This window comes from Flavobacterium sp. SORGH_AS_0622, from assembly GCF_030818825.1.
In the GTDB taxonomy this organism is placed as follows: Bacteria; Bacteroidota; Bacteroidia; order Flavobacteriales; family Flavobacteriaceae; genus Flavobacterium.
Genome location: NZ_JAUTAX010000001.1, coordinates 2,768,232 through 2,998,917, shown reverse-complemented (window position 1 = coordinate 2,998,917; position 230,686 = coordinate 2,768,232). Strand labels below are relative to the sequence as shown.

At 35.3% G+C, this 230,686-nt stretch carries 150 protein-coding genes (2 of these 150 only partly in view); 106 read left to right on the top strand and 44 right to left on the bottom strand.

Going from position 1 to position 230,686, the window contains the following annotated elements:
- Positions 1 to 269, top strand: partial view of a serine hydrolase gene (locus tag QE431_RS12790; RefSeq protein WP_307296446.1) — the final stretch only. Its footprint begins 910 nt before the window's first position; the window shows 269 of its 1,179 coding nt (coding positions 911–1,179); the start codon falls outside the window, past its left edge; its stop codon occupies positions 267 to 269.
- Between the two features lie 49 nt (positions 270 to 318).
- Here the strand turns inward: QE431_RS12790 and QE431_RS12785 are convergent, their stop codons facing one another.
- The gene (locus QE431_RS12785) at positions 319 to 1,359 is read right to left on the bottom strand and encodes a GntR family transcriptional regulator (RefSeq protein ID WP_057116171.1); all 1,041 of its coding nucleotides are present in this window, start codon (positions 1,357 to 1,359) and stop codon (positions 319 to 321) included.
- A gap of 386 nt (positions 1,360 to 1,745) precedes the next feature.
- On the opposite strand from QE431_RS12785, the gene rhaT reads away from it, so the two are divergent.
- The 7 genes from rhaT to QE431_RS12750 all read left to right on the top strand — a co-directional run bounded on the left by rhaT (position 1,746) and on the right by QE431_RS12750 (position 11,140).
- Positions 1,746 to 2,795, top strand: a complete 1,050-nt coding sequence (gene rhaT / locus QE431_RS12780; protein ID WP_307296441.1) for an L-rhamnose/proton symporter RhaT — start codon at positions 1,746 to 1,748, stop codon at positions 2,793 to 2,795.
- Between the two features lie 29 nt (positions 2,796 to 2,824).
- Entirely contained in the window at positions 2,825 to 4,966 is a 2,142-nt protein-coding gene (locus QE431_RS12775; protein ID WP_307296439.1) for a bifunctional aldolase/short-chain dehydrogenase, read from the top strand.
- 483 nt (positions 4,967 to 5,449) lie between these two features.
- Positions 5,450 to 6,724 carry a TIM barrel protein gene (locus QE431_RS12770; RefSeq protein WP_307296436.1) on the top strand — a complete coding sequence of 425 codons (1,275 nt, stop codon included), beginning with the start codon at positions 5,450 to 5,452 and terminating at the stop codon, positions 6,722 to 6,724.
- Positions 6,725 to 6,788: 64 nt separating this feature from the next.
- Positions 6,789 to 8,150: an FGGY-family carbohydrate kinase gene (locus QE431_RS12765; protein ID WP_307296433.1), complete on the top strand. Its 1,362-nt coding sequence runs from the start codon at positions 6,789 to 6,791 to the stop codon at positions 8,148 to 8,150.
- Positions 8,151 to 8,245: 95 nt separating this feature from the next.
- Entirely contained in the window at positions 8,246 to 8,986 is a 741-nt protein-coding gene (locus QE431_RS12760) for a (Fe-S)-binding protein (RefSeq protein ID WP_057116166.1), read from the top strand.
- Between the two features lie 173 nt (positions 8,987 to 9,159).
- Positions 9,160 to 10,560, top strand: coding sequence for a lactate utilization protein B (locus tag QE431_RS12755; RefSeq protein ID WP_307296427.1), 1,401 nt, complete (start codon positions 9,160 to 9,162; stop codon positions 10,558 to 10,560).
- Positions 10,553 to 11,140 carry an LUD domain-containing protein gene (locus tag QE431_RS12750; RefSeq protein WP_307296423.1) on the top strand — a complete coding sequence of 196 codons (588 nt, stop codon included), beginning with the start codon at positions 10,553 to 10,555 and terminating at the stop codon, positions 11,138 to 11,140. The genes QE431_RS12755 and QE431_RS12750 overlap by 8 nt, the downstream gene beginning before the upstream one ends.
- Before the next feature lie 68 nt (positions 11,141 to 11,208).
- Here the strand turns inward: QE431_RS12750 and QE431_RS12745 are convergent, their stop codons facing one another.
- Together QE431_RS12745 and QE431_RS12740 are read right to left on the bottom strand one after the other, a co-directional pair.
- On the bottom strand, positions 11,209 to 11,541 hold the full coding sequence (locus QE431_RS12745) for a YegP family protein (protein WP_057116163.1): 333 nt from the start codon (positions 11,539 to 11,541) through the stop codon (positions 11,209 to 11,211).
- Between the two features lie 134 nt (positions 11,542 to 11,675).
- On the bottom strand, positions 11,676 to 12,425 hold the full coding sequence (locus QE431_RS12740) for a DUF1349 domain-containing protein (protein ID WP_082586795.1): 750 nt from the start codon (positions 12,423 to 12,425) through the stop codon (positions 11,676 to 11,678).
- Positions 12,426 to 12,559: 134 nt separating this feature from the next.
- Between QE431_RS12740 and QE431_RS12735 the strand changes: the two genes are divergently transcribed.
- From QE431_RS12735 to QE431_RS12725, 3 genes are all read left to right on the top strand, one after another.
- Entirely contained in the window at positions 12,560 to 13,303 is a 744-nt protein-coding gene (locus tag QE431_RS12735; RefSeq protein WP_307296419.1) for a response regulator transcription factor, read from the top strand.
- 71 nt (positions 13,304 to 13,374) lie between these two features.
- A complete protein-coding gene (locus QE431_RS12730) occupies positions 13,375 to 14,499 on the top strand; it encodes an XdhC family protein (RefSeq protein ID WP_307296417.1) in 1,125 nt (374 codons plus the stop codon).
- Complete coding sequence (locus QE431_RS12725) at positions 14,489 to 15,091, top strand: nucleotidyltransferase family protein (RefSeq protein WP_307296412.1); 603 nt, start codon at positions 14,489 to 14,491, stop codon at positions 15,089 to 15,091. The genes QE431_RS12730 and QE431_RS12725 overlap by 11 nt, the downstream gene beginning before the upstream one ends.
- A gap of 29 nt (positions 15,092 to 15,120) precedes the next feature.
- Here the strand turns inward: QE431_RS12725 and QE431_RS12720 are convergent, their stop codons facing one another.
- A complete protein-coding gene (locus tag QE431_RS12720; protein ID WP_307296411.1) occupies positions 15,121 to 16,263 on the bottom strand; it encodes a cysteine desulfurase family protein in 1,143 nt (380 codons plus the stop codon).
- Between the two features lie 349 nt (positions 16,264 to 16,612).
- On the opposite strand from QE431_RS12720, the gene QE431_RS12715 reads away from it, so the two are divergent.
- From QE431_RS12715 to QE431_RS12705, 3 genes are read left to right on the top strand one after another with little or no spacing between them, the layout of a single operon-like run.
- Positions 16,613 to 17,251, top strand: coding sequence for a 2Fe-2S iron-sulfur cluster-binding protein (locus QE431_RS12715; protein ID WP_307296407.1), 639 nt, complete (start codon positions 16,613 to 16,615; stop codon positions 17,249 to 17,251).
- Positions 17,248 to 18,228, top strand: a complete 981-nt coding sequence (locus QE431_RS12710) for a xanthine dehydrogenase family protein subunit M (RefSeq protein ID WP_307296405.1) — start codon at positions 17,248 to 17,250, stop codon at positions 18,226 to 18,228. The genes QE431_RS12715 and QE431_RS12710 overlap by 4 nt, the downstream gene beginning before the upstream one ends.
- A gap of 7 nt (positions 18,229 to 18,235) precedes the next feature.
- On the top strand, positions 18,236 to 20,440 hold the full coding sequence (locus QE431_RS12705; RefSeq protein WP_307296404.1) for a xanthine dehydrogenase family protein molybdopterin-binding subunit: 2,205 nt from the start codon (positions 18,236 to 18,238) through the stop codon (positions 20,438 to 20,440).
- Positions 20,441 to 20,799: 359 nt separating this feature from the next.
- Here the strand turns inward: QE431_RS12705 and QE431_RS12700 are convergent, their stop codons facing one another.
- The 12 genes from QE431_RS12700 to QE431_RS12645 form a co-directional block, all read right to left on the bottom strand.
- Positions 20,800 to 21,363 (bottom strand): DUF2911 domain-containing protein, encoded by a 564-nt coding sequence (locus tag QE431_RS12700; protein ID WP_307296403.1) that lies wholly within the window; start codon positions 21,361 to 21,363, stop codon positions 20,800 to 20,802.
- 132 nt (positions 21,364 to 21,495) lie between these two features.
- Positions 21,496 to 23,292, bottom strand: a complete 1,797-nt coding sequence (locus QE431_RS12695; RefSeq protein WP_307296401.1) for a glycoside hydrolase family 2 protein — start codon at positions 23,290 to 23,292, stop codon at positions 21,496 to 21,498.
- A gap of 140 nt (positions 23,293 to 23,432) precedes the next feature.
- A complete protein-coding gene (locus QE431_RS12690; protein WP_307296399.1) occupies positions 23,433 to 25,841 on the bottom strand; it encodes a glycoside hydrolase family 2 TIM barrel-domain containing protein in 2,409 nt (802 codons plus the stop codon).
- A 72-nt stretch (positions 25,842 to 25,913) separates the two neighbouring features.
- Positions 25,914 to 27,107 (bottom strand): glycoside hydrolase family 88 protein, encoded by a 1,194-nt coding sequence (locus tag QE431_RS12685; RefSeq protein WP_307296396.1) that lies wholly within the window; start codon positions 27,105 to 27,107, stop codon positions 25,914 to 25,916.
- 257 nt (positions 27,108 to 27,364) lie between these two features.
- Complete coding sequence (locus tag QE431_RS12680) at positions 27,365 to 28,885, bottom strand: RagB/SusD family nutrient uptake outer membrane protein (RefSeq protein ID WP_281865892.1); 1,521 nt, start codon at positions 28,883 to 28,885, stop codon at positions 27,365 to 27,367.
- Between the two features lie 12 nt (positions 28,886 to 28,897).
- Entirely contained in the window at positions 28,898 to 31,900 is a 3,003-nt protein-coding gene (locus QE431_RS12675; RefSeq protein WP_307296392.1) for a TonB-dependent receptor, read from the bottom strand.
- 408 nt (positions 31,901 to 32,308) lie between these two features.
- On the bottom strand, positions 32,309 to 36,397 hold the full coding sequence (locus tag QE431_RS12670) for a two-component regulator propeller domain-containing protein (RefSeq protein WP_307296390.1): 4,089 nt from the start codon (positions 36,395 to 36,397) through the stop codon (positions 32,309 to 32,311).
- Between the two features lie 124 nt (positions 36,398 to 36,521).
- Positions 36,522 to 38,150: a DUF4955 domain-containing protein gene (locus QE431_RS12665; RefSeq protein WP_307296388.1), complete on the bottom strand. Its 1,629-nt coding sequence runs from the start codon at positions 38,148 to 38,150 to the stop codon at positions 36,522 to 36,524.
- A 204-nt stretch (positions 38,151 to 38,354) separates the two neighbouring features.
- The gene (gene uxuA / locus QE431_RS12660; RefSeq protein ID WP_134141981.1) at positions 38,355 to 39,539 is read right to left on the bottom strand and encodes a mannonate dehydratase; all 1,185 of its coding nucleotides are present in this window, start codon (positions 39,537 to 39,539) and stop codon (positions 38,355 to 38,357) included.
- A 122-nt stretch (positions 39,540 to 39,661) separates the two neighbouring features.
- Positions 39,662 to 40,474, bottom strand: a complete 813-nt coding sequence (locus tag QE431_RS12655; RefSeq protein WP_307296385.1) for an SDR family oxidoreductase — start codon at positions 40,472 to 40,474, stop codon at positions 39,662 to 39,664.
- Between the two features lie 146 nt (positions 40,475 to 40,620).
- Positions 40,621 to 41,283, bottom strand: coding sequence for a bifunctional 4-hydroxy-2-oxoglutarate aldolase/2-dehydro-3-deoxy-phosphogluconate aldolase (locus QE431_RS12650; protein ID WP_307296383.1), 663 nt, complete (start codon positions 41,281 to 41,283; stop codon positions 40,621 to 40,623).
- A 3-nt stretch (positions 41,284 to 41,286) separates the two neighbouring features.
- The gene (locus QE431_RS12645) at positions 41,287 to 41,736 is read right to left on the bottom strand and encodes a YhcH/YjgK/YiaL family protein (protein ID WP_307296380.1); all 450 of its coding nucleotides are present in this window, start codon (positions 41,734 to 41,736) and stop codon (positions 41,287 to 41,289) included.
- 261 nt (positions 41,737 to 41,997) lie between these two features.
- On the opposite strand from QE431_RS12645, the gene QE431_RS12640 reads away from it, so the two are divergent.
- Entirely contained in the window at positions 41,998 to 42,978 is a 981-nt protein-coding gene (locus QE431_RS12640) for a substrate-binding domain-containing protein (RefSeq protein WP_307296377.1), read from the top strand.
- A 68-nt stretch (positions 42,979 to 43,046) separates the two neighbouring features.
- Here QE431_RS12640 and QE431_RS12635 read toward each other — a convergent pair whose 3' ends face one another.
- Complete coding sequence (locus tag QE431_RS12635; protein WP_307296375.1) at positions 43,047 to 44,216, bottom strand: DUF4861 family protein; 1,170 nt, start codon at positions 44,214 to 44,216, stop codon at positions 43,047 to 43,049.
- A 155-nt stretch (positions 44,217 to 44,371) separates the two neighbouring features.
- On the opposite strand from QE431_RS12635, the gene QE431_RS12630 reads away from it, so the two are divergent.
- The 6 genes from QE431_RS12630 (at position 44,372) to QE431_RS12605 (ending at position 57,604) form a co-directional block, all read left to right on the top strand.
- Complete coding sequence (locus QE431_RS12630; RefSeq protein WP_134141989.1) at positions 44,372 to 44,836, top strand: NUDIX domain-containing protein; 465 nt, start codon at positions 44,372 to 44,374, stop codon at positions 44,834 to 44,836.
- An 89-nt stretch (positions 44,837 to 44,925) separates the two neighbouring features.
- Positions 44,926 to 45,564: an HAD family phosphatase gene (locus tag QE431_RS12625; protein ID WP_307296370.1), complete on the top strand. Its 639-nt coding sequence runs from the start codon at positions 44,926 to 44,928 to the stop codon at positions 45,562 to 45,564.
- Between the two features lie 360 nt (positions 45,565 to 45,924).
- On the top strand, positions 45,925 to 48,852 hold the full coding sequence (locus tag QE431_RS12620; RefSeq protein ID WP_307296368.1) for a triple tyrosine motif-containing protein: 2,928 nt from the start codon (positions 45,925 to 45,927) through the stop codon (positions 48,850 to 48,852).
- Positions 48,853 to 49,070: 218 nt separating this feature from the next.
- Positions 49,071 to 53,021 carry a family 16 glycosylhydrolase gene (locus tag QE431_RS12615; protein WP_307296366.1) on the top strand — a complete coding sequence of 1,317 codons (3,951 nt, stop codon included), beginning with the start codon at positions 49,071 to 49,073 and terminating at the stop codon, positions 53,019 to 53,021.
- Positions 53,022 to 53,147: 126 nt separating this feature from the next.
- Entirely contained in the window at positions 53,148 to 55,802 is a 2,655-nt protein-coding gene (locus tag QE431_RS12610; protein WP_307296363.1) for a beta-1,3-glucanase family protein, read from the top strand.
- A 176-nt stretch (positions 55,803 to 55,978) separates the two neighbouring features.
- On the top strand, positions 55,979 to 57,604 hold the full coding sequence (locus tag QE431_RS12605; RefSeq protein ID WP_307296361.1) for a glycosyl hydrolase family 18 protein: 1,626 nt from the start codon (positions 55,979 to 55,981) through the stop codon (positions 57,602 to 57,604).
- Positions 57,605 to 57,877: 273 nt separating this feature from the next.
- Here the strand turns inward: QE431_RS12605 and QE431_RS12600 are convergent, their stop codons facing one another.
- The gene (locus QE431_RS12600) at positions 57,878 to 59,809 is read right to left on the bottom strand and encodes a metallophosphoesterase (RefSeq protein WP_307296359.1); all 1,932 of its coding nucleotides are present in this window, start codon (positions 59,807 to 59,809) and stop codon (positions 57,878 to 57,880) included.
- A gap of 234 nt (positions 59,810 to 60,043) precedes the next feature.
- Entirely contained in the window at positions 60,044 to 61,108 is a 1,065-nt protein-coding gene (locus QE431_RS12595; protein WP_307296357.1) for a phosphatidylinositol-specific phospholipase C1-like protein, read from the bottom strand.
- Between the two features lie 264 nt (positions 61,109 to 61,372).
- Between QE431_RS12595 and QE431_RS12590 the strand changes: the two genes are divergently transcribed.
- From QE431_RS12590 to QE431_RS12570, 5 genes are all read left to right on the top strand, one after another.
- Complete coding sequence (locus QE431_RS12590; RefSeq protein WP_057116135.1) at positions 61,373 to 61,897, top strand: RNA polymerase sigma-70 factor; 525 nt, start codon at positions 61,373 to 61,375, stop codon at positions 61,895 to 61,897.
- Positions 61,898 to 61,981: 84 nt separating this feature from the next.
- Positions 61,982 to 62,905: a FecR family protein gene (locus QE431_RS12585; protein ID WP_307296352.1), complete on the top strand. Its 924-nt coding sequence runs from the start codon at positions 61,982 to 61,984 to the stop codon at positions 62,903 to 62,905.
- 71 nt (positions 62,906 to 62,976) lie between these two features.
- A complete protein-coding gene (locus QE431_RS12580) occupies positions 62,977 to 66,261 on the top strand; it encodes a TonB-dependent receptor (protein WP_307296348.1) in 3,285 nt (1,094 codons plus the stop codon).
- A gap of 6 nt (positions 66,262 to 66,267) precedes the next feature.
- Positions 66,268 to 68,037, top strand: coding sequence for a RagB/SusD family nutrient uptake outer membrane protein (locus tag QE431_RS12575; RefSeq protein WP_307296346.1), 1,770 nt, complete (start codon positions 66,268 to 66,270; stop codon positions 68,035 to 68,037).
- Between the two features lie 476 nt (positions 68,038 to 68,513).
- Entirely contained in the window at positions 68,514 to 68,888 is a 375-nt protein-coding gene (locus QE431_RS12570) for an STAS/SEC14 domain-containing protein (protein WP_057116131.1), read from the top strand.
- Positions 68,889 to 69,031: 143 nt separating this feature from the next.
- On the opposite strand, the gene QE431_RS12565 is transcribed toward QE431_RS12570, so the two are convergent.
- From QE431_RS12565 to QE431_RS12555, 3 genes are read right to left on the bottom strand one after another with little or no spacing between them, the layout of a single operon-like run.
- Positions 69,032 to 69,304 carry a PrgI family protein gene (locus QE431_RS12565; RefSeq protein ID WP_057116130.1) on the bottom strand — a complete coding sequence of 91 codons (273 nt, stop codon included), beginning with the start codon at positions 69,302 to 69,304 and terminating at the stop codon, positions 69,032 to 69,034.
- A gap of 38 nt (positions 69,305 to 69,342) precedes the next feature.
- On the bottom strand, positions 69,343 to 69,735 hold the full coding sequence (locus QE431_RS12560; RefSeq protein WP_134142004.1) for a hypothetical protein: 393 nt from the start codon (positions 69,733 to 69,735) through the stop codon (positions 69,343 to 69,345).
- Between the two features lie 30 nt (positions 69,736 to 69,765).
- On the bottom strand, positions 69,766 to 70,245 hold the full coding sequence (locus tag QE431_RS12555; RefSeq protein WP_307296343.1) for a hypothetical protein: 480 nt from the start codon (positions 70,243 to 70,245) through the stop codon (positions 69,766 to 69,768).
- Between the two features lie 221 nt (positions 70,246 to 70,466).
- On the opposite strand from QE431_RS12555, the gene QE431_RS12550 reads away from it, so the two are divergent.
- Together QE431_RS12550 and tnpA are read left to right on the top strand one after the other, a co-directional pair.
- Positions 70,467 to 70,940 (top strand): CinA family protein, encoded by a 474-nt coding sequence (locus QE431_RS12550; protein ID WP_057116127.1) that lies wholly within the window; start codon positions 70,467 to 70,469, stop codon positions 70,938 to 70,940.
- Positions 70,941 to 71,103: 163 nt separating this feature from the next.
- Complete coding sequence (gene tnpA / locus QE431_RS12545) at positions 71,104 to 71,565, top strand: IS200/IS605 family transposase (protein ID WP_307296340.1); 462 nt, start codon at positions 71,104 to 71,106, stop codon at positions 71,563 to 71,565.
- Between the two features lie 1,373 nt (positions 71,566 to 72,938).
- On the opposite strand, the gene QE431_RS12540 is transcribed toward tnpA, so the two are convergent.
- Positions 72,939 to 73,853, bottom strand: a complete 915-nt coding sequence (locus tag QE431_RS12540) for a DsbA family protein (RefSeq protein WP_307296338.1) — start codon at positions 73,851 to 73,853, stop codon at positions 72,939 to 72,941.
- 354 nt (positions 73,854 to 74,207) lie between these two features.
- Between QE431_RS12540 and QE431_RS12535 the strand changes: the two genes are divergently transcribed.
- A complete protein-coding gene (locus QE431_RS12535; RefSeq protein ID WP_307296336.1) occupies positions 74,208 to 74,606 on the top strand; it encodes a TlpA disulfide reductase family protein in 399 nt (132 codons plus the stop codon).
- An 11-nt stretch (positions 74,607 to 74,617) separates the two neighbouring features.
- Positions 74,618 to 75,229 carry a thioredoxin family protein gene (locus QE431_RS12530; RefSeq protein WP_281865868.1) on the top strand — a complete coding sequence of 204 codons (612 nt, stop codon included), beginning with the start codon at positions 74,618 to 74,620 and terminating at the stop codon, positions 75,227 to 75,229.
- 78 nt (positions 75,230 to 75,307) lie between these two features.
- Here QE431_RS12530 and QE431_RS12525 read toward each other — a convergent pair whose 3' ends face one another.
- The 4 genes from QE431_RS12525 to QE431_RS12510 all read right to left on the bottom strand — a co-directional run bounded on the left by QE431_RS12525 (position 75,308) and on the right by QE431_RS12510 (position 78,985).
- Positions 75,308 to 76,276 carry a PQQ-dependent sugar dehydrogenase gene (locus QE431_RS12525; RefSeq protein WP_373428914.1) on the bottom strand — a complete coding sequence of 323 codons (969 nt, stop codon included), beginning with the start codon at positions 76,274 to 76,276 and terminating at the stop codon, positions 75,308 to 75,310.
- A gap of 619 nt (positions 76,277 to 76,895) precedes the next feature.
- Positions 76,896 to 77,189, bottom strand: a complete 294-nt coding sequence (locus tag QE431_RS12520) for a DUF3861 domain-containing protein (RefSeq protein ID WP_281865866.1) — start codon at positions 77,187 to 77,189, stop codon at positions 76,896 to 76,898.
- An 18-nt stretch (positions 77,190 to 77,207) separates the two neighbouring features.
- Positions 77,208 to 77,939, bottom strand: a complete 732-nt coding sequence (locus tag QE431_RS12515) for a LytTR family DNA-binding domain-containing protein (protein WP_057116120.1) — start codon at positions 77,937 to 77,939, stop codon at positions 77,208 to 77,210.
- Positions 77,936 to 78,985 carry a sensor histidine kinase gene (locus QE431_RS12510; protein ID WP_057116119.1) on the bottom strand — a complete coding sequence of 350 codons (1,050 nt, stop codon included), beginning with the start codon at positions 78,983 to 78,985 and terminating at the stop codon, positions 77,936 to 77,938. Before QE431_RS12510 ends, QE431_RS12515 begins: the two co-directional genes overlap by 4 nt.
- 264 nt (positions 78,986 to 79,249) lie before the next feature.
- On the opposite strand from QE431_RS12510, the gene QE431_RS12505 reads away from it, so the two are divergent.
- Genes QE431_RS12505 through QE431_RS12495 form a run of 3 tightly spaced genes read left to right on the top strand, consistent with a single transcriptional unit; the run spans position 79,250 to position 85,010 of the window.
- On the top strand, positions 79,250 to 80,410 hold the full coding sequence (locus tag QE431_RS12505; RefSeq protein WP_307296331.1) for an efflux RND transporter periplasmic adaptor subunit: 1,161 nt from the start codon (positions 79,250 to 79,252) through the stop codon (positions 80,408 to 80,410).
- A gap of 6 nt (positions 80,411 to 80,416) precedes the next feature.
- Entirely contained in the window at positions 80,417 to 83,584 is a 3,168-nt protein-coding gene (locus QE431_RS12500) for an efflux RND transporter permease subunit (RefSeq protein ID WP_057116117.1), read from the top strand.
- A 19-nt stretch (positions 83,585 to 83,603) separates the two neighbouring features.
- On the top strand, positions 83,604 to 85,010 hold the full coding sequence (locus QE431_RS12495) for an efflux transporter outer membrane subunit (RefSeq protein WP_307296328.1): 1,407 nt from the start codon (positions 83,604 to 83,606) through the stop codon (positions 85,008 to 85,010).
- Between the two features lie 468 nt (positions 85,011 to 85,478).
- On the opposite strand, the gene fucP is transcribed toward QE431_RS12495, so the two are convergent.
- The 7 genes from fucP to QE431_RS12460 form a co-directional block, all read right to left on the bottom strand.
- Positions 85,479 to 86,783 (bottom strand): L-fucose:H+ symporter permease, encoded by a 1,305-nt coding sequence (gene fucP / locus QE431_RS12490; RefSeq protein ID WP_307296325.1) that lies wholly within the window; start codon positions 86,781 to 86,783, stop codon positions 85,479 to 85,481.
- Between the two features lie 162 nt (positions 86,784 to 86,945).
- Positions 86,946 to 87,389 (bottom strand): MaoC/PaaZ C-terminal domain-containing protein, encoded by a 444-nt coding sequence (locus tag QE431_RS12485; RefSeq protein WP_057116114.1) that lies wholly within the window; start codon positions 87,387 to 87,389, stop codon positions 86,946 to 86,948.
- A gap of 109 nt (positions 87,390 to 87,498) precedes the next feature.
- The gene (locus tag QE431_RS12480; protein WP_307296322.1) at positions 87,499 to 88,572 is read right to left on the bottom strand and encodes a Gfo/Idh/MocA family protein; all 1,074 of its coding nucleotides are present in this window, start codon (positions 88,570 to 88,572) and stop codon (positions 87,499 to 87,501) included.
- Positions 88,573 to 88,605: 33 nt separating this feature from the next.
- The gene (locus tag QE431_RS12475; RefSeq protein WP_307296320.1) at positions 88,606 to 89,862 is read right to left on the bottom strand and encodes an extracellular solute-binding protein; all 1,257 of its coding nucleotides are present in this window, start codon (positions 89,860 to 89,862) and stop codon (positions 88,606 to 88,608) included.
- Complete coding sequence (locus QE431_RS12470) at positions 89,862 to 91,001, bottom strand: CaiB/BaiF CoA-transferase family protein (protein WP_307296317.1); 1,140 nt, start codon at positions 90,999 to 91,001, stop codon at positions 89,862 to 89,864. Before QE431_RS12470 ends, QE431_RS12475 begins: the two co-directional genes overlap by 1 nt.
- Positions 90,998 to 92,149: a CaiB/BaiF CoA-transferase family protein gene (locus QE431_RS12465; protein WP_307296315.1), complete on the bottom strand. Its 1,152-nt coding sequence runs from the start codon at positions 92,147 to 92,149 to the stop codon at positions 90,998 to 91,000. Before QE431_RS12465 ends, QE431_RS12470 begins: the two co-directional genes overlap by 4 nt.
- Positions 92,146 to 93,294, bottom strand: a complete 1,149-nt coding sequence (locus tag QE431_RS12460; RefSeq protein ID WP_307296313.1) for an ABC transporter substrate-binding protein — start codon at positions 93,292 to 93,294, stop codon at positions 92,146 to 92,148. Before QE431_RS12460 ends, QE431_RS12465 begins: the two co-directional genes overlap by 4 nt.
- A gap of 400 nt (positions 93,295 to 93,694) precedes the next feature.
- Between QE431_RS12460 and QE431_RS12455 the strand changes: the two genes are divergently transcribed.
- From QE431_RS12455 to QE431_RS12440, 4 genes are all read left to right on the top strand, one after another.
- Positions 93,695 to 94,549 carry a fumarylacetoacetate hydrolase family protein gene (locus QE431_RS12455; protein WP_307296310.1) on the top strand — a complete coding sequence of 285 codons (855 nt, stop codon included), beginning with the start codon at positions 93,695 to 93,697 and terminating at the stop codon, positions 94,547 to 94,549.
- Positions 94,550 to 94,733: 184 nt separating this feature from the next.
- On the top strand, positions 94,734 to 95,747 hold the full coding sequence (locus QE431_RS12450) for a zinc-binding alcohol dehydrogenase family protein (protein WP_307296308.1): 1,014 nt from the start codon (positions 94,734 to 94,736) through the stop codon (positions 95,745 to 95,747).
- Between the two features lie 187 nt (positions 95,748 to 95,934).
- Positions 95,935 to 96,732, top strand: a complete 798-nt coding sequence (locus tag QE431_RS12445; RefSeq protein ID WP_307296305.1) for an SDR family oxidoreductase — start codon at positions 95,935 to 95,937, stop codon at positions 96,730 to 96,732.
- Positions 96,733 to 96,738: 6 nt separating this feature from the next.
- On the top strand, positions 96,739 to 97,569 hold the full coding sequence (locus QE431_RS12440) for an amidohydrolase (RefSeq protein WP_307296304.1): 831 nt from the start codon (positions 96,739 to 96,741) through the stop codon (positions 97,567 to 97,569).
- A gap of 163 nt (positions 97,570 to 97,732) precedes the next feature.
- On the opposite strand, the gene QE431_RS12435 is transcribed toward QE431_RS12440, so the two are convergent.
- Entirely contained in the window at positions 97,733 to 99,409 is a 1,677-nt protein-coding gene (locus QE431_RS12435; protein WP_307296302.1) for a glycoside hydrolase family 28 protein, read from the bottom strand.
- Positions 99,410 to 99,958: 549 nt separating this feature from the next.
- Between QE431_RS12435 and QE431_RS12430 the strand changes: the two genes are divergently transcribed.
- The 4 genes from QE431_RS12430 (at position 99,959) to QE431_RS12415 (ending at position 106,301) form a co-directional block, all read left to right on the top strand.
- Positions 99,959 to 102,421 (top strand): L-rhamnose mutarotase, encoded by a 2,463-nt coding sequence (locus QE431_RS12430; protein ID WP_307296300.1) that lies wholly within the window; start codon positions 99,959 to 99,961, stop codon positions 102,419 to 102,421.
- 210 nt (positions 102,422 to 102,631) lie between these two features.
- Complete coding sequence (locus QE431_RS12425) at positions 102,632 to 103,696, top strand: Gfo/Idh/MocA family protein (protein ID WP_307296299.1); 1,065 nt, start codon at positions 102,632 to 102,634, stop codon at positions 103,694 to 103,696.
- Entirely contained in the window at positions 103,693 to 105,273 is a 1,581-nt protein-coding gene (locus QE431_RS12420) for a sodium:solute symporter (RefSeq protein WP_307296296.1), read from the top strand. The genes QE431_RS12425 and QE431_RS12420 overlap by 4 nt, the downstream gene beginning before the upstream one ends.
- Before the next feature lie 107 nt (positions 105,274 to 105,380).
- The gene (locus QE431_RS12415; protein ID WP_307296293.1) at positions 105,381 to 106,301 is read left to right on the top strand and encodes a hypothetical protein; all 921 of its coding nucleotides are present in this window, start codon (positions 105,381 to 105,383) and stop codon (positions 106,299 to 106,301) included.
- 44 nt (positions 106,302 to 106,345) lie between these two features.
- On the opposite strand, the gene QE431_RS12410 is transcribed toward QE431_RS12415, so the two are convergent.
- On the bottom strand, positions 106,346 to 107,554 hold the full coding sequence (locus tag QE431_RS12410; RefSeq protein ID WP_307296290.1) for an MFS transporter: 1,209 nt from the start codon (positions 107,552 to 107,554) through the stop codon (positions 106,346 to 106,348).
- Between the two features lie 101 nt (positions 107,555 to 107,655).
- Between QE431_RS12410 and QE431_RS12405 the strand changes: the two genes are divergently transcribed.
- From QE431_RS12405 to nagB, 44 genes are all read left to right on the top strand, one after another.
- The gene (locus QE431_RS12405; RefSeq protein ID WP_057116099.1) at positions 107,656 to 108,474 is read left to right on the top strand and encodes a helix-turn-helix domain-containing protein; all 819 of its coding nucleotides are present in this window, start codon (positions 107,656 to 107,658) and stop codon (positions 108,472 to 108,474) included.
- Positions 108,475 to 108,911: 437 nt separating this feature from the next.
- On the top strand, positions 108,912 to 111,098 hold the full coding sequence (locus tag QE431_RS12400; RefSeq protein ID WP_307296287.1) for an alpha-rhamnosidase: 2,187 nt from the start codon (positions 108,912 to 108,914) through the stop codon (positions 111,096 to 111,098).
- A 483-nt stretch (positions 111,099 to 111,581) separates the two neighbouring features.
- The gene (locus QE431_RS12395; protein WP_307296284.1) at positions 111,582 to 113,051 is read left to right on the top strand and encodes a hypothetical protein; all 1,470 of its coding nucleotides are present in this window, start codon (positions 111,582 to 111,584) and stop codon (positions 113,049 to 113,051) included.
- A 183-nt stretch (positions 113,052 to 113,234) separates the two neighbouring features.
- Complete coding sequence (locus tag QE431_RS12390; RefSeq protein WP_307296283.1) at positions 113,235 to 114,359, top strand: glycosylase; 1,125 nt, start codon at positions 113,235 to 113,237, stop codon at positions 114,357 to 114,359.
- A 148-nt stretch (positions 114,360 to 114,507) separates the two neighbouring features.
- Complete coding sequence (locus QE431_RS12385) at positions 114,508 to 117,837, top strand: glycoside hydrolase family 2 TIM barrel-domain containing protein (protein ID WP_307296280.1); 3,330 nt, start codon at positions 114,508 to 114,510, stop codon at positions 117,835 to 117,837.
- Positions 117,838 to 118,136: 299 nt separating this feature from the next.
- The gene (locus QE431_RS12380) at positions 118,137 to 121,523 is read left to right on the top strand and encodes a glycosyl hydrolase (protein WP_307296277.1); all 3,387 of its coding nucleotides are present in this window, start codon (positions 118,137 to 118,139) and stop codon (positions 121,521 to 121,523) included.
- 93 nt (positions 121,524 to 121,616) lie between these two features.
- On the top strand, positions 121,617 to 123,041 hold the full coding sequence (locus QE431_RS12375; protein ID WP_307296274.1) for a sialate O-acetylesterase: 1,425 nt from the start codon (positions 121,617 to 121,619) through the stop codon (positions 123,039 to 123,041).
- 157 nt (positions 123,042 to 123,198) lie between these two features.
- Positions 123,199 to 125,526, top strand: a complete 2,328-nt coding sequence (locus QE431_RS12370) for a DUF5703 domain-containing protein (RefSeq protein WP_307296271.1) — start codon at positions 123,199 to 123,201, stop codon at positions 125,524 to 125,526.
- 14 nt (positions 125,527 to 125,540) lie between these two features.
- On the top strand, positions 125,541 to 128,000 hold the full coding sequence (locus QE431_RS12365; RefSeq protein WP_307296270.1) for a polysaccharide lyase family 1 protein: 2,460 nt from the start codon (positions 125,541 to 125,543) through the stop codon (positions 127,998 to 128,000).
- Between the two features lie 121 nt (positions 128,001 to 128,121).
- On the top strand, positions 128,122 to 130,146 hold the full coding sequence (locus QE431_RS12360) for a glycoside hydrolase family 127 protein (RefSeq protein WP_307296267.1): 2,025 nt from the start codon (positions 128,122 to 128,124) through the stop codon (positions 130,144 to 130,146).
- Between the two features lie 161 nt (positions 130,147 to 130,307).
- Positions 130,308 to 131,294, top strand: coding sequence for a pectinesterase family protein (locus QE431_RS12355; RefSeq protein WP_281865840.1), 987 nt, complete (start codon positions 130,308 to 130,310; stop codon positions 131,292 to 131,294).
- Positions 131,295 to 131,989: 695 nt separating this feature from the next.
- Entirely contained in the window at positions 131,990 to 135,385 is a 3,396-nt protein-coding gene (locus QE431_RS12350) for a SusC/RagA family TonB-linked outer membrane protein (RefSeq protein ID WP_307296263.1), read from the top strand.
- 19 nt (positions 135,386 to 135,404) lie between these two features.
- Entirely contained in the window at positions 135,405 to 137,381 is a 1,977-nt protein-coding gene (locus tag QE431_RS12345) for a RagB/SusD family nutrient uptake outer membrane protein (RefSeq protein ID WP_307296261.1), read from the top strand.
- Positions 137,382 to 137,484: 103 nt separating this feature from the next.
- A complete protein-coding gene (locus QE431_RS12340) occupies positions 137,485 to 139,197 on the top strand; it encodes a polysaccharide lyase (RefSeq protein ID WP_307296259.1) in 1,713 nt (570 codons plus the stop codon).
- A gap of 71 nt (positions 139,198 to 139,268) precedes the next feature.
- Complete coding sequence (locus QE431_RS12335; protein WP_307296256.1) at positions 139,269 to 139,958, top strand: DUF3826 domain-containing protein; 690 nt, start codon at positions 139,269 to 139,271, stop codon at positions 139,956 to 139,958.
- Between the two features lie 50 nt (positions 139,959 to 140,008).
- Positions 140,009 to 141,715: a polysaccharide lyase gene (locus QE431_RS12330; protein ID WP_307296254.1), complete on the top strand. Its 1,707-nt coding sequence runs from the start codon at positions 140,009 to 140,011 to the stop codon at positions 141,713 to 141,715.
- Between the two features lie 243 nt (positions 141,716 to 141,958).
- Positions 141,959 to 143,032: a hypothetical protein gene (locus QE431_RS12325; protein WP_307296251.1), complete on the top strand. Its 1,074-nt coding sequence runs from the start codon at positions 141,959 to 141,961 to the stop codon at positions 143,030 to 143,032.
- The gene (locus QE431_RS12320) at positions 142,983 to 145,121 is read left to right on the top strand and encodes a DUF6298 domain-containing protein (protein WP_307296249.1); all 2,139 of its coding nucleotides are present in this window, start codon (positions 142,983 to 142,985) and stop codon (positions 145,119 to 145,121) included. Before QE431_RS12325 ends, QE431_RS12320 begins: the two co-directional genes overlap by 50 nt.
- Positions 145,122 to 145,266: 145 nt before the next feature.
- Positions 145,267 to 146,670, top strand: a complete 1,404-nt coding sequence (locus QE431_RS12315) for a glycoside hydrolase family 140 protein (RefSeq protein ID WP_307296246.1) — start codon at positions 145,267 to 145,269, stop codon at positions 146,668 to 146,670.
- 203 nt (positions 146,671 to 146,873) lie between these two features.
- The gene (locus tag QE431_RS12310; RefSeq protein ID WP_307296244.1) at positions 146,874 to 148,442 is read left to right on the top strand and encodes a glycoside hydrolase family 28 protein; all 1,569 of its coding nucleotides are present in this window, start codon (positions 146,874 to 146,876) and stop codon (positions 148,440 to 148,442) included.
- Between the two features lie 269 nt (positions 148,443 to 148,711).
- Entirely contained in the window at positions 148,712 to 149,629 is a 918-nt protein-coding gene (locus QE431_RS12305; RefSeq protein ID WP_307296243.1) for a glycoside hydrolase family 43 protein, read from the top strand.
- A gap of 66 nt (positions 149,630 to 149,695) precedes the next feature.
- Positions 149,696 to 151,558 (top strand): exo-alpha-sialidase, encoded by a 1,863-nt coding sequence (locus tag QE431_RS12300; protein WP_307296240.1) that lies wholly within the window; start codon positions 149,696 to 149,698, stop codon positions 151,556 to 151,558.
- Between the two features lie 153 nt (positions 151,559 to 151,711).
- Positions 151,712 to 154,486 carry a glycoside hydrolase family 78 protein gene (locus QE431_RS12295; RefSeq protein ID WP_307296238.1) on the top strand — a complete coding sequence of 925 codons (2,775 nt, stop codon included), beginning with the start codon at positions 151,712 to 151,714 and terminating at the stop codon, positions 154,484 to 154,486.
- Positions 154,487 to 154,765: 279 nt separating this feature from the next.
- On the top strand, positions 154,766 to 156,190 hold the full coding sequence (locus QE431_RS12290; protein WP_307296235.1) for an acetylxylan esterase: 1,425 nt from the start codon (positions 154,766 to 154,768) through the stop codon (positions 156,188 to 156,190).
- Positions 156,191 to 156,324: 134 nt separating this feature from the next.
- Complete coding sequence (locus tag QE431_RS12285) at positions 156,325 to 158,775, top strand: glycoside hydrolase family 95 protein (RefSeq protein ID WP_307296233.1); 2,451 nt, start codon at positions 156,325 to 156,327, stop codon at positions 158,773 to 158,775.
- 422 nt (positions 158,776 to 159,197) lie between these two features.
- On the top strand, positions 159,198 to 160,766 hold the full coding sequence (locus QE431_RS12280; protein ID WP_307296231.1) for a glycosyl hydrolase family 65 protein: 1,569 nt from the start codon (positions 159,198 to 159,200) through the stop codon (positions 160,764 to 160,766).
- Between the two features lie 240 nt (positions 160,767 to 161,006).
- Entirely contained in the window at positions 161,007 to 163,757 is a 2,751-nt protein-coding gene (locus QE431_RS12275) for a glycoside hydrolase family 78 protein (protein WP_307296229.1), read from the top strand.
- Between the two features lie 143 nt (positions 163,758 to 163,900).
- Complete coding sequence (locus QE431_RS12270) at positions 163,901 to 165,046, top strand: exo-alpha-sialidase (RefSeq protein ID WP_307296227.1); 1,146 nt, start codon at positions 163,901 to 163,903, stop codon at positions 165,044 to 165,046.
- A gap of 95 nt (positions 165,047 to 165,141) precedes the next feature.
- Complete coding sequence (locus QE431_RS12265) at positions 165,142 to 166,026, top strand: sugar phosphate isomerase/epimerase (protein ID WP_307296224.1); 885 nt, start codon at positions 165,142 to 165,144, stop codon at positions 166,024 to 166,026.
- Between the two features lie 81 nt (positions 166,027 to 166,107).
- Entirely contained in the window at positions 166,108 to 168,837 is a 2,730-nt protein-coding gene (locus QE431_RS12260; RefSeq protein WP_307296222.1) for a glycoside hydrolase family 20 zincin-like fold domain-containing protein, read from the top strand.
- Between the two features lie 214 nt (positions 168,838 to 169,051).
- Complete coding sequence (locus QE431_RS12255; protein ID WP_307296220.1) at positions 169,052 to 172,579, top strand: malectin domain-containing carbohydrate-binding protein; 3,528 nt, start codon at positions 169,052 to 169,054, stop codon at positions 172,577 to 172,579.
- A gap of 252 nt (positions 172,580 to 172,831) precedes the next feature.
- Positions 172,832 to 175,246 (top strand): sugar-binding domain-containing protein, encoded by a 2,415-nt coding sequence (locus tag QE431_RS12250; protein ID WP_307296217.1) that lies wholly within the window; start codon positions 172,832 to 172,834, stop codon positions 175,244 to 175,246.
- Between the two features lie 284 nt (positions 175,247 to 175,530).
- The gene (locus QE431_RS12245) at positions 175,531 to 176,037 is read left to right on the top strand and encodes an endonuclease V (protein WP_307296215.1); all 507 of its coding nucleotides are present in this window, start codon (positions 175,531 to 175,533) and stop codon (positions 176,035 to 176,037) included.
- A 129-nt stretch (positions 176,038 to 176,166) separates the two neighbouring features.
- The gene (locus QE431_RS12240; RefSeq protein ID WP_307296212.1) at positions 176,167 to 176,973 is read left to right on the top strand and encodes an SDR family oxidoreductase; all 807 of its coding nucleotides are present in this window, start codon (positions 176,167 to 176,169) and stop codon (positions 176,971 to 176,973) included.
- An 11-nt stretch (positions 176,974 to 176,984) separates the two neighbouring features.
- Entirely contained in the window at positions 176,985 to 177,119 is a 135-nt protein-coding gene (locus tag QE431_RS12235; protein WP_307296209.1) for a hypothetical protein, read from the top strand.
- Positions 177,120 to 177,134: 15 nt separating this feature from the next.
- On the top strand, positions 177,135 to 177,290 hold the full coding sequence (locus tag QE431_RS12230) for a hypothetical protein (RefSeq protein WP_307296206.1): 156 nt from the start codon (positions 177,135 to 177,137) through the stop codon (positions 177,288 to 177,290).
- A 38-nt stretch (positions 177,291 to 177,328) separates the two neighbouring features.
- Complete coding sequence (locus QE431_RS12225; RefSeq protein ID WP_307296205.1) at positions 177,329 to 178,243, top strand: AraC family transcriptional regulator; 915 nt, start codon at positions 177,329 to 177,331, stop codon at positions 178,241 to 178,243.
- Between the two features lie 3 nt (positions 178,244 to 178,246).
- Positions 178,247 to 178,564, top strand: coding sequence for a MazG-like protein (locus tag QE431_RS12220; RefSeq protein ID WP_307296203.1), 318 nt, complete (start codon positions 178,247 to 178,249; stop codon positions 178,562 to 178,564).
- A 42-nt stretch (positions 178,565 to 178,606) separates the two neighbouring features.
- Positions 178,607 to 179,818, top strand: a complete 1,212-nt coding sequence (locus QE431_RS12215) for a DUF4272 domain-containing protein (RefSeq protein ID WP_307296201.1) — start codon at positions 178,607 to 178,609, stop codon at positions 179,816 to 179,818.
- A 74-nt stretch (positions 179,819 to 179,892) separates the two neighbouring features.
- The gene (locus QE431_RS12210) at positions 179,893 to 180,450 is read left to right on the top strand and encodes a YdeI family protein (protein ID WP_307296198.1); all 558 of its coding nucleotides are present in this window, start codon (positions 179,893 to 179,895) and stop codon (positions 180,448 to 180,450) included.
- A 48-nt stretch (positions 180,451 to 180,498) separates the two neighbouring features.
- Positions 180,499 to 181,146, top strand: a complete 648-nt coding sequence (locus tag QE431_RS12205; protein ID WP_307296197.1) for a Pr6Pr family membrane protein — start codon at positions 180,499 to 180,501, stop codon at positions 181,144 to 181,146.
- Positions 181,147 to 181,206: 60 nt separating this feature from the next.
- Positions 181,207 to 182,586: a hypothetical protein gene (locus QE431_RS12200; protein WP_307296194.1), complete on the top strand. Its 1,380-nt coding sequence runs from the start codon at positions 181,207 to 181,209 to the stop codon at positions 182,584 to 182,586.
- 123 nt (positions 182,587 to 182,709) lie between these two features.
- Positions 182,710 to 184,803 carry an alpha-L-fucosidase gene (locus QE431_RS12195; protein ID WP_307296192.1) on the top strand — a complete coding sequence of 698 codons (2,094 nt, stop codon included), beginning with the start codon at positions 182,710 to 182,712 and terminating at the stop codon, positions 184,801 to 184,803.
- A gap of 129 nt (positions 184,804 to 184,932) precedes the next feature.
- On the top strand, positions 184,933 to 186,861 hold the full coding sequence (gene nagB, locus QE431_RS12190) for a glucosamine-6-phosphate deaminase (protein WP_243839371.1): 1,929 nt from the start codon (positions 184,933 to 184,935) through the stop codon (positions 186,859 to 186,861).
- Positions 186,862 to 187,093: 232 nt separating this feature from the next.
- Here the strand turns inward: nagB and QE431_RS12185 are convergent, their stop codons facing one another.
- Together QE431_RS12185 and QE431_RS12180 are read right to left on the bottom strand one after the other, a co-directional pair.
- Positions 187,094 to 187,807 carry a LytTR family DNA-binding domain-containing protein gene (locus QE431_RS12185; protein ID WP_057116064.1) on the bottom strand — a complete coding sequence of 238 codons (714 nt, stop codon included), beginning with the start codon at positions 187,805 to 187,807 and terminating at the stop codon, positions 187,094 to 187,096.
- Positions 187,808 to 187,876: 69 nt separating this feature from the next.
- Positions 187,877 to 188,935 carry a sensor histidine kinase gene (locus tag QE431_RS12180; protein WP_057116063.1) on the bottom strand — a complete coding sequence of 353 codons (1,059 nt, stop codon included), beginning with the start codon at positions 188,933 to 188,935 and terminating at the stop codon, positions 187,877 to 187,879.
- A gap of 130 nt (positions 188,936 to 189,065) precedes the next feature.
- Here QE431_RS12180 and QE431_RS12175 point away from each other — a divergent pair, with 130 nt between their 5' ends.
- From QE431_RS12175 to QE431_RS12095, 17 genes are all read left to right on the top strand, one after another.
- Positions 189,066 to 191,306, top strand: coding sequence for a GH92 family glycosyl hydrolase (locus QE431_RS12175; protein ID WP_307296190.1), 2,241 nt, complete (start codon positions 189,066 to 189,068; stop codon positions 191,304 to 191,306).
- A 17-nt stretch (positions 191,307 to 191,323) separates the two neighbouring features.
- Positions 191,324 to 193,201: a sodium:solute symporter family protein gene (locus tag QE431_RS12170; protein ID WP_307296187.1), complete on the top strand. Its 1,878-nt coding sequence runs from the start codon at positions 191,324 to 191,326 to the stop codon at positions 193,199 to 193,201.
- A 331-nt stretch (positions 193,202 to 193,532) separates the two neighbouring features.
- A complete protein-coding gene (locus QE431_RS12165; protein WP_248727154.1) occupies positions 193,533 to 194,498 on the top strand; it encodes a glycoside hydrolase family 130 protein in 966 nt (321 codons plus the stop codon).
- A gap of 7 nt (positions 194,499 to 194,505) precedes the next feature.
- Positions 194,506 to 195,573, top strand: a complete 1,068-nt coding sequence (locus QE431_RS12160; protein ID WP_307296180.1) for a carbohydrate-binding family 9-like protein — start codon at positions 194,506 to 194,508, stop codon at positions 195,571 to 195,573.
- Entirely contained in the window at positions 195,566 to 196,666 is a 1,101-nt protein-coding gene (locus tag QE431_RS12155) for a putative glycoside hydrolase (protein WP_307296179.1), read from the top strand. Before QE431_RS12160 ends, QE431_RS12155 begins: the two co-directional genes overlap by 8 nt.
- A gap of 90 nt (positions 196,667 to 196,756) precedes the next feature.
- The gene (locus tag QE431_RS12150) at positions 196,757 to 197,779 is read left to right on the top strand and encodes an isoaspartyl peptidase/L-asparaginase family protein (RefSeq protein WP_307296177.1); all 1,023 of its coding nucleotides are present in this window, start codon (positions 196,757 to 196,759) and stop codon (positions 197,777 to 197,779) included.
- Positions 197,780 to 197,988: 209 nt separating this feature from the next.
- A complete protein-coding gene (locus QE431_RS12145) occupies positions 197,989 to 199,143 on the top strand; it encodes a beta-N-acetylhexosaminidase (RefSeq protein WP_307296176.1) in 1,155 nt (384 codons plus the stop codon).
- On the top strand, positions 199,115 to 200,302 hold the full coding sequence (locus QE431_RS12140; RefSeq protein ID WP_373428904.1) for a family 20 glycosylhydrolase: 1,188 nt from the start codon (positions 199,115 to 199,117) through the stop codon (positions 200,300 to 200,302). The genes QE431_RS12145 and QE431_RS12140 overlap by 29 nt, the downstream gene beginning before the upstream one ends.
- A gap of 11 nt (positions 200,303 to 200,313) precedes the next feature.
- Positions 200,314 to 202,164 (top strand): beta-galactosidase family protein, encoded by a 1,851-nt coding sequence (locus tag QE431_RS12135; RefSeq protein WP_307296173.1) that lies wholly within the window; start codon positions 200,314 to 200,316, stop codon positions 202,162 to 202,164.
- Between the two features lie 53 nt (positions 202,165 to 202,217).
- Positions 202,218 to 203,702, top strand: coding sequence for an alpha-L-fucosidase (locus QE431_RS12130; RefSeq protein WP_248727148.1), 1,485 nt, complete (start codon positions 202,218 to 202,220; stop codon positions 203,700 to 203,702).
- Between the two features lie 11 nt (positions 203,703 to 203,713).
- Positions 203,714 to 205,957, top strand: a complete 2,244-nt coding sequence (locus tag QE431_RS12125) for a GH92 family glycosyl hydrolase (RefSeq protein ID WP_307296167.1) — start codon at positions 203,714 to 203,716, stop codon at positions 205,955 to 205,957.
- 13 nt (positions 205,958 to 205,970) lie between these two features.
- Positions 205,971 to 208,631: a glycoside hydrolase family 3 protein gene (locus QE431_RS12120; protein ID WP_307296166.1), complete on the top strand. Its 2,661-nt coding sequence runs from the start codon at positions 205,971 to 205,973 to the stop codon at positions 208,629 to 208,631.
- Positions 208,632 to 208,893: 262 nt separating this feature from the next.
- Entirely contained in the window at positions 208,894 to 211,980 is a 3,087-nt protein-coding gene (locus QE431_RS12115; RefSeq protein ID WP_134142124.1) for a SusC/RagA family TonB-linked outer membrane protein, read from the top strand.
- 16 nt (positions 211,981 to 211,996) lie between these two features.
- Positions 211,997 to 213,583 carry a SusD/RagB family nutrient-binding outer membrane lipoprotein gene (locus tag QE431_RS12110; RefSeq protein ID WP_307296161.1) on the top strand — a complete coding sequence of 529 codons (1,587 nt, stop codon included), beginning with the start codon at positions 211,997 to 211,999 and terminating at the stop codon, positions 213,581 to 213,583.
- A gap of 172 nt (positions 213,584 to 213,755) precedes the next feature.
- Positions 213,756 to 215,090 carry a sugar MFS transporter gene (locus QE431_RS12105; RefSeq protein WP_307296158.1) on the top strand — a complete coding sequence of 445 codons (1,335 nt, stop codon included), beginning with the start codon at positions 213,756 to 213,758 and terminating at the stop codon, positions 215,088 to 215,090.
- Positions 215,091 to 215,268: 178 nt separating this feature from the next.
- A complete protein-coding gene (locus tag QE431_RS12100) occupies positions 215,269 to 216,315 on the top strand; it encodes an exo-alpha-sialidase (protein ID WP_307296155.1) in 1,047 nt (348 codons plus the stop codon).
- A 152-nt stretch (positions 216,316 to 216,467) separates the two neighbouring features.
- On the top strand, positions 216,468 to 217,421 hold the full coding sequence (locus tag QE431_RS12095; RefSeq protein WP_307296153.1) for a M20/M25/M40 family metallo-hydrolase: 954 nt from the start codon (positions 216,468 to 216,470) through the stop codon (positions 217,419 to 217,421).
- A gap of 57 nt (positions 217,422 to 217,478) precedes the next feature.
- Here QE431_RS12095 and QE431_RS12090 read toward each other — a convergent pair whose 3' ends face one another.
- Positions 217,479 to 217,844, bottom strand: coding sequence for a helix-turn-helix domain-containing protein (locus QE431_RS12090; protein WP_057116048.1), 366 nt, complete (start codon positions 217,842 to 217,844; stop codon positions 217,479 to 217,481).
- A gap of 80 nt (positions 217,845 to 217,924) precedes the next feature.
- Between QE431_RS12090 and QE431_RS12085 the strand changes: the two genes are divergently transcribed.
- A complete protein-coding gene (locus tag QE431_RS12085) occupies positions 217,925 to 218,800 on the top strand; it encodes an NAD(P)H-binding protein (RefSeq protein WP_307296146.1) in 876 nt (291 codons plus the stop codon).
- A gap of 190 nt (positions 218,801 to 218,990) precedes the next feature.
- Here the strand turns inward: QE431_RS12085 and QE431_RS12080 are convergent, their stop codons facing one another.
- The 4 genes from QE431_RS12080 to QE431_RS12065 form a co-directional block, all read right to left on the bottom strand.
- Positions 218,991 to 219,983 carry an FAD:protein FMN transferase gene (locus QE431_RS12080; protein WP_307296144.1) on the bottom strand — a complete coding sequence of 331 codons (993 nt, stop codon included), beginning with the start codon at positions 219,981 to 219,983 and terminating at the stop codon, positions 218,991 to 218,993.
- 338 nt (positions 219,984 to 220,321) lie between these two features.
- Positions 220,322 to 222,505 (bottom strand): PepSY domain-containing protein, encoded by a 2,184-nt coding sequence (locus QE431_RS12075; RefSeq protein ID WP_307296142.1) that lies wholly within the window; start codon positions 222,503 to 222,505, stop codon positions 220,322 to 220,324.
- 132 nt (positions 222,506 to 222,637) lie between these two features.
- Positions 222,638 to 223,120, bottom strand: coding sequence for a DUF2271 domain-containing protein (locus QE431_RS12070; protein ID WP_307296141.1), 483 nt, complete (start codon positions 223,118 to 223,120; stop codon positions 222,638 to 222,640).
- Between the two features lie 49 nt (positions 223,121 to 223,169).
- Complete coding sequence (locus QE431_RS12065) at positions 223,170 to 224,666, bottom strand: ankyrin repeat domain-containing protein (protein ID WP_307296139.1); 1,497 nt, start codon at positions 224,664 to 224,666, stop codon at positions 223,170 to 223,172.
- 822 nt (positions 224,667 to 225,488) lie between these two features.
- Between QE431_RS12065 and QE431_RS12060 the strand changes: the two genes are divergently transcribed.
- The 3 genes from QE431_RS12060 to QE431_RS12050 all read left to right on the top strand — a co-directional run bounded on the left by QE431_RS12060 (position 225,489) and on the right by QE431_RS12050 (position 230,210).
- A complete protein-coding gene (locus tag QE431_RS12060) occupies positions 225,489 to 226,463 on the top strand; it encodes a ribonucleotide-diphosphate reductase subunit beta (protein WP_307296136.1) in 975 nt (324 codons plus the stop codon).
- 18 nt (positions 226,464 to 226,481) lie between these two features.
- Entirely contained in the window at positions 226,482 to 228,176 is a 1,695-nt protein-coding gene (locus tag QE431_RS12055) for a ribonucleoside-diphosphate reductase subunit alpha (RefSeq protein WP_134142138.1), read from the top strand.
- Between the two features lie 429 nt (positions 228,177 to 228,605).
- Complete coding sequence (locus tag QE431_RS12050) at positions 228,606 to 230,210, top strand: Na+/H+ antiporter (RefSeq protein WP_057116040.1); 1,605 nt, start codon at positions 228,606 to 228,608, stop codon at positions 230,208 to 230,210.
- Positions 230,211 to 230,376: 166 nt separating this feature from the next.
- Here QE431_RS12050 and QE431_RS12045 read toward each other — a convergent pair whose 3' ends face one another.
- Positions 230,377 to 230,686: the final stretch of a DNA mismatch repair protein gene (locus QE431_RS12045; protein ID WP_307296132.1), read on the bottom strand. It continues 1,463 nt past the right edge of the window; the window shows 310 of its 1,773 coding nt (coding positions 1,464–1,773); the start codon falls outside the window, past its right edge — the gene reads right to left on this strand; it ends in the stop codon at positions 230,377 to 230,379.

The following is a 230,686-nucleotide window of genomic DNA, read 5'->3' as shown; positions in this document are numbered from 1 at the left end:
ACGGGAATTGGAATGACAAAACGGAGCTTTCGTATGGACTGGGCTGGGGAATAGTAAAATCACCTTACGGATATGGAGCCTTTAAAGAAGGACAGGGTTCAGGTTTTCAGAATTATAGTATTGTTTTTCAGGATAAAGGAATTGCAATGCTGATAATGTCTAATAGCTATTCGACAGGGAAAATAATAAAATATTTGCTAGAAATAGGAATCAAAGATACTTACACACCCTGGGAGTGGGATCAATATATTCCGTATGATAAAAAGTAAGTTTCTAAGATACTAAGTTTCTAAGAAAAAAACTCAGAATCTCAGCATCTTAAATAGAATTTCTATCAATAAAATTAAAAGGAACTTTTACCTGACCTTTTTCTTTATTCAAAATCATTCGTGCGGCTGTTTCACCCATGATATTAAAGTCAGTTGACATTACTGTAATTCCTAATAGTTCTTTAAGAGGTGTATCATTATAAGAAATAACTCCAATTTCTTTTCCTAAAACATATTCTTCATCACGAATTTGTTTCATTAAATTAACTAAATCAGATTCTTCGATGGTGATAAATAAATCTCCTTTTTTAAGAATCATATCATCGTAAACTTCACTTAAAATTTCAAAATTGATATCATGTTCGACACAGAACTTTCTAAATCCATGTAAAATTCTTCTTGGATATGGATAAACAGCTTTGTCGGGATAAACTAAAATTAAGCGTTTGTATTTGGCTATTTTAGAAAGGCCTTCTTTTAAGGCATTGTAAATATCATTTTCAAAATCCTGATAAATCTTAATGACATCGTCGCTGGTTCCTAATTTAATATTATCCAGAACAACCAGCTTTTCTGTCGGAATATTTTTTATGGCATTCACCACTTCATCTGTAAAACTCAAATGCTTAAGTTCGTCAGTTTTAAAATGGGTTGTAATTACATAATAGTCGTAAGCGCCTTCAAACTTATCTAAAATGTTCAAAAATAAAGTTTCGTCACAATGATAAATTTGCAGGTCAACGTGTGCATTTGCTCCAAGAGTATTAATGAAAGAACTATAAGTCTTCATTTTATAAGAACTCAGTTTATTGGTCAGGAACAAAATATTGACTTTCGATTCTAGTTTTGTTCTTGTAATGTAGTATCCTTTTCCTCTAATCGAAGAAATAATTTTACGTTCCTTCAAAATATTATAAGCCTTTTCGACAGTGTCTCGAGACATATAAAATTCTTCACTAAAACTATTTATGGAGGGAATTTTTTGGTTGATTTTTAAATTTCCGTTGGCGATGTTTTGAAGAATAGAGTCAACAATCTGTTTGTATTTAGGTACTCTTGAATCTTCGTCTATTTTAATTAGTTTAATCATGATTATGTCTTGGAAATTTGTTTCATCTTTCGACGAAACCAATTTTGATTCTAACTTTCTTCCTCTTTTTTTAAGTGAAATAACTATAGTGGCTAAATTATTTTACTTTTTTAAAAAAGAGAATACAATAAGGCTTGTAATACTTTTTTTATAATTCTTAAATTTTGTCCTAAATGAGGATTCAATAATTACGAAATCGATTGCTAAAATAGCTATTTTAAATTTATTTACCCAATAATTACAGTGCCTTATTTCTAATAATCCTTAGTTTTAACAAAAAAACACAAGAACTATAAAGGATAGTACAGGACAGTTTTGTTTTTGACATTCTATTATTTTACAAAACCAAATTACTATCAAACAAACCTTAAACCAAAAATTATTAAATGGAATCATTATTAGGAATCATTTTTCATTCTATCGGAGGATTTTCTTCAGGTAGTTTTTATATGCCTTTTAAAAGAGTAAAGGACTGGGCTTGGGAAAGCTATTGGCTGGTAGGAGGATTTTTCTCTTGGCTGATCGTTCCGCCAATTGCAGCTTACTTAACGATTCCAAATTTTGCTGAAATCATTGCAGAAGCTTCTCCATCAATAAAAGCCTTTACTTATTCAATGGGATTAATCTGGGGAATTGGCGGGTTGACTTATGGTTTGGGAGTTCGTTACTTGGGAATGTCTTTAGGAAATTCAATTACTTTAGGTTTCTGCTCCGCATTTGGAGCTTTAGTACCTTCAATTTATTATGATTTTGTTCCAACAGAAGGTAAGATTTCATTTTCTCACATGCTTTCTAATACTGGCGGACAGATCGTTTTATTAGGAGTGGTGGTATATCTTATAGGAATTGCTATTTCTGGAAAAGCGGGAATGCTTAAAGAGAAAGATTTTGCGACAGGACATGAGGATAAAGACAAAGATTTCAATTTGGTAAAAGGACTGATTGTTGCTGTGATTTCAGGAATTTTAAGCTCATTTTTTAATTACGGAATCGAAGCAGGAAAATCAATGGCAGAGCAAGCGGTAATAACTGGCTCTAATCCTTTATTTCAAAATAATGTGACTTATGTTGTTTTGCTTTGGGGCGGATTAACAACCAACTTTATCTGGTGTCTTTATTTGAATTTTAAAAACAAATCAATAAAAAATTACACAGATAAATCTACCCCAATCACTAAAAATGTTTTGTTTTCTGCTCTTGCCGGAACCATGTGGTTTTTACAATTTTTCTTTTACGGAATGGGAGAGAGCAAACTCGGAAATGGTGCCAGCTCTTGGATTCTGCACATGGCGACCATTATTTTAACAGCAAACTTTTGGGGATTTTATTTGAAAGAATGGAAAGGTGTTTCTAAAAAAACATTAAGTACTTTTTTCTGGGGCATTGGGCTTATTATGCTTGCAATCGTTTTGGTAGGAATTGGTAACTCATTATAAATAAATACAAGAAATAATACAAATAGTATATGTCGAATACAAACACAATTAATATGAATTTTAAGCATGTAAGCTACCTTTGGGATGAAGCTAAGGCAGCAGCATTAGCAGGAGATGAAGTGGCGCTTTTTATTTATCGTTCTAACTTGTTAGGAGCTGATTTAAGATTGACCAACTACGGAGGTGGAAACACTTCTGTAAAAATTACAGATAAAGATCCTTTAACAGGAGAATCTTCTGAAGTAATGTGGATTAAAGGTTCTGGTGGAGATATTGGAACATTAACAAAATCAGGTTGTGCGGCTTTGTATTTAGACAGACTTCGTAATCTGGAAAATGTGTACAAAGGAATCGAGTTTGAAGATGAAATGGTAGAGTTATTCAACCACTGTATTTTCGATTTAGCTTCAAAAGCACCTTCTATCGATACACCTTTGCACGGTTTTCTTCCGTTCAAACATATCGATCACTTACATCCAGACGCGGCAATTGCTATTGCTGCAGCGAAAGATGGAAAGAAGATAACAGAAGAATTATTTAACGGAGAAATTGGCTGGGTATGCTGGCAGCGTCCAGGATTTGATCTTGGTCTTCAGTTGAGAGCTTGTTTAGAAGAAGCAGCAAAAAACGGTAAAAAACTACGCGGAATCATGTTAGGTTCTCATGGTTTATTTACTTGGGGAGATACTGCGTTTGATAGTTATATTAATACGCTGGAAGTAATAGAGAAATGTGCTTCGTATTTAGAGAATAATTACGGAAAAAAACGTCCTGTTTTTGGAGGTCAGAAAATTGAAAGCCTTCCTGAAACAGATCGTAAATTAAAAGCAGCAAAAGTTGCTCCAATTTTAAGAGGTTTCTGTTCGTCAGAGCGCCAGATGATTGGACATTATACAGATGATGCAAGAGTTTTGGAATTTATTAATTCTAATGATCTTTCAAAATTAGCTCCATTAGGAACATCTTGTCCAGATCACTTTTTGAGAACTAAAATTAGTCCATTGGTTTTAGAATTAGATCCAAACGAAGACTTATCGGACGTTGATGCGATCAAAGCAAAATTAACACCTGCTTTTGAAGCTTACCGTGCCATGTACAAAGACTATTACAATGCCTGTAAAAAATCAAACTCGCCGGCAATGCGTGATCCAAACCCAGTTGTGATTTTATATCCTGGAGTTGGTATGTTCACTTTTGCAAAAGATAAAACAATGGCGCGTTTGGCATCTGAATATTACATCAATGCAGTAAACGTAATGAAAGGTGCTGAAGCAGTTTCAGAATATACATCTTTACCGCACCAAGAAGCTTTCGATATCGAATATTGGTTATTGGAAGAAGCTAAATTACAGCGTATGCCAAAACCAAAAGCACTATCTGGAAGAGTAGCTTTGATTACAGGTTCAGCAGGCGGAATTGGTAAAGCTATCGCTAAAAAATTCGCTCAGGAAGGTGCTTGTGTGGTAATTAATGATATTAACGAAGAGCGCTTACAAGGCGCAGCGGCTGAGTTTATTAAAGCATTTGGAAAAGATGCTGTTTCTAGTACTTTGTTAAATGTTACTGATGAAGTAAGCACAGAAAAAGCATTAGACGAAGCTTCTTTAGCTTTTGGAGGTGTTGACATCGTAGTAAACAACGCTGGAATCAGTATCTCTAAATCTATTGCAGAACACACTTTAGAAGAATGGGACAGATTATACGATATTTTGGTAAAAGGACAATTCATTGTTTCTAAAGCCGGAATCGAAGTAATGCGCAAGCAAGGTTTTGGAGGAGATATTGTTAATATCGTTTCTAAAAATGCTGTAGTTGCAGGTCCGAATAATCCAGGTTATGGTTCGGCTAAAGCAGCGCAGGCGCATCTAACACGCTTAATGGCTGCGGAATTAGGAGCAGACAAAATTCGTGTGAATACAGTAAATCCTGATGCCGTAATTTCAGACTCTAATATTTGGTCTGGCGGATGGGCAGAAGGTCGTGCAAAAGCATATGGAGTAACAGTTGAAGAACTGCCAGCTTACTATGCGAAACGTACGTTATTAAATGAAATCATATTGCCTGATGATATTGCGAATGCTTGTTATGCTTTTGTTGGAGGTTTACTTGGTAAATCTACAGGAAACGCATTAAACGTAGACGGCGGCGTAGCAATGGGCTTTTATAGATAAAGATTGTTTAGGTTTTTTATATAAGTTTGTTTAAGCAAAAGTGGTTTTTTGTGGTCTAACGTTCGAATCTTTCGAACGTTAGATTTTTTTAGACACATCGCTTTTAAACTTATAAAAAACAAAAAAAGTGAAGTAAAAACCAGAGTTTAAATTATTATAAATTTATAAGTTGAAGTATTTAAACGCATGGAACTCATAAAACGCAGATGAAACGGATTCGCTATCGCGAAGACACAGATAAAACGGATTTTTTTGTTTCACGCAGATTTAGATAGATTTAAGCAGATTATTAATTTTATTTTAATTAGTATATAATTCAAGATAAATCTGCGTCAAATCAGGAAAAAAAAATCTGTGTAGATCAGCGTTTTCGCGATAGCGAATCCGTCTAATCCGCGTGTGAATTGGGAACTGTGTGTTAAAAAGTATACTAAAAGTATAAAATTATATATCTTGTAAACTCTATTAAAATATCAAATTACTATGTTAATCTCATCAAACCACATTGAATCTCATAACGAAGATTTATTAAAAAAACACCAAAACAAATTAGTTTTTACAGCATCAGAAATAAATGATACAGAAGCGATTATCCAGAAATTAATCGATTTTCAAATTGCAATTCCATCTTGGGCTTTAGGAACAGGAGGAACTAGATTTGGGCGTTTTGCCGGCGGCGGAGAACCTCGTTCTATCGAAGAAAAAATCGAAGATGTTGGTTTACTTCATAAATTAAACAACGCTTCTGGAGCCATTTCACTTCATATTCCGTGGGATATCCCAACCAACTACAATTCAATTAAAGCACTTGCAGTACAACACGGATTAAAATTCGATGCTATGAACTCGAATACTTTTCAAGATCAGGCAGATGCTTCAAATTCATATAAGTACGGTTCTTTACAAAACGTAAATAAAGCAGTTCGCAAACAGGCAATTGCTCACAATATAGAAGTTATCCAGCACGGAATCGAATTAGGATCTGAGTCGCTTACTATTTGGTTAGCAGACGGTTCTAATTTCCCAGGACAATTAAACTTCAGAAAAGCATACCAAAATACATTAGAAAGTTTAGAGGAAATCTACGATGCATTACCTTCAAACTGGAAATTATTTTTAGAATACAAATGCGCAGAGCCTAACTTTTATTCTACGACTGTAGCAGATTGGGGGCAGTCTTATTCGTATGTTAAAAAGTTAGGCGACAAAGCGCAGACTTTAGTCGATTTGGGTCACCATCTTCCAAACGCTAATATCGAGCAGATTGTTTCTTTATTATTGATGGAAAACAAATTAGGCGGATTCCACTTTAATGATTCAAAATATGGCGATGACGATTTAACTGCCGGAGCATTAAAACCATATCAATTATTCTTGATTTTTAATGAATTAGTTGAAGGAATGGATGCTAGAGGAATGAATCACGCCAAAGATTTAGGCTGGATGATCGACGCTTCTCACAACATCAAAGATCCGTTAGAAGATTTATTACAATCTGTAGAAGCGATTATGATTGCTTACGCTCAGGCACTTTCTGTAGATAGAAAAGCATTAGAGCAGGCACAAGAAGAAAATGACGTGGTAAAAGCACAAGAAATTCTTCAAAATGCATTCCGCACAGATGTTCGCGCATTAGTTGCCGAAGCTCGTCTTCGTTCTGGCGCAGCTTTAAATCCAGTAGCATTATATCGTTCACTTCAGGTTAGAGAAAACCTAATTGGCGAAAGAGGTTTAAAAACATTGGCAACTGGATTATAATTATAAATTATTAATTGTTAATTATAAATTGACAATTGATAATTAACAATTTACAATTAAAAAAATGAATGTAGTTGCGATTTTTGATATTGGTAAAACAAACAAAAAGGTTTTTTTATTTAACGAAAATTATAAAATTGTCTGGGAGAAATCAGTAAATCTGGAAGAAACCACAGACGAAGATGGATTTCCGTGTGAAGATATCGAAGTACTTAAAAATTGGATTTTAGACCGATTATCTGAAATAAAAGAGCTGACAGAATATGTTTTGAAAGCGATCAATTTCAGTACTTACGGAGCTAGTTTTGTGTATATTGACGAAAAAGGAAAAGTTTTAACTCCTCTGTATAATTATCTTAAAGATTATCCAGAGGAATTAAAAACTCAATTCTATGAAAAATATAAAGGAGAGAAAAAGTTTGCTGTAAAAACGGCTTCTCCAGTTTTGGGCAGTTTAAATTCGGGAATGCAGATTTACCGATTGAAAGAAGAAAAGCCCGAAATATTTGAAAAAATAAAATACTGTCTGCACCTGCCGCAGTTTTTGAGTTTTCTTTTAACCAATGAAGCATATGCCGATATTACCAGTATTGGCTGTCATACCAATTTGTGGAATTTTAAAAAAATGAAATACCACAAATGGCTGAAACAAGAAAATATAGCATCTAAAATTCCGCCAATTCATTACGGTAAAGATGTGATTATGAATAGTGATAATCTTGCTGTTGGTGTTGGTCTTCATGATAGTTCATCCGCAATTATTCCGTACACGATCAATTTTACAGAACCGTTTGTTTTATTGTCAACAGGAACTTGGAGTATTTCTTTAAATCCGTTCAACAATAAGCCTTTGACTTTTGACGAATTGCAAAATGACTGTCTTTGTTATATGCAGTACACCGAAAAGCCTGTAAAAGCGGCGCGTTTATTTGCTGGAAACGAACATGAAGTACAGACCAAACGTTTGGCACAGCATTTTAATGTACCTGTTGATACGTACAAAGAAGTTTACTTTGATAAGAAAATCGTAGCCAATTTACGCTCGCTCAATTTTCAAATTATCTATCCTAAAAAGTACGATTTTGATATTTTAAAAGAATGTCCTTTTCAAAAAAGAGATCTTTCTTACTATAAAGATTACGAAACGGCTTATCATCAATTAATGCTGGATTTGGTAGAACAGCAGGTTTTTTCTACCAATTTAGTTATTCATAACAGCCCGGTAAAAAAGATTTTTGTAGACGGAGGTTTCAGCAAAAATTCTATTTATATGAATTTGTTAGCAGAAGCTTTTCCAGATGTAGAAGTCTATGCGGCTTCGATGGCGCAGGCAAGTGCATTGGGCGCGGCATTGGCTATTCATCAAAACTGGAATCCAAAACCAATTCAGAACGATTTAATTGACTTGAAATTCTATAAACATTAGGTAAAAACGGTCTGTATGTTGTAAATTTGCTGAGAAACGTATTTTTTACATTTTTACAGTATACGCCTAATGAACAACACACTAAATACTACAACATGAAAATTGGACTTTTTATACCTTGTTATGTCGACCAATTTTATCCAAAAGTAGGAATTGCAACCTACGAATTACTTCAAAAATTAGGCTGTGACGTCGAGTTTCCAATGGGGCAGACCTGCTGCGGACAGCCAATGGCAAACAGCGGTTATGCACATTTAACAAAAGGATGTGACGCTAATTTTATTGCCAATTTTTCTGGGTTTGATTATATCGTCTGTCCTTCTGGAAGTTGTGTTTTGCATGTAAAAGACCATTTGCACGACGAAAACCAAGAAGATAAAGCAGCCGCAATTCGAAATACGGTGTACGAACTAACAGAATTTATAACCGACATTTTAAAAATCGACCATATCGACGGAAGATTTCCTTATAAAGTTGGAATGCACGTAAGCTGTCACGGTCAGCGTGGATTAAAGCTTTCGCAGATGTCTGAATTAAACGCGCCATTTTTCTCTAAACCAGAACAATTATTGCATAATATTGAAGGTCTCGATTTGGTTGCTTTAACTAGAAAAGACGAATGCTGTGGCTTTGGAGGTACATTTTGTGTTACTGAAGAAGCGGTTTCTGTGAAAATGGGACAAGATCGTATTAAAGATCACGAAAGCCATGATGTGGATTATATCACTGGAGGCGATATGTCTTGCTTAATGCATTTAGAAGGTATTTTAAAAAGACAAAAAAGCAAGATCAAAACGATTCATATTGCTGAAATATTAAATTCACTCGAAAATTAAAATAAATGTTGAGTGTGTTTTTTAACCGCAAAGTTCGCAAAGAAAAAATACGCAAAGCACGCTAAGATTAAAAATTAGCTTTGCGAACGTTACGTAAAAACCTTGCGAACTTTGCGGTTAAATAAAGCAAACCAATAATAAAGATTTCAAAATTGACTTTTAAATAATTAAAAATGTCATCAGAAAAAATAATACCGCACAGCGAAGCCGCAACCAAATTCAACAAGGATGTAGAGCGTGTCAATTGGCATGATGAAACACTTTGGTTTGTGCGTGCGAAACGTGATAAATCTGCTCATCAAATTGCCGATTGGGAACTGCTTCGTGAAACAGCATCCAAAATCAAAAATAATGTGCTTTCCAATATTCATGACTATTTAGTTGAATTTGAAGCGAATGCTCAACGAAACGGAATAATTGTGCATTGGGCAGCAGATGCCAAAGAGCATAACGAAATAGTGCATTCGATCATGGCAAAACATGATGTAAAGCAAATGGTGAAATCCAAATCGATGCTTACAGAAGAATGCCATTTAAATGATTATTTAGCCGAAAAAGGAATTGAAGTCATCGATTCTGATTTAGGAGAATATATTGTACAGCTTAGAAAAGAACCGCCAAGTCATATTGTACTTCCAGCGATTCACTTAAAGAAAGAAGATGTAAGCGAAACTTTTCACGAACATTTAGGTACAGAAAAAGGAAATTTCAATCCGCAGTACTTAACAGAATCGGCGCGTCATAGTTTAAGAAATACTTTTTTGACTAGAAAAGTAGCTTTGACCGGAGTAAATTTTGCCGTTGCAGAAACTGGAGAATTTGTAGTTTGTACGAATGAAGGAAATGCCGATATGGGTGCGCATCTTGCAGACGTCCACATCGCGTGTATGGGATTTGAAAAGCTGATTCCGAAAAGAGAACATTTAGGTGTTTTTCTAAGATTATTGGCTAGAAGTGCCACTGGTCAGCCTATAACAACTTTTTCAAGTCATTTCAAAAAACCAAGAGACGGTCAGGAAATGCACATTGTAATTGTAGATAACGGCAGAAGCAAGCAGTTAGGCAGAGAAGATTTTAGAAATTCTTTGAAATGTATTCGCTGTGGCGCTTGTATGAATACCTGCCCAGTTTACAGACGAAGCGGCGGACATAGTTATCACAATGCAGTTGCAGGTCCAATTGGTTCTATTTTAGCGCCGAATTTAGATATGAGCAAAAATGCCGATTTGCCATTTGCAAGTACGCTTTGCGGCTCTTGTACAAACGTTTGTCCTGTTAAGATTGATATTCACGATCAATTGTACAAATGGCGTCAGGTTTTGGTAAAAGACGGTTATACGCCAACAGCAAAAACCGTTGCTATGAAAACGATGGCAAAAGTTTTGGCCAATCCGACAATCTTTAATATTGCTGGAAAATCAGGCCGATTTGTAATGAAAAATATTCCTGGAATGGTCAATAATAAGATGAATAAATGGTACGATCAACGCGAAATGCCAGACGTTCCAGAAGAATCGTTTAGAGAATGGTACAAGAAAAATTCAAGAGAATCTAAAGATAAAAAGAATGAGTAGTAAAGCAGAAATTTTAAATAGAATAAAACTGAATCAGCCGGATTTGGTTGCTGATCTGCCAGATTTAAGTCTTTTAGGTTCAGAACAATTTAATGTGCTGGAAACGTATAAAACGGTTTTAAAGGGAATTGGTGGCGACCCAGTTGAAGTTGCTGATTATAATGAAATCATCAATTACATCAAATCGAATTATAACTTAGAAAAAAGGCTCATTACAACGCTTCCAGAACTTTCTGAAATTGCTTCTTTAGACTGGAAAACGGTCGATCCGCATTCACTGCAGAATGTTGAATTAACAGTTATAAAAGCACATTTTGGCGTAGCAGAAAACAGCGGACTTTGGGTAACAGATGATATTTTAGGACAACGCGTGGCACCTTTTATTGCGCAGTATTTAGCAATTGTGGTTCACAAAAAAGACATTTTACCAACTATGCAGCAAGCGTATAATAGAATTGGAAACATGGAATACGGTTTCGGAACTTTTATCGCAGGTCCGTCAAAAACCGCAGATATCGAGCAGTCTTTGGTTCTAGGTGCTCATGGAGCCAGAGGATTGATTGTGTTTTTATTGGATTAAAATAAATATAGAGATAAAGAAAAAGCGAGGCATGTACCTCGCTTTTTTTATGTTTGAAAAAGTTTATATTATACTGTTTGATCGTCAATTACTGCGTCTGGAGCATTTGATTTTACAGATGCAATTCCATTATCTCTTGCAGAAGTACTTTCATACATTTCGCTAGAACCAATTATCTGTCCGTTTCCAGCTTTTAATGTAAAATACGGTTTACCACTTTTCGATTCTTCTTTGTTGTAACGAGAATCATCCTGCGAGTTTGTTTTTACAGATTCGATTCCGTTTTCAGCACCTGCTTTTGTAGAGTAACCTTCGCTGCTCAAAATTGTCTGGCCATTTCCAGCTTTCAAATTAAATTGAAATTCACCGTTGGTTCTTTTAGTAATTACAAATTTTCCCATGTAGTTTTTTATTAAAGTTAGGTAATATTTTATTTTTGATAAATATAAAAATACAAAACTTAGTCCTATAAATCATACAATCATTTTAAAAAATGATTACCTAAACAATAAAAAAGGTATCGTAAAAATTGAAATTAAATCCCTAAGCGAAAATCAGATACACTTTTTTCTTCCAAGTTAATTTGATCAAATGTGCTTTGAGTTCCTTTATCTACAGGGCACTGTGTACTAATTCCAGCCCAGATTTCTTTTGGATAATTATTTTTATACAATCGAACCATCTGCCAGTTTTTCTTATCAAGAGAATAATAGCTGGCAACCGTTTTGGTATCCGAAGAAATTTTCATGTAAATAGACGGCTGTTTTACAACATCATGATTATTGTCATCAGAAGTACCCATTGTGCGTACCGTTACAACTCTGTGATTTCCTCTTTCGTCTTGTTCAAAACAAAATTTTTGGTAGAAACTATCATTTACATAAATGTATAAAACACCAGCATTATATAATCCTTTTTCGGTAAATTCTGGAGTTACTTTTGCTGTAAGTGTAAAAGGTTTCGTGTTATCGACTTTAGACAAAAGCATTGGAGCAGTGTTATTGGATAATTTTCCATCAGGATCTGAAAAATAATCTGATTTTTCGCCTGCTTTAAATATAATTTTTTCGTCTTTTTCAGTTTTAATTAAAGTATCTGCACCGTTAACTGCTTTTGTAAAGTGTATGGCAGATAATTTAATATCACAAGGTGAACCATTTACAAATGCTGAATCTTTTTTGGTTTCTTCTGCAGTTGTGGCTTTTGTAGTTTCATTTTTAGAATTACAGCTTAGAAATATAGAAAGGCTTGAAATAATGAATGTCTTGTAAAAAAATGTTTTCATAATGGTCTTTTTTGGGATATTAAATGATATTTTTAGTTTTCCAAAATTAAAATTGCTTTTCAAGAAGGGCAATACGTAAAATTAACCATTTCCTCTTTTAAATGCCACAGAAGCTTTCAATCGAAAACCAATTAATGACTACATTTTTAGAACAAAAATTTGATATTGGAGAATCAAATGATATTGAAATGTACAAACAATTTGTGAGCAATTATGTAAAGATCGAACAATGTGTGGCAGTTCTATCCGATTATCAGTCAGATTGCAGTTATATTTATGCGGGAAGTTTCGGTGCAGTATTCGGACTTCCAGATGCAAATTCGGTAATTGATTCGGCTTTTGAAGAATGTATTTTTACCAAAATAAATCCAGATGATTTAGTCGAACGTCATGTTTTAGAACTCAACTTTTATCAGTTTTTAAAAGGAATTCCACAAGAAGAATATAGTAATTACAGTACTTTCAGTCGTTTAAAAATGAGAGATTCTGTAGAAAAATGTTCGTATATCAATCATCGCACTATTTATCTCAAAACATTCAGCAACGGCAGTATTTCTTTGGCGCTATGTTTATATTTACCTTCAACAGATCTACAGCCCCGAAAAGGAATCGATGGAAAAATTATCAATATACAAACGGGCGAAGTAATAGAATCTGAGAAGTATAAAAATCAGGTTGAAAATATTCTTTCAAAAAGAGAAATAGAAGTTTTAACCAGCGTTGCAAAAGGAAACAAAAGCGAGCAAATCGCTTCAGAAATGCATATCTCGGTATATACAGTTCGTCGTCACAGGCAGAATATCATTGAAAAACTAAAAGTAACCAATACGGCAGAGGCAGTGCAGACGGCTTTTGTTATGGGAATTATTTCGCTTTAAATTTTTAATTTGTATTTTTATAATCACTTGTTCAAAAGACGTCGACGTAAATTTTGTTGGCGAATATTTATATGAAAGAAATCAGCGAAATACTAAAAGCATATTCTCGAGCAAAATCCGAAGGAAAAAAAACAGCCCTGGCTACTGTAGTTAAAGTCGAAGGATCTTCATACAGGCAGGCAGGCGCACGAATGTTAGTTACAGAAGATGGTTTGCTGACCGGCGCAATAAGCGGCGGATGCCTGGAAGGAGATGCTTTACGAAAAGCACTTCTCTCGATTAATCAAAAACAAAATAAACTAGTCACTTATAACACAAGTAATGAAAATGATGCCGAAGTTGGTCTACAGCTTGGTTGTAACGGAATAGTACATATTCTTTTTGAATACATTGACGATGAGGTTCAGAATAATTCAATTCAGCTTTTACAACAATTAGAATTAGAAAGGAAAGAAGCTGTTATTGTTACTGTTTTTTCTTTGAAAAGAAATGCTTCTCAGATTGGAACCACATTATTTTTCAGAAAAGACAGTCCTATTTTAAATCATAATGATGAAGTTTTGAGTTTAATTTCGGATGTAAAAGAAGTTATTAAAACCAAAACCTCTGTAGTTAAAAAACTTCAGGGAAAAAATGATGATGAAGCTTTAATTGAATATATAAAACCTCCAATTTCTCTAGTTATTGCAGGCGCAGGAAATGATGTACAGCCGTTAGTAGAAATGGTTTCGATTCTAGGATGGAAAATTACCGTTGCGGAAGGTCGTGCCACTCATGCCGTACAAAAACGTTTTCCAAAAGCAGATCAAGTTTTTGTTACAAAGCCCGAACAATTTTTAGAGCATATTAGTATTGACGATCAAACGTATTTCGTTTTAATGACGCATAATTACAAATATGATCTCGGAATTCTAAAATTATTACTAGAAACAGACTGCAAGTATATTGGAATCTTAGGTCCAAAATCAAAGTTGAACCGAATGCTGGATGATCTCGAAAAAGAAGGTGTTTTTCTAAATGAAGAACAGCTCAATAGAATTTACAGTCCAATCGGACTAGATATTGGTTCTGAAACAGCAGAAGAAATTGCGCTTTCTATTGTCTCTGAAATTAAAGCGTTTTCTACCGAAAGACAAGGAGCTTCTTTAAAATATAAGTCAGGTAAAATTCATGATGAAATTCATTATGGAAAATAAATTCCAAAATAAAATAGGCATTGTAATTTTGGCTGCAGGGAGTTCTTCCAGATTAGGACGGCCAAAGCAATTATTGCAGTACAAAGAGACAACGCTTTTAAATAATACAATTTTAGAAGCTTCTAAAGTTCAAAATTCGTTTGTGGTTGTGGTAACAGGCGCAAATAGTGAAAGTGTTTTAAAAGAGCTTAATTCTGCTGAAATAACTACTTGCTTCAATCTAGATTGGGAAACAGGAATGTCGTCTTCAATTGTAAAAGGTTTAAACGAGATACTGCTTTTAAATCCCGATTGTGAGCAATGTATTTTTGCAGTCTGTGATCAGCCTTTTGTAACGACTTCAATATTTGAAAACCTTATAAACGAATATGTTAAAACAGGAAAAGCAATTGTTGCTTCTGCCTATTCCAAAACTTTAGGAACGCCAGTCTTATTCCATAAAAAATACTTTCCTGAATTATTGGAATTGAAAGGACAGGAAGGCGCAAAAAAACTCATTAAAAAGTATGCTGAAGATACGGCTTCCATTATCTTCGAAAAAGGAAATATTGATATTGATACCGAAGAGGATTATGATGAGTTGATTTGTTGATTTAGGTTCAAAGATGCAAAGTTTTTTTCTTATATTTTCGAGTAAAGTTCACGAACCAAAAAAAGCACACGATCAATAACAATATCGATTTCTTCTTCGGTAGTAAATCTTCCCAAACTAAACCGAATCGAACTCAAAGCTTCTTCATCCGGTAATCCCATTGCTTTTAAAACATGAGAAGGCTCAGAAGTTACTGCCGAACAAGAAGCTCCGTTTGAAACCGAAATTGTGCCTAAAGCCATAATAAGTTGTTCTGAATTGACACCTGGAAAACATAAATTTGAAGTATTACAAATGCGATTTTGAGTGTTTCCGTTTACAAAAGAGCCTTCAAATTGAAGTAATCCTGATTCTAATTTATTACGTAATAATTCAATTCTATATTGATCTTCTTTTAATTCATTTACAGCTATTTCACACGCTTTACCTAAACCAATAATTCCAGGGACATTTAGCGTCCCACTTCGTAATTTACGCTGCTGGCCGCCTCCAAGTATCTGTGAAGTTAATTTTAGTTTGGCTTTCGCCGAAATATATAGCGCACCAACTCCTTTTGGACCATAAAACTTATGCGCTGATAATGCTAAAAGATGAATCCCCAAAGATTTAACATCAATCTGGATTTTCCCGATGGCCTGAGTAGCATCACAAAAAAACAGCACATTTTTAGCTTTTAGAATCTTAGAAATTTCAGTTATATCTTGTGTGACACCTGTTTCATTATTAGAAAACATGCCAATGAAAACCAGTGTTTTATCGGTTAGTATTTCTTCTAAAAGTTTAATATCTAAAATGCCGTCAGAACTAGTTGGTAAATACGTTACTGTAAAACCTATATTTTCCATAAAAGCACAAGTTTCAAGTACGGCTTTGTGTTCAGTAGCAATTGTAACAATGTGTTTTCGATCCTGATCGGCTAGACCTTTTATCGCTAAATTAATTGCTTCTGTTGCTCCAGAAGTAAAAATGATTTCTTCTGCATCTGCATTAATTAAATCTGCTGTCTGCCATGCAGCATTTTCAACGGCTTCTTTAACGGTTAATCCCGCAATATGCTGACTAGTCGAGTTGGCATATAAATCTGTAAAATAAGGAAGCATAGCTTTTAGAACTCGGTCATCAACTCGAGTTGTAGCATTATTATCCAGATAAATATTTTGGTTTTGAAACATAATTTTGACTTATTCTCGTAAAAATACAATTTTGAAAATTCCTAAAATTAAAAAAATGTATAAATCTATGTGTCTGTTTTTTAACGCAGAGTCCACAAAGGTTTAATAAGTAGAGAGATTTATAAAAATACAAAGTTCACAAAGCTGGGATTGATGAAGCTTTGAGGGCTTAGCGTTTTTTTTAAATAATCTATATCAAAAAAACTTAATGTTCTTGCGGTTAAATTTATGAGAAACTGTAATTATTCTAAATAAGCGCAATGTTTGAATTTTATAACTTTTTGTGAATTAAGATTGTTAAATTTGTTAGAATACCTAAAGTGATTTTGCTAATTTAAAGATAGACTGAATGGCTTCAAAAAAAACAAATCCGAATAAAGTAAGTGTGGAAGACTCCAATTCCCGCCGAGACTTTATAAAAAAATCAGGACTTTTTACCGCTCTCGCCTTGACACCGCCTTCATTGGTAATGGCATCCGAGAATAAATGGGACGAAAAAATAGCGGAATATTTGGAGACAGTACCGCTTTCTATCGAAGTAAATGGCAAAAAACACAATCTTAACATCGAACCAAGAACCACTTTACTAGATTTGTTAAGAGAACAATTGCAGCTTACTGGAACCAAAAAAGGATGCGATCACGGACAATGCGGTGCATGTACGGTTCACGTAAATGGAACCCGAATTTTGTCGTGTTTATCTTTGGCTTCGATGCAGCAAAATGCACAGGTTACTACAATCGAAGGTCTTTCAAAAGGAAAAAAACTACATCCTATGCAGGAAGCTTTTATCAAAAATGATGGTTTTCAATGCGGTTACTGCACGCCAGGACAAATTATGTCTGGAATTGCGTGCATCAAAGAAGGCCATGCTAACAGCAGGGAGGAAATCAGAGAATATATGAGCGGTAATATCTGCAGATGTGGTGCTTATCACAATATTGTTGATGCTATAACTGAAGTGAAGGAAGGAGGAAAGGAGATATGAAAAATTTTCAGATCATAAGAGCATTGTCAGCAGCATCTGCTGTTTCAAACATCAAGAAAGAAAAAGAGGCGATGTTTATTGCCGGCGGTACGAACTTGGTTGATTTAATGAAAAAGAATGTAGTGGCTCCAGATAAACTGGTAGATATTACAGCTTTAGATTTAAAACAGATTGAATTTTTAAAAGGAAAAGTTTCCATAGGAGCATTAGCCAAAAACAGTCAGGTTGCGGAAGATGCATCCATTAAAGAAAAACATCCTTTGTTGGCTCAGGCTTTGGCAGCAGGAGCTTCACAACAAATAAGACATATGGCAACAGTAGGCGGTAATATGTTACAGCGTACTCGCTGTTCGTATTTTTACAATACGGACATGCCTTGTAATAAACGTGTTCCTAAAAGCGGCTGCGGCGCTATTGGCGGTGTAAATAGAATGCACGCAATTTTTGGAGCTTCAGAAAGCTGCATTGCCGTTCATCCAAGCGATATGTGCGTGGCGATGGCTGCATTAGACGCTAATGTTTTGGTAGAAGGTCCAAAAGGAAAAAGACAAATTAAATTCACAGATTTTCATCGCCTGCCGGGAAATACGCCAGAAAAAGACAATACTTTGGAAGATAAAGAATTGATTACTTCAATCGAAATTCCAGATAATAATTTCACTAAAAATGTACATTATCTAAAAGTACGTGACCGAAGCAGTTATGCATTTGCATTAGTTTCTGTTGCTGTGGCTTTAGATCTTAAAAATGATAAAATTAATGATGTCAGACTTGCTATGGGCGGTGTGGCACATAAACCGTGGCGATTAACTGAGGCAGAAGAATTTCTGAAAGGGAAAACAATTTCAGAAGGGATTTTTAAACAGGCAGCAGATTTAGCAATGAGAGGCGCCAGAGGTTACGGTGATAATGATTTTAAATTAACACTAGGAGCCAATGCCATAACAGAAGCACTTACAATAGCAGCATCAAAATAATTAGATTATGAGCAAGACAAGTAATATTAATAGAGTTGACGGATTTGCTAAAGTAACAGGTTCTGCAACATATTCTGCCGAATATAAAACGCCTGGTGTTGTATATGCGTGTTTGGTTGGAAGTACGATCGCAAAAGGAAGAATCAAAACCATTGATACTAAAAAAGCAGAGTGGGCGCCTGGAGTTTTGGCAGTTATCACACATTTAAATGTGGATAAACCTGTTGGCTATCAAAAGGCGAAAGACAAACATAATTTCGGTCAGCCGCTTCAGATTTTTAAAGATGATTCGGTTTTGTACTACGATCAGCCGATTGCATTGGTTATTGCCGATACTTTCGAGCGTATGCAGTATGCAGCAAGTTTAATTAAAGCCGATTATCTCAAAGAAGAACATTCGACCGAACTTAAAAAAGCTGCCGACAAAGAGAAAAAAGTTGAAACCGATAAAGGAAATGACTACCATCGAGGTGAACATGACGGATATAAAAATGGAGAGGTTGTTTTCGAAGCAGAATATACCATTCCAACCGAAGTTCATAACCCGATGGAACTGGCAAATATCATCGCAAAATGGGATGGAAATAAACCTATTTTATATACCAAAAGTCAAGGTGTTGAAGGAACTCGTAAAAGTGTTGCCGGAGTTTTTGGTGTACCTGTTGAAGATGTTGAGGTGCATTCTGAATATCTTGGAGGTGCATTTGGAATGGGTTTACACACTTGGCCTTATGAAATCGCAGCTTTAATTGGAGCAAAAAAACTAAATCGTCCGGTAAAATTAGTTCTGCATCGCGAGCAAATGTTTACCAATGTTGGATTCAGACCCTATACCATTCAGAAAATGGGTTTAGGCGCAACCAAAGAAGGCAAACTGACTGGCTTAACACACGAAGCCGTTGCGATGACTTCCAGCTATGAGGATTTTATGGAAGGAACTGTAAACATGTCCCGATTTATTTATGATTGTGCAAATGTTTCTACGCGTTATCGAATTGTTCCTTTGGATACTTGTACACCAATTTGGATGCGAGGTCCAGGCGAGGCAACGGGTTCTTTTGCATTAGAATCTGCTATGGATGAAATGGCGCATAAATTAAATCTGGATCCAATTGAATTTCGAAAACTGAATTATGCCGAAAAAGATCTGGAACAAAATAAACCGTGGAGCAGTAAATATCTTTTAGAATGTTACGAAGGTGGTATGGAACGTATTGGCTGGAAAAACCGTAAAAACAAACCTGGTTCAGTGAAAGAAGGCGACTGGCTGGTAGGCTACGGAATGGGAACGGGAACTTTTGGAAGTTACAGAAACCCAACAGCTGTAAAAGCTAAATTTTTAGCAGATGGAAATTTGGTACTTCAATGCAGCGTAAATGATATGGGACCGGGAACGGCAACTATGATGACTGCAATTGGCGCTGAAATTACTGGAGTACCGCCAGAAAATGTAATTATTGAAATGGGAAAAAGCGGACTGCCAAAAGGTCCCACACAGGGAGGTTCTGCCACAACTTCATCTGTAGGTTCTGCAGTTCATGATTCTTGTAATTTATTAATAAGCAAAGTGCTTGGGCTGGCAAGTGAAAATCCATCTCTAAAAGGAATTCCGATTACAGATTTAACTTTTTCAAATGGTGTGATTTCATCTAAAAAAGATACTTCCAAAAAAGTTGATTTAACTTCATTGCTTACTGCTAATAAATTAGAGGGAATAGAAGTTGAAAATCAATCGAAAGGTACAGAGGAAGCTAAGAAATATTCTATTTACTCATTTTCAGTACACTTTGTAAAAGTATTAGTGAATCCGAATTTGGGTAAAATAAGATTAGCGCATGTTGTTTCCTGTGCCGATATCGGAACGGTTATCAATCAAAAAACATCTGCGGGACAAATGTACGGCGGTGCGGTAGGAGGAATCGGAATGGGATTGATGGAAGCTCTCGAAATCGATCATCGTTTTGGAAGACCAATCAATAATAATTTCGCCGATTATCACGTTCCCGTAAATGCTGATATTGAAAAACAGGAAGTTTTCTTCGTGAATAAAAAAGACCCAATCAGTAACCCAATGGGAACAAAAGGTCTTGGAGAAACCGCTTTGGTAGGAATGGCACCTGCAATTGCAAATGCTGTTTTTAACGCCACTGGAAAGCGAGTAAGAGATTTACCAATTACATTAGATAAAATTATAGAAACCGTTAAGGTTTAAAAAAAAAGAGACATTGTCTCTTTTTTTTAGTTTCAATAAGATGAAATATGTCGCTTCTCTGGAGCTTGAATTTCATGACTTAGAATTTTCTATAACTATTAAGCTCCGCTGGAGCTATTAAATGTTCTAAAGAAAGTCCCAGCGGGACGAAATATTTATAGAAATCACAAATCAGTTTCTCATTTCCAAAAGCCCCAGCGGGGCGACATAAACCGTTATTAAAAACAATCTAATTCAAACATAGCGAGATTAAAAAAAACAAACCTTGCAAACCCTGTCGTCTTTACCGTTAAATAAAAAAAATCGCAAAGCTTAAAAAAACTTTGCGACTTTTTGTCTTCGTGGTATATTAGTAAAACTTATTTAATCGTAATTGGCAATTCAACCGTTGTTTTATCCCATCCTATAACTAAGTTGGCAACAGAACCCTGTGTAGTAAAAGCGATTGATAAAGCTTCGATTACATCAGATACTGGTTTAACAGGAACTGAAACTCTTACAACATCTTTACTTTGGTCATAAGCATAAGCGCCCCATAAATCCAATTCTTTGTTGATAATGATAGTCCATTTATCTTTTTCAGGAATAGCAAATAAGCTGTAAGTTCCTGCTGGAATATTTTTACCGCCAATTGTTACTGCTTTGTAGAATTTTACCTCTGTATTTTCATTAGCACCAACTCTCCAAACTTCTCCAAATTTCACAATATCTCCAAAAATTGTACGTCCTTTTACAGAAGGTCTAGCGTAAATAACTTTGACAACTGGATTTGGATTATCTGTTTTTTTGAATTTTACTGCTTTGTTTGGGAAATAAGAAATGTCAACTGGACTTGCATCAAGCGGAGCAAACTTTACTATGTCTTGAGCTTGAACTGTGAAGGCAGCAAATAAAGTAACTGCCAGTAAACTTAATTTTTTCATAGGATTACAATTTTTAGAATAACTACAAAGTAAGTTAATAATGAAGAAAAATCATATAATTACAGTTTGTTTTTTGTTAATGAATTGATAACATTTTTTATTTCTGATTGAAATGATATGAATAGTTTTTTCTTATTCGTTTTTCTTTTTGGCGTACCAGTCCTGCATAATGTAAAAAGCTTTCTTTTTATTACCATCGTTTGAAATTAATCCTTTACGATTGTATCCATCCTGAATACCGGGAAGAAGACGTTTTGGAGATCTAAAATCAACTAAAATCCATGGACTTAATCCGCTTAAGTGGGGAATTTTTTCGATCATTTTTAAGTTCTGAATGTATAAATATTCCTGATATTCTTCTGTCCAGCGTTCGTTCTTTTCTCCGTGAAAACCTTGCTTGGCATCTCCTCCAAATTCAGAAACAATAATAGGCTTATTATATTTCGATTTCCATGTTATTTTTTCAGCATCTTCAAGATTACCGCCGTACCAGCCTAAGTACTGATTAAAAGCTACAACATCCAATATTTCTCCAATTGGGTCATCAATTGTTTCTTTTTTAGTTAATAAAGCCGCGCTGATTAATCTCGTATTATCTAGTACTCTTGTATGTGCCGCCAAATTTGTGATAAATGTATTTCTCGCATCTGAGATTGGTGTTTCATTCGCCATTGACCAAATAATAATCGAAGCTCTGTTTTTATCTCTGATGATAGAAGCCGTTAATTGATCTTCAGCATTTTGATAAGTTTCTTTGTTAGTAAATTCTACCGTCCAGTAAACTGGAATTTCTTCCCAAACCATTAATCCCATTTTATCAGCTTCTCTAACCATGTTTTCGTTATGCGGATAATGTGCCAGACGAACATAGTTGCAGCCTAGTTCTTTTGCCCAATTCAATAAACGCAATGCATCTTCTTCAGAATTAGCGCGTCCGCCTTTAGCGTTTTCTTCGTGAATTGAAATTCCTCTTAAAAAGATTGGTTTTCCATTTAATAAAATTTTATCTCCCTGTGTTTCAATTGTTCTAAAACCAATTTTATCATTTAATTTATGTCCACTAAAATTAACGGTTACATCGTATAGTTTCGGATTTTCAGGTGACCAATAAGAGATTTTTTTCACAGGAATTTCAAAGTTTAAAATACCGCCGGCAGCAATTTTTCCTTTGTAATTAATCTTCAATTCAGGAATAGCAATCGAAACCTGATTTTGTGCCGAGTTAAAATTATTGATTTTAATGAATCCAGAAATAATACTGGCATTATTCTTTTTAAGCTGAATCGTATAATCTTCAACAAATGAATTTTCTTCCTCAATTAAAGTTATATCACGAGTAATTCCGCCATAATTCCACCAATCGGTATTCACAGTTGGAACATCTTCTTTATGGCGCGTATTATCCACTTTTATAACCAAATAATTGTCTTTTGGTTTTACAATTGAAGTAACCTCATAATTAAAAGGCGTAAAACCACCAATATGAGTTCCTAGTTTTTTTCCGTTTAAATAAACATCAGCTTTGTAGTTGATGGCGCCCAAATATAAAAACAGACGTTTGTTAGCTGCTAAATTGTAATCGAAAGACTTTTTAAACCAAACATTTCCTTCATAATATTTCAGTTCCGTAACCTGCGAATTCCAATCGCCAGGAATAGTAATAGTTGGCGATTTATCAAAATCATATTCTACCAGCTCCTGTTTGTTTTGAGCATGGTAATTAGTGAAAAATGCGCCTTTTGCTGGTTTTTCCTGTTTGTCGTACTGATCAAGGTGAAAGCTGTAAAATCCCGTTTGATAAGGATCTATAATGTAATTCCAAACGCCGTTTAATGAAGTCGTATTTCGGTTTGGAACGTTTGAGATTAAATTTTGTGCAAATCCCAGAAAGGAATAGGTAAGGAGTAATGTGGTTAATAGTCTTTTCATTGTATTATAATTTGTTTTGTAATTGTGTTTTTGCCACGAAGACGCTAAGGCACGAAGTTTTTTTTACTATTTTTTTGTCAGGATGACAACTAGACTAAAAAAAACTTAGAATCTTAGTGTCTTAGCATCTCAGAATCTTTTTACTCAACAGAAATCTTCAAATATTCCCCTTTAAAACTCTGATTTAGTGCCGTCATTTCAATCGGATTGCCTGAACCGTCTGGAACAACTTCAATAGAAGCCTTTCCGTTTGCCATTTTTATCGATTCACTTCCTGTTGGTGTTCCTTGATTTTTTAAGGTTTTACCGCCTTTCATACATTGAAAATAAACACTTGCTTCATAATCCAGACAGCGTAAATTATTGTTGTCAATTGCAATTGCTGTTACCAGATAATTACCGTTTTTCAGTTTTTCTGAAGATAATTGCAAAGAAGAGGCCGTGTCATTTTTATTGAAACGATAATTCACTTTTATAGTATCAGAGACCGTTTTGCCATCTTTATTTTTGCCAATAGCAATTAGGATATTTTCTCCTTTTTTAAAATTGACATCCCAAGTTAAACCATTTGCAGGATATAGCGAAAGATTTCTTTGTTTTTCGCCAAGAGATTTTCCGTTATGAAGTAAAGTCACTTTCTCGCAATTACTGAAAACGCTTATGGTTCGTGGCGTATTTTCTGGACCTTGACGTTCTGTCCAAGTATGTGATTCAATGTAAGCGAAAGGTTCTTTTGCCCAATAGCTTTTAAAAACATAATACGCATCTTTTGGAATTCCGTTTCGGTCTGTTAATCCTTTTTGGTTCATATACGGAATATCATCTTCTGGACGCAATGGCGTAGCAAAATCCTTAAATGCCCATTGAACATTTCCCACGAACGTTGGATCATTCTCGGATATATGCAAATGCCAGTCAAACAAATCAACTATATAATTTTCGCTCCAATCGCCAATTTGAGCAATATTAGCGACTTTAGTCTGTACAATTGCTTCTTCCCAGCCTTCGGCTTTAATCACATTTTCGCCTGTAATTGGATTTTCGCTATGACGGCCAACATGACTGTCTCCGCCATATTCGGCATGAATAAAATGCTTATATTCTTTTTTGTAAACATCAATTGCTTTTTGGTAGCTTTTATAACTTCCAGAATACCAGCCAGACCAAATCGAAGGTGAAAAAACATCCACAATATGCGATCCTTCATAATATTTTCTAATCGCAGTTTTTCTAGTTGGATCCAGTTTATGAGCAATCTCGTTTAGTTCATTTAAAAAAACGTTGGTTTTATCTGCATTATCACCGTCAGGAAAGTCTGGAAGCCAATTGATTTCGTTTCCAAGAGACCAGATAATAATGCTCGGATGATTATAGTTTTGAGTAATGATTTCCTCAAGCATGTTTTTGGTATTTGTTTTCCAGACATCGTTACCAATTCCGCCACGGCACCAAGGCAGTTCATCCCAAACCAAAAGACCAAGTTCATCACAAGCTTTATATATTTCAGGGTCTTGTGGATAATGTGCTAAGCGAACAAAATTAGCGCCCATTTCTTTGATTGATTTCATATCGGCCCAATGCTGTTCGTTGCTCATAGCAGCGCCAACTCCGGCTTGCTCTTCATGACGATGCGTACCGCGAATTAGCAAACGTTTTCCGTTAAGGTAAAACGGACCATGATCTTTAAATTCAAACCATCTAAAACCTACTTTTTCAGAAACACTGTCCTTAATTTGATTTTTTTCTGATAAAACAGCACTTAGTTTATATAAATTAGGTTTTTCGGTATCCCAAAGTTCTGGATTTTTGATATTTTCGAAAGTAATTGTCGAAGTTTTATCGGTAACAGGAATTGTTTTACTTGCTACTTTTTTTCCTTTCGGATTTTTAAGTGTTACGGTTAATGATAAATCTTTTGAATTATCTGGATTTACAAAAGTAGAAACGATTTGCACTGAAGCTTTTTTGGCAGAAACTTCAGGAGTTGTAATTTTTATATTTTCGATATGATTTTTGTATTTCGAAACCAGCCACACATCGCGCGTGATTCCGCCATAAATAAAGAAATCACTCTTTTGAGACGGGATAATTTCGATGTCGTAACTATTATCAACTCGAACAAAAATATCGTTGTTTCCTTCTTTAATAAAGTTGGTAATGTCTATTGAAAAGCCTATATATCCGCCAATATGCGAACCAGCTTCTTTTCCATTTACATATACTTTTGTGGTAACATTTGAACCTTCAAAATATAAGGAATAAACACGGTTTTTATCGATTTGCGGAATGTCTAATTTCTTCTGATACCAGCTGGCATCGCGTCTGTAACCCGGATATAAGTCGGTTGCATCTTCGGCGTTCCAGGTATGTGGTAAATTAAGAGAAATCCAGTTTGAAGCTTTTTCGGCTTCGTTGAGGTTTGAAGTATGATTTTCTAAATAAAGCCATTTGTCATTAATGTTTCTTTTTGTCTGAGCAGAGCTGCTCAGACAAATTTGAAACAAAACAAAAAGCGCAAAAATTGAAAAAGTTTTATTCGGTTTATTCATAGTTACAAAGGTTCATAGTTACAAAGGTTCAAAGGTTTTCTGGCTCAAAGATTCAAAGATTCAAAACCTTTGTTACTTTGAACCTTTGAGCCTTTGCACCTTTATTAATGCTTCTAGAAAATAATAATCGGCGTAGATTATTGGTTCATCAATTTCATCGTGTTTAGGCCAGTTTCCTGTGCTGTGGTCAAAAAGAAAAGGCGCTTTAATTGTGGTGTCTAAAATGTATTTATCGGTTTGTACCGAAGCCATCATTTTATCGGCGAAAGCCAGATAAGTATCATTTTTAGTATAACCATACAGCTCATATAATGCTGATGCCATAACCATTGCTGCAGAAACATCACGAGCCGCATTTGGAATACTCGGATCTTTAAAATCCCAATACGGAATTCCATCTTCTGGCAGGTTTTTATTGGTTATAAAAAACTTAGCTGTCGCTTCTGCCTGTTTTAAATAGGCAGGATCTTTTGTATATCGGTAGGACATCGTAAATCCGTATACTGCCCAAGCTTGCCCACGTGCCCAAACCGAATCGTCATTGTATCCTTGAAGTGTGGTTTTCTTTCTAACTTCGCCTGTATTCGGATTATAATCAATAACATGATAACAAGAGTTATCTGCTCTAAACTGGTTTTTTAAAGTTGTATTGGCATGCTGAATCGCTATATCACGGTATTTATTGTTTCCTGATAATTTTGAAGCTTCAAAAAGCAATTCCAGATTCATCATATTGTCGATGATTACAGGATAATCCCAAATTTCCTTGTTGAAATCCCAAGAACGAATCGAACCCACTTTTGGATTGAACCTTGTACACAAAGTTTCAGCGCCTTTAATAATTACCGCTTCGTACTCTTTATTGTTTTCCACTTTTAGAGCTTCTCCAAAACTGCAAAACACTTTAAAACCTACGTCATGCGAATTACTGTTGACACTTTCTTTTTTGCTGAAAGGAGTCCATTTTTGAGCTTGTTCTTTATATTTTGAATCGCCTGTAAGTCGGTACAATTGCCAAAGATTTCCAGCAAAAAAACCGCTCGTCCAATCTCTCGACGGCACTTTGCGAATTTCAAGAGTTTTTATATTCATACTTCTAGGCATAGACATCGAATCGACTGGATAATCGAGTAACATTTTGTAACGCGTTTCCAGTTTTTGTGTACTTGCTGAGGTTGTTTTTGCTTGAGGATTAATTCCGGGCTTGCACGCTGTCACCAGCGATGCAAACCCAAGAATTAAAGAAATGAAACTGACATTCTTCATATTAAATATTTTGTAATCGTAATTTTTAGACGCGAATTTGACAGATTCGCTATCGCGAAAACGCGGATTTATACGGATTTTTTTATTACGCCACGAATAATTGTTTCCGCAGATTTTACAGATTGAGCAAATTAAATTAAAAAGCAATTTAATCTGCGTGAAGTAAAAATCAGCCAAATCTGTGAGATCTGCGAGAGAAAAAATCCGTATAAATCCGCGTTTTTGCGATAGCAAATCCGTTTTATCCGCGTGCAATATTAATAACCAGGATTATTTGGTTTTAAATTCGGATTGATTGCCAATTCTGTTCCCGGCAATGGCCATAAATAATCTCTGTTTGGATCAAAATTTGGATGAGGTTCAAGACCATTAGGACCAAATACTTCAGGACCATTTTTTAGTCTCTTAATATCGTACCATCTTATATATTCAAAGGCCAATTCTAATCTTCTTTCATCAATAACCATTTTTCTAAAATCTGTCTGAGAAAGCCCCGGAGTTACGTTTGCAGGAAAAGAAACTAGTTTCCCTGCTTTATTTCTTGCTCTTGCGCGAACACGGTTTACATACCCATCAGCTTCGGTTGTTCCGGGATTGATTTCGTTTAAAGCTTCAGCAGCCGTTAGTAGAACTTCTGCAAAACGCATTGTAATGTAATTGTGCTGCGAAGTTCTTCCGTTTGCACCTGCTTTTCCTGGAAAGCGGAAATATTTTGCAATGTGCGGACGAGGCGCTTTCTCATTATCGCTTGAAGGATAAATTTGCAATGAACCGCCTGGACCAGTTTTCTTTCTGATAATCGTATCAAAGCTTACTGCTCTTCTATAATCTCTTTGATCCCAAGTTTGAAATACTTTTAAAGATGGAACGGCAACAGAAAACCCTTGTCCGTAGCTGTAACTGTCATCTTTTAAAGATCCTGTAAAAAATGCTGTATAATCCTGACCGTAGTTTCCAGAAGTTAAGTTGTTAAAATCAACTGTAAATAAAGGTTCTTTAAGTGAAGCTGTTTTTGTGGCATTAAACAAATCTTGAAAATCAGCATCTAAACCTAAACCAAATTTGGCTTCGTTTGTAATTACATATTTTGCTTCATCATAGGCTTTTTGGTAATTGCCTAAAGTCAGATAAACAGATGCTAAATAACCGGCTGCTGTACCTTTTCCTGGCACTGCTTTTACTTTTGGTTTGTCATCAAGCCATTGTTTTGCAAATTCTAAATCGGCAATGATTTTTGGGTAAACATCTGCTTCTTTGGTTTTACTTAAAGAGTTTACCTGCGCCACATCATTTACAACAAAATCAACATACGGAATATCACCAAAAAGGCGCACCAAATGATAGTACGTAAAAGCTCTTGCAAAATAAGCCTGAGCCACAATTGCATTTACTTTTGCAGGATCGCCAGGTGTTTTCTTAGCGCCTTCAATAGCTTGATTGGCTGCGGTAATTATTACGTACGACTGCGGCCAAAAGTTTGCAACAAGCGCATTAGTATCATTCATACTCATATCATTTACATCGATACGCGCGGCCTGAGTAGTTCTGTCGCCAATATCTGCCATGTCATCGCGAAGCATTAAGGCAATTGTAAATTCTCTTCCCCAATAATTATTGTGGGCAATATTGGCAAAGGCTCCGTTTACAGCGGCTTGTAAATCGTCTGTATTGTTAAAAAAATTATCTGGACGAATAATTCCTACTGGTTTTTCTTCCAGATCAGAACAACTGAAGAAAGTCATTGTTCCTAAGCAAAGAAGAGCTATATATTTTTTCATAGTGGTTTTAGATTAAAATTTCACATTAAATCCTGCTGTAAATGTTCTCACGTTGGGATATCCTCCATAATCCAATCCTAAATTGGTATTACTTCTTGAATTGGTGTCGTTTAAGTAATTCGTTTCAGGATCTGAACCGGGATAATCTGTAATCGTCCAAAGGTTTTGCGCACTGATGTAAAAACGAACTTTACTTAATCCCATTTTCGAAACAATTTTTTCATCTAAACTATATCCTAAAGAGATGTTTTTCAAACGAATGTAACTTCCATCATACACAAATCTAGAAGTGATTCTTTTGGTTCTGGCAGCATTTGCAGGAACATTTGTATCTGTATTTGTTGGTGTCCAAGCATCTAAAACCTCAGTTGTTGCATTGTTATTTCCCGAGGCTAATTCCATCAAAGTATAGTTTAAGATTTGATTTCCTTGTGAACCTTGGAAGAAAATATTTAAATCCAGATTTTTATAAGTGAAATCATTGTTGAACCCGAAGATGAAATCTGGATTTGGATTTCCGATGATTGTTTTATCCTGAGAATCTAATTTTCCGTCGCCATTGTAATCTCTGAATTTTTCTCCTCCTGCAGCTGTTTCAAAATTTCCTGGCAACACCGCTTCACCTTGCTGAATTACGCCGTCATAAATAAATCCGAAGAAAGAACCAACTGGCTGACCTACTCTCAAAATCTGAGATTCAGTTGCCAAGAAGTGGCCTGGAGCAGAGTTGATTAAAAGATCTTTATTATCAGCTAGTTTTAGTACTTTATTTTTGTTGGAAGAAATATTAAAGTTTGTTGACCAAGTAAAATCGGCACCAATGAAGTTTTTGGTATTAATTCCTAATTCCCATCCTTTATTTTCTAATTCTCCAACGTTTTGCAGCTGTGAAGCAATTCCTGAAATCCCAGGTAATGGTCTGTTAAACAATAGATCTTTAGTAATTGTTTTATAATAATCAGCCGTAATACTGATTCGGTTATCAAACAAACCTAAATCAATTCCGTAATCCTGCTGATAGGAAGTTTCCCATTTCAAATTCGGATTATCCAAAGAAGTCAATTGTACCGCATTTACAATTACGTCACCGCTCACATCATAAATTTCAGAGAATCGCGATAAAGTAGAGTAGGCGCCAATTGAAGGGTTTCCTGTTGCTCCATAACTCGCTCTTAATTTAAGATTAGAAACTGTTTTGCTATCTTTTAGGAAATTCTCTTTTCCTATGTTCCATCCAATTGCACCAGAAGGAAAAGTTCCGTATTTGTAGTTTTTACTAAAGCTTGAAGAACCGTCTCGTCTGGCTGTAAAAGTTAGTAAATACTTATCGTCATAATCAAAATTCAACCTTCCAAAAGCAGAAATCAATTCCGTTTCAGATAAATTAGAATCTGGTTTTAAAAATACAGTTCCAGCGCCTAAATTTCTATACGAATTGGTATTGGTTAAAAATCCTCTTGAAGCAGCATATGAACTTTCATTTTTATTTTTTTGATAGGAATACCCGCCAAGAACCGTCAAAATTCCTTTTTCAATAATTTCACGTTTGAACGTCAGGTAGTTTTCTGTTAAGAAAGAAGAAAATCTGGTATTATTTACAGAAGCTTCTCCTTTGATATTTTTTCCGGCAATTAAAGTAGAAGGAATAAACCTTCCCGTTTGCGAATTATTATCGGTTAAACCTAAAGTAGTTTTAAAATCAAGATCTTTAGTAATCTGATATTGGGCAAAGAAATTGCTTCTGTTTACAATAGAAACCGTTTCCAGAATATTTTCCATTGCCGTAGCGTACGGATTATCAATATCATCCCCAATTGGAGCTGTTGTAGTGTAAGTTCCGTCAGCATTGTAAATTCCTTTGTCAGGCATAAATCTGTACGCAGCTGCAATTACACCCGCAGCACCAGTTCCTCCAGCTCCTGTCTGGCTGATAATTCCTTCTTTGTTTTGTTTGCTTGTAAAAGTATTTAAACCGACTTTGAATTTTGGAGACAAATCAGCTTCTAGATTTCCTACGATTGTATATTTATCAATACCTGAATTAATTACCACTCCATCTTGGTTGAAATACGTTCCCGAAACATAATATCTCACATTGTCAGATCCGCCAGAAAATGACAATTGTGTATTCGAAATCATTCCATCTCGGTAAATAACATCCTGCCAGTCTGTATTTGCAGGTCCTTGTGTGTGCGTTGTAAAACTTTGTCTGTACGCTGCAAACTGATCAGCATTTAATAAATGTAATTTGTTATTTACTGATTGGATTGAAGTAGAATTACTAAATTCAATAACAGGTTTTCCTGGTTTTCCTTTTTTAGTCGTTACCATAATAACCCCGTTTGAACCTCGAGATCCGTAAATTGCAGTAGCCGAAGCATCTTTTAAAACCTCAATAGAAGCAATATCCTGAGGTGCCGGCATCGAAACTCCTGCAAAACCATCAACTACAATAAGTGCATCACCGCTGGCATTAATCGAAGTTCCGCCACGCACCCTGATTTTTACGGGAGCACCAGGTTCACCACCATTATTAGTCATTACAGAAACACCTGCAGCACGACCTTGCAAAGCTTGTTCTGCATTTAAAAGTGGAAACGCGGTTAATTCTTTTGCTGTTACAGAAGATACAGAACCAGTAATGTCGCTCTTTTTACGCGTTCCATAACCTACTACAATTACTTCGTCAAGGGCTTTTGTATCTGGTTTTAAACTTACGTTGATTACGGTTTTGTTTCCAACTGGAATTTCTACAGTTTGAAATCCGACAAAATTGAAAACTAAAACAGCATTTTTTTCTGAAACGATAACAGTATAATTTCCGTCCATATCTGCAGATGCGCCTACAGATGAATTTTTAATATAGACATTCGCCCCAGGAAGTCCGAGTAAATCTTCGCTCGAAGTAACTTTTCCAGTTACTTTTCTTTCCTGCGCATTCATCATGAAATTTACCAGTAAAAAAGATACCAGTAAACACCATTTAAACGGTTTGTTTTTTTGGTTTGTAAACATTCATTTTTTGGTTTTAAGGTTAATAAGTTAGATAAAGTAGAAAAGCAATAAACTCATTCCGATTATCACAATGACAAACAGAATCTGTAGTAATAAGAAGTTTGTTTTTTTGATTTTCATATGGCAAATGTAGAAGCCAAAAAAGAAATAGAAATACAAAAAAGGGTATCTAAAAATACAGATACCCTTTTTTAAGCCTTTAAAAATGCGGATTGTTTACGTAAAATGTGAGATGTGAGATGTGAGATGTGAGATGTGAAAATTGAAAAGTGAAATGTTAGACGTGAGATGTTAGATGTAAAAAGTGAAAAATAAAAAGTAAAAAGTGAAAAGTAAAAGATGTTCACATCTAGCAATTCAAATTTTCACATTCACACATTTCACATTTCACATCTAACATTTCACACTTTACATCTCACACTTTTTATAAAATTTGTCTGCATATTGCGACGGCGTTTCTCCGTATTTTTTTTGAAAGCATTTGCTGAAGTATTTCGGATTGTTAAAACCGACTTTATAGCTCACTTCTGAAACATTTAGTTTGTTTTGTTCTAATAATTGAGCGGCGCGTTTTAATCTGATTTCGTGAATAAATTCGTTTGGTGTGCAATTGGTCCAAGCTTTGATTTTTAGAAATAACATGGTACGGCTGACACCTAATTCTGAACAGAAGAACGGAATGTCAAATTGTTCGTTTGAAATGTTTTCTTCTACAATCTTGAATGCTTTTTTCAATAATTCTTCATCCAAAGAAGAAACGGTGATTTCTGATGGAATAAAACTGTCTTCGCTTGAAAATTTGATTTTTAAACGTTCAGTCGTGTTTAGAATGTTTTTAACGCGAAGTCTGAATTCCATTAAATTGAATGGTTTACTGATATAATCATCGGCACCGCTTTCCAATCCTTCAAATTTATAAACCAATGAAGATCTTGAAGTCAGAAGGATAACCGGAATATGACTGGTTTTAAGGTTTTCTTTTATTTTCGAGCAAAGTTCTGTTCCAACCATTTCTGGCATAATTACATCGCTGATAATCAAATTTGGAACAAATTTTAGAGCTTTTTCAAAAGCAATTTTTCCGTTTTCGGCCTCAATTATATTATAGTCTTTTTTGAGCAGGTTTTTCATGAATTTTCTCAAAACCTTGTGATCTTCAACAATTAATATTGTCTGTTTTTCTTCGTTTACAATTAAATCTTCGATGTCTTCGTTTTCAATTACTTCCGATGGTTCTAATTGTGCTGTATATTGTGCAATATCATCACTGATTTTAAAATCGGGAATAATTTCGCTGTCTAAAAGGTGGTTTCGCCCAAGCGGTAGTGTAACCTTAAAAATAACACCGCCCGTTGGTTTGTTCTTTACATCAATATTTCCTTTGTGCAGTTTTACAATGTTTTTTACAATCGAAAGTCCAATTCCAGTTCCTTTATTGTAGTTTTTTTGAACTTGATTGTGCATCGGAATTTCAAAAAACAAATCAAAAATTTTATCGATGTGTTCTTCCGAAATACCAACTCCAGAATCTTCAACAGCAATAAAAAGATTTTTTTGGTCGTGATTTATTTTAATGTTGATTGAACCGCCTTTTGGTGTATATCGAAACGCATTGGAAATCAAATTATAAAAAACACGTTCGAGTTTGTATCGGTCAAAATAAACCAGAATTTCTTCATCATCAGTTTCAAAAGTATACTCGTAACCGCCGTCTTTGGCATATTCTATAAACGATAAAAAGATTTCCCTGGTGAATTTTACAATGTTTCCGTTTGCAGATTCCAGCGTTGCCTGATCGTTTTCGAGTTTTCTAAAATCCATTAATCTGTTAATTAAGCTTAGCAAATGATTCGCGCTACCTTCAATTACTAAAAGCTTTTTATACATTTCGTTCGTTCCGTTATAGTCAGCCAGAATTTGCTGTAAAGGACCTAAAATCAATGTTAAAGGTGTTCTGAATTCATGCGAGATATTGGTAAAGAAATCCAGTTTAGCACGGTTGTTTTCTTCCACACGTTTACTTTCCAGATATTCCAATTCGAGTTTTTGTTTCAATCTGGCTTTCGATTTCATAATCCAGATCAAACCGTATAATCCTAACCCAATTATGATTCCGTACAACAAAAATGCCCAAATACTGCGCCAAGGAGCCGGATTTACAATTACGGTAAGTGTCGTTGGAGTTTTGTTCCAAATGCCGTCGTTATTGGCACCGCGGACTTCAAAAGTGTAAGTTCCTGGATTTTGAATAGCAAAATTGGCTTCTGAATTTTTTGTAGTGGTCCAGTTGTTTTCCAAACCCGTTAAGCGGTAGCTGTATTGATTGTTTTTGGATCTAATGTAATTTGGAATTGCAAAGTTTATAGAGAAATTGGCTTTGTCATAATCTAATGTAATAGTCTGCGTAAAACCAATGCTTTTCTCTAAAATTTCGGCTGAATCGCCTGGATTTATGGTTTCATTTTTAATTTTTAAATCAGTAATTAAAACCTGCGGCGCATATTGATTTAAGGAAATTTTCGATGCATCAAAATAAGTCGCACCAGACGGGCTTCCAAAATAAAATTGATTTGAACTTAATTTTAAAGCCGAATTGTCATTGAATTCATTACTTGCTAATCCATCTTTTTGATCGTAAATGACAATGTTTTTTTGATTTGTATTGTATTTGATAATTCCCTGATTGGTGCTGATCCATAGGTTTTTATCATCATCTTCTAAAATAGAATGTATAGAAGTTATTATAGTATTTCCAATTCTGAGATTGATGCGGTTGAATTTTTTTCCATCAAAATAATGAAGTCCTTTTGCTTTTGTTCCGACCCAGATTTTGTTTTGAGAATCCTGAAACAAAGTCAAAATATCATCGCCTGATAAAGAGGAATGATCGTAAAAGAAATGCTGAATTGCATATTGCTTCGGATTAAAATTTCGTAACGGGATGCGGTTCAGTCCGTTTTGAGTTCCAACCCAAAGAAAATTATGTTTGTCGACTAAAATAGTTCGGATAATATTATTGGTCAGAAAAACAGATTTTGTATTGTCGTTTCCAATTAGCTGGAAAGTTTTATCTGTTGTATTATAGCGAATTAATCCCTTTCCAAAAGTTCCAATCCATAAAATACTGCCTTCTGTTTTAAGAGAATATACGCCGGTTTCTTTCAGTAAATCCGTTAAATCAGAAGCAATTCGATTGTCTTCAATTCTTTTCGTAATCGTATTGTAGGGAGATAATCCTTTAGAAAAAGTACCAATCCATAAAATACGATCGTCAGAAAGACACATCGATTTGATGTCATTTTTATTGCTTTGACCAGTTTTACTGTTGATGTAACTTGTGGTTTCTGTACTTTTATTATAAATCGTAATGCCGCCGCCTTCTGTTCCAAAATAAATGTTCTGGTTTTTATCTGCAATAATCGAACTCACAACATCAAAACTCATCGGGATCTTTTTCGAATTCTGATTGTAGTTAGAGAAATTGACATTGGAAACGTCCCATAGATTCACGCCTTTATAATAACAGCCAATCCAAATAGAACCTTTTTTGTCTTTAAAAAGTGACTTTACTTTGTCGATTCCGTTACTGTTATTGCTGTTGTTTATTTTCTGCAGACTTTTATCCAAACCTAAAATATAGATTCCGTCATAAGCTCCAATCCATAAAGAACCTTGATTGTCAATTACTAAAGATCGAATGTCTGTATTAATTTCTCTGAACTTTTCATTATCCAAAAAAGAAACATAAGATTTCTGTTTTTGATCGAATTGTAAAAGACCTTTATTCTTTGTTCCAACCCATAAATTACCGTTTTTATCTTCAATAACCGACTGCACATTCAATAAATCAAAATTATTCAGCGGATAATTTTTAAACTGAAATTTACCGTTTTTTCGATTGGTTAGCTGACATAAACCTTTTGTGGTTCCAATCCAAATTTCGCCTTTTTTGGTTTTTAGAATGCTTAAAATATTATTGCTCGGAAGGGTAGAAACATCATCGTCTGAATGGAAAACCGAAGTAAATAATTCAGATTTTTTATTGTAAATCGTTAATCCTTTTGAAGTTCCAAACCACATTTCGTCGCCAATTTCCTTAATGCTCCAAACGGCATTATTGCTTATGGTATGATTGGCTTTGGTATGCAGATATCTTGTAAATTTATTCAAAACAGGATTATAACAGTTTAAGCCATTGTAAGTTCCCACCCAAATTTTTCCCGAGTTATCTTCTTCAATTGCAAGGATATCATTGTTGCTGATAGAAGATTTATCATTCGCATCATTTCTAAAAATAGAGAATCGGCTACCATCGTATTTATTCAATCCGTCTCGTGTACCAAACCACATCTGCCCAAATTTATCCTGATGGATGGCAATGACAGAACTCTGCGAAAGCCCGTCGGTCGTAGAGATGTTTTTAAGACGGTATTTATTTTGGGAAAACAAATTTCCGCTGATAAATACGATAAACAAAAGAGCTATTTTGAATTTCATAGCGCGTAGTTTTATATTGTGAATTGAATTCTCGCAAAGTCGCAGAGTCGCAAAGTTTTCTTTTTTAAGTTTTTTTAAATTTTCTCTTTGCGTCTTAGCGACTTTGCGAGATTAAATAAGAACTTTACTTCAATCGCTTTTTTAATTGATAATCGTACAAAGACGGAATTTTTTCTATCGCTGTATTTAAAAACTCAATATAAGGATCAACATCGTATTTGATTTCAAATTTCGTATTTCCATGAACGCCAATAATTCTGGCGAAAGCACCGTCTTTCATTCCGTATAATAAAACAGGTTTAGTCTGATCTGGGTTTGAGACCTGAACATTTAAGTTCCAAAAAGTACTGAAAGGTCCGTGCGAAGGTTTCCAGTAATCCGCTCCGCCGCCGCCAAATAAGTAAAAGCTGTTATTTTTATCAGCAGTAATATGAACCGTAATATTATCAAACAAATTTTGATGATTTGCTCCTGAATGCTGGTCTAAAAGAGCATCTTCAAAAATCTCACAATTTTGATATACATTTTTGGTAGAAAAAGTATTGAAACTCAACGGGTGAACTGCTTTATTGTAGATTTTTAAGTTCTTGACTAAAACATTATGAACGCCTCCCAAAGTTACGGTATAATGCGATAAATGAGGACCATCGGTAATGATATCCTGAACGGTTACATTAGAAACTTCTTCGGCTAGAATACCGCTGTCGGCATTGGTAATTTTGACGTCTTTTACCCAGCTGTTAAAAAGGCGCGTTAGGAAAATCGCATTATTTCCGGGTTCAACGTGATGCGCCACTCTCGGAATATCTGGAAAAGTAAACCGAAGATGTTCGATTCCGACTTCATTTAAATGTTTCCATTCAACGAGTTGTGCTTGGTAACTTGGCTTTATTGAAATAGTTAAAGGTGTTTTTAAGGTAATTTTAGAACCAGATATTTTAGCGATTTCAACTTGCTGTCTTACAATTGGAAGTTTTGGAAATTTCCAATGATGCGAACCTGGTTTGACTTTTGCCCCTTGATATAAATCTTTTATAATTTCGCCGTTTTCGCCATCCTTATTAAACAACTGCAATTCGACAATATCGCCTACTTTTAAATTTTTCACTTCGGAAATATTAATGACAAATTCACCCATTTTTCCAGAACTGACTTTTGCTAACACATTAGGTTCGGGCTCATATTTATCCAAATAAGATTTCACACGTTCATTGGGAATCTGTGTCCAGATAAACCCTCCCGACCATGCATATTGCGAAAAAGGCAAATCAATATTATTTTCGGGTTCGCGTTGTCTTTTATCAAAAGAGGTTAGGTATTCGCGAAGTTCCGCAAGAGATTCAGGATCTTTAAGATACATCATTGGTCTTGGGCAGTAGATTTCAGTTCCGTTTTCACCAGAACCTGCACCGCGAAGTACAAAATTGCTTCTTTCGATGTAGAGAATATCGCTTAGAATAATTCGGCCTGCGGGTAATTGTAAAATTACATTTCCATCGACTGCATTTGCTGCTTTTAAAGCTTTGAGGAATGCTTTTGAGTCGTCTAGATTGTCATTTGCTTTTACGCCAAAATCAGCGGCGTTAATAATTTTTCCTTCGGTTTCTGGAAGTTTGCTTTCTCCAAAGTGATAACCTGCATAGCTAAAATCAGGAAGGTAATTGGTTTTTTGAGATAGAATTTTGGGTAATTCCTGCGCCATTGTAATATTTACAACAAGGCTGCAAAAGATAGTTATGGCTGGTCGAATCATGGTTTTTGTGGTTGTGTGGTTAGTTAGTTTTTTTGCCGCGAAGGCGCGAAGGCGCTAAGTTTTTTCTTTCACGCAGATTTAAGCAGTTAATTTATTCAAAAATAATCTTCTTAAATCTGCCAAATCTGCGTGAAAAAATCTCCTTAATTCTTGTAATCTGTGGCTTAGAATAAATCGCAACCCAGCGCCTTTGTGGCAAGCAAATTATAAAGATCGTTTGATCCCCAATTCAAGTCCTCGCAATTCTGCCAAGCCTCTTAAACGGCCAATCGCAGAATAACCCGGATTTGTTTTTTTCTTCAAATCATCCAGCATTTGGTGACCGTGATCTGGACGCATTGGTAACTTGCTGTTGTTTCTTTTTTCGACTTCTAAAATTGCTTTTACCACTTCGTACATATCAACATCACCTTCAAGATGATTGGCTTCGTAGAAACTTCCTTCTTCATCTCTCTGCGTACTTCTTAAGTGAATAAAATTCATTTTATCGCCATGACGTCTTACAATTCCAGGTAAATCATTATCGGCTCTAACGCCATAAGAACCTGTACACATGGTAAATCCGTTTGATGGAGAAGGCGCTGCATTCATTAATTCCACTAAATCTTCTTCGGTGCTTACTACTCTTGGTAAACCTAAAATCGGGTAGGGAGGATCGTCTGGGTGAATAGCCATTAAGACACCTTTACTTTCGGCAACAGGGATAATCTGCTGTAAAAAGTAGAATAAATTATCTTTTAAAGCCTGTCTGTCAATATGATTATAAGCACTTAAAGTTACTAAGAAATCTTCAACCGTATAAGCTTCTTCAGCACCTGGAAGTCCCGCTAGAATATTGCGTTGTAATTTTACCTTATCTTCATCTGTCATGGCTTCAAAATAGCTTTTTGCTTTTTGAATTTGAGTTTCAGAATATTCTTTTTCTGCGCCTGGTCTTTTTAAAATAAACAATTCAAAAGCAGCAAAAGCATTAATGTCAAAACGAAGCGCTTTAGAACCGTCTTCAACCGTATAAGATAAATCGGTTCTTGACCAGTCTAAAACGGGCATGAAATTATAGCAGACACATTTGATGCCGCATAAAGCCAGATTTCGAATGCTTTCTTTATAATTTTCAATGTATTGAAGGTAATTTCCAGTTTGTTTTTTAATGTCTTCATGAACCGGAATACTCTCCACAACCGACCAAGTTAAACCAGAAGCCCCTTTTTTAGGATCACCGTTTTCGTGTTCAATTTCGACTTTTCGTTTAATGATTTCGTCGATACTCCAAACTTCTCCATTTGGAATATGATGCAATGCGGTTACAATTCCGGTTGCTCCAGTTTGTGCAATATCTTGTAAAGAAACAGGGTCATTTGGTCCGAACCATCTTAATGTTTGTTCCATGTTTGATTTGTTTTTAGTTTGATTCCTGCAAGGTTTCTAAAACCTTGTTGGTATGTTTTTTATTTATAGAAATGATAATTTAACCTACAAGGTTTTAGAAACCCTGCAGGACGTGAGAAATCTTAAATGCTTGTTGCAGCAAAACCTCCGTCGACTTTTAAGATTGTTCCAGTTACGAATTTTGACATATCGCTGCATAAGAATAATAAAGCACCATCGATATCTTCTGGTGTTCCAAATCTTCCCATTGGCGTGTGATCGATAATTTTTTCGCCGCGCGGAGTCAGTTTTCCTTCTGGAGTTAATAATAAAGCGCGGTTTTGTTCGCCAATAAAGAACCCAGGAGAAATAGCGTTTACACGAATTCCTTCGCCATATTTTTGAGCCAGCTCAACTGCCATCCATTGTGTGAAGTTATCAATTGCCGCTTTTGATGCCGAATAACCTACAACTCTAGTTAAAGGTCTTTGTGCCGATGCCGATGAAATATTAATGATGTTTCCTGATTTCTGTTTAGCAAAAAGCGCCGCAAAAACCTGAGATGGAAGCATAGTTCCAATAATATTCAAATCGACAACCTTTTGCAAATCATCTGTTTTCATATCATAAACAGCTTGGTCGGGCTGAATTGTCGCACCCGGCATATTTCCTCCTGCAGCGTTAATTAGAATATCCAGACGACCGTATTTTTCTACGATAAAATCTTTTGCCTTTTCTAATTCTTCTTTGTTTAAAACATTCGCCTGAATGGCAAATGCCTGGCCGCCATTTGCTTCTATGCTTTGTACCGTTTTCTCTGCTTTTTCCAGCGATTGAGAAACAATTCCAACAACAACACCTTGTTTAGCCAGAACGTTTGCAAAGTTGCTTCCTAATACTCCCGCACCACCTGTTATAAGTGCAATTTTACCTTTTAGATTGAATATTGAATCCATTATTTAGTTATTTAAAAAATCAATAGTTTAAATTCCAAATTTCAATTTGAAAGATAAAGTATGATTAACATTTAGTTTAATTTTTAAGTTTATCTGATTCCGCTTTGAGTTTGGAATTTGGTATTTCAAAAATTGGAATTTTAATTTTAACCTCTTATTGCTCCAATCAGTTCTAATACTCTTTTAGTCTCATTTTCGATTGTATCGTAAGCTTCGTATTCCATAACATTTTTACTGATTAATTTACTTCCCATTCCCACAGCAGAAACACCAGCATTAAACCAAGTTTCAATACTTTGACGGGTAGTATCAACACCTCCAGTCGGCATAAAAATTAAGTTTGGAAAAACATCTTTGATAGCACTCATAAAGTCTGGCCCTAAAATATTTCCAGGGAAAAGTTTGATGAATTGAACTCCGGCATTTTCAGCAGCAATAATTTCAGTTGGAGTCATGCAGCCAGGCGCGTATAAAACCTCTTTACCAATTAAAAATGAAGCTACTTCAGGAACAAAACCCGGACTTATAAAAAAATCAGCTCCAGCCAAGAAATAAGTTTCTGCCTGTTCTAAGTTTTTAATAGTACCAATTCCTAAAAGCATTCCAGGCATTTCAGTGTTTCTAATTTCAATTAATTTCTTAAAATTAGAAAGAGCTTCAGGGCCTCTGCTGGTATATTCCACGGCTCTAACTCCCACGTTGTAAAGTGTTTTTAAAACAGCAATACTTTTATTTTCGTCAGCATTAAAATATAAAGGAAGCATTCCTTGTTTTAGAATCACATCAATAGAATTCTGAATAGTACTCATGGCTTATATTTTTACTTTAATTACAATTTTTTTCAATTCACCTTCGCCAATCATTGCGGTGTGTACATCTTCAGGAAATAATATGGCAAATTGTTTTTCCTGCAATTGAAAGAAAGTGTCTGGGGCATCATGAAAAAAACGAACATCTCTTTCGTCGCTGTAATCGCCATTTGGGTTTACGCATTTTTCTCTGGGTTTCCAAGCAAAAGTTTCTGGTCCTTTTATTGAAATCTGAATGTCTATGTTTTTGTCGTGGCATTCAAAACCTTTAACGGCTTCTTCTTTCGTATTTCCTTGTCCGACAATTACAATTAGTTTTAAACCTTCGCCAATTTCAAAAGCGCCCTCTTCCAAATTGGCAATATCATTTTGATTTACATAATCGAATGCTTTTTTAAAATTGGGATGCAGAGCGTAATATTTTGCTGCGTTTTGTAGTGAATCTACTATCATTTGGTTAGAAATTTTTTAGTTTTTTAATCGTGTATTTTAGTTGATTAACAGAAAAAAGAATTGTTTTTTTAATGTTATGTGTATATTTGCGTGTGCGTACACGGTATTTTACAAATGTATGTAAAATGAAGTGTAAAACAACTTATTTTTAATAAAATAAATTAAATTTACTGCACTGCTTTTATTTTTTTAACTTAAAAAGAATCAATATCATAACAATTAAGAAAATTGCCGAATTAGCTAATGTTTCTCCGGGAACAGTTGACAGAATTATACACAAAGCGCGGACAAGTGGCGCAGGAAACTGTGGATAAGGTTAATGCTATAATTGAGGAATTTGGTTATAAAAGAAATATACTGGCAAGTAACTTGGCTTTAAATAAAAAATTTCATTTTGCAGTTTTTCTTCCAAAGTCTGAAACCTTGGAGTATTGGAAAAGTCAGGTTGAGGGAATTGAAAAAGCGGCTTTAGAGTTTAGCAAATTCGGAATTGTACTGGATTATTTTTTCTACGATTACAATCTGATCTCATTTCAAGAAACTGTTCAAAAAGTTATGCAGTTTGATTGTGACGGTTTATTATTTGCGCCCATATTTTATGAAGATTCTGTTCAGTTTTTAAAAGAATATCAAAAGAAGAATATTCCAGTTGTAATGATTGATTCTAATATTTCTGAAGGAAATGAACATGCATACGTAGGGCAAGATGCTTTTCAGAGCGGTTATTTAGCGGGAAGATTAATCAGTTTTGCAGTAAAAAATGAGAGACAAGTTTTGATTTTTAAAATTACGAGAGAAATTGAAAGTACTTCGGTATACTTACAGCGTATCGATGGCTTTTATTCTTATTTTAAAGATCATAACGAACTGACGAATTTTAAATTTTCAGAAGTCACTTTAAAAGATTCCAAGATAGATCAGTTGAATTTGGAAATGTTCTCTGGCGTAAGCAGCATTTTTGTGCCAAATTCCAGAGCGTATATTGTCGCTGGATTTTTAGAAAAAAATAATATAAAAGGTGTCCGCATTATTGGTTTTGATTTGTTGAAAGAAAATATCGAATATTTAAATAAAGGAATAATCGATTTTTTAATCAATCAAAGACCAGAAGACCAAGGTTATATGGGGATTAATTATTTGTATAAGAAATTGGTTCTACAAGAAGATGTTGAACGTACACATTATATTCCGTTAGAAATTATTTTGAAAGAGAATTATTTTCCTGTTAGAAAATCAATTTAAACTATTGATAAATTTTAAACCTGACAGGTTTTAAAAACCCGGTCAGGTTTCTCAAAGTGATGAAATCTTTACTTCTTAACCTTCACCACCAAAGGATTATTAATCTTCTCAGCAAAAGCACTCAAATAAGTTTCCCATTCTTGTTTAGTTTGAAACGGACTTCCTTTTTTCCATCCAAAACCAGCATAATAAATTGCTTTATTATTTTTTACAGAGATATTTCCATATAGATTGCTTAAATCTTTTTCATCGGTAACATGATTATCAAAGCTAATTAAAGAACCTTTTGACGCTACTAAACCCATTCCAATTTCAGAATCATCAATAGGCTCCCAGTAACTTAGCCAGCCTTTTTCTAAATTTGTTCCTGTAGTTCCTTTTTTATCATGAAGTGTCAAACCAGCAGCAATAGTTTTGGTTCCAGTAACATTGATTTCGAAGCGAGAAAGCTGGCTTCCATAATCCAAACTGATCAATTTAGATTCGGTTATTCTATTGCCTTTCGCATCCCAATCAGCGTAGGTTAAAATAAAGCTCGTTCGAATTGGGCCATTCGTAATAGTTTTCCAGCTTATAAAATTTTTAGAAAAATAATATTTACCATCCACATTTACAGCAATTCCGCCAATACCTCGGCTTGGACCCACCTGAAAATTATCAAGTCCTTCTCCAGTATCTTTATGATACGTTCCAGTTCCGTTTGTGGTTTTTTCATACCATTTATTAATAATTGGATATTCCACTCTTTTTAGCCAGGCATCAATTCCACTGGTTAATGTTCCGCCTGGAATATTGTCTTCCACCATTTTTTGAGCCACGGGACCGTAAGTTCTAAAAGCGACTTTGTTGTTTTCCCAAGCGTAATCATCTGTTCTTTCTGGAACAAATCGTGAATAACAGCTAGTGACTTTGGACGCAGAAGGATTTGTGCCGACTAAAACCTCAAAATCTTGCTTTGAAGAAGCTTTTATTTTGGGCTGAAACAAAAGAACATCCATAATTCCGTCGCCGTCATTGTCTACAGTCTGGGTTTCTAGAAATGAATTGCTGCTAATTTCTTTTACAGCATAATTTTCAAGTTTAGCATCTGCTTTTAATCCCAGCGTTTTTTTAGTTAATTCAACTGTTTCAAATTCTCGGTTTACAGGCAAATTATTGATAATTGTAATTGTTTTGTTTTGAGATTGAACTGTAAAGTTCGCTGCCAGAATTGCGGTAAGTAAAAGATATTTTTTCATTTTGGATACTGCTTTTTTATTTCATAAAAATACAAATCAAAAAGCAAACAGAAATACACTATTGGAGTAAATATGTACAAATTATTGATAGTGAGAGTAAGTCACAAGAAAGTTAATAATTTAAACTTATCTTTAAATATTAAAATCAAGATAAAATGAAACAAAGCGCCGGCATATTAGCCTATAAATTCATTGATAAAACAGTATTCTTCTTTCTAGTTCATCCAGGCGGACCATTTTGGAAAAACAAAGATTTAGAATCTTGGTCGATTCCCAAAGGAGAGTTTACAGATGACGAAGATCCGCTGGAGGCTGCCATACGAGAATTTAAAGAAGAAACTGGTTTTGAGGTTGATGGAGATTTCATAAAACTGCAATACGTAAAATTGAAATCTGGTAAAGTTGTTCATGCTTGGGCGGTTGAATTTGAATTTGATGAAACACAGCTAAAAAGCAATGATTTTGAAATGGAATGGCCTCCGAAATCTGGAAAACTAGCAAATTTCCCTGAAGTCGACAGAGGAGAGTGGTTTCAAACGCACGATGCCTTAAAAAAAATAAATCCTGCTCAAGCCGATTTTATCGTTCAAATGATTTCTAAAATTTCGGCTTCACTTTAATTTCTTTGTTTTCTTAATGAGATAATTTTTGTAATTTACATTCTTATCATCTGAATCATTTATCAGATTAATTAAATGCAAATAAGAATATGGAAGTGAAGTGTATTATTTTCGACTGCGATGGAGTTTTGGTAGATACAGAAAAAATTGGCAACGGAATACTGCTTGAAATGGCAGCTGAGTATGGTTTTGAAATGGAAATTGAAGATGCATACCGAAATTTTAATGGTCGAAATTTAAAAGATTGTTTTCTTCATATCGAAGATGCCATCGGAGCAAAACTGCCGGAATCTTTTGAAGCAGAATATCGCGAAAAAAGTTTCAAAGCTTTTAAAACAGAAGTAAAGCCGATGGAAGGTGTTGTATCATTTATCGAAAAACTGAATATTGCGTATTGCGTGGCGTCAAGCGGACCTGTTGAAAAAATCAGATTAAATCTGGAAGCATCTGGTTTATTGGATAAGTTTGAAAATAAGATTTTCAGTTCCTATCAAATTAAAAGCTGGAAACCAGATCCAGGAATATTTTTGTATGCCGCAAATGAAATGGGTTTTGAGGTAAGTGACTGTATTGTTTTAGAAGACAGTAAAGCAGGCGTAAAAGCTGGAATAGATGGCGGATTTCGAGTATTTGGACTTGCCAACGGTTATAATAATTCAGATTTGGAAGAAGAAGGCGCAATGCTTTTTTATACTTATGAGGAATTGAGCGATATTCTTGGAGTTTGATTTGTTTCAGGTTTCAGGTTTCAAGTTTCAAGTTCTGAGGGCTTCGACTTCGCTCAGCGTGACAGTAATTAGGTGTAATTGTCGTCGAAGGAAACGTGAAGTATATCTTAAATCTAGATCAAATTTCGATTTTTTCTAATTTTCATATTCTTAAAAACCAATGTAATTTGTTACATTAAAATTAAATTTCATATATTTGAGTTTGTACATTCGTTTTTTTAATGCGTTTTTTATGATGAATTTCTAATGATTCATTAGAAAAATCGGATGATTTAGCTAGAAAAAGACTTTTCCCAAAGAGTCATTTTTTAGAATGTGATTTCCCAAAAGTCACATGCAATTAACCTACAGACAGACAAAATGACGAAATTTATAATTAGAATTTTAATTCTATCACTGTTACTCGTTTCTTCAATCGAAGCCCAGATTAAAAAGATTGGTGTTCCTTTTATAACCAATTATAATCCGAAAACATATAAAGCAGCTTCAGAAAATGGAGATGTCGTACAAGATTCTAAAGGCATGATGTTTTTTGCCAATCACTTCGGAATCATGCAGTTTGACGGTGTACGATGGAGTATTGTCACACAACCCGAAAACAGAAGTATGGTTCGTTCCCTGGCAATCGACAAAAACGATAAAATTTATGTTGGAGCGCAAGGCGATTTTGGTTTTACAGCGCAATTGCCTAACGGCCAATATCGATATACTTCGCTGGTTAAATTACTTCCCGTTTCAGCTCGAAATTTTGGAGATGTTCTTCATATTACTATTCAAAATGGCAATGTAATCTTTTTCTCTTATGAAGGAATATTTATTTATAAGAATAACGAAATTAGGGTTTTAAAATCAAAAGCCAGTTTTGATGATTTTTTTGAAGTTAATCAAGAGATTTATGTTTTGGATAATGAAAGAGGATTATTGAAATTAAAAAGCGACTCATTAATTGCAATTTCAAATGCTCAGAAATTTGCCGGCATGAAGATTAGAAAGATCTTTAAAACAAATAATGGACTTTTATTATGCACACAAAATAATGGACTTTTTATCTATTCTGATAATCAGATAACACCTTTTGTAACGGAAGTTGATTATTTATTAAAGCAAAATCAAATCTCTGCTGGAATTCAGCTTTCAGATGGATATTTCGGAATTGGAACCCGCCAAACAGGATTGATAGTTATAGATGGTTCAGGAAATTTGATTCAGCATATCAATAAACAAATAGGTTTGCAAAATGATTATGTAACAAATCTTAAAACTGATAAAGAAGGAAATTTATGGGTTACGCTTAAAGAAGGTATTTCGATGATTCAGATTTCTTCGCCTTTGTCTAAGATTTTGGACACATCAAATTCAGAAACCAAAATATACTGCAGCCAAATTTATCAAAACAAGTTATACATCGCTACGGATAACGGTTTATTCTCGCTCGATTGGGAAGCTTATAAAAACGGAAATCGTGAAGATGTCAACTTTCAGCATATTTCTGGCATGTCTGAAAATGTTTGGAATATTGGCGTTTTTGGAAATTCTCTTTTGGCTTTTGAAAAAAACGGAATATATGAAGTGTCTGGTAATTCGGCAAAAAGACTAGCAAAAGTAGACGGCGCTTGGAAAGGGATTTTAGTTCCAAATCATCCAGATTTACTGCTTGCAGGCGGCTACAACGGCCTCTATCTTCTTAAAAAAATAAATAATTCTTGGGTGTATCAGCATAAAATAAAAGGTTTTCAGGAAAGCAGCCGTATAATTGAAACGGACAACAACGGCAATTTCTGGATTGCTCACGGTTACAAAGGAATTTTTAAACTTCAATTTAATACCGAATTCGACTCGGTTTCTAATGTTCAGTTTTACAATCAAGAAGATGGTTTTCCGTCCAGTTTATTTTTGAATACTTTTAAAATTGATAATCAGATCTTTTTTGGAACGACAAAAGGGGTTTACAAACAAAGTACATCTTCAAACAAAATGATTCCAGATGCGATATTTAAAAAATATTTGGGAATGGAAAATCACATTCGGTTATTAAAAGAGGATAATCTAAATAATATATGGTACGTTTCTGGAGAAAATACTGGGAAAATGACTAAAAAAGCAAATGGGAGTTTTGCTGTTGAAGAGCTTCCGTTTAGAAAACTTAGATATTTATATGTTCCAGGTTTCGAAAATATTCAGACAACGACAAAGGGCGATGTCTTTTTTGGAACACAAGATGGTTTAATTCATTACAATTCAGTCAAAAACAAGAAATACCAAACCAAATACAAAGCTGTAATTACAGAAGTTAAATGTATTTTTCCAAAAGACAGTCTGCTGTTTTCAAGCCGTTACGATGTGCTTCCGAATAAAACAAAATCTGCGGAAAAAGAAATTTCAAGAGTTTTATCGTATTCTAATAATGCCGTTCATTTTGCTTTTTCTTCCCTTTTTTATGATGAAGCCGATGCTACAAAATATGAATACTGGCTGGAAGGTTTTGAACCAAAATGGTCGGAATACAGTCTTCAAACCGAAAAGGAATATACCAATTTACCTGAAAATGAATATGTATTTCATGTAAGGGCAAAAAATATTTATGATGTTGTAAGCGAAGAAGCGGTCTTTCGCTTTGAAATTTTACCGCCTTGGTACAGAACTTTTTGGGCATACTTATTTTATTTTGCGCTTTATAGTATTGTAATTTATTTAATTGTTAGATATCAGAAATCTGTTGCTGAGCGTCAACGTCGTCAATTGATAGAGAATCAAGAAAGAGAATTGCTTCGAAGCCGCGCAGAACTTAACGAACAAAAACTGACGTGGGAACAACAGAATATGGCTATTGTACGTGAGAATCTTGAAACGACAATAAATCTTAAAAATGCCAAAGTAGCTTCAAATACGGTTAATTTGATTCACTTAAATGAAATTCTACTTTCCATAAAAGAATTGATTGCACAGATTGATAAGAAAAATGATCCGAATGTAAATTTTAGTCTGCTTAATAAAATCAATAAATTAATAGATCACGAATTGCAGGGAGACAAGCATTGGAACGAATTTGAAGAAATCTTTAATCAGTTGCACAATAATTTTATGCAGAGACTCAAAACTAGTTATCCTGAATTGACGCCGCGTGATATGCGATTGTGTGCGTATTTGCGAATGAATTTCAATACGAAGGAAATTGCACCGCTCTTGGGAATTTCTGTAAGAGGTGTAGAAGATACCAGATATCGCATTAGAAAAAAACTACAGCTTCCTTCTGAAGCAAACATAACTGAGTTTATTCTAAATTTTTAGTTTTCCTCATTTAAGTGAAATTTTAAGTGATTTTATGCTTTTCATCGATGATTTGTTACATTTCTTCGATAGTACCGTAGTCAAACCGTACTCCAAAATGTAAGTCTTGCCTGATTTTTTAGTTAATATTGCGTTGTTATTGTCGGAAAATACAAACTATTTTTTTTAAATGGTTTGTATTGAAGAAATAACATTTACTAACTAAAAACCTATTTAAAATGAAGCAAAATGACTTTTTTTTCGGCCGACCACCGAAAAGCAATTCTTATTTATTAAAACAATTTTGTGTTGCAGTTTTATTTCTACTGCTGCCATTTCTGAAAGCCCAAGCTCAATGTAATACGCTTGTTTGGTCTGATGAATTTAATGGCACGACAGTCGATTTAACCAAATGGCAAAGTATCTCAGGAAACGGCTGTCCATCGCTCTGCGGATTTGGAAATGCCGAAGCGCAGCGTTACGAACCAAATCAGGCAACAATTGTAAAAGAAGGAACGAATAGTTACTTGAACATTGAGGCTAAATATCAGCCAACGTCACAGTTTCCAGATCAGCCGTATGCTTCCTCTAAATTAACAACAGAAGGGAAGTACGCTTTAAAATACGGAAGAGTTGAAGCTAGAATGAAGTTATCTAATGGCCAGGGAGCGTGGCCTGCTTTTTGGATGCTTCCCGTAAATGGAAATTGGCCGTATACTGGTGAAATTGATATTATGGAAGCCAAACACAGAAATCCGCAATCTGTAGATGGAACTATACATTATGATGGAAACGGATATCATTTTACAGGAAGAAGCTATAGTTCTCCAACAGATTTATCTTCTGATTTTCATGTTTATGCGGTAGAATGGGGACCAAACTTTATAAAATGGTTTGTTGACGATGTTTTATTTCACACTGCAACTCCAAATACAACAGTTAATGGCGGATGGCCTTTTAACGATAGTCAGTTTTACATTATTTTAAACCTTGCTGTTGGTAGCGCAGGAACGCCATATACCAGTGTAAATGGAGCGGGAGTAGCGCCAGTTCCAGGTGATTTTCCTGCAAAATTACAAGTCGATTATGTTCGTGTTTACGATGGGAGTTTTAAATATGGAGTTGCGGGAGATGCAAAAGTATATCAAAATGAAAGCAGCAAAACTTATTCTATAAACGCTATAACAGGCGCCTCTTATAACTGGACGGTTCCTGCAGGTGCGACGATTACTGCTGGACAGGGAACAAATGCCGTTACGGTAAATTGGGGAACTTCGGGTGGCGATGTTTCTGTAACAGCGACCACTTCCGGCTGTACGGCAAATACATATAAACTAGCCGTTGTAACAGAACCGGTAATTCCTGTCGAGAAAATTCAGGAAGATTTTCAATCCAACAGAAATATTGTTTACGGAAACAAAACAGGAATTTTGACAGAAGCGGTTGCCAATCCTTCTGCAACAGGAATTAATACTTCGGCTTTGGTTGGAAAATATGTACGTAATTCATCTGAATTGTATGATGTTTTCAATATTAAAAATGTAGTTATAAGCAATGCAAATGATTATGTGTACGGAAGAAAAAGAATTTCTTTTGACATTTATACTTCGGCTCCAGTTGGAACTAAAATTTCGATGCAGCTTGAAAATAGTTTGGTAACCACAGCCACTAATTATCCGTCTGGAAGACACAGTGGTTATAAAGCGACTACTACGGTTCAAAACAAATGGGAAACTATTGAATTTGAGTTTGAAAAAATAATAGATCCAAACACAAGTGCTTTGACAATCAATAATATTGCTTTCCTTTTTGAATCGAATTCAAATTCTGGAGCAACCTATTATTTTGATAATCTGCTGACACGAGCAGCGCCAGAAAAACCAATTATTGCAACCGACGTTTTGCAAAATTACGATGGCATCAATAAAATCATAAAAGGAACTACAACTGGAACGTACTCTGTTGTGGCAAATCCGGGATCAAATTCTGTTAATTCATCTGCAAATGTGGCGAGGTATGTTCGAAACGCGTCAGAACAGTATGATGTTCTTTTCTTTAATACACAAACTTCAATCGAAGATGCTGGTTTATTTAAAAGTCAGACCAATAAAATTATGATTGACGTTTATACCTCGGCACCAGTTGGAACGGTTGTAAGCATGAATTTTGAAAATAGTGCCACTTCGCTTCCAGCCAATTATCCAACGGGAAGAAATAGCAGTTACGTAGCCATTACAACCAAACAAAATCAATGGGAAACACTGACTTTCTATTACAATTCAAGTCCGGATGCTGGAACTTCGAATCTGGCTGTGAATCAAATGGTTTTATTGTTTAATTCAGGTTCTTATACAAACGATACGTATTATTTTGATAATATCAGAATTGGTTCAACCAAACTGCCAGATACTTTTACACCTGGAGTTGTTTACGAAGATTATCAAAATACCCATAACATTACTTTTAGAGACGCTATCGGAACGTATACACCAAATATAGCAAATCCGAATGCATCGGGAATTAATACTTCTTCGAATGTTGGAAAATACGTTCGTAAGTCCACAGAAATGTATGACAATTTCTCTTTCAATACGACTTTAAACAATATTGGAGATTTTAAAGCGGGCACAAAAAAATTCGCCATGGATGTATATACATCTGCGCCGGTTGGCTCTATAATTTCTTGGCAGGCAGAAAGCAGTGCTTCGGTTCCTGCAAATTATCCTGTTGGGAGACATAGTATTTATCAGGGAGTTGTAAAACAAAGCAACGCTTGGCATACGATTACTTTTACCTATGTGAGTACGCCCGATGCTTCGACTTTAGATAGTGAAGTAAACCGCTTTGTATTTTTATTTGAACCGGGAACAAATTCTGGAAACACTTATTATTTTGATAATATCAGAGCTTTAAATTTAGTTTCTACAGAAACACCAGCAGGATTGCCATCACCTTGGATTAGCACAGATTTAGGAGCTGTTACCCCTGCGGGAGAAGCATCACATTCTAATGGAACTTTTACAATTAAAGGTTCAGGAAATGATATTTGGGAAACAAGCGATCAATTTCAATTTGTAAATCAGTCTATTACAGGAGATGCTGAAATTATTGCTAAAGTAAATTCGTTAACGAATACCAATACGTATGCAAAAGCTGGAGTAATGTTCCGTGAAACACTTACGCCGACTTCTAAACATGCCATGACAGACGTAAGTGCTGCAGCCGGTATAGAATTTTTATCTAGAGAAGCAACTTCTGGAGTAACAACAGCCCAAGTTGTGGCAGGAACAGCCCCAAAATGGATTCGTATCGTAAGATCTGGAAACACATTCACTTCTTATTCATCTGATAATGGAACGACATGGACACAAGTTGGAACGCCAAAAACGATTACAATGGCTAATACGATTTATGTTGGAATGGCAGTGACATCTCACGCGAACGGAACTTTAGCAACAGGAGTTTTCAGCGATGTTATAGTTCGTACTATTACATCAAACCCAAATGTCAATTTAGCTTTAGGCAAAACAGTAACAGCTTCTACAGAAGAAAATGCAACGCTTTCTGCAAATAAAGCAACTGACGGAGACGGCACAGCATCAAGATGGGCAAGTTCTTTTGCCAATGCAACAGAATGGATTTATGTCGATTTAGGAAGTAATTACACTCTTAATCGCGTAGTTTTAAAATGGGAAGCGGCTTTTGCAACTCAATATAAAGTACAGCTTTCGACAGATAATGTTTTCACCGAAAATGAAACAATAAATACGCAGACAGCCAGTGATGGAGGTACGGATGATTTAACGGTAAGTGGAACAGGAAGATATCTTCGCATTTTATGTACAGCAAAAGCTTTGGCTCCTTACGGATATTCATTGTATGAAATTGAAGCTTACGGATCTTCGTCAACAGCTAGAATGGCTTTGAATGTTGCTGAAGAACCTCTGGCGGAAGAAGCTGTTTTTGCAGTGTATCCAAATCCGACCACAAATTATGTTCAAGTTTCATCTCCTGAAAACCTAGACAATAAAGTCATTACGATTTATGATAATTCTGGGACATTAATTTTGCAAAACAAGCCTCAAGGAAATGAAAGCGTAATTGACGTGAGTAAACTTCGCAGAGGAATCTATATTCTAAACTTCAAATCAGACCAAAAAAGCTGGAGTAAGAAGTTAATTAAGAAATAATTTTTAAATCCGTTGGGTGCAATTCAAGGAGGGCATACCAGTTGTACCTGACGGATTTAGTTAGTCATTTATTTGAAAATGACTTTGGTTTTAGAATCTATTTATTAACCCCAAAACTATTTAGATATGAATAAAATTAGACTTCAAAGATTTTCTTTTTTGATGACACTTTTTTTAGTGTTTTCAAGCCTAATGCATGCTCAAGGGCCTGTACCATTTACGATTAGTAATAATTCGACGTTTGCCGACAGCGATTTATATGTTGCCATTGTAGGAATCGATTATACTACAGGAAATCACGTTTGGGTAAATGCCAAAACGAGTCAGGTTTTACCAATGAATGCGTCTTATAACACAGTTACAGGACCCACTTATGGCGGAAATACAGGACCAGGACAAAATTCTAAATATGCAGCTTGTTTTACTAAGCTGAGTGAAATTCCAAATAAGACCTTCACATTACCTTTAATTGCAGGATGCAGGGTTTTTATTTCTAAAGGTTCGCAGTTGTATTTCTACTTTTTTGGTGCTAACGGAGCTCCGTCGGGATATGCATCGCCAAATCCGCAGAACGCAACAGATCCGAATCAGGGCATTTTGTATGAAATGATCGAATTGACCAATAATCAATATGGTTTCTTCGGAAATCCAACAAGAGTAGATTCATATAAATATCCAATGGGATTGGAGCTGTTTGGAGCTAACGGTTATCAAAAGAAAGTGGGAGACTTGAAAAAGCACGCTGATATTGTTGCTGCTTTTAAAGCGAATGTTCCAGCAGAATTTCAAGGATGTGTCAATGATGCAACTGGAGAAATTACAGCTCCGTCTAAAACTCCAGCTTATGCCGAAGGATCTGGGCCATACGCAAACTATTTAAAATCATATATCGACGCAATTTGGAACAAATACAAAAATGAGGATTTAATTTTCTATGCGGGAGATGCGGGAGTATTCAAAGGACGAGTTATTGGAGAACAACTAGAAATGGTTGGACAATCTGGAGCTTTTGTTGGAAGAACAGGACGTGTACAAAACCGACCAACAACGCAGGAAGCGCTTGAAGGAAAAGGTGTTTTGGACAGAAGATTGGTTGACGGAGATTTAGATCTTGTAATTCAGGCGCAATTAACAGCTGCGATTAATCGACATGTGGTAAATACAACAACGACAAATCCTGGACAGCAGAATTGGTATGATGCATCGAAATATTATCAAGTAAATCCAACCAATCATTATTCTAAATTCTGGCATTTACCAGGAATTAATATCGATAATTTGGCTTATGGGTTTGCGTATGATGATGTTGCCGATCAGTCGCCATCGCTTCATTCGCCACAGCCAACAAAAGTTATCGCAACATTTGGGGGTTATTACGGACTTACTACGCCTTCAGTTCCAGCTACAACAGATGTAATAACAGTTTACAAAGATTGCAATTACACTGGTTTCTCTGGCGGATTGACAATTGGTGATTACAATCTAGCTCGTTTAAATTCTTTAGGTGTTTTAAATGATGATATTTCTTCACTAAAAATTACTCAAGGTTATCAAGCGATTTTATATCAAGATGATAATTTTACAGGTGCATCAACAGTAATTAATTCCGATAATTCTTGTTTGAATACTACTTGGAATGATAAAGTAAGTTCGATTAGAGTTATTGCAAACGGAACAACGACTTTAGGAAACCAAACTTTCTTTCTTCAAAACAGAAATAGCGGTTTGTACATGGACGTTTGGAATTCCAGCATGTCAAACGGAGCAGGAATCAATCAAGGGGCTTTGAATTCTGGAAACAATCAGAAATTTACTTTCACGCATTTAGGTGATGGAATGTACAAAATCATTGCAAACCACAGCGGAATGTCAATGGATATCAATAACTTCAATAAAGCCAATGGCGCAAGAGTGGAGCAGTATCCATACAATGCCACAACAAATCAGCAGTTTATTTTGGTTTCAACTGGTGATGGCTATTATAAAATTGTTGCCCGTCATAGCGGAAGAATTGTTGAGGTGGCAGGAGCAAGTACAGCTTCTGGAGCAATTGTGCAGCAATGGGATAATAACAACCAGACTTGCGGACAATGGAAATTAGTTCCAGCTACAAGTTCGCAGACTTCAGTTTTAATTCAAGCAGAAGATTATTCAGCGATGAGCGGTATTCAGGTTGAAGCAACAACAGATACTGGAGGAGGTTCAAATGTTGGTTATACAGAAACAGGTGACTGGTTAGCGTATAATAGCATTAATTTCCCAACAACTGGTTCTTATTTAATTGAATACCGAGTGGCAAGTGCTGTCAATGGCGGAAGATTATCATCTGATTTAAATGCAGGTGCTATTGTTTTAGGAACTGTTGATATTCCAAATACTGGAGGATGGCAGAACTGGCAGACCGTTTCTCAAACCGTAAATGTTAATGCAGGAACATATAATTTCGGAATCTACATTCAGAATACAGGAATGAATATCAACTGGATTAAAATTACAAAAGTAGCGGGAGGAACAGCACGAATGGCTTCAGTTGAAACAATTGAAGAACCAGCCGAAACAGTTTTAAATGTTTATCCAAGTCCAGTTGAAAGCACACTTTATGTAACAGCAGATCTTTCTGGAGGAAGCGTAAAAATTGTAGATTCTCAAACAGGATCTACTGTAGCATCTCAAAAAATCAACAACAATAGTTTTGATGTTTCGCATCTTAGAAAAGGAATCTATTTTATAGTTTTTGAAAAAGAGGGTAAACAAACGATCAAACGATTCATAAAAAAATAGTTTTAAAAAGTGATCTCAGGCTTTAGATTTAGATAATAAATTAGGTAGTGTTAGTTCTACGAAATTAGATTTCAAATCAAATCTAAAATCTAAAGTCTGAAATCTAAAAATAAAAAAATGCAACTCAAATAACCGTCCCATGTTTACGAGTTTATTAATCTATTAAAACAATTATTATGAAAAACAATTACAAAAGAATGCTGCAGAAATGCATGATTATTTTAGTCTTGGGCGCTTTTAATTTAGTAGCAGCCCAGAAAAAAGTCATTGCTTATATTCCGAACTGGATTGATTTGAATGCTTTTTCAAGCACTGTCCAATACAGTAAATTAACGCATATCAATATTGCTTTTGAAAATCCTGATGCCAACGGATATTTGAGTTTTAATTCAGGAAGTAATGCCATAATAAATGCGGCACATGCCCAAAATGTAAAAGTGTTTGTTTCGCTTGGAGGAGGTTCAGTTTCAGAAGGAGGCCCTATTCGCGATAATTACTTCAATTTGATTACGCCAGCCAACAGAACGGCTTTTATTCAAAAAATCTATGATTATGTGGTGGCTCACAATTTTGATGGTGTAGACGTTGATTTGGAAGGCCCAGCAATTAATGGAGATTACGGCGGATTTGTTATTGCTCTTGCCAATAAACTGCATGCCAATGGCAAATTGATTTCGGCGGCGCTTTCAGAAGGATATGGTGGTGCCAATGTACCTTCATCTACTTTTGCAGCTTACGACTGGATTAATATTATGGCTTATGATGCAACAGGGCCTTGGGCACCAAACAATCCGGGACAACATTCGCCTTACAGCATGGCAGTAAATCAGTTTAATTATTGGACAGGAAGAGGATTGCCTGCAAGTAAAGCCATCATCGGACTTCCGTTTTATGGCTATGGTTTTGGTGCTTCTGCCAATCAAGGAATTTCTTATGCTAATATAGTAGCACAATATCCAGGGGCTGAAAATCTAGATCAGGTAGGAAACACCATTTATTACAACGGAATTCCAACAATCAAACAAAAAACAACTTTTGCAATTCAGAACGCGGGGGGAGTTATGATTTGGGAATTGTCTCAGGATGCAACAGGCTCAAAATCTTTACTGACAGCAATTAATCAGGTAATTACAGGAAGCAATCCTCCTGCAACAGGAACTTTAATTCAAGCCGAAAATTACAATACAATGAGTGGTGTTCAAACCGAAGAAACAACCGATACAGGTGGTGGATTAAATGTAGGGTATTGCGATACAGGTGATTGGATGGCTTATTATAATATTAATTTCCCAACTTCTGGTTCTTATCAAATAGAATATCGTGTTTCAAGTGCTGTTACAGGCGGAAGGTTATCCGCTGATTTAAATGCAGGAACTATTCAGCTTGGTGCTATAAATGTGCCAAATACAGGAGGATGGCAAAACTGGCAGACAATTACTCAAACCGTAAATGTAAATGCTGGAACGTATAATTTCGGGATATATGTTCAAAACACAGGGTTTAATATAAACTGGTTTAGAATTACAAAATCGGGTTCAACGGCAAAATCTGCTCCTATAAACTTAGAACAATCAATTGCAAATTTGGAGATTTATCCGAATCCGACTGAAAGCCAGCTTTTCTTCAGCACAGAGGTTTCTGGCGGAAATGTAAATGTCATCAATACAGAAGGTGGTGCAACTGTTTTTTCTCAAACCGTAAACAATAACAGCATTGATGTTTCGACTTTAAAAACAGGAATTTATCTAATTTCGGTAGAGAAAAATGGAATCAAAACGGTAAGACGTTTTATTAAAAAATAATACTAACCCATTTGCCATAATGGTTTTAGATACATTAAATTTTAGGTTTTAATGTGATGAAAAGGCTGTCATTTTTTGTGACGGCCTTTTTTTGTTTTAACCGCAAAGAACGCTAAGTTTTTTTTTAAGCTAAATTTATAAAATGAAAAGTTCGCAAAGCTAATCCTATAATGCTTTGCGAACTTTAATTTATAAAATTATACTCAAAATCCTTTGTGAACTTTGTGTAACCTTTGCGTTCTTTGCGGTAAAAAAAACGTCTCTTACAATAAATTACTTCACACTCTTAATTTCGCCATTTTTCAAGTCAACTGTAAAATGATCTGCTGGAACTTCATGCATAAATTTATTGAAGATGATCAGGAATAATTTCATTTGTTTTTGTAGTGGAGTGTCTTTTGAAAGATCAGCTTTAGAACCTTCTAAAAATAAATTGGATAAGACTTTGTATTCTTTTGCTCTTTGAATTCCAACATCTACTAGAGCCAATTCATCGGCACTTCTGAAACGATAAAAATCTACTAAAAGATCATAACCTGTCCAATTGAAGTTTTCTTTTTTGAGATTATTCTGAGTTAAGATTTTTTCTGATTTAGTTTCAGCTTCATTCCATTGTTTTTGAAACTGTTCTTTATTTTTAAGAATGAAATCAAAATCTTGATCAGATTGCATATTAGCCAAATTCAATAAATCTTTTGCGGAAACATTCAATATGAAATCTTTGAATGCAGAAGGCCAATCGTCTTTTAAGAATCGAAGACGAACTAATTCTTTTAAATGAAAATCGGTAAAATCATGATAGTTTTTTGTTTTTATAATATCAATATTCCAAATGTCTTGGATATTCTGGCTTTTCAAAAACTTATATTCCATTTCATATAAATCAAAAAGTTCGTTGTATCTCGGAACATTATCAATACTGATAGTCTGAATATCTACAGTGTCATTTTTCTTGAAAGTCAATAATTTATAAGCGGGAATATATGCGGCAAGCGATGGTGTCTGAATATTAACCAGAGTATTTCCTTTTGCAGAAGTCCGAACTCCCGTATCGTTGATGTGCATATGGCCTCCAAAATGAATTTTAAGCCCTGCATCTGCAAAAACCTGAGCTACTTCTTCAACTGGAACACGATTTAACTGCCATTTGTTTGGACCAAGCAACTCTTTTATTTCCGCAGAAGCGTCATCATTAAAATCAATCATTGGGAAATGACTGAAAGCTATTAAAGTTTTCCTTTGTTTCTTGGCTTCAGCCGAAATAGTTTCAACCCATTTTATTAGATGTTTTTTATTGGAAAGCACATTGTTATAACCCGTACTGGCTTCGTTGTAATTTTTAGAATCTTTTTCGGAAGAAACATTTTTTTTAGGTATATAAACATTTCCGTCAATGGCCATTAGCCAAAGTCCGTCAATAGGTTCTACAACATAACTAACATCTGGAACTTCGTAACCTGGAGCTACCTCATACACACGGTTTGCCAGTTTAGCACTTTCCGCTGCTTTTTCAAACGAGTAATTTTTACTAGTATAATTAGAAAAAGGCGTTGCCCAGAATTTGTATTTTTTATTTGAATGAAAACCAAAATCCTGAAGCTGTTCGGTGATTCCTAAATAACCCATTTTAGCAATATCGGCGGTAACAACTACTGGCTGTTCGGTGTTTAAATTTGGCTTATAAAGGCCTTCTTTGCTAAAAATGGGCTGACTTTTGCCTTCTTTTCCTAAGAAATCTTCTTTTCCAGATTCTTGCGCAAACGGTCCGACTGGATCATGATTTCCTGTGGTGATGAAGAATTCTATTCCGTATTTTTGGGTATATTGTTCTAATATTTTGGCTAATCCGCGAACATGAATCGGCTGGCCATCATCTGTATAATCTCCCGGAAGTGCAACATATTTGATTTTTCGTTGTGCGATATCATCTAATGCTGCTATAAATGCAAAATAATTTTCGTTGAAAATTCTAGTAGAATGAAGCTGAGACGACATAGTTCGCACCAAAACAGACTGTCCTGTTTTCGGATTCAAAACTCCTTTATAATCGGAATCTGAAAAACTGCCAAATAAATCTTGTAAATGCACATCAGACAGAAAAGCTATTTGTGTTCCGTTGAGGTTTTTTACTTTTTGTGCTGATGCAGTATTGTTGAAGAAAACAACAAAGAACAGTATATGTAAAAATGTATATCTTGAATTCATAATTGTTTTTAACTTTTGAGTTTTTTTAACCGCAAAGACCGCTAAGGTTTTTCGCAAAGACCACAAAGATTTTGAGAGAAGTTTATAAAATAAATAAGTTCGCAAAGCTTTGCGAACTTCGCGTTTATAACGTAATCTTAAAAAGAACTTTGCGCTCTTTGCGGTTAAAATTATTATTGTTTCAAGTTTCAAGTTTCTCGCTCCAGCAATAACTTGAAACCTAAAATAAAAAAACTATTTTCCAGTCACAGGATTATTTCTCACATAACTTCCATCATCATATTTAATTTGATACGGAGAATTGAAAAAAGTACTTGGAAGATAATAATCGGTTGTGATGATTTGTGCGCCTGATTTTTTTGCAGCTTCAAAATGAGAATAATCGTTGGCACGTGCTTCTTTGGTATCAGAATCGGCGCGAGTTCTTATTAAATAACCTTTTTGTACTAAATTGGCAATTTCTGGATCTTCAGAATTATTTCTAAATAAAGTTGCAGCTTCTGGTTTTCCAGGCTCGGCGTTAATGAAAACGGCGCGTCCTTTAAGGGACGGATGATTCAATGCGTACAAATCTCTTTTTGCGCCGTTATTATCTAAGATGAATAAAAATCTTCCTTTTGCTTCTTTTAATGTCGGCCAGTTATTGTGCAGAACTGCTTCTTCAAGCGTCTTGTATTTTCCTCGAACCATATCTGGCGTAATCAGTTTGTCTTTTCCTAATTCTTTTCTGATTACTTTATCCATTTCATCAAAAACAGCTGCAGTAAAATCTTCTGGTTTGGTTCCGAAGAAATTGGCATCGCCGTCTTTTGGCTCCAAAGTGATAAATACAGGAACGTGACCCGGATTGGCATCAGACCATTTTTTTAGTTCCTGAAGACAGATTTCGAAAGTATAGCAAGAAGTTCTAAAATCGATATCCGGCATATGGAAAACTTTAAAGCCAGGTTTTTTCATTAATCCTTTTGGATCGTAGGTTTCTTCAGATTTAACAACGTCCAAACCTTTCGGATGTGTATATTTTCCGCCTTTAGCGTCAGCAAAAATATCAATTTCAAGATTGCGTAAACCTTTGTTTAATTGATCTGTAATACTAATATGAGTGTATTGTAAACCTTTTAAGGAACGCGAAGTGTCTTTCGCCTGAATGAGATTGTATAAATCAGGTTCAATAGCATGACGATAGCTGTTATGCGAACCAATGACTTGAAGCTGATTAATTTTAAGATTTTCGTTTTGGGCCTGAACGCTGTAATTTACAGCACCGGCAAGAAATAAAGTGAACAAAATTTGTTTCATGATTCTAAAATGGAATTGATACTATTTGATTGGGACGCATCAAAAGAAAATTACATTTTTGAAAAAGACTAAGTTAAAGGTAGTCTTTGATTTGTTTGTTAGTTAAAGAAAAAGAAATCGCAAAATCATTAGTACTTCGTCCCTAAAAAAGTAGTATTTATACATCAAAAGTTTTCATTTCTTAATTTAAAGATAACCTTGACGCAAAAAACATTGGCTTTTGATTTTATTATTTTACGATATGAATCAGTCTGTAATTGCCTTATGAATAATCCTGAAATTTTTGAAAAAACGTATAACGAATACTGGAAAAAACTCAATGCGTTTTCCTATACGATGACTCAGGACAAAGACTTGGCACAGAACATTGTTCAAGATGTTTTTGTCGATTTATGGGAGCGCAAAGAAGAGTTGAACATTAATGCAATCGAACCTTTTTTATTTCGTGCCGTAAAGAATCAGGTTTTTAAGCATTACCAAAACAATCGGTTTGACAAGACTATTTTAGAAGAAAAATTTGAAGACTACATTATAGACAATTTTTCGTCTATAGATCCAGAAGTTATGGATCTGCTTTATTCTTTATTAGATAAACTTCCTGAGAAAAGAAAAGAAGTTTTATTGATGTATAAGTTTCAGGATATGACAATCGATCAGATTGCAGAGGAACTTGGAATTTCTAAACAAACGGTAAAAAACCAAATTTCATCTGCCGTAAAACAACTTCGTGAAGGCTTGAAAGATCTAGCTTGGCTGGCTCCATTTATTATTTTTAATCAAAAATTTTAAAATAACTTTCGCTTGATGTTTTCATAATATTTGGCGATAGTACGATTTCGAGATTCTGGTACTTATTCATAACAATAAGTATTTATGATAAAAAGAATCAAACATAGTTTAGAATACCTGCTTGATAAAAGTTCAAGAAGCAAAACTTCAGCAGCTGAAGAAAATCTGTTAAATGATTTTGCTTTTAATGAATATCAAAATTCAAAATGGGATAATGGTTTAATGGGAAATCCAGAAGACGCTTCTCAAAATATTTATGACGGAATTCAACTTAGAATAGGAAAGAAGAAAACCTTCAATCCTTATTTAAAATATATAGCTGCTGCCAGCATTCTTTTTCTAGTTGGTTTAGGATTTTTATTTAGACCAAATGTTTTAGACCAAAAACAAATCACATTTAAAACGTCATCGATTCCCCAGTCTATCCAATTAAGTGACGGTTCGAAAATTTATCTGGCAGCAAACTCATCATTTCAGTATCCTGAAAAATTTGAAGGCGGCCAAAGAACGGTTTCTTTATTAAAAGGAAATGCCTTTTTTGAAATTGCTAAAGACAAACAACATCCTTTTATTATTTACTCTGGGGAAATAAAAACCAGAGTTGTCGGGACTTCATTCCATATTCAATTATCGAAATTGAATTGTAAGGTTATTGTCGTAACCGGAAAAGTAAATGTTTCTGGTAAAGGGCAAAGTGTCGATTTGGTTCCGAATGAAGAAGCTTTATTTGAATCGGAAAAACTAATCAAACATTCGGCAGATAAAGCCTTTTTAGTCAATTGGTACAATGAAGATGTAACACTTGATCAAACTACGCTAAAACAAGTTATTACAATTTTACAATATAAATACGGAGTTTCATTTCAGTACAATAATGAACACGTATTAGCAACGCCGTTAACGGTATTCATCAAGAAGGACGCAACATTAGAAAATGTTTTGGAACAAATAAATTATATCACAAACCTAAAATTCAAAGTTTATGGCGAAATAGTAAAAGTGGATTAAAAACAAAAAAAGCAGTTGCGGGAACAACTGCCATTAATAAATTAAGCATCGTAAAAACAATTACTTAAATCATGTATTTTAAACCTTCTTATTTAAATCTAAAGAGTTTTGTCTTTTTAGTTCTGGCTTTACTGGCTTTTCAAAGCGGTTACAGTAGAACAAATTTATTAGAAAAGCCAAATGTAAAAAATAAAATAGAAAAAGCGACTCTTGTTTCTATTTTTTCAAAATTAACGCAGCAGACTGATTATAAATTCAGTTACGGGCAAGCTGTAATAGCAGATAATACTGCGTATGCGGTAAATCTCAGCGGAGAATCTATTACAGAAATTTTGAATGATCTTTCTAAAAAAGCCAATTTTAATTACAACATTAACGGAAAATTAGTTTTAATACAGAAAAAAACTGCGCCAAAAACCGTAAATACAAAAGCAGTTGATAGAATTAAAGTTAAAGGAAAAATCGTAGACGAGAACAAAGTGCCAATTCCAGGTGCAACTGTAATCGAAACAAGTACTTCTAACTCTACTGTAACTGATTTTGACGGAGTATTTGAACTTTCTGTTGGAGAAGGAAAAACTATAGATGTGTCTTACGTTGGTTACAAAACCAAAACGGTTACAGCACAAACTGGTTTTATGACTATTCAGTTAGAACCAACTACTGCAGAATTAAATGAGGTTTTAATTGTAGGGTACGGTAAGCAATCTAAAAAAGACGTTACTGGAGCAGTTACACAATTGGAAGCTTCAAACTTTAAGCAGGGTGTAAGCATTTCTCCAGATAATTTAATTCAAGGAAAAGTTGCTGGTGTTCGTGTGGTTAGTACAAGCGGTGAGCCAGGAGCTGGAGTAAATGTAACAATTAGAGGTGTTGGATCTATTAGAAGTGGAAGTACGCCTTTGTTTGTTGTTGACGGAATTCCATTGTCTAATGATGATGTGAGCCCATCTGGAACGAATGTTGGTTTTGGTAGTTCTCAAGCTAAAAATCCATTAAACTTTTTAAATAATAGCGATATCGAATCTATTACAGTTCTAAAAGATGCATCTGCATCTGCAATCTACGGAGCAAGAGGATCTAATGGAGTTGTTTTAGTAACGACTAAAAAAGGAGCAAAAGGAGATGGAACTTTAACTTTTGATTCGTCTTTAGGAATTTCTACTGTAGCCAACAAATTAGATGTTTTGAGTGCTGATGAATACAGAAATGCTATTAAAGACAAAGCTTTTGATCACGGAGGTAATACAGACTGGCAGGATGTTATTTTTAGACAAGCTGTTACAAAAAGTAATTCGCTTGCATTTTCTAAACAAACAGAGTCTGGAAATTACTATGCATCTGTATCGCAATTGGATCAAGAAGGTATTATTAGAAACAGTGATTTTAAACGTCTGACAGGAAGAATTAATGCTGCTGAGTCGTTTTTGGATAAAAAACGTTTAAAATTAAAATTTAATCTTACTGCCAGCGAAACTAAAGACGATGGAGTTCCTACAAGTGATGACGGAGGTTCTAATGGACAATTGCTGGTTCACACATTAATGGCAAATCCAACGAGATCAGTTTTTGATGCAAATGGAAATTATACCAACTTTAATATGAATGCGCACTACAATCCGGCGTATTTATTAAGTATTTATACCGATCAAACGCGTACTTTGAGAGTTTTAGGAAATTTTGAAACTTCTTTAAGAATCATTGACGGATTAGAATATAAATTAAACCTTGGTATCGACCGTTCGATGTCAGAGAGAAATACTACTATTTTTCCAAACTTAACAGATTTGAATCCAAAAGGAAAATATGTTCAGAATAATTTAGATTCTAAAAACTCTTTGGTTGAGCATTACTTAACTTATAATCTAAATTTAGATAAACATAAAATTGAAGCTTTAGGTGGATTTTCATATCAAAAATTTGAAAGATCTGGAACAGCTTTCAGTATTGACGGAATTTCGAATCAAGGTGAAGGTGTACCTCCTTCAATTAATCCTGGCTTTAAAGGCACACAATCTGGAACGACTGGTTATGCTCAGGAAAACGAATTACAGTCTTATTTTGGAAGATTAAACTATAGTTTCGACAACAGATATCTTTTAACAGCTTCTATGAGAGGAGATGGATCTACTCGTTTTGGTAAAAATAATAAATACGGTTATTTTCCATCTTTTGCCTTAGGCTGGAATATTGCTAATGAAAGTTTCTTCAAAGATTCGACATCATTAAACAATTTAAAACTAAGAGCAAGCTGGGGACAAACAGGAAATCAAGAAGTTGAAAATAAAATTACACAGGCGAGTTATTCTTTATCTGGAGCTGACGGATATTATTTATACGATGACTTGAATTTAGTTAATGGAGTTTCAGTTAACAGAACACCAAATCCTGATTTAAAATGGGAAGTTGTAACGCAATATAACTTAGGTTTAGATTTCAATTTATGGAATGATAAATTTTACGGAACATTAGATTACTTCAACAAAACCACTACAGATGCAATTTTGAATGTTCCTTCACAAGCTTTAAGCCCAACAACTACAATCTGGACTAATATTGACGGTAAAATCATTAATAAAGGTTTTGAAATTATGTTAGGTTCTAAGATAGTAAATACTAAAGATTTTACTTGGAATGTTGACATGAACGGTGCGACGTTGAATAATAAAATTCAAGATCTGCCAGTTTCAGAAATCTTAACAGGAACAATTTCAGGACCTGGACAATCTGGTGTAAATGCAAATATCTATAAAAGCGGTTACGCAGCAGGATCTTTCTACTTGTTAGAACATACTGGTTTTGATGCTAATGGAGCTAATATTTTTAAAGATCAAAACGGAGACGGTAAAATTGATAACAGCGACAGAATTATTATTGAAGGTGCGCTTCCAACTTTCTATTACGGATTAAACAGTGATATGAGATATAAAAACTTTACATTCTCATTTTCTATCATCGGACAAACTGGAGGTTATTTATTAAATAATACAGGTTTGAATGCTTTAAATATAAACAACTTAGCATCAGATCGTAACGTAGCAACAGGATATTACGAGTCAGGCGCGAACCCTACAAACTCACCAATTTTGTCAACGCTTTTCTTAGAAAAGTCTGATTTCATTAGATTGAATACCGCTCGTATTGGATACAATTTTGACTTAAAAGGATTGAACTGGATCAACGGCTTAACACTATATGTAACAGGTCAAAACTTAATTACGATTACAAATTATACAGGTTACGATCCGTTAATCAACAGCCCAAAATCAAACGGAGGAAACCAATCTATTGGTATCGATTACGCAAGGTATCCAACTTCAAGAACATTCAGTTTTGGAGCAACTTTAAAACTATAATTTATTATGAAGACAAATACTATTTTTAATATTAAAACATTAGCATTCTTTTCTTTTATCTGGCTTTTTGCAAGCTGTACAAATCTTGACGAAGTTGTTCTAGATGAGGTTTTAGGAGAAGATGCTTCAAACCCTGCAGGGGCACTTGCTGCTGCTTATGACCGATTGGGAGACGGAACTTTTGTAGATCACGGTGGAATTTTTTCGCTGCAAGAATACACTACAGACGAGGCAATTTTGCCAACTAGAGGAAGTGACTGGGGAGATGGCGGAAAATGGAGAGACATGCATGAATTTACATGGAAGTCTGATAATGCAATTGTGGTTGATAACTGGAACAAACTTACTAATGGAATTACTCGTTCTTTAACAGCAATTCAGTCAATTGAAGAAAGTTCAATTTCAGAGAAAAAATTGTTTTTAGCAGAAGCTAAAGGACTTTTAGCGTATTATTTATATACAACATTAGATTTGTACGGACAAGCGCCATACAGAGATCCAATGAATCCGAATGCGCCTTTACAGATTTTAAAAGCTGATACACAAATCGATATTTTAATTGCCGATGTTGAGGCTTTAATTCCAGATTTGGCAAGTATGGGAGAGCAGCGAACACATCACGGAAGATTTACAAAAGAAGCTGCTTATGGTTTGTTAAGTACAATGTATTTGAATCGTGCTGTTTTTAAAGATCGTTACAATACAGCTTCAAATTTTAATTTTAATGAAGCTGCAGCAACTGGTACAGGAACAGATATGGATCGTGTAATTTACTATACTTCATTATTGATCAATTCTGGAAAATACAGTTTAGAAAGCGATTATTTCAAAAACTTTGCAAGAGATAATGAAAATGGGAAAGAGCTTATTTTTGCGATTTCTCAAAAAATAGATTACATCCGTAACGGTTCAAACAGTTTTGCTTATGTATGTATGGAACGTAACCAAAGAACTTCTGCAGCAAACAGAGGAACAAATGCGGCTTGCACAACTCCAGAGTTTTTTGCAACATGGGATGGAAACCACGATGATCCGAGATTTCAGCAAAAATACCAATATGGCGATGGTACATGGTTTATGAACGATGGTACAGATGTAAGTGTTCCAGCAACTGATATCGTACCAAAAAGTGCTAATTTACCTTGGTTCCACTTTAACAGAGGTATTCAATACGGACCACAATACGGACCAATATTGCTAGCTTCAGGATCGTTGGAAATGACAGGAAACCGTATCAAAGTTTCTCCATTATATATGGAAAAAAGTACCACAACAAGAATGGATTTTACACCTTCTTTGACTTTTAAAAATCCTGCACAATCTGTATTTGCTCAAAACGAAATCAATCAAGGGGCTCGTATTTTCAAATACGAATTTGATCCTGAAGGAGGAAACGGAAATAGTAATGTTGATATTCCATTATTTCGTTTAGGAGGAATCTACATTATGAGAGCCGAAGCTTATTTTAGAAAAGGAAGCACAGGATTGGCAATGGATGATCTTAATAAATTGCGTACAAGCAGAAAAAGAGAATCTTTATACGGAGGTGTAACTGGAAAACCATTAACATCAATAGATCAAACTATTTTATATAAAGAAATTGGATTTGAATTGTACTGGGAATTGCAAAGAAGACCACAAATGATCCGTTTTGGAAAATTTGATTTGGCAGGAACTGCAAAACCAGCTTCAGAACCATTTAGAAGAATATTTCCAATTCCGCAGTCAACAATAGATGTGACTAAACAATTCAAACAAAACCAAGGATACAATTAAGTTTGTGTGTTAGTTTATTTTTTATTTTTTTTCAAAAGCCTGTTTCGAAAGAGATAGGCTTTTTTTTTTTTAAGGTTCTGAGGTTCTGAGGTTCTAAGGTTCTAAGGTTCTAAGGTTGTAAGGTTGTAAGGTTGTAAGGTTGTAAGTTGCAAAGGTCCAAAGGTTCACAGGTTTTGTATTGGATATGTATTTTGTAGAGACGCACCGCAGTGCGTCTACACAACGAATATCCATTTAATTTTAAAAACTGATTTTCAATTAATCTATGGATGCGTCCAATGTGAAAAACTCAGCACCTTAGCCTCTCAGCACCTCAGAACCTTCAAAATATATAATAATCAAATGAAAAAATATAAGATTTAACTATCATTGAATCAGTACATTTGAGATGGATTTTGGTATTTTGAATACAACTGTTTTCTAAAAATATCAAAGAATAAAACTCAAATTAATAACTCAAAAAAAGTGTAAAAATCATGATACATCAAATTGACACTACCGATAACATAGTTGCATTTAGAGCATTAGCAGAAGTAACCAAAGAAGATTTTTTAACAGCAGTAGTTCCTGCAGTTGAACATTTAGTGAAACAAACCAACGAAATTAATTTTTTATTGGTCCTCGATACAGATATTAAAAACTTTACGGCTGGAGCGTGGCTTGAGGACGCTCTTTTAGGATTAAAACATCTAGGAAAATGGAATAGAGCAGCAATCATTACAGATACTGAAGAAATTATTTCGTTCACAAACGGATTTAGTTATATTGTTCCAGGAGAATTTAAAGGTTTTAAAAAAGTAGATTTTAATAAAGCCTTAAATTGGGTTGAAGGAAATATCGAGGTAAAATAAGATCCTATAACACATCCTTTGAATAGTAGTACTGTAAAATTTCTACTCAAAAGGAAAAATAAATACTTTTATATAGAGAAGATTATAAAAAGAAAGCCTATAAAATTAATTATAGGCTTTTTTGATTTTATCACATATGATAATTAATGATTGTATTCGATACCACTGCTTGTTTTAGCATCGATTTTTTCTTTAGTAACTTCACTATACTTTTTATAACAAGCCGAAGCTAAAATTGGCAGTGCAATACTTCCAACAACAGCACTAGCTTTTGGATGTCCTGTTTTTTTCAAAACTGCAGAAGCCAAAAGTGCACCAACTCCTGCGCATACCATTTGTTTAACCGAAAGATTAATTGATTTATTCTGTGGGGTAATTCCGTGTAATAATGGATCTATGAAATTTAAATTCTCCATGACAATAATTTGTTTAGTTATACTTATTTTTTTAATTTTTATTCTTTTTCAGAGTCAGTTTCACTTTCGATTTTTTCGATTTCAACTTTTTCTTTTTTGATCGCCTGACGCAGCAATGCAAAAAGACTCATATAGACATTTGCTGTAAAAACCAGAGAAAACCCTGCCAAAATATAGCCTCGCCAATCATTTAACAAAAGTTTATAATCACAAAGAATTAAAAATGCAATTGTGACATAATGGCTAAAACAATATTCACACGTAAAGAGGTAGAAAAATTTTCTCGATACTAAAAATCGGTCATTTTTAGAACGTCTGACACACCATTCGTGCGGTTCTCTAAAAATCTCTTCGTGCGTTACAGTCCAGCTTATACAGGCAATTGGAATTGCTAAAATAAATAGCCAGACAATTTGTGTTACTATAGTCATAAACAATTGTTTTGAAGCTATGATAAATGGTTATTCTCTAGGATGGTTTTCTGGATAATGTTCAGCATCAAAATCATCTAGTTCTTCATCATTATCATCTTTCTCCAAATCATTGTCTAAATCTAGATCTGGATCATACTCATCATTCAAGTCGTCTTCTGTATCGTCATTTGTAATGGCATCATCTTCATTAATAATACGTTCTTGATTTGGTATATTCTCAGATCTTACATTTGTATTCTTTTCAAAATCTTGTTCTGGATGAGATAGATCTTCTACAAATTCTTCTTGATATTGATACGGATCTTCATCCCTTGCGTAATTGTCATTATCAATTAGCGTATTTTGCTCAATGATGTCAGGATCACTTTCACCAAATTCGCGTTCATCGTGTTTTTTCAGCTCTTGTTTATATTCATCTTCAACTGAATAAGTTCCGTCTACAAGAGTATTTTGATCTATATAATCAGGGTCGAATTGACCATAATCATGGTTGTGTTGCTTTTCCATAATACTATTTTTTTAATTTTTTGTCGTAATACTTTTAAACTTAAAAAGTAGGGTTTTACAAATTTAACAAGCAGGTAACTAAAAGCCTTTACAAGAAAATTATTTATAGTTGCATAATTAACAGTTACTTATAATATAATAAGTGTAAGAAATTATGTAAGATAACCATATTACTTACATTCTAATTTTGATATGAAATAGTAATTAAAAATTAAATAATTATGGCATCTCATAAAGTGACCGCTTGCTGTCAAGCTCTAATAGAAAAAAACTTGACCATATCATTTGCAGAAAGTGCTTCTGCTGGAAAAATGTGTTATGAATTTTCGACAGTTTTTAATTCAGGGAAAATCTTGATAGGAGGGATAGTAAGTTACCATTCTTCTATGAAAGAAGATTTACTGCATATTCCTTGGGGAACAATAGAAAAATACAGCGCAGAATCTGCCGAGGTGACTAAATTGATGGCACAGAATTTTTGTCGTTATATTAGCTCAGATATCTGTGTTGCCCTCACTGGTCTTACAACTCCAGGCGGAAGCGAAAGTGAAGAAAAACCAGTAGGAACCATTTTTATACATATTATTATTGCAGAAAAAGAAATTGCCAGACATTTTGAGTTTGAAGGAAATCCTGAAAGTATAATCAATCAAGCAATCGATGCAGTTGCAGAATTGATTTTGGAAGAGATCTGAAAAGTAACCAACAATAATTTACAAAAGTCGCAAGTTATCTTGCGGCTTTTCTGTGTTTTTTAAGATTTAGCTTAAAATGATATTTTAATGACTTCTATGAGATATATCGATTTTTAGCATTTTGGAAATTTGTACAAAAGGAACATTAATCGGTAGAAATCATATGGCAAATACATATACACAAATACACATACAATTTGTTTTTGCAGTAAAATTTAGAAAAGGATTAATTGGAAAAGAATGGAAAGACAGATTACATCAATACATAACTGGTATTGTACAATCAAATCAACATAAAATGCTTTGTGTAAATAGTATGCCAGATCACATTCATATATTTATAGGGATGCGACCAACACAATCTATTTCATCCTTTATTCAAAATTTAAAAACAGAAACCAGCAAATGGATTAAAGAGGAAAAACTGTCTCCAAATTTTGCATGGCAAGAGGGTTATGGTGCTTTTTCTTATTCAAGAAGTCATGTGCCGAATGTAATTCGTTATATCCAAAACCAAGAAGAGCATCATAAAAAAGAATCTTTTTTAGAAGAATATCAAAAATTACTAAAAGCATTTGAAATTGAATATAATGACCAATACATTTTTAAAGAGCCAATTGTCTAAATTCCAATCGTCCCTACGGGACGACACAAAAAAACAAACATTTTTTCTACCAATGAAATGTTCCTAACGGAACATGGTTTGGATTTTTATGTTGTTTTATAAGTAAGTAAATAGAGTATAAAATTCATTGAATTTAAAAAAAATAAAAGAGTCATAAATGTTCCGTTAGGAACATCTCATCGGTAGAAAAAAAAATAAATGTATTGATTTTACGTTCTGTAGGAACGTTTGATTGTCGCAATCGCATAATTTTAAAGAGCCAATTCTTTAAATTCCAAACGTCCCTACGGGACGACACTAGATACATAATTTTTTCTACCGATGAGATGTTCCTAACGGAACATGGTTTGGATTTTTATGTTATTTTATAAGTGAGTAATAGGGTAGAAAATTCATTGAATTTTAGAAAAATAAAAGAGTCATAAATGTTCCGTTAGGAACATCTCATCGGTAGAAAAAAAATAAATGTATCGAATTTACGTTCCGTAGGAACGTTTGATTTTCTATTATAATATTTCCAAATTTTATGTAGATCAAGAATTTTAAAATGTTCCGTTAGGAACATCTCATTGGTAGAGAAAAAAAAATGTATCGAATTTACGTTCCGTAGGAACTTTTGATTTTCTATTATAATATTTTCAAATTTTTATGTAGATCAAGAATTTTTAAATGTTCCGTTAGGAACATCTCATCGGTAGAAAAAAAAATAAATGTATTGATTTTACGTTCTGTAGGAACGTTTGATTGTCGCAATCGCATAATTTTAAAGAGCCAATTCTTTAAATTCCAAACGTCCCTACGGGACGACACTAGATACATGATTTTTTCTACCGATGAGATGTTCCTAACGGAACATGGTTTGGATTTTTATGTTATTTTATAAGTGAGTAATAGGGTAGAAAATTCATTGAATTTTAGAAAAATAAAAGAGTCATAAATGTTCCGTTAGGAACATCTCATCGGTAGAAAAAAAATAAATGTATCGAATTTACGTTCCGTAGGAACGTTTGATTTTCTATTATAATATTTCCAAATTTTATGTAGATCAAGAATTTTAAAATGTTCCGTTAGGAACATCTCATTGGTAGAGAAAAAAAAATGTATCGAATTTACGTTCCGTAGGAACTTTTGATTTTCTATTATAATATTTTCAAATTTTTATGTAGATCAAGAATTTTTAAATGTTCCGTTAGGAACATCTCATTGGTAGAAAAAAAAATAAATGTATTGATTTTACGTTCCGTAGGAACGTTTGATTGTTGAAATGACAATATTTTAAATAATCAAATTCATGACCCAAACATGCCTACGGGATGATATCTAGAAAAATATTTATTTTCTACCAATGAAATGTTCCATGGGACATTTTAAAATTACTTACTGTAAAGCGAACCATTTTTTATAGACACTCTATCTAACTTTCCTTTTTCATGTAACTCCTCTAATATAATTTTTGCGTCGTTAACAGAAATGTCATGAATTACGGCAAATTCTTTTGGCGCTAATGAAGGATATATCTCAAAAATCGATAAAGGATTTTCTTTTACGATACTTTTCTTTTTTGCTTCTGGAAATAAAGCCAGTAAAGCATTCTCGTAAGAAGCATATGGTTTAGAACCGTAAATAGTTAATTTATTATTGTTTTCATCAGCAAAAAAAAGCGTTGGGAAACCTCTTACTCCAAGAGTTTTGCCATAATTTAAATCTTCTTGAAAAAGCTTTTTTGCATCACCATCATAATCTGTTTTTAGTTTTTCGACATTAAGATTTGCGATTTTCGCAACTTCTACAATATTTTCCCATTTTGCTATGTTTTTCTTTTTGAGATATAATTTCTCACGTAGGATTCTCATAAATTTTACTGCTTTTTCTTTCCCCTGTATCTGCGCAGCTTTCATAGCAATGCATGACGGATAAGAAGAATCTAACGGATCTTCAAGCCAAACATCTCCATCAATTGGCATTTCGTAATGTAAACTTGCTTCATCCCAATGATGTGCAACATCTGAAGGTTTGCTTATACCGCCGCTATTATAACTCCAATCTGGTAGTAAACCGCCCATCCTGTACTCAATATCAAAATAATCGCCGTATTCCAGTTTTAATTTTCTAAGTTGAGGTTCTATTCCCCAGCACGACGAGCAAATAGGGTCTGTGTAATAAATGATTTTTATAGGTTTATTTTCAATTTGAATATTAGCGGTTTCATTAGAATTTTCGCTTATTGGAATTTCACATGTTCCGCTTATTGGATCGCATAATAGCGGATTTGTTTTATTTTCATTCATTTTTGAATTTGTTTGAGATTGACAGCTTAAACTGCAAATCATGATTAATAACAGCGAAAGTATTTTCATAACAACTGTTTTTTATTTTCGACAAAGTTCGTTTGTAAATAATCATAAGTCAATTAGTCAATAAAATGTGACTATCAAAATTCAATGCACAAAGCTTATATGAGTTTCTGTATAAATTAAAACCTATTAAACTTTTATTAACAAAAAGTAAGATTTCATTGCTTTATATTTGTAAGGCACAATTTAATCCTAAAGCATTGTATTCTTATGAAAATCAAGTCTTTTTACTATATCTTTCTAATTAGTATTTTTTCAGTTTCGGCTTATAGCCAGAACGTAAAGCTCTTGAATATAAATCAACTTAATGAAAGAATTAAAAACGGAAAGGACAGTACGTATGTTGTGAATTTTTGGGCAACTTGGTGTGCACCCTGCATCAAAGAATTACCTCATTTCGAGAAATTAAAAGCAGAACATAAGTCAGACAAACTGGCTGTTTTATTGGTAAGTTTAGATTTTAAGTCTAAACTAGAATCGAACGTAATTCCGTTTGTAAAAAGAAAAAATCTTAAAAACGAAGTTTTTCTTTTAAACGAAAGCAGTCCGCAGGAATTTATCGACCGAATCGATCCAAGCTGGTCAGGAAGTATTCCAGCAACGTTATTTATTAAAAATGATAAACGAAAATTTGTCGAGACGGAATTTACATACGAACAATTATTAACTGAATATAAAAAACTATAAATCCTTAAACCATGAAAAAAATAATTTTATTACTAGCATTGGCATTTTCTGCCTTTCTTTCTCAGGCACAAACTACAACTCTTAAAGCTGGAGATACTGCACCAGATTTTAAACTGAAAAATGTTGACAACAAAGAAGTTTCTTTTGGAACTTTTAAAGATGCAAAAGGTTATATCGTAGTTTTTACTTGCAACACTTGTCCGTATGCGATTGGTTATGAGCAAAGAATTATCGATTTAGATAAAAAATTCAGACCACAAGGATATCCTGTAATTGCAATCAATCCAAATGACCCAGAAGCTTCTACAGCAGATACTTTTTCTAAAATGCAAGACTTGGCAAAAAGTAAAAAATATCCTTTCCCATATTTATTTGATCCAGGACAAAAAATTACTGACGAGTACGGTGCAAAACGTACACCGCATATTTTCATCGTTTCTAAAACCTCAAAAGGAAATATTGTAGAATATGTTGGAGCAATCGACAATGATCCAGAAGGAAATAAAGCAGATAAAGTAAAATATGCCGAAGATGTTATTGCATCTCTAAAGAGCGGTCAAAAACCAGCAATTACCCAAACTAAAGAAATTGGCTGTACAGTAAAAAGAAAAGCTAAAGCTTAATTAATTCTTTATTTTATAAAATACGAAACGCCCCATAATTGGGGCGTTTTTTGGCTAATATAAATGAACAAGTTTAGTTTACTTCTGTTTTTTATCAATTTTGTAAAGTCTTCCTTGATCAGTAACGGCGTATAATGCTTCATCTTTTCCTTGTGTGATATCTCTAAATCTTTGTCCCTCACCAGCCAATAATCTTTCTTCTCCAGCTACTTTATTATCCTTAAAAGCTAAACGAACAATATGCATGCCACTTAATGCTCCTATGAAAAGATTATTTTGCCACTCAGGTACACGGTTTCCTGCGTAAAAAGTCATTCCACTTGGTGAAACAACAGGATCCCAGTAATATACAGGCTGTTCCATTCCAGTTTGCTGCTGAATACCTTCGCCAACTTTGGCGCCGCTGTATTCAATTCCGTATGTAATAGTTGGCCAGCCGTAGTTTGCTCCGGCTGTGATTCGGTTAATTTCATCACCGCCTCTTGGTCCGTGTTCGCTCTGCCATAATTCTCCAGTTGTTGGGTGAAGAGCCAGTCCTTGTGGGTTTCTATGTCCGATAGTGTATAACTCTGGTAAAGCGCCAGTTTGCGAGAAAACTGGATTTCCAGGTGCAGCTTGTCCATTCGTAGTAATGCGTACAATTTTACCTAAACTGCTGTTTGCTGCCTGTGCGAGTGGACGAGTTTCTAATACAGATCTTTCGCCAATGCTCACAAATAAATTTCCAGTTTTGTCAAATAATACACGGCCTCCGTAATGTAATGTGCTGTTATTTGGTGTATTAGAACGATAGATTACAGTTGCATTTTCAATTGCTGTATCATTATCTGAGATTCTTCCTTTTGCAACAGCTGTAATATTTCCGCCTGCTACTACTTCAGAAAAAGCCCAATAAATCATGCGGTTTGTTGCAAATGCAGGATCAAGACAAATTCCTAATAATCCGCCTTGATCTGCTGGATTTACAGCAGGAACTCCTGTTAAGGCATTACTTATAACTCCAGCTTGTGTAACAATTTTTATTTTACCTGCTTTTTCGGTTACCAACAGACGTCCATCTGGAAGGTAAGCAACTCCCCAAGGAGCGCTTAAACCGTTGGTGATAACTTTAGATTCAATTTCTGTTGTGGTTTGAATACTTCCTGCACGCGTTTGTCCAGAAAATGCAGGTGTGTAAGTTGTATTTGCCGTACCTGTTTCTACCGGCGGCCCAGTCGGCCCTATATTGGTACTATCATCATTATCATTGTTGGAGCAGCTGCTTAAAGCTAAGACCCCAGCAAGAAGAAAAAATACTTTTTTTAATTATCATAATGCTTTCATTTTAATGGTTAAAAAATAAATTTTGCATTATCCAACAATCGAAAAAGAATATTCTTTTTTAGAGATTCATTAAATATGAAAAGGTCAGTTTCAAATGAAATTCTCCGTTTTATCTTCAATTTAGATTTGCCTAAATACTTATGCCATTTTATATGAAGCAAAAGAATTTCAAATAGAAATTAAACTTCTTTTGGAAAAGCATCTAGTGGGACATGCATTATTTTTAACGGAAAATCCCTTCAAATTATTGCCGAGAAGAATTAGATAATCTTTATTTCTATTGAAATTTAACACTATAATTTAAAAGCATAAGGAGTCTAAAGTCTTAATTTTAAAGGAGTTTTTAAAGACTTTTTAGTTTTTTCATAAAAACAGGAAAAACTTCATTTAATTCGTCAAAAAGAGGATTTTTGCGATTTTTTAGTTTAATCTCACTGAATAATTTTAGTCCCAAAGCAAATTGAACAGCTTCTGACTGATCGGCAAAGATGTTTTTTTCTTTGATTTTTTCGATGATTCCGAAAATTTCATCGTGATTGTCAAACTCAATTCCAAGCTCTTTTGCTGGTTCTGTTGCACCGTTAGCGTATTCTTTAAGACTTAAAGTCAGGTAATATTTATTTGATCTTTTTTCCATAATTTTTATAATTCTAATTTATTTAAGCCATTTATCGACTACTATTTTAAAAGCTTCTTTGTACTGTTCACCAACCGTAATTTCTATTTTATCAATAAAAATCGAGTTTTTGCTGATAGCACTAATTTTGTCCAGAGATACAATAAAAGAACGATGAACACGCATAAATTTTGATGAAGGAAGTTTTTCTTCTAAAGCCTTAAGTGATATAAGTGACAGTAAAGCTTTCTGAGAATCTTCAAGATGAACTTTTACATAATCTTTTAAACTTTCTATATAGCAAATATCTTTTAACGAGATTCTAACCCATTGATATTCTACTTTTAAAAAGATAAATTCATCGTCTGCAGCAATATTTTGAAACTGATTGTTTGCTTCTTCAGATAATTGTAAAACCTTCGTAGAAGCGCGGAGAAATTCTTCGTAACTAAAAGGTTTTAAAAGATAATCTACAGCATTTACTTTATATCCTTCAATTGCATAATGATTGTAAGCAGTAGTAAAAATAATCTTTGGCAGAGGTCCAGGCTGATCTTGTATAAGTCTTGCCAGTTCCATTCCGGTCAAGTTTGGCATATTGATATCTAAGAAAACAACATCAGGTTTTGTTTCCCTAATTAATCCCATAGCTTCAACAGCATTGTCGCAGGTTGAAATTAATTCTAAAAAGGGAGTCTGCTGTATAAACGTTTCTACGAGTTTTAAAGCTAAAGGTTCATCATCTACTGCTATGCATTTTAATACGGTCATTGCTCTAAAGTTATTTTCAATTTAATTTTATATGTTCCGTGGTCGGTAACTCCAAAAGTGATGAAATGATGATTTGGGTAAATCAAGTGTAATCTTCTTTTGGTATTTGTTAAACCAATTCCGCCTTCATTAGTAACTGTTGTTTTTTCGAAGAAAGTATTTTCTACTTCAAATTCTAAATCAGTACCATTTTGTGAAAGTTTAATGTGTATTTCGCTTTTATCTGTGGCATGAATACCATGTTTAAAAGCATTTTCTACTAAAGGTAATAATAACATGGGAACAATTGGGTAATCATGAAGTTTTTCGGGAATTTCTGTAGTGATAGTTAATTTTCGGTTCGCACGAAGTTTCATTAAAGCAATAAAATCCTTTAGAAATTCTACTTCTTTTAATAATGTTGTTCGTTCTCCTTCGGTGCTGTAAAGCAAATAACGCATCATACGGCTTAAAGTATGAAGTGCATTTCTCGAATCTTCAATATCAGTATAAGTAAGTGAATAGATGCTGTTTAATGAATTAAAGAAAAAATGCGGATTAATCTGTGCTTTCAGCATTGCTAATTCTGCGGCTGTTTTATCCTGTTCTAATTTTTGTTTATGCTGTGCGGCTTTTTGCCAATATTGCAGCATTGCCCAGCTGGTACTTATTCCTAAAACCAGAAGCGTAAGCGTAAAAACGTAATTATCGAAATAAGGATTTTTATACTTTGTAAAACCAATAGCTTTACTGATTTGATTATGAAGATCTGTCTGAGAGGTATAAAAATAAGCAATTAGCTGCATGCTGAAAATAGAGAGAAATGCCCAAAGTAAAAAAAGAGAAGTATTGTCTTTAATAATTGTTTTTGGCACAATAATTTTTGCTGTCGAATAAAAAACAACAATCAATAAAAAAAGCACAATACTCTGCCAAAGCCAAAATGCTGACGGAAGCACAACATTCCAAGTTAATGGGATGTAAAACAGCATAATATATCCTAACAAACACCATCCAAGAATGTGTAATCCGGTGAATAAGTAGGGTCTGAAAAAGTTAGGTGTCATTATAATTTATCGTTTTAAGGACAATATTACATTTTATTTAAACATAAATTTTGGGCAATCGTCCAAGACTGATTTAGAGTCTCTAAAAAGCATTTTAGAGTCGATAAGATAAAATTAAACGCTTGTTTAATATTTGGAAAAATTCCATCGGTCGTCAGCTTACCTTTATCGATTCTCTCTCGCTCTTCGTCTATTTGAAAATTTTCGTTAGTTATATTTTAGTTATTTTGTCTACATATAATCGATAATTACACATTTTTCACAATGAATAAGCAATCATTTTTAAGTATTCTCGCAGCATCAATTGTTATCGCTTCTTGCGGTAAAAATGATAAATCGGCTCAGGCTGGGGGCGCACCGCAGATAAAAGAGTATAAAACTGTGACATTACAGCCGGAATCTGCTACATTAAACAGCGATTTTCCTGCTAGTATTCAAGGACAGCAAAATATAGAAATTCGACCAAGAGTTGAAGGATACATTGATAAGATCTTTGTTGATGAAGGAGCTGTTGTAAAAGCTGGACAGCCTTTGTTCAAAATCAGTGCACCAGAATATGAGCAGCAAGTTCGTACTGCAACTGCAAGTATTAAAAGTGCTCAGGCAGATTTAAGTGCAGCTATATTGGCTGTAAATAAAGTAAAGCCGTTGGTAGAAAAAGGTATTATCAGTAAATATGATTTAGAATCGGCTCAATATACTTATGAGTCGGCTCAGGCAACATTAGCTCAGGCAAATGCGGCTTTAGTAAATGCAAAAACCAATTTGGGATATACAACAGTTACAAGTCCGGTAAATGGAGTTGTTGGTTCAATTCCGTTTCGTTTAGGAAGTTTGGTAAGTTCAAACACTACAGAACCTTTAACAACTGTTTCAAGCATTGGTAACGTTTATGCATACTTCGCCATGAACGAAAAAATGCTTTTAAATTTCACTCAAAACAATAATACGGGAGCTTCTTTAACACAAAAAATCAAAAGTATGCCGGCAGTTTCTTTACTGCTTTCAGATGGTTCTGTTTATGAAGAAAAAGGACATATTGAAACGGTAAACGGATTGATTAATACAGAAACTGGTTCGGTAAATATCAGAGCTCGTTTTCCTAATCCAAAAGGAATTATTAGAAGCGGAAGCAGCACAACAGTAAGAATTCCTACTGATGTAAAAGATGCTATAATTGTGCCGCAAAGTGCCACTTTTGAACTTCAAGATAAAATTTTCGCGGTAGTTTTAGGAAAAGACGGAAAAACGAAAAATGCTAATATCACGATACTAGATAATTCAGCAGGAAATTATTATGTGGTAACAAGCGGTTTAAAACCAGGAGACGAAATTGTATTAGAAGGAGTAGCTTCTTTAAAAGAAGGAACTGAAATTAAAGCTCAAAAACAAAAACCAGAAATGGTTTATGCTGACTTAAAATAAAAAAGAATGTTTAAAAAATTTATACAAAGACCCGTACTCTCGACGGTAATATCTGTTATTATCGTCATCTTAGGTGTTTTAGGCCTAATTGAGTTACCGATTTCCCAATATCCGGATATCGCACCGCCTACGGTAAACGTAGCTGCAAGTTATACTGGAGCCAATGCCGACGTTGTACTTAAAAGTATCGTTATTCCGTTGGAAGAGCAGATTAATGGTGTAGAGAACATGACTTACATGACTTCTACAGCAACTAACGATGGTAATGCTTCTATTAAAATCTTCTTTAAAGTTGGAACAAATCCTGATTTAGCAGCGGTAAACGTTCAAAACAGGGTTTCTAGAGCAACAAGTTTACTGCCTGTAGAGGTAACTCAGGCTGGGGTTACGGTAACTAAAAGCCAGAGTAGTAACTTATTGATTTTCTCTTTATATAGTGATGACAAAGCTTACGATCAAACGTTTCTTCAAAATTATGCGAAGATCAACCTTGTACCGCAGATTCAGCGTGTTGTTGGGGTAGGAGATGTAACCGTTTTCGGTGCAAAAGATTACTCGATGAGAATCTGGCTGAAACCAGATGTAATGCAGCAATACAAATTGATTCCGAGTGATATTTCAGCAGCTTTGGCAGAGCAGAATATCGAAGCAGCGCCAGGTAAATTTGGTGAAAACGGAAACCAAGCGTTTCAATATGTAATTAAATACAAAGGACGTTTAACAAGTGCTCAGGAATTTGAGGATATTATTATAAAATCTGTCGGAAACGGCCAAATGCTGAGACTTAAGGATGTGGCTAAAGTAGAGTTAGGATCTTTAAGTTATTCGTCAACAATTAAAACAAACGGTGTAGAATCTGCAGCAATGGCAATCAGCCAGACTCCAGGATCAAACGCTCGTGATGTAATTATTAATTCTAAAAAATTAATTGAAGAAGCCGCAAAGAGTTTTCCAAAAGGAATGAAATATACCATTATGGTTGACGTCAATGAAAATCTAGATGCTTCTATTGAGAAAGTTATTCATACTTTGATCGAAGCTTTTATATTAGTTTTCATCGTAGTATTTATTTTCCTTCAAGATTTTAGATCGACTTTAATTCCAGCAATCGCGGTTCCAGTTGCGATTGTGGGAACATTCTTCTTCCTAAATTTATTCGGATTTACGATTAACTTATTAACGCTTTTCGCGATGGTTCTGGCCATTGGTATTGTCGTCGATGATGCGATTGTGGTTGTTGAGGCGGTTCACGCCAAACTCGACCACGGATATAAATCGGCTAAAAAAGCGACAATTCATGCCATGGACGAAATTTCTGGAGCGATTATTTCGATTACTTTGGTAATGGCGGCGGTATTTATTCCGGTAACATTTATTACAGGATCAACAGGGGTTTTCTACAAGCAATTTGGTATTACACTGGCTGTAGCGATTATCCTTTCGGCTGTAAACGCCTTGACATTGAGTCCAGCTTTGTGTGCGCTTTTATTAAAACCGCATGCTGACGATCATAAACATAAAAGTTATTTACAGCGTTTTTATACTTCATTTAACGTTGCATTTGATAATGTAACTCAAAGATACAAGCGTTCGGTAAGTTTCCTTTCTGTAAAAAAATGGATTGTTTTAGCTTCGATTTTAATAGCAGGTTTGGGATTATTTTATATGATGAAAACTACGCCGTCTGCTTTCGTTCCTTCAGAAGATCAAGGGACAGTTTTTGCTAATATCAGTTTGCCGCCATCAGCTTCTATGGAGCGTTCTGATATAATGGCTAAAAAAGTAGACAGTATTGCTAAAACTATTCCAGGAGTTAAAAATACACTTCGTATTGTGGGGCAGAACTTTACTGCAGGTGCGGGTAGTGCATACAGTATGGTTATTGTAAAGTTATATCCTTGGGATCAGAGAGATCTTAGTGTAGATGATGTAATTGGACAGCTTTTTGCCAAAACAAGCGGTATTCGCGAAGCGAGTATATTCTTTATTTCGCCGCCAACCATTCAAGGTTTTGGTCAAAGTGGTGGATTCGAATTCCAGCTGCAGGATAAAGGTGGTCACACGACTTCTGAATTCTATAAAGTGAATAATGAATTCCTTGCAAAATTAGCTGAACGTCCAGAAATCCAGTATGCGACAACTCCATTTAATCCTGGTTTCCCTCAATATATGATGGATATTAATTTAGCGAAAGCGAAAGATGCGGGAGTTTCTGTAAATACAATCTTGTCAACGATGCAGGGTTATTATGGTGGATTATACGCTTCGAACTTTAATAAATTCGGGAAACAATACCGTGTAATGGTTCAGGCTTCTCCAGAGTTTAGAGCTAACACACAGGGATTAAATAAAATCTTTGTACGTAATAGTGCAGGAACAATGGCGCCAATTACAGAGTTTGTAAAAATGACGAGAGTTTTTGGACCAGAATCTATTTCGAGATTTAACTTGTTTACCTCTATTTCGATTACGGGAGCACCAAAACCAGGTTACAGTTCTGGAGATGCTATTAAAGCAATTCAGGAAGTAGCGGCAGAAAATCTTCCGGCTGGTTATGGTTATGAATTCTCTGGCTTAACACGTGAGGAATTAGCTTCAGGAAGTGAAACGATTTTCATCTTTATTTTGTGTTTGGTTTTCGTTTATTTCTTGTTGAGTGCTCAGTACGAAAGTTATATTCTTCCGTTTGCGGTATTATTCTCCATTCCGTTTGGATTGGCTGGAGCTTATTTATTCTCGATTATTTTCAAATTGAATAGTAACATTTACCTGCAGATTTCCTTAATCATGTTGATTGGACTTCTGGCGAAGAATGGTATTTTGATTGTCGAATTTGCCTTAGACAGAAGACGTAAAGGTCTGCCAATTGTACAAGCTGCAATTGAAGGAGCTGTAGCACGTTTAAGACCAATTTTGATGACTTCTTTCGCCTTTATTTTAGGACTTGTTCCATTGATGTTTGCATCTGGTGCAGGAGCTGTTGGTAACAAATCGATTGGTACAGGAGCTGTTGGAGGTATGTTAATCGGAACAATTTTAGGAGTATTTGTTATTCCAGTTCTATTTATCATTTTCCAGACATTGCAGGAGAGAATAAGCGGTCCAGCAAAAGATGGTTATGATGACGATGACGATGATGAGGAAATTCATTTATTAGAAGCTCACAAAGAGTAAAATTTAATTAAAAAAAGAGATGATTAAGAGTTCAAATAAATATATTCTTATGGTAATTGCAGCCGCACTTTTAAGTGCGTGCTCGATTACCAAAAAGTACGAACGACCAACAACGCTGTCGACAGATAAGCTGTATCGTGATCAGGCTTCTGCCGATACAACTACAATTGCTGATATGCCATGGCAGAGTATTTTTAAAGATGAAAAACTAAATGCATTAATTCAAAAAGGATTAGAAAATAACCTTAATTTGAAGAATGCAATTGAGAATATCATACAAGCGCAGGCTTCATTACGCCAAAGCAAACTGGCTTACTATCCTACGTTAAATTTTGATGCCAACGTAACTAGAAATAAACAATCTCAGGCGGGACTAAACTTTCCAGCTGGAATTAATATTAATACGTTGACAACAACTTACAAACTAGGCTTAAGCACTTCTTGGGAAGCTGATATATGGGGAAAATTAAGCAGTTCTAAAAGGGCAGCTTTAGCTTCATACTTAGCGACAGATGCTGCAAAACAGGCAGTTCAAACGCAGTTAATTGCAGATATTGCCAACAACTACTTTTTATTGTTGTCTTACGATAAATCATTAAAAATCACAGAGGAAACATTAGCAAGTCGTATCAAAAATGTTGAAACAATCAAAGCATTAAAAGAAGGTGCAATTGTAACAGGCGCAGCAGTGGTGCAGAGTGAAGCAAACCAGCATGCAGCCGAAGTTTTAATTCCAGATTTGAAGCAAAGTATTCGTGAAACAGAAAATGCTTTGAACATCTTATTAGGACAAGCACCTGGACCAATTGATAGAGGAGAATTGGGAACGCAGATTATTCCAGAAAATCTTGCTGTTGGAGTACCTTCTCAATTGTTAGAAAATCGTCCAGATGTCCGTCAAGCGGAATTTAATTTCAGAGTTGCGTTTGAATCAACAAATTTAGCTAAGACTTATTTTTACCCAAGTTTAACGCTTACAGCAAGCGGCGGATTTTCGAATTTAGAATTGAAAGATTTCTTTAGTAACTCTATTTTCTATTCCATCATTGGAGGTTTAACACAGCCAATTTTTAATCAAGGATTGAATAAGATGAGATTAACTACGGCTCAATCTCAACAATTACAAGCTTACAATAATTTTCAGCAAAGTCTTTTAACAGCAGGTCAGGAAGTTTCAAATGCTTTGTATTCGTATGAAATGGCTGTTGCTAAAGAAGATTCAAGGAAAAAACAAATTGAAGCTTTAGAAAAAGCTGTAGATTACACACAACAGCTTTTAGAATATAGTTCAGCAACCAATTATACAGACGTATTAACTTCAGAACAAAATTTGTTAGCAGCGCAGTTAAGCGGTATAAACGACAACCTCCAAAAACTGCAGGCTGTTGTTAATTTGTACAGAGCTTTAGGTGGAGGTTGGAAATAAAAATGCTTCTGATTGAGAAAAAATAACCGTTTGTCGGAATAATTAAGCCTTTCGTCTAATTAATAATTAGTATTAAAAAATTGGACATACCTTTGAACTGGTTAAAAAAAATAAAACATATATAAGTTCCACTGAGATCATAATTCGTAGATCACTTATTTAATAAAAACATGACTCCAAACGCCTCAGAAATGAGGCGTTTTTTTGAATTGTATATCGGCTGAAAAGTTTTATTCTTCAATTAGTTTTACACTTCTGTATATCAATGTGAGAACCTTAGTTTATTAGGAGGCATTTGATTTATACAAAAAGACAGCACCATTATTTTAGTCATGTATAGCCCATAGTTTCAACCACGGGAACATATTGTTACAATATTTCTTTCGTTCCGCTGAAGATTTGGTTTTCCATAAAAAAAGGCTTTCTCATTTTTTTGAGAAAACCTTTTCAATTATATAATTGATTTTTTTATTCAGAAACCGTTTTTACTTTATGACCAAAAATCCCGAAAGAAAGAATAATCAAAAAGCAAACTAACGGAATAATATATCCAGATTGAATATCATCATGGTTCATATCGATTAAAGTTCCCATTCCGTACGGAATTATAGCACCGCCAACAATTGACATTACTAACCAAGAAGAACCCGTTTCTGTATTCGATTTTAATCCTTTAATTCCTAATGAGAAAATAGTTGGGAACATAATTGACATGAAAAATCCGATTCCTCCAAGAGCATAAATAACTACAATTCCAGAGCCATAAATAGCAACTAGACATAATAAAACACTCATTACGCAGTAGATTGAAAGTAAAACAGAATCTTTTACATAACGTAAAAAGAATGTCCCAATAAATCGTCCTGCCATAAAAAGGAAACCGTAGATTCCTAAATAATATCCTGCCGTTTTTTCGTCTAATCCAGCACCTTGCTGTGCAATTCTGATAAAGAAACTTGTGATACAAACTTGTGCACCAACATAGAAAAATTGAGCAGCAACTCCCCAGCTTAAATGTCTAAATTTTAAAACAGAGAAAAATCCTGGTTTAATTTCAGCTTCGGTATGTGTTGCTTTCATTGACGGCAATTGCACGAAGTAGAAAATAATGGCAACCAAAACCAAAATACTTCCTAATACGATATATGGCATTTTTACAGAAGCAGCTTCTCCTAATAAATAGGCAGCTTTTTCGGCTTCTGGCATCGCAGCCATTTGTTCTGGCGTATGATTCGTTCCAGAAAGAATAAATAATGACCCTACAATTGGAGCAACCATTGCTGCCAAACCGTTGAAAGAAGCGGCTAAATTCAATCGTTTAGAAGAAGATTCAGCAGGTCCTAATATCGCAGCATACGGATTTGCACTTGTTTCTAAAATCGTCAAACCACATCCGATTACAAATAGGGCGAATAGAAATAATTCGTAAGTTCTTGTATTAGCGGCAGGAACAAATAAAAATGCTCCAACAGCAAAAACCAGCAATCCTGTTATAATACTGTTTTTATAACCAAATCTTTTAATCAGCATTCCAGCAGGAATTGCCATAATAAAGTAAGCAAAGAAAACTGAAGTATCAATTAAGGTAGATTGGCGGTTGTTTAATTCACAAGCCTTTTTTAGGTGCGGAATCAAAACAGAATCTAAATTGTGGGCCATTCCCCAAAGAAAAAATAGGCATGTAACTAAAATAAAAGGAAGAAGATATTGTTTTTGATTTCCGCCTTCTGTCGGCACTTCATGTAGATCGCCAGCTTGGTTTGTAATTTGCATTTTTAGATAGTTTTTTAGTTTTTTTTATAGTTGCTAAGGTTCTGAGGTGCTGAGATTCTAAGTTTTTTTCTTTTCGAGAAAAAAAAATGTTTTGCAAATAATCTCGCAGAGTCTCTAAGATGCAAAGTTTTTAAAATCTTAGAACCTTAGTATCTTAGAATCTTAGGATCTTTTCTTCACAAGCAATAGATGATCACATACCAAAACGACTTCACCGCGTTGGTTGATAATTTCTACATGTTCGGTTACGGTTCCCATTTCAGGATTTTTAGCTTCGCCTTTTTCAGAAATCGTAATTTCTGAGTGAATAGTATCGCCAATATGAACAGGTTTTACAAAACGCATTTTGTCATAGCCCCTAGAAAAAGCTTCTGGATTAATTTCAGATGCCGTTAAGCCGATTCCAATGCTGAAAACCATAGTTCCGTGTGCAATTCTTTGTCCGAAGGGTTGTGTTTTACACCATTCTTCATCCATATGGTGCGGGAAGAAATCTCCCGTATGTCCGGCATGAACCACAAAGTCAGTTTCTGTGATGGTTCTGCCTAAAGTTACTCGTTTGTCGTCGATTTGATAATCTTCGAAAAAAGTGGATTTAAAATACATAATCTAATTACTTTTTATTCGTCAGACTCTTTCAAATAAATGTCAAAATCACGTTTGTTTGTAAGAGGACTTAAATTTTGTTTTTTGGTTTTGAAATATAGTGTTTTAATTACACTTCATCAAAAGAAATACCGCCATTTTTACTGCTGATATAACAGGCTTCTACAACTTTCATTGTGCCTAAAACATCTTGAACACTCGCAGATAATTTTTCATCAGAACCTTCCTTGTAGCGCATCAGATTAGACATTGCGCCAATAAATGCTTCTGGAAACCAAGACCCTTCCAGTTTAACTTCGGTCCATTCGTATTCTTTTTCGTTATCTTTTTTAGCTAAAGCGTACTCAAAAACGTCTGGAAGACCGTCAGGATAATTCATCAATAAGCCCATTTTTGCTCGAATTGCACCTTTTGTGCCTTCCCATTTGATGTAACTTTCTTCATGTTTTGGACCAAAATGATGATCATGATTCGTATTAATGACCACATGCATATCTTCGGCATAATCTAAAATAATAGTCGATCTGCTTGAAGATAATTTCTTAAGCGGATGTTTAGCCGTTTTAGCCATAACTCCTTTAGGATTTCCTAAGAAAGATCGAATACAATCAATGTAATGCACGCTGTGAAAAAGAATTTCCAATCTCGGATGTTCTTTAATTAAAGGAAATAATTCCCAAGGCGTATTTACGGTAACTTTAAACTCTAAATCGTACAATTGGCCAATAATTCCTTCATTAATCAAATAACGGGCAGCGCTTACAAATGAAGCAAATCGAAGCTGGAAGTTGATTGCAGCAACCAGATTTTTTCTTTCGCACACCGCCACAATTTCCCGTGCCTGAGCCAGATCATTTCCCATTGGTTTCTGAATCAAAACTGCAGCTCCATCAGGAAGCTGTTCTAAAATTTCAATGTATTGATCAGGTAAAACGGTAATGTCGTAAACAGCATTTGACGGAGCATTTTTAACTGCATCCGCCACATTTTCAAAAACATGATCAATTTTGAATTGTTTCTGTAAATCGTATGCTTTAGAAATTGTTCTGTTCGTAATACCAAAAACTTTAAAACCAGCCATTTCGTAAGCTGGAAGGTGTGCATCTTTTACTATACCACTCGCCCCGATAATGATAATTGGCTGTTCTGTTTCGGGCAGTAAAGGTTTATAGGGAATATTCATTTGTTCTATATTTTGAATTTGAGCCTGCCAAGTTTAATTTTTGACAGAGCTGTGTAATGTTGTTCCTTGACTTAACTCTCTAATTTTTTTCTGAGTTTCCTTTAAAAGTATTTCAGACGAAACATCGGTTTCAATGGCTTTCAAAACAGTGCTGTCAATCAGTTCTGCTACTTTTGGCCAGATTGGCGTTTGAGGCAGTGTCAATGCATTTTCATGAAGCATTTCCAGTTTATGATAAAACGGAATTAAAGTATTAATTTCTTCATCTTTCCAAGTTGATTTCCTGCATCCAATACCTCCTTCAGTCGTTAATAATTTGTCACTTTCTGGCGTTGTGGCAAAACGTAAAAAATCGTATGCCAGTTTTTTGTGTTTGCTTCCAGATCCAATGGTATACAGCCAATATACATTCAAAGAAGCTGTTTGATGACCCGGATCGGATGGGAGGGAAGTGATATCGATTTTTCCTTTTACTTTCGAATCTTCAATTACTTCTGCCATAGAAGCAAATCCAAACCAGTTTATGGCCATTGCAGCTTGTCCTTCGGCGAAAGCCAAACCTGCTTCAACAGAACCAAATTCTCTTGATTTTGGATGAACAGCATTTTTATCTGTGACTATTTTTCGATAGAAATCCAATGCTTTTATTGCTGCTTCATTATGAATATCAATCTGATTTTTTTTGTTTAATAAAGAACCGCCTCTTGTCCATAATTGCAGACAAAAGTCAAAAACCATATTGTGTCCGTCTGGATAATTGGCAAAAACAGAACCATATAAATTTTGTTCGGGACGATTAAAGAATGTTGCAATTTCTGCGAATTCCTGCCACGTTTTTGGTGTAGAAAGTTCGTAACCAAACTGTTTTCTAAAATTCTCTTTTTCTGTTTTGTTTTCGAATAAATCTTTTCGGTAGATCAGACATTCTGGTCCATCGTGAAAGGGAAGTCCGAAAATGCCATTACTTAGTTTTTGTAAATGCAAAAGCGATTTATGCCATCCAAAAGGATAATTTTCTGGTGGATTTTCTCCAATTAAGGAAAACAAATTAAGAACCGCATTTTCGTTTACAGCATCAAAAATCCAATCGGTGTTAATGTGAGCAATATCCCATTTTCCTTCTTTTAAACCTTTTTCTGAAATTGTGGTTTCATACAAGTCATGAAGTTCTAAGGCAATCATTTCTGCTTCCATTTTTATATTGTTTTGAAGGCAGAAAGCATCCCATAATTTTTGAAGTGTACTTTCGAACGGATCGAATTTTCGAACGGCGATTCTAATTTTTTCCATCAGCAGTCTATAAATTCTTTAATAATTTTCTCGTTGTCTTGACCCAGTTTCGGCGAACCTTTTCCAGAAGTCAGATATTCGCCGTCTATTTTTATCGGACAGCGTGTTGTTTTATAAGTGTAGCCGTCAAGCATTTCGACTTGTTGGGTAAAATTCAACACCTTAAATCCATCTTCAGCAAATAGCTGCTGATAATTTAAAACTCCTGCACACCAAATGTCCGCAGGTTCTAAAATGTCCAGCCAAAACTGTGTTTCCTGCGTTTGCAAATGATCCGCAAGAATATTTTTGATTTCGTCCCTTAATGTGAATTTATTTTCAGGAAACTGTAATAAAGCATCACATTTTAGCAGAGAAGCCAAAACAGGAATTGATCCCATTGCCAATGCTAAATAACCGTTTTTGGTTTTATAAATTCCGTATGGCGCGCCCAAATAAGCGTGTGCATTGTTCGTTTTAGTTCGAACTGGCAATTCGCCTCCGTCATTAAAATAAGTCGTAATCGTCTCAAATTGAAAATCAAATGCCGATTCGAGCATGCTTACTTGAACCTGCGCTCCAATATTATGAGTTGCTTTTCTGTATAAAGCTGCCAAAATTCCCTGCGCCAAATGCGCTCCTGCGAGCATATCAACAATCGATAATCCCATTGGTACGGGACCGTCTTCCTGATTACCGCTCAGCCAAGTCAAAGCTGTTAAAGATTGCAAAAGCAAATCTTGTCCTGGCAAATCTTTTAAATCTGGATGTTCTCCAAAACCTGAAATCGAAGCATAAATCACATTTGGATTAATACTTTTAACTTCATCATAACTTAAACCAATGCGTTCCATAACTCCAGGTCTGAAATTATGCATCACAACATCAGCTTTAGCTAATAATTTTTTTAATTTTTGAAGTTCCTCTGGCTGTTTAAAATCAATTGCAAATGATTCTTTGTTTCTGTTGATGGTATTAAAAACAGACGATTCGCCGTTCATAATCAAATCAGAAGTATATAAAGTACGGCAGATGTCTCCCGTTCCCGGCTTTTCTATTTTTATCACACGCGCTCCCAAGTCTGCCAGACGTAAACTCGCCGACGGACCCGAAAGAAACTGACTGAAATCTACAATTAAATAATCTTCTAATGGCTTCATTTCAAATCGTTTAAAAATTGTTCGTGTATATTCAAATTATCCTGACCTACTTTTGGTGCTGCTTTTTCGCTTAGCAGAATTTCTCCATCCAATTGAATCGGACTTCTGGTTGTAACCAAAGTTTCGCCTTCGGCATTTTTTACGGTTTGTTTCAGCTGTAATTCATTTACAAAAGGCTGATTATCCAGTTCTTCGTAGTTGAAAACTTTACCGCACCAGATTCCTTCTTTTTGCAAGTTTGCAATCCAATAATCAGAAGTTTGCGTTTGAATCCTCTCGCTTAAAATCGTTCTGATTTCATCTCGTTTTTCAAACCAAAAATGCTTATCTGTAAATTCACTTAAATCTAAACCTAATGCTTTTCCAATGAAAATCAAATCGCCCATCGCAAGCGATAAATAACCGTCTTGCGTTTGGTAGACACCGTATGGGGCACTTAAAAAAGCATGTGCACTTCCTTTAATATCTCCTCTTTCAGGAAGCTGACCACCGTCATTTAAGAAAGACGTAATGGCTTCGAACTGCACATCGAGAATCGATTCTAATAAACTGACTTCAACCAAAACACCTTTTTTAGTTTTAGCTCTTTTTAAAAGCGCCGCCAAAATTCCCTGTACAAAATGATTACCGCACATTAAATCGGCAACAGCCAAACCGAAAGGAACTGGACCTTGACTTTTGCGTCCGCTCAGCCAGCTTAATCCAGAAAGCGATTGCAGTAATAAATCCTGTCCTGGTTTCTTTGCCCACGGACCTTCATTTCCATAACCTGTAATGGTTCCGTAAATAATTTGTGGATTTATAGAAAGTGTATTTTCAAAATCTAAACCGATTTTCTCCATCACACCAGGTCTGAAATTATGTGTCATAATATCAGCCTTTTCAATCAGTTTTTTGATTAAAACTAAATCGTCAGGATTTTTTAAATCGGCTACAAAAGATTCTTTATTTCGGTTTATGGTATGAAAAAGCAAACTGCTGTCATCAACAAATAAATCTTTGATGCTCAATTGTCTGCAGGCTTCACCTTTTACAGGACGTTCGATTTTGATGACGCGTGCGCCCAAATCGGCTAGTTTTAAACCAGCAGAAGGTCCTGCCAGAAACTGACAGAATTCTAAAACAATTAATCCTTCTAAAGGCTTCATATTGTCTGAATTTTTAGAGATTCCGCGTAAAGCGAATTCATTTCTTCCAATACTTTTAGTTCGTCTCCGCCTTTCATCAAATAATTGCGAACCACATCGCCTGCATGATCTTGGAAATACATATGTCCGTAATATCTCGGACGAAGGAATGCGCGTTCTAAAGCGGGTAAAGTATTTTTGAAATAATCATGCGTCACACCATTAATTCGCTCGCTTTTCCAAGCCTGCAAATGACCCGGCTGACCACCGTTATCCGTGTAAATATTTTGCTGTACTTGAGATGAACCAGTAAATTCAGCATATTTAACCGCTTCATCAATATGCTGGCTGAAAGATGAAACCGCTAATCCAGTTCCGCCTAAGGAAGAAATCATAGCTTTATCATTCAATTTTACTAAATCGTAAAAATGTAAAAGTTTACGGCTGTAGCCAATTCGCGAATAATTAGAATAGCCATAAGCAAATGGGCAGTATGCAATTTCATCTGAATTAACCATTGCTTCATAAACCTGAATTGGGTTTCTGTTAAAGTTAGCTGGATCAATCAATTGTGCCAATTCCCTAAACATTTGAAGTGCTTTGATTCCCGTTGTTTCAGAAATTACTTTTTCTTCAGAAAGAAAAGGAGCCTCGCCTAAACTGCAGCAAAACATGTAAAAACTCATTAAGACATCTACCGGAATTCCTGCAAAAGCCACTAAGCCTTTTTTAGCCAATGCCAATAAATCGTCGTACGTTTTAGGAACTTCTAAATTATTTTTTTCTAAAAGATCCAAGCGGGCAGAAGCAACCGGAGTTGCAGCATCTATAGGAAGCGCCCATAATTTATCATGAAAAACATAACTTCCGTATGATTTTCCGACAGTGTTAATTTCTTGATCTTTAATATATTCGTTTGATAAATAATCAGATAACGGAAGAATTGCTTTGGTCTGCGCTCCAAAACCAGTCCAAGGATGATCGATTACCAATAAATCAAATCTTTTGGCTAAGTCTTCAATAGAAGCATCTGCGAATTCTTGTAAACTTCTCTTTTCCCATGAAATTTCAACTTCTGGATGTAGTTCAGTAAAACGCTGCGATGTGGCTACCATAGGAAGCAGACCTCTTGTATGGTTCCAAGTTATGCCTTTTAATTTTATCATTTTATATAGGAATTTTGGGTAGTGAAATCGTTTGAAATAATAAATGTAAAAAATACAATTACAAAAGTAGAAATAAGATTTAAATGAACAAGAAATCCTATGTTTATTGCAGATCTTTTTTTGTATAAAATGATATTTAGTGATATAATTTTTACAAACCATCTAAAAAATGTTATAAAAATTTAAACTTTAGTCATTTTAAGTAATGGAAAATAAAATATATCTCGAATATTAATTTTTAAAAATTACTTTTGTAATTGTAAAATTTACATTTATTATTTTTGCTAGGCCTTTTTTATCAAAATTGAATTGGTAAATAGAAGACTTGACCATAAAAAGATGTGTTTGATGGAGTTCATTCATCAGAAAAAAATAAACTAACAATTAAAAATATACGATTATGAAATTAATACGTTTTGGAGAAATCGGAAAAGAGAAACCAGGAGTTTTAATTGGAGAAAAGAGATATGATGTTTCTTCGATTGTAACCGATTTTAACGAAAGTTTCTTTGAAGAAAATGGATTAGAAAAACTGCAAAAAGCATTAGAAAGCAATCCGACTTTGCCAGAAGTGGATGCTTCGGTACGTTTGGGATCGCCAGTTGCACGACCTTCTAAAATTATTTGTATTGGTTTGAATTATATCGATCACTGCAAAGAAACAAACGCTCCGATTCCGACTGAACCTATTATTTTCTTCAAATCGACCACTTCTTTATGCGGACCAGATGATGATTTGATTATTCCAAAAAACAGTGAAAAAACTGATTGGGAAGTAGAATTGGCATTTATTGTAGGCAAAAAAGCAAGTTATGTAGAAGAAGCAGAAGCTTTAGATTACGTTGCAGGGTATGCTTTATTGAACGATTACAGCGAAAGAGCTTTTCAATTAGAGCGTGGCGGACAATGGGCAAAAGGAAAAGGAAGTGACACTTTTGCGCCTCTTGGACCATTTTTGGCGACCAAAGACGAAATCGCAGATGTTGACAATTTAAAGATGTGGCTGACAGTAAATGGCAAAAAATACCAAGACAGCAATACCTTAAATTTAGTTTTCAAAATTCCTTATTTGGTGCATTATTTAAGTCAGTTTATGACTTTGCTTCCTGGCGATATTATCAGTACAGGAACGCCTCCCGGAGTTGGTTTAGGAATCAAACCAGATCCAATTTATCTTAAAGCAGGAGATGTTGTAGAATTGGGAATTGAAGGTTTAGGAACTAGTAAGCAAAAGGCTGTAGCTTATAAAAAGTAATATAACTATCTGTTATTGTACTAACGAATGATGACGCTGATAAAACGGATTTACTTTGTAAAAACGCGGATTTAAACGGATTTTATATTTAAGAAAATTAATCAAAAATCCGTTTAAATTAGTGTCTTCGCGATAGCGAATCTGTATCAGCCGCGTCTAATTAGAAATTTAAACGAATTAAAAAATGAAATATATTGTTTGCGAAAAACCGCAGGAATTCCTTTTAAAAGAAACCAGTATTCCAGAACCAAAAGAAGGCGAAGTTTTATTGAAAATAAAAAGAATTGGTATCTGTGGAACTGATATTCATGCTTTTGGAGGAACTCAGCCCTATTTTGAATATCCAAGAATTTTGGGACACGAATTGGCAGCGGAATATGTAAAAGGAAATGCAGCAGGTTTTAAACCCGGAGATAAAGTTACTTTTATTCCATATTTCAACTGCGGAAAATGTGTGGCGTGTCGAAACGGATTGACAAACTGCTGCGTAAATATTAAAGTTTTTGGAGTACATATTGATGGAGGAATGGCCGAATATGTTTCAATTCCTGAACAATATTTACTGCACGGTCAAGGTTTAGATTACGATGAATTGGCTTTGGTTGAACCTTTGGCAATTGCAGCACACGGAGTAAGAAGAGCGGCTGTTAAGTCAACGGACACTGTTTTAGTTATGGGCGCAGGACCTATCGGAATTGGTTTGATTCAGTTTGCTAAAATTGCTGGAGCAAAAGTAATTGTCATGGATATCAATGATTACAGATTAAATTTCTGTAAAACAGAACTAAATGCAGATGAAATGATTAATCCTTTGAACGATGATGTTGCGCAAAAATTAGCTGAATTGACCAATGGCGACATGGCAAATGTAGTAATTGATGCAACTGGAAATCAGAAAGTAATGAACAGCGCTTTCAACTATATTTCACATGGCGGAAGATTTGTTTTGGTTGGACTTCAAAAAGGAGAATTAAGTTTCAGTCATCCTGATTTTCATAAAAGAGAATCAACTTTAATGAGCAGCAGAAATGCCACAATTGAAGATTTTGAATATGTAATGAAATGCTTGAAAGAAGGTAAAATCGATCCGAAGAAATACATTACACACAGGACAAGTTTTTCTGAAATGATTAATGATTTTGGAAACTTGATTGATCCGAAGAATAATGTGATTAAGGCGTTAATTGAAATTGATTAATTTGTGAAAAGTGAAATGTAAAAAGTGATTTGTGATATTTGATTTTCGTTGTATAAACACAAAGCGATCGGATTTTACATTTCACATTTCACCTCTTAGATTTCACAAAAAGAAAAATCATTTTACATTTCACAAATCACTTTTCACAAAAGACACATTTTACAAATCACATCTAACACAAAAAGAAATGGATTTAAACTTAAAAAATAAAATAGTTGTTGTTTCTGGTTCGGCTGGAAAGGAAGGCAGTATTGGAGAAACAATTGTTAACAGACTGGCTGATGAAGGCGCAATTCCGGTTTTGGTTGACAGAAATGCAAGAGGTTTTGAATACGTGGAAAGACTTCAAAAAAGAGGCGTTAATTCTTTATTTGTTCAGACAGATGTAACCGATCCTGTGGCAATAGAAAATGCTGTAAAAGTAATCGCAGCAAAATATGGCAGAATCGATGCTATTATTAATAATGTGGGTGTAAATGACGGTGCAGGATTAGATTCTAGCTACGAGGATTTTATGAATTCATTGAAATTGAATGTAGTAAGTTACTTTCTACTGGCTAAATATACACTTCCCTATTTGAAAGAATCAAAAGGAAACATCTTAAATATTGGTTCAAAAGTAGCTTTAACAGGGCAGGGCGGAACTTCAGGTTACGCTGCTGCGAAAGGCGGCGTTTTGGGATTAACGAGAGAATGGGCAGTAGATTTGATTCAGTTCGGAATCCGTTCTAATGCGATTATTATTGCGGAAAGCTACACACCTGCATACGAAGATTGGATTAAAACATTGCCAGACGGCGAAACAGTTTTAAATAAAATCAACAAAAGTATTCCGTTAGAAAGCCGAATGACAAAAACAGAAGAAATTGCAGATACGGCACTTTTTATCATTTCAGAAAAATCATCACATACCACAGGACAATTTGTTTTTGTGGATGGAGGTTACGTACATTTAGACCGCGCTTTAATCAGCGATGTTAACTAAGAAATTATGAGTAAAAGAATAGATTCCCATCAGCATTTTTGGAAATTTGATCCCGTTCGAGACAGCTGGATTGATGAAACGATGCAAAATATTCAGAGAGATTTTCTTCCAAAAGATTTACAGCCACTATTAAAAGAAAATCAGTTTGAAGGCTGTGTGGCAGTCCAAGCCAGTCAGTCTGAAGAAGAAACTCATTTTTTATTGGATTTAGCTTCAAAAAATGATTTCATAAAAGGCGTTGTCGGCTGGATAGATTTACGAAATGCAAATATCGAAGAACGTTTACAATTCTTTTCGAACGAAGAAAAATTGAAAGGTTTTAGACATGTTGTGCAGGGCGAACCAGATGATTTTATGTATGGAGAAGCTTTTAGAAGAGGAATCTCAGCTTTAAAACCATTCAATTATACTTACGATATATTGATTTTCGAACGCCAATTGCCGGCAGCTATAAGTTTGGTAAAAGATTTTCCAAACCAAAAGTTTGTAATCGATCATATAGCAAAGCCAAACATCAAATCAGAAACTATTTATTCTTGGAAAAGCGGCATCGAAGAAATAGCAAAATATGATAATGTATGGTGTAAAATCTCAGGAATGGTCACAGAAGCCGACTGGAAAAACTGGAAACCAGAAGATCTAAAACCGTATTTAGATGTTATTTTTGAAAACTTTTCAATCGATAAATTAATGTACGGATCAGATTGGCCGGTTTTAAATGTAGCTTCAGATTATAATGAAGTGGTAAAAACTTTAGAAGATTATATTTCGAAGTTTTCAATTGAAGATCAGAGTAAGATTTGGTTTGAAAATGCTAAGACATTTTATAAACTATAGTTTTTTTGAAACCATATAAGTGATATAAGATCAATTTAGCTGGTTCTTAATTAGTTCTCGCAAAGACGCCAAGTCGCTAAGAAAATAAAACTTTGCGACTTGGCGTCTTTGCGAGATTTTTTTTTAATTTAAATTAACTTACATTACTTATATGGTTCAAAAATTAAAACTTAACCGCTTTCTTAGGAACATCCTTTCCAATAGTAGTAGTTTTCGATAAATTAGAACCACTCAAATCAATATTTTTACTCGCCTGACCGTTGATTGTAATCGCGCTAGAAGAACCAGAATTAAACTCTATTTTTTTTAATGAAAGGTTTTGCGTATTGTAAATTTCGAAAGCGTTTTTAGCCTCTATATCCAACTGAGCGTTAGTGATTTTAATTCCGTTTGCATCAATAATAGAAAATCCTTTTTGAGCTTTGGCAATCAAGTTTGAGATTTCAATATTTTCTAAATTCATTTCAGGAAGCCCTTGTAAAAATACTGCTTGCTGAGCACCTTTAATCGTAATGTTTTTAATTACAATATTTTTAAACTGAGGCGTTTCTTCAGTTACTGGAATCGCTTTCGTGCTAACGGTATTCCCGCCTTCCGCCAAAGTTTCAGCAATCGATTTTCCTCCGTAATACAAATCAAATGAAATCGCCTGAGACGGAATATCGGTCATAAAAACATCTGAGATATAAATGTTTTCAACTACACCGCCGCGTCCGCGAGTACTTTTAAATCGTAAACCAACATCAGTTCCCATAAAAGTACAATTAGAAACATGCAGATTTTTTACGCCTCCAGACATTTCGCTTCCAACCGTAACACCGCCGTGACCGTGATATACAATATTGTTTTTTACAATGATATTTTCGCAAGGAACACCTCTGTCACGTCCGTCTTTATCTTTTCCAGATTTAATACAAATGGCATCATCTCCAACATCAAAGCTAGAGTTTTCTATTACTACATTTTTACATGATTCAACATCAAGTCCGTCACCATTTTGTGAAAACCATGGATTTCTAACGGTTATATTTCGAACAATTAAATCTTCAATTAATAAAGGATGAATATTCCATGCAGGTGAATTTTGGAAAACAGGCCCATCAAACATAACTCTTTTGCTGTTTTGAATACTTACCAAAACTGGACGCAGAAAATCATGAATAGCTTCAAAATCTTCTTTAGTTTTTAAATCAGGACGAACGTTCTGATCTGCACCTTTAGCACCTTTTAAATATTGATCAGATGGATACCAACTGTCTTTCTTTTCATTTAAGACTCCGCCAGAAGCTACAAATTTCTTCCATTGATCCTCTGTCAGTTTGCTCTTTTTCACTTGTCTCCAAGCTTCGCCAGAACCGTCCCAAACTCCATTTCCGGTAAAAGCAATATTCTCTAGATTTTTACCATAAATAGGAGAGATACAACGCCAAGTATTTAAGCCTTCAAAGCTAGTTTCGATAATTGGATATAAAGATTTGTCTGTAGAGAATTTAATTAAAGCTCCAGTTTGAGCATGCAATTCAATATTGCTTTTTAAAATGATTGGTCCTGTCAGCCAGATTCCAGGCGGAATAACTAATTTTCCTCCGCCTTTTTTAGAAAGCGCATCAATAGCATCTTCAAAAGATTTAGTATTCAATACATAACCGCCGTTGACTGCTCCAAAATCCTTTAAATTCACCACATTATTTGGAATAACGGGTTCGCTTACTTTTGGCATTTTGAATTCAACATTAGCATAAGTATCGTAAGAGGTGCTTTGAGCATTTACATTTTTCGACCCCAGACAAAGCATAATTGCCATTGCAAGAGAAAAAAGATTTAGTCGGTTGGTTTTCATTGTTAGTAAATTTTTGGTATTATTTTTATAGATGTGAAAAATTACTTCTCACATTAATAATAATAGTTAAATGTAATCGATTACACAAATCTATTAAAAAAAGTTTAAATGTTTGCCACGAATTACACGAATTGCACTAATTTTTCTTTCTATGTAATTAATAATATGAATATGAATTGCCTCCAGCTTTAGCTGGGGTTATATTTTACACATTTCCTGGCTTTAGCCAAACTTCAGAATTTGGCTAAAGCCTTTACTCTTTACATTATAAATCTCCATCTAAAGCTGGATGCAATTGAAGTTAGTTAAATAAAAAAATTAGTGCAATTCGTGGCTAAACAAAAAACCACAAACAGGAGGGTACAGGATACATATAACTTTATGTTCAAGTAAATTGGACCAATTATTTGGTAAAAGTGTTAAAAATACATTTATTTGTAAAATTATTAGTGCTTTAAATTAATGCCTGATAATTTTATCCTAAGAAAAAAATAAATACTATAAATAATGCGCTTACTTCCTTTCAACAAATTACTGATCGTTTTTTTAATGGTATTCACTTTTTTTTCGGCGAATGCTGCTGAAATCTGGGTGTCGCCATCTGGAAATGATTCCAACATCGGAACAAAATCAAATCCGCTGGCAACGGTTCACATGGCAATGCGAAAAGCCAGAGAACTGCGCCGACTAAAAGATCCATCCATAAAAGACGGAATCCGAATTATAGTAATGAACGGAACGTATTATTTAAACGAACCTTTGTTTGTAAGACCAGAAGATTCGGGAACGCCGGAAAGTCCAACAACAATTGAAGCCGATGCAAATGCAAAGCCAATTATTAGCGGTGGAATCGAAATTAAAAACTGGAAAAAAACTACTGTTTTAAATGGTAAAAAAGGAACATTTTGGGTAGCCGATGCGCCTCAAAAAGCAGGTTCAATTATCAATTACCGACAATTATGGGTAAATGGAAAAAAAGCAGTGAGAGCCAAAAGCACTGCTGGAAATGCAATGGACCGAATTTTATCTTGGGGTCACCAATCGCAAACCTGCTGGATTCCGTTTAAAGACAAATCGATAAAGTTTGAGCCGGGAATGGAAATGTTTATCGTACAATGGTGGTCGATTGCCAATCTCCGAATCAAAAATATTGAAGTACAAAAAGACAGCGCCAAACTTTCGTTTGAAGAGCCAGAAAGCCGTATTCAAAGCGAACACCCGTGGCCTGCGCCGTGGATTTCTAAAAACAACGGGAACTCGGCTTACTTTTTAAACAATGCTTTTTCACTTTTAAATGAGCCTGGAGAATGGTATTTGGACAAGAAAAATGCTAAAATCTATTATATTCCGCGTCAGGGCGAAGAGATAAATTCGGCAAAAGTTACCGTTCCGGTTTTAGAAAATCTGGTTGAAGTAAAAGGAACGATTGATTCGCCTGTAAGTCATTTTAGATTTAAGGGAATTTCATTTCAATACAGCAATTGGCTGCGTCCTTCAGAAAAAGGTCATGTGCCTTTGCAATCGGGTTTGTATTTGTTGGATGCTTATAAATTGAAACAGCCGGGAACGCCAAATCAGGCGAATTTAGAAAATCAGGCGTGGGTGGGAAGACCTCGTGCGGCTGTTGAAGTTAATTATGCCAATAATATTCAATTTGAATCCTGCCGTTTTGAGCATTTGTCTTCGACTGGTTTAGATTTAAATAAAGGAACAAATCACAATACCGTAAAAGGAAATTTATTTAAAGATATTGGTGGAAGTGCAATCAATGTTGGCATTTTTTCTGAAGAAGCTTTTGAAGCGCATTTGCCTTTAATTATAAAAGACGAAAGAGAAATGTGCTCTGATGAAGTGATTGCCGATAATTTAATCACCAATGTAACCAATGAAGATTGGGGAACTTTGGGAATCAGTGCTGGTTTTGTGCGTAATATAACCATTGAACATAACGAAATTTCAGACGTATCGTATTCCGGAATGGCAATGGGCTGGGGATGGACGCATACGCCAAACGTAATGCAGAACAACAAAATTCTGGCGAATAAAATTCATCATTACGCCAAACATTTGCATGATGTAGCAGGAATTTATACGCTTTCGGCGCAACCCAACAGCCGAATTGAAGAAAATTATATCGACAAAGTTTACAATAGTCCGTATGCTCACGATCCATTTTTATGGCTGTATTTGTATACCGATGAAGGTTCTGAAGGATTTACGATTAAAAACAACTGGATTGCCGAGAAGAAAATCCTAAAAAACCATAACGGTCCAAAAGGAAACATATGGGAACATAACGATCCGTATGTGAGTACAAAAATTAAAGAGGCAGCCGGAATTAGATCGCCTTATAAAGATTTAGAAAAAGAAGTTGTAATCGATGAAAATTGGGGACTGCAGGAAATGCCAAAACCGTACGCAATCGAATTGATAGGAAACGATTTTGACATCGAAAAAATCAAATCGACCTTAGTTGGTTTTAGAATTGTTGGTCAGGAATTGTACCAATGGAAAAATCATTTGGTGATTTACGGAAAAATGAATCAGCCGGAAAGGACAAAGAGAAAATTGGCCGGTGCTTTTCCTTCTTTAGAAATTAAAATCTATGAAGATTTAGTTTATGATTTCCAAAACTTCGAAAGATGTAAAGATTCGAAACCAGCATCAGATTGGGAAAATATTGTTTTAACAGCGAATCTTCCTGCCGATGAAAAACTGCAGAAAGAATATGTAGAGTATCATAAAACACAATTCGAAAAATGGCCGGAAGTAGCAAAAGGTTTCTGCAACGCCGATTTCCAACAGTTACAGGTTTTCAAAAAAGACAGACAATTGATCTTGGTAATCAGTATTCCGAAGGGAGAAAATCTGGACAAACTAAATCCGAAAACAACCCAAAATAATCCACGTGTAGACGACTGGAATGCTTTAATGAAGAAATACCAATCGGGAATTGAAGGCGCAAAACCAGACGAAACCTGGATTTTCTTAAGCAAAGTAGAAACGAAATAATTACAGACTAATTATCCTAACAGGTTTCCAAAACCTGTTAGGTATGTGTAAGTTCAAAGTAATACAAACCAAAGATTAAATAATTAAAATAATTTTTTCTAATCTGTGAAAATCCTTTAATCTGTGGCAATAATACCTAACAGGTTTTAGAAACCTGTTAGGATACGTAACAAAAAAATCTAACATCAACAATCTAAAATAACCACACCCATGTTAAAAATAGCCATTCTGGGACTTGGAGAAGGACGAAGCACCATGTCGGCCGCTATAGAAAGTTCAAAATTAGAGCTTGTAAAAATATGCGACAGAAACGACGACTTGTGCAAACAGCGCGCAAAAGAATTCGATTTTCATTCATACACCACCAATTACGAAGATTTATTAAACGATGCTTCAATTGATATAATTGCGATTTACACGCCCGATCATTTGCATGCACAGCACGTAAAACAAGCTTTGTTACACGGAAAACATGTGGTTTGTACTAAACCTTTTATCGATGATCTTTCGGATGCTAAAGAGTTATTAGAATTAAGCAAATCGACTGGAAAGAAAGTCTTTATCGGACAAAGTTCCCGTTTCTTTGAACCAGCCAAAAGACAAAGAGCTGATTACGAAGCGGGTTTAATAGGAGATTTAATTACAATTGAAGCGCAATACCACGCCGATCACAGATGGTTTTTAAAGAAAGAATGGTCGCTTTTGCAATCTTTTAAATGGCTGTACGGCGGTTTGAGTCATCCTGTAGATTTCATCAGATGGTATCTGCCAAACATTCAGGAAGTAATGGGTTACGGAATGATCAGCAGTAACGGACAAGCAGCAGGATTGAAAAATGAAGACACGATGCACTTTATCTTTAAAGCAACTGATGGAAGAATTGCCCGTGTAAGCGGTGTGTATACGTCACCGACTCAGCCTGCGCAACGCGACAGCGGAATGAGCACGATTTTAAGAGCAACAGAAGGAGCAAGTCAGGCCGATTATCACGAATTGCGTTATGCAGTTACAGACAAAACGGGCGAAGAAAAAGTAATTACCTGGGGCGACAGCACGATAAAATATTATTTCCGTTTTGAGGGACAAAGTCATCACGGCGGAGAATATCAGAATTATTTAGAATATTTTGTTGACAGCATTGAGCAAGGTTTTGAAGCCTATCCAAACATGGAAGAAGGAATTGGAACTGTGGCTTTATTGCAGGCAATGGACAAATCACTGCAAACTGGAATGCCGGTTAAAATTGCCGATATTCTTAATGAATACGGACTATGAACAGCATCTACGATAAATTAACGACGCTCGATTTTATAATTGTAGCCGTTTATTTGGTGACTTTATTAGTCATTGGTTATGTGGTAAGTGTGAAGCAGAGCAAGAAAAACGAAACACTTTTTCTGGCATCCAATTCATTAAACTGGTACAGCATCGGGTTTAATATGTGGGGAACCAATGTTGGGCCTTCATCCTTATTGGCTTTTGCAAGTATTGGTTACGCTACAGGAATTGTGGCAGGAAATTTCGAATGGTACGCCTTTGTATTTTTACTGCTTTTGGCGATGGTTTTTGCACCGAGATATATTGCGAGTAAAGTCAGCACCATGCCCGAATATATGGGAAAACGTTACGGCGACAGTACGCAGAATATTCTAGCGTGGTATGCTTTGGTAAAAATATTAGTAAGCTGGTTATCTTTAGGATTATTCAGCGGAGGCGTTTTAGTACGTCAGATTTTAGGAATTCCGATGTGGCAGAGTGTTACGGTTTTAGTAATTTTCTCTGGAATATTTACGTTTGCGGGAGGATTAAAAGCGATTGCAAAAGTCAATGTTTTTCAGATGATTCTGTTGATTGTAGTTTCGCTGACGCTTTCGTTTTTAGGTTTGCAAAAATTGGGTGGAATCGATGTTTTAATTGACAAAACACCTTCAAACTTCTGGAATCTACTCCGCCCTTCAGATGATGCACATTATCCATGGCCGGCTATTTTATTAGGTTATCCCGTTGCAGCTGTTGCTTTTTTCTGTACCGATCAATCAATGGTGCAGAGTGTTTTAGGAGCTAAAAATCTAGAGCAGGGGCAATTGGGTGTAAACTTTATTGGCTGGTTAAAAGTCATGGCTTTGCCATTGTTTATTCTTCCCGGAATTTTGTGTTATGCTTTATATCCCGAATTAGGAAGCAATTCGGATTTGGCTTATATGACAATGGTTACAAATCTTTTCCCAAGCGGCATGAACGGTTTGGTAATCTGCGTGATGATTGCGGTTTTGGTAGGAACAATTGGTTCTTCTTTAAACGCTTTGAGCACCGTTTTTACCAATGATATTTATGTGAAAAAAATCAACCCGACGGCGACTATCAAAGATCAAATTAAAATTGGACGTTTAACGATTGCTGCTGGTTGTGTTTTTGCGATTCTGATTGCCGTTGCAATTGACAATATTAAAGGACAGAATTTATTCAACATTTTTCAGGCTGTTTTAGGTTTCCTGGCGCCATCTTTATCGGTTGTGTTTTTGCTGAGTGTTTTCTGGAAACGCACTACAAAAAAAGCAGTAAATGCAACGCTTTCTTGGGGTTCTGCCTTTAGTTTATTTGTTGGGGTCTTGTACTTATGGATTTTTCCTGCCGATAAATATCCCGCTTGGCCTCACTTTTTATTGATTTCCTTTTACATTTTTGCTGTGCTTTTAATTGCAGCAGTTGTAATTTCTCTAACCGATAAAAATCCTGAAGTTAATTTTTCAGATGAAAGGGATATTCCTAAAACTAGTAAAAAGGTGAAACTTTTGTTTGGTTTGCTGGGTTTGACAATTTTGGTTTTGTATTTGGTTTTTAATTTTAATTAGTCGAAAAAAAATAAATAATAAAAAGACTACTTTAGTTTTAATATTTTGTAGTTTTTGTATTACATTTGCATCGCTTTTACGAAATGTTTAATGATAAAAATGTAATTATGTCAAAAAGTATATTAGCAGTATTAATTTTTTCTTTTATTAGTATTAATAAGATGGCCTCGCAAAATCAAAAGATTTTTATCACGAGCGTCAAAAAAGGTGATAACAGTGTAGAATACAATTATACTAAAGCGGTACCAGGCAATTATTTTATAGAGTTTGATTTAGAAAGTGCTGCAAATGTTGAAAATATCTCTGCATTTAGAAAAACATATAATTTAAATTTAACCGAAGATTCCGGAACACTTTTTAAATTAGAACCTGCTGACAAAGAAAAGCCGATTTATTGTTCTTATACCTATAGCTATAGAAAAGGTTCTATAAAGCCTCAGCTGGATAACTCGATTGTTTATTTTCTACCATTTAAACAGAATAAAGAGGTAAGAATATATGAAACCTTTAGATTTAATGTTAAACCTGAAATATGGAAAAATTATACGGTGTTTTCTAAGACTAAAGATACCATATGTTCAATGAGAAAAGGTTTAGTTACCGAGATAAGAAAATTTGCTGTCTCAGATAAAGGAAACACTATTTTCAGAACAGAAATCATAGTTGACCATGCTGATGGAACAAATGCATCATATAGCGGTGTGGATGAAAATTTATTAGCGGTTAAACTTAATGATCAAGTTTATCCAGGTTCTATGCTTGGTGTAATGGATAACGTTGTGGATAACGATAAAAATCATGTCTTTAAATTTAATGTTTATTATTTGTCTGATGAAGAAGTAGATGGTTTAGATGGTAAAAAAAATAAAGTAATTGAAAGATCTGTAATGCCAATTTTTTATACTGCTGAAGGTTATCAAAACTTATACAGCGATAAAAAGTATACAGTAAAATATAATGATGAAGTCCTTTTTAGAGAAATGACTCCTCAGGAAAAGGAAAAATATACTTCAAGTAACGTAATGTAAAAAAAATGCTCTAAATATTTTAGAGCATTTTTTTTTAGTATATATTAGTTTTTAATTTTCTTCTCAAGATTTGGTAAAAATCCAGTGATAATACCAATTAAAGGCAGAAACGCACAAATCTTAAATACATATTCAATACTTGTCGCATCGGCGATTTTTCCGAGAATAGCAGAACCTAAACCTCCCATTCCGAAAGCAAATCCGAAGAAAAGACCTGCGACAAGTCCGACTTTTCCGGGCATTAATTCAGTTGCGTAAACTAAAATTGCAGAGAATGCAGAAGAAAGAATCAATCCGATAATTACAGATAGAGTTCCAACCCAAAATAAAGAAACATAAGGTAACATCAAGGTAAAAGGAGCAACTCCCAAAATAGAAACCCAGATAACATATTTTCTTCCGTATCGGTCTCCAATTGGTCCTCCGATCAAAGTTCCTGCAGCAACAGCACCAGAGAATAAAAATAAATATACTTGTGACTGCTGAATTGTGATGTGAAATTTATCTATCAAGAAGAAAGTATAATAACTTGTAATACTGCTCATGTAGAAGTATTTAGAGAAAATCAATACCAATAAAATAATTAGCGAAGCAATTACTCTGTTTTTAGATAAATGATGCGTTTCGATTTGGTGTGCCGATTTATTAGCCATTCTTTCAGATAAATGTGCCGTGTACCAAATCGCAATTTTATACAAAGCAAAAATTCCAACTAAAGCAATAATACAAAACCAAGCGATATAAGATTGTCCATGTGGAATAACGATAAAAGCGGCTAATAAAGGTCCGATAGCACTTCCTGCATTTCCTCCCAATTGAAAAATAGACTGTGCCAATCCTCTTTTGCCACCCGAAGCCAAATGAGCCACACGTGAAGACTCAGGATGGAAAATTGAAGATCCAATTCCGATTAAACTTACTGATAATAATAAGTTGATAAAACTTGAAGCGATCGAAACAAAGAAAAGTCCAACCATGGTAAAACACATTCCAACAATCAGCGAATAAGGTTTTGAGTTTTTATCGGTATACATTCCCACAAATGGTTGTAAAATAGACGCTACCATTTGGTAAGTCAAAGTAATAATACCAATTTGGGTAAAACTCAAACTGAAATTGTCCTTTAAAAGCGGATAAATTGAAGGCACGACAGCCTGTAGAAGATCATTAATTAAATGAGAAAAACTTATAATAAATAAGATCGAGTAGGTGGTTTTTTTAACTATTTCGGGGTTTGCTTTAATAGTGTCCATTTGGTAATTTTTGATTCTTAAATTAGGTTTAAAAACAACAGCTGTATTATTTTTTGCAAAGATTAAAAGAATACTAATGTCAGAATTGCTATATTTGGACAATGAATAACCAGATTCGGACATATCGAATGGCGCAGGAACATGGATACAGAATTGATCCATTGATTCCTGTTATTGGCTATACTGAAATGGTAACCAACGAAATGTGCATTTCGCACTCACATCCAAGAGGCCAGTTAATCTATGCGACTCGTGGCGTAATGAACGTTGTGGTGGGCAATCATATTTGGGTGGTGAATCCGTTGCAGGGTTTGTGGCTTCCGGGCGGTGTAGAGCATCAGGTTACTTTTCAGAAAGACGTTAATTATTACAGCGTTTTTATCGATCCGTCTGCCATGGAAGGATTGCCAACAAATAGTTTTTCCTTTGATATTCCGATGTTCTTAAAGCAATTGGTTTTTAAAATCATTTCTTTTGGAATAGAAGGAAATCTCACTCCGCCACAAAAAAGAATCATTTCTGTTTTCTTAGACGAACTAGCTTTAATTGAGCCAAGTGCAACCTTTCTGCCAACAACGAATCACGAAAGACTCCAAAAAGTAGTCGAACTTTTAATGGATGATATAGCTAGTAAAAATACGATAGAGCATTACGCTGAACTTTCTTTCATGAGCACCAGAACGTTATCCCGCTTATTTATTAAAGAATTGGGAATGAATTTCAGCGATTGGCGCACACGCTTAAAATTGTTAGAAGCTATAAAACGTTTGGGCGAAAAACAATCCATAAAAGAAATTGCCTTCAATTTGGGTTACGAAACTACCAGCGCTTTTATCTATATGTTTAAGAAGCATTTGGGCAAAACGCCTTCTAATTATATTTTAGAAGATGAAAATGAATCTGATAGGATGATTGCTTAGATTGTGAGCTTAAATTTAAACGCAGATAAAACGGATTCGCTATCGCGAAGACACGGATTTACGCGGATTTTTTCTTTTGTTTTATCCAAAATAGCCACAATCATTGTCATTTCGACGAAGGAGAAATCACACTGGAAATTCCGCAATCTAGATCGCCAATCTTTGTAGAGCTACGTGTGTGATTTCTCCTTCGTCGAAATGACAAAAATGCACAAATCATTAAAATCTGTGTAAATCCGCGTTTTTAAGAAGTAAATCCGTTTCATCAGCGTCCCATAAAATTCTAACATCATTTTTTTTAGTACTAAAAAAGTGATAAGCCGTAATTTTTCCCTTAAAAAATTATCAAAAAGTGCTATTTTTTATGAATTAGCAGGATAGTGCAGGTTGTGAAATGTAAAGATAACACTTATCTTTAGTCCCAAAATAAACTTACTATGCTAAACCGCTTTTCCATTTTTAAGACTCTACTTCTTTTTGTTGCCCTTTTTTGCTGTTCGCTATCATCAGCACAAGAAAAATCAAAAGAAGCGACATGGATCTGGTATCCAGGCGATTTCGAAGTTTGGTTAAGCAATAAAATGCAGGTAAGACGTACAGAACGTGAAGCCGTGTTTCCACCGCTTTGGCAATATTACAGTCCTTATGCCTTAGTCACTTTTCAAACAGAAGTAGATATTCCGGAACCAGACGAGGCAAAAATCTTTTCGGAAGGACCTTTTCAACTACTTTTAGATGGTGTTCAAATCTACGGACAGCCAAAATCAATAAAAATTCCTGCTGGAAAACACAAAATTTCTTTTAAAGTTTACAATCAGGAAGTGTTGCCAGCTATCTATATTAATGGTAAATATGTTAAATCTGATGCTTCTTGGAAAGTAACCAATGAAGATAAACTCTGGATTGACGAAACTGGAAAAGCACAGCAATCGGGAACACCTTGGGTACCAGTGGGTTCTTGGAATTTTAATTCGCCAGAAAACAAACCTTCTGAGTTTAAGCTAACAACTAAACCTTTGAGTGCAAAGAAAACAGAAAAAATAGGAGCTGGTGAGTTGGTAGATTTTGGTAAAGAAACTTTTGGTTACATTAAAATTCATGGCTTAAAAGGAAAAGGTAAAGTAGCGCTTTATTACGGAGAATCTCGCGAAGAAGCGCTGGATTCTGCTAAATGTGAAACGTTAGATCATTTGACTTTTGATGGAAAACAGCCTGAAACCTATACACATGATGGATCGAAAGCATTTCGCTATGTTCAGGTGCAAGCTGATGCAACAATTAAGTATGATTCGATTTCGATGCTTTATGAATATTTGCCATTAGATTACCGTGGTGCATTCAAATCATCGGATGAACAATTGAATAAAATTTGGGATGTGTCGGCTTACACGATGCATTTAACCTCTCGCGAATTTTTTATAGACGGAATTAAACGTGATCGTTGGGTTTGGTCTGGCGATGCTTATCAAAGTTATTTAATGAATTATTATTTATTCTTTGATTCGGCTTCCGTAGAACGAACACTCTTAGCACTTCGCGGTAAAGATCCTGTAACGGCTCACGTAAATATTATAATGGATTATTCGCTGTATTGGTTTGTGGGGGTTTACGATTACTATCTACATACTGGCGATACCAAATTTATCAAAACCTTTTATCCAAGAATGAAATCGCTTATGGATTTCTGTTTAGAAAGAAGAAATAAAAACGGATTCCTCGAACCATTAGAAGGAGATTGGGTTTTTATTGATTGGGCAGACGGATTGCCAAAAACGGGCGAGGTTAGTTTTGAGCAAATGCTTTTGGCTAGGAGTCTTGAAGCCATGGCGGTAAGTGCTGAAATTGCTGGTAAAAGTGAAGACCAAAAACAATATCAAAAATTAGGAGATGATTTGAAAACAAAGCTATTTGATGTGTTTTGGGATAAAAAAGAAAATGTGATGAAGCACCAGCGTATAGATGGTAAAATCCAAAATATTGTAACCAGATATGCTAATATGTTTGGTATTTTTTTCAATTATTTTAATGAAGAACAAAAACAAAGCGTAAAAAATAAGGTGCTGCTTAATAAAGATGTTCTCCAAATTACAACTCCATACATGCGTTTTTACGAGTTGGAAGCGTTGTGTGCGATGGGCGAGCAGGATTATGTTTTAAAAGAAATGAAAGATTATTGGGGCGGAATGCTGAATGAGGGCGCGACATCTTTCTGGGAAGAATACAATCCAAACAAAAAAGGAACGGAACATTTAACGATGTATGGTCGTCCTTACGGAAAAAGCCTTTGCCACGCTTGGGGAGCAAGTCCGATTTATTTATTAGGGAAATATTATTTGGGTGTAAAACCTTTAAAACCGGGTTATGCTGAATATGAAATCAAACCAAATCTTGGAGGTTTAAAATGGATGGAAGGAAAAGTGCCAACACCAAACGGCGAAGTTGCCATCTATTGCAGTACGAAAGAAATTAAAGTGAAAGCAGGCGAAGGAGAAGGAAAATTAATTTTTGAAAGTGCCAGTAAACCAAAAACAAATTCAGGAACGATTAAGGAATTATCGAAAAATAAATATCAGTTGATTGTAAAACCGAATGTGGAGTATAAAGTGAGTTATAGGGCTATTTGAGCTCTTAGTAATTAGTTCTTAGTGCCTAGTCCTTAGTCCTTAGTTTGGAAACGTCTAGTCTGTCATTCCGACCGAAGGGAAGAATCACACTCGTAACCACAAAGATTGTAACGCCAGTTTTGTCATTTCGAGGAACGAGAAATCTCCGCGACAATATTCTACAAAGAGAGGAAATACTTTGTCGAGCTACTTACGAAGATTTCTCCTTCGTCGAAATGACAAGATTGGGAAATGCATTCAAAGAATAAAAGCCTTAAAAAAATAAAAAACCAATGTTTTCAAAAAATACAAAATACAATTTCAAATTAAAAACAGCTTTTCTAATGCTGTTAATTGTCTGTATTCAAGTTTCAGCACAAAACACCGAATGGAAACCTGCTTCATTTGAAGTTGTAAAATCCAATTACAAAACTTTTAAAACCCACACAATACGCGCATGTATTTTCAGGAAGCAAACATAATATTGTTCGTTTAGCTCCAGAATTGCAAGGATTAACAGGCGTTGAACTTCCTTTAGATAAATATAAAAACGGGACCAATTCTCCATTACAATTAAAATTTAAAGAACCTGTTACGGTTCTGGTTGGTGTTTTTCAAGATAAAAATGCGGAATATCTGCAAGTAAATCAAATCGGGAATAATAATGAGATCCTTTCAAACGGAGTTACCATTACAGGTTTACCGCCTGTTGATGTTTACGCAATTCCTTACGGAAAAGGAACTCATACTATTTTACCAAACCAAAAAGGATTGTTTGCTGTTTTGGGAGTTTTAAAAATCGATCAGCAGTTGAATGCAAGAGATGCCAAATTACCCGACGGAAAATTATGGAACCCAACTTTTATCGTGGAAGGATTTTCAGATGAAAAACCCCTTTTTGAAATTATCGGCGGAGAAAGCAAACCAGTTATTGATGAAGGAATGTCTGGAACAGAAGGAATTCAGGGTGGATTTGAAGGCGGACGTGTAGTGAAAGTCGGCGATACCTATCATATGTTTCCAACCGAAAGAGCTGGAGAAAAAGGTGTTGATTATTATTACGATCGTGTAAAAACCAGAATCGGACATTGGACAAGTAAGGATGCAATTACTTGGAAAAGAGAATCCACAATCTACCAAGCCAGCGGAACTTACGCCGTAACCGAAGATGATAACCCGATGAATGACCGCCGTGCAGCCATTTGGTCGTATATGCCTGTTTTTAACGAAAAAGCAAACAAATGGTACGGCTATTATTTGGCATACACTGTAAGTAAAGAAATAGAACCAAATCATTCATTTGGAAGAATTTGGAGATGCGAATCAACTGTAGATGGAATCAACGGAATCGGAGGACCTTATAAAGATATGGGAATTATCATGGAACCGGGATTGGACTCTCAGCCTTGGGAAGGCCGTCAGGGGGTTGCTTCGTTTTTTCCGTATCAAGTAGGCGATAAATATTTTGGATTTTACAGCGGTGCGTATCCATTTAACTCTTGGGCAGATTATCCAAAAAAATCAGGAAAAGGCTGGTTTGTGGCTTTAGCCGAATCTAAAAGTTTAGAAGGACCTTGGACGAGAATGAACAAAGGCTTGGAACCTATTAAAACGATGCATCCGCAATTTGTTGAAAATCCAATTGTAAGTCAGCTACCAAACGGTCTGTACATTGCTATTTTTGATGGCGGTCCAGACGGATGGGGACATCATTTACCTAATATGATTGCGTATTCGTTATCTGCAGACGGTGTTAATTGGTCAGAAGCGCATTATCTTCCAATAGAAACCAAAGTCAATAAATGGTGGGATATTATGAGAACGCCCTTATGTTTAATCCCAGAAGGAAATGATGTTTACACAATAGTATATAATGCAATCGATTTAAAAAGAAGATTTCATCCAACAGGAATGGTAAAAGTAAAATTAAACAAAGACGTAATGGAGTCTAAATTAAAAGAACTGAAGAAATAGAAGAGAGTGGGAAGATGCAAGAAGCAAGAAGCAAGATTTTAGAACATAGAAATAGAGTAAAGAATATAGAGTAAAGAATATAGAAACTTTGCGACTCTGCGACTTTGCGAGATTAAATTGTCCACAGAATAAATATAAAACTTAGAGCCTTAGCGCCTTCGTGGCAAAAAAACATAACCAAAAATGAAACTTAAATACCTAATTCTAATTATTTCAGCATTTGCCATAACCAGCTGTGCAACCAAGTACAAGAAAAGAGAAATTACAGAAACCGTAATGCAGGAGATTTACGAAGAAATCAAAACGCCTTATAAATACGGTTTGGTGATGGTTCCGACGGACAACTCCTATAAAATGGATTGCCCGAGTGTATTCAAAAAAGATGGCAAATGGTACATGACGTATTTAATTTACGATGGAAGAGGTTATGAAACATGGCTTGCAGAAAGCGATAATTTGTTAGACTGGAAACATTTAGGAAAAGTAATGTCTTTCTCAGAAAATGAAAAACATTGGGATGTCAACCAAAAAGCAGGATATATTTCGTTGCAAGATCCAACGTGGGGCGGAAGCTACAAATGGGAAAAATACGATGACAAATACTGGATGAGTTATTTTGGCGGAGACAGCAAAGGTTACGAAGCAGGCGTTTTATCAATCGGAATGGCGTATACGAAAGAAGCGCCGACAAAACCACACGAATTTCAAAGATTAGAAAACCCGGTTTTAACGCCAAAAGACAAAGACGCAAAATGGTGGGATAATAGCACGATGTACAAAAACAGTGTGATTCGTGATAAAGATAAACTGACAGGACATAATTTTATCATGTATTATAATGCCCGAGGTGATAGTATAAATCCTGCTAAAGGCGCAGAGCGTATTGCAATGGCGGTATCAAACGATATGAAAGAATGGAAACGTTATGGCGATAAACCATTAATCAACCATCATAAAGGAATCTCAGGAGACGCCTATATTCAACGTATAAATGATACTTGGGTAATGTTCTATTTTGGAGCTTTTTGGACAGGTTGGAACCAAGGTGCATTTAACCGCTTCGCAGTTTCAAATGATCTAGTAAACTGGACCGACTGGAAAGGTGACGACTTGGTTAAATCCTCAGAACCTTATGATGATTTGTTTGCGCATAAATCGTTCGTAGTAAAACATGATGGTATTGTGTATCATTTTTACTGTGCAGTTAACAAAGCAGAACAAAGAGGAATTGCAATAGCAACTTCTAAAGATTTAGGAAAAAGCAAATTGAATTTTGTGGCTCCGCCGGAGAAAAAGAAGAAGAATTAAGTACAGAGTATTAAGTATTAAGATCCAGTTTGTCATTTCGACGAAGGAGAAATCACATTCGTAACCACAAAGGTTGTCGATTATAGTTGCGGAATTTCTAGTGCGATTCCTCCTTCGTCGGAATGACAAAAAAACTAAAAATAAAATAATGTTTCAGCCAATTCAAAATAATCACTTTTTAAGGTTTCGACTTTCGATACCAAAATCGGTATTCACATTTTACATTTTACTAATAACATCTTACACAACTCAAGCCCAATCCGTTACAGGAGAGCCGGCAGGAGTTCCAGAATTGCATAAAAAATACCAATTTGCGCCTTGGGAAGATCCTACGGTAACGAGCATCAACAGACAGCCTTCGAGAGCAACTGCTTATTCGTATACCTCTGTTGAAGACGCTCTAAAAGGCGACAGAACCAAAAGCCGAATCCAGATGCTGAACGGCGATTGGGATTTTAAATATGCCGTAAACCTTAAAGAAGCTTCAAAAGATTTTTATAAAAATACCGTTTCGGGCTGGGATAAAATCGAAGTGCCTTCCAATTGGGAAATGAAAGGATATGACAATCCAATTTACAAAAGTGCCGTTTATCCGTTTCGACCAATAAATCCGCCTTATATTCCTAAAGATTATAACGGAATTGGTTCTTACCAACGCAGTTTTACCGTTCCGGCAAACTGGAAAGACATGACGGTTACATTGCATTTTGGAGCCGTAAGTTCCGGTTTTCAGGTTTGGTTAAACGGAGAATTTTTAGGGTATGGAGAAGACAGTTTTCTGCCATCAGAATTTGATATTACGCCTTATTTAAAAGAAGGAGAAAATATCGTTTCTGTTCAGGTAATTCGCTGGGCAGATGGTTCTTATCTGGAAGATCAGGATCACTGGCGCATGAGCGGAATCCAGCGTGAAGTTTTCATTATGGCAGAGCCGAAATTACGCATTCAGGACTTCTTTGTTCAAACCAAATTAGACAAACAATATACCGATGCGATTTTCAAACTGCGTCCAAAAGTGGAGAATCTTACCGGAGAAAAAGTGAAAGATTACACGATGAATGTTCAATTGTACGATGCTAATAATCAGCCAATTTTCAAAGACCCGCTTCAAAGACCCGTGATCGATTTAATCAACGAAAGTTATCCTCGTCTGGATAATGTGCGTTTTGGATTCTTTCAGGAAACCATCAAAAATCCGAAGAAATGGAGTTCAGAAGAACCGAATTTATATACAATGGTCATTTCCATCAAAGATAAAAACGGCACTATTACCGAAGCCAAAAGCTGTAAAGTAGGCTTCCGTTCGATTGAATTTTCAAAAGAAAACGGTAAAATGCTCATCAACGGAAAAGAAACTTATGTATATGGCGTAAATCGTCACGATCATCATCCAACAAGAGGAAAAGCCGTTACGAGAGAAGATATCAAACAGGATATTACAACGATTAAAAAATTCAATTTCAATTTTATACGTACAAGCCATTATCCAAACGATCCGTATTTTTACGAATTATGCGATCAATACGGAATCATGGTCATGGACGAAGCCAATCAGGAAACACACGGAATTGGCGGGAAATTAAGCAACGATCCACTTTGGACAAATGCTTATATGGAACGTATGATCAGAATGGTGGAACGCGATAAAAATCATCCGTCAGTTGTGATGTGGAGTTTAGGTAACGAAGGCGGAAAAGGACCAAATCACGCGGCAATGTCGGGCTGGGTTCACGATTTCGACATTACGCGTCCCGTGCATTACGAACCAGCGCAAGGAAATGCAAAATTAGACGGTTACATCGATCCGCTAGATCCAGGCTATCCTAAAACAATTGATCACGCTTACCGATTCGAAAATCCGCAGGATGATTCGTATGTGGATATGGTCAGCCGTTTTTATCCGGGCGTTTTCACTCCGAAATTTTTAGTTGATCAAAAGAAAGATACTAGACCAATTATTTTCGTTGAATATTCTCATGCAATGGGAAATTCAGTTGGAAATTTAAAAGAATTATGGGATGAATTCCGTTCGCTTCCAAGAGTTATCGGAGGTTGCATCTGGGAATTTAAAGATCAGGGATTGGTGAAATTTGATTCAAGATCTGGTCAGAATTATTTTGCCCACGGAGGAGATTTTGGTGAAAAATACCATGACGGAAATTTCAATACAAAAGGAATTGTAGATTCTAACGGAAAACCAAAAGGATCGATTTTTGAAAACAAATGGGTGTATCAGCCAGCGGTTTCCACTTTAAACGGAAATCAGTTAGAAATCAAAAATCGTCAGGCCGTTAAATCTTTAGAAGGTTATATTCCGGTTTTAAAAGTTTTGGAAAACGGAAATGTAATCAAAACCCAAATATTAAAACCATTTAAGGTAGAAGCTGGACAATCCACAACATTAGATGTAAGTCAGTATCTGCCAAAAATGAAAGCCGATGCCGAGTATATTTTGAATATAGAATTCCAGCTTTCAAAAGAGGAACTTTGGGCTTCAAAAGGTTACGCTGTCGCGGAAGATCAGTTTGTGTTGCAAAAGAAAGAAGCGGTTTCGCCTGAATCTAAAAAAGAAGCTTTAAACGTTTCAGAATCCGATTCTGATTTTAAAATCAAAGGAAAAAATTTTGATATCAACATCAATAAAGGAAACGGAGCTTTGAGTTCGTACATTTTCAATGGCGAAGAACAGGTTTTTGCCCCATTGCTTCCTAATTTCGTAAGACCGCTTACAGATAACGATAAAAGAGGTTGGAAATCGCAAAAGCTGTTGAAACAATGGTACAAAGCAAAACCAAAATTGGTAAACATTACAATCGATAAATCGGCTTCTGAAATTAAAATTACAAGCGATTACGAAATTATAAAAGACAGCGCAAGCGTAAATGTGGTCTACAATATCTTACCAAACGGATTGATAAAAGTAGATTACAGTTTAAAAGCATCGAACAAACTGCCAAATATTCCAAAAATCGGAATGCAGATGGGAGTGCAAAGAAAATTCGATCAGATTTCGTGGTACGGAAAAGGAGAATTGGAAAATTACAGCGACAGAAGTTTCGGTTCATTTGTTGGAAAATATTCACTTCCAATAAATGATTTTATCGAACATTATCCAAAACCGCAGGAAAATGGAAACCGATGCGATGTAAGATGGATGGCGCTGACAACTCCGCAGAAAAACAACGGATTTTTAGTAGTAAATGGCACTAAAGTTTTAAGCATGAGCGCGTGGCCGTATACACAAGAAAACTTAAGTTCTGCAGGTCATACGTACGATCTGAAAGATCCAGGATTTTTAACGCTGAATATTGATTTAATGCAGATGGGAGTTGGAGGAAATGACAGCTGGACATTGGTTGCACAGCCAATAGAACAATATCAAATTAAGTCAGGAGATTATCAATATAGTTTTTATTTGACGCCTTTCAGCGGTTCAAAAAACGAATTAGAAAATAGTTTAAAGAAGCTTAAATATTAATGTATCCTAACAGGTTTTGAAAACCTGTTAGGTATTTTGTATTATAGATAAAGTATATTTTAAGTATAGTACAAGTATAGTTTATAATATACAGTTTGTCATTTCGAGGAACGAGAAATCTTCGCAAGTAACTCCGCAAAGAAAAGCCAATCTTTGTCGAGCTTCTAACGAAGATTTCTCCTCCGTCAAAATGACAAAAAATAAAAATAAAAAAAAATCCGCTTAATCTGCTAAATCTGCGAGAGTAAATTTTTCCCGCAGATTTAGCAGATTAGGCAGATTGTAATAAAACAACAAAAATGTTTCAAAGAAAACACCTCTTTTTTATCCTTCTCCTTGCCAGCTTTGTCTCAGCACAGGAAATCAATAAAAAAGAAAACAACTTTTTTCAGCCAACAATCGAATCCTCAAAACCTTGGGTGTATTGGTATTGGATGAAATCGGCTTATTCTAAAGCAGGAATCACAGCCGATTTAGAAGCGATGAAACAAGCCGGAATTGCGGGCGCTTATTTAATGACTATTAAAGGACCAGCAAATCCTCCATTGATAGATCCGCCGGTTTTACAGCTGAGTCCTGAATTTTGGGATATGATTCATTGGGCTTTTAAAGAAGCAGATCGTTTAGGTTTGAAATTGGCTTTTCACGGAGCTGACGGATTTGCCGTTGCAGGTGGGCCGTGGATTACACCTGAAATGTCAATGCAGAAAGTAGTCTGGTCAACTACAGAAATCTTAGGAGGTAAAATGGCGACTTCAAAACTACCAGTTCCAGAACATTACAAAGACTATTATAAAGACATTGCAATTTTTGCCCTTCCGATTAAAGAATATCAAATTACTTCGCAGATGCAACTGCCAAAAGTAACGACATCAAACAGTACCGATGCTTCCTTTTTGGCTGATCCTAAAAAAGATGAAAATTTCAAGTTTGCAGAAAAAGGATGGATTCAATACGAATTTGCACAGCCTTTTACCTGTAAATCTATTGTCATAGAAACCAAAGGAAGAGATTTTCAGGCACAGCGCTTGATTGTGGAAGTGAGTGATGACGGCATAAATTTTAGATTTCACGAAAGAATGACTCCGCCACGTCACGGTTGGCAGGACATGGATTTTTCTAACACGCATACTATTGCGCCTGTTACGGCAAAATATTTCAGATTTGTTTATGATCCAACTGGAACAGAGCCGGGAGCAGAAGATTTGGATTTTGCTAAATGGAAACAAAATCTAAAAGTCAGTAAAATTACACTTTCGAATCAGTCCGTACTTGATAATTACGAAGGAAAATCGGGCGCAATTTGGCGTTTGACTCCACAGACTACAGACAAACAGATTCCCAATTCAGAGTCATTTAAAAAATCAGAAATCATTAATATTTCCAATTTTGTTGATGCTGATGGAAATCTGAACTGGAAAGCTCCAAAGGGAAAATGGAAAATTATCCGAATGGGACACACTTCTACAGGACATGAAAATGCAACTGGCGGAGCAGGAAAAGGATTGGAAGTAGATAAATTTAATCCCGAATTAATTCGTTTTCAGTTAGATCATTGGTTCGGAGAAGCGGTTCGTTCGGCTGGTCCTGAACTGGCTTCAAAAGTTCTGGAAATCCTACATTTTGACAGCTGGGAATGTGGAAGCCAGAATTGGTCTTCGGTTTTTCAGGCTGAGTTTAAAAAGAGACGTGGTTATGATATTGTAGAATATCTTCCAGTTATGGCGGGAATTCCGATAGAAAGTGCCGATTTCTCAGAGAAAGTTTTATACGATGTTAGAAAAACCATTGCCGATTTAGTAGCCGATAATTTCTACGGAACTGTCGCTCAGATTGCAAAAGAAAATAATGTTAAGTTAAGTTCAGAAAACGTTGCGCCAACCATGATGAGTGATGCTTTGTTGCATTATAAATATGTTGATTATCCGGGAGGGGAATTTTGGCTGAAAAGCCCAACTCATGATAAACCTTTTGATATGGTAGATGCCATTTCGGGCGGACATATTTACGGAAAAGATATTATTCAGGCAGAATCTTTTACAGCTTTGCGAATGGATTGGGACGAACATCCCGGAAATTTGAAAACCACTGCAGACCGCAATTATGCTTTAGGAATCAACCGTTTGTTTTACCACGTTTTTGTTCATAATCCGTGGACAGACAGAAAACCGGGAATGACTTTGGACGATATTGGAACTTTTTTCCAAAGAGACCAAACTTGGTGGAAACCTGGAAAAGCATGGTTTGAGTATTGCCAAAGAGTACAGTTTCAGCTGCAAAAAGGAAAACCTGTGATTGATTTGGCAGTTTTTATTGGTGAAGATTTTCCTTCCCGTTCTTTTGTGCCAGATCGATTAGTGCCTTTTATTCCAAATGTGTTTGGTGCAGCAAGACTGGAAAGCGAGAAAAACCGTTTAGAAAATGAGGGTCAGCCAACGGCAAAAATGCCAAAAGAAGTTACCTATTCTAAAAATATCACCGATTTATCACAATGGATTAATCCGCTAAATGGTTATCAATACGATTCTTTCAACGCTGATGTTTTAATTAATCGTGCGAAAGTGGTAAATGGAAAAATTTCTTTTGATGGCGGAATTGAATACGGAGCTTTATTCTTTCCGGGAAGTCACAAAATGGCACCAAACAAGATTTTGTCTTTGGCTTCCGCCGAAAAAATATTACAGTTGGTAAAAGACGGAGCGACAATTTTTGTAGATGAAAAGCCAAAGGTACAGCCTGGTTTACAATCGAATGAAGATTTTAAAAAATGGCAGAGCGTAGTGGATGAAATCTGGAATAATGCTAATTCATCAACATGGAAAATTGGAAAAGGAACGATTATCAAATTGCCTTATTTAGGAAATGATTTTGCTTCCATTGGAATTACACAAGATATCTATTTTCCAAATTTAAACAGAGCAGATTCTGAAACAATTGCATGGGCACATCGCAAATCAGATACTGAAGATATTTATTTCATTTCTAATCAAAAAGGAGAAAAAAGAACATTTGACGCTTCTTTTAGAATAGCTGGAAAAGTTCCACAATGGTACAATCCTGTTACCGATAAAACTTCGGAATTAACCAATTGGAAAATCGAAAATGGAAGAACAATTGTTTCAATAATTTTAGAGGCTAATGAATCTGGTTTTGTGATTTTTAAAGAGGAAACGAAAAAAGTTTTAGCTCAAACAAAATTTTCTGAATTTGAAAAAGTGCAGACTTTAGATGAAAACTGGAATCTACAATTTGATCCAGCATTTAAAGGGCCAAAAGAAATAATTAAAATCAATAAACTTTTTAATTGGAGCACTTCTGAAAATGATCATATTAAGTATTATTCAGGAACTGTAATCTACAGAAAAGATTTTGTTTGGAAAGGAAAAAGCACTGATAAAATCTGGTTGGATTTGGGAGAAATTTCTAATATAGCCGAAGTTTCAATTAATGGAAATGATTGTGGAACATTATGGACTTTTCCTTTCAAAACTGATATTTCAAAAGCTTTACAAAAAGGAAAAAATACAATCGAAATTAAAATAACAAATACTTGGGCAAATAGATTAATTGGCGATCAAAAATTGCCAAAAGAAGAGAGATTGACATGGACAACAGCGCCATTTCGTTTAGAAGGAGAACCGCTGTTGAAAGCAGGATTATTGGGTCCAGTAAGTATTGTAAAATAAAAATAAAAATAATATTTAGCCACAGATTAAAGGATTTACACAGATTAATAATCCAAATAATCCTTTTAATCTGTGGCAAAAAATAAATAAAAAATGAAAAAATCAATTATTGCATTATTAACGATTTTAGCAACCCTTCAAATCAATGCCAAAATCAAACTGCCGGCTTTGTTTACTGATAACATGATGTTGCAACAAAAGTCAAATGCGCCAATTTGGGGCTGGGCAGAAAAGAACGCTAATGTTACAGTAAAAACTTCATGGGATTCCAAAACCTACAAGGTAAAAGCAGACAACACCGGTAAATGGAATACAGCTTTGCCAACACCGTCATTTGGTGGTCCGTTTACAATTGAAGTTGCTGAAGGAAGCGAAAAAGTGATCATTAAAAATGTGTTAATTGGCGAAGTTTGGTTGTGTTCAGGACAATCCAATATGGAAATGCCGTTAAAAGGTTTTCAAGGACAACCCGTTAAAAACGGAAACGAAATCATTGTAAGATCAACCAATAAAAACATTCGGTTAATCACTATTCCGCGTGCGACTGTTTTAGAACCTTTGCAGGATTTTGAAGGAAAATGGGAAGAAGCTTCGCCAAAATCAACTTCTAATTTTAGCGCAACGGCTTGGTATTTTGGTTCGCTTTTACAAGAAGTTTTAGACGTTCCAGTAGGATTGATTCATGTTTCTTACGGAGGCTCAAGCATGGAAGCGTGGATGAATCAGGAAATGCTGAAAGATTTCGCAAGCGCTAAAATTCCGACTACAAAAGAAGAGTTGGCAAAAGACCCAAACCGTGTTCCAACAACTTTATTTAACGGAATGCTTTCGCCTGTAATTGGTTACGGAATAAAAGGCTGTATCTGGTATCAGGGAGAATCGAATTACGAAAGAGCATCGGAATACACCGCTTTAATGAAAAAAATGGTTTCAAGCTGGCGAGCTTTGTGGAAACAAGGAGATTTTCCATTTTACTACGCTCAGATAGCGCCGTTTAATTATGCCTCTTTCCATCCAAAAGATTATTTGGAGAAATACAATTCGGCTTATTTGAGAGAGGCGCAGTTTAAAGCTTCAAAGGAAATTCCGAATTCAGGAATGGTAGTTTTAATGGACATTGGAGAAGAAAATAACATTCACCCAATGGACAAAGAAAAAGGAGGAAACCGTTTGGCTTTTCAGGCTTTGGCAAGAACGTACGGAATTGAAGGTTTCGAATTCGAAAGTCCGAAATACAAATCGATGGAAATAAAAGACGGTTCGGTTACGGTTTCTTTTGATGATGTAGCCAACGGAATTACGTCTTATGACAAAGAAGTAACAGGTTTTGAAATAGCGGGAGAAGACAAAGTTTTCTATCCGGCTAAAACGGTAGTGAGAAGAAAATCAGTGGTTTTGACTTCGGATAAAGTAAAGAAACCGGTTGCTATTCGTTATTTATGGAAAGATTTCGCAAAAGCGGAATTGTTTAGTGCAGGCGGTTTGCCGGTTTCTTCGTTTAGAACGGATGAATGGTAATTTATAATTGTGAATTGTGAATTATGAATTGCGACGTTAGTTTGTCATTTCGACGAAGGAGAAATCACACAAGAGATTCCGCAACAGTAATTGATAATCTTTGTGGTTACTAGTGAGATACCTCGTTCCTCGGAATGACAACAAGAATTGAAAAAAAATGAAATACATAAAATACATACTTCTCTTCACTACGCTTTGCCTTAAAGCGCAAATTCCTGTGCTCGAAAATTACAATCAGGTTTGGACAACGCAGAGCAATAATTCATCAGAATCAATGCCTTTGGGAGGTGGTGATATCGGCATGAATGTGTGGGTAGAAAAAGGCGATTTGTATTTTTATTTTTCACGAAGCGGCACTTTTGACGAACACAATACTTTGCTGAAATTAGGAAGAGTAAAAGTGACGTTAACACCGAATCCTTTTGAGAGGGCAGCAGGTTTTCATCAGGAATTGAAACTCAAAGACGGATATGTTTTAGTCGGGCAGAATGATACTAAAATCAAACTTTGGGTAGATGTTTTTAAACCGATAATCCATGTTGATTTAGAAAGTAAAAATGCATTAAAAATGACAGCTTCTTATGAAAGCTGGCGGTATAAAAACCGTGATTCAAAAGGAAAAGCCAATAATGCCAATTCCTATAAATGGGCGCCTCAGGGAGATATTATTACCTATAAAGATTCGATTGCATTTGAAAATAACGGCATAAAATTTTACCACAGAAACAGGGGAAATACCGTTTTTGATGTGGCTGTAAAACAGCAGAAAATGGAATCGGTTAAAGAGCAAATGCTCAATCCGCTTAGGAATTTAACTTTCGGCGGCTTTATGACGGGTGATAACCTAAAACCTGATGGAACGTATTTAGGAAAATACCAATCGACAGATTTTAAAGGTTTTAATTTAACAAGTGTAAAACCATCCAAAAAACATACATTAGAAATTTATTTAAATACCAATCAATCTGATTTTTCTACTTGGGATAATGGATTGAAAAATCTAATTTCTTCGAATAAAAAAATAGTAAAACAAGCCGAAAAAAACACTCAAAAATGGTGGAATAATTTCTGGAACCGCAGTTTTATTTTTACTCAGAAAAAGCAATCGAATGTCAAAGATTCGGTTTATCAAATCGGACAGAATTATCAGCTGTTTAGATATATGCTTGGCTGTAATGCATACGGAAAATATCCAACAAAATTCAACGGAGGATTGTTTACCGTTGATCCCGTTTTTACAAATCCCGATTTAGATTTTACGCCTGATTTCAGGAATTGGGGAGGAGGAACCATGACAGCTCAAAATCAAAGATTGGTTTATTTTCCAATGGTAAAAAGCGGTGATTTTGACATGATGAAATCACAGCTGGATTATTATTTGAGTTTACAGAAAAATGCCGAATTAAGAAGCAAAGTATATTGGAATCATAACGGCGCATCATTTACAGAACAACTGGAAAATTTCGGTTTACCAAATCCCGCAGAATACGAATGGAAACGTCCTGCAGATTACGATCCAGGAATGGAATATAATGCGTGGCTGGAATATGAATGGGATACGGTTTTTGAATTCTGCAAAATGATGTTGCAGCAAAAAGAATATGCTGGAGAAGACATTCAGAAATACAATCAATTCATAATCAGTTGTCTTCGCTTTTTTGATGAACATTATCAATATTTGGCGAAACAAAGAGGAAGAAAAGCTTTGGACGGAAACGGCAAATTGGTTCTTTTTCCAGGTTCGGGAGCAGAAACTTATAAAATGGCAAATAATGCCAACAGTACCATTTCGGCTTTAAAAGTTATTACAGAAAACCTTTTAAACCTTTCTGCGAAAGAATTGTCCAAAGAAGACGCTGCATATTTAAAAGGATTGCAAAACAGAATTCCGCCTTTAAATTTTGGTCAGATCGAAAATCACAAAGTTTTACTTCCTGCAAAATCTTGGGAACGAGTGAATAATTCGGAAGTACCACAATTGTATCCTGTTTATCCGTGGGGAATTTACGGAGTTGGAAAACCCGATTTAGAAACTGCTTTAAACACATGGAAATACGATCTCGATGCTTTAAAATTTAGAAGTCATATTGGGTGGAAACAAGACAATATTTTTGCAGCAAGTTTGGGATTAACAGAAGAAGCCGCGAAATACAATACCTTAAAAATGGCGAATTCAGACCGACGTTTTCCTGCTTTTTGGGGACCCGGATTTGACTGGGTTCCAGATCATAATTGGGGCGGTTCGGGAATGATTGGCATGCAGGAAATGCTTTTGCAGGAAACTGACGGAAAAATCTATCTTTTCCCAGCCTGGCCAAAAGATTGGAACGTACATTTTAAATTGCATGCGAAACAAAATACAACGGTTGAAGCAGAACTCCTGAATGGAGAATTGAATGTTTTAAAAGTTATTCCGGAAGAAAGAAAAAAAGACATTATAAATCTGCTTGGAAAATCTGAAGCAGAAAAAACAAAATTAAACTAACTATTACCAAAAAAATGATAAAGAAATTAATAAGCGCTGCTGTTTTGTCGCTGATTTTGACCACAAACGGACAAGGACAATCAGCGCAGAACACTGATAAACAAATTGTAAAAGTCGACTTTGATTTTTTTCAAAGAAGACTAGAAGAAGTTCATGATCCGAGTTATGATTCTTGGGTTATCAATGAAGGAAAAGAAGCTGAAAAATCATTTAATAATGTATCATTTAAACTAAAGGGAAATTTTACTTCTAAATGGTACAAAGTCGGGATGAGTGCTCCGTTTTACAACAGATTAGGAAGCGACGGTCTAGTAACTTCTGAAAATTTAGAATTGAAAATCAGTGGATTGAAAGCAGGAAAACACACACTTTTAACTTTTCATAACGCTTTTGATGTCATTACAGGAAAAACTTTTTCTCCGATAAAAATATTCGTAAACGGAAAACTTCAGCAAACGGTAAATGCAAGTCAGAGAGCGAATGCTAAAATTGATGCATCGATGGCGTATATCACTTTTAATGCAGAAAAAGGCAAAGATGTAATTGTTCGTTTTGAAATCGATCCAACTTCAAATCCTGATGTCGTAAAACAAATCGTCATCAATGGATTTGAAATTGATACGCCAAACCTAATGAATCAGGCGCGTACTCCTGAACCAAGAAACCGTGATGAACATGTTGAAGTGGGGAAAACTCTAACTTTAAAATGGGATGCCGTAAAAAATGTGGCCGCTCATAAGTTGTATTTTGGCGAAGATAAAAATGCCGTAGAAAATGCAACAGAATCTTCAAAAGAATTCAAAGGAAAATTGGCAGATAAAAATTTTACGGTTTCAGATTTATATTCAGGAACAACGTATTACTGGAGAGTCGATGAAGTTGATGCAAATGGAGAAGTAACTTTAGGAAATGTGTGGTCGTTTAAACCTGCACAATTGGCTTTCCCAGGTGCAGAAGGTTACGGCCGTTATGCTGTGGGAGGACGTGGCGGAAAAGTAATCGAAGTAACCAATTTAAATGACGACGGACCAGGAAGTTTACGTGACGCTATCAATCAGGAAATTGGACCGAGAACGATTGTTTTTACTGTTTCGGGAAATATAAAACTGGCTTCGAGATTAGTAGCAAATCAGCCTTATATCACTATTGCAGGACAAACCGCTCCGGGAGAAGGAATTACCATTAGCAGGGCGCCAATCGGATTGACTGGAAATGATGGTGTTGTGCGCTTTTTGAAAGTGAGAATTGGAGGCGGAACTACTTTTGACGGAATGGGATTAACGGGTGCAGATTACAGTATTATTGACCATTGCTCGATTAGCTGGACAATAGACGAATCGTTTAGTTCGCGTGGTGCACATCATATTACATTACAAAGAACTTTAATTTCTGAAGCGTTGAATGTGGCTGGGCATGATAAATATGAGGTTGGAAAAATGCACGGATTTGCTGCTACAATTGGCGGAGATATTGGAAGTTTTCATCACAACTTACTAGCTCATAATTATGGGCGTAACTGGAGTATTGGCGGCGGTTTAAACGGTGACGGTTATTATACCGGCCGATTGGATATAACCAATAATGTGGTTTACAACTGGGGACAAAGAACTACAGACGGTGGTGCAAACGAGGTAAATTTTGTCAATAATTATTACAAACCAGGCGCTTCAACTAAAATATTTGTGGCTTTAAATGCACAGCATGAAGGCGTTGGAAAAGGAATGCAGCGTTATTACTTTAACGGAAATATTATGCCCGGTTATTTTGATGAAAAATCTCAGGATAAAGGAAGAAAATCTACTATAAGCCATAATGAAAAAGTAGAATATGAAACTTTTGTGGACAAGCCATTTTTTCCTTCATATGTAGCAACTCAATCGGCTAAAGCGGCTTATAAAAACGTACTTTCAGATGTTGGGGCGAATCAGCCGTTTTTCGACAAACACGATAACCGAATTGTAGATGAAACTTTAAAAGGAACTTTCACTTATAAAGGCAGTAAAAGTGGTCTGGGAGGAATGATTGATAACGAACAAGATGCAGGAGGATGGCCAAATTTTGCTTCAGAAACTCGTCCAGCAGATTGGGATACTGATCATGACGGATTGCCAAACTGGTGGGAAAAAGCTTTTGGTTTAAACGAAAACTCAAAAGCAGGAGATTTTTCAGATGCAAATCAAGATAATGATAAAGACGGTTTTACGCAATTAGACAATTATCTGGACTGGTTGTCAACGCCTCATTATTTTGTGAATTCAGGAGAGAAGAAAGTTTTAAATGCTGGAGATTTTTTCAAAGGTTATGAAAACAAACCTTTGTACACTTTCTCTGATCTTAAAAATGGAAAAGTAGTTTTAAAAGGAAAAGAAATTCAGTTTACAACCGTTGAAAAAGGATTCGCTTCTTTCGTACTAACCGTAAAAGATGCCGATGGAGATTCAATGAGCAGAAAAATTAATTTCTTTGTAAAATAAATAGTAAACCATATAAGTGATATAAGAAATTATAAGATAAACTTAATCTTATCAATTCAAGTTTAATAAAGTTTGTTTTAAATGAGATTATATTGCTTATATGGTTAAAAATCATTATAAAATGAAAAATTTTTTAAATGTTTCCCTTAGTTTGTTTTTTGTTAGTTCTGGATTACTGTCGCAGAACAAAGGTTTGGTTGCGAATTCAGAAAGTCCGTATTCAAAACTGCAAAGTGTAGGTTTACAAGATGTAAAATGGACAAATGGTTTCTGGAAAGAACAATTTGATGTAGAAACCAAAAAGACACTTCCGTATATGTGGGATTTGTATCATAACGATGAGATTTCGCATGCTTATAAAAACTTCGAAATTGCAGCAGGCATAAGCAAAGGAACATTTAAAGGGCCTTCGTTTCATGATGGTGATTTCTATAAGATTTTTGAAGGAATGGCAGCAACTTATGCCGTTACAAAAGATAAAAAACTTGATCAGGAAATGGACAAAGCTATTGCGCTTTTCGCGAAAGTTCAGCGCAAAGACGGCTACATTCATACACCCGTTTTAATCGATGAACGCTGGGGAACTTTAGGGCCGGAAGAAGTAAAAAAACAATTGGGTTTTGAGAAATACAATATGGGACATTTAATGACTGCTGCCTGCATTCATTATCGCGCTACAGGAAAAACTAACTTTTTGAATATCGCAAAAGGCGTTGCCGATTTCTTGTATGATTTCTACAAAAAAGCATCACCGGAACTGGCTCGAAATGCGATTTGTCCATCACATTATATGGGAATTGTCGAAATGTACAGAACGACCAAAAATCCGAAGTATCTGGAACTGGCCAATAATTTAATCGACATCAGAGGAACTACAAATGATGGAACCGATGATAATCAAGATAGAGTTCCGTTTCGAGAGCAAACAACCGCAATGGGTCACGCTGTAAGGGCAAATTACCTATATGCGGGAGTAGCCGATTTGTATGCCGAAACGGGAGAAAAGAAACTGTTAGATAATCTGGAATCGATTTGGGATGATGTAACGTATCGTAAAATGTACATTACGGGTGGTTGTGGTTCATTATATGATGGAGTTTCACCAGATGGAACTTCTTATGATCCAACTGTGGTTCAGAAAATTCATCAGGCGTACGGAAGACCTTTTCAATTGCCAAACGCAACGGCTCATACCGAAACCTGTGCCAATATTGGAAATGTTTTATGGAACTGGAGAATGCTTCAAATTACCGGAGACGCCAAATATGCTGATATTGTAGAGTTAGCACTTTACAATAGTGTACTTTCCGGAATGGATTTAGAAGGAGAAAAATTCCTTTATAATAATCCGCTGAATGTGTCTAATGATCTGCCGTTTCACCAAAGATGGGGAAATGAGCGTGAAGGTTATATCGCCTTATCAAACTGTTGTGCGCCAAATGTAACCAGAACAATTGCAGAAGTTGGAAATTATGCTTACAATCTTTCAAAAGAAGGTTTGTATGTGAATTTATACGGAAGTAATTCTTTGAAAACAAAATCGTTAAACGGAGAAGAAATCGAAATCGAACAGCAAACCAATTATCCTTGGGATGGAAAAATAACATTGAAAATTGTAAAGGCTCCAAAAGATTTACAGAGTTTCTTTTTAAGAATTCCGGGTTGGAGTCAGGATGCTTCGGTTTCAGTTAATAACGCAAAGAGTACTGAAAAAATCGTTTCCGGTGCTTATTTAAAATTAAATCAAAAATGGAAAAAAGGAGATGTGATCGAATTGAATCTTCCAATGCCGGTTGAATTGATGGAAGCTAATCCGTTGGTGGAAGAAGTTAAAAATCAAATAGCTGTAAAAAGAGGACCGCTGGTTTATTGTTTAGAATCAGATCAGCTTCCTGTGAAAACGAGTGTAAATGATATTGCATTAAATGTGAATTCGAAATTTACGACTAACAATTTCACCCTTAATAATAGAAACTTAGTGAGCATTGATGCAGAAGCGGTCATAAAATCTGATAATTCATGGAATAAAACTTTGTACAAACCGCTTAATTCGAAAGATGCAACTGCTGTACCAGTAAAATTGATTCCGTATTTTGCATGGGGAAATAAAGGCAAAGGCGAAATGACGGTTTGGATGTCGCATTAGAAATTGCAAAATAGATTCCTATTTTTGGTAGAGACGCACTGCTGTGCGTCTTACGCATTTAGATCAATAATTATTAGTGACAATTAAAATCAGCATCGCGTAGACGCACTGCGGTGCGTCTCTACAGATACACTTTATCTAAGACTTTAAAATGAGACTTTATGAAATACATTCTAGCATTATTTTTAATAACAACACTTTCAATTTCAGCACAAACGCTCGATAACAAATTAGCTTTAACCGTTGCGCAAGACGGTTCAGGAGATTTTCAAACCATTCAGGAAGCGGTTAATAATGTTAAAGACAATTCAGACAAGCGTGTTGTAATAACTATAAAGCCAGGAGTTTATAAAGAGAAATTGGAGATTCCAGTTTCTAAAACGTTCATCACTTTAAAAGGAACTGATCGAAACAAAACGATTATTTCATTTGATGATTATTCGGGAAAACCGCTTCGAGAAAAAGATCCATCAGGAAAGACCGCTTTTGGAACGGGAACTTCGTATTCTTTTTTAATAAAAGGAAATGATTGTACGCTAGAAAATCTTACTGTAGAAAATACCGCAGGAAGAGTAGGGCAGGCGGTGGCGCTTCATATTAAAAGTGATCGGGTTATAGTAAAGAATTGCAATCTTCTAGGTAATCAGGATACACTGTATTTATCTGAAGAAAAAACGCGTATCTATTTTGAAAACTGTTTCATCAACGGTACAACCGATTTTATTTTTGGTGCTGCAACAGCTTATTTTTATAAATGTACGATCGAAAGTTTAACGAACTCTTATATAACGGCAGCTTCGACTCCGCAAGGTCAGACTTACGGATTTGTTTTCGTTGATTGTAAACTTACAGCCAAAGACAAATTTGTCGATAAAGTATTTTTGGGAAGACCTTGGAGACCTTATGCTCAAACTGTTTTCATCAATACAGATTTAGGTTCGCATATTATTCCAGAAGGCTGGAATGCATGGATTGACACAAGATTTCCAGATAAAGACAAAACAGCTTATTATGCAGAATTTGGAAGTAAAGGTTTAAGTGCTAAAGGGATTTCTCAACGAGTTTCTTGGTCGCATCAATTGAAGAAAGAAGATATTAAAAAGTATGATCGAGATTTAGTCCTAAACGGATGGAATCCGAATAAATGATAAGCATTATAAGAGGTAACGGTTAAACACAACGAAATTTATTTTAACAAACCCGCTGAACATCTATGTTTAGCGGGTTTTTTGACGATTTCTGTTAAATGAACAGATAAAAAATAAGTATTTAAATTTTGTTGGTCAGAATTTACGTTTAAAAAAAAAATTTTTTTATAAAAAACATTTAAACTTTTTATACTGTCCTGTAACTATCCAATGTGTTTTTTTGTAGGTTATGTAGTATAAAATAAATATACTATTAGTATTTATCTCTATCGTTTTCGTAAAAAAAGCGCTTGGTATAAGCTCTTATTTATCAGCCACAATGGTTGTTATTTTGCAGATTATATACTATATGTTTATTTTTGATATTAATCTTGTAGAATTTTAATCAAATTAAGTTTGTAAATTTTGTTTTAAGCAAACATTTGTCTTAAATATTTTGGTTCGTCTATTTTTTCCATTCGTTTTTTATTAATATTGTTTTTTTAGTCGCATTTTTTTTGACATTCCTCGATTAAAACAGGATAGAGCAGGACGGTTCTAATGTATCATCATCATATTTTTGGAATATTAAAATAAATGTGTTTTGGACATTTAATCTTCTTTGTTAAGATTTCTTTAAGTAAAGTTTATTAAAACTAAAACATGTTTAAAACATGACTAACTAACAATTAATAACCTAACCAAAAAAAACATTTATGAAACAAGCACTTATAAAGAGATGTAGTTTTCTTTTGTTTACACTGATGAGTGTACTGAGTTATGCTCAAAACTCTACTCAAGTTACAGTAACAGGAACTGTTACGGATAATTTAGGAGGACTATTGCCTGGAGTTAACGTTACTGAAAAATCAACTAAAAATTCAGTTACAACAGATTACAATGGAAAATACCAGATTAAAGTAAAAAGTGGTTCAACATTAGTTTTTTCTTTCATTGGAATGAAAAAAACAGAAATACCTCTTAACAATCGTTCTATAGTTAATGCAAAAATGGAAGACGATTTTAATCAACTTGAAAACATTGTTGTAGTTGGTTATGGTAGTCAGAAGAAAAAAGAACTTACTGGAGCGATTGCTACAATTAAACCAGATGATGTGATGGATTTGCCTGTGACAAATTTATCTGATGCATTGAAAGGATTAGTTCCAGGAGTTAATGTTACTAGTGGGACAGGTCGTCCGGGTGAATCAGGAACTATTCAAATTCGTCAAACTTTTAGTTTATCTAAAGATGGAGGTTTTAGTATTCCTTTGATAATCATTGACGATATGATTCAAGTTGACCCGAGTAACGGTAAACCTACAATGGAACAATTTAATAGATTAGATCCTTCTGAGATTGAAAGTATTACTGTATTAAAGGATGGTTCTGCTGCAATTTACGGTTCTCGTGCTTCACAAGGTGCGATTGTGGTAAAAACCAAACGTGGTAAAGCTGGTAAAGCAAAATTTTCTTACAACAGTCAATTTGCTGTTAACGATGCAGTTAGCCATAGTAAGGTATTGAATGCTTATGAGTTTGGAGTTTTCAGTAATAGATTTTTTAATTCAAGAGTGGCTGCTCCAGCTGTAATTGATCCTACAACTATATATTCAGCTTCAGAATTGGAGCAAATGAAAGGTTTAAATTATAACTGGTTAGATGAAGCTTGGAAACCAGCTATTCAACAAAAACACTCTTTCAACGTGAGTGGCGGTAATGAAGATATTACGTATTTTGCAGGTGCAACTTATTTAACACAAGATGCTAATTTAGGAAACCAAAAATATGATAAATGGAATTTCCGTACAGGAATAAATGCAAAAATTGCTAAGAATTTAGATTTTTCTGCTTCTGTTTCTGGGAACGTAGGAACAGTTGATAAATCATTTACCAAAGCCTCGTCAAATATTAGTGACGGAAGTTATGCTTCTGCTTCTGGTGGAGAACAAGCAGATTATGGATTCTTGCTGCATATGCCGCAACATGTGCCTTGGGAAACAACTATAGATGGTAAAAATTATTATGTTTCTCCATTTCCTAATTCAAACAAAAACTTCGGAAGTGCAAATGCTAATAACAATATTGCTGGCTGGAACTATTTTGCAAATTTAAATAATGGTTCACATCAAGTTACTGATGATAATACATTCAATGTAAATGCTTCATTAAATTATAAAGTAGCTGCAGTTAAAGGATTATCTTTTAAGGTAACTTATTCAAGAAATCAAAGTTCATCATATACAGAACAAATTCAATTGCCATATGATTTAGTTAGAATTAGAGATTATCAACTTCAAGACAGACACTTAGCAAGTGCAGCTAATCCTAGTTTTTATAATGGAACAACTAATCCGGCAGGTAGTTATATTCTGGAAACGAATGCAAGAAACTCAAGAGTTTATTATAATAATACAGACGGAAAAAGTACTCAGGGAGATTTCATGATTAACTATGACAGAACTTTTGGAGATCATCAGATTGGCGCAATGGTAGGAGGTGAAGCTTCAGAAGTGTATAATACATTTACTCGTTTAGCATATGAAAACACAGGTAAGGACTATTTAGGAGATTATCGTACTGCGGGAACATTAAGCACTTCTAATAGCCAGGCTACAAAAGTTGAAGGAGGAACTTTATCTTATTTTGGCCGTTTCAATTATAGTTTCAAACAAAAATATTTGTTCCAGTTTATTCTTCGTAGCGATGCATCGACAAAATTTGCACCAGAAAACTATTGGGGAACTTTCCCATCTGTTCAAGTGGGTTGGGTAATGTCTAAAGAAAGCTGGTTCGAAAAAAGTGTACCGTGGGTTGATTTCTTTAAAATTCGCTACTCTATTGGTAAAACAGGTAAAGATAATATTCAACCATGGAGATGGGAGCAGTATTACGACCTTATTGTAGATAAAGGTTTTCAATTCGGTCCTGGTACACCTACCAGTGGAGGTGGATATAATGGAAATGGTTTAACTCCTAGAGTAAATCCTAATAGAGATGTAACCTGGGACACAACTATAAAAAACAACATTGGAGTTGATATTAATTTGTTGAAAAATAGATTAAGCTTAACTTATGATTTCTACTACGATAAGAATAAAGATATGCTAACAGATATGAGCAGTGCTGTAGGTGTGCCAATTTCTGTGGGAGGAGCTTATGCTGAACAAAACTATGGTCAGATTGATGCATGGGGACATGAAGTTGCTATTAACTGGAGTGATAAAATAAAAAGTAATTTGAGTTACAATATTGGAATCAACTTTAGTTACAATAATAATGAAATCAAAAAATTCCCTGATCAAGGAAATGTGCTTCCGTCTAGTAATACTTCGCGAGTGGGATATTCATCATTTAATCCAGTATGGGGATTTGCAGTTTGGAAAGGAACATCAACAGGAGACGGTATTTTGCGTACAGATGAAGATATTGCAAATTATTGGGCTTACTTAACTGAGCGCGCTACTGCAGTTGGAGGAGTACCAAGATATTTTGATATCAATTCTGCTGCAGGAATGAGAAAAGGATCTTTGGCTTATCAAGATGTTGCAGGTCAGCTTAATCCTGATGGAACTTTAGCACCAGCAGATGGGCAAATTATGAAAGAGAATGATTATGTGAAATTAGCAAACAGCAGTAGAACTTATGGTTTTACAACAAACTTAGGTTTTAAATATGAAGGATTCTCTTTGAGAGCTCAAATTGCAACATCTTGGGGAGGAGCTACTTTTGTAGACTTAGTAAATCAAGGTACATCATCTGCAAACAATATGTGGTCTCGTGAGAGTTTCTGGAGAGATATGTATGGTGATGACAATCCAAATGGTAAATATCCGAATGTAGCACAATGGACGTATATGTCTAGTCCATCAGACTTCTGGCAGCTAAATACTTTCCGTTGTTTTGTTAGAAACTTAAGTGTTAATTACGATATACCAAAGAAGGTTTTTGCAGACACGAAAATTGCAGCTATAACATTGGGTATAACAGGTAATAATCTTTGGGATTTATACAATCCTTATCCAGATCATTATAGAAATATGTATGATAATTCTTCAGTAAATTATCCTACACTTAGAACTTGGTCGCTTAATTTTAACGTATCATTCTAATCAAAATTAAAAAGAAACTATGAAAACACCATTTAAATATATAACACTATCATTATTACTTGCTGCAAGTGCGGTTTCTTGTAGTGATGATTTTCTAAAAGATAAGAAAGGTTATGGCTTTTATGATGATACGTTCTACCAAACTCAAGAGCGTGCACAAGCCTATGTAGATAATCAATATTATGATTTTTACAATGCTTATAAATCACCAACTTCTACAATTATTGGTTCTTATACAGATGCCAACTCAAGATTGACAGAGGAACTAGGAGGTACACAAGATTTTATTAATCCTAATAAAACCCTTGTAAACTCCGCTGATGGAAATGGCTATTACGGAGCAAAATTAACAACAAGCATTAATAACCATCCTTATAATAGAATTAGAGAATGCAACGCTTTTATAGAAGAAGTTGATGTAAAAGGTTCAAATTTGGATAAAACATTTCGTGATCAGGCAAAAGGACAAATGTACTATATGCGTGCGATGCAGTATTTTGATTTAATGCGCGTATATGGTGGTGTACCAATTGTTACGACTGTTCAGGAAGCAGCAGCTGATGATCCATCGATTCAGCTTCCGAGAGCAAAAGTTTCTGAAGTTGTAGCTCAAATCATAAAAGATTTAGATATGGCAGCAAGTTTATTACCTGGGAATTGGGCATCAGGTGCTTATGGACGCTTTACAAGAGGAGCAGCTATGGCACAAAAAGCAAGAGTATTGTTAACATTTGCGAGTCCTCTGTTTAATAAAAATTGGGATGGTTCAAATGAGCGTTGGGAAGCAGCTTTAAAAGCTGGATTAGAAGCAGAAGCTCAATTGACTGCAGACGGTTACGGATTATACGGAAGTAATGCAAAACAATGGGAACAAATGTTTTTAATTGACAATGCTTTTTGCTCAGAAGCAATTACAGTGCAGCTTTGCGGAACTGGTAATCTTTCTCAAGCCATTAATAATTCATGGGAAAAAGGAATTCGTTTATTGAGTTTAGGCGGTACAGGAGGAGGAGTTGCTGCTCCAAAAGAAATGATAGATTTATTTCCGATGGCAGATGGTAGTAGGCCAACTGCAGCAAATGGTTATAACGATTTTACTTTCTTCCTGAACAGAGATCCAAGATTTTACAGAACTTTTGCTTTCTCTGGTTCAAAATGGGGAAGTAAAGAAACTCCTAACAGCGTTCTTTGGGCTTACCGTTGGGTAGATGGTTCAAATAAAGCAGGTTTTTCAGATGGAAACACTGCAATCTCTAGTCCAGCTTTCGTTAGAAAAATGACTAATATTAATGCTAGTAAAGAAACCAACTTCCAATATTCGGGAACAGATATTTTTGAATATCGTTATGCAGAGCTATTATTGAATATTGCAGAATGTTATGCAGCTTTAGGACAGACTAACAGTACTTTAACTTATTTAGGAAGAATTAGAAATCGTGTTGGTATTCCTTCTGCAAACAATTATGGTATTGGAACATTATCTGATAAGTATCAGGCAATTGAAGCTGTTTTATATGAAAGAAGAGTAGAATTGGCGTACGAAGGAAAACGTTTCTGGGATGTTCAAAGATGGATGTTATATGATAATGAAGCTCTGCCAGGAGTTACAGGAGGTACAGTGAGTAAATTAGGTTTGACTCCAATTAACGGAACTAAACGTACGGGTAACTTTTTGCAGTACAGAGTTGCAACAACTTCTGCAACTACAGATCCTTTAGCTGCTGCTCGTGCAAGTGTAGTAGCAGATCCAGATGCGGCAAATTTTGGAGCACAATTAACAACTTTAGCAGCATTTTACAATGCAAACTTTATCCGCACGCCACTAATTACGCCGATGGATAATTTTAATGGGGCAGCTGTTAATATTAAATTTAATCCAAATTATTATATTAATGGTCTTAATACAACAGCTCTAACTTCAAACCCTTGGTTGTTACAAACGATTGGTTGGAACGATAATTTTGGAGGACAAGGAACATATAATTACCAAGAATAAATTATAATATCAAAAAAGAATTATCATATAAAACTTTTCACCTGTATTCGTCAAAAGATACAGGTGATTTGTTTAAAAAGAATTACCACAACAAGAAATTAACATGAAAAATTCCGCATTATTTATCGCATCATCGCTGCTTTTTTTAGGAAGTGCAAAATGTTTTGCTCAATATCCGAAGATAAGTCCAGAAGTTCAGGCGCAGGAAAAAGCAATTAAAGAAGAAGCTCAAAGACTTTCTGATGAAGCTTGGGAAAAAGCTTTAGTTATTATTGAAGAAGAAGCAAAACATGGTAAACCGTATATTCCTTGGGCAGCAAGGCCAACAGATTTACCTCAGGCCGAAATCCCTGCTTTTCCAGGAGCTGAAGGTGGTGGAATGTATACGTTTGGCGGACGTGGAGGAAACGTTTATACAGTAACAAGTTTAGAAGACCGCGGACCAGGAACTTTGCGTGAAGCATGTGAAAAAGGTGGAGCAAGAATAGTGGTATTTAATGTTGCCGGAATTATCAGACTTAAAAGTCCATTAATTATTCGTGCACCATACATTACAATTGCAGGGCAGACAGCTCCAGGAGATGGTATTTGTATCGCTGGAGAATCTACTTGGATTGATACGCATGATGTAATTATCAGACACGTACGTTTCCGTCGTGGAGAAACTTTTGTAGGCCGTCGTGATGATGCCATCGGAGGAAATCCTGTTGGAAACATCATGATTGACCACGTTTCTGCAACTTGGGGATTAGACGAAAATATGTCAATCTATAGACACATGTACAATCCAGGGCCAGGTTACCCAGACATTAAAGTTGGAACTGTAAATATTACGATCCAAAACAGTTTATTCGGAGAAGCATTAGATACTTACAATCATGCTTTCGGAAGTACTTTAGGTGGAGAAAACTGTTCTTTCATGAGAAATATGTGGGCTAACAACGCAGGAAGAAACCCTTCTATCGGTTGGAACGGAATTTTCAATTTTGTAAATAACGTAGTTTTCAACTGGTACAACAGATCTACAGATGGTGGAGATTATACAGCAAATTACAACATCATCAACAACTTCTACAAACCAGGTCCGGTTACCGATTTAACACAGCCAATCAGCTACAGAATCTTAAAACCAGAATCAGGAAGAAGTAAGTTACCTTATATGGTTTTTGGTAGAGCTTATGTTAATGGAAATGTTGTTAACGGAAACGAAAAAGTTACTAAAGACAACTGGGACGGCGGCATTCAGCTAGAGAATAAAAAAGGGGAATTAATGACTTACGATGAAGCAAAAGAATATTTTGCTAAAATGAAAACGGAAAAACCTTTCCCGATGCCTTGGTTTAATAAATTCATGACTGCTGAAGAGTCTTATGAATTCGTTCTTAAAAATGTTGGTGCAACTTTACCAATTAGAGATAAAGTAGACGAAAGAATCGTAAGAACTGTAAAAACTGGAGTTCCAGAATATGCAAAAGGATTAGAGAAAAAAGAATTCTATCAATTCGAACACAGACGTTTACCAATGGATTCTTATAAAAAAGGAATCATTACAGATATTTCTCAAGTGGGAGGATATCCAGAATACAAAGGAAAACCTTACGTAGATACTGATAAAGATGGTATGCCGGATGCATGGGAGAAAAAATACGGTTTAAATCCGAATGATCCATCTGATGCAAAAGGTGATTTAAACGGAGATGGATATTCTAATATCGAAGACTACATCAACGGAGTGAATCCAGCTATAAAAGTAAACTGGAAAGATCTGGCTAATAACAAAGAAACATTAGTTAGACCTTTATTAGATTTAAAATAAGGAATAATTTTTGAAAACATTCTTGTTTAGTAATGAGCAAGAATGTTTTTAAATAACTAAAAAATAAAATCATGGCACTAAATAAAATAAATGCTGGTTTATTATCGCTTGTTTTTGCCTTTTCAACTTTAAATGCACAACAGCATTTAGATCCTGAATATGTAAAGGTTACTAACGAAAGAGCTGCAAAAATCGTTACCAAATTAGATTTGAAAAACGAAGCAAAAGAAAAAGCAGTTTCAAACATCATTGCGCAACAGTTTAGAGATTTAACTGAAATTCAGGATGGAAGAGATGCTGAAATCAAAAAAGTAAAAGAAGATACCAGCTTAGCAAAAGAAAAACAAAATGAGAAAATTGATAAACTGAAATCAAAAGCAGATGAATCAATTGCAAAACTGCACAAATCGTACATCAAAAAATTAGGTAAAGAATTATCAGAAGATAAAATCACTGAAGTTAAAGACGGAATGACTTACGGCGTGCTTCCTATAACAGTTGCAGGTTACAATGACATGTTGCCAAATTTAACAGCAGAACAAAAAGATTACATCTACAAAGCTTTAGTAGAAGCTAGAGAACATGCAATGGACGGTGGATCATCTAAAGAAAAACACGGTTGGTTTGGTAAATATAAAGGAAGAATCAACAACTATTTATCAAAACAAGGTTACGATCTAAATAAAGAAAGTGCAGACTGGCACAAACGTATCGAAGAAAGAGAGAAGAGTAAAACAAAAGATTCTACTGCAAAAGAATAATCTCTTAAACTTTACGCCAAAAACTATTAACTACAACCACACACAATTCAATGCATAATATTTTCCCTAACCGTACTTTAAAAAGAACATTTATGGCGTTGTCATTTTGTTCTCTTGTATCATCTGCTTATGCGCAATATCCGGTAATTCCAAAACCAGTTCAGGAAAAAGCAGATGCAGTTTTAGCTGACGAAGAAAAAAGACTGAGCGAAATCTGGAATGCTAATCTTCACATCATCAAAGAAGAAGCAAAACAAGGAAAACCGTATTTACCTTGGGCTTCATATCCTAAAGATTTTGTACAAGCAGATATTCCTGCTTTTCCGGGAGCCGAAGGCGGAGGAGCATACACACAAGGCGGACGTGGCGGAAAAATATTTGTAGTTACCAGTTTAGAAGACAGCGGAAAAGGAACTTTTCGTGAAGCCTGTGAAGCAGTTGGAGCAAGAACTATTGTTTTCAATGTTTCGGGAATTATTCAATTGAAAAAAAGAATTAGCATGCGCGCGCCTTACGTGACCATTGCTGGGCAGACTGCTCCGGGTGACGGAATTTGTATTGCAGGAGAAACTTTAGAAATTGATACTCATGACGTTATTATCAGACACATGCGTTTTAGACGTGGTGCAACCGAAGTAACTAGAAGAGACGATGCATTGGGCGGAAATCCGATGGGAAATATTATCATAGATCACTGTTCAGTAAGTTGGGGATTAGACGAAAATATTTCGCTATACAGACATCAATTCGCAGCAAATGCAAAATCAAAACTGGAAAAGTTACCGGCTTGTAATATCACGATTCAAAACACGATTTCATCAGAAGGCTTAGATACTTATAATCACGCTTTTGGAAGTACAATCGGCGGATTAAACAGCACATTTATGCGCAATTTATGGGCAGACAACATTTCAAGAAATGCTTCTATTGGAATGTATGGCGACTTCAATTTCGTGAATAACGTAGTATTCAATTGGTGGAATCGTACGCTTGACGGAGGTGATTATCGTTCGATGCTGAATATCATCAATAACTACTTCAAACCAGGACCAATAACACCAGCAGATCAACCAATTGCACATAGAATCGTAAAACCAGAATCTGGATATATTGAACCAAAACAATACGGAAGAGCGTATGTTTCAGGTAACTTTATCGTGGGTTCTCCAGAAGTTACAGCAGATAACTGGAATGGTGGTGTACAATTAGAAGATCTTCCGGAAGCTCAAACAAAAGAGTTTTTAGCAGCAATCAAACAGCCAAAACCTTTCTCTATGCCAAAGTTTAATATCATGTCGGCTGAGGAAGCTTATGATTTTGTTTTGACGAATGTAGGAGCGACAATTCCAAAAAGAGATGCAGTTGACGAAAGAATCATCAAACAAGTCCGCACCGGAAAAATCGAAGTAAAAGATGGTTTAGAAAATTCAATCGGAAAAGAATATATCAAAAGAAGACTGCCTGCAGATTCTTATAAAAAAGGAATTATAACGCATCCTGACCAAGTGGGAGGTTATCCAACGTACAAAGGAAAAGCATACAAAGATTCTGATAATGACGGAATTCCAGATGCATGGGAGAAAAAATTTGGGTTAAACCCGAATGATGCTTCAGATGCTAATAAAGATGCAAACGGAGACGGATATACCAACATCGAGAAATATTTCAACGGAATTGATCCAAACAATAAAATTGACTGGACAAAAACCGAAAATAACAGAGATACATTGGCTAAATTAAAGGGATTGTTGCAATAAAGTTTTATATTTAGTCACTAGATTATTCTCAAATTAAACCTGATAGGTTTTTAAAACCTGTCAGGTTTAATTAACATAAAGATTAAACACAAAGTTTGTCATTTCGACGAAGGAGAAATCTCCGCAAGAAACTAACACAAAGTTTATCAAGCAAGTGGAGCAACTAACGGAGATTTCTCCTTCGTCGAAATGACAAGATTGTGGAAATTAGGAATGTAAATAATAAACCTAAAAATTATTAAGTTGAATTTTACCCAATTTAAAAATACAATCTCCCTTCAAAAAGATAAAATAATTTTATCGGCTTTCGTGATGCTTTTCAGCATTAGCATTACAACAGCACAAACCAATTTCCCAGACATTATCAAAACCAAAGAAGGAAAACTTTCTTTCACAAAAGATAATAAAGGAAACCAAATTCCTGATTTTTCTTATGCAGGATATATGGCATCAGAAAAAGCAATTCCGAATATCGAGAATAAAATTTTTGTTCCAAAACAAGAAGAAGATGCAACTCAAAGAATTCAGGCTGCGATTGATTATGTAAGTAATTTAAAACCAAATAAATCAGGTTTTCGCGGAGCAGTTCTTTTAGACAAAGGAACTTTTAAAATCAGTGGTACTTTATTCATCAGAAAATCAGGCGTTGTTTTACGCGGAAGCGGCAATAATGAAAACGGAACTATCCTTTTAGGAACCGGATTAAAAAGAGAAGCTGTAATTAGGGTTTTAGGAATTGACGATAAAAAACTCGGTGAAACCTTTGAATTCAGTACAAATTATACGCCGCTTGGAACCAAAACAATTCAATTAAAAAATACCTCAAAATTAAAGCCTTCAGATGAAATTATCATCACAAAACCTTTGACCGATAATTGGATTAAAGAGTTAAAGATGGATGATTTTGGCGCAGAAACAGGCTGGGTTGGCTGGAAAAAAAATGACTGGGATATTACTTGGAACAGAGTCGTAACCCAAATCAATGGCAATGAAGTAACTCTAAACGCTCCATTGACAATGGCTTTAGATGATGTTTACGGAACTGCAAAAGTAAACACGTATTCTTGGTCAGGAAGAATTGAGCAAATCGGAATCGAAAATATTTTATTGAAATCAGCTTATGATACTTCAAAACCAAAAGACGAAGAACATAGATGGTTTGGAATCAGCATTGAAAACACAAGAAACGCCTGGGTAAAACAAGTTAGTTTTAAACATTTTGCTGGTGGAGCCGTTTCGGTATTAAAATCGGCACAGCAAATTACAGTTGAAGACTGTATTGCAACCGAACCCGTCTCTGAAATTTGCAGGTTTTAGGCGTCATACCTTTTATACAGAAGGGCAGCAGACCTTATTTCAACGATGTTATTCAGAATACGGCTACCACGATTTTGCAGTTGGCGGCTTTGGTACAGCAGGACCAAATGTATTTATTCAATGCGAATCATTTTTGCCATTTAATAACAGCGGTGCTATCGGAAGCTGGGCAACAGGCGTACTATTTGAGATTTCTTATGTAGACGGCCACGCTTTAAGTTACAATAACAGAGAGCAAAACGGAAGAGGCGCAGGATGGACTGCTGCTAATAGTGTGATTTGGGAAACTTCAGCATCGAAAATAGAATGTTACAATCCGCCAACAGCGCAAAACTGGGCTTTTGGAACTTGGGGCGGCATTATGGCTGGAGACGGGCATTGGAAAGATGTAAACAACCATATTTCGCCAAGAAGTTTATTTTATGCACAACTAGAAAACAGACTGGAAAAACTTCCTGTAAATCCGCATATTTATGATTTAGGTTCAGAACCTTCTTCAAGTCCTACAATGGAAGTTGCGGCCGAATTAACCAAAAATTCAGTAGCTCCAAAAGAAAGTTTAGTAGAATGGATTGCAGAAGTTTCAAAAGCAAATCCAATTAATACAAATAATTCAGGACTTAAAAATGCGAATGATTTAAAAATAAATGCAGCGCAAAATACAATTTCAGATAAAAAAGTAACCACAAAAAATGGATGGCTTACTTATGACAATAAAGTAATCGCCGGAAATAGATTAAGCGTGCCGTGGTGGAGAGGAAGTCTTAGAGACAGTGATATTTCTAAATCAGTTCCGGATGTTACAAGATTCGTTCCCGGAAGAATCGGAACCGGATTTACAGATAACATCAATGAAGTATCAGATTATTTGAGTGCCAATAATATGGTCGCTTTAGAGCACAATTATGGTTTGTGGTACGAAAGAAGAATGGACGATCACGAAAGAGTTCGCCGTTTTGATGCCGATGTTTGGCCGCCGTTTTACGAACAGCCATTTGCCAGAAGCGGTCAGGATTTGGCTTGGGATCAATTAAGCAAATACGATTTAACAAAATTCAATGATTGGTACTGGGAGCGTTTGTCGCTTTTTGCGAATGTCGCAGAAGCGAAAGGACAGTTGTTAGTTAATCAGCAATATTTTCAGCATAATATTATAGAAGCTGGAGCACACTGGTCAAGTTCACCGTGGCGTTCGGCCAACAATATAAACAGTACGGGATTTCCAGAACCACCGCCATATGCAGGAGACAAGCGTATTTTCATGGCAGAGCAGTTTTACGATGTTACGAATCCTGCAAGAAGAAAATTACACCAAGGTTTTATCAGAAAATCATTGGATAATTTTGCAGAAAACAGCAACGTAATTCAGTTAACAAGCGCCGAATATACAGGTCCGCTGCACTTTATGGAATTCTGGCTGGACGAAGTTCAAAAATGGAAAGACGAAACAGGTAAAAAAGCAATTATAGGTTTAAGTGCTACAAAAGACGTTCAGGATGCTATATTAAACGATGCCAAAAGAGCCAAAACAGTAGATGCAATTGACATTCGTTATTGGTATTACAAAGAAGACGGATCGACTTACGCGCCAGAAGGCGGTAAAAATTTGGCACCAAGACAACACGCCAGAAAATTAAAAACCGGAAAAGAAACCGATAATCAGGTGTATCGTGCCGTGCGCGAATACCGAGAAAAATATCCTGAAAAGGTAATTTTATATTCAACCGACGGTTCACCAAGATTTGGATGGCCGGCTTTAATGGCGGGCGCTTCATTAGCAAATATTCCAAAAATCGAGCTTCCTGAGTTTTATGCCGCTTTAAGCGAAATGAAATTAGTAGACGGAAATACGTTTTCAGACAATCTCTGGAAACTCGAAAACAAAGGAAAAAGCTATCTTTTTTATCTGAAAACCGATCAGGATATTACAATCGACTTATCAAACGGAAAAGGAACTTTTGAAGTATACACAATAAACGAAGCAACAGGAAATACATCGAAAAAAGCAAATATCAGCGGAGGAAAACAAGTAACAATTCCACAAGCTGAAATAAAAGAAAAAGTAGTTTTTGTTTTTAAAAAGAATTAAAAATCAAAGATTAAAAATTAAAAATGAAATCTGCTCAATCTGCAAAATCTGCGAGAAAAATTTAAAGACAAAGCTTGGAAAATCCATTAAATCAGTGAAATCTGTGGCAAAAAAAATAAAAATATAATTTCAAAATACAACCAAAATGAATCTGAAAATTAAATATTTATACGCCCTAAGTGCAAGTTTTATATTGACAGCACAAAGCGGATTTTCGCAGGCTGCCAAAACAAAAGATGCCCTGCCTGAAATCAAAATTTCTAAAAATCAGCATTATTTTGTTACCGGAGATGAAAAACCATTTTTCTGGCTGGGCGACACAGGCTGGCTGGCATTCGGAAAATTAGACAGAGCAGGAGTAGACAAATATTTTAAAGACAGAAAAGACAAAGGATTTAACGTTGTTCAGGTGATGGTTTTGCACAACATCAATGCCGTTAACGTATATGGCGATGCAGCTTTAATCAACGAAGACGTATCAAAACCATTGCTTACAGCAGGAAATGATTTTAAAGATGCAAAACAATACGATTATTGGGATCACGTAGATTATACATTAGAAGTCGCTCGCAAAAACGGAATTTATTTAGCAATGGTTCCGGTTTGGGGCACCAACGTTTCTAAAGGAAATAAAGTAAACAAAGAACAGGCAATAGAATATGCAACGTTTTTGGCAAATCGATATAAAAACAAAACCAACGTAATTTGGTTAAACGGAGGCGATACGCACGGAAATGAATTTCAGGATATCTGGAACGCTATCGGGAATACGTTAAAAACCAATAATCCAAATCAATTAGTGACTTTTCACCCGTTTGGAAGAACCGATTCTTCGGAGAATTTTCACAACGCAAAATGGCTGGATTTCAACATGTTCCAATCAGGACACAGAAGATACGATCAGGATTCAATAAAAACGAATTTCAAAGAAGACAATTACAAATTTGTGCTAAGAGATTTCGAATTAAAACCAACCAAACCTACGCTTGACGGAGAACCATCTTACGAAGGAATTCCACATGGTTTGCACGATACTTTACAGCCAAAATGGACAGCAAATGATGTTCGCCGTTACGGATATTGGTCAGTTCTATCTGGCGCATCAGGATATACATACGGGCACAACGCCGTAATGCAGATGTTTAGAAAAGGTGATAAACCAGCGTACGGAAACAAGGAATTATGGACATCAGCGATTAATGCACCAGGAGCAAAGCAGATGGTTTATATTAAAAAACTGATGGAAGAATTTCCATTTTTAGAAGGAACTCCAGATGTTTCATTAGTAGTTAACCAAGGAGAAAAATACGATTACATTCCTGCGATAAGAGGAGAAAAATATGCTTTGTTTTACACTTACAACGGAAGAATAATAGAAGCCAAACTAGGAAAAATTTCTGGTGATAAATTCGAAGCAACCTGGTACAATCCAAGAAATGGCAAGAAAACTAAAATAGGGACATTTGATAATAAAGGAACTCAAAATTTTCAACCAGCAGGAAAAAAAGAAGACGGTAATGACTGGGTTTTGATTTTACGTTCCATTTAGTAATTAGTGAAAAGTAAAAAGTAATTAGTGAAATGCAATTCTTGAAATAAGTAATCACAGATTATCCACAATATTGTCATTCCGAGGAACGAGGAATCACACTCGAGAATCGACAAAGATTGGCGAATTACTTTATGGAATTTCTAGTGAAATTCCTCGTTCCTCGGAATGACAAACAGTTCGATTATCCAAAAATATAAACAATGAAAAATATACTAATAATCCTCTGCTTCATAACTGGTCTTAACACCGCTTTCGCAAACGACGGCTGGTTAAACATTCTAAATGAAGGAGGAAACAACAAAGGAATAAAATGCACCCAAGCGATTCAAAACGCAATTGAAAAAGCATCTAAAAATGGTGGCGGAACTATCTTTTTCCCTGCTGGGGAATATCTTACGGGAGCATTAACTCTAAAAAGCAACATCACGATTCATTTGGATTCGGGAGCATTTTTGAAGTTTTCAGAAAATTTTGATGACTATTTGCCTTATGTAGAAATGCGTTACGAAGGAATTGTAATGAAAAGTTTCCAGCCTTTATTTTATGCTAAAGATGTAGAAAATATTACCATCAAAGGAAGAGGCGTAATCGACGGACAAGGAAAAGCGTGGTGGAATGAAGTGTACCGAATCGAAACAGCCAAAGAACCGCTTCCTCCAACCAAATACCAAACGATGTGGGAAGAGCAAAACAAAGGCCTTTACACAGAACCATATTACAAAAGAACGGTTGATAAAAAATTCTTTAGACCTTCTTTTTTTCAGGCTTACAACTGTAAAAATATTTTAATAGAAGGCGTTATGTTTCAAAATTCGCCTTTTTGGACCATCAACCCTGAATTTTGTGATAATGTAACGGTAACCGGAATTTCGATTTTTAATCCACATTCGCCAAATACAGATGGGATTAATCCTTCGTCTTGCACCAATGTTCATATTTCAAATTGTCATATCAGCGTTGGAGACGACTGCATTACGATTAAATCAGGAAGAGACGGCGACGGACGTAAATACGGAAAGGCAACTGAAAATGTTACGATTACCAATTGTACCATGTTAAGCGGTCATGGCGGCGTTGTTATTGGAAGTGAAATGTCGGGAGGAATCAAGAAAATCACGATTTCAAACTGTGTTTTCGACGGAACAGATCGCGGAATCCGTATCAAAGCAGCACGCGGACGAGGCGGTGTTGTAGAAGATATTCGTGTCGATAATATCGTAATGAAAAACATTAAAGAAGAAGCAATTGTACTAAGCCTTTTCTATGATAAAGACACCAAAGTAGAACCTGTAACCGAGAAAACACCGATTTTCAGAAACATTCACATGAGCAACATTACAGCTTCAAACGTGAACAAAGCAGGACAAATTTTAGGAATTACCGAAATGCCGATTCAGAACATCACTTTCTCCAACATCAATATGGACGGAAAAGAAGGCTTTACGGTAAACACGGCTACAGATGTTGAATTTCACGATGTAAAAGTTAATGCGACGATTGGTTCTTCTTTCAAAATATCAGATTCGAAAAATATTATTTTAGACAATGCTGGATCTTCAACACCAATTAAAAATGTTCCGGTAATTAAATTAGATAATGTTTCTAATGTGTTGATTAATAATAATTTTCCATTCAATGCTACGGATGTTTTCATCGAAGCAAACGGAAAAGACACAAAGAATGTTTTCCTAAAAAATAATGTTTTTAACAATGTAACAACATCAGTTAAAAAAGGAAAGGATTTAGATAAAAAAGCAATTACAGAATAACGCAGCGCAATCCTGCAAGGTTTTCAAAACCTTGTAGGTATTTAATAATTTTATTTAGAAGCAGAAACAATAGGCATTTTTGGAAACATCGTCCCGCTTTCCGTTACAATCTTTTTTGTCTCGTTAAAGAAACGAGACAAAAAAGGATTTTCACTGCAATCGGGGCTAAAGATGAAAATTTGGCTTTTTTGGAATTATTAGGTTTGTGAATTAAACATAAAATATACCTACAAGGTTTTGGAAACCTTGCAGGAAAAGAAAAACAAGACATGAAAAAAATAGTCATCATAGTAACCTTTTTCCTTTTTGCGATTAGTTATTCGCAGAAAAAGAAAGACTTATACCTTTTTACGTCGTTTCGTGAACCAGCAACAGAAGGTTTATATCTGGCATACAGCGAAGACGGTTACAACTGGAAAGGTCTGGAAGGATCATTCTTAAAACCTGAAATCGGCGCAAGCAAAATCATGCGTGATCCGTCGATTACAAAAGGAGCAGACGGAACCTATCACATGGTTTGGACAACCGACTGGAAAGGCGGAAATGGTTTTGGATATGCAAGTTCCAAAGATTTAATTCATTGGTCAAAACAAGAATATATTCCGGTAATGAAAAACGAACCGGAAGTGGTAAACGTTTGGGCGCCGGAAATTTTTTACGATGATGTCAAAAAAGAATACATCATTATATGGGCATCGACAATTCCGTTCCGATTTGAAAAAGGTGTGGAAGAAGAAAAAAACAATCACAGAATGTATTATGTAACAACAAAAGATTTCAAAACATTCTCTGATACAAAATTATATTACGAACCAGGTTTCAGCGTAATTGACTGTGTGATTGTAAAGAAAGGAAAAAAAGATTATGTTTTGGTTCTGAAAGACAACACCAGACCCATGCGAAACATAAAAGTAGCTTTCGGAAAATCGCCTTTAGGGCCATTCAGAAAAAGTTCAGAACCTTTGACAGAATATTTATCAGAAGGACCAACGGTAGTGAAAGTGGGTAAAAAATGGCTGTTGTATTATGACAATTACGGATCAAAAAATTATAAAGCCTTAAGTACTTCAGATTTTGTTCATTTTGAAGATGTTTCATCCAAAATAAGCCTTCCCGAAGGACACAAACACGGAACGATTACCACAATCTCTGAAGAAGTTTTAAAAGGATTAATTGAAAAGAAATAATTCGCAACGAGACCTAACAGGTTTTTAAAACCTGTTAGGTCTGATCAGAATAAAAAATAAAACATAATGATTGCTTTCCAAAAAATAAAAACCAACCTCTTAACTACAGCCACAATTTTATTGATTGGCACAGCTGTAAATGCGCAGAATGACACCGTTCGTTACGTTGGTAAAACACTTTCAAATGTAGATTATCATCACGGGCAGTTAAGTCCAGCAGTTGGAGTTCACGCTACACAGATCATGCGTGCGAGCAGAGAACATCCTGAAAAAGCCGATGGTTTTGGCTGGACATACAATCATCAGCCTACAATGGCGTATTGGAATGATTCTTTTTATCTGCAGTATTTAAGTGATCCTGCTGGCGAGCATATTCCGCCAAGCCAGACGCTGATTATGACTTCAAAAGACGGCGTAAGCTGGAAAATGCCAAAAGTAATTTTCCCAATTTATCATATTCCTGACGGATGGAAAAAAGAGGGCGTAGAAGGCGTTTCTAAAAATCTGGATGCGATTATGCATCAGAGAATGGGTTTTTATACTTCAAAAGACAAACGACTTTTTGCTTTGGCGTATTACGGAATTGCGATGGATGAAAAAGACGATCCAAACGACGGAAAAGGAATTGGACGTGTGATCCGCGAAATCAAAAAAGACGGCAGTTTTGGCGAAATTTATTTCATCAGATACAATAAATCCTGGGACAAGTCGAAATCGGCTTTTCCGTTTTATACACAGGCAAAAGACAAAGGTTTGAAAAAAGCCTGCGAAGAAATTTTATCTGATCCGTTGGTTTTACAGCAATGGGTAGAGGAAGCAGATCGTGATGACGAATTGATTCCGCTAAAGAAACCTTATAAAGCTTTAAGTTCGTATCATCTGCCAAATGGTGATGTTGTAGGTTTATGGAAACACGCTTTAACTTCGATTAGTAAAGACGGAGGAAAAACATGGGAATACACTCCCGTTCGTGCTCCCGGTTTTGTAAACAGCAATGCTAAAATCTGGGGACAAAAAACGTCTGATAATCGTTATGCGACCGTTTACAATCCATCAGAATACCGCTGGCCTTTGGCAATTTCAACAAGTGATGACGGATTGAATTACAAAGATTTACTATTAGTTCATGGGGAAATTAGTCCGATGCGTTATGGCGGCAACTACAAATCAGCAGGGCCTCAATATGTTCGTGGTATTTCAGAAGGTGACGGAACTCCGCCTGACGGAAAACTTTGGGTAAGCTACAGTGTAAACAAAGAAGATATTTGGGTAGCATCGATTCCGGTTCCGGTTACTTCGGTTGTGACAGAAAATGCAAATGATGTTTTCAGTAATCTTCCTGACGGACAAGAATTAAAGTTATGGAATACATATGATTTATCTTGGGCTTCAACCAAAATAGAAAAGAAAGACGGCAAAAAATGGCTGACTTTAAGAGATCAGGATTATTTTGATTATGCCCGCGCAGAACGTGTTATTCCGTTTGCAGAAAAAATGGAAGTCACTTTTACAGTTAAACCAGAACAGAATAATCACGGTTTATTACAAGTTGAATTTCAGAATAAACAAGGATTGCCAGCGGTAAGATTAACTTTTGATTCGGATGGGCAGTTGAAAACAAAAACGGGAGCGCGTTTCAATACGATTGCCAAATACGAAGCAGGAAAAGAGTATAAAGTAACTGTAAAACTGAACGTTAAAACCCGTTCTTACACGATAAAAGTAAACGACGAAAAAGAATCAACGAGAATTTTTTATGCTCCGGTTGATGGCTTTGAGCGAATTATGTTCCGCACAGGCGAACAAAGATATACGCCAAATCCGGACACAGCGCCAGACACAGATGATTACGACGATCTGCCTCAAACGGGAAAATTAATTCCGGAAGCAGTATTTAATATTGAATCGTTGATAACGAAAAAGTTATAAAATTGAACACGGATGAAACGGATTTACTTCGTAAAAACACAGATTAAAACGGATTTTTTATTTTTTAATAGCTAGAATATAAAATCCGCGTCAATCAGCGTCTTCGCGATAGCGAATCCGTTTCATCCGCGTTCAAAATCTCAACAATACGAAATGAAGAATTTCAAAAACATAGTATTAGCAATTTGTCTTTTAGTAACCTTAGTTTCTAAAGGACAAATTTTGCCTGTACATTTAACAACAGAAATGGCTGACAATCCATTAGCAGTTGTTCAAAATCAGCCGAGGCTGAGCTGGAAGCTGGTTTCAAAAGAATCTGATGCATCACAAATTGCTTATTTGATTTTAGTTGCTTCTTCAGAAGAAAAATTAAATAATGACGATGGAGATATCTGGAATTCTGGAAGAGTAAATACAGATAAAAATCTGCATATTGTTTATAATGGAAAGCCATTAAAAAACGAAACCAAATATTTCTGGAAAGTAAAAGTCTGGAATCAAGTTGGAAAAATTTCTAAATGGAGTAAGACAGCTTCTTTCAGAACTGCTTCGTTAGAATCAGAATTGAATCCGATTTGGATTGGGGCGATTACCAAAGCCGACAGTCATTTACCGGAAGGCCGAAATTATCATACAGCCACTTTCAACAGAGAAAAAAAGAATTCATTTATAAATGCTTCAGATTCACTGTCACGCAGAAGTATCATGCTTCGTAAACCTTTCGAAGTAAAAAAAGAAATCAAAGAAGCAGTTGTTTATATCTCAGGTTTAGGACATTATGAATTGACTATCAATGGTAAAAAAGTGGGAAACAGCCAATTTGCGCCATTGTGGACAGATTACGATAAAACTGTTAATTATAATATTTACGAATTAAGCGCAAAAGAATTTCAAAAAGGCGATAACGTAATTGGTGTTTTGTTAGGAAACGGAATGTACAATACGTTGGAAGAAAGATATACCAAATTCTTCGTGAGTTTTGGTCCGCCGACATTGCTCTTCAAAATGAAAATCAGCTATAAAGACGGTTCAGAAGAAATTATAAAATCGGATGAAACCTGGAAATACAGCAAAAGTCCGATTACCTACAACAGTATTTTTGGTGGAGAAGATTACAACGCTAATTTAGAACAAAAAGGCTGGAACAGAAAAGGTTTCAAAGATGTTGACTGGAAAAAAGTTGTAATTCAGGAAGCCCCAAAAGGAGTTCTAAGACCGCAGACTGCACCGCCGGTTACAATTCAGAAGCAATACGAAGTAAAAACCGTAAAAGAGTTGAAACCGAATTTCTATGTTTTTGATATGGGACAGAATCTTTCGGGATTTCCAACTATCAAAGTCAAGGGAAAAAAAGGACAGACTATTCGTGTTTGGGTAGCCGAAGGTTTAAATGAAGAAGGAACAATTGCTCAGGGAAGATCCGGAAAACCATACTATTACGATTTTACTTTAAAAGGAAAAGACGTCGAAGAATGGACACCAAAATTCAGTTTCTACGGTTATCAATATGTTCAGATTGAAAACATTAATTATAAAGAAGATAAGAATAAGGAACTTCCAACTTTGATTGATTTAAAATCGAATTTCATTTACAATTCGGCGGGAGAAGCAGGAAGTTTTGCCTGTTCAAATGAGATTTTTAATAAAACACACCAGCTGATTAATAATTCGATAAAAAGTAATTTCCAAAGTGTTTTTACCGATTGTCCGCAGCGTGAAAAATTAGGCTGGCTGGAAGAAATTCATTTGAACGGCCCTGGTTTAATGTTCAATTATAATTTAAAGACTTTCATTCCTGCAACGATGCAGAATATATCTGATTCACAACGCGATAACGGATTAATTCCGACTATCGTTCCGGAATATGTAATTTTTGGCGGTGACTTTACCGATTCTCCGGAATGGGGTGTCACAGGTGTAATTCTGCCCTGGATGTATTATGAATATTACGGCGATGCTTCTTTACTCGAAAAATATTTTCCTGTAATGAAAAAGTATGTGGATTATTTAGGGACAAAAGCTGAAAATCATATCTTATCGCACGGATTAGGAGACTGGTACGATTACGGAACGCACGCTGCAGGTTATTCAAAAAACAGTCCGATTGCACTTTCGGCTACTTCACATTATTATTATGGCGCTTACTTAGTGGCAAAAGCAGCTAAAATGTTGGGAAAAACGGAAGATGTTGAGAAATACGAAACTTTGGCTTCTGAAATTAAAACGGCTTTGAATGCAAAATTTTTCAATCCAGAAACGAAGCAATATGGTACAAACAGTCAGTTTAGCAATGCTGTTCCGATTTTTATGAATATTGTAGAGCCTCAATATAAAGAGGCTGTAATGCAGAATTTATTAGCTGACATCAAAGAAAAAGGCGATCGTTTGACAACTGGAGATGTTGGTAATCGCTATTTATTCCAGACTTTGGCAAGAAATGGAGAAAACGAAACGATGTACAAAATGCACAATCATTACGATGCGCCGGGTTATGGTTTTCAGATTAAATTTGGTTTAACGACTTTAACGGAACAATGGGATCCGAGAAAAGGAAATTCGTGGAATCATTTTATGCTGGGGCAGATTGAAGAATGGTTTTATCAAAGCTTAGCGGGAATTATGGCCGATCCAGAAAAACCGGGCTTCAAACATTTCTTTATCCAGCCGGAAGTAGTGGGCGATATGACTTTCGCAAAAGCGGACTATCAATCGGTTTACGGAAAAATTGTTTCGTCTTGGGAAAAGAAAGACGGCAAATTTATTCTGAATGTTGAAATTCCCGTGAATACAACGGCAACAATAAAATTACCTGTTTCTAAAAGTTCGGAAATAAAAATTGATGATAAAAAAGTTCGAGCAGGTTTTGATGGAACGAAACCAACTTTAGAATTAGGTTCAGGAAAATATACAATCGAATGCAAATTATAGAACGAATATAGAACACGGATGATACGGATTCGCTATCGCGAAGACGCGGATTGACGCGGATTTTTTATGAATAGCCTCCAGTTTTAACTGGAGGTTAAAAATAGCATAAGTTATAGGGCTTTAGCCAAATGAATAAGTTAGGCTAAAGCCAATATAGAAAGTAAATTATTTCCCTCCAGCAAAAGCAGGAGGCAATTCAAAAAATAAAAAATCCGCTTTGATCTGCGTCTTTACGAAGTAAATCCGTTTCATCAGCGTCTAAAATCTCAACAATATAAAATGAAGAATATCAAATATATAATTACAATTGCAGTTTCCATTTTTGCTTTGACATTTGCCAATGCGCAAAGCACTTCTGATACTAATTTTAGAAAACCGGTTTCAGAAACTTTAAAGAAAATCGAAACCGTTTTTAATGTGACGATTAACGACGACCGAGGTTTATTAAAAGGAAAAGAACTCGATTATGCCGACTGGAGAATTGAACCCGGAAATCTGGCTATTTCGTTAACTAACATTCTGGCTCCGTTTGAATTGATGTATTTTAAACAGCCGGATGGAACCTACATTATTCGTAAATATGAAAACCATAAAGTTTCAGTTGATAAAGGAAAAGAACGCTTGTTTTATTTAGAAAGCCTTTATTCGACAAAAGAACAATGGGAAAAACGTAAAACGGAGTTAAAAGCTTGTATGATAACCTCATTTGGATTAGAAAAGGCTCCCCCAATGCCAAAGTCTAAACCACTTTTAACTCCAAAGAGAATTTATAAAGATTACAGCGTAGAAAATATCGCTTTGGAAATCTTGCCAGGTGTTTATGCAACGGGATCGATTTACAAACCGTATCCGTTAAATAAAAAAGCAGCAGTTATTTTAACTCCTGACGGACATTTTGGAGACGGAAGATATAGAAAAGACGAGCAGTACCGTTGCGCCATTATGGCTAAAATGGGCGCTATTGTTGTATCTTATGATTTATTTGCATGGGGAGAATCATTATTGCAGTTTCCTGAAGAAACGCACAGAAATAGTATTGCATCAACAGTTCAGGTTTTAACCGGAATACGTTTTCTGGATTATTTGGCGACGGTAAAAAATGCTGATATGTCAAGAGTTGGTGTTACAGGTGGTTCTGGCGGAGGTTCGCATACGATGTTTTTAGCAGCAATTGATGACAGGGTAAAAGTTTCAGCCCCAGTTGTGATGGTTTCATCTCATTTCTCAGGCGGTTGCCCGTGTGAAAGCGGTCGTGGCATTCACTTATGCGGCAACGGAACAAACAATGCGGAAATCTCAGCAATTATGGCGCCAAAACCGCAATTAATTGTTTCAGATGGAAAAGACTGGACATTGGCGGTTCCCGAATTGGAATTTCCTTTTATTCAGAGAACGTATGAATTGTACGGTAAGAAAGATTTGGTCGAAAATGCTCATTTTGCAAAAGAAGGACATGATTTTGGAGTTTCAAAACGTATGGCTTTGTATCCGTTTATGGCGAAATATTTAAATTTGGATTTGAATAAAGTGAAGAATGATAAAGGCGAAATCGACGAATCGACTTGTGTGATCGAAACTTACGATAAGTTGTATGTTTTTGGAAACAAAGCAGAAAATTTGCCTAAAAATGCTCTGAAAGACATCAACAAATTATATGAAATGTTTGGAGAAAAAAATCTGAAAGTTTACGAGGTTAAAAAATAGCCACGAATTCACGAATTATTAATCTTCATAATCTGCGAGAGTAATTTTTAATTATTGGAGAAATAGATTTGAGAAATTAAACACAAAGAATGATTAGAGTTAATTCGTGAATTCGTGGCGAAAAAAAATATACTATGAAGTTAAAAAGTAAAATTACGGCGATTTGTCTAGGAATTTTTTCGCTTACAGCAACAGCACAAAGTGACCTGAAATTATGGTATGATAAACCAGCTGCAATCTGGAATGAAGCTTTGCCATTAGGTAACGGACGTTTGGGGGCAATGGTTTTTGGTGATCCGGCGGTGGAGCGTTTGCAATTAAATGAAGAAACCATTTGGGCAGGTTCTCCAAACAGCAATGCACATTCCAAATCAATTGAAGCTTTGCCAAAAGTAAGACAGCTTATTTTTGATGGGAAATTTGATGAAGCGCAGGATTTGGCAACAAGAGATATCATGTCGCAAACCAATGACGGAATGCCGTATCAAACTTTTGGAAGCGTTTATATTTCCTTCGCAGGACATCAAAAATATAGCGATTATTACCGTGATTTAGATATCAGCAACGCAACCGCAAAAGTAAAATACAAGGTAAATGGAGTCGAATTTACAAGAGAAATTCTAACCGCATTTTCAGATCAGGTTATTGTGGTAAAACTTTCGGCGAGTCAGCCGGGACAGATTACGTGCAATGTTTTCATGAACAGTCCGATTGATAAAACGGTGGCTTCAACAGAAGGAAACCAAATTATACTTTCGGGTTTAGGGACTAATTTTGAAGGCGTAAAAGGAAAAGTAAAATTTCAGGGAAGATTAACCGCTAAAAATAAAGGTGGCGAAATTAACGCCAGCAACGGAATCTTAAGCATTAACAAAGCCGATGAAGTCACTTTGTATATTTCGATTGCAACGAATTTTAAAAATTATCAGGATATATCGGGCGATGAAATTGCAAAAAGCAAAGACTATTTGGCTAAAGCCGAAGCAAAAGATTTTGAAACGATAAAGAAAACCCACGTTGATTTTTACCAAAAATTCTTCAACAGAGTTTCTTTAAATTTAGGTTCGAATGATTTAGTGAAGCAGCCAACCAATGAAAGAATCCGTGATTTCTCAAAACAATTTGATCCGCAATTGGCGGCATTGTATTTTCAGTTTGGACGTTATCTTTTAATTTCGAGTTCACAGCCAGGCGGACAGCCAGCAAATTTGCAGGGAATTTGGAACGATATGGTAACTCCGCCTTGGGACAGTAAATACACGACAAACATCAATGCAGAGATGAATTATTGGCCTGCACAGGTAACCAATCTTCAGGAAATGCATGAGCCTTTTGTACAAATGGCAAAAGAATTAAGTGTTACGGGCGCAGAAACTGCGAAAATGATGTACAATGCCAGCGGTTGGGTTTTACACCACAATACCGATATCTGGCGTGTAACGGCTCCTGTAGATTCTGCTGCATCAGGAATGTGGCCAACAGGCGGTGCGTGGGTTTGTCAGGATTTATGGGAAAGATATTTGTATACAGGTGATAAAAAATATCTGGCAGAAATTTATCCAATTATGAAAGGAGCTGCAGATTTCTTCCTTGATTTTATGGTCATCGATCCGAATACAAAATATTTGGTGGTTGTTCCTTCGAGTTCTCCCGAAAACACACATGCGGGCGGAACAGGAAAAGCGACAATTGCCTCTGGAACTACAATGGACAATCAACTGATTTTTGATTTGTTTACGCATGTTATTGAGGCTTCAAAATTAGTTTCTTCGGATGCAGTTTATGTGAAAAAAGTAAGTGATGCTTTGGCAAAAATGCCTCCAATGAAGGTTGGAAAACACAGTCAGTTACAAGAATGGCAGGATGATTGGGACAATCCAAAAGACAATCACCGACATGTTTCGCATTTATACGGATTGTATCCGAGTAATCAGATTTCGGCAATTAAAACGCCTGAGTTATTTGAAGCGGCCAAGCAATCTTTGATTTACAGAACAGACGAATCTACAGGCTGGTCGATGGGATGGAAAGTAAATTTGTGGGCGAGACTTTTAGATGGAAATCACGCGTATAAATTAATTCAGGATCAATTGCATTTGGTAACAGCCGACCAAAGAAAAGGCGGAGGAACGTATCCGAATATGTTAGATGCGCATCAGCCGTTTCAAATTGATGGTAACTTTGGATGCACAGCCGGTTTTGCTGAAATGTTAATGCAGAGTCAGGAAGATGCAATACATTTATTACCGGCATTACCAAGCGTTTGGAAAGACGGAAGCATAAAAGGTCTGGTGGCCAGAGGCGGATTTGTAATTGATATGACTTGGAAAAATAATAAAGTTTCGGAGTTGAAAATCTATTCGAAAATTGGAGGAAACTGCCGATTGAAAGTAGAAAATACTTTAAAAGGAAATTCGCTTAAAAAAGCAAAAGGCAAAAATCCAAATCCGTTGTTTTATGATGTCGAAGTAAAGAGACCGATTGTTTCTAGTGAAGCAAAATTGTCTAAAGTACAATTGCCAAATTATAATATTTACGATGTGAATATGAAAGCAGGGCAAACATATACTTTTACTGGGAATTAATAGAGATGTTTTTAGACATGACTGGTTTTTAAAACCTGTCAGGTCTCGATACGTTTCCTGCAAGGTTTTCATAACCTTGTAGGTATAAGTTAGCAAGTCTAGTTTGTCATTTCGACGAAGGAGAAATCTCCACAAGTAACTCCGTAAAGTAAGTTACCAATCTTTGTCGAGCTTCTAACGGAGATTTCTCCTTTCGAAATGACAAAAATGAGGAAAATTGAATTATCAGAAATGCCTACAAGGTTTTGGAAACCTTGCAGGAGTGGAAAACCTGAAAACCTTGCAGGAGTGGGAAACCGCAAAGTTCTCTCGCGTGAGGGATGGAAGTGGAGCTCTCCCGATTTTTCATCGGGAAGCGGGAACGGACAGCCCGGCCCGGAGGGACACGCCCAAATAATGAATTTTATAATTAGATTTTAAATATGTTACATCATTTTAAATACAAAATAATTGCTTTATTTATCTTAGTTTCAACTTTAAATATAAGTTGTAAATCGGGTGCAGGGCATTCTCAAAAAGGAAAAGCGGTTATTTTAAAAGAAAAAAACTGCAAACATTATGTTGATTATTTCAACACGATGGAAGATGAAAATTTGAAATTTGCGATTCCGAATGATAGTGCGTGGACTTGGATGGAAAAGAATATTCCGTTGTTTGAATGTCCGCAGCAGAATTTTGAGGAGATTTATTATTTCCGTTGGTGGAGTGCGAGAAAGCATATTAAAAAAACACCGCAGGGATTTGCGATTACTGAGTTTTTGGTAGATCGTTCGTATGCAGATAAATACAATATGATCAGCTGTGCTTTGGGGCATCACATTAACGAATTCAGATGGGTTCATGATCCGCAGTATATTGAGCAGGATGTGAAAATTTGGTACCGAGGAAATGATGGAAAACCGATGAACAAATTGTATAAATTCAGCAGTTGGACAGCCGATGCTTTGTACAATCGTTATTTGGTGAATAAGGATGAAAAATTCTTATGGGATATGTATCCAGACATGGTAATAGATTATGCTGTTTGGGAAAAAGACCGTCAGCGCAAGGATGGTTTGTTTTGGCAGCATGATGTAAAAGATGGGATGGAAGAATCTTTAAGTGGCGGGCGTAAAGTGCAAAATGCAAGACCAACGATTAACAGTTATATGTATGGGAACGCTATGGCGATTTCTAAAATGGCTGCTATGAAAGGCGATAAGGAAGCGGAAGCAAAATTCAAAGCGAAAGCGGATGTTTTACAGCAATTAGTCGAAACCAAATTATGGAATACTAAAAGTGAGTTTTTTGAAACTTTAACAGAAAAAGATACATTAGCGCAGGTTAGAGAAGCGATAGGATTTATTCCGTGGTATTTTAATCTTCCTGAAAAAGGGAAAGGTTTTGAAAAAGCGTGGGAACAAATTAAGGACGAAAAAGGATTTTCGGCGCCGTTTGGTTTGACAACAGCCGAAAGAAGAAGTCCGCGTTTTAGAACTCACGGAACCGGAACCTGCGAGTGGGACGGAGCAATCTGGCCATTTGCAAGTTCGCAGACCTTAACGGCTTTAGCGAATGTTTTGAATAATTACGATCAAAATTTTGTCGCAAAGACGGATTATTTCAAACAAATGGATTTGTACGTACAGTCACAATATTACAGAGGGAAACCTTATCTTGGCGAGTATTTAGACGAAACAACAGGATATTGGCTAATGGGCGACAGAGAAAGAAGCCGTTATTATAATCACTCGACTTTTAACGATTTGATGATTACAGGATTGGTTGGTTTGCGTCCGAGAACCGATGAAAAGATAGAAGTGAATCCGTTGATTCCACAGGAAAAATGGGATTGGTTTTGTCTGGATAATGTTTTGTATCACGGCAATATTATTACGATTCTTTGGGATAAAACCGGAGAAAAATATAAAAAAGGAAAAGGCTTCAGGATCTTTAAAAACGGAAAAGAAATTGCTTTTTCTGAGAGATTGGAGAAGTTGGTTTCTGAGTAAATATTAGCCACAGATTTTAAGGATTAAATGGATTTACACAGAGTTTTATTTCTCATTTTTGTCATTTCCATCCCGAGGCTTCGGGAGAGAAATCTTCGCAAGTAACTCCGCAACAATAATCCAATCTTTGTCGAGCTCCTCGTGGAGATTTCTCCTTCGTCGAAATGACAATACTTTGTCTATTAAAAATATAAAAGACCTAACAGGTTTTAAAAACCTGTTAGGAGAAAAAATAATACCATGAAAAAGTTTTTTTTACATCTAATAATAATCCTCTCACTTTTTACACTTTCGGCGAAAGCCCAAAATAAAATGAGTGTTGTGGATTTAAAATGCGAAATGCTGACCAATCCGGAAGGAATTGATGTTTTACAGCCAAGATTGAGCTGGAAAATAAAAGCAAATGTAAATGATGTAAAACAAACCCATTATCAAATTTTAGCGGCTTCAACGTTAGAAAAGCTAAACGCAGGAAACGGTGATTTATGGGATAGTGGAAAAGTACAAAGCGATGAATCTGTAAACGTAATTTATAACGGAAAAAAACTAAAAGACAGACAAGATGTTTACTGGAAAGTAATTATTTCTACCAATAAAGGTGAAGTAAAATCAGTAGAACCGGCTCATTTCAGCATTGGAATTTTGACTTATGCCGACTGGAAATCGACGCGTTGGATTGGGTATGAAAAAACTTCTCCGGGCGATAGTATTTCGCAATATTCTCGATTATCAGCCCGATATTTAAGAAAAGAAATTGACTTGAAAAAGAAGGTCAAAAATGCCAAAGTTTATATCATCGGAATGGGCTTGTACGAGCTGTACATTAACGGAAATAAAATTGGCGATCAGGTTTTGGCTCCTGTTCCTACGGATTATACGAAGAATGTGAAATACAATGTTTTTGATGTGACTTCGCAACTGAAAGAAGGCAAAAATGCATTGGGGACAATTTTAGGAAACGGACGTTTTTTTACCATGCGTCAGGATTATAAGCCTTATAAAATCAAAACTTTTGGATATCCGAAAATGGCTTTGCAGTTGTTTGTAGAATATACGGATGGAAGCAAAGACGTTATTCGCACAGACGATACCTGGAAAATAACAACTGACGGACCAATCTTGTCGAACAACGAATACGACGGAGAAGAATACGATGCACGTAAAGAAATGAAAGGCTGGAATACCATTAATTTTAATGATAAAAAATGGCTTTCGGCAGAATATGTTCAGGAACCAGGCGGATTCTATGAAGGGCAGATGTCGGCAAATATGAAAATTAAACGCGAAGTAAAGCCTATTTCAATCAAACAGACACCAAAAGGAACTTATATCTTAGATATGGGACAGAACATGGTAGGATGGTTGCAATTGAAAGTGAAAGGAAATGCGGGCGACAAAATCACGATGAAGTTTGCAGAATCTTTACAGCAAGATGGTTCGTTATATATTGCCAATTTACGTGATGCCAAAACGACTGATATTTATACTTTAAAAGGCGAAGGAGAAGAAGTTTGGGAACCTCGTTTTATTTTTCACGGTTTTAGATTTGTCGAAATTTCAGGTTTTAAAACAAAACCAAGTTTAGAAAATTTTATTGGAAAAGTGGTTTATGATGATATTGCCACAACAGGAACTTTCGATTCTTCAAACCCAATAATGAATCAGATTTTTAAAAATGCGTGGTGGGGAATCAGCGGGAATTATAAAGGAATGCCAATTGATTGTCCGCAAAGAAACGAGCGTCAGCCTTGGTTGGGAGACAGAACAACAGGGGCTTATGGTGAAAGTTTCTTATTTGATAACCAAACATTATATGCAAAATGGCTCGACGATATTAAAAACGCACAAACTATTGACGGCGGAATTCCAGATGTTGCGCCAGCTTTCTGGCGTTATTACGGTGATAATGTGACTTGGCCGGGAACCTATATTACGGTTGCCGATATGCTGTATCAGCAGTTTGGAGACAAAAAAGTAATTGAAAAACAATATCCGTCTATGAAAAAATGGATGGATTATATGGAAGAAAATTATTTGGTAGATGATATCATGACCAAAGATAAATACGGTGATTGGTGCGTTCCGCCAGAATCTTTGGAGTTAATTCGTTCTAAAGATCCTGCTCGTTTAACAGATGGAGAATTGATCTCGAGCGCCTTTTTCTATCAGCTTTTAAATACGATGAAAAAGTTTGCAGTAATTGCTAATGCTGAAAAAGACATTCCACATTATAAGGATCTGGCTTCGAGAATTAAAAAAGCATTCAATGCGAAATATTTTAATGCATCAAAAAACAATTACGCCAACAATACTGTAACAGCCAATCTTTTGCCGTTGACTTTCGGAATGGTTCCCGAGGAATTACAACAAAAAGTATTTGAAAATTTGGTGCACGAGGTTGAAGTAACTAAAAACGGTCATGTAAGCACAGGAGTTATCGGAACGCAGTTTTTAATGCGAACACTGACTAATTTTGGACGAGGTGATTTGGCTTTTAAATTGGCATCAAACAAAACCTATCCAAGCTGGGGTTATATGGTTGAAAACGGTGCAACCACTATTTGGGAACTTTGGAACGGAAACACTGCAGATCCTGCCATGAATTCGCAAAATCACGTGATGCTTTTGGGCGATTTATTGATTTGGTATTACGAAAATATGGCGGGAATCAAAAGTAATCCTGAAACTCCAGGTTTCAAACAAATTATTATGAAACCTGATTTTGATGCTGGATTGACTTACGTAAATGCTTCTTACGAATCGATTTACGGTTTAATTAAAAGCGACTGGAAAAAAGATAAAAAAGCTTTAGTTTGGAACGTTACTATTCCCGAAAATACTTCGGCTGTTGTGTATCTTCCGACAACAGATATTTCGGCTGTTTCCATCAATAAACAGAAGCTGGATAAGACTTCTCATGCTTTTTCAGTAGAAAAAAATCAAATAATTGTCACACTTTCGTCAGGAAATTTTGCGATATACGTTAAATAATTTGCATTTTTAATAATTCGGGACAGTACAGGATACATTGTTAATTTTTTGGTGTTATTTTTACACTTATTAAATATTTTTACCTAAAAAAATGTTAGGTATGTATTTATAGTCAAAAAAAATAATTCATAATTTAATTAAGAATGAAAATAACAAAATTAGCATTTGTCTTGTTTGGACTTTTCCTTTTAGGAAGTTGTAAGTCGGCTTTAGAGAAAAAGACTTGGAAAGAAGGAATTTTAGTAGATCAGTTTATTTACGATAAAGCGCCTTATCCGTCTTGCCACGCTGTTACAATTGTCGAAGCTACAAATGGTGATTTAGTTGCTTCTTGGTTCGGTGGAACTCACGAAAGACATCCTGATGTTTGTATTTATGTCGCTATTAAACCTAAAGGAAGCGATACTTGGAATGAAGGCGTAAAAGTTGCAGATGGAGTAATGAAAGAAGGTCCGAGATTACCAACATGGAATCCGGTTTTATATCAAATTCCAGGTGGTGATTTAATGCTTTTCTACAAAATCGGACCAAAACCATCAGAATGGTGGGGCGTAATCAGAACTTCATCTGACGGCGGAAAAACATGGTCTGAGGCTCAAAAAATGCCAGACGGTTTCTTAGGGCCAATTAAAAATAAACCTGTTTTATTAAGCAACGGAACTTTATTATGTCCGTCAAGTATCGAAGGCGACGGCTGGAGACTGCGTATGGAATCGACTCCTGATTTCGGAAAAACTTGGGTAATGGGCGATACGCTTCCAAGAGGAAAACAAAAAATCAATGCGATTCAGCCCAGTATTTTATTTCATAAAGACGGAAGTATTCAGGCCATCGGGAGAACCAGAAACAGAGCTATTTTCAGCACTTTCTCAAAAGACAACGGAAAAACTTGGTCTGATATTGAGTTAATCGGACTTCCAAATAACAACTCAGGAACAGATGCCGTAACTCTTAAAAACGGCAAACATTTATTAGTGTACAATCACGTTTTACCTCCTGGCAAAGAAGCAAAAGGTCCAAGAACACCTTTAAATGTTTCGATTTCGGATGACGGAATCAATTGGAAAGCCGCTTTGGTTTTAGAAGATTCAAAAATCAGCCAGTATTCGTATCCATCTATGATTCAGAGTTCTGATGGAATGGTGCATATCGTATACACTTGGAGAAGAGAAAAACTGAAATATGTAAAAATCGATCCAACGAAGTTAAAAGCACTTCCAATCAAAAACGGAATTTGGCCGGGCGAAGAAGGAAAAGTTGTAACGGCTGTTAAGGCTGAAGAAGAGTAAAAAAAAGTTCGCCACGAATTTCACTAATTTCCACGAATTTTTTAAAAATAGTAATTCGCGAAAATTAGTGCAATTTGTGGCAAAAAAATATAGACATGAAATTAAAAAAACATTTATTAATTGCCTTCCTTGTTGTTCTGTCAACAACATTCAACAGTTGTGCAACGGCTCAGTCTTCCAATAAAAAGCAAAAATACAAAGTGGCAGTTTGCGACTGGATGATTTTAAAAAGACAAAAACTGGGCGCTTTTGGTCTAGCAGCTGAATTAAAAGCAGACGGAATCGAACTGGACATGGGAGGTTTAGGAAACCGACCAACTTTTGACAGCAAATTAGGTGATCCAGTTGAGAGACAAAAATTTTTAGATAAATCGAAAGAAACCGGTGTTGGAGTCAGTTCTATTGCGATGTCTGGATTTTATGCGCAGTCTTTTGCCACGAGAGAAATCACGCCAATGATTACGGATTGTATTCAAGCCATGAAAAATATGAAAGTTAAAGTGGCCTATCTTCCGTTAGGAACTCAAACCGATTTGGTTAAGAATCCAGAATTACGTCCAGAAGTGATCAAGAGATTGCAGTGGGCAGGAAAAGAAGTGGGGAAAATTGGTGGAGTTATCGCTATTGAAACTTCTTTGGGTGCTACAGAAGAGAAAAAACTTTTAGAAGAAGTGGATTCCAAATATATTAAAAGCTCTTTCAATTTTGCCAATGCAGTTGACAATGGCAGAGATATTTCATCAGAATTAAAAATTCTAGGAAAGAAATATTTAGCACAGATTCATGCATCAAACACCGATCAGTTTTGGTTAGAAAATGATAAAGCGATCGATATGCCAAAAATCAAACAGACATTAGACGAAATGAAATGGAGCGGATGGCTGATTGTAGAACGTTCTCGTGACGTGACACAAGTGCACAATGTAAAAGCCAATTACGGTGCGAATGTAGCATATTTGAAAAAGATTTTTCAGAATTAATATTTACTTCTATCAGACCTAACAGGTTTTTAAAACCTGTTAGGTCTCGAAACGTATTCCCAAAGAATAAAACACAATACAATGAAATATTTACAATTACTTTTTTTATGTTTTTATGTCTCTTTCGCGACAGCGCAGAACATCACAGTTGTGAGTGATCCGAGTTCGCCGAGAGCAAAATTTGGCGCAGAGAAATTATCTGAAATACTTACAGCAAAAGGTTTCAGCGTAACTTCTTCTGATAAATTCAAAAAATCAAAAGATAAAGTAATTGTTATTGGTGAAAAAGGAACTGATTTCTGGAAAAAAAATGCTAAAAGCGCTAAAATCGATGATAGTAAACTGAATAAAAAAGAAGGTTTTCAGATTCGTACTCAAAATAATATAATTTATGTACAAGGAACAGATGCTTCTGGAGCCTTGTATGGCTCTTTAGAATTAGCGGACCGTATTAAAAGTTCGGGAAAACTTCCGTCAGAAATTAATTTGGATGATAGTCCAGAAATGGTTTTAAGAGGAGCTTGCATCGGAATGCAGAAACCGGTTTATCTTCCGGGCCGTGACGTTTACGAATATCCGTATACACCAGAAACTTTTCCTTGGTTTTACGATAAAGCTTTATGGATAAAATATCTGGATATGCTGGTTGAAAACCGCATGAATTCTTTGTATTTATGGAACGGACATCCGTTTGCTTCCTTAGTGAAATTAAAAGAATATCCGTTTGCTGTAGAAGTAAGCGATGAAGATTTCAAAAAGAACGAAGAAATCTATAAATTTTTAACGGTAGAAGCGAACAAAAGAGGAATCTGGGTAATTCAGATGTTCTATAATATTATCGTTTCTAAGCCTTTTGCAGAACATTACAACATTAAAACACAAGATCGTTCGCGTCCAATTACGCCATTACTTTCAGATTATACCAGAAAATCGATTGCTGCTTTTATTGAAAAATATCCAAATGTTGGATTAATGGTTTGTTTGGGAGAAGCAATTAATACGGTTGATGACGATGTGGAATGGTTCACCAAAACGATTATTCCAGGCGTTCGCGACGGTTTACAAGCATTAGGAAAAACGGAGGAACCACCAATTATTTTACGTTCTCACGATACAGACGGGCCTTTGGTTATGGAAAAATCACTTCCATTATATAAAAACTTATATACAGAAAGTAAATATACAGGAGAATCTTTAACGACTTATACGCCAGGCGGACCTTGGGGCGAAACGCATAAACAGTTAAGCGCTTTAAAATCAATTCACATTGAGAACGTTCATATTTTGGCCAACTTAGAACCTTTCAGATACGGTTCGCCGGACTTTATTCAAAAAACGGTTAAAGCCATGCACAGCGTTCATGGAGCCAATGCATTACATTTATATCCACAGGCATCGTATTGGGATTGGCCTTACTCGGCAGATAAAACTAAATCAGGCGAGCGTTTACTAGAAATGGATCGTGACTGGATTTGGTACAAAGCTTGGGCAAGATATGCGTGGGACAGCAAAAGAGACCGAAATGAAGAGGTGAAATTCTGGGATAATGATTTAGCTGCCAAATTTGGAACTAGTCAGGAAGCTGCGAATAACATTTTAAAAGCCTACGAAGAAACAGGAGAAATTGCTCCAAAAACCTTAAGGCGTTTCGGAATTACCGAAGGAAACCGTCAAACCTTATTGTTAGGAATGTTCGAAAGCCAATTGGTAAATCCGTCGAAATGGAGAGTTTATCCTGGATTCCACGAATCGTGCGGTCCTGCAGGCGAATTGCTTTTAGAATATGCTAAAAAGGAATGGAATAAAGAACCGCATTCGGGCGAACTTCCAACACAAATTATTGCCGAAATCACAGAACACGGAAGATTAGCTGTTGAAGCCATCGACAAAGCCGAAGCAAGCGTAACCAAAGACAAAGAAGAATTTGCACGCCTTAAAAACGATATGCATGCTTACAAAGCTTTCGCAGATTTCTTTTCAGAAAAAGTAAAAGCAGCCTTATTGGTTTTAAGATACAGTTATTCAAATGATATTGCCGATTTAGACAAAGCAATGCCTCATTTGGAGAAAAGTATCGAGTATTACGAATTATTGGTAAACCTGACAAAAGACACATACTATTATGCCAACAGTATGCAGACAGCACAGCGCCGAATTCCGATTGGAGGCGATGACGGAAACAACAAAACATGGGCTGAATTGTTACCGCATTACGAACGTGAATTGGCTAATTTTAAAAGAAATTTAGAGAAATTAAAAGCTTCAAAAGACGGAAAAATTGAAACTAAAGAAGGAAAACCTTGGAAAACGGCCGAAGTTACTTTCATCGACGAAAAACCGGGAACTTATTTAGTAAAACCAGGAACGAAAGTTTACGGAACCGATATTTCTGAATTAACCAAAATTGCTCCTGAACTTCAAAACTTAAGAGGATTTTCGTTTGCAGAAAACGACCAGAACGAAAAAGGAACACATTTGAAGTTTAGAAACACAAAAGCGGTTAAATTAGTGGTTGGTTATTTCAATTCAGATCAAAAGAGATTTTTGTTACCGCCAAGTTTAGAAACCGATGCAGCAGGAAACGCACACGGTCAGGCCGAAGTGATTTTAGCAAGTGCCATGAATTTAAAAGAGCTTCCGAGAGTAAACATTCATACCTATACTTTCCAGCCTGGCGAAAATAAATTAGATTTAGGAAAAGGAAAAGTATTGATTTTAGGTTTCATCGACGCAGATCAAATCATCACACCGCGTGATGTTGGATATATTGATGCAGGAGAGAAAGCAGCTATTGACTGGTTGTTTTATTAATAAGATTTAGGGCGTGTCCCTTCGGGTCGGGCTTTCGGCTATATCTTTTATTCCGCTACGCTTCATAAAAGGATACCGCCTCAATCCCTCACGCGAATAAAAGTAAGGGAAGGCCAATGCGTTCCTGCAAGGTTTTCAAAACCTTGTAGGTTTAATATTAACTTTCATTTATAATACCTACAAGGTTTTGAAAACCTTGCAGGAAATAGAAAATATGAAAAGAATAGTTTTTTTTATTTTTTGTTTTTTTTCAAGTCTTTGCTTTGTTTGGAGTCAGAGCAAAGGGTCAGGGAAGCTTCGTAAAGAAATTTCGCTGAATTCATCTTGGGAAACCGTAATACTGGATAATCTTCCGCTGAAAGAAGAAGATTTTGTAGAAAATCCAAAAACTGATTCCAATTGGCAAAAGGTAAGTGTGCCTCACAATTGGGATCAGTATTATGGTTTCAGAAGAACAAAACATGGAAATTTACATGGTACTGCTTGGTACAAAAAATCTTTAAAACTGGATAAAAAAGATGTTTCTAAAAAGCTTTTCCTCTATTTTGAAGGCGTCAGTTCATACGCAACAGTTTGGGTAAACGGCAAAAAAGTCGGTGAACACAAAGGCGGTAGAACCACTTTCACATTAGATATAACAAAAGCCGTTTCTTTCGATAAAGAAAACCAGATTTTGGTTAAAGCAGCACATCCATCTTTTATTGCCGATCTTCCTTGGGTTTGCGGAGGATGTTCCGGAGAATGGGGATTCTCGGAAGGCTCTCAGCCAATGGGAATTTTTAGACCAGTTACGTTAGTTGTTACAAACGACGTTAGAATAGAACCTTTTGGCGTTCATATCTGGAATGATAAATCGGTTTCCAAACAAAAAGCCATTCTTCATACTACAACACAAATCAGGAATTACGGAACTTCAAACCGAAATTTAACGATTGAAAACATTCTATTTGATGCTTCAGGAAAGAAAACTGTTATTACAAAAAGTGATGTCAAATACGTTTCAGGAGAAATAAAAGAAATAACACAAACACTTCCAGAGATTGTAAATCCGAAATTATGGTCGCCGTCCAAGCCGTATTTGTATAAATTGGTGACTTCTATTTATGAAAACGGAAAAATAATCGATCAGTTAACAACCCCTTACGGAATCCGCTGGGTAAGCTGGCCGGTGAGCCGTGACGGAAAAGAGAATCGTTTTTTTATCAATGACGAACCCTTATTCATCAACGGAACTTGCGAATACGAACATTTAATTGGAAACAGTCATTCGTTTTCAGACGAAATGATTCATTCCAGAATAGAGCAAATCAAAGCGGGTGGATTTAACGCTTTTAGAGAAGCGCATCAGCCTCATAATTTATTATACCAAAAAGAATTAGACGAAAACGGAATTTTATTTTGGAGTCAGTTTTCGGCGCATATTTGGTACGATACGCCGGAGTTTAAAGAAAATTTTAAAACCCTTTTACGCGAATGGATTAAGGAACGCAGAAACAGTCCGTCGGTGGTGATGTGGGGATTGCAGAATGAAAGCACTATTCCGAAAGAATTTGCTGAAGAATGCACTCAGATTATCCGCGAAATGGATCCGTTATCAGCTTCTCAAAGAATCGTGACGACTTGTAATGGAGGAGAAGGAACAGACTGGAATGTGGTGCAGAACTGGTCAGGAACGTATGGCGGAGATCCTTTAAAATATCACTTGGAAATGAGCACGCAGTTATTAAACGGCGAATATGGCGCGTGGCGTTCAGCTGATTTACATACCGAAGGCGAGTTTGACCAAAAAGGAACTTTGAGCGAAAACAGATTCTCTCAATTAATGGAAATTAAAGTCCGCGAAGCCGAATCGGTGAAAGATAAAATAGCGGGGCAGTTCAATTGGCTTTTTGCTTCGCACGAAAATCCGGGCCGTGTGCAAAACGGAGAAGGATTTCGAGATATCGACAAAGTAGGGCCTGTTAATTATAAAGGACTTTTCACGATTTGGGGTGAACCTTTAAATGCGTTTTATATGTACAGAGCCAATTACGTTTCGAACAAAACCAATCCGATGGTGTATATCGTTTCGCACACTTGGCCAAGCCGTTGGGATAAACCGGGTATCAAAAACGGAGTCGATATTTATTCGAATTGTGATGAAGTAGAATTGTTTAATGACGTCAATAAATCTTCTTTAGGGAAATTAAAAAATCCAGGAATTGGACAGCATTTCCAGTTTAATAATGTCAATATTCAATACAACGTTTTGTACGCTGTTGGATACGTAAACGGGAAAGCGGTTGCTAAAGATTTTATCGTTTTGAATACACTTCCGAAAGCGCCAAATTTAGCCGATTTAACTCCTAAAAAAACAGATTTATTAAAAGATAAAAAAGGATATAATTATATCTACAGAGTAAATTGCGGTGGATCTGAATTCACTGATAGTTCAGGAAACACTTGGTTTACAGATACACACAAAAGCGGAAAATATACTTGGGGTTCTTCATCATGGACAGATAATTTTGAAAAACTTCCGGATTTTTTTGCAAGTCAGAGAACGACTTTTGACCCAATAAACGGTACAAAAGATCCTGAATTATTCCAGAGTTTTAGATATGGCGTTGACAAATTGCGTTATGAATTTCCTGTTCCCGACGGAGAATATTTAGTAGAATTATACTTCACAGAACCGTGGTACGGAACCGGAGGCGGAATGGACTGCAAAGGCTGGCGTTTATTTGATGTTGCGATTAACGAAAATGTCGTTTTAAAAGATTTTGATATTTGGGCAGAAACGGGACACGATCAAGCTTTGAAGAAAACTTTTGTCGTAAAAAGTAAAGACGGAAAAATTGTGATTTCCTTTCCGAATGTAAAAGCAGGGCAGGCTATCATTTCTGCAATTGCCGTCGGAACTAAAGATCGAAAACTGAGACCTGCAGATGCTTCGCCAAAAAATATTGAGAATTTGGTTCTGGATTCGTATGAGAAAACCAACCGAATAGCTTCGTGGATGGATATCAATTCAAAACAATTTTCAGATTCTGATGTTGTTTTTACCGAATTGCCTTCTGAATTATTTGGTGCCGATTATTTACAATTTTCGGTTACTTCTAAAAATAAAGGTTCGTTTACTGCCAAAGAAGATTCGAATATTTATGTTTTGGCTGATAGCAAAATGAAAGAATCAACTTCATTTTCTGATTATAAAAAAGTAGACGAAATAGCGAAAAACAGCAATGGAGCTTCATTTACGATCTTCAATAAAAAAGTAAAAAAAGGAGAAAAAATTCTTTTTGATAATGCTGAATCGATAAGCACAATTGCGGTTGTTCCAGTTTATGATATGGGCGAAAAAGACGATTCAAGACCTGTTGTAATCATTGAAGCTGAAAACGCCAAAACGACCGGGACAGGAATTGAAAAAGGAAATTTCAAAAAAGCCGATTATATTGAGTTTACCAAAAAAACAGCAAACAGCATTCAGTTTGAAGTAAAACCTGGTGTAGCGGGAATTTATTTGATGCGTTTTAAATTCATGAACAGAAATGAAACGCCATTAAAAGTCAAATTTAAAATGGAAGATGCGTACGGAATTTTAATGCGAAACGATACCATTGAGTTTTTTACAGCACCAGAAAAATGGAAGATTTTAAATACAACATCCGGCGGTTATATTAATGCGGGAACGTATAAAATTACATTAGAAGGCGATGATTTTAAAGGATTGATGCTCGATAATTTCGAATTTCAATAGGTTTTTTTTGAGGTTCAAAGGGGCAGAGGGACAAAGGTTCATAGTTTTTTAGGTTTGTCAGGCTGAGTGAAGTCGAAGCCCCGCAAAGTATTGCCCTCATTTTTGTCATTTCGAGGAACGAGAAATCTTCTCAAGAAGCTCGACAAAGATTGGTAATTCACGTTGTGGAGTTACTAATGAAGATTTCTGCTTCGTCGAAATGACAAGATTGGAGAAAATGCTAATTTTTAAAAATGATTATTTAAATATATTATGATTTTAAAAAAGATAATAATTGCTTTAACAATACTGTTTTCAGTATCAATTTTTGCACAAAAACAAGCCAGAATTGTCGAAGATTTCAATAAAAACTGGAACTTCAAATTAGGAGATTATCCAGATGCAATTCAAGCAAATTTCGATGCGAAAGATTGGAGAACGCTTCAACTGCCTCATGACTGGAGTATTGAAGGTGCTTTTGATAAAGATGCTAAAACCAAACAAGCGCAGGGATTTTTGCCTGCTGGAAAAGGCTGGTACCGCAAAGTGTTCACTGTTCCTGCAAATTGGAAAAACAAAACGGTTTCAATAGAATTTGATGGCGTTTTTAAGAACAGCGAAGTTTTCATAAATGGAAAATCATTAGGAATGCGTCCAAATGGTTATATTTCTTTTGGTTATGATTTATCGAAATATGTCAACTTTGGAAAAGAGAATATTATCGCGGTAAAAGTCGATAACGATGCGCAGCCCAATTCAAGGTGGTACACAGGATCTGGAATTTATAGAAATGTGCGTTTGGTTGCTAGCGAAAAATTGCACGTTGGAAAGTGGGGAACTTTTGTAACCACGCCTGAAGTTTCTGCAGCAAAATCTAAGATTCATTTAGAAGTTACGATTGATAATGACAACGAAACTTCGAAAGAATTTAAACTGGTTACTTCAGTTTTAAATGCTGACAATAAAGAAGTAGCTAATTTCACTACAACAGAAAAAATATCGGCTAAAACTTCAGAGAAAAAGATTCACGATTTGGTTTTAAATCAGCCAAAATTGTGGGATACTGAAAACCCGTATTTGTATAAAGTGGTTACTAAAATTTACGAAAAATCGAAATTAGTTGACAATTACGAAACGCCTCTTGGTTTCCGTTTCTTTAGTTTTGATTCAGAGAAAGGATTTTCTTTAAACGGAAAACCAACGAAGATTTTGGGAGTCTGCCTTCATCATGATAACGGCGCTTTGGGAGCGGTTGAAAATATTCATGCGGTGAGAAGAAAACTGACTTTGATGAAAGAAATGGGCGCAAACGCTATTAGAATGTCTCATAACCCTCATTCTTTAGAAATGATGCAATTGTGTGACGAAATGGGGTTCATCGTTCAGGACGAAGCTTTTGACGTTTGGAAAAAGAAAAAAGTGACCAACGATTATCACAAAGATTGGGATGTGTGGCACAAACAGGATTTAGAAGATTTTATTAAAAGAGACCGAAATCATCCATCGGTTATGATGTGGAGTATTGGGAATGAAATTAGAGAACAATTTGATTCTACAGGAATTGCGATTACTAGAGAATTGGCTAAAATCGTAAAATCGCTAGATACAACACGTCCTGTGACTTCGGCTTTGACCGAAAATGTTATTGAGAAGAATTTTATTTACCAGTCGGGAGCTTTGGATCTTTTAGGGTTTAATTATAAACACGAAGATTATAAAGATTTTCCAACTCGTTTTAAAGGGCAGAAAATATTAGCTTCAGAAAGCGTTTCGGCTTTAGAAACACGCGGACATTATGATTTTCCTGATGGAATTAAAGCATGGCCAACCAAACACGGCGCTCCGTTTGATGGTAACGCAGATTGGACGGTTTCGGCTTACGATCAGGTGAAATCGTACTGGGGCGCAACGCACGAAGAAAACTGGAAAACGATTAAAAGTCAGGATTTCATGGCGGGAACTTTTATCTGGACCGGTTTTGATTATATCGGAGAACCTGATCCGTATCCGTATCCAGCGAGAAGTTCTTATTTCGGAATTGTTGATTTGGCCGGACTTCCAAAAGATGTGTATTATATGTACCAAAGTGAATGGTCGAACAAAACAATGCTGTATATTTTTCCGCATTGGAATTGGAAAAAAGATCAGGAAGTAGAAGTTTGGGCGTATTATAATAATGCCGATGAAGTAGAATTATTCTTAAACGGAAAATCTCTCGGAACAAAATCAAAACAAAATGATGATTTGCATATTTCATGGAAAGTGAAATTTGAACCAGGAACGATAAAAGCGATTTCAAGAAAGAACGGAAAAGTAGTTTTAGAAAAGGAAATTCACACAGCAGGAGAAGCGTCAAAAATTGATTTGAAAGCAGAAAAAACTACAATCAAAAACGATACTTACGATTTGATTTATGTAACGGTTTCTATGATAGATAAAGATGGAAACTTATTGCCAAATGCCATGGATTTAATTAATTTTGAAGTGACTGGCGGAGGAAAATTAGTTGGCGTTGATAATGGTTATCAGGCTAATTTGGATTCTTTTAAAGCGAATTCTTGTAAGTTGTTTAATGGTAAATGTGTTGCAATTATTCAATCAAACGGAAAAAAAGAAAATATTCAGTTGAAGGCGACGATAGGAAATGGAATTCAAGGTTCGTCGATTAATATAAAGGTTAATCGTTGAATTTATATTTCGCCCCGCTGGGGCTTTCTTCGTGATTTTTACCGTTTTCTATAAATATTCGCTCCGCTGGAGCTTGTTCTAAAGAATTAAATAGTTTTCAGCTCTGGAAGAGCGAAATATTTATAGAAAAGAATTAACCAGATTATCACAAGCTCCATGGGAGCGAAATATTTAGATCTAAATTTAAAAAATCAGTAAACTCCATTAGAAATAATGGAGTTTTTTTATGAGTTACAAAGTTGATTTTGTCTTATATTAGCATCTTTGATAAGAAATAAAATATTATGATATTAGCATTTGATACTTACTATTTTGACGGAAAAGCCAAGACAGTTTGTTTGGAATTTGAAGAATGGAATGAAAGTAAAAACTTTAAAATTCACACCGAAATAATAGAAAATGTAGAAGAATATATTCCTGGTGAGTTTTACAGAAGAGAACTTCCCTGTATTTTAAGTTTATTAAATCAAATAGATCTAGCAAAAGTTGATGTTATAATAGTGGACAGTTTTGTTTATTTAGATGATGATAAAAAATATGGTTTAGGCGGACATTTATACGAAAGGCTTAATAAAGAAATTCCGATTATTGGCGTTGCCAAAACAAATTTTGCATCGATTGAAAATGATAAAGTCGGGATATTAAGAGGTGACAGCCAAAAACCACTATACGTTACGGCAATTGGTATTGAACTGGATGATGCAGTTCAAAAAGTAAAAAGCATGTCAGGAGAATTTAGAATTCCAACATTGTTAAAAGAGCTGGATCGATTGACAAAAGAGAATTTATAAACCAAAACTCCATTAGTAATAATGGAGTTTTTTAGTATCCGTCATTTTGGCTACTACATCTTCCAAAACGGCTACAAACACCTTTACACTTCGGCTGATCTTTGCATTATAATTTTAAAACAATTAAAAATGCAAAAGACAATTTTTATTACAGGAGCTTCAACAGGATTAGGAAAATCTACAGCAAAATTATTTCAAAGCAAAGGCTGGCAGGTAATTGCGACCATGCGTAATCCAGAAAAGGAAACAGAATTAAATCAATTAGAAAATGTGATTGTACTTCCGTTAGACGTCACAAATTCAGAACAAATTGATTCTACGATTAAAAGTATTACAGAAAATTATTCTATAGATGTGGTTTTAAATAATGCTGGTTACGGTTTAATTGGCGCTTTAGAATCTTTAGAAAATCATCAAATCGAACGTCAGATTGTGACTAATTTATTCGGGGTTATTCGGGTTTCAAAAGCTTTTGTATCTCACTTCCGAGAGAAAAAAAGCGGTACATTCATTAATATTACTTCTACTTTCGGTTTAATGGGTTTTCCTACTTGTTCGATTTACAGCGCGACAAAGTTTGCCGTAGATGGATTCTCAGAAAGTCTGGCATCAGAATTAGTTCAGTTCGGAATACAAGTAAAAGTTGTGGCTCCAGGCGGCATGAAAACAGATTTTGCCATACGATCAATGGAAGTTGCACAACACGAAGCATATGAAAAACTAACTTTTGAAGTAAGTAAAGGCTATAATGCAGAACAATTAGAGAATTATACAAAAGCCGAAGATGTCGCTCAAATTATCTACGAAGCTGCGACTGACAACAAGAATCAATTAAGATATATTGCCGGAAATGATGCCAACGCATTATACAATGAGCGCTTAAGTTTGGGAGCTGAAAATCAGGTGAAAAATATCAAAACCATGTTTACTTTTTAATTTTATATCAGATGAAAAATCAAGCTATAGAATTGACTGCCTTTAAACTGAGAGGTTTTACAACAAAACAGTTTATTGAAGCTAATGCTGCAATTGATGCATTTTTGAAACGCCAAAAAGGATTTCGTTCCCGAACTATTTTCTAATTAAAGAAAGATGTCGTGTTTGATATGTTGGTTTGGGACAGCGAGGAAGATGGTACAAATGCAATGCATAAATTAATGACTGAATTGAGTGATTCGCCCGTACATGATATGATCGATCAAAGTACTGTGAGCTGGAACATTGCGCCAGTCGAACATTTTGTAAATTTGTAAAATCTTCAGCATTTTAAGCTGTACATTCATCCATGAAAATGAAAAACCAACCCAGAATATTCAATACCATTTCGGAGCTGCATAAAGCAATGGGACAACCGAAACCATTGCATCCGCTAATTAGCATTTTGAATTATGGCGAAGCTGTTTTTGATCCCAAAGATTTTGAAAACGGAATTTTTTTGGATTTTTATAAAATATCTTTCAAAACAAATTTTACAGGAAAACTGCGTTACGGACATGGTTTTTACGATTTTGAAGAAGGCGGAATGTCGTTTGTTTCTCCAGGGCAAGTTCTGAAAATGCAGGAAGAAGAAGCCGATTACAGCGGTATGTCATTAAATATTCATCCTGATTTTTTTCGTCCTTATTCTTTAAATGAAAACATTAAAAAATATGGTTTTTTCTCTTATTCGGCAGCTGAGGCTTTGTATCTTTCTGAGAAAGAAAAAGAGACAATTTTAGGCGTTTTTACAAACATTCAGAATGAACTTAACGAACGAATCGATCATTTTAGTCAGGATGTAATTATCTCGCAAATAGAACTTTTACTGAATTACAGCAATCGATTTTACAATCGACAATTTATAACCCGAAAAGCAGTTAATAATGATGTGCTTTCTAAACTTGAAAATTTATTAGAAGATTATTTTAATAGCGAAAAACCACAAGAAAATGGTTTGCCAACGGTTCAATATGTTGCAGACGAATTGCAGTTGTCCTCCAGATATTTGAGCGATTTATTACGAAGTATTTCTGGGCAAAATACCCAGCAGTTTATTCATGAAAAATTAATCGAAAAAGCTAAAGAATATATTGTAAAAGGAACTTTATCAGTTTCTGAAATTGCGTATAAATTAGGTTTTGAACATCCGCAGTCGTTTAATAAGCTCTTCAAGAAGAAGACTAACATTACTCCGATTGTATTTAAAGAATTATTTATTAAAAACTAAATTATGATATCATTAAATTTTGAAGAATTAAAACAGCGTTCTGCCGCAATAAGAAAGCGTTATCACGAATTGGAAGTAGCGCATCATGGAAGCGAATGGACGGTTGAAGAAGATGCACTGGCTTTCCTGACCGATGCAGGTTTAGTAGGTCGTCATGTTATGTCACAGCAAGGAAGATGGCCAAAGTCAAATACAGAAGAAGAATTGAAACATAAAATAGGAGAATCGATTTGGTGGCTTACCATTTTGGCCGAAAGAATGAATATAAATATCGAAACGGTTACGGAAGATTTCTTAGCTAAAACAGAAAAACTATTGTAAAAATAAACTTATATTAGCGCAGATAATATTAAAAGCCGTAAAATGATTTGTACTATTTATTCGCATCATTTGGGACTTGAAAAGATAAAAGAAATATTTCTTTCTCATGTTCCTCAAGGAAATTTTTCGAGTAATAATGATGTTCTAGAATTTGAAATTAAAGGAGGAATTTTAAGTCCTTCAAAAAAAATCACAATATTCTACAGAGAAAGAGCTGAACCTTCGTATAAAATTCCAGAAGTAGATGATTCTGAGTTAACAGCCAATTTAAAAGGTCTGTATGGTTTTGTAAATTCATTGCCAGCCGAAAATGAAGAGATAAAAGGTTTATTTCTTCATAAAATACAAACCTTAAATTCTGAATTTTCGATAAGTCAGGATAAAGGAGAGGTGAAAGAATTAAAAGCGATTATTAAAAATCTTGCAAAAGAATTTGATGCTGTTTTATTTGTACAGCCAAAAACTATTATCAGTAAATCTGAATCGCAGCATTTTTTAGATAAAGATTTAAATCTAATTATTGATGCAGAAGGAAGATGTGAAATTGAAGAATTAAAAGTTAATATTAATTCGGAATATTTTGACAATGATCAGACAGAATTAGATGAAGATCAAATAGAAAGAAAAGCCAAAAATGAAGAAATTCTTGAAAGAGAAAATATAAAAATCAACAAGCATTTGCCTTGTGTTGAATCGGAAAGAGAAACTACAATTCGATCTGCAAAGGAAATTGCCGAAAGAGTGAGCGTTTTGGCTGTAACGAATTTAGTTGCCTTCAATAGTATTTCTTCTGAAGAAGCTGTTGATTATTTACAGAATTATAAACTTTGGGAATCTGTTACAGAAGGAGAAAAAGAGTTTTTAGCAAATCCAACGGAAGACAAAAAAATGTATGAAACATGGAAATGTGAAGGAATTTGGACCTTGATGTGGGCTTTGAAAAAAGTAGATGCAATAGATTTTCCGAATGAGTTTTGTGATCTTGGAAATATTAGTTCAGAAAATTATCCTGTCGGACATGACAAAAATCCTCTTGAATTTATAAATGCAGTTCATGAGGTTCGTTCTAAAAAAGAAATTTTAGACGCTGCCGATTTGTATTACAGATACAATTGGGCTTGTGTAGACGAAAGGATTAATGGAAGACAAATAGAAAACATTAATCCAGGAATTGTTTACGAAAGACAGTATGCGCTCAATTGGCTAATTCATTACATGGATCAAGATTGGGATAATGTAACTTGTGATACTTAATAAAAAATCCGCTTCAACTTAGAAGCGGATTTTTTGTTTGGAATATTCTATATTTATAGAAAATTAAAGAATAAATGGAACCAACATTTTTCGCAAATCAATTAGACTTTAGAAAATGGCTTGAGAAAAATCATCAGAAAGAAAAAGAGTTTTTAGTTGGTTTTTATAAAGTTACAAGTAAAAAGCCTTCTATGAGCTGGTCAGAATCTGTAGATCAGGCGCTTTGTTTTGGTTGGATTGACGGCGTTCGAAAATCTATTGATACGGAAAGTTATACGATTCGTTTTACTCCTAGAAAGCCTTCTAGCATTTGGAGCGCGATTAATATTCAGAAGATGGAAGATTTGACTAAAGCGGGCTTAATGACCGACGCAGGTTTGAATGCTTTTAGTTTTAGAACTGAAAATAAATCCAAAATATATTCTCACGAAAAAGAACCAGTTCCACTTTTAGAAGTTTACGAAAAACAGTTTAAAAGCAATAAAATAGCTTGGGAATTTTTTGAGAAACAAGCGCCTTCTTATAAAAAAGTAATGATCCACTGGATTATGAGTGCCAAGCAAGAAAAAACGCAACTGTCAAGGCTTGAAAAAACTATTGCTGAGAGCGAAAAACAGAAAAGAGTGATGTAAATATTTCGAATAAAATCCTTATTTTAGTGATCTGACTTTTAGTGAAATATGGAAAAAGAAAATACCACAAAAATAAAAGGGGAGATTTTGCTGGGTATTATTTTTGCTTTAGAATTATATGCCTTGCCTGTGCAGTTTTATTTGCTGTTAAAAAATCCTGAATTTACTTTTTTCAGTGCAGCAGTCCGCTTTTTGAGTTTCTTTACCATTACAACAAATACTATCGTTTTTATTTGCAGTGCTTTGTTATTATTTGGAGGAAGAAGTACGGCAAATGCTTTCTTTAGAAAATGCACTACTATTACGGCAATTACAGTTTATATATTGATTGTCGGAATTGTTTTTAATTTGCTTCTTCGTCCGGTTTTAGATTTGCAAGGGCATCATCTTATTGTAAGCGAAATTTTCCATACGGTTGTGCCTATTCTATTTTTCTTTTTCTGGCTGTTTTTTGTAAGTCCAGAAAAGATTTCCTTTAAGGTTATTTCATATTGGTTGATTTACCCAATCATTTATATTATTTATACTTTGGTTCACGGACTTGCAACCGAATTTTATCCGTATCCTTTTATAGATGCAACCCAATTAGGTTTTAAAACTGCCATGGTAAACGGTGTATTTGTTTTGGTTGCGTTTGTAGTTTTATCTGTTATTCTGATTTATATTTCGAAATTAAGAATCAAAACAAAAACTTAATTTGTAAGACTAAAATAAGCTATTATATTTGGTATACTTTTAATGATTAAAGATGTCTTTATGAATGAAATACTTTGGGAAAAAGTACAGCGTTTTAACTTTGATAACGCAACCGATGAATATGGATTTTCGACAAGATTGGCACTAGAAAATCATTGGACATTATTTTTTACTCAAAGTGCTTTACTAGAATATAAAAAGTTTATGTTTTTGGCAGCGACCAGCAACGAAATGGTTTCACCTTCTGAAATCGCAGACATTGTGTGGCATCAGCATTTAATATTTACAAATTCATATACAGATTTCTGTAATCTTTTAGGAAAAAGAATCGAACATATTCCATCAACTCATAATCGAGATGAATTCGAAAAGTTTCAAAAAGCAAAAGAACGAACTAAAGAATTGTATGAAATAAATTTTGGAATTCAGCCGCCTGAAGTTTGGAACTATCAAAATGAATTAGATTCTTTACAGCTTGAAAAAAGCAAATTTGATATTTCGAAACTCAGAAAAAAGTTCTTGCAATATTCCATATTCCTTTCTTTTCCAGTTTGTCTTTTGATATTTCATGTTTTAATAAAAATTCAAAATCCAGACTTTTTGATTGGTTATATTTTATTATTTGGATTAACAATTTTACTTCTAGAATGGTACGTAAAAAGAAGCTTTGCTTTATTCTATGAGAAGATTAAATCAAATCCGATTTTACAAAATCTTTCTGCTTTAGAATTGGTTTTCTTTAAAGAAGATAAATTAGAAAATGTTGTGCATGGCGTTGTCAATAATTTAATTCAGAATAAAAAAATCAGGATTTTAACCAACAACAGATTAGAATTAATCGATGAAGAATTTGGCGAAAATCAGTACGAAAATTGTGTGATTGAAATTATGAAAGAATTTAAACCAATGCCTTACAAGCAATTGTGTCAAGCGGTTATGCAGAAACCAATTTTCGAACAATTACAAAAAGCAACGTATAGAATTAGAGAAAGAATTATTAAGTCTAAAGAATTTGCTTTTGTTGTGATTGTTGTCATGATTACTCTAGGAATGTTTTTAACTGTAATTTTTAGCCGATTTATTACAGGAATTTGGAGAGATAGACCCTTAACTTATTTGCTGTTTGCGATTATTCCTTTAGTATTAATTTCTATTGGATATATAGATAGAGTTATAAATTTGATGTTTGCTAAAATCATTCCGTCTACAATTAAAAAAGAAATTAAAAACAGCGAAATTGAAAACAATTGGGAGTGGAATTATTTTCTGTACGGAAGTGTAGTGCTTTCGAGTTTCTTTGTTCCATTAACAAATTATAACTCAAATAGTTTTTTTACTAATAATTCTAGCGGTTCAGGATCTTGCGGTTCTTCATGCGGAAGTTCTTGCGGAGGCGGAAGTTCGTGTGGGAGTTCATGTGGTGGTTGCGGAGGAGATTAAATTTAATCTTTTAAATAAATTAAAACCAAAACACTTTTAAATTTGCTGTTGGTCGAAATTCTGTACTTCAGAAAATCAATTTATACTACATTTATGCTTTATAGACTATTTTAAAGATCAGCAATGAAAAAAGTATTCCTTTCCTTATGTCTTTTGGGTGTAATTTCTAGTGTTTCGAGTCAGGAATTGGCCAATGCTCCAAAGCCTTTTGGACCGCTTCCGACGCAAAAACAAATCGATTGGCAGGAAATGGAATTTTATGCTTTTGTACACTTTTCATTAAACACTTTTACCAATAAAGAATGGGGTTACGGAGACGAATCGCCAGAGCTTTTTAATCCGTCACAATTAGACGTTCGCCAGTGGGCGCGCGTGGTAAAAGAGGCTGGAATGAAAGGAATTATTCTGGTTGCCAAACATCACGACGGTTTTTGTTTATGGCCATCAGCTTATACAGAACGCTCTGTTAAGAATTCTCCTTGGGAAAACGGAAAAGGAGATTTGGTAAAAGAATTGGCTGAAGCCTGTAAAGAATATGATTTAAAATTAGGATTATATCTTTCGCCTTGGGACAGAAATCATCCGCAATACGGAAGACCTGAATATATAACGTATTTCAGAAATCAATTAAAAGAATTATTGACGAACTACGGAGATGTTTTCGAAATGTGGTTTGACGGTGCAAATGGCGGGGATGGTTATTACGGAGGTGCAAATGAAACCAGAAAAATCAATTCGCTGACTTATTATAATTGGGATGAAACTTATAAAATGATTTACGATATCGCTCCAAAAACTTTGGTTTGGGGAGTTGGACCATCAGAAGCGAGATGGATTGGAAACGAAGAAGGGCGCGCAGGAAAAACCAATTGGTCGTTATTACGTCAGAAAGATGAGTTGGCTGGAAAAGTGCATTACAGCGAATTCATGTCTGGACACGAAGACGGCGAAAAATGGGTTCCAGGTGAAGCCGATGTTTCTATAAGACCAGGATGGTTTTACCATTCCGTTGAAGACGATAAAGTGCGTTCGCTTGACGAAATGGTTGATATTTATTACGAATCGATTGGTCGAAATGCGACTTTGTTATTGAATCTTCCAGTTGACAGACGCGGTTTGGTTCATGAAAATGATGAATCCAGATTAAAGGAATTGGTTGCGACAATCAAAGCCGATTTCAAAACAGAATTATTGGCTGGTTCTAAAGTTCAAGCTTCAAACACAAGAGGAACCGATTCTAATTTCGGACCTCAAAATGTGATTGATGGAAATAAAAATACCTATTGGGCAACAGACGATAAAGTCAAACAGGCTTCGATTGAATTTACGTTTAAAAAGCCAACAGCAATCAATAGACTTTTACTTCAGGAATATATAAAATTAGGACAGCGCGTAAAAGCATTTTCTGTAGAAGTTAATGTAAACGGACAATGGAAAACAATTGCCAATGAAACCACAATTGGTTACAAAAGAATTTTACGTTTAGACCGTGTGACTGCTCTAGCGCTTAGAATTAATGTTTTAGATGCAAAAGCTGGCTTTGTAATTAATACAATTGAAGCCTATAATGCGCCGACTTTTGTAAAAGAACCGCAGATTCTTCGTGATAAAAATGGTTTGGTTACGATTAAATCCGAAGATGGAAATGCAGTTTACTATACTTTAGACGGAAAAATGCCTTCTGAAAAAAGCACTTTATACAAAACTCCTTTTACTTATAATAAAGCAGTAACAATTAAAGCCATTTCAAGAAACACTAAAGAAAAAATTAATAGTGCTGTAAAAACGGCTAAATACGGCGTTTCTAAAGAAAAATGGAAAGTGATTTCGGTTTCAAGCGGTGACACTAAAACTGTTGAAAAAATTATTGACGGCGATGCCAATACTGACTGGGGTTTTGGAAATGACGAAAATAAACTGCCTCAATCTGTGATTATCGACATGGGTGAATTAATGGAAATAAAAGGCTTTACGTATATACCACAGCAGGTTGGAAATAATTTGAATTTAATTTCGAATTATGAATTTTATACCAGCGAAGACAATATTACATGGACTAAACAATCGGAAGGAGAATTCTCAAATATCAAACACAACCCAATTGAACAATTTAAGAGTTTTGCTGCAGTTAAAGCAAGATTTTTAAGATTTGTTGCAACAGCTGGTATAGGAAAAGCGCAAAGTGTTTCGATTGCCGAAATCAGCATCATCGAATAAAAGCTTTTTTTGCTTGTTAAAAACTACTTGAAGTTTGCTATTTTGTTTTCTGCCGAACGATAGTCGTTATTAGTCGAAATTTTAGTTCTAACGGACTATTTAATTCTACTTTTATCTTACATTAATTAAATGAGCGACAGCGATATGATTAAAGAAGATATTGGATTTACGGAAGCAGGAAAATTTGAAGAAACTCGTTTTGAGAAAATTCATAATGTTATTTTCGAATCGTCGCAGGAAGCTTCTTTATTGGTCGCGCAGGAAATTGCCAATTTAATTCAGAGAAAAAATGAGCTGAACGAACCTTGTGTTTTAGGTTTAGCTACAGGATCTTCTCCAATAAAAGTTTACGAAGAACTTGTAAGAAAACATAAAGAAGAAGGACTGAGTTTTGCAAACGTAGTGACCTTCAATTTAGATGAATATTATCCGATGGATAAAAATGATATTCAGAGTTATTATCATTTTATGCATGAGCATTTGTTCCATCACGTTAATATTCTTCCAGAAAACATAAACATTCCAGACGGACAGGTTAGCGCCGAGGAATTACAGCAATATTGTATAGACTATGAAATGAAAATTAAATCGTACGGCGGATTGGATTTTCAGCTTTTAGGAATCGGCAGAACAGGACATATTGGTTTTAATGAACCAGGTTCGCATGTAAACTCTGGAACCCGAAGTATTACTTTGGATCATTTGACACGTGTCGATGCGGCCTCTTCTTTTTTAGGGATTGACAATGTTCCTAGAAAAGCCATTACAATGGGAATTGGAACCGTTAGAAATGCAAAAAGAATCGTTTTACTAGGATGGGGAATTAGTAAAGCAGGAATTATAAAAAATACAATTGAAGGCGAGGTTTCTTCGCAAGTGCCGGCTACGTATTTACAAGAGCATAACAACACAACATTTGTTCTAGATACAGAAGCTTCATCTGAACTTACAAGGGTAAAAACGCCTTGGCTGGTTAAGTCTTGTGTTTGGACAGATGAATTAAAATTAAAAGCGGTGGCCTGGTTAAGTGAGTTGACGAAGAAACCTTTCCTAAAACTAACTGATAAAGACTATAACGACAACGGAATGTCGAGTCTTTTGACGGAAGAAGGAACTGCATACGATTTGAACATTAAGATGTTTAATAAAATGCAGCAAACCATTACAGGATGGCCGGGAGGAAAACCAAATGCAGATGATACCTATAGACCAGAACGTTCAACTCCTGAAAAGAAAAGAGTAATTATTTTTAGTCCGCATCCAGATGATGATGTGATTTCGATGGGAGGAACATTTGACCGTTTGGTAGAGCAGGGGCATGAAGTTCATATTGCCTATCAGACTTCTGGAAATATCGCGGTTTCAAATGAAGAAGCTTTAAAATTTGCAGAAATTTCAAAAGCATTAAATCCAAATTCTACTGTTTCAGATGAAATTATCGATTTTCTTCAAAACAGAACTGGTAATGAAATTGATTCTCCTGAGGTTCGAAAATTAAAAGGATTAATTAGAAGAAGCGAATCTTTTGGAGCAACTCGTTACATTGGTTTGCCAGATTCAAATGTTAACTTTTTAGATCTTCCTTTTTACGAAACAGGAACAGTTAAAAAGAATAATCTTTCGGATGCAGATATCGACATTATGTGTGATATTATTGAAAGAATAAAACCGCATCAAATTTATGCCGCCGGAGATTTGGCAGATCCGCACGGAACTCATAAAGTTTGTTTAGACAGTTTGTTTGAAGCTTTAAAAAGATTAAAACACAAAAGTTTTATGGATGACTGCTGGGTTTGGCTTTACAGAGGCGCATGGCATGAATGGGAATCGTACCAAATTGACATGGCAGTACCAATGAGTCCTGACCAGGTTTTAAAGAAACGACATGCAATTTTTTATCACCAATCTCAAAAAGACGGGGTTATGTTTCAAGGTGATGACAGCAGGGAGTTTTGGGTGCGGGTTGAAGACAGAAATAGATTGACTGCAGAAAAATATCACAACTTAGGATTAGCAGATTATTCGGCTATCGAAGCGTTTAAACGTTATCATTTCTAAGGATTTTTCCAGCAATAAAGATAATAGACTATTTCATGGTTTATTTTGGTTAGTTACCTATAATTGAGAGAAAATGCGGTCGTGGTTGGCCGCATTTTCGTTTTTTATTGTTTTGTGAAATGTTAATTGTAAAAGGTAAAATGTTATTTGTAAAAGGTAAAATGTTATTTGAGAAATGAAAAAAAGTCAGACATTTACATCTAACATTTTACTTTTCACTAATGACTTCTCACTAAATCGAAGAATTCAAAATTTTCTGTTTTACTTCGTCTATATAAGATCTTCCGATAACGTATCTAAGTCCTTCAATTTCAATGCTATTTCCTTCTACAGCATCAATTTTATCAATTGCGATCGTGTAAGATCTGTGGATTCTGATGAAATCTCTTTCGGGTAATAAACTCGTGAAATCTGATAAAGTGCTGTGAATGATGAATTTGCCAGAAGTGGTGCTTATTTTTAAATAATCTTTTAAGCTTTCGATGACCAAAATTTCGTTCAAGAAAATCTTCTTCATTTTTTTCTTGTCGATTTTAACGAAGATGAAAGGGTTTTCTTTACTATTTTCCTGAGGAATTTTACTGGTATTATTAAGTCGTTTGTTGATTTTGTTTACGGCTTTCATTAATCTAGGAAACTCAATTGGTTTTACCAGATAATCTAAAACATCCAGCTCGTAAGTTTCAATTGCAAATTGATCGTAAGCGCTCGTGATAATAAGCAGAGGCGGGTTTTCTAAACTTTTGATAAAATTTATACCGTCTAACACAGGCATATTAATGTCAAGAAAAATTACATCAATAGTATTGTTTTTCAAGAAATTTAACCCTTCAATAGAATTACTAAAGGTATTAATGAGTTCTAAATCTTCAATCTGTTCAATATAACTTTTAATAACGTTTATTGCCAATGGCTCATCATCGATAATTAAACACTTTATTTTCATTTGTAAATATTATTTTAGGCCGATATGGTTTTTTTGTAGGTATAGTTTTCGAAATAGCTAAAAGCGAGGCTACGTGACTTTTATGACTAGTTTAACGACAAAAATATTCTTTTTATTTTTAAATGAAAGCTTATAGTCACTTTTATTATATCCTAATTCAAGTCTTTTTTTGACGTTTTCAATACCTATACCACTTGCCTTGTTAAAATTATCTTTATGTACGGTAATTTCGGGCATTGGGTTTGAAATACTGAAGTATAAGAAATCGCCTTTTACCTTAAAATTAATATCGATAACAACATTTCCGGTATTTTTATTAACGCCATGTTTAAAAGCATTTTCAACAAAAGTCAATAATAGAACGGGTGAAATTTCTTTATCATGTATATCTCCTGAAATGTACATATTAACTTCTAGTCTTTCTCCGTTTCTAATTCTCTCTAAATCAAGATAATTTTGAATACATAGAATTTCGTTCTCTAATGACTGTTTTTTTTCTTTTGTTTCATAAAGCATATAACGCATTAATTCAGAAAGCTTTAAAACTATCTTAGGCGTTTTATTTGATTTTTCTACAGAAAGCGAATAAATATTATTCAAGGTATTAAAGAAAAAGTGAGGTGAAATCTGAGATTTTAAAAATAATAATTCTGTTTCCAGCTGCGATTTTTCCAGATCGGTGACACGTTTTTGTTCTTGTAAAAGATCGAGCGTGATTTTAATAGCTGTTACAAAAGTCATCACATATAATTCACCCATCATCATGTCTATCGTATAATTTAGCGTAAGTGTGTTGATGGTTTGCGGACCTTCTGGCCAAACGTCATGCGTAATCAGCAAATAAGTCAAATTAAATTTTAGAACAACCATGACAAAAATTGCCGAAAGCACTGTTATAATATATAGGACATATTTTTTACGATAGACCAAATGAGGCATCAAAACCAAAATATTCAGATAACATAATGCCATGTGAATAGGAAAACCAAGTAAAGTAGTTTTTAAAGAATATACGTAATCGTTAAAATAGCTTCCCCAGCGCAAAGTATTGAACAAAAAATACGTGAGCCAAAAGTAAACATGATAGCGTATAGGTAAAGTGTAAAGCTTGCTTGAGTTGAAAATCATAGTGGTAATTTAAAATGTCGTTTGTTGCTTTTTTTTGATGTTTAGAGCTGTTTAAATGTCGTCCGTCTAAATTTATTTTGGTAAAAGTTGAATTTATCTAAATTTAAAGTTAAATTAATATTGTTTTGATATGAGGAAAATTACTCTGCTTTCTCTGACGGTAATTTTTACTGCAAGTTGCAAAATAAATGTAGATAAAAATAAACATCAGCAAAGTTTTGCAGCAAATTATGTAGATCCTTTTATAGGTACTGGCGGTCACGGACATACGTATCCAGGCGCAACAGTTCCGTTTGGGATGCTGCAAGTGAGTCCTGATAATGGAATTTCAAGCTGGGACTGGTGCTCAGGTTATCATTATTCTGACTCAATAGTTTCTGGATTTAGTCACTTACACTTAAGCGGAACAGGAATCGGTGATTTGGCAGATATTTTATTTATGCCGACAAACAAAAAGTTAGACTTAACCGCCAAAGCCGCTTCACGCGATTTCCTTCCGTATAAATCAAAATATAATCATGTTAACGAAAAAGCAGTACCGGGTTATTACCAAGTTTTTCTTAAAGATCCTAAAATCAATGTAGAATTAACGTCTACGCAAAGAACCGCATACCATAAATATACTTTTAATGATACCAATACACAATCAGTTATTGTAGATCTTGGTTTCACTATTAATTGGGACAAAGCAGTAAAAACTTCTATTACAATTGAAGATGCCAATACCATCAGCGGTTTCCGTTACAGTACAGGCTGGGCAAAAAATCAGAAAGTATTTTTTGTGGCTAAATTTTCAAAACCAATCACAGAATCTATTATTACTGTTGATAAAAAAGTTGTTAATGCTAAAAATGCAGAAGGTGAAAATACAGCTTTGCAATTATTCTTCGATCCTAAAAATTCTAAAGAATTAGGTGTAAAAGTGGCACTTTCTTCAGTTAGTATCGCTAATGCGAAAGACAATTTAGATAAAGATCAGGAATTCGAAGAAGTAAAAACAGAAGCTTCTGCAGTTTGGAATAAAGCCTTAAGCAGAATTTCTGTAGAAACTCCAATTGATTCTTTAAAAACTATATTCTACACCGCTTTGTATCACGCTCAAGTTGCGCCAGTTACGTACAGTGATAAAAACGGACAATTTAGAACTGAAGATGACAAAATTGTAACTTCAAAAAATTATACCGCTTATTCTACTTTATCACTTTGGGATACGTTTAGAGCTGAAAATCCATTACTTACAATATTAGATCCAAACAGAGTTTCCGATATGGTTAACTCAATGTTAGCGTATTACGAAACCAAAAAAATATTACCAGTTTGGACTTTGTATGCTAATGAAACCAATACAATGACAGGATATCACTCTATTCCAGTTATTGCAGATGCTTATATGAAAGGTATTAAAGGTTTTGATGCTGAAAAAGCATTTGAAGCAATGAAAGTCACAATGATGCAGGATGAACGCGGCTTAAATTTCTACAAAAAATACGGTTACATTCCTTATAATTTATTAGACGAATCGGTTACCATTACTTTAGAATATGCTTATGATGATTGGTGCGTGGCGCAAATGGCGAAAGCTCTAGGAAAAACAGCTGATTATGAGTTTTTCTCTAAACGTGCAAAGGCTTACGAATATTTATTTGATGCGAAATCTGGTTTTATGAGAGGAAAATCGGAAGATGGAAAATCTTGGAACGAGCCTTTCGACCCAAAACACTCTAACCACAGGGAACATACCGATTATACAGAAGGAAATGCGTGGCAGCACAGCTGGTTTGTACCTCACAATGTTGACGAATTTATTAAGCTTCATGGCGGAAATGCTGTATTTACAAAACGATTAGAACAATTATTTACAGAGAGTTCTGAGATTACAGGAAACAATGTTTCTGCTGATATTTCTGGTTTGATCGGACAATATGCACATGGTAACGAGCCAAGTCACCACATTGCTTATATGTTTAATCGCGCAGGTCAGCCTTGGAGAACGCAATATTGGGTGCGTCATATTTTAGATACGCAATACAACACCACTGCAAATGGTCTAAGCGGAAACGAAGACTGCGGCCAAATGTCGGCTTGGTATGTATTCAGCTCAATGGGATTATACCCAATGAATCCAGCTTCTGGTGAATACGAAATTGGAAGTCCGATTTTCGAGAAATCAACTTTAAATCTTCCAAACGGGAAAACTTTTGTAATTGAAGCAGAGAATGTTTCAAGAAAAAATTTCTATATCCAATCGGCTACTTTAAACGGAAAAGCATTTAATAAAACAGCGATTTCACACCAAGAAATGCTAAAAGGCGGCGTACTTCATTTTGTAATGGGAGCACAGCCAAACAAAAACTGGGGTTTGACTAACTAATTCAAAATAAATATTTAATGAACATTATAGACGTATCAATCATTTTAATCTATATCGTAATGTCGGTCGGTATAGGAATCTGGATTTCAAGAAAAGCATCAAAAGGGCTTGACGATTATTTCCTTGGCGGGAAATCTATCAAATGGTATTTTTTAGGATTGAGCAATGGCTCAGGAATGTTTGATGTTTCAGGAACTTCCTGGATGATTGGAGTTTTATTTTTATATGGCGTAAAAAGTTTCATGTTTATGTGGCTTTGGCCGATTTGGAATCAGATTTTCGTCATGATGTTCCTCGCAGTCTGGATTAGAAGATCGAAAGTAATGACGGGCTCTGAATGGATTTTAACTCGTTTTGGAAGCGATAAAGCAGGAAAAGCTTCTCATATTATTGTAGCCATTTTTGCTATTATTTCTACGATTGGTTTCATCGCTTATTTCTTCGTTGGAATTGGAAAATTTGTAACCATTATTCTTCCTTGGGATTTAACAGTTCACATGAACGGTGGTGTTTTCTTAACATCAGAACAAGCTTATGCATTGTTAATCATTTTCTTAACTACGATTTATACCGTAAAAGGCGGAATGTTTTCAGTAGTGGCAACAGAAGTCGTGCAATATATTATTATGATTGTTGCCGGAGTTCTAATCGCAGGTTACGCATTCATTAATTATACTGATATTCAAATCAATTCCGTAATTACTCCAGAATGGAAAAATGTTTTCTTCGGATGGGAATTTGAAACACAATGGGGTGATAAATTTGAAACTTTTAACCGATTAATTAATACAGAAGGTTACAAAATGTTTGGTGCTTTCATCGGAATGACGCTTTTCAAAGGATTCTTTGCAAGTGTCGCAGGTCCAACACCAAGTTACGATTTACAGCGTGTTCTTTCTACTAAATCAGTAAAAGAAGCAGCTTACATGAGTGGTTTTACCAACTTAATTTTATTCATTCCGAGATATTTATTAATCACTGGAATTGTGGTTATTGCTTTAGTAAATCTTGCGCCAGAATTAAATGCAAATGTTAATCTTACAGGAGCAGATTTAGAATTATTAATGCCAAAAGTGGTGAATCTTTATATCCCAGTTGGAATTAAAGGAATTCTTTTAGCAGGTTTATTAGCTGCTTTTATGTCTGGTTTTTCAGCTTTCGTAAACGCAGGTCCTGCATATATTGTAAATGATATTTATAAAAAATACTTCAAACCAGTTGCATCAAATGCACATTATATTAAGGTAAGTCAGATTTCTTCTTTCTTAGTTGTTGGACTTGGAGTTTTCATGGGATTCTTTGCAGATTCTATCAACTCTTTAACGCTGTGGATTACAAGTGCTTTGTACGGAGGTTACGTTGCAGCGAACTTCTTAAAATGGATTTGGTGGCGTTTTAACGGATGGGGTTATTTCTGGGGAATGGTCGGCGGACTTGTTGCAGCTTCTCTTCAGTTTGTTTTGGATCAGAATAAAGGAAATTTAACAGCGGGAACATTCTTGCACGATCTTTCACAAGTACCATCGATTTACTTATTCCCATTAATTTTCGGATTTTCGATATTAGGTTGTCTTTTAGGAACCTATTTAAGCAAGCCAACAGATATGGAAGTGCTGAAATCTTTCTACAGCAATGTTAGACCTTGGGGATTCTGGAATCCAGTTTACAAACAATTAAAAGCGGAAGATCAATCTTTCCAAAAAAATAATGATTTCTATCTAGATATGATGAACTGTGTAATCGGAATTGTGTGGCAGTCAAGCATGATTCTGCTTCCGATTTATTTCATCATCAGAGATTATCCAAAAGCGGCGGTTGCATTAGTTGTCTTTTTAGTTACGACTACAATATTGAAGTTTACTTGGCTGGATCGAGTTAGGAAGATAGAAGAGTAGATAATAGAAGCAAGATAATAGAAGCAAGAAGCAAGATAATAGAAATAAGATAATAGAGGGAAAAGCGAGATTCTAGAGGTAAGAATTTTGAAATATTTTTAAACACATAGAAACATAGATTTTTTTGACTTTGAAAAGAGCGTATAAAGAAACTAGTTTCTAACACATAGCTTTGAACATAACCCGTGGTTTCAACTACAGGAACGTAAGATTGTCCGCAAAGCTATGTTTGTTAAAACAAGTGAAATGCCTTTTGTACGCTCCAAAAAGCTATGATTTTATGTGTTTAAGTAAAGAATAAAAAAAACTAATAAATAAAAAAAACAAAAAAATGAGTACTATTCCTTGGCAAGACAGACCCGAAAACAGTAAAGATGTAATGTGGAGATATTCTGAGAATCCAATTATCGACAGATATTCGATTCCTTCTTCAAACAGTATATTCAATAGTGCAGTTGTACCTTTTGGAGACGGATATGCTGGGGTTTTTAGATGTGATAATAAAGCAGTTCAGATGAATATTTTTGCTGGTTTCAGTAAAGACGGTATCAATTGGGATATTAATCACGAACCAATTGAAATGAAATCTGGAAATACAGAAATGATCGAATCTGCTTATAAATACGATCCTCGTGTGGTTTGGATCGAAGATCGTTACTGGATTACTTGGTGTAATGGTTACAACGGACCAACAATTGGTATTGGTTATACTTTTGATTTTAAAGAATTTTTCCAATGCGAAAATGCTTTTTTACCATTCAACAGAAACGGAGTTTTATTCCCGCAAAAAATCAACGGAAAATATGCCATGTTAAGTCGTCCAAGTGATAATGGACACACTCCTTTTGGAGATATCTGGATTAGCTACAGCCCAGATATGAAATATTGGGGAGAACACAGATTAGTGATGAAACCATCTCCATTTGAAAAAAGTGCTTGGCAGTGTACAAAAGTGGGTGCAGGACCAATTCCGATTTTAACTGACGAAGGTTGGTTAATGATTTACCACGGAGTTATCAATACCTGCAACGGTTTCCGTTATGCAATGGGTTCAGCATTATTAGAAACAGACGCGCCAGATCAAGTAAAATACAGAACACAGCCGTATTTATTAGGACCTGCAGAAACGTATGAAATGGTTGGAGATGTACCAAATGTAGTTTTCCCATGTGCTGCTTTACACGATTTTGAAGAAGATAAATTAGCAGTTTATTACGGTGCTGCAGATACTCATGTAGCGATCGCCTTCGGAAAATTAAGTGAAGTAATTCAGTTTACAAAAGATAATAGTTTATAATATAAAGATGCATAGTAGAGGTAAATTATTGTCCCTTGCCGTTTTTTTTGTTGGTTTGATAGGGTATTCGCAATCTGAAAAAGAGGTTACACCAAAAAGTTATATTGCGTATAAAACGTCAAAAGAAATTGTTATTGACGGCGATGAAGCAGATAAAGCTTGGGAAAAAGCAGCTTGGACAACACCTTTTGTCGACATAGAAGGTGTTGAAACTCCAAAATACAAAACTCAGGTTAAAATGCTCTGGGACGATAATTACTACTATATTCTGGCTAAGATGGAAGAGCCTCATGTTTTGGCAAATCTTAGACAGCGTGATACTATTATTTTCTATAATAATGATTTTGAGGTTTTTATTGATCCAGATAATGATACTCACAATTATTATGAATTAGAAATAAATGCATTAAACACCGCTTGGGATTTATTTATCAATAAACCTTACCGCGAAAAAAATACCGTTTTAAACGATTGGAATATCGATGGTTTAAAATCGGCTGTAAAAGTAGATGGAACTTTAAACAATGCATCAGATATTGATAAAGGCTGGACATTAGAAATTGCCATTCCATGGTCTGTTTATAAAACATCTTATCACGATAATATTGTTCCTAAAGATAAATTCTGGAAAGTCAATTTCTCTCGAGTAAATTGGCAGCATTCTGTTGTTGACGGAAAGTACGAACGAAAAAAAGATTCAGAAGGAAAGTTTCTCCCAGAATACAATTGGGTTTGGTCGCCTATGGGAGTCATCAATATGCATGAGCCCGAAAAATGGGCTTATGTATACTTTTCTTCAAAAGAAAGCGAAGATAAATTCATAATTCCGCAGGAAGAAAAAGTAAAATGGGAATTGTATACTTTATACAGAGCTCAAAAAAGATATTTTGACAAGAATAAAACCTGGGCAAAATCCCTTCAGAATATCAGTAAAAAAAATATTGTTGTTGACGGAAAGACTTTAAAACCAGTTTTAGAAAATCATTCATCAGGATTTAATATCTTGGTAAAGAGTCCTTTTTCAAACAAAACCTTAATAATTAAAGAAGATGGTAAAATTATTACGAATGAATAGCATTCAAAAACTATCAAAAGTTTTAGTTCTTGCGCTATCGCTGAGTTTATTCTCTTGCGGACAAAAAGAAGCCAAAGATCAGGAAAATGGTAAATTCACTTTTGGTGTTTGGACCACTGCTGACGCTAAAAAATCGGATGCAGATTATTCGAAAGAATTCAAAAAATACAAAGACGGCGGAATCGATGAAGTTTTAATTAACACGCAAACAGATCCGAAACTATTAGCAAGATTAGTTCCGCTTGCAGCAAAAGAAGGACTAAAAGTACACGCTTGGATCATGGCAATGAACCGCCCGAATGACTCTGTAGCGTTACAGCATCCAGATTGGTATCAAGTAAGTAAAGAAGGAAAATCTTGCTTCGACAATCGTCCATATGTAGATTATTACCAATGGCTTTGCCCAACTAAAGAAGAATCTAGAAATCACGTTTTGGGCTTGGTTGAAGGTTTGGCAAAAGTAGAAGGAATCGAAAGTGTACATTTAGATTACATTCGCTTCCCAGATATTTTCCTGCCAATCAGTTTATTGCCAAAATACAACTTGGTTCAAGATACAGAATTACCACAATTTGATTTCTGTTATTGCGATGCCTGTGTAAGCAAATTCGAAAAAGAACATCATAAAAATCCAAAAAATAGCCACAATACCTCAATTGATATGGAATGGAAAAATTTCAGATTAAATGCGGTAAAAGCTGTGGTTGACGACGCATACAAAATTGCTCACAAATACAATAAAAAATTGACGGCAGCAGTATTTCCTTATCCAGAAATGGCAGATCACATGGTTCGTCAGCGTTGGGATAAATGGAATATTGACGAAGTGTATCCAATGATTTATCATAGTTTTTATGATGAAGAAATTGACTGGGTAGGTTATGCAACAAAACAAGGCGTAGCAGATCTAGAAGGAAAACCAACGAAAGTGAATACAGGAATCTACATTCCAGGTTTAAAATCGGATGCAGAATTGAAAGAAGCGATTCTAGAAGCGAAGAAAAATGGTGCTACAGGAGTTTCATTTTTTGACGGAAATGCTTTATCAGAGAGTAATTTAAAAACAATTAAGTCAGTAAAAGCGTCGTTATAGTCGATTTTACTGGGATTAAAAATTATTACTGATTAATTTAGCAACATTAAGAAAACTTAGTTTCTTAGAGTTGAACCAAAAATAAACCACATGTCAAATAGAAGAGATTTTATCAAGAAAACAACTTTAGGCACTTTAGCCATAAGTTCTGTTTTGGGCGTAAGCGGATTTGCTGCAAATCACGAAAATGAACCAGAAGCTGAATCAAAAGAAAAAAAACAGACTAAACCAATCATCATCTCGACATGGAATCATGGTCTGCCTGCTAATAAAGAATCTTGGAAAAATTTAAAAGAAGGAAAATCAGCTTTAGATGCCATCGAAGCTGGAATGAAAATACCTGAAGCCGATCCGACTGTCCGCAGCGTAGGTTACGGAGGATATCCAGACCGCGAAGGGAAAGTTACTCTTGATGCCTGTATTATGGATCATAACAGCAACTGCGGTTCTGTTTGCTTTCTGCAAGGAATCAAACATCCCATTTCTGTTGCGAAAAGGGTCTTGCAAAATACGCCTCACGTAATGTTGGCGGGACAAGGCGCTTTGCAATTCGCGTTATCTGAAGGTTTTAAAGAAGAAAATTTATTGACTCCAGAATCGGAGAAAGACTGGAAAAAATGGCTGGAAGATTCGAAATACAAACCAGTTATTAATATAGAAAATCACGATACCATCAGTATGCTAATGTTAGACCAAGAAGGCAATCTTTCTGGCGGATGTACCACGAGCGGTGCAGCTTGGAAAATGCACGGACGCGTCGGTGACTCCCCAATAATCGGCGCGGGTCTTTTCTTGGATAACGAAGTAGGAGCGGCCGCAGCAACTGGTTTAGGCGAAGCCGTAATTAGAACTGCAGGAAGTGCAATGGTTGTAGAACTAATGCGTCAGGGAAAATCGCCTTACGATGCTTGTAAAGAAATTACAGAACGTATTTACAACAAACATAAAAACCACAAAGACATGGAATACCTGCAAGTTGGTTTTATTGCTTTGAATAAAAACGGAGAATATTCTGGTTATAGTCTAAGATCTGGATTTAATTTTGCCGTTTCTGATGATGTAAAAGGTCACAGAATGGAAGATGCGAAATTTAAAATGTCTTGGGATAAATAATTGTCAAGTTTAGAACTTTATTAAAGTTTCAAACAACAGTTTGTCATTCCGAGGAACGAGGAATCACACTCGGGATTCGACAAAGATTGGCGACATTCTGTGAGGAGTTTCTATTGCGATTTCTCCTTTCAGTCGAAATGACAAACTAAATCTAAAAACTACATCTTTAAATGTTTGAACAAACAATTAGAGAAACCAAAAAACAAAGAATGAAAAAATTATTATTCCTATTAACCCTAACCGCTTCAATTTTCTCGGCTCATGCGCAGAAAGTTTACACAGAAAGTGATATTAACATTATTCCGAAACCGAGTCAGACTTTTATTAAAACTGGTGTTTTTGAATTTACAAAAGATACCAAGTTTGTAGTAAATGGCGATTTCCAAAGAGATGCTGCAAATGCTTTAGCTTCTAAATTTGAAGTAGCTGCAGGATGGAAACCAGAGACGACAACTAAAGCTCCGGTAAGCAATTTTGTGCAGTTTAAAGTAGATCCTAATTTAAAAAATGAAGCTTACGTTTTAGATGTAAATCCGACGAGTATTGTTATTTCTGCAAAAGGAAATGTTGGTTTTCTATATGGATTAGAAAGTGTTAGGCAATTACTTCCTGAAGCGATTGAAAGCAAATATGCAATCACTTCTGCGAAATGGCAGATTCCAAGCTTAACGATTAACGATGAACCACGTTTTAAATGGAGAGGTTTAATGTTAGATTTATCACGTCATTTCTTTGATAAAAATTACATTTTAGCGACAATCGATCGTTTGGCAATGCATAAAATGAACGTTTTACATTTGCATTTGGTTGACGATCAAGGTTGGAGAATTGAAATTAAAAAATATCCAAAACTAACTGAAGTTGGGGCTTGGAGAGTTGATCAAGAAAACACTAGCTGGAATGCGAGATTAACGACAAATCCTGACGAAAAAGGAACCTACGGTGGCTTCTTTACGCAAGATGAATTAAGAGAAATCGTAAAATATGCTTCGACAAAAGGAATTGAAATTATTCCTGAAATCGAAATGCCGGCGCACGTAAGCAGTGCGATTGCAGCTTATCCGGAATTGGCTTGTTTTAATCAGAGAATTGGTGTTCCGTCAGGCGGAGTTTGGCCTTTGACTGATATCTATTGTGCAGGAAAAGAAACTACGTTTGAATTTTTGCAAAATGTAATTGATGAAGTAATTACTATTTTCCCATCAAAATATATTCATATTGGTGGCGATGAGGCGACGCAAAACCAATTGGGCAAAATGTCCGCACTGCCAAAAAAGAATCAAAGACGAGAAACTAAAAGATGTCAACGAGTTGCAAAGCTACTTTGTAAAACGTATGGAAAAATACATCAACTCAAAAGGTAAAAGAGTTATCGGCTGGGATGAAATTTTAGAAGGCGGTTTGGCTCCAGATGCAACGGTAATGAGCTGGAGAGGAATGAAAGGCGGAATCGAAGCTGCAGATCAAGGTCATGACGTAATTATGACACCAGAATCTCCTTGTTATTTCAACTTTTACCAAGGTCCGCAAAACGAAGAACCTTTAGCTTTTGATGCTTATAATCCATTAAGTGAAGTGTACAAATTTGATCCTGTAGTTTCAACAATGACACCTCAGGAAGCGGGACACGTTTTAGGAGGACAAGCGAATTTGTGGGCAGAACATTTAGCGTTGCCAAAAGATTCTGAATACATGATTTTCCCAAGATTGGCAGCATTATCAGAAACTTTATGGAGTTCGAAAGAGAAACGCAATTGGAATGATTTCACAACAAGATTGTTTTCATTATTAAAACGTTACGATTATTTAGGAATCAATTATGCGAAAAGCGCTTATTTGGTAACGGCTTCTTCTACAGCTGATTTAGCTAATAAACAGATTAAGGTAGAATTGAAAAACGAGTTTCCTAATCCAGACATTCGTTATGTTTTAGGAAACCAGACCATTGATCACCATGCTATAAAATATACAAGCCCAATTGCAATAAAAGAAACAACGGTTTTAAAAGCTTCTTTATTCCAAGATGACAAGCCAGTTGGAAAAACATATACAGATACGATTGTTTTCCATAAAGCATTTTCGAAAAAAGTGAAATACTTGACCCCTTACAATTCGAATTATAAAGGTGATGCCAATACCATGGTAAACACGATCAGGGGAAGTAAAAATTTCCATGACGGACAATGGCAGGCTTGGTTAGTCAACGATATGGAATTGGTTATCGACTTAGAAAAAGTAGAAAGTATCGAGCAAGTAAAAGTTGGAGCTTTAGAAAGTCAAGGAGCAGGAGTTAATTTCCCAATTCAAGTTAAAGTGTTGATTTCTACAGATGGAATTAAATACACGCAGGTTGGCAAAATTATTCGCCCTTATACAGTAAATGCTGTTCCAGAATTGAAAGATTTCAAAATCAATTTCCAAAAACAAAATGCACGTTTTGTAAAAGTTATTGCAGGCAACTTAAAGAAAAGTCCAAAAGGAGAAAGCTCTTGGTTGTTTGTCGATGAAATTTTAATTGATTAATTATTAAAAAAATGAAGAAGGTACTATTTAAGCTCGGGATATTATTGATTTGCTTGATGCCGTTTTTTACTAAGGCACAAACCAAAGGATTTTCTATATCTAAGGGAGAATTTCAGCAAGACGGGAAGATAATTAAAATACATTCGGGAGAAATGCATTATGCACGTATTCCTAAAGAGTATTGGAGACATAGGCTGCAAATGCTTAAAGCTATGGGAATGAATACCGTGGCTACTTATGTATTTTGGAATTATCACGAAGTAGCACCAGGTGTATGGGATTTTAAAACAGGAAATAGAGATTTAGCAGAATTTTTAAGTATAGCTAAAAGTGAAGGATTATATGTCATTCTTAGACCAGGTCCGTATGCATGTGGCGAATGGGAATTTGGAGGATACCCTTGGTGGCTGCAAAATAATCCAGATTTAGTAATTCGTACCAATAACAAAGCATTTTTAGACGCTTGTAAAACGTATCTAGAACATTTGTATGGAGAGGTAAAAGGACTTTTTGCTAATCAAGGCGGACCTATTATTATGGTTCAGGCTGAAAATGAATTTGGTTCTTATGTTTCTCAAAGAACCGATATTAGTGCTGAGGATCATAAAGCCTACAAAACTGCAATTTACAATATACTTAAACAAACAGGATTTCCAGAGCCTTTTTTTACTTCTGACGGTGCCTGGTTGTTTGAAGGTGGTATGGTAGAAGGCGCGTTACCGACTGCAAATGGGGAATCCAATATAGAAAATTTAAAAAAACAGGTTGATAAATACCATAACGGACAAGGGCCTTACATGGTCGCAGAGTTTTATTCTGGCTGGTTGGATCATTGGGCAGAACCATTTATTAAAATTGGATCTGAGGAGATTGCAAGTCAAACTAAAAAGTACCTTGATGCAGGTGTTTCTTTTAATTATTATATGGTACACGGCGGTACTAATTTTGGATTTACCTCCGGGGCAAATTATAATGAAGAAATGGATATTCAGCCAGATATTACAAGCTATGATTATGATGCTCCTATTAGCGAAGCAGGTTGGGCAACACCAAAATTTATGGCTATACGTGAAGTAATGCAAAAGTATTCTAAAACAAAATTAGCCTCAATTCCAGCCAAAATACCAGTTGCAAAATATCCTAATCAGGCTATCAAATCAAGCATGGATGTTTTAAGTTGGATAAAAAAAGAAAAACCAGTTGTAAATGACCAGCCTTTAACATTTGAAAAATTAGGTCAAGGACATGGATATGTTTTGTATCGAAAAAGATTTACGCAGCCTATTTCTGGTAAATTAAAAATTGAAGGATTGAGAGACTTTGCTACAGTTTATGTAAACGGGGTTAAAGCAGGTGAGTTGAATAGAGTTTTCAAAAACTACGAGTTGACAGTTACGATTCCTTTTAACGGTATTTTAGAAATTCTAGTTGAAAATATGGGGCGCATTAACTACGGTGCCGAAATCGTACATAATACTAAAGGAATTATTACTCCAGTATATTTAAATGAATTTGAAATTAGCGGCGGATGGGAAATGTATAAAATGCCAATGAATGAAGTTCCAGCTGTTAAAAATGAAACGATAAAACCTGGACGTCCCGTCTTATATGAATCTACTGTAAGCATAGATAAACCTGCTGATACTTTTCTGGATATGACAGGTTGGGGAAAAGGAATTGTATTTGTTAACGGACACAATCTTGGACGTTACTGGAAAGTTGGACCGCAGCAAACGCTTTATGTACCAGGTTGTTGGTTGAAAGCAGGCGAGAATAAGGTTGTTGTATTGGAGCAGCTTAATGAAAATAGCAAAACAGAATTGACTTTTACAGATCAGCCTATACTTGAAAAATTAAATTAAGATTACCTATTAAACTAAAAACAAAGAATAATAAATTATAAATTAGATTAAAGATGAAAAGAGGAATATTCATTATCGCCCTTTTATTTTCAGCTCAGATATTCGCGCAGGCGATATATGAAGATGAAAGATACGTACCAGAAACAGATCCGGCAGTATTAAAAAACTTAGATGAATGGCAAGGCAAAAAATTTGGTCTGCTAATGCACTGGGGAACTTACAGCCAATGGGGTATTGTAGAATCTTGGTCTATTTGTCCTGAAGATTACGGATGGTGTGAACGTAAAAAAGGAAGTAATCCATCTAATTATAATGATTATATAAAAGATTACGAAGGGTTAAGAAAAACATTTAATCCTGTAAAATTTGATCCAGAAAAATGGGCAAAAGCAGCGAAATATGCTGGAATGAAATACATGGTTTTTACAACAAAACACCATGACGGATTTAATATGTATGACACTAAATATTCTGATTACAAGATAACTAGTAAAGATGTTCCTTTCCATACAAATCCAAAAGCAGATGTTTTAAAAGAGATTTTCAACTCTTTTAGAGGGGAAGGTATTTCAACTGGAGCTTATTTCTCAAAGCCAGATTGGCATAATGAAAACTACTGGGATCCTTATTTTCCACCATTTGACAGAAACGTAAACTACGATCCGTCTTTGTATCCAGAAAAATGGCAGAAATATGTTGACTTTACACACAACCAGATTTTAGAAATTTTGACTAATTATGGTAAAGTGGATATTCTTTGGTTAGACGGAGGATGGGTTCGTAAAAGAGATCAAGTAAACATCAAAGAAAACTATGACGAGAAATTTACTGAAAACGAATCTAAAAACGGTTTCATCAAACACAGAGTTGTAGATCAAGATCCAAAAATGGACGAATTGGTTGCAAAAGCACGTGCAAAACAACCAGGTTTAATTGTGGTGGATAGAGCAGTTCACGGTAAAAACCAAAACTATTTAACTCCAGAAGGACGTGTTCCTGCTAAGACTTTGCCTTATCCTTGGGAATCTTGTATTCCAGCAGGCGGTGGATGGTCTTATTCTCCAGGCGCTACTTACATGACTGGAAGACAAGGTATTCACATGTTAGTTGACATTGTGGCAAAAGGCGGAAACTTATTATTAAATATTGCGCCAAGTCCAGAAGGAGAATGGGATAAAGGGGCTTACGATTTATTGCAGGCTTACGGTGATTGGATGAAAGTAAACAGCACAGCGATTTACAACACAAAACCAATCGAACCTTACAAAGAAGAAAACATTTGTTTTACACAAAATAAAGCGGGTAATGTATTTGCATTTTATTTAGCTAAAGACGGGGAAGATAAAATTCCTGCTGAAGTTACTGTAAAATCTATCAGTCCTAAAAAAGGAACAAAAATTACCATGTTAGGTTCTAAAACTTCTTTAAAATGGACAAAAGAAGGAAACGGATTTAAAGTAATTATTCCAGAAAGTTTAAGAAACAATCTTCCTGCAAAAGAAGCTTGGACTTTAAAAATTGAAGCGATCAACAGATAAGAACAAAGCCTATGGTTTTAAATACTAAAAATAAATTTAAGACAGCATGTATTTTATACATGCTGTTTTTTAGCATAACAATTTTTGCGCAACAGCCTGCTGATTTTGTAAATCCGTTTATTGGGACTTCCAATTATGGGGCGGCTTATCCAGGACCAATTGCACCACGCGGAATGGCAAGTATTAGTCCGTTTAATGTGGCGGGAGTGAAAGGTACACCGATGGAAAAGGACAGTCAATGGCTTTCGAATCCGTATGTGAATGAGAATACCTTTTTGACAGGATTTAGTCAAGTGAATTTAAGCGGTGTTGGCTGTCCAGAATTGGGCGTTATTTTATTGATGCCAACGACTGGAGCAGTAGAAATCGATCATTTAAAATACGGTTCTACTTATTCTAATGAAGTAGCTAAGGCAGGCTATTATAGCGTAAACATCGATAAGTATAAAGTAAAAGGAGAGTTTACAGCTTCAAAACGAGTGGGAGTAAGCAGATTTACTTTCCCGAAAGGGCAATCTAATATTTTATTAAATCTTGGATTGGGATTAACAAACGAAGAAGGTGCAATGGTAAAAGTAGTTTCTTCTACAGAAATTGAAGGAATGCGATCTGTTGGATCCTTTTGTTATAACAGTCCAGAAGATGCATATCCAGTTTACTTTGTAGCTCAATTTTCGAAACCTGCGGCTAAATTTGGTGTTTGGAAAAAAACTTCAAAATACAACGGTGTTGAAGCACAATGGATGGGTTACAACGGAAAAGCTAGAATAATGGAGAATACAATCAAAACTGTTGTAGGTGATAGTATTGGAAGTTATTTTACTTATAAATTCGAAAAAGAAGAAACAGTTGAAGTGAAGATCGGAATTTCGTACGTAAGTATCGAAAATGCCCGTGAAAATTTAGCAAAAGAAGTAGGTAACAGATCTTTTGATGCAATTTACAAAGAAACCTACAACGAATGGAATGAAGAATTGTCTAAAATTTTAGTTGAAGGTGGTTCAAAAGATGACAATACGATTTTCTACACAGCTTTATATCACACTTTAATTCATCCCAATATTTTAAATGATATTAACGGACAATATCCCGTAATCAAAAGAAGTAAAATTGCTAAAACCGATGACACCCGTTATACCGTATTTTCTTTATGGGATACGTACCGAAATGTACATCCATTGATGTCTTTGGTTTATCCAAAACAGCAATCTGATATGGTAAAAAGCATGTTGACTATGTTTGATGAAAACGGCTGGTTACCCAAATGGGAATTGAATTCGACTGAAACTTTTACCATGGTTGGAGACCCTGCAAGTATTGTAATTACAGATACTTATATGAGAGGAGTTCGTGATTATGATGTTAATAAAGCCTATTATGCGATGTTGAAAGGCGCAGATAATATTGAAAATAATCCGCTTCGTCCAGGATTGAAAGATTACATCAAAAAAGGCTATTTAACAACCGACAATAAAGGTCCAGTTTCGACCACTCAGGAATACAATATTTCAGATTATGCTATTTCGCTTATGGCCAACGAATTTGGAGACAAAGACAATGTAAAACGTTTTAAAGAACGTTCATTATCCTACAGAAAATTATTTGATAAAAACTTAAATCTGCTTCGTCCAAGAACGGCTGACGGAAAATGGTACGAGCCATTTGATCCTGCTTCTGGAGCTAATTTTGAAGAAAATGTTGGCTTTATCGAAGGAAACGCCTGGCAGTATGCATTTATGGTTCCGCACGATATTAACGGATTAAAGAAATTAATGGGTGGTGATCAAGCTTTTTCGGCGCAATTGCAGAAAATCTTTGATATAAAACAATTTGATATGGCAAACGAACCAGACATTGCCAATCCTTATTTATTCAATTATGTGAAAGGTGAGGAGTATAAAGCTCAGGAAATGGTAAAGAAATTGGTTCGCGAATATTTCAAAAATGAGCCAAAAGGATTACCTGGAAATGACGATACAGGAACAATGTCGGCCTGGTTAGTTTATTCGATGATGGGAATTTATCCAATATCGCCAGGAGATCCAATTTACACCATTACTGCGCCAATGTTTCATAGAGTGACTATTAAATTAGATCCAAGATATTATAAAAAAGAGAGTATTGTAATTGAAAGACAAATCAATAATGACGGGAAAATCAATTCGATTGAGCTAAACGGAAAAACACTTAACAGCTTTTTTATTTCGCACGACGATTTTGTGAATGGAACAAAGCTAAAAGTGATTCAAAACTAAACACAACACAACTATGTTACAATTAAGAATGAAGAAAACGGCCATTATTTTTGTAATGGCTGTTGGTTTTTTTAACCAAACCCATGCCCAGAAAAAGTTTCCATATCAGGATGCAAAAACACCTGTTGAAGACAGAGTAAAAGACTTGTTAAGCCGTATGACACTTGAAGAAAAAGTACGTCAGATGGATATGTATAGAGGAGATTTTTTTAAAGATAAAGAAGATTTTGCCAAAGCTAAATCGGCAGAAAAAATTGGAAAATTAGGAATTGGAGCTATTCATGATCTTTATCCGCGTTCAGCGAAAATGATCAACGATTTGCAAACCAATGTAATCAAAGGAAACCGTTGGGGAATTCCGGCGCTTATTATGTGTGAAATGCTTCACGGTTATTTAGACGAAGGAAGTACGGCTTTCCCAATGAACATCGGACTTGGGGCAACTTGGGATGTTGCCGTAATGGATAAAGTTGGTAAAGTAATTGGTATGGAAGCCAGAGCACATGGAGTTCATTTTGGTTTTGGTCCAAACTTAGATTTAGGACGCGAACCAAGATGGGGAAGAGTTGCTGAAACTTTCGGAGAAGATGCATTTTTAAATAGTGAAATTGGTTTAGCATTCATTAAAGGATTACAGGGAGATGATTTAAAATCGGATCGATCTATTATTGCAGAGCCTAAACACTTTGCCGTTCATGGTATTCCGCAGGCGGGAGGAAATTCTTCGCCTATTTTGGTTGGAGAACGTTCTGCAAGAGAAGACCATTTACCATCTTTTCAAAAAGCATTTACAAAAGGCGGTGCTTTGGGAACAATGTGTGCGTATTCTGAATTGGACGGAATTCCTTGTGCAGCAAACCATTGGTTATTGACGGATGTTTTGAGAAACGAATGGGGTTTTAAAGGTCTTGTAGTTTCAGATTTAGGAGCAATAAAATACATTCAGACGACTCACAAAGTTGCTGATTCTCCAAAAGATGCTATTAGAGAAGCAGTTTCTGCTGGTGTTGATATGCAGTTTTATGATTTTTCAAACGAGTTCTGGCAAAATACTGTTATTGAATTGGTAAATGAAAAGAAATTGACAATGGAAAATATCGACCGTGCGGCGGGAGCAGTTTTACGTTTGAAATTTTTATTAGGATTATTTGAAAATCCGTACACAGATAAAAATCTGATTAAAGAGCGTTTTCATACTAAAGAAAACCAAGCTGTTGCTTTAGAAGCTGCTCAAAAATCAATGATTTTGCTGAAAAATGACAATAATATTTTACCGTTGAGTAAAAGTATTAAAAACATTGCCGTTATAGGACCAAATGCAAACGCTTCAAGAATGGGAGGTTATGCTCCTAAAAATAGTGTTGGAACAACAGTTTTTGAAGGTATACAGCAAATTGTTGGAAAAACTGCCAATGTAGTTTACGAAGAAGGAGTTCCATTAATTGTAAAAGGACAAATTATTCCATCTAAATATTTATTTACGCCAGACGAATCTCAAAACGGATTAAAAGGAGAATATTTCAATAACAGAAATCTAGAAGGAGCTCCAGCATTGACTCGTATCGACGGTCAATTAGAGTTCGACTGGCCTTGGGCGCCTGGAGACGGTGTAAATGTGGATGATTTTTCTATTAGATGGACAGGATTCTTAAAATCAGATCAGGCACTTGACGGATGGTTAGGTTTAAGTTCTGATGACGGAATCAGGATGTATATCGATGACCAATTGGTAATTGACAACTGGACTAAAGGTGCGACAAGCATGGTTACAGTTCCAAAAAATATAGAAAAAGGTAAAAAATACAAAGTCCGCATTGAAATGTGGGAAGGAGGCTGGGGTGCCAGAGCTCATTTCCGTTGGAATTTAGAAAAAGTAAACTTACAGCCTGCAATCGAAGCTGCTAAAAAAGCAGATGTTGCCATTGTGGTTTTAGGAGAATCTAACGAATTGGTAGAAGAAAACAGAGACGTTGCGTCTTTAGACTTATTTGGAATACAACAGCAATTGATCGAAGAGATTCAAAAAACGGGAACTCCAGTAGTTTGTGTATTATTAAATGGTCGCCCGCTTTCTACAAATTGGATTGCAGAAAATATTCCGGCGGTAATTGAAGGATGGTTCCCAGGAGAATTTGGAGGAAGAGCTGTTGCAGATGTTTTATTTGGAGATTACAATCCAGCAGGAAGATTACCAATAACAGTTCCAAAATCGGTTGGGCAGTTACCTATATATTATAACCAAAAACCATCTGCGATACATAAATATGTAGCAGAAAGCGAACATCCTTTATATTCATTCGGTTTCGGATTGAGTTATACGAAGTTTGAATATTCAAATTTAAAAATCAGTGCAAACGAAATCAAACCTAATGGAGAAGTGAAAGTTTCTGTTGATGTTAAAAATATTGGAAATCTTGATGGAGATGAAGTTGTACAATTATATATTAATGATGTTTACAGCTCTGTTACCACTCCAGAAAAAACGCTAAAAGGATTCAAAAGATTGAATATTAAAAAAGGAGAAATAAAAAATGTTGAATTTACACTTACACCAGATGAGTTATCTATCTGGAACAGAGAAATGAAGAGCGTTGTAGAGCCTGGAGATTTCGAAGTTATGGTTGGCGGAAATTCGACAGATTTACTAAAAACTAAATTTAAGGTTTCGAACTAAAATCGCTTAAACGCAGAATAATTTTAAACGTTTTTTAGATAAAAAAAAGAATACAATTGAAAAAGGCCAAAATCTATTAGATTAATAGATTTTGGCCTTTAAAATAAGGAAGAGTTAGATTACAAATGAAAACGTTTTCTTTCAATAAAACGCGAAACTTTCACCAACACCTTTTCAAAATTGTCATTTGTCGAAATTATGTATTGTTAACAAAACGTATTCTTAAATTTAACATGTTATTAACTCTAAAAAAACAACTAATATGATTAAAAACGTACTAAAATTACTGTTGGTCATATGCCTTTTCGGATTCCAAAGCCTTGAAGCGCAGACTACAGTAAAAGGAACGATAACAGATGCTCTTACTGGAATTCCGATTCCTGGAGCAAATATTATTGTTAAAGGAACAAAAACAAGTGCTTCATCAGATTTTGATGGTAAATACAGCATTAGTGTTCCAAATCAATCAGCAGTTTTAGTTTTTACTTATGTAGGATCTGCTACAAAAGAAGTTGCTGTAGGATCTCAAACTACTATTAATGTAGCTTTAGGTGCAGACACCCAGCAGTTGGGAGAAGTAGTGGTTACGGCTCTTGGTATTAAAAGAGAGAAAAAAGCCATTACGTATTCTGCACAAAACGTTTCAGTAGATGAACTTTCTGAAGCTAGATCATTAAACGTTGCCAACTCTCTTTCTGGTAAAGTTGCAGGTCTTAACTTCTCGACTACTTCAAATGGTGTTGGTTCTTCTTCCAGAATTACTTTAAGAGGTAACAGATCTCTTAATGGAAACAACCAGCCTCTTTATGTAGTAGATGGTGTGCCAATTAGTAACGGAACAACAACAACAAATCCTGATATTGATACAGGAGGAACTACACAGCCAGATGGTATTTCTAACATTAACCCAGAAGATATTGCTTCGATGACTGTTCTTAAAGGACCTTCTGCAGCAGCACTTTATGGTTCTAGAGCATCAAATGGTGTAATCGTTATTACAACAAAATCTGGTAAAGCAGGAAAAACTTCAGTTTCGTTATCATCTAACTTTATGGCTTCTTCAGCTTATAACTTGATGAATTTACAAAACGAGTACGGTCAAGGTACAAATGGAGTGTATGTTCCAAACTCATCTTCAAGCTGGGGAGGAAAATTAGACGGAAGCCAAGTTTCAAACTGGCAGTTAGTTCGTAACCCAAATTATGCTGGACCAGCTACACAAAGCTATTCTCCACAGCCTAATAACGTTATTGATTTTTACAAAACAGGTTACAACTTAGCAAATACATTAACTGTAACTGCTGGTAACGAAAAAGCGCAAGGTTATTTCTCTTATACCAACACACGTGCTGAAGGTATCGTTGGAGGAAACCAAATGGATAGACACAATCTTAACTTAAGATTGACGAGCAAAATCTCTGATAAATTATCATTAGATGTAAAAACAAACTACATCGTTCAAGATATTGATAACTTATTGAGAACTGGTGAAGAGTCTATTGGTACATCTGCATATTTATTACCTCGTAGTATCGCATACAACGATTACAAAAATTTCGAATATTTTGATGCTGCAGGACAAAGACAAGTAAACTATTTCCTTGACGAAACTGGAGCTCCAGGAGGAAACCCATTTTGGTCTGCTTTAAGAGATGATGCTCGTACAGATAAAAGAAATAGATTTATTGGTTTAGCGTCTCTTAAATATGAGTTTACAAAAACGTTAAGCTTACAAGGTAGAGCTGGTTTAGATCAAATGACTAACAAAAACGTAAGAAACAGATATGCAACAAATGCATTTAACAGCAACATGGGTTCATACAGCGAGTCTTATGAAACAGTGAGCGAATTAAACGTTGATGCTTTACTTTCTTACAATGAGAAATTTGGTGATTTTTCTATCGGACTTAATGCTGGTGCAAACTCATTGCAACAAAATAGTTCAGCTTTAAATTCTGGTGGTGTTTTAAGTAAAAGAAACTTCTTCGCATTATCTAATGTGCAGACAGTTCAATCTACATCTACTGCTTCAGAAAAAAGAATCAATTCAGTTTACGGATTTGGTCAAATTGGTTATAGAAACTATTTATTCTTAGACGTAACAGCTAGAAATGACTGGTCTTCTACATTACCAACAGATTATTTCTACCCATCTTTTGGTCTTTCTGCAGTTCTTTCTGATATGTTTACATTGCCAGAAGTAATCAGCTTTGCAAAAATTAGAGGTTCTTATGCACAAGTTGGTAACGATACAGATCCATACCAAACACAACAAAGATTCTCATATATTGGAGGAAATGGTGGTATGTTGTACGGACAAAGCACAAAAGCTAATCCAAACTTAAAACCTGAGATTTCTTCTTCTACAGAGTTTGGTGCAGATGTTAGATTCTTTAATAACCGTTTAGGTTTAGATTTTACATATTTCAATACATTAACAGACAATCAGATTTTCTATATTAACACTCCTGAATCTTCTGGATATTCTAGAGCAATCGTAAATGGTGGAGATATTGAAAATAAAGGTATTGAGCTTACGCTTACGGCAACTCCAATTCAAACTGCAAACTTTACTTGGGATATTACAGCAAACTATGCTTCTTATAAATCAAAAGTTAAGTCTATCTTTGAAGGAAGAGATGAGTTAGTTCTAGGTGAAGGACGTTTAGTTAGAAGTAAAGTTGTTCAAGGTGGTGAATACGGAGATTTATATATTAAAGGTTTCCAAAGAGATCCAAACGGAAATATTATTGTAAACAGTGCTGGTATTCCATTGGCAACAAATGGTTTCGATGTTCGTGCTGGAAACTTTAACCCAGACTGGACAGCAGGTTTCAAAAATAATTTCAAATACAAAGATTTCTCTTTAAGCTTCCTTGTTGATTTTAGAATTGGTGGAGAAGTTATTTCATACACTCAAGCAAGACAAGCTGGTTTAGGGGTAAGTGATGTTACACTTGCTGGAAGAGAAGGCGGAATAATTGTAGATGGTGTTGTTGCGGCAGGAAATGGTACATACACTCCAAATACTACAAGTATTACAGCAGAACAATACTGGACAGCTATTGGGCAAAGAACTCCAATTGCAGAACCATTTATTTATGATGCTACAAACATCAGATTAAGAGAACTTGTTTTTGGTTATTCTTTACCAAAACGTTTATTAGGCAGTTCAGGATTTTCAAGTATTGACTTCTCTTTAGTGGGTAGAAACTTATTCTTCTTCTTAAACAAAGCAGAACACTTTGATCCAGAAGCTGGAGCAGGTACAGGTAACTTACAAGGGATAGAATCTTTCAACATTCCTTCAACTAGAGATTATGGAGTTAATGTTAAATTCGGATTTTAATTAAAAAAGAGATATCATGAAATATAGTTTTAAAATAAAAACACTAGGAGTCGCTGTAGCGATGCTATCTACTTTTTCTAGTTGTACAAAGGACTTCGACGAAATAAATACGGATCCAAATTCGCTTACAGAAAGTCAGTTAGATCCAACTCTTGCTGGTCCTGCATTTGCATCTGCATTATACGCAGGTATCCACAACGGATCTTATTCTTCTCCAGGTGTAGATGATCAAGGTACTTGGGGTATTGCAACAGGTATTTTATCTTCAACTTTTATTCACTACTTAAATTGTGGATACGGAACGGAAAGAAATGCTTTCGTTAACGGATATGAAGGAAGAGGATGGACAAGATTTTATACAGTTGCTGCGCCAGCTTTGACAAATGCTTTCAAAGCATCTGAAGGAAATGCTGAAGCTTTAGCAGTTCTTAAAATTTGGAAAGTTTTCATGTACAACCAAATGGTTGATGCTTACGGACCAATTCCTTACACTGAAGCAGGTAATGGTAAAGAAAAAGTTCCTTATGACAGCGTAGAATTCATCTATGAAGATTTCTTTAAATTGTTAGATGAAGCAAACGCAGTATTGAGTTCTTCTTCTACTGCATCTGTAGCCTCTCTTGCCCCAAATGATAGAGTTTATTCAGGAAGTGTTGACAAATGGAGAATTTTTGGAAACAGTATGAGATTGCGTTTAGCTTTAAGAATTTCGGATAAAGATCCAGGAAAAGCAAAAACTCAAGCTGAAGCTGCTGTAGCTGCAGGAGTTATGCAGACAAATGATCAAAGTGCATTCTTTAAAGCAAGTAACATTACTCCAAACAATTTAAACATGATTGTAAATAGCTGGGGTTATGTAATGACAGCTTCTATGGAAAGTATCTTAGTAGGATACAACGATCCACGTTTATCAAAATGGTTTGCCCCAATCGATACTGGAGTTTATAGAGGTAACCCTGTTGGAGGTTTAGAAGATCAATTTGGAACTACTAAATTCTCTGCTTTCAATAATGACGTAATGGGTAATGGTGCCACTAACAACCTTAGTGAAACTAAAAATATCGAAATCTTCATGGCTTCTGAAAACTATTTAAGCAGAGCAGAAGGTGCATTGAATGGATGGAACATGGGCGGAGATGCTAAAACTTTGTATGAAACAGGTATTAGATTATCTCTAGCACAATGGGGAATTACAAATGCTGCTGAAGTAGATGCATATATCAATGGTTCATCATTGCCAACTTTACCAAATATCTTAACAGTTTATCCTGCTTTAGACTTAAGAGATATCCCTGTTAAATTGCCAGTAGCTTGGTCTACATCTACTGCTGATCAACGTACACAGATTGCAGTTCAAAAATACTTAGCAATTTTCCCAGAATCTTGGGAAGCTTGGGCAGATTTACGTAGAAGCGATGCTAAAGTTATTTATCCTGTATTAAACACAGATAACCCAGACCCAGGAGTTGGAAAATCTCTAATGAAGAGAATCATTTATACTACAAATGAGTATTCTTCTAACAAAGAAGCAGTTGATGATGGTATCGCAAAATTAGGCGGTGCAGATTCAGGTGGAACTAGACTTTGGTGGGACACAAAATAATTAATTTGGTGAGTAATGATCGACACAATCCTTACTTAAAATTCAAAAGGAGAGGTAACTCTCCTTTTGTTTTATCCATATGTCAGTAATTTTTGGCATACAAAATTTCTTTTAACTACTGATGATTTTCTCCAATTCAACAAATCATCAAACCACAAAAACGTAAATAAAAATGGTTGATACAAATACCACTAACTCCTCACAAACCAAACCAACCACATTAGTTCCAATTTTAATAATAGCAAGTCTGTTTTTTATTTTTGGATTTGTTACTTGGATCAACGGCGCTTTGATCCCGTTTATGAAAACAATTAACGAATTAACTTCAGCGCAGTCTTTATTAGTTGCCTCGGCATCTTATATTTCGTTTGTTGTAATGGCACTTCCTGCCTCTTATATTTTAGCTAAAATCGGCTATAAAAAAGGAATGTCTTTGGGATTATTCATTATGGGTTTCGGAGCCTTAATTTTTATTCCTGCAGCCGAAGCGAGAACGTATTGGATGTTCCTTACAGGAATTTTTATTCAGGGAGCTGGAATGACTTTATTGCAAACAGCATCTAATCCGTATATCACTATTTTAGGACCAATTGAAAGCGCAGCAAAAAGAATTTCTATTATGGGAATTTGTAATAAAATCGCTGGAGCTTTAGGGTCGCTTATTTTCGGATCTATTTTATTGTCAGGAATTGATGAAATTCAGGAAAAACTGGCTGTAGTAAGCGTTTCTGAAAAGAATATATTACTAAATAATATGGCAGACAGTGTTGTAGTTCCTTACATTTCAATGGCAGTGGTTTTGTTTATTTTAGGATTGCTGATTCGTAAAGCACCGTTGCCAAATGTTGAAGCCGCGCCAATCGAAGAAACAAAAGAGGGAGAAACAGCAAAAACAAGTATTTTTCAGTTTCCGCATCTTTGGCTTGGAGTACTGACTTTGTTTATGTACGTTGGAGTAGAAGTTATTGCTGGTGATACGATTATAGCTTACGGAATCGCGTTAGGATTTCCTGCAGCCGATGCCAAATTCTTTACAACATTTACCTTATTAGCGATGGTAGCTACTTATGCTTTGGGAGCATTTTTGATTCCGAAATATATTACGCAGGCTTTGGCTCTAAAAGTGAGTGCGGTTTTAGGAATTTTATTGTCATTCTGCATTGTGTTTTCTAGCGGATTTACTTCTGTTTTATTCGTTGCTGGATTAGGAATCGCAAATGCATTAGTGTGGCCTGCAGTCTGGCCTCTTACACTTAACGGTTTAGGAAAATTTACGAAAACAGGAGCTGCATTATTAGTAATGGCAATTTCTGGAGGAGCAGTTATTCCGCCTCTATATGGGAAATTTGTAGACGGAACAAAAGCTGATCTTATTGCACAGGGAATTAGCGAAGTAAATGCAACAGCAGCAGCCTCAACAAAAGGATATTGGATTTTACTTCCTTGCTATATTATTATCCTGTACTATGCGATTTCAGGACATAAAGTGGGGTTGAAGAAGAGTTAGATTTTTTTATCTGTAAGATGTGAGATGTGAGATGTAAGATGTGGGATGTAAAATGAAAGATGTGAGATGTAGGATTTAAAGCTATATCAAAGAGACATTTTTCATATTGAAAAGTAAATTCAAAATCTTGCTTCTTGCTTCTTTCATCTAAAAAAAAGCAAAAACAAAAAAAAAGAAAATGATTTTAAAAAAGAGATATACTACAGCTGCATTATTGATGGTAATTGTTTTTTCCAATTCAGTAAAAGCGCAAATTAAAGCTGTGAATATTGAAAGCAGTTATATTGCAGATCCGCCTGTTACAGCCAACAGTCACGCATCGACATTGGTTGAATATAAACCAAATGAGATTATGGCAGCTTGGTTTGGCGGTAAATACGAAGGTGCAAAAGATGTCGGAATTTATATTTCTGATTATAAAGATAAAAAATGGTCAACGCCAAAAGAACTTATTCAGCCATTAATCAAAAACGGAGATACGCTTCCCTGTTGGAATCCGGTATTGTTTAAAAGCAAAAGTCAGAATTTGTATTTGTTTTACAAAGTCGGAAAAAATCCCAGAGAATGGTTTGGCGCTATGATAGTTTCAAAAGATAATGGAACGACTTGGGGACAGCCAAAATATCTTCCAGCAGGATTTTACGGACCAATTCGAAACAAACCAATCGAAACTACGCCGGGCGTAATTCTCTGTGGCAGCAGTACAGAAAGCGTTGATAAAGACGAATGGAGAATTCATGTAGAAACGTACACAGAAGCTGACGATTCTTGGAAAAAAATTGAAGTTGAAAACAATAAACAATTAAATGTCATTCAGCCTACATTTTTAGTGCATAGTGAAAGTGATATTGAGATGTTGTCCCGCAGCAAGCACAATAGAGTAGTTGCAAGCTGGTCTGGAGATAACGGAAAAAGCTGGATAAGAACCAATACAATTAATGTGGTCAATTCAAATTCGGGAATAGATGCTTTAACTGTAAATAATAATCTTTTTTTATTAGTGAATAATCCGCTCCCGCAGGGAAAAGACTGGTTTAACGGACGCAATATTTTAGACGTTGAATATTCGACAGATGGTTTGAACTGGAGAAAGTTATTTGATTTGGAAAATCAGGAAAAAGGAGAGTTCAGCTACCCAGCAATAATTCAAACCAGCGACAAGAAAGTACACGTACTGTATACTTATGATCGAAAATACATTAAACATACCTCTTTTGATTTATAATCTTTTAATGATGGTACGCGGATAACATTCATTTACTTCGTAAAGACGCTGATTTTACGATTTTATTTGATTATTTTTTATAATCTGCGTTTATCCGCGTTTTTGCAAAGCAAATCCGTTTTATCCGCGTTCCATTCTATAGAAAAACAATTATGAAATTAAAACTTTTTTTTACGACCGTATTTTTTTGCTGCACTTTCGTGAATGCACAAATTTCCAAAACCTTTTATAAACATGATAAATATCTATCATCAGATAAATTGGAAGGCCGTTTTCCGGGTACAAAAGGAAATAATAAAGCAGCAGCTTATATTCAAAAGTATTTTAAAAAATATGGTTTACAAGAATTCAATAATTCTTATTATCAGCCTTTTAAAGTTTTTGTAAAAGAAGGCATCAATAAGATGAAATCAGATAGTGCTGCAACTCAAAATGTTTTGGGTTTTATCCAAGGATCTGATCCGGTTTTAAAAAATGAATATATTGTAATAGGAGCACATTATGATCATTGGGGCTGGGGCGGGCCAGGTTCTGGAAGTAAAAAGAAAGAAGCTTTTGCTATTCATAATGGTGCAGATGATAATGCTTCTGGTGTCTCGGCGCTGCTTTGCATTTTAGAAGAAATTTCAAAACAAAAAAGCAAACCCAAAAGAAGCATCATTTTTATTTCGTTCAGCGGAGAAGAAGAAGGATTATTAGGTTCTAAATACTTCGTAACCCATCTGCCAGTTCCAAAAGAATCCGTAAAAGTAATGCTCAATATGGATATGGTTGGAAGATTGAATGAGAAAAAAGAGCTTTATATGGGCGGTGCTGGAACTTTCCCAAATGGAGTCGAACTGATGCAAAAACTGCAGGAAAACACAGGATTAAATCCGGTTATTCACGCAGGAGATGTTGGCGGTTCCGATCATGTTTCTTTTTATAAAGAATCTATTGCTGCTGTTGGTTTTCATACCGGCGGACATCCGCAGTATCACACACCAGAAGATGATATCGACCTCATTAATTCTGATGGGGGAGCTTTGGTTTCAAAATATATTTATAATGCCTTAACAGAAATTGCCAATTACAAAGAAGCTTTGTATTTTATCAAACAGAATTAAACAAAGCGATTAAAAATAAGTTAATTAGTTTTTTGTTGTTTGAAAAGGCGGTGTCTATTAAACGCTATAGATGCCGTCTTTTACTTTAAAAGCCCACGCTGCCATTGCATCAATAACGGGTAATAATCCCTTTCCAGCATCACTTAATTTATAAGTCACAAAAGGAGGAACGACAGGTTTTGCTTCGCGAATCACCAAACCATCTGCTTCTAATTGTTTTAAATGCTGAATAAGCATCTTCTCTGTTACAGCCGGAATTGCTCTTTTCAATTCGCTGTAACGTTTATCTCCAGTCGATAAATGATATAAAATAATGGGTTTCCAGTAGCCTCCAATTTTTTCCATAACAAAAGTTACAGGGCATTGTTCCAACGCATACTGCTTGTTTTCCTGAATAGTTGACGATTCTTTAATTGCTGTCATGATACATACTTTAGGGTAAGTACTTGTATAAAAGTAAGTGCAAAGATACCTTTGTCTTGTTAAATAAAAAAACTTTAAAGATGAAAATTATAATTTCAGGTTCGTTAGGAAATATCGGAAAGCCTTTAACGGCTCAATTAGTAAAATCAGGACACGATGTAACAGTTATCAGCAGCAATGCAGATCGAAAAGCAGCGATTGAAGATCTTGGTGCGAAAGCAGTAATAGGATCGGTTAGTGATGTCGATTTTCTTTCAGAAACTTTTAAAGGTGCAGATGCCCTTTTCGCTATGACGCCTCCAAATATGGGCGGTGTAAATATTATTCAAAACACTACAGATGCTGGTACCGCTTTCGCGAAAGCGATTCAGAATGCCAACATTAAAAGAGTAGTAATGCTAAGCAGTATTGGAGCTGATTTACCAACAGGAAACGGACCAATTGCGGGTTTGTATAATATTGAGAAGATTTATGAGAAACTAAATACTTCAATTACATTTTTGAGAGCTGGATATTTCTACATTAACTTCTTCAACGATATTCCGATGATAAAAAGGGCAGAGATTATGGGAGCAAATATTCCAGCAGGAAATCGTATTCCGTTAGTGCATCCAGAAGATATTGCATGGGCTGCTGCAGAAGAATTACAAAAATTACCAGAAGGAAAAAATGTGCGATATATTATTAGTGATGTTTGCACGCCTTCAGAAATTGCAAAAACATTCGGCACAGCAATTGGAAAACCAGAACTTCCTTGGGTTGAATTTACTGATGAACAATATTTAGGCGGAATGACTCAAGCTGGAGTTCCAGAAGAAATGGCTGGTTTATATACCGAAATGGGAAGCGGACTTCGCAACGAAACCATTGCAGCAGATTTTCTAAACACTGATGGAAAAGTTCAAGGAAAAATCAAACTAGAAGATTTTGCAAAAGAGTTTGCTTCAAAATTCTAATCAAAAAAACATTCCGCTTCTATTTACAGTAAGCGGAATGTTCAATTTAAATAATGAGTTATCATTATTTCATACCCTTTATCATTTCACCGAAGACTCAAGCGATAGCGAACAGACAAAGTAATCATCTCGACAAAATCTGCTTCCCATGACCTCAACCATCAACCATTAACCATTAACCACCAACAACTTACAATTTATAAGAGAAATTTTTAGACTTAACCACTTTTCCTTTATCAGTAATTATTACGCAGCTGTATTCTGGGAATTTTTGGAGCAGCAGTAAGCCTTCTTTTAGACCTAAAACCATCATTGAAGTACTTAATCCGTTTGCCGTTTCGGCGTTTGGACCAAAGACAGTTACACTGCACAAACCAATTGCGGGATACCCAGTTGCAGGATTTATAATATGGGAGTAGCGTTTTCCATTAAAAACAACAAACTTTTCATAACTGCCAGAAGTAGTGACAGCGCCTTCTTTTAAAGGAACACCAGCTAAAATTTTTTCAGGTTTAAACGGATTCGTAATACCGATTTTCCAGTCCTTTCCGTTGGGTTGTTTTCCCCAGGTGCTCATATCGCCCGAACCATTGATAATTCCGGCTTTAATGCCTTTTTCAATCATCATGGCACGGCATTTATCAGTGGCGTAACCTTCGCCGAGAGCACCAAATCCGATTTTCATGCCTTTTAATTTCAAAAAAATAGTCGATTCTGTGCTGTCCAAAATAATATTCTTGTAACCCACTTTTTCAACCGATTTTTTTATGGCTTCCGCCGAAGGCATTTCCGTCATCGAACCGTCAAATTTCCAGATTCTGTCCATTGCAGCAAAGCTGACGTCAAATCCGCCATTTGTTATTTCAGAAAGTTTAACAGCTCTTTGGGCAAGTTCAAAAACTTCTCGATCTACTTTTATAGGTTGAATTCCCGCATTCTGATTCACTTGTGAAATTTGAGAATCTGCTTTCCAGTCCGAAATTAGGTTTTCTATTCTAGTAATTTCAGCAATCACAATATCGATATTTTGTTCAGCCGAAAGCGAGTCTTTATCGACAATACTAATATCAAAACGGCCACCCATTAAGAGCGTTGTTCTTTTTCGTAATACTTGCGAATAGCCTGTAAAGCATTGAACCGTTACGAAAAGAATTAAAAGTTTATTTATAATTGATTTTTGCATAAAAAATCATTTTTTAGAGCTCCCCCGGAGCGAAATATTTATAGTTATAATTTAGACGTTTCAAATTAAAGCTTCGCCAGAGCGATATGTAGTTTATATATGTCGCTCCGCTGGAGCTTTAACTTTGTGTGAACCAAATGTAATCTATAAATATGTCATCCCTCTGGGATTCATTTATAATTGCGATCTAAAGTCTATAATCTATCCCGAGGCTTCGGGACTACAGTCCAAAATCCAAAATCCAAAATCCAAAATCTAAAATCCAAAATCTAAAATCCAAAATCCAAAATCTAAAATCTAAAATCTAAAATCTACAATCTACAATCTAAAATCTAATCCTAATAGCAATCCGTTAATAATTGACCATTTTCTTTGTATTCAGAAAGACTTTTAATTCCATTTTCCAGACACAATCCATTCAAAACAGCTTCAACATCTTTCTGCATCGCAAGCGAACCGCAGATCATGATTACACCGCCTTCTTTCAATAAATTCATGAAAAAAGAAGCATCTTTTTGGATTAGATCCATCACATAAATATTAGCTCCTTCACGAGATAATGCTACGTGAAAACGATCCAGATGTTGTTTTTGAATCATCACTTTTGCAAACTTTTTATAAGCCAAAAGCGTTGGAGTTACCATTCTAAAACCGCTGTACAAATGTATTTCCTTCTTAGCTTTATTCTGTTCAATCATTCCCAGGAAAGGAGCAATTCCAGTTCCGTTAGAGATGAGAGCCACTTTTGGTGCTTTTTTTGGAAGGTGAAAAGTAGGGTTTTTAAGAATTCTAGCTTTTATCGTATTTCCAGGTTCCAAATTATTTAAAAAGCCAGAACCTAATCCGTTCTCATGCAGTTTTACAACCAATTGTATATTTCCAGAATGATTTCCAATAGAGTAGAGGCGTTCTCTAGAATCATTTGCAGGGTAAATTGCCAGTAAATCACCAGAAACAAATTTAGCCCTAGAATTAGCGCGTAATGTTAGTATAAAAGTATGTTCGGTATCAGAAATCGGCGTCTTATCTAAAACCATTAATTTCTGCAGTCCTTTCGGTACGTGATTGTATAATGAAGGAGTTGTCGCCAAAGGAATTCCCGTTTTAGCACTCCATAATTTTATCCAGTTTACAAATTCAACAGCCGATTTGTCGTTAACGGTTTGTAAATCTAAATAACGATCTGCCCAATTTTGATTGGCTAAAAGCTGATCGATTTCAATCGCAAACTGACAGAAATCTGGGTACGCTTTAGAGCCAAAACCAACGACAGAAAAATTAATTTTCTGATCCTGATTTTGCTTTTCTAATACAGCTTTGAATTTTTTTGCGTTAGAAGGCGCATCACCTAAACCATGAGTAGAAGTAAAGACAATTATATGTTCTGCCTTTGGATATGCCGAAAAACGGTTTAATTCAGTAATATAAGCCTTGTAACCTTGATCAATTAATTGTTTTAGAATCGCATTTGCAAATCGAAAAGAACTTCCATTTTCAGAACCAACTAAAAGAATAAAAGTACTTTCGTGAGCTGTGAATTTGTTTTTAATTCGGCTTGATCTTCTTTTTAAAGTAATCGCAAAACCAGAATAAATAAAGAATAAAATATTGATGCAAGCTATTGCTAAGATTACAGCCCAGACTCCGTTAATTCTACCTGTATGAAGATCAAGGCTCAAAGCAGCAAATTGTTTGGTTACCGGCGAAAGTTTTTCTGAAATAACAGCACCAGAAACCTGATTAACTTCGATCTCGCGATCTTTTAATTCAATGATATAATATTCTTCAGGATCATCTGTAAAAGGAAACTCAATTTTTTTTACATCAGAAAGTAAAGTAGTTTTAAATATAGAAGTCGTTTTGTCTTTTTCTGAAAGTTCAGATTTTACAGGTTTCGCTTTTTCTTCACCCATAAAAAAATTAAATCGTTCCAACGATAAATAGGTTCCTGTTAATGCAATAATTAGAATTGGAATTAAAGCCAATCGCCCCAAAACAACATGATAATACTGAGCAAAATATTCTTTAATTACTTTGGAAAAGAAATTACGAATACCGCGCTGTCTCTTTAAAACAAGCACAAAACCTGAAAGCGAAATTAGTAATAAACAAAAAGAAATTATGCCCACAAAAAAACGTCCTGCTTCGTGAAGAAACAAAGAACGATGAAAGCTTGTAATCCATTGAATAAATTCGCTTTTTTTGACAGGAGTTCCTAAAACTTTTCCAGTTTTGGGATCAACATAAGCATTAACATCATTTCCGTCTTGATCAATTGCCTGAAGCGTTACAAACTGATTGTAATCGACACTTAATTCTGTAATTTCTGGGTACGCTTTTTTTAGAATAGGAAGAGTTTCTCCTAAAGTTATTTCATTAAAATTTTCAGTTTTGTACGGAAGAGTTTTTTCCTGCACTGCATCGACCGCCAGAATAATTCCGGTTACCGTGGCTAAAAACAAAAATATAGAAGAAAATAAGGCCAGGGCCAAGTGTGCGTAACGCCAGAAAGAAAGAGTCATTGAATGTATTAAAAGTAATAAATGTTTAAAGCTTTGTCAAAGTTAAAAACTTTGACAAAGCTCAGATTTCAATTTTAAGCAGAAAAAAATAGAATTCATGCTTATAGAGGTTAAAAAATAATATGCTGAATATTAAATTTTGCTTAACCTTACGTATTTAATATAGCCTTTTCCATCTGTTTTAGTAGCCAAACCTTCTGTTGTAAGCGGAATTTCAAGATCGCTTACATAATACTTTTGGTCTTCAACAGCTGTTTCAAAACGTAATTTGTAGCCTTTGTTAATTTTAGAATTTTCAATTTCTATTGTTGTTACACTGCGATCTCCACCAGTAACAGAAGCGCCTGTTTTTGCGCTGATATCATCATTTTTTTGAGTATGGAATTTGTTCCATTCCTTTAATGATTTATACCATTTTTTATCATCGCCCATTACGTAAAGCGTTTTTTCGTATTCGCCGTTTCCATTAACGAGTGAAACTACAATATATGCACCTTCTCCCATATAATTATTCATCTGCAGCATGCATTTGTATTTGCTTGACTGCGCATTAGATTGAAGAGAAAGTAAAAAAACAAATGCGCTTGTAAGAGCAATTTTAAATATAGATTTCATATTTTTTTAAATTGTAATTTGGAATTTTATTTTTGAGGTTTAAAACTATTTACTTTAAGAATTCAACCGAAATATTGTTTTTTGTAAGCAGATCATTTTCTTTTGCCAAAGCGTAAGCTGTCTCGTCAAATTCTGTATTGATGTCTTTTTTGGCTCCAACAGAAACAAGATATTTTAAAATCGAATCATCTTTAGAAGTCATAGCCGCTCTGTGCAGTGCAGTTAAACCATCTTTGTTTTTAACGTTTACATCTACTTTTAAATCAGTAATTTTTTTAAGGAGAGAAACATCATTTTTAGTGATTGCTAAATGATATAGAGTGTTTCCGTCTTTTTGTGCTGCCGCCAAATTTAATCCTTTATCCTGAAGTAATTTTGCTTTTGCATCAAAAGGATCTTGTTTAGGAGCATCTTTATCTTTTCCCGCAGGACGATAAGACTGTACTAAATAAACTCCTAAATTATTGCCGTCTTTGTCTTTTACATTAATCTCTGCACCTTTCGCTAAAAGCAGACTTACAGCTTCTGGAGTTCCAGATCTTACGGCATATGTCAAAGCAGATTCTCCTTTTACGTTTTGAGCGTTGATATTTTTTGCATTAGGAAGAAAAAGTTCTAAAGCAGCAGCTTCTCTTGCAGATGCTGCAGCCATAATTGGAGTATTTCCTTCTTTATCAGCTTTATTAACATCAACACCTTTAGCTAAAAAGTATTTAATAATTTCAGTTTGATTGGGTTTTCCAGCTAAAATATGCAATACATTTTGTCCTGCTTTATTTTGTGCAGTTGCTTTTATTTTTACTTCTTCAACCAAATATTTGTACGTTTCTATTGTATTAGTTTCTCTTCTGCTTCCCTGTGCAGCAATCAAAAGTGCAGTTTCTGTTGGTTTAATTCCTTTTTCTAAAAGTTTTTTCAAAAGTGGAATATTTCCAGATCTTGCAGCGTATGTAAAAGCAGTATTTCCATCATTATCAACATCTTTAAGAGACATTCCTTTAGTTGCAAAATATTCTGCAGCTTTTAAATCTTTATCTGACGCAATTGCCAGAAGTAAAAGGTTTGCTCCATTTGCATATTTTTTTGTCGGATTTACTCCAGCCTTAAAAAATGCATCGTACATCGCAGGACTCGACTGCCCGTTTGATGCTGCGAAATCTGCAGGAGTAGTTCCGTGACTGTCTTCAAAATTTACATCAGAACCTTTATTAATAAGATATTCTACTAATTCTGTATTTCCTCTATAAGCCGCCCAATGCAAATAAATACGATTATCGTGCGTTAATTTCGTAACCGAATTTCCTGGCTGTTCAATTAAAAATTTAATAGTTGCAACAGGCGCATCATTATTAATTGCCAGCGTTGTAACATCAAAAGCATTGGCATTTGCCTCTGAAGGATTATTTCCTTTTGCTATTTCAGCCTTAACAGTTTCGATATCTGGAGAGGTTTTCCAAAAAGATTGTTCTAAAAGTGTATTTTTTTGCTGAGCACTTACAAAAAGCGTAACAGCAAATGCAAAAGAAGCGAAAAGATTCTTTTTCATGTTTTGATAATTTATGGTTATAGAATTATTCAAGATTAAATTTATTTTCAGATATGTATTTTACTCTATTTAGAATAAATAAAAATAAAGCAAATGTAAAGATTAATATTTTTAAATCAATACAAATTTGTTGTTAAAACGGATTTTTAATCTAGTATTTCGGAATTTTAAAAATGTCTTAAGCTGATTTTAATTTTTATATTCAAACAATATCCTTTAGACAATTGATATTTGAAACTATTAAGATCAGAGTAATTTCTTAGATAAAAACTATATATTTTTTGAATTTATTTACCTTGAATAATGTTTTTACCAATCTTTCCTGTTAAAAGCAATTGTTGTCCTTTTTTGAATATACTTCACATCAATTTTAAAAGTGTTTTTTAGTCTAATTATCTGTTATAAAAAATGTTATGTTTTTTAGTAACACAATATTATTTAGAATAATTATTAATAACTAGCGTTTTTTTATTTTGAAATTGATTTTAAAATTAATCTTTTTCCAAATCAACTGTTGATAACTGCTTAGCTCTGTACCTCAAAAAATATCACTTTAAGATGTTGATAACTTACTATTAATTTTAGGGAAACAGTTAGTTCATTGAGAATTACAAGACATTATTTTCCTGTTGATAAAATTTGCAGAAACTCCAATTTTTAAAGTTTTCAAACTGTTGATAATTGGAGAGATTTTTAACATCTAAAACTGGACAAAAGGATAACTGTGGGCTAAATTTGTAATTATAGAAAATCACGCCGATACCACCTGCAAAAGAGCGCTCGATTTTTTATTTCAAAATAGTCACTTAAAATTCTATATATATGTCAATTTTCGATAAAAGAATCAATTATAAACCTTTTGAATATCCTGAGGTTCTCCAATTTACTGAAGCAATTAATAAAGCTTACTGGGTGCACACCGAAGTAGATTTTACTGCCGACACACAAGATTTTCATGCTCATTTAAATCTGGCTGAAAAAACCGCAATTAAAAATAGTTTATTGGCTATTGCACAAATTGAGGTAGCTGTAAAAAGCTTTTGGGGAAATATATACGAGCATTTTCCAAAACCAGAATTCAACGGATTGGGAACTACTTTTGCAGAATGTGAATTCAGACATTCTGAAGCATATTCTCGTTTGTTAGAAGTTTTAGGTTACAATGATGAATTCGAAAAACTTTTAGATGTTCCCGTAGTACGCAGACGTGTAGATTATCTTTCTAATGTATTAAAGGATACCAAATCTCAGGACAACAGAAAATACATGGTTTCGCTGATTTTATTCAGTATTTTAATCGAAAATGTTTCTTTGTTCAGTCAGTTTGCAATATTATTGTCGTTCACAAGATTCAAAGGCTATATGAAAAATGTGAGCAACATTATTGCTTGGACTTCTATCGACGAACAAATTCATGCGAATGGTGGAATTTATATTATTAATAAAATCCGTGAAGAATTTCCTGAATATTTCGATGCTGAAACATTAGAATTAATTAGAGAAACAGTTAAAGAATCTATAACTGTTGAAGCCGATATTTTAGATTGGATTTTTGAAGACGGAGCGATCGAAACTATAAATAAAGAAGACTTAGTGAACTTCATGAAATTTAGAATTGATGAAAGTTTAAAACAAATAAATATTGAAACGATCTTTAATGTTTCTCCAGACGAATATTCAAAAATGACTTGGTTTGAAGAAGAAGTTTTTGCAAACAGTTTAGACGATTTCTTTGCCAAACGTCCTGTTGAATATACGAAACATGATAAAAGCATTACCGCAAAAGATCTTTTCTAATACAAGCCCAGAATACTTATGAATACGATAGACACAAACCCAGTAAATAATTTTGAATCACAGAACGATAGTAAAATGTGGTGGAAGAACTCTGAAAGTGAGCAAATTTTAAATCGCGGATACCTTTTAAAAGGTGAAACGGTTGAAGGTGCAATCGATCGAATTTGTACCGCTGCCGCTAAGAGACTTTACAAACCAGAATTAAAAGAATCTTTTGTTGAAATGATCGAAAGAGGCTGGATGAGTATTAGTTCGCCTGTGTGGGCAAATATGGGAACAGAAAGAGGTTTGCCAATTTCTTGTTTTAATGTACACGTTCCAGATAAAATTGAAGGAATCACCCATAAATTGGGCGAGGTAATTATGCAGACTAAAATCGGAGGCGGGACTTCTGGTTATTTTGGTGAATTACGCGAGCGTGGAAGTGCCGTAACAGATAACGGAAAGAGTAGTGGAGCGGTAAGCTTTATGAAACTTTTTGATACTGCAATGGATACAATTTCGCAAGGCGGAGTTCGTCGTGGCGCATTTGCAGCTTATTTAGATATTGACCACCCGGATATCGAGGAGTTTCTGAAAATTAAAAGTATTGGAAACCCAATTCAGAATTTGTTTACAGGAATCTGTGTTCCAGATTATTGGATGCAGGAAATGATTGATGGTGATGCTGATAAAAGACAAATTTGGGCGAAAGTTTTAGAAAGCCGTCAGCAAAAAGGTTTGCCTTATATTTTCTTTAGTGACAACGTAAATAAAAACAAACCACAAGTTTATAAAGATCAAAACTTAAGAATCAATGCCAGTAACTTGTGCAGTGAGATTATGCTTCCATCAACTCATGATGAATCATTTATCTGCTGTTTATCTTCAATGAATTTAGAGTTGTATGAAGAATGGAAAGATACTGAAGCGGTAAAACTGGCAATATTTTTCTTAGATGCTGTTTTACAGGAATTCATCGAAAAAACTGAAGGGAACTATTATCTTTCTGCAGCTAATAAATTTGCTAAAAGACACCGTGCATTAGGTTTAGGCGTTTTAGGATGGCATTCTTATTTACAGAAAAATATGATTCCGTTTGAAGGAATGGAAGCTAAAATGAAAACTACAGAGATTTTTAAACATATTAGCGATAAAGCAGATAAAGCAAGTCAAGAATTAGCTAGAATTTACGGAGAGCCGGAATTGTTAAAAGGTTACGGAAGACGTAATACAACCACAATGGCAATTGCACCAACAACATCTTCTTCTGCAATTTTAGGACAAACTTCGCCAGGAATTGAGCCTTTTAGCAGTAACTATTATAAAGCAGGATTGAGTAAAGGTAATTTTATGCGTAAAAATAAATACCTTAAAAAACTGTTGGAAGAAAAAGGTTTAGATAATGAAGAAGTTTGGAGAGGAATTATGCTGAATGGCGGAAGTGTTCAGCATATGGAACAGTTGACTCAGCAGGAAAAAGATGTCTTTAAAACATTTAAAGAAATCAGTCAGTTAGAAATTGTACAGCAGGCAGGAATCCGCCAGAAATTTGTGGATCAGGGACAAAGTTTAAATCTTAATATTCCAGCAGAATTAGCAATTAAAGATGTGAACCGTTTAATGATCGAAGCTTGGCAGCAAGGAGTTAAAAGTTTATACTACCAAAGAAGCCAGAGTGTTTCTAAAGAATTAGTAACAAGTCTTGTTTCCTGCAGCAGTTGCGAATCATAAAAAAACAAAGCCGAATCTAAAATAAGATTCGGCTTTTTTATTGTTTGCTGATAGTTTCACGCAGATTTTCAAAGATTTGGGCAGATTTAATAGATTTTTTATTTCTGTACTGTTTGTCATGTCGACAGAGGAGACATCTCTGCTAGATTTAGAACGCTAAAAAAGGCATTTTACTTTGTATTAATAAACCTAGCAGGCTATGTGTAAAACCGTTCTTTTTTAATTCTTTACAAACAAATCAAAATACTAGGTCTCTATGTGTTTAAAAAAAAACTAAACCATAAACTTCAACAACTCAAATTTCCTGAGTTTAATGTAAGTCAAGAAATTGGCGATTCTTTTTTAGTGTTATTTTAATTTAATTATCATAATATATTAATTTAGTGCCAGAAATTATAATCCCAAACAAATAAATACCCGCAGTAAATAATGGAAAATATCACAGTAATTATAATGTTACTCTTTGGCGTAGCTTTTCTTAGCCTTGTTAGTAAAAGATATAATTTCCCGATTCCAATTGTTTTGGTTTTGTGCGGTGTTGTCATTAGTGTTGTTCCAGGACTTCCTGTAATTGCTTTAAGTCCAGAAATAGTATTTATCGTATTTCTTCCACCTCTTTTGTATCATGCCGCGTGGCATACCAGCTGGTCAGACTTTAAGCAATCCATACGTCCGATAACTTTTGCCGCCGTTGGTTTGGTGTTTTTTACTACAGGATTAGTTGCTGTTTTTGCGCATTGGCTTATTAATGATATGTCTTGGCCGTTAGCCTTTTTACTTGGTGCTATTGTTTCGCCTCCCGATGCGGTTTCTGCAACTGCTATTACAAAAGGATTAGGACTAAATCCACGATTAATTGCCATTCTAGAGGGAGAAAGTTTAGTAAACGATGCAAGTGGTCTTGTAGCATACAAATATGCTCTTACTGCGATTACAGCAGGAAATTTTATTTTATGGCAGGCGGGATTAAATTTTGTTTTAATGTCGGTTTTAGGCATAGCCATAGGTTTAGCTGTTGGTTATATCATGTATTATATTCATAAGAGATTTGTTTGTGATGATATTATCGAAGTAACGCTCACATTATTAACACCATTTGCTTCTTATCTACTTGCAGAACATTTTGAAGGTTCGGGAGTTTTGGCTGTCGTAACAACAGGTCTTTTTTTGGCTGCGAGATCGGGAACCATATTTTCTCATGAAAGCCGAATTATGACAAATACAATTTGGGATGTTCTAAACAATATTCTAAACGGTTTGATTTTTATTTTAATCGGACTTCAGTTAAGGCAGATTATCGCAGGCATCAGTAATTACTCTGGAAATTCGTTGTTTATCTGGGGAGCTGTTATCAGCATTGTGGTTATTTTGGTTCGTTTTTTATGGGTTATTCCAGCTGCGATTCTTCCGAGAATAATAAGTAAAAAGATCCGCGAAAAAGAAAAATTTGATTATCGAAATATGATCATTTTCGGATGGTCTGGAATGCGTGGTGTAGTTTCCATGGCAGCTGCTTTGGCACTTCCCTTAATGTTGAATAAAACAGAAGCATTCCCGCTTCGTAATTTGATTATTTACTTGGTTTTTTGCGTAATACTATCCACTTTGGTTATTCAAGGGCTTACACTTCCTTGGCTAATTAAAAAACTAAAAATCGAGCGTTATTCTATTTTGGCAGAAGAATATGAAATCCGAAATAAAATAGTTTCTGAGACAATCGCACATATCGAAGATAATTTTTCTTTACTAGACGATGAATTACTCCATAACATTAAAAGCAAGTATGAAGTAAAATTTAACCGACTCCAAAAGACAGAACTTCCGGCTAATTTTTTCGGAAATGGAAAAGTATTGGGTGGACAAATTTTTAATGAGTTTACCAAAGTTCAGATTGATCTTTTGAACGTTGAACGTAATAAACTCGAAAGTATGCACAAAAAAGGATTAGTAAACGAAGAGATTTTTCGCAAAATTGAAAAAGAACTTGATTTAGAAGAAACCCGTTTGTGGATGGAAATGTATGAGGAAAATTAATTTTTAATTTTTAATTGTGAAATGTGAATTGTGAATTGTGAGTTGTGAGTTGTGAATGAGCTTTATATAAAGAATAATTCTTAATTCATCATCAAGCATTAACTATTACCATCAACTATTAAGCATCAACCATAATAATTCACCATTAACAATTCACCATTCACAATTAAATAACCCCCATCTTCTGCATTAAAAAAGTAGCGCTTTTATTTTTACAGATACCGTTTCTAAGTTTATAATCGAAATGCAGTTCGTTATTTTGGATTTCGACTTCAAAGCATTGATTGGTTAAAATTTCAGGATATTCGTTTGTTGTTAAGCAGACTTCAATGTCATGTGTAGCGATTGCGCCAACGGCTTTTTTAGAAATTATTTTCTTTACGACTTCAATTGTTCCGTTTCTTTTGTCATCCGAATTTGTTCCTCTTAAAATCTCATCTAATAGAACAAAAGCTGGCTGATTTTCAAGAGCATCC

Excerpts from the sequence above, each read along its gene's own strand:
- QE431_RS12785 (WP_057116171.1), bottom strand. The coding sequence starts at position 1,359 with ATGATTAAACTAATTAAAATAGACGAAGATTCAAGAGTACCTAAATAC.
- rhaT (WP_307296441.1), top strand. The coding sequence starts at position 1,746 with ATGGAATCATTATTAGGAATCATTTTTCATTCTATCGGAGGATTTTCT.
- QE431_RS12775 (WP_307296439.1), top strand. The coding sequence starts at position 2,825 with ATGTCGAATACAAACACAATTAATATGAATTTTAAGCATGTAAGCTAC.
- QE431_RS12770 (WP_307296436.1), top strand. The coding sequence starts at position 5,450 with ATGTTAATCTCATCAAACCACATTGAATCTCATAACGAAGATTTATTA.
- QE431_RS12765 (WP_307296433.1), top strand. The coding sequence starts at position 6,789 with ATGAATGTAGTTGCGATTTTTGATATTGGTAAAACAAACAAAAAGGTT.
- QE431_RS12760 (WP_057116166.1), top strand. The coding sequence starts at position 8,246 with ATGAAAATTGGACTTTTTATACCTTGTTATGTCGACCAATTTTATCCA.
- QE431_RS12755 (WP_307296427.1), top strand. The coding sequence starts at position 9,160 with ATGTCATCAGAAAAAATAATACCGCACAGCGAAGCCGCAACCAAATTC.
- QE431_RS12750 (WP_307296423.1), top strand. The coding sequence starts at position 10,553 with ATGAGTAGTAAAGCAGAAATTTTAAATAGAATAAAACTGAATCAGCCG.
- QE431_RS12745 (WP_057116163.1), bottom strand. The coding sequence starts at position 11,541 with ATGGGAAAATTTGTAATTACTAAAAGAACCAACGGTGAATTTCAATTT.
- QE431_RS12740 (WP_082586795.1), bottom strand. The coding sequence starts at position 12,425 with ATGAAAACATTTTTTTACAAGACATTCATTATTTCAAGCCTTTCTATA.
- QE431_RS12735 (WP_307296419.1), top strand. The coding sequence starts at position 12,560 with ATGACTACATTTTTAGAACAAAAATTTGATATTGGAGAATCAAATGAT.
- QE431_RS12730 (WP_307296417.1), top strand. The coding sequence starts at position 13,375 with ATGAAAGAAATCAGCGAAATACTAAAAGCATATTCTCGAGCAAAATCC.
- QE431_RS12725 (WP_307296412.1), top strand. The coding sequence starts at position 14,489 with ATGGAAAATAAATTCCAAAATAAAATAGGCATTGTAATTTTGGCTGCA.
- QE431_RS12720 (WP_307296411.1), bottom strand. The coding sequence starts at position 16,263 with ATGTTTCAAAACCAAAATATTTATCTGGATAATAATGCTACAACTCGA.
- QE431_RS12715 (WP_307296407.1), top strand. The coding sequence starts at position 16,613 with ATGGCTTCAAAAAAAACAAATCCGAATAAAGTAAGTGTGGAAGACTCC.
- QE431_RS12710 (WP_307296405.1), top strand. The coding sequence starts at position 17,248 with ATGAAAAATTTTCAGATCATAAGAGCATTGTCAGCAGCATCTGCTGTT.
- QE431_RS12705 (WP_307296404.1), top strand. The coding sequence starts at position 18,236 with ATGAGCAAGACAAGTAATATTAATAGAGTTGACGGATTTGCTAAAGTA.
- QE431_RS12700 (WP_307296403.1), bottom strand. The coding sequence starts at position 21,363 with ATGAAAAAATTAAGTTTACTGGCAGTTACTTTATTTGCTGCCTTCACA.
- QE431_RS12695 (WP_307296401.1), bottom strand. The coding sequence starts at position 23,292 with ATGAAAAGACTATTAACCACATTACTCCTTACCTATTCCTTTCTGGGA.
- QE431_RS12690 (WP_307296399.1), bottom strand. The coding sequence starts at position 25,841 with ATGAATAAACCGAATAAAACTTTTTCAATTTTTGCGCTTTTTGTTTTG.
- QE431_RS12685 (WP_307296396.1), bottom strand. The coding sequence starts at position 27,107 with ATGAAGAATGTCAGTTTCATTTCTTTAATTCTTGGGTTTGCATCGCTG.
- QE431_RS12680 (WP_281865892.1), bottom strand. The coding sequence starts at position 28,885 with ATGAAAAAATATATAGCTCTTCTTTGCTTAGGAACAATGACTTTCTTC.
- QE431_RS12675 (WP_307296392.1), bottom strand. The coding sequence starts at position 31,900 with ATGTTTACAAACCAAAAAAACAAACCGTTTAAATGGTGTTTACTGGTA.
- QE431_RS12670 (WP_307296390.1), bottom strand. The coding sequence starts at position 36,397 with ATGAAATTCAAAATAGCTCTTTTGTTTATCGTATTTATCAGCGGAAAT.
- QE431_RS12665 (WP_307296388.1), bottom strand. The coding sequence starts at position 38,150 with ATGATTCGACCAGCCATAACTATCTTTTGCAGCCTTGTTGTAAATATT.
- uxuA (WP_134141981.1), bottom strand. The coding sequence starts at position 39,539 with ATGGAACAAACATTAAGATGGTTCGGACCAAATGACCCTGTTTCTTTA.
- QE431_RS12655 (WP_307296385.1), bottom strand. The coding sequence starts at position 40,474 with ATGGATTCAATATTCAATCTAAAAGGTAAAATTGCACTTATAACAGGT.
- QE431_RS12650 (WP_307296383.1), bottom strand. The coding sequence starts at position 41,283 with ATGAGTACTATTCAGAATTCTATTGATGTGATTCTAAAACAAGGAATG.
- QE431_RS12645 (WP_307296380.1), bottom strand. The coding sequence starts at position 41,736 with ATGATAGTAGATTCACTACAAAACGCAGCAAAATATTACGCTCTGCAT.
- QE431_RS12635 (WP_307296375.1), bottom strand. The coding sequence starts at position 44,216 with ATGAAAAAATATCTTTTACTTACCGCAATTCTGGCAGCGAACTTTACA.
- QE431_RS12630 (WP_134141989.1), top strand. The coding sequence starts at position 44,372 with ATGAAACAAAGCGCCGGCATATTAGCCTATAAATTCATTGATAAAACA.
- QE431_RS12625 (WP_307296370.1), top strand. The coding sequence starts at position 44,926 with ATGGAAGTGAAGTGTATTATTTTCGACTGCGATGGAGTTTTGGTAGAT.
- QE431_RS12620 (WP_307296368.1), top strand. The coding sequence starts at position 45,925 with ATGACGAAATTTATAATTAGAATTTTAATTCTATCACTGTTACTCGTT.
- QE431_RS12615 (WP_307296366.1), top strand. The coding sequence starts at position 49,071 with ATGAAGCAAAATGACTTTTTTTTCGGCCGACCACCGAAAAGCAATTCT.
- QE431_RS12610 (WP_307296363.1), top strand. The coding sequence starts at position 53,148 with ATGAATAAAATTAGACTTCAAAGATTTTCTTTTTTGATGACACTTTTT.
- QE431_RS12605 (WP_307296361.1), top strand. The coding sequence starts at position 55,979 with ATGAAAAACAATTACAAAAGAATGCTGCAGAAATGCATGATTATTTTA.
- QE431_RS12600 (WP_307296359.1), bottom strand. The coding sequence starts at position 59,809 with ATGAATTCAAGATATACATTTTTACATATACTGTTCTTTGTTGTTTTC.
- QE431_RS12595 (WP_307296357.1), bottom strand. The coding sequence starts at position 61,108 with ATGAAACAAATTTTGTTCACTTTATTTCTTGCCGGTGCTGTAAATTAC.
- QE431_RS12590 (WP_057116135.1), top strand. The coding sequence starts at position 61,373 with ATGAATAATCCTGAAATTTTTGAAAAAACGTATAACGAATACTGGAAA.
- QE431_RS12585 (WP_307296352.1), top strand. The coding sequence starts at position 61,982 with ATGATAAAAAGAATCAAACATAGTTTAGAATACCTGCTTGATAAAAGT.
- QE431_RS12580 (WP_307296348.1), top strand. The coding sequence starts at position 62,977 with ATGTATTTTAAACCTTCTTATTTAAATCTAAAGAGTTTTGTCTTTTTA.
- QE431_RS12575 (WP_307296346.1), top strand. The coding sequence starts at position 66,268 with ATGAAGACAAATACTATTTTTAATATTAAAACATTAGCATTCTTTTCT.
- QE431_RS12570 (WP_057116131.1), top strand. The coding sequence starts at position 68,514 with ATGATACATCAAATTGACACTACCGATAACATAGTTGCATTTAGAGCA.
- QE431_RS12565 (WP_057116130.1), bottom strand. The coding sequence starts at position 69,304 with ATGGAGAATTTAAATTTCATAGATCCATTATTACACGGAATTACCCCA.
- QE431_RS12560 (WP_134142004.1), bottom strand. The coding sequence starts at position 69,735 with ATGACTATAGTAACACAAATTGTCTGGCTATTTATTTTAGCAATTCCA.
- QE431_RS12555 (WP_307296343.1), bottom strand. The coding sequence starts at position 70,245 with ATGGAAAAGCAACACAACCATGATTATGGTCAATTCGACCCTGATTAT.
- QE431_RS12550 (WP_057116127.1), top strand. The coding sequence starts at position 70,467 with ATGGCATCTCATAAAGTGACCGCTTGCTGTCAAGCTCTAATAGAAAAA.
- tnpA (WP_307296340.1), top strand. The coding sequence starts at position 71,104 with ATGGCAAATACATATACACAAATACACATACAATTTGTTTTTGCAGTA.
- QE431_RS12540 (WP_307296338.1), bottom strand. The coding sequence starts at position 73,853 with ATGAATGAAAATAAAACAAATCCGCTATTATGCGATCCAATAAGCGGA.
- QE431_RS12530 (WP_281865868.1), top strand. The coding sequence starts at position 74,618 with ATGAAAAAAATAATTTTATTACTAGCATTGGCATTTTCTGCCTTTCTT.
- QE431_RS12520 (WP_281865866.1), bottom strand. The coding sequence starts at position 77,189 with ATGGAAAAAAGATCAAATAAATATTACCTGACTTTAAGTCTTAAAGAA.
- QE431_RS12515 (WP_057116120.1), bottom strand. The coding sequence starts at position 77,939 with ATGACCGTATTAAAATGCATAGCAGTAGATGATGAACCTTTAGCTTTA.
- QE431_RS12510 (WP_057116119.1), bottom strand. The coding sequence starts at position 78,985 with ATGACACCTAACTTTTTCAGACCCTACTTATTCACCGGATTACACATT.
- QE431_RS12505 (WP_307296331.1), top strand. The coding sequence starts at position 79,250 with ATGAATAAGCAATCATTTTTAAGTATTCTCGCAGCATCAATTGTTATC.
- QE431_RS12500 (WP_057116117.1), top strand. The coding sequence starts at position 80,417 with ATGTTTAAAAAATTTATACAAAGACCCGTACTCTCGACGGTAATATCT.
- QE431_RS12495 (WP_307296328.1), top strand. The coding sequence starts at position 83,604 with ATGATTAAGAGTTCAAATAAATATATTCTTATGGTAATTGCAGCCGCA.
- fucP (WP_307296325.1), bottom strand. The coding sequence starts at position 86,783 with ATGCAAATTACAAACCAAGCTGGCGATCTACATGAAGTGCCGACAGAA.
- QE431_RS12485 (WP_057116114.1), bottom strand. The coding sequence starts at position 87,389 with ATGTATTTTAAATCCACTTTTTTCGAAGATTATCAAATCGACGACAAA.
- QE431_RS12480 (WP_307296322.1), bottom strand. The coding sequence starts at position 88,572 with ATGAATATTCCCTATAAACCTTTACTGCCCGAAACAGAACAGCCAATT.
- QE431_RS12475 (WP_307296320.1), bottom strand. The coding sequence starts at position 89,862 with ATGGAAAAAATTAGAATCGCCGTTCGAAAATTCGATCCGTTCGAAAGT.
- QE431_RS12470 (WP_307296317.1), bottom strand. The coding sequence starts at position 91,001 with ATGAAGCCATTAGAAGATTATTTAATTGTAGATTTCAGTCAGTTTCTT.
- QE431_RS12465 (WP_307296315.1), bottom strand. The coding sequence starts at position 92,149 with ATGAAGCCTTTAGAAGGATTAATTGTTTTAGAATTCTGTCAGTTTCTG.
- QE431_RS12460 (WP_307296313.1), bottom strand. The coding sequence starts at position 93,294 with ATGATAAAATTAAAAGGCATAACTTGGAACCATACAAGAGGTCTGCTT.
- QE431_RS12455 (WP_307296310.1), top strand. The coding sequence starts at position 93,695 with ATGAAATTAATACGTTTTGGAGAAATCGGAAAAGAGAAACCAGGAGTT.
- QE431_RS12450 (WP_307296308.1), top strand. The coding sequence starts at position 94,734 with ATGAAATATATTGTTTGCGAAAAACCGCAGGAATTCCTTTTAAAAGAA.
- QE431_RS12445 (WP_307296305.1), top strand. The coding sequence starts at position 95,935 with ATGGATTTAAACTTAAAAAATAAAATAGTTGTTGTTTCTGGTTCGGCT.
- QE431_RS12440 (WP_307296304.1), top strand. The coding sequence starts at position 96,739 with ATGAGTAAAAGAATAGATTCCCATCAGCATTTTTGGAAATTTGATCCC.
- QE431_RS12435 (WP_307296302.1), bottom strand. The coding sequence starts at position 99,409 with ATGAAAACCAACCGACTAAATCTTTTTTCTCTTGCAATGGCAATTATG.
- QE431_RS12430 (WP_307296300.1), top strand. The coding sequence starts at position 99,959 with ATGGTATTCACTTTTTTTTCGGCGAATGCTGCTGAAATCTGGGTGTCG.
- QE431_RS12425 (WP_307296299.1), top strand. The coding sequence starts at position 102,632 with ATGTTAAAAATAGCCATTCTGGGACTTGGAGAAGGACGAAGCACCATG.
- QE431_RS12420 (WP_307296296.1), top strand. The coding sequence starts at position 103,693 with ATGAACAGCATCTACGATAAATTAACGACGCTCGATTTTATAATTGTA.
- QE431_RS12415 (WP_307296293.1), top strand. The coding sequence starts at position 105,381 with ATGTCAAAAAGTATATTAGCAGTATTAATTTTTTCTTTTATTAGTATT.
- QE431_RS12410 (WP_307296290.1), bottom strand. The coding sequence starts at position 107,554 with ATGGACACTATTAAAGCAAACCCCGAAATAGTTAAAAAAACCACCTAC.
- QE431_RS12405 (WP_057116099.1), top strand. The coding sequence starts at position 107,656 with ATGAATAACCAGATTCGGACATATCGAATGGCGCAGGAACATGGATAC.
- QE431_RS12400 (WP_307296287.1), top strand. The coding sequence starts at position 108,912 with ATGCTAAACCGCTTTTCCATTTTTAAGACTCTACTTCTTTTTGTTGCC.
- QE431_RS12390 (WP_307296283.1), top strand. The coding sequence starts at position 113,235 with ATGAAACTTAAATACCTAATTCTAATTATTTCAGCATTTGCCATAACC.
- QE431_RS12385 (WP_307296280.1), top strand. The coding sequence starts at position 114,508 with ATGTTTCAGCCAATTCAAAATAATCACTTTTTAAGGTTTCGACTTTCG.
- QE431_RS12380 (WP_307296277.1), top strand. The coding sequence starts at position 118,137 with ATGTTTCAAAGAAAACACCTCTTTTTTATCCTTCTCCTTGCCAGCTTT.
- QE431_RS12375 (WP_307296274.1), top strand. The coding sequence starts at position 121,617 with ATGAAAAAATCAATTATTGCATTATTAACGATTTTAGCAACCCTTCAA.
- QE431_RS12370 (WP_307296271.1), top strand. The coding sequence starts at position 123,199 with ATGAAATACATAAAATACATACTTCTCTTCACTACGCTTTGCCTTAAA.
- QE431_RS12365 (WP_307296270.1), top strand. The coding sequence starts at position 125,541 with ATGATAAAGAAATTAATAAGCGCTGCTGTTTTGTCGCTGATTTTGACC.
- QE431_RS12360 (WP_307296267.1), top strand. The coding sequence starts at position 128,122 with ATGAAAAATTTTTTAAATGTTTCCCTTAGTTTGTTTTTTGTTAGTTCT.
- QE431_RS12355 (WP_281865840.1), top strand. The coding sequence starts at position 130,308 with ATGAAATACATTCTAGCATTATTTTTAATAACAACACTTTCAATTTCA.
- QE431_RS12350 (WP_307296263.1), top strand. The coding sequence starts at position 131,990 with ATGAAACAAGCACTTATAAAGAGATGTAGTTTTCTTTTGTTTACACTG.
- QE431_RS12345 (WP_307296261.1), top strand. The coding sequence starts at position 135,405 with ATGAAAACACCATTTAAATATATAACACTATCATTATTACTTGCTGCA.
- QE431_RS12340 (WP_307296259.1), top strand. The coding sequence starts at position 137,485 with ATGAAAAATTCCGCATTATTTATCGCATCATCGCTGCTTTTTTTAGGA.
- QE431_RS12335 (WP_307296256.1), top strand. The coding sequence starts at position 139,269 with ATGGCACTAAATAAAATAAATGCTGGTTTATTATCGCTTGTTTTTGCC.
- QE431_RS12330 (WP_307296254.1), top strand. The coding sequence starts at position 140,009 with ATGCATAATATTTTCCCTAACCGTACTTTAAAAAGAACATTTATGGCG.
- QE431_RS12315 (WP_307296246.1), top strand. The coding sequence starts at position 145,267 with ATGAATCTGAAAATTAAATATTTATACGCCCTAAGTGCAAGTTTTATA.
- QE431_RS12310 (WP_307296244.1), top strand. The coding sequence starts at position 146,874 with ATGAAAAATATACTAATAATCCTCTGCTTCATAACTGGTCTTAACACC.
- QE431_RS12305 (WP_307296243.1), top strand. The coding sequence starts at position 148,712 with ATGAAAAAAATAGTCATCATAGTAACCTTTTTCCTTTTTGCGATTAGT.
- QE431_RS12300 (WP_307296240.1), top strand. The coding sequence starts at position 149,696 with ATGATTGCTTTCCAAAAAATAAAAACCAACCTCTTAACTACAGCCACA.
- QE431_RS12295 (WP_307296238.1), top strand. The coding sequence starts at position 151,712 with ATGAAGAATTTCAAAAACATAGTATTAGCAATTTGTCTTTTAGTAACC.
- QE431_RS12290 (WP_307296235.1), top strand. The coding sequence starts at position 154,766 with ATGAAGAATATCAAATATATAATTACAATTGCAGTTTCCATTTTTGCT.
- QE431_RS12285 (WP_307296233.1), top strand. The coding sequence starts at position 156,325 with ATGAAGTTAAAAAGTAAAATTACGGCGATTTGTCTAGGAATTTTTTCG.
- QE431_RS12280 (WP_307296231.1), top strand. The coding sequence starts at position 159,198 with ATGTTACATCATTTTAAATACAAAATAATTGCTTTATTTATCTTAGTT.
- QE431_RS12275 (WP_307296229.1), top strand. The coding sequence starts at position 161,007 with ATGAAAAAGTTTTTTTTACATCTAATAATAATCCTCTCACTTTTTACA.
- QE431_RS12270 (WP_307296227.1), top strand. The coding sequence starts at position 163,901 with ATGAAAATAACAAAATTAGCATTTGTCTTGTTTGGACTTTTCCTTTTA.
- QE431_RS12265 (WP_307296224.1), top strand. The coding sequence starts at position 165,142 with ATGAAATTAAAAAAACATTTATTAATTGCCTTCCTTGTTGTTCTGTCA.
- QE431_RS12260 (WP_307296222.1), top strand. The coding sequence starts at position 166,108 with ATGAAATATTTACAATTACTTTTTTTATGTTTTTATGTCTCTTTCGCG.
- QE431_RS12255 (WP_307296220.1), top strand. The coding sequence starts at position 169,052 with ATGAAAAGAATAGTTTTTTTTATTTTTTGTTTTTTTTCAAGTCTTTGC.
- QE431_RS12250 (WP_307296217.1), top strand. The coding sequence starts at position 172,832 with ATGATTTTAAAAAAGATAATAATTGCTTTAACAATACTGTTTTCAGTA.
- QE431_RS12245 (WP_307296215.1), top strand. The coding sequence starts at position 175,531 with ATGATATTAGCATTTGATACTTACTATTTTGACGGAAAAGCCAAGACA.
- QE431_RS12240 (WP_307296212.1), top strand. The coding sequence starts at position 176,167 with ATGCAAAAGACAATTTTTATTACAGGAGCTTCAACAGGATTAGGAAAA.
- QE431_RS12235 (WP_307296209.1), top strand. The coding sequence starts at position 176,985 with ATGAAAAATCAAGCTATAGAATTGACTGCCTTTAAACTGAGAGGTTTT.
- QE431_RS12225 (WP_307296205.1), top strand. The coding sequence starts at position 177,329 with ATGAAAAACCAACCCAGAATATTCAATACCATTTCGGAGCTGCATAAA.
- QE431_RS12220 (WP_307296203.1), top strand. The coding sequence starts at position 178,247 with ATGATATCATTAAATTTTGAAGAATTAAAACAGCGTTCTGCCGCAATA.
- QE431_RS12215 (WP_307296201.1), top strand. The coding sequence starts at position 178,607 with ATGATTTGTACTATTTATTCGCATCATTTGGGACTTGAAAAGATAAAA.
- QE431_RS12210 (WP_307296198.1), top strand. The coding sequence starts at position 179,893 with ATGGAACCAACATTTTTCGCAAATCAATTAGACTTTAGAAAATGGCTT.
- QE431_RS12205 (WP_307296197.1), top strand. The coding sequence starts at position 180,499 with ATGGAAAAAGAAAATACCACAAAAATAAAAGGGGAGATTTTGCTGGGT.
- QE431_RS12200 (WP_307296194.1), top strand. The coding sequence starts at position 181,207 with ATGAATGAAATACTTTGGGAAAAAGTACAGCGTTTTAACTTTGATAAC.
- QE431_RS12195 (WP_307296192.1), top strand. The coding sequence starts at position 182,710 with ATGAAAAAAGTATTCCTTTCCTTATGTCTTTTGGGTGTAATTTCTAGT.
- nagB (WP_243839371.1), top strand. The coding sequence starts at position 184,933 with ATGAGCGACAGCGATATGATTAAAGAAGATATTGGATTTACGGAAGCA.
- QE431_RS12185 (WP_057116064.1), bottom strand. The coding sequence starts at position 187,807 with ATGAAAATAAAGTGTTTAATTATCGATGATGAGCCATTGGCAATAAAC.
- QE431_RS12180 (WP_057116063.1), bottom strand. The coding sequence starts at position 188,935 with ATGATTTTCAACTCAAGCAAGCTTTACACTTTACCTATACGCTATCAT.
- QE431_RS12175 (WP_307296190.1), top strand. The coding sequence starts at position 189,066 with ATGAGGAAAATTACTCTGCTTTCTCTGACGGTAATTTTTACTGCAAGT.
- QE431_RS12170 (WP_307296187.1), top strand. The coding sequence starts at position 191,324 with ATGAACATTATAGACGTATCAATCATTTTAATCTATATCGTAATGTCG.
- QE431_RS12165 (WP_248727154.1), top strand. The coding sequence starts at position 193,533 with ATGAGTACTATTCCTTGGCAAGACAGACCCGAAAACAGTAAAGATGTA.
- QE431_RS12160 (WP_307296180.1), top strand. The coding sequence starts at position 194,506 with ATGCATAGTAGAGGTAAATTATTGTCCCTTGCCGTTTTTTTTGTTGGT.
- QE431_RS12155 (WP_307296179.1), top strand. The coding sequence starts at position 195,566 with ATGAATAGCATTCAAAAACTATCAAAAGTTTTAGTTCTTGCGCTATCG.
- QE431_RS12150 (WP_307296177.1), top strand. The coding sequence starts at position 196,757 with ATGTCAAATAGAAGAGATTTTATCAAGAAAACAACTTTAGGCACTTTA.
- QE431_RS12145 (WP_307296176.1), top strand. The coding sequence starts at position 197,989 with ATGAAAAAATTATTATTCCTATTAACCCTAACCGCTTCAATTTTCTCG.
- QE431_RS12140 (WP_373428904.1), top strand. The coding sequence starts at position 199,115 with ATGGAAAAATACATCAACTCAAAAGGTAAAAGAGTTATCGGCTGGGAT.
- QE431_RS12135 (WP_307296173.1), top strand. The coding sequence starts at position 200,314 with ATGAAGAAGGTACTATTTAAGCTCGGGATATTATTGATTTGCTTGATG.
- QE431_RS12130 (WP_248727148.1), top strand. The coding sequence starts at position 202,218 with ATGAAAAGAGGAATATTCATTATCGCCCTTTTATTTTCAGCTCAGATA.
- QE431_RS12125 (WP_307296167.1), top strand. The coding sequence starts at position 203,714 with ATGGTTTTAAATACTAAAAATAAATTTAAGACAGCATGTATTTTATAC.
- QE431_RS12120 (WP_307296166.1), top strand. The coding sequence starts at position 205,971 with ATGTTACAATTAAGAATGAAGAAAACGGCCATTATTTTTGTAATGGCT.
- QE431_RS12115 (WP_134142124.1), top strand. The coding sequence starts at position 208,894 with ATGATTAAAAACGTACTAAAATTACTGTTGGTCATATGCCTTTTCGGA.
- QE431_RS12110 (WP_307296161.1), top strand. The coding sequence starts at position 211,997 with ATGAAATATAGTTTTAAAATAAAAACACTAGGAGTCGCTGTAGCGATG.
- QE431_RS12105 (WP_307296158.1), top strand. The coding sequence starts at position 213,756 with ATGGTTGATACAAATACCACTAACTCCTCACAAACCAAACCAACCACA.
- QE431_RS12100 (WP_307296155.1), top strand. The coding sequence starts at position 215,269 with ATGATTTTAAAAAAGAGATATACTACAGCTGCATTATTGATGGTAATT.
- QE431_RS12095 (WP_307296153.1), top strand. The coding sequence starts at position 216,468 with ATGAAATTAAAACTTTTTTTTACGACCGTATTTTTTTGCTGCACTTTC.
- QE431_RS12090 (WP_057116048.1), bottom strand. The coding sequence starts at position 217,844 with ATGACAGCAATTAAAGAATCGTCAACTATTCAGGAAAACAAGCAGTAT.
- QE431_RS12085 (WP_307296146.1), top strand. The coding sequence starts at position 217,925 with ATGAAAATTATAATTTCAGGTTCGTTAGGAAATATCGGAAAGCCTTTA.
- QE431_RS12080 (WP_307296144.1), bottom strand. The coding sequence starts at position 219,983 with ATGCAAAAATCAATTATAAATAAACTTTTAATTCTTTTCGTAACGGTT.
- QE431_RS12075 (WP_307296142.1), bottom strand. The coding sequence starts at position 222,505 with ATGACTCTTTCTTTCTGGCGTTACGCACACTTGGCCCTGGCCTTATTT.
- QE431_RS12070 (WP_307296141.1), bottom strand. The coding sequence starts at position 223,120 with ATGAAATCTATATTTAAAATTGCTCTTACAAGCGCATTTGTTTTTTTA.
- QE431_RS12065 (WP_307296139.1), bottom strand. The coding sequence starts at position 224,666 with ATGAAAAAGAATCTTTTCGCTTCTTTTGCATTTGCTGTTACGCTTTTT.
- QE431_RS12060 (WP_307296136.1), top strand. The coding sequence starts at position 225,489 with ATGTCAATTTTCGATAAAAGAATCAATTATAAACCTTTTGAATATCCT.
- QE431_RS12055 (WP_134142138.1), top strand. The coding sequence starts at position 226,482 with ATGAATACGATAGACACAAACCCAGTAAATAATTTTGAATCACAGAAC.
- QE431_RS12050 (WP_057116040.1), top strand. The coding sequence starts at position 228,606 with ATGGAAAATATCACAGTAATTATAATGTTACTCTTTGGCGTAGCTTTT.